We start from the raw sequence: 227,705 nt of genomic DNA, 5'->3' as shown, positions 1-227,705 counted from the left end.
CGGAGACCTCACGCTGGTCCCGGCCGACGCCTACCCGCTGCTGTCGGCGGGCCGCCTCGACAAGCGCCTCTTCAACCTGACCGAGCTGGCGGCGCAGGGGTACGACGACGCGAGCAGTACCCAGCTGCCGCTCCTCATCACAGGCTCGACGACGCTGCGCAGTACGGCTGCAACCGTCCGCCGTACCCTTCCCAGCGTCGGAAGCACCGCGGTGAGCGTGCAGAAGGCGGACGCGAAGACGTTCTGGGACGGCATCAGCGGCCCGACCACGTTCAAGTCCAGCCAGGTGACCAAGATCTGGCTCGACGGCCGTACCCACGCCACGCTCGACCAGTCCACGAAGCAGATCGGCGCCCCGACCGCCTGGAAGCAGGGGTACGACGGTCGCGGCGTGAAGGTCGCCGTCCTCGACACCGGGTACGACGCCGGCCACCCCGACCTCGCCAAGCAGGTCGTCGCGTCGGAGAGCTTCGTCCCCGACCAGGCGGTCCAGGACCTGCACGGCCACGGCACGCACACCGCCTCGATCGTCGCCGGTCTCGGTACGGCGTCCGACGGGAAACGGAAGGGTGTGGCGCCGGGTTCCGAGCTGCTGATCGGCAAGGTGCTCGACAACAGCGGCGGCGGCTACGACTCCGAGGCGATCGCCGGTATGGAGTGGGCCGTCCAGCAGGGTGCGAAGGTCGTCAGCATGAGCCTCGGTGGCTGGCCGTCGGACGGCACCGACCCGATGAGCGAGGCCGTCGACCGGCTGTCGAAGTCGAGCGGTGCGCTGTTCGTGATCGCGGCCGGCAACTCCGGCGCCGAGGAAACCGTCGGTTCTCCCGGTGCGGCGACCGAGGCGCTGACCGTCGGTGCGGTCGACCGGGACAACAGCCTGGCGAACTTCTCCAGCCGCGGCCCGCGCCTCGGCGACGGCGCCCTGAAGCCCGAGGTGACCGCTCCCGGCGTGGAGATCGCCGCCGCCCGGGCGGCCGGCACCGAGCAGGGCCACATCCTCGGCCAGTACTACACAGCGATGAGCGGTACGTCGATGGCGACGCCGCACGTCGCCGGTGCGGCCGCGATCCTCGCGCAGCGGCACCCCGACTGGACCGGCCTGCAACTGAAGGCCGCGCTGGCCTCGACGGCTGTCCCGTCGGCCGGCGCCCGCACCGACCAGCAGGGCCTCGGCCGGATCGACATCCCGAACGCCCTGGAACCGAAGATCCTCCCGGACACCGCCAACCTGTTCTTCGGTGACCTCTCGTGGACCGGCCCGACCGCCCCCGCGCCGGTCACCCGCAAGGTTGCCTACCGCAACAACTCGAACCGCTCCGTGACGCTCACGCTGGCGGTCGGAGCACAGTCTCCGGCGGGGGTGGAGGCCGGGCTGACGGTGAGCCCAGCCCGGCTGACCATCCCCGCCGGTGGTACGGCGTCCGCGACCGTCACCCTCGACCTGGCCAAGACCCAGTCCGCCAAGTACTCCGGGGTGCTGACGGCCCGCGCCGGCGCCACGGCGTACCGGACCGGTCTCGGGTTCGCGGCCGGTGGGCGGCTGAACCAGGTGACTGTGAAGGCGATCGGCCGGGACGGGCAGCCCGCCACCACCAAGGCCGGGGCGAGCGGCGTGCAGCTGTGGAACCAGGACACCGGCGACGTCAGCGCGATCGCGTTCGACCAGACCGGCAGCCGGACACTCGACGTACCGACCGGCCGCTACAGCGTGATGGCGTACGCGATCGGCGGCGACGAGGCGAACTGGGCGAACTCGGTCACGCTGCTCGGCGATCCGGACGAGTGGATCGGCAGCGACCGGACGTTCACGTTCGACGCCCGGACCGCGCACAAGGTGACGATCAAGACGCCGCGACCGGCCGACGCGCAGAGCATCGGGATCGCCTGGCATCGCAAGGTCGGCGACCGGGACGCCGTCTCCGGCTGGGCGTACAACGGGACGGTCGCCGACGGCGTCTACGTGCAGGACTTCGGAAAAGTTGCCAATGGCACCTTCCAGGTCGTGCAGCGCTGGGACCTCGCGCAGCCGAAGCTGACCGTCGACGTGAACGGCGCCCGGCTGTCCACGTTCCGCGAGGGATCGCAGCGGACGGTGTACGTCGGGAACGCGAAGCTCCCGCTCTACAACGGCGGCAACGGCACCGCGGCCGAGCTGACCGGCGCCAAGGATGCCGCGGTGCTGATCCGGTGGGGCGGCTTCAGCAAGACGACCGCACAGGTGAAGGCCGCAAAGGACGCCGGCGCCAAGGTGGTGTTCCTCTACAACGAGGCCCCCGGCTTCTGGTCGACCGGTACCGAGCAGGGCGTTCCGCTCTACCTGTTGCGCTCCGACCAGGGCCAGCAGTTGCTCGGCGAGTTGGCGAAGGGCCCGCAGTCCGTGCAGCTGAACGGCCTGCTCGACAGCACCTACCGGTACGACGTCGCGCTCGGCCCGTCGGTCGTGAAGGGCGATCTGACGTACGACGTCGCGAAGATGCGCCCGGCCGTGGTGACGACGGACTTCCAGCAGAACGACGCGTTCTGGCTACACCGCGACCAGCGGATCGCGCACCTGCCGGGCATCTCGACCGGGCTGTCGTCCTCGCGGTTGATCGCCGGTGCGGTGAAGCGGACCGACTACCTCGTCACCGATCAGAAGGGCGTCACCTGGGACGAGAAGACGTCAGCGGGGGAGTGGAACGAGACCGGTTTCGAGGCCACGATCGCGCGGTCCTACCAGCCGGGCGAGCAGGTCACGCGCGGGTGGTGGGAGTCGCTGACGCGTCCCGCCGTACCGGGGTTGTCGGACGCGCCGAGTGACGAGGCGCAGGGCTGGCCGCCGGCGCGGTTCGAGAACGCGTTGCGGATCGCGATTCCGCAGTACGTGAGCGGCGACCGGACCACGTTCGGCTGGGCCGACCGCGGTGACGTGACGAGCATGAAGCTGAGCAGCAACGGGGTCGAACTGGGCAGCAAGAACTGGTCGGTCGCACAGTTCACCGTCCCGGAACGCGCCGCTTGGTACGACCTGACGCTGGACCAGCAACGTGGCCCGAACAGCTGGGCCAAGACGTCGACGTCGACATCGACCACCTGGCACTTCCTCTCGGTGCCGTCCAGGAGCCGGGCCGTGCTGCCGCTCGTTCAGGTCGACTACAAGCACACCAACGGCTGGCTCGAGCTCACCCCGCGCTACCAGCCCGGCGTGCGCGGCGTCGGGATCTTCCGGACCACGGCGGAGATCTCGTACGACGGGAAGACCTGGAAGAAGCTGTCGCTCCGCGGGATCGGCACGCTCCGCGCCCAGGTCCCGGCCGGTGCGTACCCGAGCATCCGGGTGACCGCGACGGACCTGATCGGCAACAGCATCACCCAGACCATCCATCGCGCCTGGGCGAACTGAACGTTAAAAGGGCGACGCCACGAAGCGGGGGGGGGAGTGCTCCGTGGCGTCGCCAGGGGCGCGCCTAGGGAGGGGTGGGGGCAGGCGCGCCGGTCTAGGGGGATCAGTTCCCGAGGATGCCTCCACCGAGGATGCCCAGCAGTCCGAGGGCGGACAGCAGACCGCGGATGACCTGGTCGACCGCCTTGGCGCCACCGGTCTGGTAGGCGGTCACGCAGTTCTGCAGCTGGGTCTGGGTCGGCTTGGTGATCGTCACCTTCGCCATCTCGGACTGGCAGTACGTCGTGGCCTGCTGCAGCTCGGCCAGCGTGCTGCCGACCGTGCCGACGATGACCCCGACGGCCGTCGTCAGGCTGGTGAGACCCGGCTTCTGGGTGGTCGTGGTCGGAACCGTCGGCTTGGCCGTGGTCGGCTTCGAGGTGGTCGGCGTCGAGGTCGGCGTCGCAGTCGGCCGGCTGCTCGGTGTCGCCGTCGGTGTCGCGGTCGGCTTGTCCGTCGGCCGGTCGTCCCGCTCGTCGGTCAGCGTCGGAGTCGGTGTCGCCGTCGCGGTGGGCGTCGGGATGTCGATCGCCTCCGGCAGGTCCTTGTCCGACGGGGCGTCGATCTTCGAGTCGCCGATCTGGTCGCCGGCCTCGTCCACGTCGTCACCCGCGGTGCCGTTGCCGACCGCGATCCAGCTGCCGCCGGCGTACGCCTTCGCGATGCTGACCACCAGGTCGACGTACTGCTGGGAGTGGTTGTAGCGCAGGACCGCGGCGTTCAGGTCGCTCGCCTTGGACAGGTCGGTCTTGCCCGAGCAGAGGTAGACCCCTGTCGACATCGCCGCGTCGTCGATGTCCTGCGGGTTCCGTACGCCGTCGCCGTCGCCGTCCACACCCATGGCTCGCCAGGTGCCGGGGATGAACTGCATCGGGCCGACCGCGCGGTCGAACGCGCCGTCGCCGTCGAACGAACCGGCGTCCGAGTCGGAGATCCGGGCCGTCCCGGACGAACCGTCCAGCCGCGGGCCGAAGATGCCCGGGACCGCGACGCCCAGCGAGTTCAGCGCGTTGCCGCCGAAACGGCCGTGGTTGGACTCGACCCGGCCGATCGCGGCCACCAGCGTCCACGGCAGGTGACACGCCGGGTCCGCCTGGGCCAGTACTTGCTGGGCCCGTGAGTACGCCTTGAGCGCGGCGTTCGGGATGCCGTTGCGGGACAGACCCGAGACCACCTGCGTCGGTTGCTCACCAGGATCGACGCCGGGGCCGACCGTACCCGGCACCGGCACGTTGGCCGGGAAGGCGATCGGCTGCTTCGGCACGACGACCGGAGTGTTCCCGGACAGACCGTTCTCCAGCGACGCCGTGGCGATCGCGGGGTCGTCCGTGGCGCTGACGGTGAACGCGCTCGCGAACAGCGCCAGCGGGATCAGCGGCGCCACCTGACGCCAGCCGCTACCCGTGGCGCGGCGCTTGCCCTTCGCCATCGATGATTCCCCTCCGTGACTCATCGACCAGCCCGGCCCCACGCTGCAGGCAGTCCTTGTGTCTTGTCGGTTGCCGTCGTAATAGGTCTAACGTCCGCCCCGTTGCGTGGGTTACGCGTCGGACGCAGACCGTGTACGTGCGGTCACCGGGTACCTATACTGGCGCGTAACAAAGCGCCTGTGAACCCCTTGCGGACGATCGGGTCCGGAAAACCGCCCGGCCCTGCCGGTCGGGGCGCCGGACCGGCAAGGGAGAATAGCGGCCGTGCCCGCACACACTGAACACTCCGCCGAACTCTTCGCCAGAGCCTCCACAGTGACCCCGGGCGGGGTCAACTCGCCGGTCCGCGCGTTCCGCGCCGTCGGCGGCGTACCGCGCTTCATGGCCTCCGGTGACGGATGTCACATGACCGATGTCGACGGCAACCGCTACCTCGACCTGGTCAGTTCCTGGGGCCCGCTGCTGCTCGGTCACGCCCACCCCGAGGTGATCGCCGCCGTTCAGGCCGCCGTCGGCCGCGGTACGTCGTACGGGACGCCGACCGAGACCGAGGTCCTGCTCGGCGAGGAGATCGTCGCGCGGACCCCGGTGGACAAGGTCCGCCTGGTGTCGTCCGGGACCGAGGCGACGATGTCGGCGCTCCGGCTGGCCCGCGGGTTCACCGGGCGCGCCAAGATCGTCAAGTTCGCCGGCTGCTACCACGGCCATGTGGACGCGCTGCTGGCCCAGGCCGGTTCCGGCGTCCTCACGCTCGGCATCCCCGGTACGCCGGGCGTCACCGAGGCCACCACGGCGGACACGATCGTGCTGCCGTACAACGATCAGGCGGCCGTGAGTGCAGCGTTTTCCGAGTACGGCGACCAGATCGCGGCCGTGATCACCGAGGCGTCGCCCGGCAACATGGGTGTCGTTCCGCCGCGCGACGACTTCAACGGGTTCCTCGCCCGGATCTGCACGGAAAACGGCGCACTGTTCATTTCCGACGAGGTGATGACGGGCTTCCGGATCACCCGCTCGGGCTGGTACGGCGTCGACGGCGTCCGGCCGGACCTGATGACGTTCGGCAAGGTGATGGGCGGCGGCTTCCCGGCCGCGGCGTTCGGCGGTCGCGCCGATGTCATGTCCCACCTGGCGCCGGAGGGCTCGGTCTACCAGGCCGGCACGCTGTCCGGGAACCCGATCGCCACCACCGCCGGTCTGACCACGCTGCGGCTGGCGACCGACGAGGTCTACGCCAAGCTCGACGAGACCTCGCTGACCATCCAGCGCCTGGTGTCGACCGCGCTGGACAAGGAAGGTGTGCCGCACGTCATCTCGGCGGCCGGGAACCTCTTCAGCGTCTTCTTCGTGGAGTCCTCGGAGGGACCTGCCGAGATCCGGGACTTCGCCGGAGCGAACGCCCAGGTGCTGCCCCGGTTCACGGCGTTCTTCCATGCCATGCTGGACGCCGGTGTCTACCTGCCACCGAGCGCGTTCGAGGCCTGGTTCGTCAGCGCCGCCATCGACGATGACGCGCTGGCCGAGCTCGAGTCCGCCCTGGCTCCAGCGGCTGCTGCGGCGGCCGCCGTACAGAACTGAAGGGACAGCGGTGACCGAAACGACGGTCGTGCACCTGATGCGTCACGGCGAGGTGCACAACCCGACCGGCGTGCTCTACGGCCGGATCCCCGACTTCCACCTGTCCGAGCTCGGCCGCCAGATGGCCGACCGGGTCGCGGAGCACGTCAAGGACCGCGACGTCGTGCACCTGGTCAGCTCGCCGCTGGAGCGGGCCCAGGAGACGATGGAGCCGATCGCCAAGGTGTTCGGCCTGACGCCGGACATCGACGAGCGGGTGATCGAGGCCGCGAACCTGTTCGAGGGCAAGAAGTTCGGCGTCGGCGACGGCGCGCTGCGCAACCCGAGCGCCTGGTGGCTGCTGCGGAACCCGTGGAAGCCGTCCTGGGGTGAGCCGTACCAGCAGCTCGTCCGGCGGATGCGGGACGCGATCGAGACCGCCCGGCAGAAAGCCGCCGGGCACGAGGCGCTGATCGTGTCGCACCAGCTGCCGATCTGGATCGTCCGGTCCGCGATCGAGGGCCGCCGGATGTTCCACGACCCGCGCAAGCGCCAGTGCAGCCTGGCCAGCCTGACCTCGTTCACCTTCCACGGCGAGCAGATCGTCTCGGTCGGCTACTCCGAGCCCGCGAAGGATCTGTTGCCGGTCAAGAACCCGAAGAAGTTCGTCGGAGGCGCCTGATGCGCCGGACAGCGTTGCTGGTTGCCGGAGTGCTCCTCGTCGCGGGGTGCAGCTCCGGTCAGCAGGCAGCGCAGAATCGCCAGGGCCAGTCGGGTTTCGTCAGCGGCAACGGCAACGTGTCGACATTCGCCGCGGGCGATCGGAAGCCGGCCCCCGAGCTCACCGGTAAGACCCTCGACGGCGCGACCTGGACGCTGTCCGAGCAGACCGGCAAGGTCGTCGTACTGAACGTGTGGGGTTCGTGGTGTCCGCCGTGCCGCAAGGAAGCGCCTGAGCTGGTCGCGGCGTCGAAGGAGCTCGGGTCGGCGGTCCAGTTCATCGGACTGAACACCCGCGACCTCGACCCGGCGCCGGCGAAGAAGTTCGTGCAGGAGTTCGGCGTCCCGTTCCCGAGCATCTACGACCCGAACGGCAAGGCGTTGCTGCGGTTCCGCGGCCAGATCTCGCCGAAGGCCATCCCGACCACGCTGGTGATCGACAAGAACGGCAAGGTCGCGGGACGCGTCGTCGGCGAAGTCACGAAGCAGACCTTGCTCGGCATGGTGAAGGACGCCGGTTGAGCTGATGGGTGAGTGGTTCGCCTCGTCGATGACGGGCTCGATGCTGGTGGCACTGCCGATCGCGGTGCTGGCCGGTGCGATCTCGTTCTTCTCGCCGTGCGTCGTGCCGCTGCTGCCCGGCTATCTGTCCTACGTCACCGGTCTGTCCGCGGCGGAGCTCGGCTCGGAGAAACGCGGCCGGATGCTCGCCGGTACGGCGCTGTTCGTCGCCGGGTTCTCGGCGGTGTTCATCCTCACCGGCGTGGTGTTCGGTACGGCGGGCGACCTGCTGATCGACCACCAGACCACGATCACGCGGGTACTCGGCGCGCTGACCGTCGTCCTCGGACTGGTCTTCCTCGGCGGGTTCGGGTTCCTGCAGAAGGATCTGCGGGTGCACCGGGTGCCGGCGGTCGGGATCGCGGCGGCGCCGCTGCTCGGCGTACTGTTCGGCTTCGGGTGGACGCCGTGTATCGGTCCGACGCTCGGGACCGTGATGACGCTGGCCACGACCGAGGGCAGCACCGGGCGCGGGGCGACCCTGGCCCTGGTGTTCAGCCTCGGGCTCGGGATCCCGTTCATCGTGGCGGCGCTGGCGTTCCGGCGGATGCTGTCCGCGGTGGCGTGGGTGCGCAAGCACCAGCTGCTGGTGATCAGGATCGGCGGCGTACTGATGATCGCGGTGGGACTGCTGCTGCTGACGGGAGTGTGGGATGCGATGACCGCGGACCTGCGGCAGTGGGTCGCCAACTTCGGATCGGCGGTCTGAGATGTCAGAGGTCAAGGACCGCATTGCTGCGGCCTCCGGACCGGAGGAACCGTCCGGCCCGCCGGCGCTCGGCCTGGTCGGCTGGCTGCGCTGGACCTGGCGGCAGCTGACGTCGATGAAGACCGCGCTGGTGCTGCTGTTCCTGCTGGCGCTCGGCGCGGTGCCGGGATCGCTCGTCCCGCAGACGCCGATCGACCCGATCAAGGTCTCGGACTTCCTCGAGGCGCACAAGACGCTCGGCCCGCTGTACGACAAGCTCGGGCTGTTCGACGTCTACAAGTCCGCGTGGTTCTCGGCGATCTACCTGTTGCTGTTCATCTCGCTGATCGGCTGCGTCGTACCGCGGCTTTCCGTGTACCTGAAGGGTTTGCGGGCCAGGCCGCCGAAGCCGCCGCGGAACCTGAACCGGCTGCCCGGGTACCAGCGCTTCGAGCTCTCCGAGGCCGGCGACGTCCTCGAGGTCGCGACCCGCGAGCTGCGGAAACGCCGTTTCCGCGTCGAGGCGTACGACGGCGCGGTCGGTGCGGAGCGTGGCTACCTGCGCGAGGCCGGCAACCTGCTGTTCCACTTCTCACTGATCCTGGCGCTGGTCGGCGTCGCCTGGGGCTCGCTGTTCGGCTACCGCGGCAGCGTGCTGGTTGTCGTGGGCAACGGTTTCTCGAACTCGGTCGCGCAGTACGACGACTTCACGCCGGGCCGCGCGTTCAGCGGTGACGACGACCTGCCGCCGTTCTCGCTGACCGTCAAGGACTTCGAGGTGAAGTTCCAGGAGGACGGTCCGCAGAAGGGCGCGGCGCGGGAGTTCAAAGCGCAGCTGGACTACCAGGAGACACCGGACGCGCCGGAGAAGTCGTACGAGCTCCAGGTCAACCACCCGCTGAAGCTGGACGGGAGCTCGGTGTACCTGCTCGGGCACGGGTACGCGCCCCGGGTCACGGTGCGCGACGGCCAAGGAAATGTAGCGTTTTCCGGGCCGGCGCCGTTCCTGCCGCAGGACAGCAACTTCGCGTCGTTCGGGGTGATCAAGGCACCGGACGCGCGACCGGAGACGCTCGGGTTCGAAGGCTTCTTCCTGCCGACCGCCTTCATCGGCGAGAACGGGCCGGTGTCGATGTTCCCCGACGACCTGAACCCGGCGCTGGTGATGACCGGGTACTACGGCCGACCGCAGCCCGAGACCGGGAAGCCGGAGTCGGTGTACCAGCTGGACAAGTCGAAGCTCACGCAGTTCGAGCAGAAGAACGGCGACAAGTGGCGGCTGCAGCTCGCGCCGGGCCAGAGCGCCCAACTGCCGGACAAGGCCGGGTCGATCACGTTCGACGGCTACAGCCGGTGGGTGAAGCTGCAGATCAGCCACACGCCGGGCACCGGCCTCGCGCTGGCGGGTATCTCGCTGGCGATCCTCGGCCTGATGGGTTCGCTGTTCGTGCATCCGCGCCGTACCTGGGTGCGGGTCCGCGAGGAGGACGGGCGTACCGTTGTCGAGGTCGCCGGTCTGGACCGCGGCCCCGAGCGCGGCCTCGGCGACGAGATCCAGGCCATCACCACAGCTTTGAAACCCGCCAGCTCGAGCACCCAGGAGCAGCCATGAGCCCGGAGACCTACGCGCAAGTCTCCAACTTGCTGATCCCGACGGCCACGGTCATCTACGCCCTCGCGATGGTTTCTCACGCGATGGAGTGGGCTCTCGGTCGTGCCGCGGTCGCCAAGACCGCCGCGGTGAAGGAGGAGGTGCTGGTCGCCTCTGACGGCGCCACCGTCTCGGGCGGCGTTGGCGACGTACCCGACGCTCCTACCGTTGAGGAGCCCGCGTCTGAGCGGCTCGATGCGGCCAGCCGGATCGGGCTGTTGCTGACCTGGTTGGGCTTCGTGCTCCACCTCGGCGGTGTGGTGACGCGTGGACTCGCGGCCGAGCGGGTGCCGTGGGGGAACATGTACGAGTTCTCCATCACGGCGTCGCTCGCGGTCTCGATCGTGTACCTGATCTTCGTGCAGCGCTACAAGCTGCAGTACCTCGGGCTCGGCGTGACGTTCGTCGTCGCCGCCGTACTCGGTCTGGCCGCACTGGCGCTCTACACGCCGGCCGGTCCGCTCGTTCCGGCGCTGCACTCGTACTGGCTGGTGATCCACGTGTCCGCGGCCGCGATCTCCGGCGGTGCGTTCACCGTCGGCGGCCTGGTCTCCGTGCTGTACCTGGTCAAGGCCCGCGCCGAGCGCCGCGTGCTGGCCGGCGGCACGATGTCCGCCTCGCTGCGCCGCCTCCCGAGCGCGGAGGCGATGGACGGTACGGCGTACAAGGTGCTGGCGTTCGCGTTCCCGCTGTGGACGTTCGGTGTACTGGTGGCCGGGCCGATCTGGGCGGAGCACGCCTGGGGCCGGTACTGGGGCTGGGACCCCAAGGAGGTCTGGTCGCTGGTGACCTGGGTGGTGTACGCCGCGTACCTGCACGCCCGCGCGACCGCCGGGTGGCGGGGCCGCCGGGCCGCGACGATCGCGATCGTCGGCTGGTTCGTCTTCATCTTCAACTTCGTCGGAGTGAACCTGCTGGTCTCCGGCCTGCATTCCTACGCCGGGGTCTGACATGAAGGAGTTCGGGATCTACACCGGCCTGCGGGCGGCGCTGTTCGCCGTCTGCCTGGCGGTGCTGTGGTTCGCACTGCGCACCTGGCTGTCGATCTGGCCGATCGCGCTGCTGGCCCTGATCGTCTCGTCGATCCTGTCGATCTTCGTCCTCCGCGCCGCCCGCGACCGGCTGGCCGGCAAGATCGAGACCCGCGCCACCAAGATCAGCACCCGCCTCGAGCAGGCCCGCTCCGCCGAGGACGACGACTAGGGGCGAGTCCTCGGCAGGTCGACAGTACGTATATGCCCACTACCCAGTACAACGGCCAACAGCCCCGCGTGCGGTCGCTTGTAGTAGACGTACACGTACTGTCGAGCTGCAGTCTCACGACCCTGCAATGGGCGTGGGATTGGGCGACGCGTCGAGGGCTTCGGTGATCTTGCGGATCATCTCGGTCATGGCCGGGCCGGTCCCGCCGCGCTCGGCCCGGGCGCCCGCCTCGACCGCGGTCAGGACAGTGCTGCGGAAGTTGGCGGCCTCGGCCTGATCCTGCTGCTGGAGCAGGCTCATGGAGGCGGTCAGTGCCGGTAGGGCCGTGTCGGCGAGTTCGGCGGTGGACTTGCCCTTGAGTTTCACGCTCTTCTGCTTCTCCGCGAGCGCGTGCCCGACAGGGCCGGTCGCCGCGGACAGTGCGAGAGCTCCGGCGACGGCAACCTTGCCGGCCGATTTCACGCCGGCGGCGGTGATGAGCGCGACGGCGCCGTGCGCAGCGGTCGCGAGGGTGAGCTTGTCCTGGTCGGTCAGGGTGATCGAGGAAGTGCTGTTGTTTGTCATGGGACAACCTTCTCGGTGAGGCCTGACATCGCCCTGACACGGCGTGGACACGCCTCAGCCACGGTGTCGTACCAGTGGGCCACTGGTACGGAGAGTGATTTATGCCACTGGCGAATTTCGGGCAAAATCGTTTGTGCATTCCTTCACATGAGTCGTACCGTGGTGGATGAAACGAAACCGTTTCGTTCTATCGGTGTTCTTGTAGCTACTCAGGGTGATGAACGTGGATGTGGTGCGCCAGCGGCCGCGGGTCGAAGGCGGGCGTGAGGACGAGATCCTCGACGCGACCGTCGCGGTAGTGGCCGAGCTCGGCTACGACCGGCTGACCATGGACGCGGTGGCGACGGCGGCGAAGGCCAGCAAGGCCACGCTGTACCGGCGCTGGTCCACCAAGGCCGATCTGGTCGTGGACGCGATCAGCCGGGCGAAGGGCTGCCCGATGCCGGAGGACCTCGACACCGGCAGCCTTCGCGGCGACCTGATCTCGATGTCCTGCGGCGACGGCGGCTTCACCGACGAGCTGCCGATGTCGGTGATCGCCGGACTGCTCACCGCCCTGCACCGCGACGCCGACCTGCAGAAGGCCTTCCGCGAACGCTTCCTGGGACCGCGGATCGCCGTGACCAACAAGGTGTACGAGCGGGCCGTCGAGCGCGGCGAGATCGCACCGGACGTCGACGTCGCGCTGCTGTCGGTGACACTGCCCGCGGTGATCGTCCACCACGCCTACATCCTCGGCGTCGAGCCGACCGACGAACTGATCCTCCGAGTGATCGACAACGTGATCCTGCCTGCGGCGCGGGGGGCGCAGGTGAGCTGACCGGTGAGGGGCCGGTCCGCGATTCAACCAGGCAAGTCTGCCCAAGAGGGGAAATATCCATGTCCGAAGACGTCGTCAAGGCCGATCCGCCGGAAGGCAGGCCGGTCGACGCTGTAACCAACTCCGAGGCCGAGCCGAGTGCCCACGGCCACCGCAATCTCGGTATCGCGCTCGCGCTGATCTGCATGGCGCAGCTGATGGTGGTGCTGGACGGCACCATCGTGAACATCGCGCTGCCGCACATCAAGGACGCGCTCGGGTTCACCGACGCCTCGCTGCCGTGGGTGGTCAACGCCTACGCGCTCGCGTTCGGCGGCCTGCTGCTGCTCGGCGGGCGGATCGGGGACATCGTCGGCCGCCGCAAGGTGTTCATCATCGGCGTCGTGCTGTTCGGCCTGGCGTCGTTCGTCGGCGGTATCGCCCAGAGTGAGGGCGTGCTGCTGGCCAGCCGGATCCTGCAGGGAATCGCGGCCGCGGCCGCCTCGCCGAACGCGCTGGCTCTGATCACCACGACGTTCCCGGCCGGCAAGGAGCGCAACCGCGCGATGGCCGTGTACGCCGCGATGTCCGGCGCCGGTGCGGCCGTCGGCCTGATCCTCGGCGGCGCGCTGACCGAGGCGTCCTGGCGCTGGACCTTCTTCATCAACACGCCGATCGGCCTGATCGTGGCCGTGCTGGCGTTCCGGTTCCTGGGCGAGTCGGCCCGGCAGACCGGCAAGTTCGACCTCCCGGGCGCGATCACCGGCACCGTCGGTCTGACGTCGCTCGTCTACGGTCTGACGCACGCCGCCACCGACGGCTGGGGCGACACCTGGACGCTGATCTTCATTCTCGGCGGCCTGGCGCTGATCGGGGCGTTCCTCGCGATCGAGGCCCGCTCGCGGCACGCGCTGATGCCGTTCCGGATCCTCGCGAACCGGACCCGCGGCGTGAGCTTCTTCGTGATGCTCATCGTCGGTGCGGCGATGTTCTCGATGTTCTACTTCCTGGGCATCTTCGTGCAGAGCATCATGGGCTACAGCGCGATCAAGACCGGCCTGTCGTTCCTGCCGTTCAGCTTCGGCATCGTGGTCGCGGCACAGGTCGCGTCGGCGCTCGTCGCCCGGGTGGACCCGCGGTGGATCTCCGGTGCCGGTGGGGTGTTCGTGGCGGCCGGTATGTTCGGGTTCAGCCGGCTCGAGGTCGACTCGACGTACCTGACCCACCTGCTGCCGTACATCCTGGTGCTCTCGTTCGGTATGGGCCTGATCTTCGTCCCGCTCACGCTGACCGCGGTCAGCGGCGTCGCGAACGAGGACTCCGGTGTCGGTTCCGCCGTACTGAACACGGTGCAGCAGATCGGTGGTGCGGTCGGCCTGGCGCTGCTCGGCACGATCTCCACCAGCGCGATCAAGGACAAGTTCGCCGAGCTGGCCCCGGGCCTGCAGAAGGCGGCCGAGTCCGGGCAGTCACCGGAGCAGATCAAGCAGCTCCAGGGACAGTTCACCGCGCTCGCCACGACGCACGGGTTCACCCGGGCGTTCATCTGGTCGGCGTTCCTGGCGCTGGGCGCGGCGCTGATCACGCTGGTCGGCCTGTCGATCAAGCACAAGGACCTGGCCAACGACGGTCAGCCGGTCCACATGGGCTGATCGCCTGTCAGTACTCGAAGGGCCTGCTTCCCGGGAGGGGGGAAGCAGGCCCTTCGTCTGTATCTACAGGGGTTTGGCCATCACGAGTTCGCGCCGTACGCCGTCCGGCATCAGGTCGCCGGGCTCGTCGGTGTCGACGTACCCGTGGCGGAGATAGAGGTTGTGCGCCGGGTCGTTGCCGGGGACAACCGACAGCTTCAGCGTGCCGGCGCCGATGCCGCGGGCCCAGTCCTCGATCGCGGTCATCAGCGCGTTGCCGACACCCTTGCCGCGGCCGGCGGGTGCGACCCACATCGAGACGAGTTCGGCGGTGTCGTCCGCGCCCGGGAATCCGCCGGCCATACCGGCCGGCGTCCCGTCGAGGGAGACGATCACCTGGTACGCACCCGGGACCGAAAGCCGTTCCCGCCAGCGTTCCTCGGGCGCGTCGATCCAGTCCGCGAGCTGCGAACCGAACGCGAACGGAGCCTCCTCCAGCGCGGCCAGCCGGAGCTCGCGCCAGGCCTTCCAGTCGTCCGGGCCGATTGCTTGTACGTCGATCACGCGCACAGGATCGCAGTCGGCCCGGACACTCGACCAGTCAGTTTCAGTTTCGGGGCGGGAACTTCGAGGAGACCCAGTCGCGGACGCCGCCGAGACCGTCGCCGAGGTCGCGGAGGAACTTGGCCAGCGGGTCCTGCGAGCGGTTGAACGCGTCGGAGTACGACTTGGCGGCGTTCTTCGCCTCCTGCGAGATCGACGCGTCGCCGTCCTCCTGACGCTTCGGGTAGTCGCCGGAGACGATCGTCGTGTACTCGCCCTCGTCGACCCAGCGGCGCAGCTCGTGCGCGCGGATCACGGCCAGCGGGTGCGACTGCGCCTCGAGCAGCAGCAGCTTCAGCACGCTGTCGCGCAGGTCGCCGGCACTCTCGTACTCCGTACCTTGCGCAAGGAACGCGGTGGTGTCGAGTTCGTTGAGCTGACCGCCGCTGGCGAGCTTCATCTGGACGCGCAGCGCGACCGCCGGGTCCTGCACCGCGAGCAGACCGGCCCGGTCACCGGACAGCTCCGCCTTGCGGGACCACTCGTGCAGGGCGGCGATGATCGCGCGCAGCCCGAGCGCGCCGATCGGCATCCAGCCGATGGCGCCGGTGAGGCGCATCAGCCACAGCAGGAGCGACTGGTACAGCGCGTGGCCGCTCTGCGCGTGCCCGAGCTCGTGACCGAGGACGAAGCGCAGCTCCTCCTCGTCCAGACCCTGGAGCAGGGCGCTGTTGACCACGATGAACGGCTTGTCCATGCCGATCGTGACCGCGTTCCAGATCGGGCTGTTGGTGACGTACAGCTCGGGGAGCTGGCGGACGTCGAGCGTCGAGGCCGCCTCGGTGTAGAGCCGGTGCACGGTCGGGAACTGCCGCTCGTCGACCCGGATCGCCGAGCCGAGGTACTGCAGCCGGAACGCGCGCTCGTTGATCAGTCCCGACATCTTCCGCAGGACGTAGTCGAACCCCTTCAGCTGCCGCAGCGCGACCAGCGCACCACGGTCCGCGGGGTGCTCCCACGCCCGCGAGCTGATATCGGTCAACGTCACCCGCTGCCGCGTCGGCCGATCACTGTTCTCGGTCATCGTTCCCCCTGCCCGGTCGTCATGGGTTCCGACATTAGCTCGCGTTCGGGGTCCAGCGCGGGTTGAGCGCTACAGCCACCAAGAGCGTGGGGATCCAGCCGAGCGGTACGGCGAACCAGCCGGCGCCCTGTTGGGCGGCCAGGGCGGTCGTGGTGACCGAGAGCGCCGTACCACCGAGCCAGTAGCCGAGGGCGTTCGCGGGTCGTCGCAGCGTGCCGCGGCGGTAGCCGACCCAGGCGAGGGTGAGGGTGGCCGGCAGGGCCAGGACGATCGACCCGAACGTGAGGATCGCGAGGAGGATCGCGATGTCGGTGGGCGAGAACTCGACGGCGCCGAGCGGGATCATCGGGGCCACCCGGCGTACTGCTGGGCGTGGAACTGCTGCGGCGGCACCTGCGGCATCGGGTGGGGCATCGGGTGGGGCATCGGGTGGGGCATCGGGTAGGGCATCGGGTAGGGCACGGCGTACGGCACTGGCTGGGGGCGGGCGGTCCAGCCGTACTGGAGCCTGGCGCGGCGCTCGGACGGGAGGAGGAACCAGGCGAGGGTCCAGAGCAGCGCGCAGTCGAGGATGGCTGCGACGAAGAAGATCCGCAGCGCGATGCAGGCGACCATGATCGCGGTCGACAGCACCGTGCTCCACGCCCAGTACCAGACGGCGTTCCAGTACGGGTGGCGGCGAGCGCGCACGTACCCGACGGCCGCGAGCGGGCCGCTCACTGGGATGGCTCCGCCCAGCACCACCGCCGCGATCATCCCCACGACGAACCAGACGGGGAGGTCCGAAAAGTCGATCAGCATGACAACGATCCTCGCGATCCGCGGGGCGGTTGCAGAGCGTAGGAATACTCAAATCGGGCCTGAGGTCCTAGCCTGGCCCGCATGAGTGAGGTTGACGGGGTGTGCCGTGAGGTCGATCGCCGGGACGAGAAGGCGCGGGCCTGGGTGTCCGAGGCGATCCGGATCGTGGACGCCGACGCGAACCGGAGCGCGGACACGCATCTGCACGTGTTCCCGATGCCCGAGGGTTCCGGTGTGGACCTGTACCTCAAGGACGAGTCCGTGCACCCCACCGGCTCGCTCAAGCACCGGCTCGCCCGGTCCCTGTTCCTGTACGCCCTGTGCAACGGCTGGATCCACGAAGGCACCACGGTCATCGAGGCGTCCAGCGGCTCCACCGCGGTCAGTGAGGCGTACTTCGCCCGCCTGCTCGGACTGCCGTTCATCGCGGTGATGCCGGCCTCCACCAGCCCGGAGAAGGTCGAGCTGATCGAGTTCTACGGCGGCCGCTGCCACTTCGTCGAACGCTCCGGCCAGATCTACGGTGAGGCCAAGCGCCTGGCCGACGAGACAGGCGGCCACTACATGGACCAGTTCACGTACGCCGAACGCGCGACGGACTGGCGTGGCAACAACAACATCGCCGAGTCGATCTTCGGGCAGCTCTCGCTGGAGCAGCACCCGATCCCGACCTGGGTCGTGGTCGGCGCCGGGACCGGCGGTACGTCGGCGACGATCGGACGGTACGTGCGTTACCAGCGGTACGAGACGTCGGTCGCCGTGGTGGACCCGGAGAACTCGGCGTTCTTCCCGGCCTTCGAAGCCGGCGACCACGACTTCTCCACCGGCCGCCCGTCCCGCATCGAAGGCATCGGCCGCCCGCGCGTCGAACCGTCCTTCGTCCTCGGCGTCGTCGACCGGATGATCTCCGTCCCCGACGCCGCCTCGATCGCCGCGATGCGCTTCTGCTCGCGCGTCACCGGCCGCCTCGTCGGCGGCTCCACCGGTACCAACCTCTGGGGCGCGTTACGCCTGGCCGCCGAAATGCGCCGTACGGGCGCCCGCGGCAGCATCGTCACCCTCCTGTGCGACAGCGGCGAACGCTACGGCAACACCTACTACGACGACACCTGGCTCCGCACCGCCGGCATCGACATCACCCCCTACACCACCACCCTCGAAACCTTCGCCACCACCGGCCACTGGACCGAACCCGAGTAGACCCCAGATCGACCAGCCGGAGGCGCGCCCTCAAAGGACACGCCTCCGGCGCGGCAGATCTGTCGCCGGCTTCGCCGGGCGCGGTGGTGCTGTTCGGCGGAATGTTCTGGTGCGGCAGCCGGTGTGGTGGTGGGGTTGAACAGGTTATTTCGTGTCCACCGCCCCCGCGGGATGTCTCCTGCCCCACGAGCCCGCCAGCCGCTGCCGGGCGTGACCAAACGCCACGAGTCGGTGCGGGCTGGGGATCTCAGGGGTGGTTGAGGCGGGTGGTTATGTCGTCGGCGAGTTTGGCGAGGAGGCGGCCTAGGTCGGCTCGGTCCTGGGTGGGCCAGTCGGCGATGACTTCGCGGAACCAGCCGATGATCGTGGACGTGTAGCGGTTTGCTGCTTCGGTGCCGGATTCGGTGGGTTCGATCAGGCTGGCCCGGCGGTCGTTGGGGTCGGTGACGCGGCGGACCAGGCCGCGTTGTTCGAGGGCCTGGACCTGGCGGGTGACGTGCGGGCCGACGACCTGCATGCGGTCGGCGATCTCGCCGATGCGCAGCGGGCCGTCCGCCATCGCCAGTGTCAGCAGGATCCCGATCGCCGGACGGTCCAGCGGCAGCCCGGTCGCCGCGGTCGCCTGCTGGGCGAGCTGGCCGCGGTTGATCGCCGCACTCATCCGAAACAGCCGTGGCAGGAACGCCAGTTCGTCGCCGGAGTCAGCGGCCACTTGATTACCTACCTTAGGTATGTTTATTCTGAAGCAGTTAGATACCTAAGGTACATACTTCTGGAAGAGGTCTCCATCATGACCACCGTTCTGATCTCCGGCGCCAGCATCGCCGGCCCCGCCCTCGCCTACTGGCTCGATCGCTACGGGTTCGACGTGACCGTCGTCGAGAAGTCGAACGCGATCCGCGGCGGCGGCTACCCGATCGACATCCGCGGCACCGCCCGGGGCGTCATCGACCGGATGGGGCTGCTGCCGCGGCTGCAGAAGGCGCACGTCGGCACCCGGAGGATCTCGTTCGTCGCCCCCGACGGGACGCCGATCGCCGCGATGCAGCCCGAGTCGCTGGTCGGCGGCGCCGAGGGTCTGGACCTCGAGGTACGCCGGGGTGACCTGGCCGACGCGCTCTACGCGCCGATCAAGGACCGCGTCGAGTTCCGGTTCGACGACTCGATCGCGACGCTGGACGATCGGGGTGACCGCGTGGATGTCGTCTTCGCGAGCGGCGCCGCACGGACCTTCGATCTGGTCGTCGGCGCCGACGGTCTGCACTCCAACACCCGCCGCCTGGTGTTCGGCCCGGAGGAGCAGTTCCACCGGTACATCGGCTACGCGTTCGCCGGCTTCACCCTCCCCAACGAGTTCGGGCTCTCGCACGAAGGCGTCGTCTGGAACGTGCCGGGCCGCGCGGCGGTGTTCTACGCCCAGGAGCCGGACCAGCCTGTCCACGGTTTCCTCACTTTCCGCCAGGAGGAACCGCCGTACGACGCTTTCCGCAACCCGCAGGCCCAGCGCGAACTGGTGGCCGCCAAGTTCCCGGAGCAGAGCTGGCACGTGCCGCGACTGGTGCAGGCCATGGGCGAAGCAGACGATCTGTTCTTCGACGTGGTCAGCCAGATCCACATGCCGACCTGGTCCGGTGGACGGGTCGCGCTGGTCGGCGACGCGGCGTACGCGACGTCGTTCCTGTCCGGGCAGGGGTCGAGCGTGGCTCTCGTCGGCGCGTACGTGCTGGCCGGCGAGTTGGCGACGTACGCCGATCACGCGACGGCCTTCACCGCCTACGAGCAGCGGATTCGCGGCTTCGTCGAGCAGAACCAGGCCCTGGTCGGCGACGGCCGCAACACCCTGGCGCCGGAAACCCAAGACCTCATCGACGCCCGCAACGCCGCACTCCGATCAGCCACACCAGCCAGCGCCCAAGGCGGCGAGGCCCACACAGCCCTGGAGCTGCCGGAGTACGGCACAGCTGCCTAGCGTGATTACCTCAGCCGCCCAGTGCCAGTCCGATGCCGAGGCCTATGGCGTAGAGGAGTTCGGTGAGGCCGGTGAACTTCAGGACGGGGATGAGGGCGGGGCCTACTGCGTTGCTGAGGATGATTCGGGTGGACTTTATGGCCAGGGGGAGGGCTATGAAGGCCAGGAGGGTCCAGGGGGTCGCGATGGCGGAGACTGCGGCGAGGACGAAGGCCAGGGCGATCAGGGCGGCGTAGAAGCGGCGGGAGAGCGCGGCGCCCAGAACTACAGCCAGGGTGCGTTTGCCGGTTTCCGTGTCGGTGGGGATGTCGCGGAGGTTGTTGGCGACCAGGAGGGCGCAGGCGATCGAGCCGACCGAGACGGCGCCGGCGACGGCCGTCCAGTGGAGGGTTTCGGCTTGGGCGTACGTCGTACCGAGGACGGCGACCAGGCCGAAGAAGAGGAAGACGCTGACTTCGCCGAGCGCCCGGTAGCCGTACGGCTTCTTTCCGCCGGTGTAGAACCAGGCGCCGAGCAGTGACGCGGCCCCGGCGACGAGCAGCCACCACGTGGTCGTTGCGCACAGCACGATGCCCAGCGCCGCGCCGATGCCGAGGCAGGTGAAGGCAGCGGTCTTGACTGACCGCGGTGTGGCGACCTTGGAGCCGACCAGGCGGAGCGGGCCGACGCGGTTCTCGTCGGTGCCGCGGATGCCGTCGCTGTAGTCGTTGGCGTAGTTGACGCCGATCTGCAGGGCCAGCGCGACGCCGAGGGCGAGCAGCGCCTTCCACCAGACGAACCCGTCCAGGTACGCCGCCGCACCGGTGCCGACGAGAACGGGGGAGATCGCGGCGGGCAGGGTTCGGGGGCGGGCGCCTTCGATCCACTGGGCAGGGGTGGCCATGACCATCGATTGTGTCAGCCGGGAGCCGGGCCTCCGGAGGCGGGCCGTACGCTCGGTGTGTCATGTCTAGGTTGCGACTGGTTCCGGGGACGCCGGACGGGGTGTTGGCGGCGCTCGCCGGGGTGCTGGACGGCAGCGGTACGCCGTTCGCGCCGGTGCCGAGCGACCCGGCCGCGGCCGCGCGGGTGCATGCCGCGGCCCAGCCGGACGAACCGGTCGAGGACGGCTGCGCGGTGGTGCTGACCACCTCTGGGTCCTCCGGCGAGCCGAAGGGCGTGCTGCTGTCGCGGGACGCGCTCATCGCGTCGGCGACCGCCACACACGCCCGGCTCGGCGGCCCTGGACAGTGGCTGCTCCCGATGAAGCCGTACTTCGTGGGCGGCCTGCAGATCCTCACGCGATCACTGGTCGCGGGTACGACGCCTGTGCTGCTCGACGACAGCTTCACCGCGGCAGCGCGCCGAATGACCGGTGGACGCCGGTACACCGCGATGGTGCCGACGCAGTTGGCGCGTTATCTGGAGACGGACCGGGACGCGCTGCGCTCGTTCGACGCGATCATCATCGGCGGGGCGTCCACACCCGAGCCGCTCAAACTCCGAGCCGCGGACGCCGGCGTGACCGCGATCCCGGCGTACGGGATGACGGAAACCGGAAGCGGATGCGTGTACGGCGGCGTGCCCCTGGACGGTACAGCGGTCGACCTGGACGACGGACGCATTCTCATCAAGGGCAGCACGCTGTTCTCGGGGTACCGGTTGCGGCCGGAGCTCACGGCGGAGGTGCTGCGGGACGGGTGGTTCCGGACGCAAGACCGCGGTGAGCTCGTGGACGGGCGACTGCGAGTGGTCGGGCGCGTGGACGACGTGGTCATCTCAGGCGGCGTGAACGTCACGCTGACGACAGTGCAGGCGCGCTTGCTCGAGCACCCGCGGGTCGAGGACGCGGTAGTCCTCGGAGCGCCGGACGCCGAGTGGGGGACGAGGGTGGTGGCGTTCGTGGTCGTCGAACCCGGTGGCGATGACCTGGGAAGGGACGAGGTGCGGGACTGGGTCAGCCAGACGCTGCCGCGGACCTGGGCCCCGCAGGAGGTCAACGGACTCCAGGCGTTGCCGATGCTTGCCTCGGGCAAGGTGGATCGGCAGCGGTTGCTGGAGGGCGTGCGGTGATCACGTACTCGATCGGCCTCAAGAACAGGTTCCGTGGCATCACCGTGCGCGAGGGGATGCTGTACGAAGGGCCTGCGGGCTGGGCGGAGTGGAGCCCGTTCCTGGACTACGACGACGCCACGTGTGTGTCCTGGCTGCGGGCGGCGCGTGAGGCGGCTGAGGACGGCTGGCCGGCACCAGTCCGCGACCGCGTACCCGTCAACTGCACGGTGCCGGCGGTTGGACCCGAGAGAGCTGCAGAGATCGTGAGAGCGTCCGGCTGCAGTACGGCGAAGGTGAAGGTCGCTGAGCCGGGTCAGACGCTGGCGGATGACCTGGAGCGCGTCGAAGCGGTGCGGGACGCAATTGGCAACGGACAGGTCCGCATCGACGCCAACGGACTGTGGTCCGTGGACCAGGCGGTGCAGAACCTGAAGCAGCTGCAGCGGTTCGACCTGGAGTACGTCGAGCAGCCGTGCGCGACTGTGGAGGAGCTAGCTGACCTCAGGCGGCGCACCGACGTACCGGTGGCAGCTGACGAGTCGATCCGCCGAGCTGAGGACCCGTTGCGGGTCAAGAAGCTCAACGCCGCCGACATCGCCGTACTGAAGGTGCAGCCGATCGGAGGTGTCCGTGCGTGCCTTGAGATCGCTGAGCAGATCGGACTGCCCGTAGTGGTGTCGTCCGCGCTGGAGACCTCGGTAGGCATCGCTGCTGGCGTCGCACTCGCTGCTGCGCTTCCGGAACTGCCCTACGCATGCGGTCTCGCCACCGTCTCGATGTTCACCCAAGAGGTGGCTGGCGAGCCGTTGCTGCCCACCAACGGGTTCCTGCCGGTACGAACCGTCGTACCGGACCCCCAGCTGCTGGAAGCCGCGCGGGCGGACACAGACCGGACAAAGGTGTGGGAAGAACGCCTGTCCCGAGTTAGGAGTGCCGGATGAACCCGTCCACGGCTTTTGCGACTGTGGTGGTCGACGAACTGATCCGCTGCGGTGTCCGCGAGGCCGTGGTGTCGCCCGGCTCCCGCAGCGCCCCACTGGCACTGGCGCTAGCAGCCGCCGACCGTGACGGAAGGCTCAGGCTGCATGTGCGGATCGACGAGCGTACGGCGGGATTCCTGGCGATCGGTCTGATGCGGGGCAGCGGCCTGCCGGTACCCGTGGTCACGACCTCAGGTACCGCGGTAGCGAACCTGCACCCGGCTGTACTCGAGGCGTCGCACAGCGGGCTCCCGCTGATCGTGCTGAGCGCAGACCGGCCTCCTGCGCTGAGAGGCAGCGGTGCGAACCAGACGACCGACCAGATCAAGGTGTTCGGCTCTGCGGTCCGCCTGTTCCACGAGATGGGTACGCCGGTCCGTGAGATCGGTCAGGTCGCGTACTGGCGCTCGCAGGTCGCCAGAGCTGTGGCTACGGCTGTAGGTGCCCGCACCGCCGACCCGGGGCCAGTGCAGCTCAACTGCCCGTTCTCGGAGCCGCTGATCCCGACAGAAGGACCGGAGTGGCCCGAGCCGCTGAGCGGACGCAGCACCGGTCCGTGGACCTCCATTCATGCAGCAGCGGGCCGTCCGGCCTCTGTGTCGCCCGGACCGAAGACGGTGGTCGTTGCCGGCGATGGTGCGTCGCAGTCCGCCCGGTTGGCAGCCGAGGCTGGGCAATGGCCGCTGTTCGCGGAGCCGTCGAGCCGGGCGCGGACCGGTCCGTCGGTGATCTCGGCGTACCGGTTGTTGCTGCAGGCAAGTACATTGGCGGGCGAGATCGAGCGCGTGCTGGTCTACGGCCACCCGACGTTGTCGCGGCCGATCTCGAAGCTGCTGGCGCGGCCGGACGTCGAGATGATCGTGGTTTCACCGACCGGCCTGTGGCCGGACCCGGCGCGCCGCGCCAAGTCTGTGGTGACGGCGCTCGAGGTCACCGGGGCCGACCGGACCGACTGGCTCGCTCGATGGCAGCACGCCGACCAGCTCGCCCGGCCGGAGATCGACAAGGTCCTGGCGGACGGCCTGAGCGGCCCGCGGGTCGCCGCGCTCGTCGGTGAGGCGGTCGGGGCCGACGGCATGCTGGTGGTCGCCTCCTCGAACCCGGTCCGCGACCTCGACCTCGCCCCGGTCGTCCCGATCCGCACGATCGCGAACCGCGGCCTGGCCGGGATCGACGGCACGATCTCGACCGCGATCGGCGCGGCCCTCGCGAACGCCGGCCCGACGCACGCGCTGATCGGCGATCTCGCCTTCCTGCACGACAGCAACGGGCTCGTCATCGGGCCGGACGAGGCCCGTCCCGACCTGCGGATCGTGGTCGTGAACGACAACGGCGGCGGGATCTTCTCCACCCTCGAACAAGGCGACCCGACCCACGCGACGCACTTCGAGCGCATCTTCGGTACGCCGCACAACGTGGACCTGGGCGCACTGTGCGCGGCCAGCGGTACGGCGTACACGCTGGTGCGGACCGTCGACGAGCTGCGGGCCGCGCTGACGTCCACGGTTGCCGGTCTGGACGTGGTCGAGGTGCGGATCGACCGGGACGGTCACCGGCCGCTCGGCGCCGCTATGGTCGCGGCACTCAAGCAGCTGTAACAGGGACCTTCTGCGCCGGCTGCAGCGTCCGGAGGTGGCTGAGCAGCGGTACGGCCATTGCGATGACCAGCGCGGTCGTCGTGAGGATCGGAATCGTCGCACCGCGCAGTGACGAGTTGAGCGGGGCAGCGATCGTGAAGATCAAGCTGACCGCGGTGATGATCGTGGTCAGCCGCCGTCCGGGGCGTGCGACGGCCAGGAACGGCAGGCACCAGAGGAAGTACCAGTCGTGTGCACTCGGCCCGAGTACGACGACCGCGAGCAGTGCGACACCGACAGCCCTGGCCGCGTAGTGGATCGACGACCGGAGACTCAGCCACGCGATCAGACCGAGTGCCGCGACCATACCGACCAGGCGGACGATCTGCAGCGCCTGTGCGGCCGCGGTGTCCTCTCCCAGCCAACCCAGCACGCCGGACGCCGCCATACCGATCAGGTTGGCGATGGAGAAGGGGGAACGAACCAGTCCGGGTACGTCGAGCGCACCGAGCCAGCCGGAGCCCACACCGGTCAGTGCACCGATGGTGACGAGCGTAAGCACCGACACCGCGCCCGCAATCACCAGACTGGCGAACCGAAGCACCCGACCCGCCAGTGGGCTCATCACAGCGGCGATGGCGATCACCACCAGTCCACCCGGGAGTTTCACCGCAGCCGCTGCGCCGGCCACGACAGCCGCCGTACCCCAACGACCGGTCAGTGCGAGTGCGAAGGCGCTGCACGCCAGTCCGAGCATCAGTACGTCGTTGTGGGCCGCACCGATGCCGTGGGTGATCAGCATGGGGTTCAGTACGACCAGCCAGGTGGCGAAGGCCGGGTCGACGCGACAGGCGGTCGCCAGACGCGGTACGGCCCAGGCGATGAGGACTATGCCGAGTACGGCGAGGAGGCGGTGCGCCAGCATCAGCAGGTACGGGTTCATGGTGAGGTGGGCGACCAGACCGCCGTACGCGAGTGGGAGGGGACCGTACGGCGCCGGTGTCTGCATCCACATCGGGTCGACGGCCTCGATGATGTGGCCGGACAGTACGCCGGGACCCACGTCGTACGGGTTGTAGCCCTCAGCGACCAGTGCGCCCTGGGCCGCGTAGCTCCAGGCGTCGCGGCTGAACAGCGGCGGCGCGAGCAGGAGCGGTGCGCTCCAGCAAGCCGTCATTCGCAGCAGTGGGAGGCGCTCACCCGCCATGACGCGTCTGCCTACGGTCAGCCAGGCCCAGGCCATCAGCCCGAGCCCGGCGACCATGAACGTCAACCCGACCATCCGCCCGGCCAGCGAGTGGCGCAGCGGGACGGAGGCGACCCAAGAGGACGCAGGTACTACCGACGTCACCAGGCTCGCCAGGGCGACTACAACAGAGCCGACGACCCCACGGACCATCGGCGAGCGCATGGCCGGACCGTAGCCCGGCCATGCAACGCAACGATGAACATCAAGCGGATTCCTTGCGGAACGTTCTTGCGCCGACAGCGAGTCCGATGACGGTCAGCAGGACCACCCAGAACAGGCCCCAGAGTGACGACGAGCTGCTGATATCGCCGCGGAACAGGGCGCGGACGCCGTTGACCACGTGCTTCAGCGGGCTGATGTCGGACAGCCGCTGCAGCCACGTCGGACCGATCTGCATCGGCAGGAGGATGCCGGACAGCAGCAGGAGCGGCATGGCGATGCCGTTCAGCAGCGGGGCCAGTGCGTCCTCGCTCTTGGTGATGAGCGCGACGGAGTACGACAGGGAGGCGAACGTGGCGCCGAGCAGCGCGACGATCACCAGCGAGAGCAGTACGCCGCCCCACGGGGCCCGCAGACCGAGTGGGAGCGCCGCGAGTAGCAGGAGGATCGACTGGACCACGAGTACGACGACATCGCGCAGTACCCGCCCTGCCATCAGCGCCATCCGGGAGGCCGGCGTGACGCGGTCGGCCTCGATGACACCCGCCCGGTACTCCGCGATCAGGCCGAAGCCGACGAACATCGCGCCGAACATGCCGAGCTGCACGATCAGGCCGGGAATGAAGACCTGGTAGGCGTTCGTGGTGGCGCCCTGGCTGATCTGGGCGGTGATCGGCTTGAGCAGCGGGCCGAACAGGAACAAGTACATCAGCGGCTGGCTGAGCATCAGGATCGACCACATCGGGTTCCGCAGCGACAGCCGCATCTGCCGATGGAAAACGATCCACGTTTCACGCAGGACGGTCATGCGACAGCTTCTTCCTTCTGGTCGGGGGAGGTGGTGTCCTCGTCGCGGAGCGAGCGGCCGGTCATGGTCAGGAACACGTCGTCGAGCGTCGGCCGATGGACCTCGACCCCGTGCAGCTCGATGCCCTGGGCATCGATCGAGCGGAGCAGCGCGGGCAGCACCGAACCACCACGCGGGATCCGGAAACCGACCACGTCGTCCTCGGTCTCGACCTCGACCGCACCCTCGAGCTCGCGGACGATCTTCATCACCGCCGGCGCCTGCGACGTGTCCGCGATCGAAAGCCGGACGGCGTCGCCGGAAACTTGTTCCTTGAGATTTTCCGGCGTTCCGGACGCGACGATCTTGCCGTGGTCGATGACCAGGATCCGGTCGCAGAGCGCGTCCGCCTCGTCCAGGTAGTGCGTGGTCAGGAAGATCGTCGCGCCGCGGTCACGGAGGCCGCGGATGTGCTCCCAGAGGTTGGCGCGCGCCTGCGGATCGAGACCCGTGGTCGGCTCGTCCAGGAAGATCAGCTTCGGGTCGTGGATCAGGCCCATCACGATGTCGAGGCGCCGGCGCTGCCCGCCGGACAGCGTCTTGCACTGGCGGCGCCACAGGCCCGGGAGGTCGAGCTCCTCGAACAGGCGCTGCCCCTCCGCGGCCGCCTTCGCCTTCGGTACGCCGTACAACCGGGCGTGATCGACGACCTCGTCGCCGGCGATCGCCTCGGGCAGGGTGCTGCCGCTCTGCGGGACGTAACCGATCCGGCGGCGGACCCCCACCGGGTCCTTCGCGAGATCGCAGCCGGCCACCGTCGCGGTGCCGGCGGTCGGCTGGATCAGCGTCGCCAGCATCCGCATCGTCGTGGTCTTACCGGCCCCGTTCGGGCCCAGAAAGCCGACGATCTCCCCGTCGGCCACCTCAAGGTCAACTCCCTGTACCGCCTGGACAGGGCCCCGCTTCGTCTTGAACGTCCGCACCAGCCCGCGCGCTTCGATCATCATGCGGGCCAGTGTGACTAATCAACTTTGACTAGTCAATCTTGATTATCGGGTGCGCGGTCCGGTGGGGCGGGGATCTCGCCCCAGTGGGTGACCATGCCGGGATAGGGCTCCCAGTCGGCGGGTTCGCCGGCGAAGGCGTAGGCGCCGCCGCGGATCCGGTCGAGGAACTCGTGGGTCCACCGGAGCTCGCCGCTGTCGCGGGCGTTGGTGATCCGGAACATCTCGACCACGTGGTTCGGGGTGGCCGGGTCCTCGAGGATGTGGCGTTCGGAGTACGGCCCGGCCTTCAGCCACGACTCCAGCTGGCTGATCCGGGCCTCCAGCGCGGCGATCACCTCGTCGCGGCGCAGCGACCACATGAAGCTGATCGTGGCCTGCATCTTGTCCGGGTGGAATCCGTCGACGGTCCACAGCATGCCGCGCAGCAGCGAGAAGTACTCCGTCTCGCCGTCCGCGGTCAGCTTGTACGACGTACGCCCCGGCCGGTGTGCGCCGTCCTGCTCGAGTTCCTGGAGGTACCCGTGCTTGGCCAGCGTGCGCAGCCCCGTGTAGATCGAGCCCGGGTTGACGTTCGCCCACGCCTCCACGTTCCACGTCAGCAGCTCACGGCGCAGCTGGTACCCGTACGCCGGCTGGAAGATCCGCACGACGCCGAGCAGCAACAACCGCGTGGTGGACATGGTCGCAGTGTAAATCCGGGCGACCGGCGGGGTGCCGCAGGCGTACGCTCCGGGGCATGGATGTCCGGGTGACGAGTGATCCGCAGGCGTTCGAGCAGGCCGTGTTTCCTTTTCTGCAAGAGGATCCGGTGCTGAACAACCTCGTCATGACCGTCGTCCACGAACGCGCCACGGGCCGGATGACAGACACCGAGCCGTCGTACTACGTCTCCGTCCACGACCCGGATGTCGTCGGCGTCGCGATGCGCACCGCGGGGCGGTACGTGTACCTCGGCGCGCTCCGTGAGGAGTTCACCGAGCCGGTCGCCGACGCGCTTGCCGACGTACTGCCTGAGGTCCCCGGCGTCGCGGGAGATCGACCTGTGGTGACCAGGTTCGGGCAGCGGTGGTGTGAACACCGTGGCGGCCGGGCGACGGTGGTGCGCGGCACCCGGTTGCACAAGCTGATCGAGCTGACGCCGCTGGAGGCGGACTCCGGCGGGCCGCGGCGGATGGCCGCGGAGGAGGTCGACCTGATCGCGGCCTGGGGCAAGGACGGGTTCGCCGAGGAGCTGACGATCGGAAACCGCGAGTGGGCCGAGCGGCACCTGGAGCACGAGAGCATGCTGATCTGGGAGGTCGACGGCGAGCCGGTGAGCATGGTCGGCTTCCATCAGCCGGTGTTCGGCGTCAGCCGGGTCGGTCCGGTCTACACGCCCCCAGAGCGGCGCCGGCACGGGTACGCCGGTGCGCTGACGAGTCACGTGACGGCGCTGATCCTTGCTGACGGCAACCAAGCCTGTTTGTTCACCAATCTCTCGAACCCGACCTCCAACAAGATCTACTACCAGGCGGGGTATCGACCGGTCGCCGACTTCGTCGAGGCCGAGTTCACGGCGTGAGCATGCTTGATCCGATCCGGCACGTCGTGTTGCTCGAGGAGCTGGACGCCGGGGGACAGCTGGTCGAGACGCCGGGTGGGGTGGCGGTGCCAAGCACGCAAGGCAAAAGCGCGGGTCGCCGAGGATGGTGACGTCGAGTTGTGCGCGGGGTGGTTGGCCGCGATGGTGCGCGAAGAGGATGAGCGCCGCGCTGACCGCGACGTCTACCGGCGACTCGGCTTCGAGACCGTGGTGGACCTGCGACGGTTTCAGTTGATCTCGAGGGACTGACCGGGGGTCAGGCCGTGGTACGGGCGGCCGCCTGCTTCGCCGATCCAGCGCTGCATCATGCCGAGGCCGATGTCGCTGAGGAGGGCGTTGTGGATGCCGACGGTCTGCTGCGCCTTGACCGAGCGGGCGTAGTCGACCCCCGCCGCGGTCGAGAACCACGGGCCGGAGATCGGTACCAGGTTGGTGTGGACCTCGCGGTCCGGCTGGGTGAACGAGTCGCCCGGGTGGTAGACCGCGTCGTCGACCAGGTAGCCGATGTTCTCGCACGGTACGCCGAGTTCGGGCAGGATCACCGCGTGATCCTTGCCGTAGGCACGGACCGCGAAACCGGCCGCGTCGAACGACTGACCGTCCGCCACCACCGTGACCCGCTCGTCGTTCAGCGCGGCCGCGACGCCGGCGGTGGTGAAGACCGGCACCTGCAACCCGCGCAGCCGCTCGACGTCGACGTGGTCGGGGTGCTCGTGCGTGACCAGCACCGCGTCCGCCTTCTCGAAGGCCGCGTCCTCGGAGAACGTGCCCGGGTCGATCAGCAGTACCTTTCCGTCCTTCTCCAGACGGACACAGGCGTGTGCGAACTTGGTAAGCCTCAACTCAGTCTCCCAACGCGTCTCTCATCGGAACCAGCTTGGCGTTCGTCTCGGCCAGTTCGGCATCCGGATCGGAACCGGCCACGATCCCGGCGCCGGCGAACAACCGCATCCGCCGCGGCTCGTCGGGGTCGGCCTGGCCGCAGCGCAGCGCGATGCACCACTCGCCGTCGCCGGACGCGTCCATCCACCCGACCGGTCCGCTGAACCGGCCGCGCTGCATCCCCTCGATCTCACCGATCAGGTCCCGCGCGACCGGCGTCGGCGTACCGCAGACGGCCGCCGACGGGTGCAGCGCGGCCGCGAGCCCGAGCGCGGACGCGCCGTTGTTGGCGACGCCCGCGACATCGGTGGCCAGGTGCATCACGTTCGGCAGGTGCAGGACGAACGGGGTCTCCGGCACGTTCATCGACGTACAGTGCGGCTCCAGCGCTTCCGCGACCGAGCGGACCGCGAACTCGTGTTCCTCGAGGTCCTTCGACGACCGGGCCAGCGACGCGGCCAGCGCCAGGTCGTGCTCGTCGTCGCCGGTACGGCGGATGGTTCCGGCCAGCACGCGGGACGTGATCAGGCCCTTCTCCCGGCGTACCAGCAGCTCGGGGGTGGCGCCGATCAGGCCGTCGACGGAGAACGTCCAGCAGTTCGGGTACGCTGTCGCCAGCCGGTGCAGCGGCCAGCGCAGATCGATCGGCTGCTCGGCGATCGCGATCAGGTCGCGGGCCAGCACCACCTTCTCGAGCTCGCCGGCGGTGATCCGGCGGACTGCGTCGGCGACGATGCTCGACCAGTCCGTCCCGGTCCGCGCGCCGTCCGCGAACGCCACGTCGTACACCGGTGACGGCTCGTGGACGACCAGTTCGGGCGGCGCGCCCAGCGAGCTGGCCGGCGAGACCGTGGTCACCCAGGTGGTGTCGCCGCGGCGGCCGACGATCACGTCGGGAACCACCAGCTCACCCGGGTCCTGGTCGGTGAAGCCGAAGGAGCCGAAGCAGACCAGCCCGGAGCCCGGTACGCCGACCTCGTCGCGGATCACCGCGGCCGACGTCAGCTCCTGCCACCAGGTCATGGCCTCCTGGAAGCGGTTGCTACCGGCAACGTCCAGCCGGGCGGCGACGCCCCAGCCGACGTGGCCGTCGCCCCGCCGTACCCACGCGAGTCCGCCCTCGTCCGGCAGATGGTCCAGCAGTTGCGCCGAGACCCCGTCCACCGCCTGACTGCGAACCACCAACTGCGGTGCGGGGCCTCGGGTCGCGAGGGCCGCACGGCTACCTGGAGATGCACTCACGAGATGCAAGCGTATGCCTCCCGTCCCGGCAACCTGCCCTCGCGTGATGAACTAGACAGGTGACGCGCGCAGATCTGAGCAAGGACCCGCAGGCCGTGGCGGCCATGTTCGACAACGTGGCCGAGGGGTACGACCGGACCAACGCGGTCGCGACGATGGGGCTGGAGAAGCACTACTGGCGACCGGAGACCTTCAAGGAGATCGCGCCGCGGAAGGGGATGAAGATCCTCGACCTGGCGGCCGGGACCGGCGCGTCCAGCGTCAACCTGCGCGAGGCGGGCGCCGAGGTGGTGTCCTGCGACTTCTCGGTCGGCATGCTCCGGGTCGGCAAGCGCCGGCACCCCGAGCTGGACCTGGTGGCGGGCGACGCCCTGCGGCTGCCGTTCGCCGACGAGACCTTCGACGTGGTGACGATCTCCTGGGCGCTGCGGAACGTGAACGACGTGGCCGCCGCACTGCAGGAGATGCTGCGGGTCACGCGGCCGGGCGGGCGGCTCGTCGTACTGGAGCAGTCGCATCCGACCTGGAAGCCGTTCCGGGTCGTGTACCTGGAGTACATGATGCGGGCGGTGCCGGCGGTGGCGAAGGTGGTGTCGACCAACCCGGAGGCGTACGAGTACCTGGCGGAGTCGACGCGCGCGTGGCTGCCGCAGGAGCCGCTGGCCCGGGCGATCGAGGGCGCCGGGTGGACCCGCGTCCAGTGGCGCAACCTGACCGGCGGCCTGGTCGCCATCCACCGAGCCGTCAAGGCCGGTTAATTACGCAACGGAACTTATGCGTAATTGGCTTGCCTGCAAGGGGGTTGGGGCGAGTTTCGTGTCCGAGTCAGGCAGTCCTAGACTGTCGAGTGAAGAGGGTTCGTGAAGTGATTCACGAGCGAACCCGCCCACAAACATCCAGGCCGGGAAGAGATGAGCCAGAGCGTGCCGAGCGGGCAGCAGGCGGAGACCGCCGATGTGATCGTCGTCGGTGCCGGACCCGCCGGATCGGCGGCGGCGTACCACCTGGCGAACGCCGGACTGGACGTCCTGCTGCTGGAGAAGACCGCGTTCCCGCGGGAGAAGGTGTGCGGCGACGGGCTCACCCCGCGCGGCACCAAGCAGCTCATCAACATGGGGATCGACATCTCCGAAGAGGCCGGCTGGATCCGGAACTACGGACTCCGCATCCAGGGTGCCGGGCACGTCCTGCAGCTCGACTGGCCGGATCTGGCCAGCCACCCGAACTACGGGCTGACCCGGAACCGGATGGACTTCGACGAGATGCTCGCCCGGCAGGCCGAGAAGGCCGGGGCGCGGCTGCGTGAGCGGACCAACGTGACCGGTCCGATCCTGGACGCCAAGGGCGACATCGTCGGCGTCACCGCGAAGCCGGTCGACGACAACGGCCGCCGGGCCGGCGACGACGTCGAGTACCGGGCGCCACTGGTGATGGCGGCCGACGGCAACTCGTCCCGGCTGAGCATCGCGATGGGTCTGCACAAGCGTGACGACCGCCCGATGGGTGTCGCCGTCCGGACGTACTTCACCAGCCCGCGGACCAACGACGACTACCTCGAGTCCTGGCTGGAACTGTGGGCCGACGACCCGAAGCAGCCCGGTGGCCGCGTGCTGCTTCCCGGCTACGGCTGGATCTTCGGGATGGGCGACGGCACCGTCAACGTCGGCCTCGGCATCCTGAACACCTCGGACGCGTTCGGCAAGGTCGACTACGCCGACCTGCTGAAGCAGTGGCTCAAGGTCACGCCCGAGGAGTGGCAGTTCCGGGACGAGTTCCAGACCATCCCGATCCGGGGCGCCGCGCTGCCGATGGGCTTCAACCGGCAGCCGCACTACACCCGCGGCCTGATGCTGCTCGGCGACGCCGGCGGCATGGTCAACCCGTTCAACGGCGAGGGCATCCCGTACGCGATGGAGTCCGGGGCGTTCGCCGCCGAGGTCGCCGCCCAGGCGCTGCACCGGCAGCCGAACCAGCGGGAGCGCGCGCTGTCGGCGTACCCGAAGGCGCTGAAGCAGGAGTACGGCGGTTACTACACGCTCGGCCGGATCTTCGTGAAGCTGATCGGAAATCCGGAGGTGATGCGGCTCTGCACGAAGTACGGTCTGCCGCGCACCACCTTGATGAAGTTCACCCTGAAGTTGCTCGCGAACCTCACCGACCCGCGGGACGGGGACGTGATGGACAAGATCATCAACGGCCTCACCAAGCTCGCGCCCGCCGCCTGACCGGCGGGGCGAGTGAGCTGAGCCACACGCGTACTGATATCCAAAGACAAGTACAGACCACCGGCTGAAGGAGGGAGCACGCAGCGATGCACCCCTATACACCGATTCTCGCTCTCGGTGTGCTCGCGGCGCTCTTCGTCGCAGGCAGCATCCTTATTAGCGCCCTGGTCGGCCCGAAGCGCTACAACCGGGCCCGCCTGGACTCCTACGAGTGCGGCATCGAGCCCACTCCGCAGCCGGTCGGTGGTGGACGCTTCCCGGTGAAGTACTACATCACCGCGATGCTGTTCATCGTTTTCGACATCGAGATCATCTTCCTCTACCCGTGGGCGGTGGCCTTCGACCAGATGGCGCTGTTCGGGCTGATCGAGATGGTCATCTTCATCGTCACCGTCTTCGTCGCGTACGCCTACGTCTGGCGCCGCGGCGGACTGGAGTGGGACTGACATGGGTCTTGAGGAACAGCTTCCGGCCGGCGTCCTGCTGAGCACCGTCGAAGGACTGCTCGGCTACATGCGCAAGGCCTCGTTGTGGCCGGCAACCTTCGGGCTGGCCTGCTGCGCCATCGAGATGATGACGACGGGCGCCCCGCGGTACGACGCCGCGCGGTTCGGCATGGAGGTCTTCCGGGCCTCGCCGCGGCAGGCCGACCTGATGATCGTGGCCGGCCGGGTGAGCCAGAAGATGGCTCCGGTGCTGCGCCAGATCTACGACCAGATGCCCGGCCCGAAGTGGGTGCTGGCGATGGGCGTGTGCGCGTCGTCGGGCGGCATGTTCAACAACTACGCGATCGTGCAGGGCGTGGACCACGTCGTACCGGTCGACATGTACCTGCCCGGCTGCCCGCCGCGGCCGGAGATGCTGCTGGACGCGTTCCTGAAGATCCACGACCAGATCCAGCACATGAAGCTCGGCGCGCACAAGAAGGCGCTGCAGACCGAGCAGGAGGCCGCGGCCCTGACCGCCGCGCCGACGATCGAGATGAAGGGTCTGCTCCGATGAGCGACACCCAGCCGGAGAACTTGCCGGCGACGTCCGCGGCCGGGGACGCTCAGACTCCGGGTGCCGAGGTGATCGAGCAGCGCGAGGGCATGTTCGGTGTCCGCGGTACCGGTGACACCTCCGGTTTCGGCGGCCTGCGTCGTCAGGTCGCGCTGCCGGGCGGTACGCCGAAGCCGTACGGCTCCTGGTTCGACGGTGCGGTGGACCGGCTCGAGGGCCTGGCCGCCGACGGTGCGATCGAGAAGGTCGTCGTCGACCGCAACGAGCTGACCCTGCACATCAAGCGCGAGAACATCGTCGAGGTGTGCCGGCACCTGCGCGACGACGAGGCGCTGCGGTTCGAGTTCTGTTCCGGTGTCAGCGGTGTGCACTACCCGCACGAGACCGGCAGCGAACTGCACGCCGTCTACCACTTCCTGTCGATCACCCACAACCGCCGGATCCGGCTGGAGGTGTCGGCGCCCGACAGCGACCCGCACATCCCGTCGATCGTCTCGGTCTACCCGGCCAACGACTGGCACGAGCGGGAGACCTGGGACTTCTTCGGCATCATCTTCGACGGGCACCCGGCGCTGACCCGGATCCAGATGCCCGACGACTGGCCGGGACACCCGCAGCGCAAGGACTACCCGCTCGGCGGTATCGACGTCGAGTACAAGGGCGCTGTCATCCCACCGCCCGACACGCGGAGGTCGTACAACTAATGACCGCAACAGATCCGTACGCGACCACCCGGGACACCACCGAGGGCAAGGTCTTCACCGTCACCGGCCAGGACTGGGACTCAGTCGTGTCGGGCCTCGGCGAGGAGCCGGAAGAGCGCGTCGTCGTCAACATGGGCCCGCAGCACCCGTCCACGCACGGCGTGCTCCGGCTGATCCTGGAGCTCGACGGTGAGAACGTGACCGAGGCCCGCTGCGGCATCGGCTACCTGCACACCGGCATCGAGAAGAACATGGAGTTCCGCTCCTGGACGCAGGGCGTCACGTTCTGCACCCGGATGGACTACCTGTCGCCGTTCTACAACGAGGCGGCGTACTGCCTGTCGGTCGAGCGGCTGCTCGGGATCGAGGACCAGATCCCGGAGAAGGCCAACGTGATGCGGGTGCTCCTGATGGAGCTCAACCGGATCAGCAGCCACCTGGTCTGCATCGCCACCGGCGGTATGGAGATCGGCGCGCTGACCGTGATGACGATCGGTTTCCGCGAGCGGGAGAAGACCCTCGACCTGTTCGAGCTGATCACCGGCCTGCGGATGAACCACGCGTTCATCCGGCCGGGCGGTGTCGCCCAGGACCTCCCGCCGGGTGCGCTGGACAAGATCCGCGAGTACATCACCTGGATGAACCGGCACCTCAAGGAGTACGCCGAACTCTGCAACGCCAACCCGATCTTCAAGGCGCGGCTGCAGAACGTCGGCTACCTCGACCTGGCCGGCTGTATGGCGCTCGGCATCTCCGGTCCGACGGTGCGCTCCACCGGTTACGCGCTGGACCTGCGCAAGAGCCAGCCGTACTGCGGGTACGAGACGTACGACTTCGACGTACCGACCTGGGACTCCTCGGACTCCTACGGACGGTTCCGGGTGCGGCTGCAGGAGATGCACGAGTCGCTGAAGATCGTCGAGCAGTGCGCCGACCGGCTGGAGAAGATGGACGGCCAGCCGGTGATGGTCGCCGACAAGAAGATCGCGTGGCCGAGCCAGCTGGCCGTCGGCGCCGACGGGATGGGCAACTCGCTCGACCACATCAAGCACATCATGGGCGAGTCGATGGAAGCACTGATCCATCACTTCAAGCTGGTCACCGAGGGCTTCCGGGTGCCGGCCGGCCAGGCCTACGTGCCGATCGAGTCGCCGCGCGGCGAGATGGGCGCGCACGTCGTCTCCGACGGCGGCACCAAGCCGTACCGGGTGCACTTCCGTGACCCGTCCTTCGCAAACCTGCAGGCGATGCCGATCATGTGCGAGGGCGGCCAGGTCGCCGACGTGATCGTCGCCGTCGCCAGCCTTGACCCGGTGATGGGTGGAGTGGACCGCTAAATGGCCGAGAACCACACGACTGCGACCGACAAGACGGTGCCCTACAGCACCGGCGACTCGAAGATCACCGACGCCACGATCGCGGAGATGCGCGAGATCGCCGCGCGGTACCCGGTCGCCCGGTCCGCGCTGCTGCCGATGCTGCACCTGGTGCAGTCGGTCGAGGGCCGGGTCACCCCGGAGGGCATCGAGGCCTGCGCCGACGTGCTCGACCTGACCGGCGCCGAGGTGTCGGCGGTGGCCACCTTCTACACGATGTACAAGCGTCGCCCGGTCGGCGACTACCACGTCGGCGTCTGCACCAACACGCTGTGCGCGGTGATGGGCGGCGACCTGATCTTCGACCGGCTGAAGCAGCACCTCGACGTCGGGAACGACGAGACCACCGAGGACGGCAAGATCACCCTCGAGCACCTCGAGTGCAACGCCGCCTGCGACTACGCGCCGGTGATGATGGTGAACTGGGAGTTCTTCGACGACATGACGCCGGAGTCTGCCACGCAGCTGGTCGACGACCTGCGGGACGGCACCGAGGTGAAGTCGCCGCGCGGTGCGACGATCTGCACGTGGCGCGAGGCCGAGCGGGTGCTCGCCGGGTACCCCGACGGCCGCGCCGACGAGGGCCCGACCGGCGGCAAGGCCACGCTGGCAGGTCTCCGGCTGGCCCGCGAGCGCGGCTGGACCGCGCCCGGCGGCTCCTCCAACGCCGAGACCCCGAAGGAGGACTGACCATGGCTGACACGTTGACTCCGGTGCTGTCCGACAATTGGGACCAGATCAGGTCCTGGCAACTGTCGTCGTACCAGCGGTCCGGCGGGTACGACGCGCTGCGCAAGGCGCTCGCGATGCAGCCGGCCGATGTCGTTGCCACGGTCAAGGACTCCGGGCTGCGCGGCCGTGGCGGCGCGGGCTTCCCGACCGGTATGAAGTGGCAGTTCATCCCGCAGGACAACCCGAACCCGAAGTACCTCGTGGTGAACGCCGACGAGTCGGAGCCGGGCACCTGCAAGGACATCCCGCTGATGATGGCCTCGCCGCACACGCTGGTCGAGGGCGTCATCATCGCGTCCTACGCGATCCGCGCGTCGGCGGCGTTCATCTACGTCCGCGGTGAGGTCCTGCACGTGATCCGCCGGCTGCAGCAGGCGGTCCAGGAGGCCAAGGACGCCGGCCTCATCGGCACGAACATCCTCGGCAGCGGCTACGACCTCGACGTGGTCGTGCACGCCGGCGCCGGCGCCTACATCTGCGGCGAGGAGACGGCGCTGCTCGACTCGCTGGAAGGACGTCGCGGTCAACCTCGGCTGCGTCCTCCCTTCCCGGCCGTGGCCGGTCTGTACGGCTGCCCCACTGTTATCAACAACGTCGAGTCGATCGCTTCCGTTCCCGCCATCATCAAGAACGGTGCGGACTGGTTCTCCTCGATGGGCACCGAGAAGTCCAAGGGCATGACGCTGTACTCGCTGTCCGGGCACGTCACCCGTCCGGGGCAGTACGAGGCCCCGCTGGGCATCACGCTGCGGGAGCTGCTCGACCTGGCCGGCGGGGTCCGCGAGGGCCACGAGCTGAAGTTCTGGACGCCGGGCGGCTCCTCGACGCCGCTGCTGACGGCCGAGCACCTCGACGTACCGCTGGACTACGAGGGCGTCGGGTCGGTCGGCTCGATGCTCGGCACCAAGGCGCTGCAGATCTTCGACGAGTCGGTGTGCGTCGTGCGCGCCGTACTGCGCTGGACCGAGTTCTACAAGCACGAGTCCTGCGGCAAGTGCACGCCGTGCCGCGAGGGCACGTGGTGGCTGGTGCAGATTCTCGAGCGGCTGGAGAAGGGCCAGGGGTCCGACGAGGACCTGGACGTCCTGCTCGACCTGTCCGAGAACATCCTCGGCCGGTCGTTCTGCGCGCTCGGTGACGGTGCGACCGCGCCGATCACCAGCTCGATCGCGCACTTCAAGGACGAGTACCTGGCGCACTTCGAGAACGGCGGCTGCCCGTTCGACCCGATGGCAAGCACTGTCTTCGCGACTGCTGGAGCTAGCGCATGACGATCCAAGCGAACCCGCCGGCCGGGTCGGAGGTGGAGCGCACCGACCTGGTGACGGTCACCATCGACGACATCGAGGTGAAGGTTCCGAAGAACAGCCTGGCGATCCGGGCGGCCGAGCAGATCGGGATCCAGATCCCGCGGTTCTGCGACCACCCGCTGCTCGACCCGGTCGGCGCCTGCCGCCAGTGCCTGGTCGAGGTCACCGACGCCGGCAACGGCCGCGGGATGCCGAAACCGCAGGCGTCCTGCACGCTGACCGTCGCCGACGGCATGGTGATCCGGACCCAGGTCTCCTCGCCGGTGGCCGACAAGGCGCAGCACGGGAACATGGAGTTCCTGCTGATCAACCACCCGCTCGACTGCCCGGTCTGCGACAAGGGCGGCGAGTGCCCGCTGCAGAACCAGGCGATGAGCAACGGCGCCGGCGAGTCCCGGTTCCACGAGTCGCACGGGATCAAGCGGACCTACCCGAAGCCGATCAACATCTCGGCCGAGGTGCTGCTGGACCGCGAGCGGTGCATCCTCTGCGCGCGCTGCACCCGGTTCTCCGAGCAGATCGCCGGTGACCCGTTCATCGCGCTGATCGAGCGCGGCGCGCTGCAGCAGGTCGGCATCTACGAGAAGGAGCCCTTCGAGAGCTACTTCTCCGGCAACACGATCCAGATCTGCCCGGTCGGTGCGCTGACGAGTGCGGCGTACCGCTTCCGCTCGCGGCCGTTCGACCTGGTGTCGGTGCCGTCGGTGGCCGAGCACGACTCGTCCGGTGCGGCGATCCGGGTCGACTACCGGCGCGGCAAGGTGATGCGCCGGCTGGCCGGTGACGACCCGGAGGTCAACGAGGAGTGGATCTCCGACAAGGACCGGTTCGCGTTCCAGTACGCGACCACCGGTGACCGGCTGACGCACCCGCTGATCCGCGAGGACGGCGAGCTGCGGCCGGCGTCGTGGCCGGAGGCACTGACCTTCGCGGCGCAGAAGCTGACCGCGGCCCGCGGCAACGCGGCGGTGCTGACCGGTGGCCGGCTGCCGGTCGAGGACGCCTACGCGTACTCGAAGTTCGCCCGCGTCGCGCTGGGCAGCAACGACATCGACTTCCGGGCCCGCCCGCACTCCGCGGAGGAGGCGGACTTCCTCGCCGCCGCGGTGGCCGGCACCGGCCTGGGTACGACGTTCGCGGACCTGGAGAAGGCCGGCTCGGTGCTGTTCCTCGGGCTCGAGCCCGAGGAAGAGGCGCCGTCGGTGTTCCTCCGGGTGCGCAAGGGCGTGAAGACGCACGGCACCAAGGTGTTCACGATCGCGGCGTACGCGTCGCGTGGTGTGGAGAAGCTCGACGGCGTCGTCGTCCAGGCGTCTCCGGGTACCGAGGCCGCCGTACTCGCGGATCTCGGGAACGCCGGCGAGGCCGGGGCAGCTGCCCGGGCCGCGCTCGGTGCGGACTCGATCATCGTCGTCGGCGAGCGGTTGGCCGCCGTGCCGGGCGGATACTCGGCGGCGCTCCGGCTCGCACTCGACTCGGGTGCGCAGCTGGCCTGGATCCCGCGGCGTGCGGGTGACCGGGCCGCGCTCGAGGCCGGCTGCCTTCCGGGCCTGCTGCCCGGTGGCCGGCTGGTCAGCGACCCGCAGGCGCGAGTCGACCTGCAGGCCGCCTGGGGCGTCGACAACCTGCCGGGTGCGCCCGGCAAGGACCTCACCGAGATCATTGCTGCCGCGGGTTCGCTGCAGGCGCTGGTCGTCGCGGGTGTCGAGATCGACGACCTGCCCGACCCGGACGCGGCGCTCGCCGCGCTGGACGCCGCACCGTTCGTGGTCAGCTTCGAGGTACGCAACTCGCAGGTGACCGAGTACGCCGACGTGGTCTTCCCCGTCGTACCGCCGGCGGAGAAGTCCGGCACCTTCGTGAACTGGGAGGGTCGCGAGCGGCCGTTCCCGGTCGTGCTCAAGGTGCCGACCGCGATGCCGGACGTCCGCGCGCTGGCCGCGCTGGCGCAGGAGATGGGCAACCCGCTCGGCTTCAGCACGACCGACGGCGCCAAGCGCGAGTACGACGAGCTCGGCCGCTGGGACGGCGACCGGGCCCAGGAGCCGACGTACCAGGCCGGTCCGGCCCTCGGCGCGTTCGACTCCACCCGGCTCGCGACCTGGCGGATGCTGATCGACGACAGCCGCGCCTGCGACGGCGAGCCGCACCTGACCGCGACCGCGCGGACGCCGGTCGCCCGGGTCTCGCTCACCACCGCACGCCGGATCGGTGTCGCCGACGGTGACGAGCTGGTGGTGAGCACCGACGCCGGGAGCATCCGGCTGCCGGTCGTCATCACGCCGATGACCGACAACGTGGTCTGGCTGCCGACCAACTCGGCCGACTCCCACGTCCGCCGGTCGCTGCACGCAGACCATGGCTCGATCGTGACGATCGCCGGAGGAAACGCATGATTTCGCTAGCGGTGCCTGACGCGGGGGTCGGTTCCGACCCCTGGTGGGTGATCCTCATCAAGGTGCTGTTGATCTTCGTCTTCCTGGTGGTGCTGACGCTGTTCAACATCTGGCTCGAACGCCGGGTGGTGGCGCGGATGCAGCAGCGGATCGGCCCGAATGTGCACGGCCCGCAGGGTCTGCTGCAGTCGCTGGCCGACGGTGTGAAGCTGATGCTCAAGGAAGACCTGATGCCGAAGGGCGTCGACCGGCTGGTCTTCGTGCTGGCGCCGGCCATCGTCGCCGTCCCGGCCTTCCTCACCTTCGCGGTGATCCCGTTCGGCCCGACGGTGAAGATCCCGTTCACCGACACCTACACCCGGCTGCAGCTCACCGACCTGCCGGTCTCGGTGCTGTACGTGATGGCGATCGCCTCGATCGGTATCTACGGCATCGTGCTCGGCGGCTGGTCGTCGAACTCGACGTACTCGCTGCTCGGCGGTCTGCGGTCCAGCGCCCAGATGATCTCGTACGAGGTCGCGATGGGACTGGCGCTGGTGACGGTGTTCCTGTTCGCGGGGTCGCTGTCCACCTCGGAGATCGTGGCGGCGCAGTCGCACCAGACCGTGCACTGGTTCGGGACCGACATCCCGCTGCCCGGGTGGTACGCGTTCCTGCTCTTCCCGTCGTTCGTGATCTACGTGATCTCGATGGTCGGCGAGACGAACCGGGCGCCGTTCGACCTCCCGGAGGCCGAGGGCGAGCTGGTCGCGGGCTTCCTGACCGAGTACTCCTCGATCAAGTACGCGATGTTCTTCCTGGCCGAGTACATCAACATGGCGACCGTGTCCGCACTGGCCACCACGCTGTTCCTGGGCGGCTGGCGGGCACCGTGGCCGATCTCGATCTGGGACGGCGCGAACGACGGCTTCTGGCCGGTGCTGTGGTTCATGGGCAAGCTGATGGGCTTCATCTTCTTCTACATCTGGTTGCGCGGAACGCTGCCGCGACTGCGCTACGACCAGTTCATGAAGTTCGGGTGGAAGGTCCTGATCCCGATCTCGCTGGCCTGGATCCTGCTGGTCGCCACCGTCCGTGCGGTCGGCCGCGAGACCAACTTCAGCCGGACCACGCTGCTGGTCGCGGCCGCGATCGTGCTGGTGATCGCGGTGATCAGCATGTTCGTCCCGCAGAAGCCCAAGGAAGAGCCGGCCGAGGTGGCCGACGGCAAGGAGTTCGACGCCTTCGCCGGCGGCTTCCCGGTGCCACCACCGCTCCCCAAACAGCAGACCGAGCCGACATCGAAGGCAGGCAGCCGTGGCTAGTGTCAAAGAGTCCCTCTGGGACCCGGTAGCCGGGTTCGGGGTCACGTTCCGAACGATGTTCCGCGGGGTGTTCACCGAGGAATACCCGTTCAAGAAGAAGCCGACCGCGCCGCGGTTCCACGGCCGGCACCAGCTGAACCGCTGGCCGGACGGGCTGGAGAAGTGCGTCGGCTGTGAGCTGTGCGCCTGGGCCTGCCCCGCGGACGCGATCTACGTCGAGGGCGCGGACAACACCGAGGGCGACCGCTTCTCGCCGGGCGAGCGGTACGGCCGGGTGTACCAGATCAACTACCTGCGCTGCATCCTCTGCGGTCTGTGCATCGAGGCCTGCCCGACCCGGGCGCTCACCATGACCAACGAGTACGAGCTGGCCGACACCAGCCGCGAGTCCCTCATCTACGAGAAGAAGGACCTGTTGGCGCCGCTGCTCCCGGGTATGCAGGAGCCCCCGCACGAGATGCAGCTCGGCACGACCGAGAAGGACTACTACCTCGGTCTGACCGGTGCCGCGAAGACCGGGGGGAGTGACGCCAAATGATCGGGTTGGTCACCGGCCCGGAGGTCGCGTTCTGGATGCTGGCTCCGGTCATGATCCTGGCCGCGATCGGCATGGTGCTGGTCCGTAAGGCCGTGCACTCGGCGCTGCTGCTGGCGACCGTGATGATCTGCCTCGCGGTGCAGTACGCCGCGCAGGACGCGCCGTTCCTGTTCGCGGTCCAGATCATCGTCTACACCGGCGCGATCCTGATGCTGTTCCTGTTCGTGCTGATGCTGGTCGGCGTCGACGCGTCCGACTCGCTGGTCGAGACGATCCGCGGTCAGCGGCTGCTCGCCGGGATCGCGTTCCTCGGCTTCGGCGTACTCCTGGTCGCCGCCGTCGGCAACGCGATCTACGGCAACCCGACCGGGCTGGCCGACGCGCAGCCGGACGGGAACGTCAAGGGTCTCGCGCAGCTGCTGTTCGGCAAGTACGTGTTCGCCTTCGAGGTCACGTCCGCGCTGCTGATCACCGCGGCGATGGGCGCCATGATGCTGGCCCACCGCGAGCGGCTGACCAAGAAGAAGACGCAGCGCGACCACGCCGAGGAGCGGATCCGCAAGTACGCCGAGCAGGGCATCCACCCCGGCCCGCTGCCGACGCCGGGTGTGCTGGCCCGGCACAACGCCGTCGACACCCCGGCGCTGCTGCCGGACGGGTCGATCGCACCGACCTCGGTTTCGCGGGTGCTCCAGGCACGTGGCACCGTGTTCCCCGAAGCCGAGGAGCGCGCGGACATCGAAGAGGTCCGCAAGCTCGACGCGGGTGACGCAGAAGGAGACGACAAGTGAGTACCGAGCCGTACATCGTGCTCGCGGCGATCCTGTTCAGTATCGGCGCGCTGGGCGTGCTGGTCCGCCGGAACGCGATCGTCGTCTTCATGTGCGTCGAGCTGATGCTGAACGCGACCAACCTCGCGTTCGTGAGCTTCGCCCGCCAGCACGGCAACCTCGACGGCCAGATCGCCGCCTTCTTCGTGATGGTGGTGGCCGCGGCCGAGGTCGTGATCGGGCTGGCGATCATCATGGCCATCTTCCGCACCCGTCGCTCGGCCTCGGTCGACGACGCCAACCTGCTCAAGTACTGAGGTAAGCACCCCATGAGTCATGAGCTGACGTGGCTGCTGGTCGCGGTACCGGCGGTGTCCGCGGCGATCCTGCTGCTCGGTGGCAAGGCCACCAACGCGTGGGGTCACCTGCTGGGCACCCTGGCGCCGGTGATCTCCTTCGCCTTCGGCGTCGTGCTGTTCTTCCAGATGCGAGGACACGGCAGCGAGGAGCGGTCCGAGACGGTCCGGCTGTTCGAGTGGTTCTCGGTCGGCAGCATCAAGGTCGACTTCACGCTGCTGATCGACCCGCTGTCGATCCTGTTCGTGCTGCTGATCACCGGTGTGGGTTCGCTGATCCACATCTACTCGATCGGCTACATGGAGCACGACCCGCGCCGGCGGCGGTTCTTCGGCTACCTGAACCTGTTCATCGCGTCGATGCTGCTGCTGGTCCTCGCGGCCGACTACCTGCTGGTCTTCGTCGGCTGGGAGGGCGTCGGTCTGGCGTCGTACCTGCTGATCGGTTTCTGGCAGCACAAGAACTCGGCAGCGGTCGCCGCGAAGAAGGCGTTCGTGGTGAACCGGGTCGGTGACATCGGCCTCTCGCTCGCGGTGATGAGCATGTGGGCGCTGTTCGGCTCCTCCGCGTTCTCGACCGTGAACGCCGGCGCCGAGCACGTCTCGAGCACCTGGGCCACGCTGCTCGGCCTGATGCTGCTGCTGGCCGCCTGCGGTAAGTCCGCGCAGGTGCCGCTGCAGTCCTGGCTGCTGGACGCGATGGAGGGCCCGACCCCGGTGTCGGCGCTGATCCACGCGGCGACGATGGTCACGGCCGGCGTCTACCTGGTGGTCCGGTCGCACGCGATCTACGAGGTCACCGACGCCGCGTCCACCGCAGTGGTGATCGTCGGTACGGTCACCGCGCTCGCCGGTGCGATCATCGGTTGCGCCAAGGACGACATCAAGAAGGCGCTGGCCGGTTCGACGATGAGCCAGATCGGTTACATGATGCTCGCCGCGGGCCTCGGCCCGGCCGGGTACGTGTTCGCGATCTTCCACCTGCTCACCCACGGCTTCTTCAAGGCCAACATGTTCCTCGGCGCCGGATCGGTCATGCACGGCATGAACGACGACGTGAACATGCGCCACTACGGCGCGCTGCGGACGCCGATGAAGATCACCTTCGCGACCTTCGCCTTCGGGTACCTGGCGATCCTCGGCATCCCGCCGTTCGCCGGCTTCTTCAGCAAGGACAAGATCATCGAGGCCGCGTTCGCGGACAACACGGTGATCGGTCTGTGCGCGCTGCTCGGCGCCGGGATCACCGCGTTCTACATGACGCGGGTGATGCTGATGACGTTCTTCGGCAAGAAGCGCTGGGCGGACGACGTGCACCCGCACGAGTCGCCGGCCGTGATGACCTGGCCGCTGATCATCCTGGCGGCCCTGTCGCTGGGCGGCGGCGCGCTGTACTTCGCGGGGCACTGGATCGTCGACTGGCTGGAGCCGATCGTCGGTCACGAGGAGCACCACCCGCCGGTGAGTGCCCTGGTGATGACGCTGATCACCCTCGCGGTGGTTGCCGTCGGCATCGTCATCGCGGTGCTCAAGTACCGCCGGGACATCCCGCGGGAGGCGCCGGCCGGTTCGCCGGTCACCGTCTTCGCCCGCCGGGACCTGTACGGTGACGCGCTGAACGAGGCGGTCCTGATGCGGCCCGGGCAGTACCTGACCCGGACGCTGGTCTGGCTCGACAACCGGGGCGTCGACGGCCTGGTCAACGGCCTGGCCGCACTCTTCGGCGGTCTGTCCGGCCGGCTCCGCCGGTTCCAGACGGGCTTCGTCCGTTCGTACGCACTCAGCATGGTCTTCGGCGCCGCATTCGTGGTCGTCGCCCTCCTCGCGGTGAGGTTGTCGTGAACATCGGTTGGCTGACCCTGTTACTGCTCCTGCCGTTCGTCGGGGCCATCGCGACGATGCTGGTGCCGAAGGCGAAAGCGCTGACGGCCAAGCAGGTCGCGCTCGGGTTCTCGCTCGTCACGCTGGTGCTGACCGCGATCGTCGCGATCGGCTACCACCGCAACGGCGCCGAGGACTACGCCGAGACGCACACCTGGATCAAGGCGTTCGGCGCGCACTACGCGCTCGGTCTCGACGGTGTCGGGATCGTGCTGGTGGTGCTGACCGCGCTGCTGACGCCGATCGTGATGATCGCGTCCTGGAACGACGCGTCGCACGGGCGCTGGTCGGAGAAGTCCTTCTTCGCCTGGATCCTGGGCCTCGAGGCGCTGTCGATCGGCGTGTTCTCGGCCACCGACGTGTTCCTCTTCTACGTGCTGTTCGAGGCCACGCTGATCCCGATGTACTTCCTGATCGGCGGCTTCGGCGGCCCGCAGCGTTCGTACGCCGCGGTGAAGTTCCTGCTCTACTCGCTGCTCGGCGGTCTGCTGATGCTGGCGTCGGTCGTCGGCCTGTACGTCGTCTCGGCCAAGGCCGGTGAGCCGTCGTACCTGCTGAGCGACCTGATGAAGCTGGACATCAGCCAGAACACCGAGCGGTGGCTGTTCCTCGGCTTCTTCTTCGCGTTCGCGGTGAAGGCGCCGATGGTGCCGTTCCACACCTGGCTGCCGGACGCGGCCGGTGAGGCGACGCCGGGGACGTCGGTGCTGCTGGTCGGCATCCTGGACAAGATCGGCACCTTCGGGATGATCCGGTTCTGCCTGGGCCTGTTCCCGAACGCGTCCGAGTGGGCCACCCCGGTCGTCCTGGTGCTGGCGCTGATCTCGGTGCTGTACGGCGCGCTCCTGGCGATCGGCCAGACCGACATCAAGCGTCTGATCGCGTACACCTCGATCTCGCACTTCGGCTTCATCGTGATGGGTATCTTCGCGCTGACGTCGCAGGGCCTGACCGGATCGACGCTGTACATGTTCAACCACGGTCTCTCCACCGCGGCGCTGTTCCTGGTCGCCGGGTACCTGATCTCCCGGCGCGGTTCCGCGCGGATCGCCGACTACGGCGGGGTGGAGAAGGTCGCCCCGGTGCTGGCCGGCACGTTCCTGTTCGCGGGACTGTCCAGCCTGGCGCTGCCGGGGCTGTCGCCGTTCATCTCCGAGTTCATGGTGCTCGCCGGGACGTTCAGCCGGCACAAGGTGATCGCGGTGATCGCCGTCCTCGGTATCGTGCTGGCCGCGCTGTACATCCTGCTGATGTACCAGCGCACGATGACCGGTCCGGTCCGCGACGGGATCGAGAAGCTGAAGGACCTGAACGCGCGTGAGGTGCTGGCGATCGCGCCGCTCGTGGTCCTGATCATCGGGCTCGGGATCTTCCCGAAGCCGGTGGTCGACATCATCAAGCCCGCGGTCGACGAGACCATGCAGCGGGTCGGCGTGACCGACAAGGCACCGCAGATCCCCGTGACGGAGGGACAGAAGTGAGCGCGATGTTGCTGCCGCTGGCGGACTTCACGGCGCCCAAGATCGAGTACAACGAGCTGGCTCCGCTGCTCGTCGTGTTCGGCGCGGCGTGCGTCGGCGTCCTGGTCGAGGCGTTCCTGCCGCGGCCGTTGCGGCACCTGGTGCAGCTGGCGATCACGGTGGTCGCCGTGGTCGTGTCCGGTGTGCTGACCGGCATCCTGATGAACGGCAAGAAGGAACTGCTGGCCGCCCAGGGTGCGATCTCGGTCGACGGCCCGGCGCTGTTCACCTGGCTGATCCTGCTGGCGCTGTCCCTGATCAGCGTGCTGCTGTTCGCGGAGCGCTCGATCGACGGCGGCCTGTCCGCGTTCGCCGGCCAGGCGGCCGCCGTACCGGGGTCCGAGGCCGAGCGCGAGGGTACGGCGGCGCGGATCGAGCACACCGAGATCTTCCCGCTGACGCTGTTCGCGGTCGGCGGCATGATGCTGTTCGCGGCGTCGAACGACCTGCTGGTGCTGTTCGTCGCGCTCGAGGTCTTCTCGCTGCCGCTGTACCTGCTGTGCGGTCTGGCGCGCCGTCGCCGGCTGATCTCGCAGGAAGCCGCGATGAAGTACTTCCTGCTCGGTGCGTTCTCGTCGGCGTTCCTGCTGTTCGGGATCGCGCTGCTGTACGGGTACGCGGGCACGATGTCGCTCGGCGGGATCGCGGACGCGCTCAGCTCGGACACCGGGAGCGACACCATCCTGCTCGCCGGTACCGGCCTGCTCGGCGTCGGCCTGCTGTTCAAGGTCGGCGGCGTACCGTTCCACTCCTGGACGCCGGACGTGTACCAGGGCGCTCCGACCCCGGTCACCGGGTTCATGGCGGCCTGCACCAAGATCGCGGCGTTCGTCGGCCTGATGCGGGTCTTCTACGTCGCGCTCGGCGGCTCGCGCTGGGACTGGGCGCCGATGATGTGGATCATCGCGATCCTCACCATGGTGGTCGGTTCGATCGTCGCGATCACCCAGACCGACGTGAAGCGGATGCTGGCGTACTCGTCGATCGCGCACGCGGGCTTCCTGCTGACCGCGTTCGTCGGCCTCGCGCAGGCCGGGAGCGGTGTCCACAACGGCATCACCTCGACGCAGGCGGTGCTGTTCTACCTGGTCTCGTACGGCTTCCCGACGATCGGCGCGTTCGCGGTCGTGACGCTGGTCCGGGACGCGGGTGGCGAGGCGACGCACCTGTCCCGCTGGGCGGGTCTGGGCAAGAAGTCGCCGTTGCTGGCCGGGATCTTCGCGTTCTTCCTGCTGTCCTTCGCCGGTATCCCGCTGACCGCGGGCTTCACCGGCAAGTGGGCGGTCTTCAGTGCGGCGTGGACGGGTGGCGCGTGGCCGCTGGTCGTCGTCGCCGTACTGTCCAGCCTGGTCGCCGCGTTCTTCTACGTCCGCGTGATCGTGCTGATGTTCTTCTCCGACCTGCCGGCCGACGCGCCGGACGTGGCGCTGCCGGGCTGGCAGACCACGTCGGCGGTCGCCCTGGGTCTCGCCGCCACGGTGGTTCTCGGTCTGGTTCCCGGACCGGTGCTCGACCTGGCGGCCCGAGCTGGTGAGTTCATCCGTTGAGTCCGACCCCGCTGCCGGCCGAGAGCCTGGGATTCGAGTTCGCCGACGCGGCGCTCGAGTCCCGGGTTCGTGCTGGGCTGGAGCGTGTGGAGCAGGCGCTGCTCGACGCGACCCAGTCGGAGGCGCCGTTCGTCACGGCGGCCGCCCAGCACGTCATGGTTGCCGGCGGCAAGCGGTTCCGGCCGTTGCTGGTGCTGCTGGCGGCGGAGTTCGGTGCCGACGTCGCGTCCGACGACGTCGTGAAGTCGGCGGTCGTCGTCGAGCTCACGCATGTCGCGACACTGCACCACGACGACGTGATGGACGAGGCCGCGCTGCGGCGGGGCTCGTCAACGGCGAACGCGCGTTGGGACAACTCGGTCGCGATCCTGTCCGGTGACTGGCTGTTCGCCCGTGCGTCGGACCTGGTCGCGGACCTCGGGCCGGAAGCGGTCCGGATCCAGGCCCGGACCTTCGGCCGGCTGGTCGAGGGTCAGATCCGCGAGACGATGGGTGTCGGCGAAGGCCAGGACCCGTTGAAGCACTACCTGTCGGTGGTCGCCGACAAGACCGGTTCGCTGATCGCGACGTCCGCCCTCTTCGGCGCCCGGTACGCCGGTGCGTCCGAGGAGATCCAGGAGTCGCTGCGAGCGTTCGGCGAGGAGATCGGTGTGGCCTTCCAGCTCGCCGACGACCTCCTGGACATCGCATCCGAGTCGGGCCAGTCCGGCAAGACCCCCGGAACCGACCTCCGCGAGGGCGTCCCGACCCTCCCGGTCCTGATCTTCCGCGCCCAGGCGGACCCCACGGACCCCACGGACGCCCGCCTCCTGGACCTCCTGGAATCCGACCTCTCCGACGACGCCCGCCTAGCGGAAACCTTGGACCTACTCCGCTCCCACGCCGCCTTCCGCCAGGCAGAAGACGACGTACGCCGCCGCGCAGCGGACGCCCGCAAACTCCTGGCCACCCTCCCCGAAGGCCCCGGCCGAGAAGCCCTGGACGCCCTCTGCGACCTGGTAGCCACCCGCTCGGTCTGAGAACACCACCAGGCCCGCAGGAGAACCCGCGGGCCTGGCATCAGCTCAGAGCTGCGGCTCGCCGCTGCCGCACTCCGGGCCCCAGCGGTGCAGGTCGCCCTTGGCCATGGCGGCCCGGGTGGCGCTGTTGGTGTTGGAGTAGCCCCAGTGCCCGCGATGGACGCACAGCGTCACCTTCTGACCTGAGCTGGTCGCGTTGAACACCCGGACGTGGTCGCAGCCCTGGCAGTAGCCGCCGTTGTTGAACCATGACGCGTCGTCGTTGCCGATCTTGTTGTCGAGCCTCGGGCCACCGGCACCAGGCCAGAGGGCATCGCCGTACGACTTGACGGAGGGTCCGCTGTAGTCCGAGTAGTACCAGGCGCAGAACTGTCCGGGAGCGCAGCCGTCTGGCGCTGCTTGTGCCTCGGTCGTGCCGGTGATCAGGGCGGCTCCGGTGAGCAGGACGCCGGCGCCGATGCCGGTCATGCGTTTGAGCATTGATTTCTCCTCTTCCTGTTGGTGTTGAAGCATCAGTAGGTGCGGGCACGGTCCAACGCCGCGACGGACAAGGTCTGGTACTCCAGCACCGCGTCACGGTGTGCGCGGTAGACCCGGGCTTGGTGTTCGCGTTCGATCCGCTTCCCGGTCGCGGTCAGCTGGGTGGCCTTGGAACAGGTCGCCTCGTCGATCGCGGCGGCGACTTCTTTGGCTGACGGCGCCGCTCGGAAGGCCGGGAATCCGGTGCGGAGCTGGGCCGGGCTGGAGACTGGGTGGCCGGCGCGTCGCATGCAGGCGGTCCAGTTGGCGAGAGCCGTTCGGAACCGGCGGTCCGCGTCGATCTTCGGCAGGTACTCGGCCGGCAGATAGTTGACGATCGCGCTGACCTGGAACCAGCGTTCACCGTCGCCGTACAGCTCGGCCTGCGCCGACGCCGTACAGCCGACCCGGCTCATGTTGTCGGTGCTTCCGTCGGGCAGCTGCGCCGACATCGCCTGCTTCGGATCGCCGTTCAGAGCCCTGCCGTAGGCCGCTTGCCGATCAGCGGGCAGGCTCTCGACGTACCGGATGTTCGGATCGGCCGCGCGGAGCTTCACGCTGTCGACCGTGGCCAGCCCGAGCCCGGAGCGCCGGGCGAACCTCACGTCGTCGTTGCCGTACGGCAGGGCGGGCGGACCGGCTGGAGGCTTCGTCAGGTACAGCTGGAACCCTTCGCGCTCCATGCAACGCCTGGTCAGCTCGGCCTCGGCCTCCTCCAGCTCCGCCCGCTCGCCGGTTGTCAGGGGACGCGGTACGACGCTGGATGTCCGCTCCGGTGCGGCTGCCGGCGCCGGTTCACTCGCACAACCTGTCAGCAGGCCGACGAGCACAAGCGCGGCGTAGTGAGTCCTCATGGCTCAGGACGCTAAGCCGGGTGACCCTGGCAGCCGCGAATACTTAGGTTCAGGCCGAATTCCTGGTGGGAACGACCTGGGGGAGCTATATGTGGCGCATCCACCTGAGTACTGACGACATTCGCCGGGTGCGGTTGGCACCGGCCATCGACCCGATGTGGGAACTGGTCCACGGTCTGCAGGCGATCACCAACGGGGTCGGGGGATTGGTGTTCGACCCCTGGCGCCGCAAGGTCCGGCTGCACGGGCCGGCGCGTTGGCGGGCGCTGCACGCGCTCGTCCCGGCTTGGGGCTACTCGCCGGACTTCCTGACTCCGGCCGTCGGCACGACCGACCTCCGGGAGGGCTTCGAGACCGTCCTGCGGACGCCGCGAACGATCTTGCGGACCGATCTCGGACGACTCGGCAGTGAGACCCCGTTGCCGGGGTGGGCGCGGTCGCTCGCGTCTGGCGATCCGGAGACCCTGCAGCGACTCGTCACTGTTCTCGGCCGATTCCACGCCGCCCACCTGGCGCCGTACTGGGGTGAGATGCGCCGGCAGGTCAACGAGGAACTGCTCGCCCAGCGCCGGACGCTGTGCGAGCAGGGAATCGACGGGCTGCTGTCCGGGATCGGTGGAACCGTGCGCTGGGAGCCACCCGCGATCGTGCTCACCAACAAACGGTCCGAGCTCGACATCCACCTGGACGGCCGAGGCGTCGTCCTGCAGCCGTCGTTCTTCGCCTACAACGATGTCACCCTGCTGGACCTGCCAGGCGAGCCGATGGTGCTGGTCTATCCGGTGTCGCATCGGCTCGGCTGGCTGGATCCGGAATCGCCAGGCGCACGGCTGGAGGATCTGCTCAGCCGAACCCGTGCGGCCATGCTGGACTGCCTGGCCGGCGGTTCCTGCACCACCACTGAGCTGGCGAAGCGGCTGGACATCTCGCCGGCATCATCCAGCGAGCAGGCAAAGATCCTGCGCGAAGCAGGCCTGATCGTCAGCGACCGCGACGGCAGACAGGTCGTCCACACCGCGTCAGAACTCGGCCTGGCGCTCCTCAGCCGGAGCGCCTGACGCTCCGGCTGAGGACGACGTACGGCGTATGCCTGTCAGGGGTAGGCGACGCGCAGGCTCTTGGTTGCGCCGGAGGGGAGGGTCCAGCTGGCGGAGGCGAAGCCTTCGTCGTAGCCGCTGTCGAAATCTCGGCTGACTGAGCGGGACCAGCTCGTCGTGGGGCGGGTGCAGGTTGGGTTGCAGAAGGTGGTTGTCTTCGAGGTGCTGGTGCCGTTGATGACGTGGCCGACGCGAACCCAGCGCGGCTCGATCCACTGGCCTGAGGCAGGGTTGATGACGAGCTGGCCGCGCTCCTGGTAGTACGTGCGGTAGCCGCGTTCGTACCGGTTCACGCAGACCTTGCCCGCGACATACGTCAGGCACCGGCTCGCCAGCTTCGTCCAGGAGCTCCAGGAGGCGCCGACGTCCCCATAATCGCCCCAGGTGACGTACGTGCTTTCGGATGTCAGGGTCGGGGACCAGGAGGACGTCCACGCCGTCGTCTTCGGTTCGCACTCGCCGGTGGAGCAGAACTCGACGTTCTGGCTGTTCCAGTTGTAGTGGTCCGGCGTGATCGACTGGCCGACTACCGGCGCGACGGAGGTCCGTCCGCGGTAGCCGGTGATCGAGCCGGTGTCGGTGACGCGCTTCTGCACCTCGGCGCAGACCGAGCCGAGCTCGGCGCCCTCAGGGGTCTTCAGGGTCTTGCAGTTCTTGTCGTGGGCCTGCCAAGTGGTGGCGGCTTCAGCGCCGCCGGAGACGGCCACGAGCGTGGCGCCGGCGACGGCAAGGGCGGCCAGCGCGACGATGACTTTGCGCATGGTTCAGCAGGTCTTCCAGTTGTAGGCGGCCGAAATGAAGACGCCACTGGGTGCAGCGAACATCCAGTTCCCGGCGTTGATCGGGCGACGGACGGCGAAGAGGCTGTTTCCGTCGTACATCCCGTACTGGTAGCCGTCCGACGTGTCCTGAAGGACGATGTTCTGCTGCGCTTTCGCGAAGGTCGCCTTGCCGACCGAGCCGTCCGCGGTGAGCCCGTGGTTCCGCTGCCATCTCACCGTGGCGGCGTGCGTCTGGTCGCCGAAGATGCCGTCGATGTCGGACCTCGGCAGGTAGCCGTCCGCCCAGAGGATGGTCTGCCACAGGCAGGTCACGTTGGAGGAGCGGTGTGTGGCTACGTTGACGACACCCTCGTCGCTCCAGTCGCCGGCCAGGGAGCCTTCTCCGTAGACGTAGGCGCGACCGGTGTAGGAACCGCTGGCGGCGGCGGGGGTGGTGGCCAGGGCGGCAGTGAGGCCGAGCGCGAGGGCCACGGCGGCGGCCGGGGCGGCGGCTCTGCGGAGGACGCGTCGGCGGATGCTCTGCGAAGACATGGTTTCCCTACTGTTGTCGAACGTGTTGCCGCGAAGAGTAAGGACCCCTTGGAACAGACCGCTGCCCGTACTCGACCCGTACCCAAGCCTGCGACTGTGTGCAATGCTGTGCCGACTATGGGTGAGCGGGATGTTGCGTTGCCGGTGGTGGAGCTGACGGTCGAGGCGTTGGCCGAGAGTGTGTTGCTGCATCTGCCGGCGTTGACCGATGCGTTGGTCGAGACGATCTACGAGCAGAACCCGGCGTACCGCGAGATGGATGCGGTACCGCGGCAGGACCTGTGGCGGTCGTGTCATGACAACGTTGCCCGCGTCGTGCAGATGATTGCCGACAGCGACGACCACTTCGACGCGGCACAGGCGACCGGCCGGCGGCGGGCGGAGCAGCGGATGCCGCTGGACGACGTACTGAAGTCGTTCCGGCTCGGCGGGCGGTTGGTGTGGGAGGCGTTGATCGACGAGGCCCGAGCCCAGGGTGTGGTCGAGTCCGCGGCGTTGCTGGATGTCGCGAGCAAGGTCTGGGAGGTCGTCGACCGGACGTCCTCGCAGGTCGCGGCCGCCTATCACGTGGCCGAACGGCAACTCGTCCGCGCCGACGAGCGCCGCAGATCGACCCTCTGGGAGGGTTTGCTGCACGGTCCGGGGAAGGACCGGGCGTTCATCCAGGAGGCCGCGACCGTCCTCGACGTGCCCGTGCACGGCGGCTACGCGGTGGTCGCGATCGACAACCTGATCGACGACGAGTGCACGACATCCCTGTTCGTACGGCGCTTTGCGGGTCTTCGGATCGCTTCCGCCTGGCAGGTGCGTCCGCAGACCGTTGTCGGATTGCTTGCTGTGGGCACGGAATCCCCGGTCACGGTGCTCCGCACGCTGCGTGACGTCGTCCACGCACCGGCCGGTCTGTCCGGTGTCGTCTCAGGTCTGGCCGAGGTCAACAGTGCGTACCGGCAGGCGATGCTGGCCCGCCGTACGCTCCCGGCAGGTCAGATCGACGTAGCAGCGCTGACCGAGCGACTGCCCGAGGCGTTGTTGCTCAGCGCACCGGAGTTGGCCGAGCAACTGGTGCAGTACTGGCTGCTGCCGCTGATGACAGTACCCGCGGCCGAACGCGAACTGTTGCTCGACACCCTGGACAAATGGGTGCTCGCAGCAGGTTCCGTACGTCGTACCGCGGACCTCGCGCACTGTCACCGCAACACGGTCATCAACCGCCTGCACCGGGTCCATCAGATCACCGGCCGTAACCTCAGCGACGAAGGGCTCCACGTCGAGCTCGGCCTTGCACTGCGTGCTTTCAGACTGTTCCCGCCTGCTGCGTGACCGAAGGGTCGGGCTGTGCGTTGTGCACAGTAGAACCGCGCAAAACGTGGGCATCGTGGCCATGCCGCCGCGCCGACAGCGGTGCCAGACTGCGTTCCCAGCATTGCTCGAGCACGGAGGACCCTCATGGCCGAACATCGTCGTTCGTTGGATCGACCAAGCGATCAACCGGACGGCAGACGCGGCCTGCTCGGGCGGCGCAAGGTCCTCGGCTACCTGATCGCCGCGCCCACCCTCGCGGTCGGCGTGAGCTGGCTGACGAACGAGTCCGACCCGCGCGCGGCCGACGCGGCGGTTCCGTCGCTGCCGCAGCCGGCCGACATCTTCGATCTCGGCGACCTGCAGAACCTCGCCGCGGCGCCGACGTCCGGGCTGATCACGGTGCAGCTGAAGTCCGACGGCACCGCGTACTTCGCCGTTCCGCGGACCGAGGTCGGTCAGGGCATCACGACCGCGTTCGCGATGATGGTCGCCGAAGAGCTGGATCTCCCGATGAACAAGGTCGAGATCGCGCTCGCCGACGCCCGGCCGGAGCTGTTGATGAATCAGCTGACCGGCGGCTCGAACTCGATGCGCAGCATGTACCTCCCGGTCCGCACGGCCGCCGCGGTCGCCCGGCAGCGCCTGGTCGAGACGGCTGCCACGCGCTGGGGTGTCGACGCCGCCAAGGTGACCACGCGCAAGGGTGTGCTGAGCGGTCCGAGCGGCCGTACGGCGACGTACGGCTCGCTGGCGAAGCTCGCTGCCACCGCGCAGACGATCACGGTGTCCGCCGAGCTCAAGGATCCGTCGGAGTTCAGCGTCCTCGGGAAACCGCGGAACCGCGTCGACGGCCACGACATCGTCACCGGGCGCAAGCAGTTCGCGATGGACCTGGACGTCCCGGGCGCGAAGCCGACGATGGTGGCCCGGCCGCCGACGATCAACGGCACGCTGAAGTCGATCAACAACCTCGCGGAGCTGCGGGCGCTTCCGGGGATCACCGATGTCGTTGGGATCACCCACGGTGTGGCGATCCGCGGTGAGACGTTCGGCCAGTGCATCGACGCGATCCAGAAGGTCGACGCGACCTGGGGACCGGGCACCGTGGACGGTGAGTCCGACGCCACCGTGCTGGCGAAGCTGCGCGCGGCCCAGCTGCCGATGGCGGCGCCGTCGCTGCCGTTGCTGACCAAGACGATCGACGCCGAGTTCGTGTTCGCGTTCGCCAGCAACAGCCCGCTCGAACCGGACTGCGCGATCGCCGACGTCGGCCCGGACAGCGCCGAGATCTGGTCCTGCCTGAAGGTGCCGATCGTCGCCCAGGAAGACATCGCCAAACAGCTCGGTCTGCCGATCGACGCGGTCAAGGTGCACGTCACCCAGGGCGGCGGTTCGTTCGGCCGGCACCTGTTCCACGACGTCGCGGCCGAGGCGGCGGAGATCTCGCAGAAGATGGGCAAGGCGGTCAAGCTGTCCTGGTCCCGTACCGACAACTTCCGCCAGGGTCGCACGCACCCGATGTGTACGTCCCGGGTCCGGGTGAACTACCTGGCCGGCAACGTGCTCACCTACGAGCAGCGCCACACCAGCGTGGAGACCGACTTCGGTCACGGCCTCGGCGAGATGATCACGGCGTTCGCGGCGGACATTCCGGTCGGCGGCAACCTGTCGTTCGCCGAGACGATCTTCGCGCTCACCCAGTCGTCGCCGTACAACTTCGGTGTCACGACCCAGCTGCTCAACGAGATCCCGCTGAAGTTCAACACCGGCAGCATGCGCAACATCTACTCGCCGAACGTGGTCTGCGCGGAGGAGTTGGTGGTCGACCAGCTGGCCGCGAAGATGGGCCAGGACCCGGTCCGGTTCCGCCGGAACTTCCTCAAGGACCAACGGCTGCTCGCGGTTCTGAACAAGGCGGCCGAGGTCGGCAGCTGGGGCAAGGCGATGCCGAAGGGTACGGCGCAGGGCGTCGGTGTGCACTCGGAGTACCGGGCGGCCGTCGCGACGCTGGTCGAGATCGACTGCCGGCCGGAGACGGTGAACCGGCCGGTCGAGGGCGAGGGCGTGACCGGTCCGCGGGTGACCAAGGCGGTGATCGTCGTCGATCCCGGGTTCTGCATCAACCCGCGCGGGCTGGAGGCCCAGATGTTCGGCGGTCTGCAGGACGCGATCGCGCTGGCGCTGACCTCGAGCCTGCACATCAAGAACGGCATCCCGCTCGAAGGCAGCTGGGACAACTACTTCTACACCCGGGAGTGGAACTCGCCGCTGGACGTGCAGGTGGTGATCATGCCGAACACGAGCGAGAGCCCGAGCGGTGCCGGTGAGTTGTCGGTGGCTCCGGCGTTCGCCGCGATCGCGTGCGCCTACGCGCGGGCGACCGGCACGATGCCGACGTACTTCCCGATCAACCACGGCAAGCTCAGCTTCGAGCCGTTGCCGTTGCAGCCGTCCACCCCGCAGTCGCCGACCGACGGCCTCGACCACACGTTCTGAGGAACCCATGCCTACGCACACTTTCAAGCTCAACGGCAAGCAGATCAGCGTCGAGGCCGAGGACAACGTCCGGTTGCTGTGGGTTCTCCGGGACCTGCTCGGCGTCACCGGCCCGAAGTACGGGTGCGCTCTGGAGGTGTGCAAGTCGTGCACCTCGCACATCAACGGCAAGGCGTTCAACCCCTGTTCGGTGCAGGTCAAGGACATCGCGCCGGGGGACGAGGTCACCACGATCGAAGGGCTGCCGGCGACGGTCGGCAAGGACCTGCATCCGATGCAGGAGGCGTGGCTGAAGTACGACGTCGCGCAGTGCGGGTACTGCCAGCCCGGCCAGATCATGGCCGCCGTCGCGAAGGTCAAGCAGGCGCAGAAGGAGGGCCGCGACATCACCGACGCGGACCTCGACGAGCTGCGCAACATCTGCCGCTGCGGCACGTACTCGCGGATTCGCGAAGCGGTCAAGGCGGGCGCGGAGGACATGGGTGCGTGACGTCCTCCAGCAGGTCCGCCCCTGGTCCGGAGAGCGGTTCGCACTCGCCACGGTGATCGACACGTTCCGCTCGGCTCCTCGGCAGCCCGGCGCGACGATGGCGGTGTCGGGCGCCGGCGTGGCGGTCGGCAGCGTGTCCGGCGGGTGCGTCGAGGCCGATGTCTACGCGGTGGCCGAAGAGGTCATTCGGACCGGGGTCCCGGTGGTACGGCGGTACGGGATCTCCGACGACGACGTGTTCGCGATCGGGCTCACGTGCGGCGGCCTGCTCGACGTACTGGTGGAGCCGGTGGACCAGGCGTCGTACGCGGAATTCGACGCGGTCGCGGACGCGATCGAGTCGGGTCGGCCGGTGGCGGTGGCGACCGTGGTCACGGCGGGCGAGCGCCTTGGCCGACGGCTCGTCATCGGCACCTCGGCCACCGGCAGCCTGGGGGATGCCGGTCTGGACGCTGCGGTGGTCGAGGACGCGCTGGCGATGCTCGACAGCGGTTCCACCACGATCCGCGAGTACGGCGTCCACGGGGAATGCGGCCGCACCGACGTCGCGGTGTTCGTGCAGGCGTTCACCCCGCCGCCGCGGATGTTCGTGTTCGGGGCGATCGACTTCGCGGCCGCTGTCGCGCGGGTCGGGAAGTTCCTCGGCTATCACGTGACGGTGTGCGACGCCCGCGGCGTGTTCGCCACCCGGGCGCGGTTCCCCGAGGCGGACGAGGTCGTGGTCGACTGGCCGCATCGCTTCCTGGCCGGTGCACTCGACCAGGTCGATCGCCGTACGGCCCTGTGCGTGCTGACCCACGACCCGAAGTTCGACGTACCGCTGCTGCAACTGGCCTTGCGGACCGACGCCGGGTACATCGGTGCGATGGGCTCGCGGCGTACCCACGACGATCGCCTGGCCCGCTTGCGGTCCGCGGGTGTGACCGAGGACGAACTGGCCCGCCTGACCTCGCCGACCGGCTTGGACCTCGGCGCCCGGACACCGGAGGAGACGGCGATCTCGATCGCGGCCGAGATCATCGCGACCCGCAACGTAGCCAGCGCCCGCCCACTGTCCACGACCACGGGTCGCATCCACAGTGAGGCGGGCCGGCTCGTCAGTGCGACATGAGCTGACGCACGGACGGGCGGTGGTCCTCGACGTACCCGCCGTCGGGGCGCCGGACGATCCGGCCGGTCTCGATACCGTGCGTCGCGATCTCCGTGTCGCGTTGCTGCAGCCCCAGGCAGATCCGGCGGGTGATGACCAGGGCCGCGGGCGGGCCCAGGATCAAGAGGATCTGGAACACCCGCAGCAGCGTGTTGAACGAGAGATGGAACTGTACGGCGATCGTGTCGGCGCCGGCCGCCGCCCACAGGACGCCGTAGAAGACGATGCCCGCGACGCCGATGCCGGTCCGGAGCGGGGCGAGGCCCGGCATCCGTTCCTCGATGAACGGGTAGACCGCGACGAGTACGAGGAACAGCGTGCAGATCGCGACCGGCAACAGGACGGCGAGGCTGATCGTCCTTCCCCACCAGACGACTTCCCATCCGGGTGCGAGCCGGAGCGAGCCGTCCAGGAAGGCGAGGTACCAGGCCGGGCCGACACCGGCCGACGTGTCCGCTGGGTCGGCCGGGCCGTACAGCCAGACCGGGTTGATCGTCGCCGTCGCGGTCATCACGAACGAGACGCCGACCACGAAGCAGAACAGGCCCGCCCGCTTGATGACGGCCACGGTCGCCGCGTGTCCTACGACGCGTTCTTCAGGCTTCCGCCGCAGCGCGATGAACAGTCCGATGAGTACGACGGGCAGGACGGCGATGTGCAGCGGGTAGAACCGCGAGATCACGTCGCCGGGGAAATCGCCTCCGAACAGCAGCGACGACAGCGACGAGCCGACGAACGGCGTGGCCTGTAGGACACCGTCGAGTACGGCGAGACTCGTCCCCGACGCCATGTCGTCCGGGAGCGAGGTTCCGGTGAGGGCGGCGCCGAGCGTGATGACCAGCAGACCGAAGACCACCAGCCAGTTGAGGCGTCGCGGCCGACGGAAGGCGCCGGTGAAGAACAGTTGCAGCAGGTGCAGCGTGATCGCCGCCACCATGACCAGCGTGGCCCAGTGGTGAACCTGGCGGATCAGCAACCCGCCACGGGTCTCGAAGGTGATCGCCAGTGTCGAATCGAGCGCCCGCGACATCTCCGTCCCGCGCAACGGACCGTACGGCCCGTCGTACACGACCTGCTCTGTCGACGGTTTGTAGTCCAGCATCAGGACCACGCCGCTGAACAGGAGCACAACGAAGCTGTAGAAGGCGATCTGGCCGAACAACAACGACCAGTGGTTGGGAAAAACTCTCGCTCGCAGGCTGCTCGTCCGGTTCCGCATGCGCGACCTCCCTCGGTCACCCATACGACACCGCAGCGAGCGAGAGTGTGACGTCCCGTGTCGCAAATCACTGCCGACGGTTCTGCCAGGTTGGGCTTTCGACGTAGTGGTTGTCGTAGAGGTCGCTGGTCCTGGCGACCTCGGACCAGTCCGTTTCGCCGCGGTAGGCGCCTTCCAGGAGGCGGTAGTAGCCGAAGCGGGGCTTGGCCTGGGTGAGGACGAACAGGACCTCGGCCGGCTCGTCGCCGGCGGCCTCGAAGGCGTGGGCTGTGTTGGGTGGAACGTGGAGGAAGTCGCCCTGGTGGAGCTCGACGAGCTTCTCGCCGGTCAGGACGCGGAGGGCACCGCTCAGGACGAAGAACAGTTCGGCGGCCTCGCGGTGCAGGTGCGGGGGAGCGCCTTCTTTGCCGGGCCGGAAGATCGAGCGGTGGCTGGTCAGGTGCCCGTCGGTGTCGGGCACGTCGGCCAGCAATGTGACACCGCTCGCGGACAGGGTTTCGGCTTCGGTGGCTCGGACGAGCATTGGATCTCCTTGGCTGGGATGGACGCCCACGCAGGCAGAAGTGCCGCTTTCGGACCGCAAATGGCCGATTTCGGTGGGTTGTGCGTGCGTAGGGATCCGCTATGACGACTTGAGGTTGGCGAAGCGGTTGCGGGTGTTGTCGGGGGCGCTCGGGTACTGCCGGACGACCTCGGCGGCGATGTCCGCGATCGAGCGGTTCGCCAGCTCGCGGCGGTAGGTCAGCTCGGCGCCGCGCATCGCCTGCGAGATCACGCAGATCTTGGTGTAGTCGGCGCGCGCGTCGGCACCCGGACCCTCCTTGAGGATCTCCATGCAGCGGAACGCGTCGTCCGGCCCGTCGATCGCGACGACGATGTCGAGCAGGCTGATGTCGCGCGGGTCGCGGGCCAGCTGGAAGCCGCCCTTCGGACCCGAGACCGAGGTGAGGATGCCGGCCCGGGTGAGCGCCTGGAGCTGCTTGTTCAGGTACGCCGTGGGCAGGTTGTAGAAGGCCGCGAGCCGCTTGGCGGTGACCGCCTCGCCGGGCGCCCAGCTGAGGTTCACACAGCTGTGCATCGCCCACTCGACGCCTTCGTTCATCTTCATAACCTGGATACTAAATGTCCTGAATATACGCCGTCAAGAAGCACTTTGGGCACTCACCAACCGTTTTCGCGAGCGCGAAACGGTTGGCGGGTGCCCAAAGTGGGGGTCAGATCAGCTGCCGACGCGGCCGCCGTCGCGGCGCCAGACGCAGGCGATCGCGGGGCGCGGGAACTTGTCGGTGTGCGGCCAGGTCGAGGTGGGCTTCTCGAAGGTCGCGGCGTCCGTCTCGCCCGGGTGCTGGACGGCGACGAACGCGGTCTTGTCGTCGTCGGACACCAGCGGCCCGCACGCCTCGGCGGCGAACGGCACGGACAGGAACTGCTTGACCTGACCGCGGTTCGGGCCCGCGACCGGGACGGTGAAGATGCCGTCGTTCGAGCCGAGCACGTTGCCGTCGGTGGAGATCCACAGGTTGCCGGAGCCGTCGAACGCGACGTTGTCCGGGCAGGAGATCGGGCTGACCTTCGACTTGTCGAAGCCGCCGAAGTACGTCTCCTGCGCGGCCGGGTCGCCGCAGACCAGGAACAGGGTCCAGAAGAAGCCCGTCTTGGCCGCGTCGTCACCCTCCTCGCTGAGCTCGAGGATGTACCCGTTGCGGTTGCCGGCCTTCTCGATCAGCGGCCCGCCCAGCGTCTCCCGCACGTGCGAGACCGCGAGCGGGTTCGCCTCGTCGACCGGGAAGCTGCCGCCGCGCTTGTCGTTGTTCGTCAGCGCCGCGTAGATCCGGCCGTTGACCGGGTTCCGCTCGACGTCCTCGGGGCGGTCCATCCGGGTCGCGCCGACCTTGTCCGCGGCCGACCGGGTGTTGATCAGTACGTCGGCGACCGACATCCCGTCGATGAAGGACTTCTTGTCCGTGGTCAGCGGGATCCACTGGCCGGTCCCGTCGTACAGGCCGTCCGTGGTGCCGTCGCCGGTGAACTTCGCGACGTACAGGGTGCCTTCGTCCAGCAGGCCGAAGTTCGCCTTCCGGTTCTTCGGGTCGTACTTCCCGGCGGAGACGAACTTGTAGATGTACTCGCCCTTCTCGTCGTCGCCGAGGTACACCGCGATCCGCCCGTCGGCGGTGATCGTGGTGGTGGCGCCCTCGTGCTTGAGCCGGGCGAGCATGGTGCGCTTCTTCGGCGTCGACCGCGGGTCGTACGGGTCGACCTCGACGATCCAGCCGGCCCGGTAGGCCTCCGTCGGCGTCTTGGACAGGTCGAACCGCGGGTCGACGGTACTCCACTGCCGCGCGGACTTCGTCACGGTCGTGGGTACGCCGTACCGCTTGAAGCTGTCCACGTGCTCGGCGGGGACGGAGCCGGTCACGTCGAAGTAGCCGTTGAAGTTCTCCTCGCCGGACAGGATCGTGCCCCACGGGGTGACGCCGCCGGCGCAGTTGCCGAAGGTGCCGTAGGCAACCTTCCCGACGCGGGCGTCCGCCGCCGCCGGCCCGGTCACCTCGAACTTGGTGGACGCGGTGATCCGGCGGTTGTAGCGCGACAGCTGCTTGTCGCGGCGCCACTCACCCTTGCGGCCGACGCGCTCGATCTGGACGACGGACATGCCGTGCGCGGCCATCCCGATCTTCGCGATCTCGGCGGCCGAGTACTTGCCGGTCGGGAACATCAGGTTCTCGTCGGTGTACTCGTGGTTGCAGACCAGCAGCGCGACCCGGTCGTCGCGCAGCGGCACGATCATCGTGTAGTCGTTGTTGTACCCGAACTGCCGCGCCTGCGCCTCGGCGGACTGCTTGTACGGGTCGAACTTCGGCGCGCCCGGCAGCACCGGGTCGCCCCAGCCGATGATCACGGCCTGGTCGTACCCGTGCGGTACGACGATGTCGTCCTGGCGGTTCGGCGGTACGACGCTGTGCGTCAGCTCACCGCGGTGCGGGAAGCCCGGGAAGGAGCCGTTGCCGGATCCGTGGCTCACCTGGTCCGCGATGGCCGGCGCGTTCACCGCGAGGGTGGCGACACCGGCGGCGCCGACACCGGCCGCGCCGATCGCGAGCACCTTGCGGCGGCTGAACGCGGAACGCATCACGGTCTGGATGTGCTCGTTGCCGGACGTGTTCGGCTCGGGGTGGTCGCACTGGTTGGCGCACTTGTACTCGCAGGTGCGCAGGGAGCGGGACCCGTGGCGGGTGCCGATCTGACTGATCAGCGGCAGAAACTTGGTCACGATCAGCGACCCTAGGGAAGCTGAGAGCCTTCTCCGTGAAGGTCAGGTGAACGTCACGCGGCTTAGGTTGACCTAAGAAAGCGAAGCGCGGTCGAACAATCACACTGCGGAAGCAGTGACCGCGGTCCGTTCGAGGGCGACGTTGCGGCGCCGGGTGTGCATGCTGTCGAAGGTGAACAGCGCCAGCGCGACCCACACCAGGCCGAAACCGAGCCAGCGCATCGGTGTCATCCGCTCGTGGAAGATCACCAGACCGCAGACGAACTGCATGATCGGCGCGATGTAGTTCAGCAGCCCGAGCGTCGTCATCGAGACCCGCGTCGCCGCGGCCCCGAAGAGCAGCAGCGGTACGGCGGTGATCGGCCCGGTCAGCAGCACCAGCACGAGGTACGCCGTACCGTGGTGCGTGACCGTCGTGTCGCCGTGCAGTCCGAGCGCGATGATCCCCGCGATCGCGAAGGGCACGACCGTGCCGGACTCGATCGCCATGCCCTCGATCGCGCCCGCGCCGGCCTTCTTCTTCGCCAGCCCGTAGAACCCGAACGAGAACGTCAGGATGATCGCCACCCACGGCGGCCGCCCGTTCTCGACGGTCAGCCCGGCGACGGCCACGAAGGCGATCCCGAGCGCGGTCCACTGCACCGGCCGGAGCCGTTCCTTGAGGACGAAGACGCCGAGCAGGACCGTGAACAGCGGCGTGATGAAGTACCCGAGCGAGGTCTCCACGACGTGACCGTTGTTGACGGCCCAGATGTAGGTGCCCCAGTTCGCCGAGATCAGGAACGCCGCCGCGATCAACGGCCACCGCCGCCGCGGTTCCGCGAGCAGCGCCTTCACGCCGGTGAACTTCCGCAGTACGGCGACCAGGATCACGATCGTGACCAGCGACCAGAGCACGCGGTGCGCCAGCAGTTCGAGTGCCCCGGACTGGTCGAGAAGTTTCCAGTACAGCGGGAACAGACCCCAGATCAGGTAGGCGGCGAACCCGTAGGTGAATCCTTGTCGCTGTTCCGGCACCCCGTCAGCCTAATCCTCCGACAGCCGCATACAACTCCTTTGCTCATGACGTGAGACGGCGGCCGCAACCCCCTGCGTCGCTAGGCTGTGCGCGCCCCCTCCACCGACCTAGGAGTCACCGAATGTCGCGCGACCGGCTGATCAACGACCTGACCGAGCAGATCGCGCGTACGGCGATCAGATCGGCCAACCTCTCGGCGGAGGACCGGATGCTGGCCGGGACCCGCGTCCAGCGCGCCATCGCGGTGGAGGCCACCGGGGCGCACCACGACGTGGCGTGGGCGGCGGTGGGCGACCAGGACGATCCCCGCGCGGAGAATTTCGCCGCCTACACCGCGACCAACGACCGGCCGCACGTCGCGCAGGATCGGGCGCGGCCGGAAGGGGCTGCGGCGCGCGACCTGGCGGCGGAGCTGCTGGCCGCGGACACCCGGACGAACACCATGGACGAGCGGACGACCGAGTACGCGAAGGACTACATCGCGCACGCGGTGATCTTCGCTGCTGAGGCGGAGGCGAAGAAGCTGCCCAGCGGCCCCTCCCAGGCACCCGCTGCCTCCAAGGGCGCTGCTCTTGCCGCTGGGAGCGCTGGGGGCGCCGCGGCAGGCGGTGCGGAGGCTACTCCGGTTGGTCCGGTCCTGCCGACGGAGGTGGATTCCATCTTCAACGCGGCTGCGGCGGCAAGGCGTATGCAGCCAAGGCCTGGACCGTCCATCGGCTGACTGGCGAGGTGAGACCCCTGGTGTGATGCGGTTGGATGGAGGGGTGAACACCAGGAGGCGCGCGTGGGTGTGAGGACCGGTCTGGTCTCGGTGACGTTCCGGCAGCTGCCGGTCGACCAGGTGGTGGAGGTGGCGGCGAAGTCCGGGCTCGCGGCGATCGAATGGGGCGGCGACGTGCACGTCCCGCTCGGCAACCTGGTCAACGCCAAGCGCGTGCGGAACCTGACCGAGGTACACGGCCTGCAGGTCGCGGCGTACGGCTCGTACCTGCGGGCCGGCAGCGTGGACCGCGAGGAGATGCGCTCCGCGGTCGCCACCGCCGAAGCCCTCGGCGCGCGCCGGATCCGGGTCTGGGCCGGCAACGTCGGTACGGCGGACGCGGGCGTCGGTGACCGGATGGCCGTGACCCGTGGACTGGGCGAACTCGCCGACATGGCCGCCGGGGCGGGGATCGAGATCGCGATGGAGTTCCACCGCAACACGCTCACCGACGAGGTCGACTCCACGATCACACTGCTGCTCGACGTCGGCGCCCCGAACCTCACGACGTACTGGCAGCCGCCGGTCGATCTCGACGACGCGGCGTGCCTGCAGCAGCTCGAGGCGCTGATGCCGTGGCTGAGCACCGTGCACGTGTTCTCGTGGTGGCCGTCCAACAACCGGCTGCCGCTGGCCGCCCGGGAGTCGCTGTGGCGGCCGGTCCTCGACCGTCTCGCCGCCGAACCCCGCGAGATCAACGCCCTCCTGGAGTTCGTCGCCGACGACTCACCCGAGCAGCTCGCGAAGGACGCCGCCGACCTGCACAGCTGGGTCTAGGTCCTAGTCCGGTAGGTAGATCGCCAGGATCAGCGTTCCCTTGGTGGGCTTGCCCTCGGCGACCGTCAGGGTGGCGCGCTCGGTCGGCGCGGCGCCGTGGGCGTCCCAGCCGATGCCCATGCCGCCCGCATCCGGTGCGAGACCCACGCTCGCCTCGGTCTTGCCGACCGTGAGGCTGGCCCGGAACCCGCCACCCGTGCCGAGCGGTGAACCTCCGTAGGCGACGACGTACGGCTGATCCGCCGGAGTGTCGGTCGAGATGCTCCGGTCCGGTCCCGGCGCGGTCTTCACTTCGGCGAGCCGGTAGCGGTACCCCGCCACCTCGGTCTGCTCCGGAAGTTCCATCCCGTCGATGACGCGCTGCGGTCCCTCGAAGTAGACGCCCATACCCAGCAGGGCGTCCGGCGGCAGATCGGGGAGGACGAGTTTCGGGCTCGTCGGCACGACCTTCGCGACCACGTCGACGCGTTGCCCGGCCGGTACCGGCGAGGCGATCGTGAGACCGCCGCCTGCCGCGGCGTCGGTCGAGTTCGCCTCGCAGGTGGCCTTGAACGGCTGCCCGGGTCCGACGCGCATCTCCACGGTGTACGGCGGGTCGTCGTAGGTCCTCGCGTTCGCCGTACAGAACGGCCGCAGGGCGAGCCTGGCTCCGGTTGCGGTGAAGCTGAACCGCACGTCGAGGCGTCCCGGGTCGGCGACCCTCGCGGCGGCCAAGGTGTTGCCGCCGACCGTCTTGCGGTAGACGACACCGTCCTTTTGATAGGCGCCCGCGTCGACCGGGGCGAGCCGTGCCGGCGCGCCGTTGCTGCTCGGCGGGTCCGGCGGCGTGGAGTAGATGCCGAACCAGACCCGGCCGCCCGTTCCGGCCGGTCGGCCGGACTCCAGGTCGATCAGCTCGGCGGAGACCTGGGCCGGCTTGCCGACCGGAGAGGCCAGCCAGAAGGCCGAGTCCGGGGTGAGCGTGGCACCGCTGTCCATGGCCCACGCTTGCGGGCCGGTGTCGCAGGTCGCGTCGCCGACGTACCAGCCGTTGATGCGGAAGCGGACCGCAGACATGCCGGGGGCGGTCTCACAGTTGGCGTGGAAGGTGATCGAGTTCGTGGTCGGGGTCCACGCGAACGTCAGCTTGTTCTGGCCGTGGTCGCCGATCCATGCCTTGAGCAACTTGTCGCTGCCGACCGTGCCGGGAACCGTGAGCCCGTCCCGGGTGTAGTCCTCGGGCGGGTTGTCGGCCGGTGGCACCGGGCGAGTGGTGGGGACGAGGGTGGCTGCGACGGCTGCGAGTACGGCCACTACGCCCAGCGCGGTGAAGGTACGGCGCTGCTTGGTGCGGCGGATCTTCTGCTGCACGCCGGGTCGCAGGTCACCCGTGTGCTGGTCGGCGTCGGCGGCGCGGGTCGCGAGCTCGTCGCGCAGGTCCTGGAGGTTCATCACGGGGTCTCCAGATCTGCTGGGGTGGTGGCAAGGGAAGGGTCGAGGCGGAGCTTGGCGAGGGCCTTCGCGGTCTGGCTCTTGACGGTGCCGACGGTGCTGCCCATCAGCCGGGCGGTCTCCACCTCGGTGAGGTCTTCGTAGAAGCGCAGTACGACGACCGCGCGCTGCCGGCGGGGGAGCCGGCCGATGGCGTCCCAGAGGTCGAGTCCGTCGTCGCCGTCCGCGGTCGGGGCCTCGGGCAGTTCCTCGGTCGGGATCTCCCCGTTCCAGCGGCGGCGCCACCAGGAGGAGTACGTCGTGACCAGGATCCGCCGGACGTACGGCTCCGGGTTGTCCTCCTGGATCCGGGACCAGTGGAACCACGCCTTCGCCAGCGCGGTCTGGACCAGGTCCTCGGCCAGCGCATGGTCGCGGGTCAGCAGGTAGGCGGTCCGCAGCAGGGCCCGCGAGCGCGCGGCGACGAACCCGTCGAAGGTCGCCACGCCATCAGGGCCGTCGTGCACCGCGGTCACCCCCGTCGCCAAGACGCCGTCATCGATGCTCACATCCTGCTGGACCGGCTGGCCGTCGCAGAAGGTTGCCTCGCCGTTCCGAACCGGCGGCGGGACTGGGAACAAGCTATTTCGGCTCGTGTGACAGATGTGAGTGGTTGGTTGGCGCAGCCCTGGGCGGCTGAGTGTGCGTTCTCGACAATACGTGTCGAGTGGATGGGTAGTGCACCTGAGCGTGATCGCGCCCGCGCGTACGGCGTCCCACCGGCGCTCTACCTGCCGAGCCGCCCCGGCACCCCGCCAATTCCCGTGCCTGCTCGGGGCTCCCCAAACCGGTTTGGGGAGCCCGGCACCCCGAAAACGGCAGGTGATCGTCCCCAAACCGGTTTGTGGGAGCCTTGCGGCACCCAGGGGGAGAGTGGTGGGTGGGGGGCAGGTGTGGATGTCGCCGGTGATCAGGTGGTGCGCTCGGAGGCGCCGCGGCGCGTGGCGGCTGGGGTGGCGAGGCGGTCGGGTGGTGACAGGTGTACGACGCGGTTCAGTTGGCCCATGTCGCGGAGGATCGTGTGGGACGCCGCGGCCGCCGCCGTACCGGGCTGATAGCCGGCGGCGAACCCGACTGCCTCGAACATGTCCACGTCGTTGCTGCCGTCCCCGACCGCGACCGTGCGTTCGCGCGGGATCCCGAGCTCCTCGTTCCACCCGCGGATCGCGGTGACCTTCCCGGGGCCGTCGATCAGACCGCTGACCTCCCCGGTCAGGACGCCGTTCTCGATCCCGAGCTTCCCGGCCGCGTACCGCTCGACGCCGAGCCGCTCCGCGAGCGGTCCGACGACCGCGTCGAACCCGCCGCTCGCGATCGCGACCTCGTGGCCCGCGGCCTTCAGTTCGCGAATCAGCTGCTCGGCGCCTTCGCTCAGCTCGACAGTCTCCGCCACCTGGCGGACCAGTGCCTCGTCGACGCCGCGCAGTACGGCGATCTTGGCGCGGATCGACGTCTCGTAGTCCGGGGCGTGGACCGCCTGGACCTCCGGCAGCCGCCCGGCCAACTCGGCCAGCGTGTCCAGGGTGTCGTGCTTGCTCAGGGTCTTGTCGACATCGAACACGAACAGGTGCCGCTGCATCGGAACCATCGGCGCCGTCGGCGCCATCGGCACTGTCGCCTGCCGCGGGTCCGGCGTCCGGCTCTCCGGCGCCAGCGCACGGTCCATCGTCGAGGCGACCTCGTTCCGCAGCGACGGCAGCCATTGCCCGCGCGCCGGGTCCCAGACGCCGTTCGACGGATCGGCGGCACCATCCAGGAAAGTGCTGATGGTTTCCGTCATTTCCTTGAACTCCGGGTAGTCCTGGAGCTGCGGGATCCGCGCCCGTAGCTGCCGGAACCCCTGGTCCCAAAGGATTTCGGTCTCGTCGTCGCGGGCCGGTGCCTGCCCGTAGAAGCGGTACGGCTGCGGCGGCCCGCTGCGGCCGGCCTCGCGCCAATGCCAGTTCTCCGCGAGCGCTTTCCGGAGTTTCTCGCCGTCCACCGGACAGGTCCGCGCGATGTAGTACAGATCGGCGATGTCCTTGAACCGCGGCGCGGCGATGCCGTCGCCGACGCCCGGCTGCAGGGCGAGGGCCGCCATCTTGTCCGCCGCGAGGTCCGCCACCGGACGCAGCAGCGGCGTGATCGGCTTGAGCCCGGGGAGCCGGACGCCGACGATCGACCGCCGGGCCCGTTCGGGTTCGCTGGACCGCTGGATCATGGTCGGCAGCTTCACGTCGACCTCGATCGTGAAGGCGTCCCCGTCGCGCCGCAGGCCGAGCGGTCCGCGGCTGTCGTCGACCGGCTGTACGTCGATGGTGAAGACGGCGTGCCCGCGGCCGGCGATCTCGACGTTGCGGGTCGTGTAGCGGACCAGCCCGCCGAGGCCCTCGCCGCCGTCGAGCGGGTTCTGGCGCATCGGTGCGGCCGCGAGGACGGACTCACGGACGCGGGCCAGGTACTCGTCGTCCGACAGTTGCTCGTCCGCGTCGTAGTAGACGTCGAGGTCGTTGGCGGTGCGCGCCATCGCGTAGACCGGGTCGATCCCGGACTCGCTGTCGGTGGTCCCGGACCAGGACTCGGCGTACGCCGGAAGCGGATTGGAGCCGGTGTTCTTCCAGGCGTCGCCGTCCCGGTTCAGCTGGGAGAGGAAGTCACCGACGATCAGCTGCCGCTTGGCGCGGTCGACCGGAAATCTCGGGCTGCTGATCTGCTGCAGATGCCCGATCAGCCGGGCCCAGCGCGGGAAGGCACCGCGAAACTGGTCACGGTCCAGGTGACCCTCGTACCCGGGCATGCCGTTACCCCTTCGCGGCGGCGTCGAGTGCGGAGCCGAGCCAGGTGGGACCGTCGTACGCCGGCTCGTGGTGGGCGAACTGCTCTGTCAGCTCGGCGCCGAGCTCGTCGGCGGTCGTCCAGCCCTGGCTGATGAAGGACCGGGCCAGGCGGCCGAGGTCGGACAGGTCGAGGCCCTGGCCGTCGGCGAGGTCGGCCAGTGTGCGGGCCGGCCCGGTGACCGGGAGACCTTCGACCACGCGGCACTGGTCTTCCTTGACCGAGCGCGGGTGCACGACGACGCCCTCGGGCAGTGCGGTGCGTGCTCGGCCGGAGAACTCGATCTCGTCGCCGCCGACGGTTCCCGCGCCGTACAGCCGAGCAGCGGATCGGTGCGACACGACCAGGGCGGTCAACGACCGTTCCCACGCGGGGACGGCCTCGGCCAGCAGCCAGGTCGCGTACAGGGTCGGGTGCGGATGACTTGCGCCGGCCCGCACCCGCAGTACGCCGTCGACGACCGGCTCGACGATCTCGGCGTCCTGCAGTTGCGCCAGGACCTGTTCGGTCACCTCGCCACGCAATTGCGCGATCGCGACCAGACCGTGCTGGCCGTCGGCCAGTGCGCAGATCCGCGCGAACGCGTCGAGCACGCGGGGGCGTGCGAAGCCCTTCATGGGTCTCATCATTCAGGGCGTGCGGTTCAGGAAGGTGAACGGGAGATGACGGAAAGTTTCATCAAGTACTGGCCAAGAGGCGGAAAATGACGGAATGCTGGTCCGGGACAGATTCCTTCACCGCCCCGGAGGTGTCCGATGTCCATCACTCGACCATTGCCTCGCTTGCTCGCCGTACTGCTGCTCTTCGTGGCGACACTCACCGCGTCACAAGTCGTCGCCACGACCGTCGCCCATGCGGACGGCTGTTACACGTGGGGTCGCCAGCTCAGTCAAGGCATGTCCGGTGCGGACGTGCGGCAGTTGCAGATCCGGGTCTCCGGATACCCCGGCTACGGCGCGCACCTGGCGATCGACGGCGAGTTCGGCCCGGCGACGAAGGCCGCGGTGCAACGATTCCAGGCGGCCTACGGGCTGACGCAGGACGGCGTCGCCGGTTCGGCCACGTTCAGCAAGATCTACGCGCTGCAGGACGACGACTGCACGCCGATCCACTTCACGTACGCCGAACTCGACGACGGCTGCGGCGGATCCGGGTACGACGGCGGTCCGCTGTCGGAGGCGGCGACGAAGGCCAACGCACTCGAGACGATGTGGCACCTGGAGGCGCTGCGGCACGCGCTCGGTGACCAGCCCCTCACTGTCACCAGCGGTTTCCGCAGCTACTCGTGCAACAGCCAGGTCGGCGGCGCCAGCAACAGTCAGCACCTGTACGGCCGGTCCGCGGACCTGGTCGGCGTCCACTCGCTCTGCACCCTCGCCAAGCAGGCGCGCTACCACGGCTTCGGCGGCATCCTCGGCCCCGGCTACCCCGGCCACAACGACCACACCCACGCGGACATCCGCACCACCAACTACTGGAGCGCCCCGAACTGCGGCATCTAGCTGCCCCAAGCTAGTCCAGCGGACGATCACCGAAATCGGTCAGCGGCGGTAGCCCGAGTGCTACCGCCGCCGACAGCCGGTCCCAACCGACCCGCCCGAACGGCTCCACTCCGGCGGAAAGGTCGTGCTCCAGAGCACGAGCGGCGGCCACGGCCGCGTCCCGCTCCACGTCGCTGATCAGCTCGACCGCATGCGCCTCCGCGAGCTCGTCCCAGTCTTCGGTGCCGACCGTCCCGTCCGGCCGCCGGAAGGGATCCAGCTCCAGATCCTCGAACATCCACTCCGCCCCGGCGAGCACGGCCGGCGTACTCACGTCGACGTGAACGAGCCCGCTCGCGCGGAAGTACGCGAACCACCAACCGTCCCGCGGCGCGAGCTGCACACAATGCTCACCCGGTCCACCGGGCCCGAGCTGAGCCATCTCGCAGAACTCGCCATTGTTCGCCCGAAACAACGACCGAGCCGGCGTGTAGAACCAGGTGCCGAAGGCATCGGTCGCGATCAGGTAGGCGCCCCACAACCCGGACCCCTCCGGACGTTTCCGCTTCCGGATGTACGTCGGGTTCACAGCAGCTGGCTCACGGTGTGGATCGTCAGGCCGACCAGAGCCCCGACGACGGTGCCGTTGATGCGGATGAACTGGAGGTCGCGGCCGACGTGGAGTTCGATGCGGGCCGCGGCTTCGCGGCCGTCCCAGCGTTCGATGGTGTCGGAGATGACCGAGACGATCTCCTGGCCGTACGTGCGGACCACGTACCCGACGGCCTCAGCCGCGCGGGTGTCGACCTTCGCGCGCAGCGCCTCGTCGTCCTGGAGCCGCTGCCCCAGCTCCTGCAGCGCCCGCACCCCCCGCGCCCGGAGTGTGCTGTTCGGGTCGTTGATCGAGTCGATCAGGGCGGTGCGCATCGCGTCCCAGACCGCGGTCAGGCTCGAGCCCATGTCCGGATGCGTCAGCATCCGCGCCTTCCACGCCTCGAACCGCGCCATCGTGTCCGGGTCGTGCTGCAGGTCGTGGGCCAGTTGCCCGAGCAGCCGGTCGATCGCCCGCCGCGCCGGATGGGTCTGGTTGTCCCGTACGTCGGCCAGCCACGTCAGCGCCTCGCGGTGGATCCGGTCGATCACCATCCGGTCCACCCACTGCGGTGACCACCGCGGTGCCCGTGGTCCGACGACATCCGCCAGCAGGTCCCGGTTGTCGGCCAGCCAGTCGTGCGCTTCCACCAGCAGCAGGTCGAGCAACGCGTGGTGGGCGCCGTCGTCGACGACCGACTCCACGAAGTGCCCGGCGATCGGGCTCAACGGCTCTTTGGCGAACCGCGGCAGCAACGATCCGCTGACGAACGCGGTCACATCGTCGTCGCCGAGTTTCGGCAGCGCCGCCCCGACGGTACGGGCGCCTTCGGCCACGATCCGCTCGGCGTGGTTGCCGGCCGCCAGCCATTCACCGGCCCGCCGGCTGACCTCCGCCGTCCGCATCTTTTCCGAAACGACTTCCTCGGACAGGAAATTTTCCGTCACGAACTGCTCGAGGCTTTCCGCGAGGCTGTCCTTGCGGGTCGGCACGATCGCGGTGTGCGGGATCGGCAGCCCCAGTGGCCGCCGGAACAGCGCCGTCACCGCGAACCAGTCCGCCAGCGCACCCACCATCGCCGCCTCGGCCGCCGCGTTCACGTACCCCCAGCCGCCGCTGCGGTGCAGCGTCACCACGTAGATCACCGCGGCCAGCACCAGCAGCGCCAACGCCACCGACCGCATCTGCCGCAGCCCACGCCGCCGTACCAGGTCGGCCGCGCCCAAGGTCAAGGTCGCCATACCCCGATCTAACCAAGTCGGCGGTGACGAACCCCTCAGGCAAGTACCTGAGTGGACCCGCGTCGTTCCATGAGACCGGAGATCGCGGCCAGGATCAGCCCGGCGACGGCGAGCGCAGCGCCGAGGCGGCTGGGCCATTCGTAGCCGTATCCGGCGGCCAGTACGACGCCGCCGAGCCAGGCGCCGAGTGCGTTGGCGATGTTGAGCGTGGAGTGGTTCAGGGACGCCGCCAGCGACTGTCCTTCGTGCGCGACGTCCATCAGGCGGGTCTGCAGCGCCGGCACCAGGATGCTCGCGGAGCAGCCCATCGCGAACACACCGATCAGCGCGCCCGGCCGGGTCTGCGCGAGCCAGCCGAACGTTCCGAGCACCACGGCGACCGCGACGAGTCCGCCGTACACGCTGCCCATCAGCCACCGGTCGGCGAGACGCCCGCCGAGGACGGTGCCGGCGGTCATGCCCACGCCGTACACGCCCAGCACGATCGTCACGGCGGACTCGGAGAAACCGGCCAGTTCCGTCATCGTCGGCGTGATGTACGAGTACGTCGCGAACATCCCGCCGAACCCGACCATCCCGACCAGCAGGGCCATCCACACCTGCGGCCGGGCCAGTGCGCTGAGCTCGCTGCGCACGTTGACGTCGCTCCCGACCGGCTGCGGCGGCACCCAGAACCAGACCGCGACCAACGTCAGCAACCCGAGAACGCCGACCGCGAGGAACGGCACCTGCCACCCGAGCCGCTGCCCGAGCAGGGTCGTCGCCGGTACGCCGATGATGTTCGCGACCGGGAGGCCGACCATTGTCATGGACACCGCCCGCGCCCGCCGGTCCGGTGCGACCATCGACGCGCCGACCACCGCGCCGATCCCGAAGAACGCCCCGTGCGGCAGACCGGACAGGAACCGCGCGGCCAGCAGGAACTCGTAGCTCGAGGCGACCGCGGACAGCACGTTGCCGATCACGAACACCGCCACCAGCCCGAGCAGCAACCGCTTCCGCCCGGTCCGCGCGCCGAGCGACGCGATCACGGGAGCGCCGACCACGACGCCCAGCGCGTACGCCGAGATCACGTGGCCGGCCGTCGGGATCGAGATGTGCACCCCGTCGGCGATCTGCGGCAGCAGCCCCATCGTGACGAACTCGGTGGTCCCGATCGCGAAACCACCCGTCGCCAGCGCGAACAACGCGAGATTGACGTGCCGGGCGGTGTCAGGAGTCACCGAAGAAGTCACACGTGATTGTCGCATCGAGGCGGCGAGGAGACCATTTGGTGGGTTGGCGTCCGAGATGCAGGGTTGGCGACCGAGATAACAGTCGCTGACCCAGACTTTCGGACGCCCACCCACCAAATGCCGGTCGCCGGTGCCGGCACTGGCGACTGACGGGAGGAGCGTGGGAGCATCCGGCATGGCCAACTTCGGGGACTACCAGTTGCAGATCTACCTGCAGGGGATGCTGCAGGGAGTGACGCCGGAGATCACGACCGACCTGGCGCGGCTGGAGGCGCAGGCGGCCGGGAAGTTGCCGGCCGAGGCGATGGGGTACGTCGTGCCGAGCGCCGGCGAAGGCTCGACCGCACAGGCCAACCGGGCCGCGTTCGACCGCTGGCGCCTGGTGCCGCGGATGCTCCGCGGCAGCACCGAACGCGATCTGTCCTGCACGATCCTCGGTACTGCGATGCCGGCGCCGATCCTGGTCGCGCCGATCGGCGTACAGACCCTCGCGCACCCGGACGGCGAACTGGCGACCGCGCGCGCCGCGGACACCCTCGGCCTGACGTACACGCACTCGACCCAGGCCAGCCACGCGATCGAGCAGATCGAGGCGACGAGCAAGTGGTTCCAGCTGTACTACCCGACCGATCGCGACGTCTGCCTGAGCTTCCTGCAGCGCGCGAAGGCCGCGGGGTACGCCGTACTCGTCGTCACCCTGGACACCGGGACGATCGGCTGGCGGCCGGCCGACCTGGACCGCGGGTTCCTGCCGTTCCTGAAGGGCGAGGGGCTGGCGAACTATTTCAGCGACCCCGCGTTCCGGGCGAAGCTGGTCAAACCGGTCGAGGAGGATCCCGGCGCGGCGGTGATGCACTGGGCGCAGATGTTCCCGAATGTCGGCCTGTCCTGGGACGACCTGTCGTTCCTGCGCGACAACTGGGACGGCCCGATCGTGCTCAAGGGCATCACCCACGTCGAGGACGCCAAGCTCGCGGCCGAGCACGGCGTGGACGGTCTCGTCGTCTCGAACCACGGCGGCCGCCAGGTCGACGGCGCGATCGCGTCCCTGGACGCACTGCCGGCGATCGCGGACGCGGTCGGCGAGCAGCTCACGATCCTGTTCGACTCCGGCGTACGCACCGGCGCCGACGCGGCCAAGGCCCTCGCCCTCGGCGCCAAGGCGATCCTCCTGGGCCGCCCCCTCCTCTACGGCCTGGCCCTCGCCGGCCAAGCAGGCGTCGAACACGTCCTCCGCTGCTTCCTGGCCGAACTCGACCTGACCCTCGCCCTCTCCGGCTACGCCAACCACCGCGAACTCAACCGCGACTCGGTAGTCCGCGCGTAAAGCTGCAGGTCGACAGTACGTATATGTCTATTACCCGCGACCGCGCACCGGGTGGCAGGACGACTCGCCTGACAGTGGACGTATATGTACTGTCGACCTGCACAAATGGACAGCGGCGGACATTGGAAGGCGGAGGAGGGCTGGTGGCTGACAAGGATCATGACACCAACAGCCGCGACGGGATCGCCGACGTTTTGCGTCGGCGTACCGATGGGCGTTGGCAGTCCGACCGGCAGCTGATTGACCAGAACCTGGCTGACCCGTGGGCGCCAAGCAACAAGGACGTTGGGCTGTGAAGGCGGTTGTGTTCGATCTGGACAACACGTTGTTCGATCACACCGGGTGTGCTGTGGCGGGGCTTCGGAGTTGGGTGACTGAGCTCGGGATCACGCCGACGGACGAGCTGGTCGCCGAGTGGTTCGTGATCGAGGAGGACCAGTTCGGCCGGTTCCTGGCGGGGGAGATCACGCATCAGGGGCAGCGGCGGGGGCGGTTGCGGGCGTTTCTTCCGGTGCTCGGTCTCCCGGTCCCGGCGACCGACGCCGAGCTCGACGAGGTGTTCACGGGGTACCTCACGCAGTACACGAACAACTGGATCGCGTACCCGGACGCGCGCCCCGCCCTGGAAGTTGCCCGCAGCAACGGCTGGCGGATCGGGGTGCTCACCAACGGAAGTACCAAGCAGCAGAACGCGAAACTGCGGGCGATCGGACTCGCCGACCTGATCGACGTGGTCTGCACCTCGGAAGAACTCGGTGTCAGCAAGCCCGACCCGCGCGCCTACCGGCGTGTCTGCGAAGCTCTGGGCGTCGAGCCGAGCGAGACGATGATGGTCGGCGACAACCTGGAGCTCGACGTCGTGGCCGCACGAGCAGCCGGCCTGACCGCGCAACATCTGGACCGCGCGGCCGGGCAGGGCTTGCTGGAGCTGCTCTAGTTCACCGTCCAGGTGTCTGCGCCGGTGACCAGCGACTGCAGGTCGCCGGGGCCCTGGGCTTCTTGGGCGGTGGTGATCTGCTGGCGGACCAGGTCGTCGTACGCCGGGCGGTCGACGGAGCGGAAGACGCCGATCGGGGCCTGGTGCAGGACACCGCCGTCGGTCAGCCGGGACAGGGCGAACGCGTACGCCGGGTCCTCGGTGTGCGCGTCGTGAACGACCAGGTCGGACTCGCCGCCGGGCAGGTCCGCGACCTCGCGGACCGCCAGTGACGCGAAGCCGTCGCGGACCACGCCGAGATGCCCGTCGGTGCCGAACCGGATCGGCTCGCCGTGCACCAGCGGGATGATCGCGTCGTCCCGGGTCTCCGGGTCCTTGAACGCCTCGAACGCGTTGTCGTTGAAGATCGGGCAGTTTTGGTAGATCTCCACGAACGCCGTACCGCGGTGCTCGGCCGCGGCCCGCAGGACCGAGGTGAGGTGCTTGCGGTCGGAGTCGACCGTCCGCGCCACGAACGTCGCCTCCGCGCCGAGCGCCAGCGAGACCGGGTTGAACGGGTTGTCCACCGAGCCCATCGGCGTCGACTTCGTCACCTTGCCCGGCTCCGAGGTCGGCGAGTACTGCCCCTTGGTGAGGCCGTAGATCCGGTTGTTGAACAGCAGGATCTTCAGGTTCACGTTCCGCCGCAGGGTGTGGATCAGGTGGTTGCCGCCAATCGACAGCGCGTCGCCGTCACCGGTGACCACCCACACGCTCAGGTCCGGCCGGGCCGTCGCGAGCCCGGTCGCGATCGCCGGCGCGCGGCCGTGGATCGAGTGCATGCCGTACGTCGACAGGTAGTACGGGAAGCGTGACGAGCAGCCGATCCCGGAGACCATCGCGACGTTCTCGCGCTTGATCCCGAGCTCGGGCAGGAAGCCCTGGAAGGCCGCGAGTACGGCGTAGTCACCGCACCCGGGGCACCAGCGCACCTCCTGGTCCGACACGTACTCCTTGCGGTTCTGCGGCTCGGTCGCGGCCGGCACGCCCTGCAGACCGTGCGGCAGGCTCGGCATACCGAGCTCTACGGCGCTCATCGTGCACCTTCCGTCTTGAGATGACCGTTCTGTTCGGCCACCAGTGCTTCGCCGTGCTTGACGGCGGCCGCGGCCGCGCCCAGGTGGCGGGCGTCGTCGTCGATGCCTTCGGTCTCCTCGACCAGGTTGCCGATCACCTCGGCGAGTTCCGCGGCGCCGAGCGGCATACCGCGGACCTGGGCGTACGAGACCACGTCGACCAGGTACTTGGCGCGCAGCAGCATCGCCAGCTGGCCGAGGTTCATCTCCGGCACCAGCACCTTGTCGTACGACATCAGCACGTCGCCGAGGTTGGCCGGGAACGGGTTCAGGTGCCGCAGGTGCGCCTGCGCGATCTTGCCGCCGACCTTGCGGACCCGGCGGACCGCGGCGCCGATCGGGCCGTACGTCGAACCCCACCCGAGCACCAGGACCTTCGCCGTACCGTCCGGGTCGTCGACCTCCACGGCCGGGACGTCGATCCCGTCGACCTTCGCCTGACGGGTGCGGATCATCAGGTCGTGGTTGGCCGGGTCGTAGGAGATGTTCCCGGTCTTGTCCTCCTTCTCCAGACCACCGATCCGGTGGTCCAGACCCGCCGTCCCCGGAATCGCCCAGGCCCGGGCGAGGGTCTCCGGGTCACGCTCGTACGGCAGGTACTTGCCGTCGGGTGCGTTCGGCGCGGTGGTGAAGTTCGGGTCGATCGTCGGCAGGTCCTCGATGACCGGGATCTTCCACGGCTCGGAACCGTTCGCCAGGTAGCCGTCGGACAGCACGATCACCGGTGTGCGGTAGGTGACCGCGATCCGGGCAGCCTCGACCGCGATCGCGAAGCAGTCCGCGGGGGACTGGGCGGCGAGCACCGGCAGCGGCGCCTCGCCGTTCCGGCCGAACATGACCTGCAGCAGGTCGGCCTGCTCGGTCTTGGTCGGCATCCCCGTCGAGGGCCCTGCGCGCTGGATGTCGCAGACCACCAGCGGCAGCTCGAGCATCACGCCGAGACCGATCGTCTCGGACTTCAGGCTGATCCCGGGACCGGACGACGTGGTGACGCCGAGCGCACCGCCGAACGACGCGCCCAGGGCGGCGCCGACCCCGGCGATCTCGTCCTCGGCCTGGATCGTGGTGACGTTGAACCGCTTGAGCTTGGACAGTTCGTGCAGTACGTCGGACGCCGGCGTGATCGGGTACGCACCGAGGACCATCGGCAAGCCGGCCCGCTGGGCGCCCGCCACCAGGCCGTACGCCAGCGCGAGGTTGCCGGAGATGTTCCGGTAGGTGCCGGCGGCCATGCTGGCCGGCTTCACCTCGTACCGGACCGAGAACTCCTCGGCGGTCTCACCGAAGTTGTAGCCCGCGCGGAAGGCCGCGATGTTCGCGTCCCGGATGTCCGGCTTCGACGCGAACTTGGTCTCCAGGAACGAGATCGTCGACTCGACCGGCCGCTGGAACAGCCAGGACACCAGACCGAGCGCGTACATGTTCTTCGCCCGGGACGCGTCCTTGCGGGACAGCCCGAACTCCTTGACCGACTCGACCGTCATGCCGGTCAGGTTCAGCGGGACCACGTGGTAGCCGTCGAGCTCGCCGGTCTCCAGCGGGTTCTCGTCGTACCCGATCCGCTTCAGGTTGCGCGCGGTGAAGTCCGCGGTGTCGACGATCAGGGTCCGGCCCCGCGGCACGTCCTTGAGGTTCGCCTTCAGCGCCGCCGGATTCATGGCGATCAGCACATCGGGCGCATCACCCGGCGTGAGGATGTCGTGGTCGGCGAAGTGGAGCTGGAAGGACGACACTCCCGGCAGGGTTCCGGCTGGTGCCCGGATCTCGGCGGGGAAGTTGGGCAGTGTCGACAGATCGTTGCCGAACGACGCCGTTTCCGCTGTGAACCTGTCCCCCGTGAGTTGCATCCCGTCGCCGGAGTCGCCGGCGAAGCGGATCACCACGCGGTCGAGCTGCTTGACCTCGATGGTCACTGTTCTGTTCATCTCCAAGTCGAAGCTTGGGTCGGCCGGCCGCCTTGTGAGCGACACGTCGATCCCCCCGTCAGGGCGATAACCCCAATATTAGTTCGCCCTTAGTACGGAATCATGCGGAAGCCCCGGTGGTCCACAGCCTGGGACGCGGTGTTAAAAGGTGATCCGGCCGTGTAGTGGCCGAACCGGCCGGTATCACCGTGTGCAAGCGCTCGCTTGCGATCCGGAGTGAGAACCGGCAGGGTGGCGTCATCCTGCTGTGGATTCAGGGAGTTGCTTCATGCGCCGTGTGCTGATCGGACTGCTGACCGTGCTGATGCTGGGCTGCGCGGTGCCGATCGCGTCCGCGGTCCCGTCGCCGGCGCGGACCGCGAAGATCTACAGCATCCGTACGACGGATGCCACCAAGGGCGTGATCACGGTCGTCGGAACGCTCTCGCCGGCCCCTGCCACGGGGACCAGGATCCCGTTGCACCAGTGGATCCCGTCGCTGAAGCGCTGGCAGGAGGTCGCGCACGGGTACTCGTCGGGCGGCAGCGTGACGATCACCACCGTGCAGCCCGGGTCGGTCCGGACGTACCGGATCGCGATCGGCCCGCAGGCGCCGTACGCCGCCGCGATCTCGCCGATGATCAGCTTCAAGCACTACGTGTGGCGAGGGATGTTCAAGAAGGGGCTGCTGGCCGCGGGCGGGGCAGGTCAGCCGAAGTTCACCGTCGTACCGCCCGCCGAGGGACCGCGACGGTCCGAGGCGGACCTGCTGGCGAACCAGGGCGGGTACGTCTGGGGTGACGTCGACGCGACCGGATGCCGGTACTCGCGGAACTGGCTCGGCAACCTCACCGACGGGCTGGTCCGGGTGTCACTGCACAACTCGACGACGGCGCTGACCTCGGTCCGGATGACGCAGGAGACCGAGACCTGGTTGAACTACGACATCACCGGCGTCACCCGCCTGCGCCTCCAGGTCGCCGACGTCCGCTCCGGCTACGGCCCGTACGTCTCGATCGACTCGCTCCTGCTCTGCACGAACTAGACTGCCACCCGTGTCGGACAGCTATGGCGTCATCGCCGCGGTGGTCGCGCTCGGCCTCGTCGGGCTGCTCGGCGCGTTCGCGCTGAACAAGGCGCTGACGGTCACCTATCCGACCGAGGGCAAGCTGAAGACGTACGAGTCGGGCGTCGACCCGGTCGGCGAGGGCTGGGCCCAGGTCCACATCAGGTACTACCTGTTCGCGTACCTCTACGTGATCTTCGCGGTCGACGCGATCTACCTGTTCCCGTGGGCGACGATCTTCGCGACCCTCGGCGTCGCGACCCTGATCGAGATGTTCGTCTTCCTGGCGTTCGTCGCGGTCGGCCTGTTGTACGCGTACCGCAAGGGTGTACTCCGCTGGACCTAGTGTCCTGAGTCGGAGGGAACCGCGCCGTCCCGAGGAGCGTCGACTTGAGGAGCCCTCCTGGGCTCGCTCAACCCGACTGCGGCACTCCGGAAGGAACTCGAGCATGGCAAAGGCTGATCCGAACAAGCGCCCGAGGAAGAGCGACATGGAGGTAAGCAAGCAGATCCTCGATGGGGCCGTGCGACAGTCTCGCAACCCCGCCAACAGGGCCGCGACAGGCGCGCAGGCAAGGAAGATCGACAAGGCCGCCAGTAGCAGGAGGGCCAACCTGCGGCGTGGTGGTAGGTGAAGACAGCCGCGTAATCACTGAAAGTAGTCGCTTCTCGCCGGTCCGGACTTGTTGCCCGATCACCGTATGTGTTTGCAATGAGCAACAAAACGTGAATTTCAAGCGCTGGGATGACGGTATGCGTACACCTGGTCGCCAAGCGCCGACATCGGAGCTATGGTGATTACGCGGGGGAACGGGGCGAGTACCAGGCGGTGAGGCTATGTCGTGGCAACTGTGGGTATTGATTGCCCTCACTGCGGCCGGGATCGTGCTGCTGGCCGCAGCGCGGATGCGGCACGCCCGCAAGGTCTTCGACGACATCACCGAACTCGACCGGCCCACCACCGAAGCGGCTCCGGTGGGTGACGATCTGGCCCGCGCCCGGGCCCGGCACCTGCAGACCGAAGCCGACGCCCCGCACCGCAAACACGGCTAGCGGCTCAGTCCCCGTCGGTCAGTCCCCGTCGAGGAGCCCGTCGCGGCGAGCGACCGCGGCTGCTTCCGTGCGGGAGCGGACGCCGAGCTTCGCGAGGATGTTCGACACGTGCACGCTGACGGTCTTCTCGCTGATGTACAGCTCCCGCGCCAGCTGCCGGTTGGTCCGTCCCTCCGCGAGCAACCGCAGTACTTCGGTCTCTCGCGACGTCAACGCACTGGCACCGCCGTTGTTGACGACCCCGCCGGCCTCTTCCAGCAGGGGACGCGAGTTCAGCTCCCGGCCGACGTCGGCCGCCAGCGCGGTCTGTTCGTTCGCCTCGGCGACCCGGCCCGCGGCGCGGAGCGCGGCCGACAGGCGGACCCGCGACCAGGCCTGCTCGTACACGTACCCGTAGCCGAACGCGTCCGTCGTCCGCTGCCACGCAGCGACATGCTCCTCCGGCGTCGGCGCGTCGATCCCGGCCAGCCACCGCAGCCGGTCCCACTCCGACTCCAGCCGCGCGATCCAGGCGAGACCCTCGACACCCATCAGCCGCCCCGGCGGCAGTCCCTTCTCTGCGGTCGCCTGCCCGAGGTTGAGCAGCTCCGCACCGCGCGCGACCAGCTCGGCAGCGGCCGACGGCTCACTGACGGCGCGGTGGCAGAGCAGTTGCAGCCCGAGGGCCGAGAACCGGATCCGCGCGTAGAACCATTCGGTCTGGAACACGTCGGCGCACAGCGCGGACACGTCCGCGATCAGCTTCTCCGCCTCGGCCGGCTTGTCGAGCATCCGGTACGCGTCGACGGCCGGCTGCAACCCGATGATCGGCAGCATCACGTCGAGGTCCCACCACTTCCGGGACAGCTCGAACTCCTCCGCGACCGCCGTGTCACCCCGCCCGCTGCGGACCGAGAAGTCCACCGCCCGCAACGCCGCCGCGGCCGCCGCCGGCGTCATCGCGTCGGTCCGGGCGGTCGCCGCCGCGTCGTCCCATTCGCCGAGCATGAACTGGGTCAGCGCCAGCATCCGGCGCGCGTCGAACCCGTACGCGGCCCACTGCCGCCCGAGCTCACCGGCTCGCTTCGCCGCGAACGACAGCGCGGCCTTCGCGTTCAGCAGGTCGCCCTGCTCGTAGTGCGTCGACCCGAGCAGGAACCGGCTCCGCACCTCGGCGGGAGAGTCGCCGGTGAGCTGCGCCCGTACGGCGGCCTCCTCGAGCTGCTTCGCGGCGGTCTCCGGATCGCCGGCCCGGCGACGCAGCTGGGCCAACGTGATCCCGGCGTCGCTGGCCGCGGACTCCTGACCGGCCTCGCGGGCGATCTCGAGCGCCTTGTGAGCCCAGCGCTCCGCGTCCATCGGGCGGCCGAGCGCGTCGGACACGCGGGCGTACAGCGACGCGACCTGCGCCTTGAACACGCTCGCCGGCTCGTCCTGGACCAGCTTGAGCGCCTGCGAGATCGCCTCGCTCGCCTCGCTGTCCTGATCGATGACCAGAGCGATGTCCGCCAGCGGCAGCAGGAGCTCGGCCCGCTGCAGCTTCGGCGCGTCGGGCGGCAGGTCGACCAGTGCCTTCCGGAGCAGCTTGACGGCGCGCAGGTGCTGTGAGGACAGGGTGGCCGCCATCGCCGTGTCGACGATCAGCCAGGTCTTGTCGATCGTGCTCGTCGGCGCGGCGTTCGGGAACAGCTCCAGGGCCATCTCGTAGTGCTTCAGCGCCTCCTGCGGCGCGGCGACCGACAGCGCTTCCTGACCGGCCCTGACCCGGGCCTCGAACGCCGTCGCCAGGTCGTGGGACCGGGTGGCGTGCCCGGCCAGCTCGGCCGCGGTGCCCGCGACGGTCTGACTCTCCAGCTCCTGCACGTACGCCGCGTGCTGGCGAACCCGCTCACCCGGCAGCAGGTCGTCGTACACGGCCTCGGCCAGCAGGGCGTGACGGAAGTAGTACCGGTCGCTGGTCGGTACGTCGATGATGTGGGCGTCGATCAGCTCGCGCAGGGCGTCGTCGAGCTCGCGGTCCGGCAGCTTGGCGACGGCGGTCAGCAGGTCGTGCGGAACGCGACGCCCGGCGACCGCGATCACCCGGGCGACCTGGCGGGCCTCGTCGGACAGCGGGTCGAGGCGGACCAGCAACAGATCGGCGAGATCGGGCGGTACGGCGTCGCCGTCACCCATCGAGGCGGCGGCCGCGAGCTCCTCGGTGAAGAACGCGTTGCCGCCGGCACGCTCGAGGATGCGGCGCTCCTCCGCGGGGGACAGCGGGTCCGTGAGCAGCAGGTGCAGCAGGGTGCGGGCCTCGTCGGCGTCGTGGGGGAGCAGATTGACGCGACGGACGCGGGGGTTGCGGGACCACTCGGCGATCGGGCGGCGCAGCGGGTGCCTGCGGTGCAGGTCGTCGCTGCGGTACGACACCACGAGGGCCAGGCGTTGCGAGGTCAGCCGGGTGATCAGGAAACCGATCAGGTCCCGCGTCGAGTCGTCGGCCCAGTGGGCGTCCTCGATGATGACCAGCTGCGGCTCACTCGTGGCGAGGGCGGTGAACGCGCCGAGGACGGCGTCGAACAGGGCTGCCCGGTCGAGCTGACCCTCCTGCGGCGCCGGCTGGGCGCTCAGCAGGCGGTGCGCCGGCAGCAGCCGGCCGATCGCCGGGAAGTTCGTCAGCACGCCCTCGACCAGGTCGGGGCGGTCGCCGGCCAGCCGGCCGAAGATCTCCGAGAACGGCTGGTACGGCAGGCCGGCGTCGCCGAAGTCGGTGCAGTGCCCGACCAGGACGCCGAACCCGCGCTCGTGCGCGCCGGTCGCCACCTCGTCCAGTAACCGGGTCTTGCCGACGCCGGCGTCACCGGACAGCAGCACGGCGCCGGCGCGGCGCGTCTTGGCGTCGTCCACGGCGCTGAGCAGAGTGGCCATCTCGGATGAGCGGCCGACGAGAGGTGTCGAGTTCCAGGGCACGTCGTCCATCTTCGCCCCTGGTGCCGACACAAATCGACGGTATCCCGTCCGCTGAGCCTTCCCGGGCTTTCTCCCAGGCGCAGAAACGCCGTCCCTGATCACGAGTTCTCGATCAGGGACGGCGGTTTCGGCGGTCATGCGGCCGGGCGGGGTCGGAGGGCGTGGCGCGGCCCGGACTGCTCGGACTGCTCGGTCCGCTCCTTGCGCTGCCGGCGGTTCGCGACCCGGAAGTCACGCTTCGCGCGCTCCAGCCGGTACGCGGACTCCGCCTTCACGGCGTCCGGGGTCAGTGGCATGTTGATCATCATGGTTTTCCCTCCCTTCAGGCTTTCCGGCCGAACAGGTGGCTGATGGTCCGGCGGCTCCGGGTGCGCTGTGCACCCTGCGTCTGCCGGAAGTCGCGGCTGAGGCGCTCCCTGCGGTAGTCGACCTCGGCCTTGACCGATGCGTTGCTGAACATGTGTTCCTCCGTTTGCTGGTGCCGGCTGCCTGCCGACAGGTGTAAATCTGCTCGTCTGAGGAGGACCCGCACATCGGAAGTCCTCCCTATCCCCGCCGGTAGGCGGTACCTAGGTGTCCTGAGGGGGTCTTAGGAGCCCCTGACATGACGGTGGCGCGACCGGCTCCGAAGAGCCGGCCGCGCCGTGGGGGAGGGGTCTGGGGCGGTGATCGTGCGGTCACATCGCGGGACGGGCCCGCAGCTCGGGCGCGCAGGGCTGCGGTGGCTGCGGCGCACGCTTCGGCAGGAACCACAGCGGCCGCTGGAAGTCCCGCCGAATCTTCTCCTGCCGGTACCGCATCTCCGCCCGCACCGCGTCAGTCGAGTAAACAAACATGATGTCCTCCGAGCTCCTGTCGATGAGAAGACAGTGCGCCCCTGAGGAAGGCCCCCACATCAGCACAACTCCCTATGCCCCAGGCAACAGACTCCCTAGGTCAGCTGCGGTAGGTGAGGTTGAGTTCGTAGTGGGTGGGGTCGAGGAGTTCGTCGGCGTGTTCGGCGAAGGTGTCGGTGGCGGTCCAGCTGGTGCGGGTGGTGTGCAGGAACCAGGTGCCGGCCGGGCGCTCCAGGTGGCCGGCCTCGACGGGCGTGAGGGGGCGGCCGCGGAGACGCTGCTCGCAGTGGTCGAGGTACAGGCCGGCGCGGTTCAGTGTGACGCTGATCGACCCGTTGTCCAGCCCGCGTTCGGGCAGGTCCCGGAGCGCCTCGATCGCCGGCACCCGGCTGCGCTCGAGCGAGATCGCCGTACCGTCCGTCAGCTGCCGGACCCGCTCGATCACGACCACCTCGGGCGACGGCAGACCGAGCCGGGCGGCCAGCGCGGGATCCTCGTCCAGCTCGATCCGCACAGTCCGCATCCAGGTCTCCACACCCTGCTCGGACAATGCGTGCGTCCACCCGAGCCGCCCGTCGAGCGGCCGCCCGTCGAACAGCACGTACGAACCCTTGCCGGTGTGCGTGGCGATCAGCTCGTCCTCGGCGAGTACGGCGAGCGCGGCGCGGACCGTGTTCCGGCTGACCGCGAACCGTTTCGCCAGCTCGACCTCACCGGGCAGCTGCGTGCCCCGCCGTACGACGCCGGACTTGATCTCCCGCGCGAGCACTCGTGCGATCCGCTCGTGTTTCAGGGAGATCCGCCGCATCATCGCAACTGCTCCACGCTCACGATCTCCAGCATCGGCGCGTACAGCCGCATCAGGTCGATCGCCTTGTCGTGGTTCTCCGTGGTCGACCCGGCGCACGCCTCCTCGACGACCTGGACCTGTACGCCGGCGTCCACCGCGGAAAGCGCCGTACTGATCACGCAGCAGTCGGTCGCCACCCCGGCGAGCACCAGCCGCCCGTCGGCCCGCGCCGCCAGCTCGGGGCCCCAGGCACCGAACGTGGTCTTGTCGAGAGTTGGAGCCCCCTTGAACTCGTCGACCAGCTGATAGTCCTCGGAGTCCGGCGGCTGCAGCGCGAACGGAAACTGTTCGTAGTAGCCGGCCCAGGCACCGAAAACGTGTTCCGGCGCGACGAACCGCGTGAACACCACCTCGGGCGTGAACAGCTTGATGAGCTCCCGGGCCGGCTCGACGACCCGCTGGAAATCCGGAGTCGCCCAGCCGGACGCCGGATCCGCGAAGATCCGCTGCAGGTCGATCAGCGCCAGCACCATCAGGCCTCCTGACGCCGTACGGCGGACCGTCCGCCGAACCACTGCACGACGAAGCCGAGCACCAGCGCCACGAGTACGCCGAGGTTCGCGTACGCCCACGCGCCTTCCTTGCCGCCCAGACCGAACGCGTCGAGCAGGTACCCCTGCCAGGTCAGCCACGACGCCAGCGTGTTCGTGACGAGTCCCCACCCGATGCCGGTGGCAACGGCCATCGTCACCACCGGCAGCCACCGCACGTCGCCGTACCGGCCGGTCGGAAGGTAGAGGTCGTCCTCCGCGTAGTCGCGCCGCCGGGACACGATGTCGGCGAGCATGATCCCGCACCAGGCTGCGATCGGTACGCCGAGCGTGATCAGGAACCCTTGGAACTGCGCGAGGAACTCGCCGCCGTAGAACACCACGTACACGGTCCCCGCGATCATCACCACACCGTCGATGAACGCCGCGACGTACCGTTTCACCGGCAGCCCGAGCGAGAGCAGCGCGAGCCCGGACGAGTAGATGTCCAGGACGGCGCCGCCCACCAGCCCGAGCACCGCCACGATCACGAACGGCACCAGGAACCACGTCGGCAACGCCTCCGCGAGCGCTCCGATCGGGTCGGCGCCGATCGCCGTACTCAGCTCCTCCGACGATCCCGCGAGCAGCAGACCGAACACGAGCAGTACGACGGGAGCCAGCGAACCTCCGAAGGTGGTCCAGCCGACGACGCCGCCGCTCGACGACCGGCGCGGCAGGTACCGCGAGTAGTCCGCGGCCGCGTTCACCCAGCCGAGCCCGAAGCCCGTCATCAGGAACACCAGCGCGCCGATCACCGCCTGCGCGGACCCGCTCGGCAGCGCGGAGACGGTGCTCCAGTGGATCTGGTCGGCGACCAGCACGATGTACACGACGGTGAGTACGCCGGTGACGATCGTGATCACCGTTTGCGCCCGCATGATCAGGTCGAACCCGAGGACGCCGCAGGCGACCGTGAGCAGACCGACCACGAGCAGCGCGATCACCTTGGTCAGCGTGCCGCCGCCCCAGCCGAGCCGCTCGAAAACGGTGGCCGTGGCCAGTGTCGCGAGGATCGTCAGCACGGTCTCCCAGCCGACGGTCAGCAGCCAGGAAACGAGTGACGGCAACTTGTTTCCGCGGATTCCGAACGCGGCCCGGCTGAGCACCATCGTCGGCGCCGAACCACGTTTTCCGGCGAGCGCGATCAGCCCGCAGAGCAGGAACGAGAACACCACCCCGATCAGCCCGGCGATCACCGCCTGCCAGAACGAGATGCCGAACCCGAGCGCGAACGCGCCGTAGCTCAGTCCCAGCACCGACACGTTGGCGCCGAACCACGGCCAGAACAACTGGTTCGGACGGCCCTTCCGGTCCGCGTCCGCGATCACGTTCAGCCCGTTGCTCTCCACCGCGAGCGCGCGGGTCTGCTGCCCCTCGACCTGGTCGGTCATATCGGCTCCTCGAAGAACCTGTTCAGTCCTGTTCAACACGGTAGGCCTGGCCGGTGCGGTGGTCAACAATGAACGGCATGGAGCTCAGCGCGGAGGTCGACGGGTTCAGGCTGGCGTACGACCGGGACGGCGAAGGCCCCGCGGTCGTTCTCCTGCACGGCTGGCCTGGAGACCGCACCGATCACAGGCTGCTCGCCCCGTTGCTGGTGGAGCGCGGGTGCGAGGTGGTGGTGCCGGATCTGCGCGGATTCGGCGAGTCGGACAGCCTGTCCACGGATCCGAAGCAGTACGGCGTGGATGCGCAGGCGAAGAGCGTGGTGGCGCTGGTGGAGGAGCTCGGGCTGGAGCGTCCTGTGCTCGCCGGGTACGACATCGGGAGCCGGATCGCGCAGGGGATCGCGCGGACGCGGCCCGACCTGATCGAGGGCCTGGTGGTGGCGCCGCCGCTGCCGGGGATCGGAAAGCGGGTGTTTTCCGAGCAGGCACAGGCGGAGTTCTGGTACCAGGCGTTCCATCGGCTGCCGGTGATCGAGGAGTTGATCGACGGAAACCCGGCCGCGGTCCGTTCGTACCTGCGGCATTTCTGGACGCACTGGTCCGGGCCGGGGTTCGAGCCGGAGCTGGATCACCTGGTCGAGGTCTACTCGGCGCCGGGCGCGTTCACGGCGTCGATCCAGTGGTACCGGGCGGGAGCGGGTTCGGTCGCGGTGTCGGCGGCCGAGACGGCGCCGCCGTCGTACGACCGGATCGCCGTACCGACGGTGGTCCTGTGGCCGGAGTTCGACCCGCTGTTCCCGCGGGCCTGGTCCGACCGGGTGGACGACTTCTTCAGCGACGTCCGCCTGCGGCACGTCGCCGGCGCCGGCCACTACGCGCCACTCGAGTACCCGGAGATCCTCGCCGAAGAGATTGTCGGACTGTAGGGCATGCCTGACGGCCCAGCGCCTACTGCGGGGCACTCGGCACGGCATCTCGCCGCACGGGTGCAAAGGCCACGATGCTCCGCATCGAGACCTTCGCCCCCGCACGGCGAGCTACCGCACCGAGCACCTCCTCGCGACGGCGCTGAGCCGTCAGGCATGCCCTAGGCTAACCGCATGGCCGAGACCGAGCTGGGGATGCCGACCGTGCGGCCGGCGGTGGGGGCGTTGGCGAAGCTTGCGCCGCAGCCGGTTCGGTACCTGCTGAACTGGGGCCGGAAGTACTCGCTCTGGGTGTTCAACTTCGGGCTCGCGTGCTGCGCGATCGAGTTCATCGCGGCGTCGATGGGCCGGCACGACTTCATCCGGCTCGGCGTGATCCCGTTCGCGCCCGGACCGCGGCAGGCCGACCTGATGGTGGTGTCCGGCACCGTGACCGACAAGATGGCGCCGGCGATCAAGCGGCTGTACGACCAGATGCCGGAGCCGAAGTACGTGATCTCGTTCGGCTCCTGCTCGAACTCCGGCGGCCCGTACTGGGACTCGTACTGCGTGACCAAGGGCGTCGACCAGATCATCCCGGTCGACGTGTACGTACCCGGTTGCCCGCCGCGGCCCGAGGCGTTGCTGCAGGGCATCCTCAAGCTGCAGGAGAAGATCGCCGGCGAGACACTGTCGAGCCGGTACGACGAGCCGTCCGCGGCCGCTCTCACGCGGGGACTGGTGCAGCCTTGAGCGCTGATGCCTTGGAGGCGCTGACCAGCGCGGGGATCGCGGCGTCCCAGACGGACAGCTTCGGCCCGACCGCGATCGACGTACCGCCGGAGTCGTGGGTCGCGGCGCACGAGGTACTGCGGGACGCGGTCGGCCTCACGTTCTTCGACTTCCTGAGCGCGTCCGACGAGCTCAAGGACGGGTTCCGGGTGGTGTCGCATCTCGCGGACTTCTGGGGTGGATCGCATGTCGACCACGTACTCCTGCGGACCTTGGTACCGCGGGAAAACGCTGTACTTCCGACGCTTTCCGAGCTGTACGCCGGGGCGAACTGGCATGAGCGGGAGACGTACGAGATGTTCGGGATCGCCTTCGACGGGCATCCGAACCTGACGACGTTGCTGCTGCCGGACGAGTTCGAGGGGCACCCGCTGCGGAAGGAGTTCGTGCTCGCGTCCCGGGTCGCGAAGCCGTGGCCCGGTGCGAAGGAACCAGGCGAGTCGGACCACGCCCCCGCGGGCGCCCCGAGCCGCCGCCGTACCCTCCCACCCGGCGTCCCCGACCCGGAAACCTGGGGCCCCCGCCCGGCAGGCTCGCCGGACCCCGACCCGCTGGCCCCCGCTGAGGCCGCCGCCACTCCCGCCCGCCCCCGCCGGGCCGGCGCCACCGGCGAACGCCGAACCCGCCGCCAGCCCGCCTCCGACACCCCACCGGCCAACACCCCACCGGCCAACTCCCCACCGTCCGACGCGACGCCGCCGGCTGAGCCGTCGTGATTCCTGCTGCGGAAGAGCTGGCGCGCTACACCCTCGAGCGGCAGCACCCGATCACTCGGACCTGGGTGGGCGACGCGCGGCGGCTCGCGATCCTGACCGAGGAACATGCGGCGCTGGACATCCTGCTGGCCGAGGACCTGGGGATCGCCGTCCAGCGCACCGATCGACTGGCGCCCGGCAAACCACCCGAGGCGATGCTCAACCGCTGGGTTCCCGTCGGCGACGACCTGCACGCGATGTTCAGCATGCGCTTCGAGAACCTGAACCCCGCCAGACCGTTCGTCGACGCGACCCCGATGAGCCGATCACCGAGATCCTCCGACCTCCCCGCGCTGGCCGCTGCCGCCCAGGAGTTCTACGGCGTCCACCACCCGCTGTACCTCCGCCTCTGGACCGCCGAGGCAACCATCGCCGGCACCGCCCCGGACCGCCGATTCCTCGCCGCCCCGATCAGTCAGCTGCGCGCGACCGACGTACCACCCGGCCTTGCCCTCCGCCCGGCGAAGACAGTCGACCACTACGACGCGGCCCGCGACGCGTACGCCGCGGTCGACGCCGACCACCCGCACCACCCCGAGGAAGCAGCCATCCAGGACCGCGAAGACCTCCAGGAGGCAGCGGACGAAGGCCTGCTCTTCGACGTGACAGTGCACGACGAATGGGCCGGGTACGCCGCCGCGATCATCAAGCCCGACGACGCCCTAGGCCTCCCCGCATACGTCGTCCGCGAACTGGTCCTCGCCCCTCGACACCGAGGCCACGGCTACGGCCGCCACCTCAGCACCCTCCTGGCCCAGTCCCTCCCCGACCCCACCCGAATCCTCATCGGCACCATCCACGAAGCCAACCAAGGCGCCCGAACCGCCGCCCTCACCGCAGGCCGCCAAGACATCGGCGGCTGGCTTCAACTCCCGTTGAGTTGAGTCAGATAACCGAGTCGGAATCGGCTGCCCGAAGCAGCCCTCGTGACGCCCGGCTCCTCCCCCCACCCGTTTGGGGAGCCCCTTCCCCCAGGATCGGGGAGCGAGACCTCCCCAAACCGGTTTGGGGAGACTTTCGATCAGGACTGGGGAGGGCTACTGCCCGATTCGGGTGGGTAATCCTCCCCGCAACGCCCCAGCCCGTTGCATATCGCCAGGCCGGCCGCTCGACGGTCGATCACCGCCAGTACGTCGTCCGGGACATCGCGAATGAGATGGTCGGCCATGCCGTCAGTCGATGGCTGATGATCTCAGGAGTTGCGGTGGGGTGTAGTAGAAGACCTCTTCGCGGGTTATTTGGCCGGACTCGACTGTGCAGAGGGAGAGTTTGGTGGTGTGGGAGCGGGTGCCGGTGCGGACGTCCAGTTGGTCGAAGGTGAAGCGGACGGCGAAGTGGTTGTCGAGGAGGAGTGGGCCGACGATGCCGACGTCCAGGTACTCGATGTCGGTGTTGAGGCGGCGGGCGTTCTCGAGGATGGCGTCGGCGCCTTTGACCTCGATCTCCTCGCCGCCGGTTTCGAGGGGTGCGACGCGGACGACCTCGGGGGCCGAGAGCGCGAGTGCCTGGTCGAGGCGGCCGGTGGACAGCGCGTCGACGTACCGCTGGGCGACCTCCGCGGCGGACAGGACGCGGAACTCGTCGGCGTGTTCGTCCGCCCATTCGGCGAACGTGAGCGCGGGGCGGCCGGTGAGTTCGGTGACGGTGGTGGTGACGGGTTCGGGGTTGTCGACGAGTGAGGCCCAGTAGGCGACCGAACTCTCGGCGAGGACCGGGTCGGCGCCGAGGTCGAGCATCGCCTGCCGTGCCTCCGCGTCGGACAGCGCTTCGACGCGCATCTCCTTGCCGACCGCCCGCGCGATGGTCTGGATCTGCTCGGCCTGGGTCAGCACCTCGGGCCCGGTGAGGTCGTAGATCTGGCCGATGTGCCGGTCGTTCAGGAGGGCGAGTACGGCGACCGCGGCGATGTCTCGTTCGTGGATCAAGGACCGGCCGGCCTCGGGGGACGCGACCCGTACGACGTCGCCGGTCCGGAACTCGCTCGCCCAGCCCTGCGCGTTGACCGCGAACCCGCCCGGCCGGACGAAGGTCCAATCCTTGTCCCGCAGGAGCTCTTCGACGTCGGCCCAAACCCCGCCGGACGGCGCGCTCAACGAGGACAGGTAGACGACCCGCCGGGGCAGTTCGGACACCACGTCGGCGGCTCCCTCGGCACTGAACGACGGCCACAGCAGGAACGCGGCGTCGACGTCGGCCGCGGCCCGGCGTACGGCGGCGGCGTCGTAGAGATCGCCCTGGATCAGTTGCACGTCGGGCGGGAAGCCGGCGAGGTCCGGCGTCCGGACGAGGGCGCGGACAGTCACGCCCGCGGCGCGCAGACCGTCGACGACGTGCCGGCCGACGCGGCCGGTGGCTCCGGTGACAAGAATCGTGGTCATGCGACCCACCTTGCGACCTCAACGTTGGTTGAGGTCAAACGGAAAGCACTAGGCTGACCGGCATGCTGGAGTTCGTGGTGCGGGTGGTGGGCGTTCTGGTCGCCTTCCTGGTGGCGCCCTTGCTGGTCGGTCAGGCCGAGCACAAGGTGATGGCGCACATGCAGTCACGGCTCGGCCCGATGTACGCCGGCGGGTTCCACGGCTGGGCGCAGCTGGTCGCGGACGGGGTGAAGTTCGTCCAGAAGGAGAGCGTGGTCCCGGCCGCCGCCGACAAGCGGGTGTTCGAGTGGGCCCCGATCGTCGCGATCCTGCCGTACATGGCGGCGCTCGCCGCGATCCCGCTGGCGCCGGGACTCGTCGGCGCCGACCTGGACTCGGGTCTGTTCTTCGTACTCGCGGTGATGAGCATCGGCGTACTCGGATCGCTGATGGCCGGCTGGGGCAGCGGGAACAAGTACAGCCTGCTCGGCGGGCTCCGGGTCGCGGCGCAGCTGATGAGCTACGAGCTGCCGTTCGTGCTGTCCGCGGCGAGTGTCGCGGTCGCGGCCGGGTCGTTGAGTCTGACCGGAATCGCGCACGCATGGAACCCGTGGTGGCTGCTCTGGCAGCTGCCCGGTCTGGTGGTGTTCTTCATCGCCGGCCTGGCCGAGCTGCAGCGGCCGCCGTTCGACATGCCGGTCGCGGACTCCGAGGTGATCTTCGGCCCGTACACGGAGTACACCGGGCTCCGGTTCGCGATGTTCCTGCTCGCTGAGTACGCCGGGATCGTCGTCCTCGCGGCCCTCACCACGGTGCTGTTCCTCGGCGGCTGGAGCGGCCCGGGACCGGAGTCGATCGGCTGGATCTGGACCGTGCTGAAGGTCGCGTTCGTCTCGGTCGTGGTGATCTGGGTGCGGGTCTCGTTCCCGCGGATGCGTGCCGACCAACTGCAGAAGCTGGCCTGGCAGGGCCTGGTGCCGGTGGCGCTGATCCAGCTCGCGCTCACCGGCATCGGCGTCGTCGTCTTCTAAGGAGTTGCCAGGGCCTCGGTCGGTGAGAGGCGGGAGGCTCTGACAGCGGGGTAGAGGCCTGCCAGTCCACCGATCACCAGAGTCGCCGCGACCCCGCCTGCCAGTGCCCAGACCGGGATGACCGTCAGCCAGTTCTGGTACGACGCATAGGCCGCGGTGACCGCGGATCCGAGTAACGCCCCGCCGACCCCGCCGAGCGCGGACAGCAGCAGTGACTCGGTCAGGAACTGGGTGCGGATCTGGCCGCGGGTCGCCCCGAGCGAGCGGCGCAGACCGATCTCGGCGCGGCGTTCGAGCACCGAGATCACCATGATGTTCGCGACCCCGACACCGCCGACCAGCAGCGCGACCGCGCCGAGGCCGAGCAGGAGCCCGGTGAAGGCCTGCCCTGCGGCCTGCTTGGCGGCGAGCGCGTCGGACGGTCGCGACACCTCGACCTCGTTCGGCGCCTCCGGGTTCGCGGTCGCTCCGAGGACCGAGCGGACGGCCGGCACCTGAGCGTCGTCCGAACGGGTGTAGATCGTGGTCGGGTGCCCGTCGAAGGCGAGATCGCTCGCGGCCGGCCAGCCCATGAGTGCGGCGCTGTCCAGTTCGGGGGCGAGCGCGGCCGGTTCGAGGATGCCGAGGACGGTGAACCAGGTGTTGCCGATCAGCACCTGGGTGTCCGGCCCAGCCTTGGTGATGCCCAGCCGTTCGGCAGCGCTCGAGCCGAGGACGGTCGCCGGATAGCTGCCGGTTGCCGCGTCGATCCACTTGCCGCTGCGGATCGTCGCGCCGATCGTGTCGAGCAGGTTGGTGCGGGCGGCGTACGCGATGATGCCGTTGGTCTCGACGTCCGGGATCTTGCTGGTCCGGTAGACCGAGGCGTCGTCGACCTTCCCGATCGCGGACTCGGCGCGGACCGGCGGGATCCGGCGGACCATGGACTCCGCGGCGAGTGGCAGCTGGGCCTGCTCGCCGGTCAGCCGGGTGCCGGGGGTGACCGTCAGCAGATTGGTGCCGAGGGCATCAAGCTGGCTGTCGAGCTCGGCCCGTGAGGACGACGAGATACCGACCACCGCGACCATCGCGGCGATCCCGATCGCGATGCCCAGCGCGGACAGGAACGCCCGCATCGGCCGGGTCCGCAACCCAACCGCCCCCACGCGCACCACATCGCGCAACCCCAGCGCCGCGGGCCGGAGCTCCCGGGCACTTTGTGCACGACGTCCGTGCTTTTCGCCCGTTGTCGTACGGACGTCGTGCACAAAGTCGTCGCTCATGAGCGGACCTCCTCGACGATGACGCCGTCTCGCATGCGGACTTGGCGGGGGAGGGCGGCTGCGATGTCGCGGTCGTGGGTGATGACCACGACCGTTGTGCCGGCGGCGTGCAGGTCACGCAGCAGTTGCATGACGCCTGCGCCCGACACCGAATCCAGCGCACCGGTCGGCTCGTCGGCCAGCAGTACGGCGGGTTCGCCGGCGACTGCCCGTGCAACGGCCACGCGTTGCCGCTCGCCGCCGGACAGCTCGTGCGGCTCGTGATCGAGGCGGTGCGCGAGACCGACCCGTTCCAGAGCGGCCGCCGCACGCTTCCGGCGTACCGACAGGCGGAGGCCGGAGTAGAGCAACCCGTCGGCGACGTTGTCGACCGCGCGGACGCCGGCCGCGAGATGGAACTGCTGGAACACGAACCCGATCCGGGTCGCGCGCAACGCCGACAGTCCCGCGTCGGACAGCCGTGCCACGTCGTACCGGTCGATCCGGACCGTGCCGGTGGTCGGCCGATCGAGGGTGCCGAGGACGTTCAGCATCGTGGACTTGCCGGAGCCCGACGGGCCGACGATCGCGACCAGTTCGCCGGGGTCGATCCGCAGGTTCACACCGCCGAGCGCGTGCACTCCACCCGGGTACACCTTCGTGACCTCGCTCAGCTCGATCACTTGGGGATCCCCACCGTGGTGCCGGCCGTGATGCCGGTGCCGCTGATCTCGACCTGACCGTTCGCGAACAGGCCGGTCTTCACCGGCACGTACCGCGAGGTCGTACCGTCCGTGACCTCGACGCCGAAGCCGCCCTCGCGGAGCGCGACCAGGGCCGCGACCGGAACGGTCAGCACGTTCTTGCGTTCCGAGGCGGTGAACGTGACGTCGACGGCCGCCGACGACCACGCGGCCACCGCTTTCTGGTCGGCGAGGGCAACGATCACCTCGACCTTCGTTTCCGGGTCCTTGTCCGGACTTTCCGCCGGAATGATCACCGTGGAAACTTTCTGGATCTTTCCGGGCACGGATTTTCCGTCCGGGAGTGCGACCGTGACCGCCCCGTTGAGGGTGGCGAGCCGCTGGTCGGCCGCGTCGAGCTGGACGGTGACGGCCCGGGTGGTGCCGGTGTAGCTGAGGACGGGCTGGTTCGGGGCGAGCGGTGACCCTTCCTCGGCCTGCACGCTGTCCACCCGGAGATGACCGGGTGCGAACAGGACGCTGCCGAGCTCGACGACACCCGTCTCGTCCAGACCGAGATCCTCCTGCCACTCCTCGACCGCGGCCGCGGTGGCGTCGGTGTACTCGTCGTCCACGGTGAACCCGGTGTAGCCCATCGCCTTCAGGTTCTGCTCGAGCTGCAGCACGTCGGTGCCTTCGCTCCCGATCACGAGCCTGCGGTACGCCGGGAGCGCGCCGTACAGCAACGTGGTCGGCTTGTTGTCGATGCTGTACACGGTGTTTCCGCGGCGCAGCTCCTGCCCGCTGTCCGGTACGGCGGTGACCGTGCCGGCGACCCGGTTGACCGCGGACGACGACTGGCCGAAGCCGAGCGTGCCGTCCTGGGTCTCGGTGTCCTTCAAGGTCTGCTGCGTGACCTTGGTGGTGTTGATCGGCACGGCCTGCGCGGCCGGATTGGTTGCCTGGCTCGTGTCGCCCCGGCTCACCAGGAACGCACTTGCGGCGCCCCCGGCGGCCAGGACGGCCACAGCTGTCAGTGCCTTACGCATCAGCGTGCCGCCAGAATGCTCTGGCAGGCGTCCTGCGCCTTCTTGAAGTCAGGATCGTCCGCGACGCCCGGCCCGATCATGATGCCGCGCTGGTCCGGTTTCGGGTCCGGAAACTTCTCGACCCCGTTCTTCCGCATGCACTCGGCGTATTTCCGGCCGTTTTCCGCCTGCTGCGGGTTGGCGCTGCCCTGGGCCTGCGGGTTGTACTGCTGGCACGCCTCCATGGCCTTCTGGACCTGCTCCTGCGTGACACCGGAGTTCTTGTCGAACCTCAGCATCGGGCCCTTGCCGGGCTCCGGGTCCGGGACGTTCAGTCCGTTCTCCCGCAGGCACTGGGTGAACTTGACCGCCATCTCGTCCCGGCTGAGGCCGGCCGGCGCACTGCTCGGCGCCGACGACTGCTGCCCTCCGCTCCCGGAGGCGACCTGGGCGTCGGGCTCGTCGGCTCCGCAGCCGGTCAAGGTCAGGCCGGCGACCAGAACGGAAACGGCCAGGATGGTGTTGCGCATCGGTGCTCCTCTCGTTTCCGCCACACCTTTCTCGGTCGGCCGTTTCCGGACCGTTTCCGAGTGCGGAAACACCGCGGAAACACCGAGGTCGGGGATCATGGGGTGCGTGCGGGTACTGGTGGTCGAGGACGAGCCGTTGCTGGCGGCAGCGATCGCGGAATGGCTGCGCGACGAGGCGCACGCCGTCGACGTGGCCGGTGACGGCGGCGCGGCACTGGAACGGTTGTCGGTGAACGCGTACGACGTACTCGTGCTGGACCGCGACATTCCGGTCGTCCACGGGGACGAGGTGTGCCGGCAGCTGGTGGCCTCCGGGTCCGCCACGCGCGTGCTGATGCTGACCGCCGCGGCCGCCGTGACCGACCGCGTCGAAGGGCTCGGGCTGGGGGCGGACGACTACCTGACCAAGCCGTTCGCGTTCGCCGAGCTGGGCGCGCGGGTCCTCGCGCTGGGCCGCCGCAGCCGCCCGGCCGATCCGCCCGTACTGCGACGCGCCGGGGTCACGCTGGATCCGGCGCGGCACGAGGTGTTCCGCGACGGCCGGTACGTGCCGTTGTCGAAGAAGGAATTCGCCGTACTCGTGGAGCTGCTGCGAGCTGACGGCGCGACCGTGTCGGCCGAACAACTGCTGGAGAAGGCATGGGACGAGCACGTGGACCCGTTCACCGGAGCGGTCCGGCTGACGATCCTGAAGCTGCGCCGGAAACTGGGCGAGCCGGGACTGGTCGAGACCGTCACCGGCGTCGGCTACCGCATCCCTTGAGGAGACTGTCGCTCCGCGGCCGCCTGACCCTGCTGTACGGCGGGCTGTTCATGGCCGCCGGCGTGGTGCTGCTCGGGGTCACGTACGCCCTGTTCAACGCGAACCTCGGTCAGCAGTACCGGGTGATCGTGAAGGGCACGTACCTGAGCCCGAGCGCCGGTGCCACCAGGCCCCCGCCACCGACCAACGACGTCTACGTGATGAACAAGGACGGCGCCGTACTGACCGGCTCGGATGCGGAACGGGTGCTGGAGCAGCAGCGGGAACAGGTCCGCCAGGCGGCGATCAAGTCGTTGCTGACCCAAGGGAGTATCGCTCTGCTCGCGGTCGGCGCGCTTGCCGCCGGGTTCGGATGGCTGGTGGCCGGGCGGGTCCTCGCGCCGCTGCACCGGGTGACCGACACGGCGCGCCGGATCGCCGCGTCGCCGTCCGCTCTGCACGAACGGATCGCGTTGAAGGGCCCCGACGACGAGGTGAAGAACCTGGCGGACGCCTTCGACACGATGGTCGAGCGCCTGGACCATTCCTTCGACGGGCAACGCCGCTTCGTCGCCAACGCCTCCCACGAGCTCCGTACGCCGCTGACGCTCGGTCGCGCGCTCGTCGAAGTCGCGATGCACCGAAGGACCGCGTCCCCGGAGGTCAAGGAACTGGGCGAGAGCCTGCTGACGATCAACGCCCGCCACGAGCAACTCATCGACGGGCTGCTGATCCTCGCGGACTCCGAGAGACACCTGTCGACCGTCTACCCGGTGAACCTCGCCGACATCGTCAGCCACGTAGCCGCCCAACTGACCCCGGAAGCCGCCGCGGCCGGCGTCGAGCTGATCCGCGGCCCGGGCGAGGCGCCCACCCGCGGCGACGCCCTGTTGCTGGAACGCCTGGTCCACAACCTGGTCGAGAACGGCATCCGCCACAACCTGCCGTCAGGTGAGCGGTGGGTGCAGGTGCGCAGCAGAACAGCCGGCGATCACGTGGAGATCGTGGTCACGAACACCGGCCCGGAGATCCCGCCGTACGAAGTCGAATCCCTCTTCAAACCCTTCTACCGCCTGGGCGCGGAACGCCTGGTCAGCACGAAGGGTGCCGGTCTCGGCCTGTCCATCGTCCGCTCGGTCACCGAAGCCCACTCCGGCACGGTGACCGCCCTCCCGCGCGAAGGCGGTGGCCTCCAGGTGACAGTCACCCTGCCCCTGGACCCGGCCGGCGCTGCTTGACACACGTGTTGCCGTTCCGGGAGATTGGCGGGACGGCGCCGACCGGTCGCCGAGCTGTGGAACGTCCGACCCAGCCGGGGTTCCAGTGTGGCGAAGGGGATTCGTCCTCTCGGTCGACGATATCGGCGGGCTGTCTCTCAACACCGCGTCGCTGGGGACGATGGTGTCGGAGGAAGCGCCTGCGATGGTCGGTGAGCTGGAAGTTCTCGGTGCCTCGGAGCACAACCTGCGGGACGTCGATGTCACGTTCGGGCCCGGCCTGACCGCGGTCGTGGGTCCGTCCGGCTCGGGGAAGTCGTCGCTCGCGTTCGACGTGGTGTACGCCGAGGCGCGGCGCCGGTTCGTCGAGTCGCTGGGCCTGGGGCGTCCGGAGACCCGCGTGCCGGCCGCGCAGGTGCGGAGCATCTCCGGCTTGGGTCCGGCGGTGGCGATCGCTCAGAACGTGCTGAACGTCAACCCCGCCTCGACCGTCGCGACGTCGGTCGGTCTGCATCCCTTCTTCCGCATTCTGTACGCGCGATTCGCGGACGTCACCTGCCCGAGGTGCCAGGTCCCGGTCCGCGCGGTGTCCCGCGAAGAGCGACTCGCGATCGCTCTGGACCTGCTCGCCGCCGAGGGCAGCCTGCCAGTGGAAGTAGCGGTCGTCCGCGCTCTCGACGGAAGTCACGCGCGGCTCCTGGCCGGCCTGCGCGGCACGTTCGCCGAGGTCACGATCGACGGGCGTCCGTGGGCCGGGAAACGCGTGCCCCGGCTCGACCCGGCCGTCCCGCACGATGTCGTCGTACGCGTCGACACCCTGCGGGCGGAGATGTCCGCGGCGGAGGTTCGCGGCATCCTGGAGCGTGCCGACGCGTTGGGCTCACCCGAGGTTCGTCTCGGCCGTACGCCGGTACTGCGGGCGCCGATCTGCCCGAGCTGCTCGGACTGGGTCCGGCCGCTGGAGCCGTCGGCGTTCCGCGACACCGCGATCGACACGTCGTCCCATCGCATCGCCGGGGTCGCCCTGACCGAGTTGCTCGCCCGCTCGGTGCGCGAGGTCCTCGAGTTCGTCGACCAGTTGGCGATCGGCCCGCGTGCGGCGCGCGTTCAGGACGAGCTGCTGCGGCGCCTGCGACCACTGGTCAGGCTCGGGCTCGGTCATCTCAGCCTCGACCGGCCGATGCCGACGCTGTCGCGGGGCGAGGCGCAACGGACTCGGCTCGCGGTCGTCCTCGGCGGCCGGCTCGAGGATCTGCTGCACGTCCTCGACGAACCCACCATCGGGCTGCATCACACCGATCTCAAACCGTTGCTTGAGGCAATGGCATCGTTGCCGGGCCCGGTGTTGATGGTGGAGCACGACCGGACGGCGATCGCGCTGGCCGACGAGGTCGTCGAGATCGGCCCGGCCGGCGGCCGCGGCGGTGGCGAACTCGTCTTCCAAGGAACGCCGGCCGACCTGTGGCGCGCCGGCACTGCCTCAGGTCGCGGCTTCTCCGCGTCGCCCCGGACCCGGCGAGCGGCCCGTGCGATCGGCGACCGGCGGATCGGCATCACCGGCGCCTGCCTGCGCAACCTGCGCGACGTCGACTGCGAGATCCCGCTCGGGACGCTGACCGTCATCACCGGCCCGTCGGGAGCAGGCAAGACCACTCTCGCTCGCGACGTCCTGCTGGCGTCGATTCGAGCCGGCGCACCGGTGGGCTGCGCGGCCGTCGACGGGCCGGCGCTCCGCGCGATCGCCGTCGATCAGAAGCCGCTGGGCAACAACCCCCGGTCGAACCCGGCGACGTACACGAAGGTGCTGGATCGGATTCGTGACGTGTTCGCGCAGCAGACCGGACGGTCCGCGTCGGGGTTCACCTTCAACCGTGGCGAAGGCGCGTGCCCGGAGTGCGAGGGGATGGGCGCGGTCGCCATCAGTCTCCGAGAGTTGGCGCCCATCTGGGTACCGTGCGAGGTCTGCGAAGGCCGCCGGTACCGGCCCGAAGTCCTTGAGGCGAAGTGGCACGGCCGGTCGATCGCCGACGTGTTGGAACTGAGTGTCGATGAGGCCAGTGTGGTGTTCGACGAGCACCCGGCGGTGACGCGCATCCTCCAGACCCTGCAGGATGTCGGACTCGGCTACGTCACGCTCGGGCAGCCGTCGCCCAGTCTCTCCGGTGGTGAAGCGCAACGAGTCCGCCTCGCCCGGGAGGTGACGAAGGCGAAGGCCGGCAATCTCGTGATGCTGGACGAGCCCACCACCGGCCTTCACCCAGGCGACCTGGACAAACTCCTCACGGTGCTCGACAAGCTGACGGCCGACGGCTGCACGGTGGTCGTCGTCGAACACCAGGCGGACGTGATCGCCGCCGCTGACTGGCACGTCGAGCTCGGCCCGGGCGGTGGCCCCGATGGCGGGCGGCTGCAGCACTGCGGCCCCGCCGTTGCTCAGCAGCGGCCGAGGGCGACGCCCCGCGCCAAGCCGCGGGCCGATCGGCGCTCGCGTGAGGTCATCCGGGTGCGGGGCGCCCGGGCGCACAACCTGCAGGGGATCGACGTCGAGTTCGCCAAGGGCCGATTCACGGTCGTCACCGGCGTCTCAGGTTCGGGCAAGTCCTCGTTGGTCGGCGACGTGCTCGCGGCGGAGGCCGACCGGCGGCTGCTCGAGTGCCTGTCGGTGTACGAGCGCCAGTCGGTGCGCGAAGGACCGGAAGCCCCGGTCGAGTCGATCACCGGACTGGGCCCGACGATCAGCATCGACGCCTCCGGCACGAGCTTCCCGCCCGGTGGGCCGGGGCGCTGGGACGCCGCCCGTACGACGGTCGGCCGGTCCAGCGACCTCGACCGCCTCGTCTCCGTGGTGCTGGCGCGCGCCGGAGATTGCGCGACGCGCACGGTGCCTATCGAGCCGCGGCACCTGATGGGTTCGCCCGCGTCGGTGTGCCCGCAGTGCCTCGGGGTCGGCGTTGAGCGCGAGTTCGATTTCGCCGCGCTCCTACGGCCGGACGCGCCACTCACCCGGTGCTTCGGCGGAAGCCTGGCGTGGTTCCGGCCTGAGATTGTCGGCAGCAACGACGTCATCCGGACCTTCGCGGAGCGGTACCAGTTCGACCCGAGCACGACGCCGTGGTCGGAGCTCAGCGACGAGGTCCAGCACGGGATCCTGTACGGCGATTCGACCTGGGTAGGGCTGAACCACTGGGCCCGGCTCGACCTGGGAGGCCTGGAGACCACGGCGTACCCATGCCGCGAGTGCCGCGGCAAGCAACTGCGTGCTCCGTACCTGGCGATCCGGATCGCGGGTCGCGACCGCAGCGACCTGTTCTCGGCATCGTTCGCCGAGCTCGACGACATCCTGACGTCGATGGCCGAGCTGGACGACGAACACGCCGCATTCGCCCGTACCGTCGCGTCGTACCGGCTGGGATTCCTGCGCCGGGTCGGGCTCGGCTATCTCACGATGAACCGGACGACCTGGACGCTGTCCGCGGGTGAGGCCCAGCGGATCAAGCTGGCGTCGGTCCTCGGCAGCGGCCTCGTCGGCATGACCGTCCTGCTCGACGAGCCGTCCCGAGGTCTGCATCCGTCCGAAGTGGAAGCACTCGCCGGCACCCTGAGCGACCTGCGCGACGCCGGAAACACCGTCATCGCTGTCGAACACGATGCCACCCTCATTCGAGCCGCCGACGACGTCATCGAGATCGGCCCGGGTCCCGGACGGGCGGGCGGCCGGCTCGTCGACCTCGACAGCGCCGAGTCGGTCACCCGGGCAGTGCGCTCGGGGGGTGTTGGGATCCCGCGGCACGACCGCCGCGTGCCGACCGAGTGGATGCAGGTCACGGGAGCGCGGGAGAACAACCTGTGCGGTCTCGACGTACGCGTCCCGCTCGGCGTGCGAGTCGGCGTGTGTGGCGTGTCCGGTTCGGGGAAATCCTCGCTCGTCGTCGACACGATCGCGCTCGGGCTGGCGCGACCGGTGACCAACCACTCCGGCGGCGACATCATCCGCGTCGCACCTGGGGTCCACCAGGCTGTTTCGGGTGCTCCCGCTCGTACCGTCGTCGCCGACCACGGCCGTGCGGGAATCGCGTCACCCGGCAGCTTCCTCGGGCTGATCACCGCGGTCCGCAAGGCGTTCGCCGCCGGCGAAGTGGCCCGCGAGCAGGGCGTCACGATGAAGGACCTCACCTACGGCTGTGACGCCTGCGGCGGGAAGGGGACGTGGCAACAGGGCATGTCGTTCCTGCCACCGGTGACCCAGACCTGCGATGCCTGCGGAGGTTCCGGCTACCGTCGCGAGGTCGCCGCCCTCCGCGAGCGGGACCGGACGCTCGCCGATATCGAAGCCCTGACCATCGGCGAGCTCGTCGACGAGTGGGGCGACATCGCCGCCGTACGTCGCGCCGGCGACGCCGCGCTCGCGCTCGGCCTCGGGTACCTCGTCGTCCGCCAACCTGGTTGGAGCCTGTCCGGCGGTGAAGCGCAGCGACTCAAGCTCGCCAAGGAGCTCGCCCGTCCGACGAAGGCCGGCAGCCTCTACGTACTCGACGAACCCACTGTCGGCCTGCAGGCCACGGACGTCGCCGTGCTCCTGCGCGCGCTCGACGCGATCGTCGACGCGGGCAACACCGTCCTGGTGGTCGAGCACGACCCGATGGTGCTTGCCACCTGCGACTGGATCATCGAGCTCGGCCCAGGCGGCGGACCGCACGGTGGAAGGATCGTCTTCGAGGGGCCGCCCGGAGAGCTGGGTAAGGCCGACACGGCCACAGCGCCGTTCGTACGGGCGGCATTGACATGAACACGCTGCTGTTCGGAGACCCGTCGCCGTCGCTCCGGTGGCGCGCGGCAGTGGAGCTCGAGGGCGCCTCGGCCGACGATGACGACGTGAGGGCCTGGCAGGGTGAGATCGCGGCGAGTCCCGCGGTCCGATCGCTCCTCGGGCGGCTGGCGGCGGCTGAGCGGCCGCAGGACGCCGGGTACCTGCTGTGTCAGCTCGCGTATCTCGGGTACCGCGGCCCCGAGCTCGCCGCTGCCGTCGACGCGATCTTCTCCCATCAGCAGCCGGATGGCTCGTGGCCGCTGCGGTACGACGACGATCCATCCGACGGTCCGCGGTTCATCACCATGCAGACCGTCGTACCGCTCCGGGGCGTCGCCGCGGCTGGCTTCGCCACTGATCCTCGGGCTGAGCGGGCGTACGAATGGCTCCTGCGGGAACGACTTCACGACGGCTCCTGGCCTTCCGGACCGAAGGCTGACCTAGGTAGTCCGGGAAAGCCTGCGCCGCCGGAGAAGGAGTACCGGCGACTCACCCGTGGCGACGGGTGCCGTTCCGCGACGACCGGCGCGGTGGCCTGCCTTGCGCTGCATCCCCAGCGCAGTCGATCCGACGCGGCCCGCGTCGGCGTCGACCACCTGCTCGCCCGCGAGACCCGCGACGAGTCGACCCTCGGCTGGGAAGTCTCCCGGCTGGTCGGCCTCGAACGCGCGATGGGACAGGTCACCTTCTACGTCACCGTCGATCCCGTTTTCCTCCTCGACCTCGCCTCCCGCTGCGCCGACGACCGCCGGGTCCACGCTCTCGCCACCTGGCTCGAGTCCAGGCGCGGCCCATACGGGCTCTGGCAACACCCGACGCACCCGCAACTGTCCCGCTGGCTGACCTTCGACCTCGAATCCAGCCTCCGCCGCTTGAACGGCGTGTCGCCGGCTGTCGATCTGGACTGAGGCCGTTCGTATAGAGGGCGAGAAGGAGGCAAACGATGAATCAATACGTGCTCAGCATCTACCAGCCCGACGGTCCGGTCCCCGAGCCGGAGATCCTGGATCCGATGATGCGTGAAGTCGAGGCTCTGACCGCCGAGATGAAGACGGACGGCGTCTGGGTGTTCGACGCCGGCATGCACCCGCCGGAGACCGCCACCGTGCTGAAGGCGCAGGGCGACGACGTCCTGGTGACCGACGGGCCGTTCACCGAAGGCAAGGAGCATCTCGGCGGATTCACCGTGATTCGGGTCGAGGATCTCGACGCCGCGCTGAGCTGGGGCCGCCGGCTCACCAAGATTCTCGGCCTGCCTGTCGAGGTCAGGCCCTCGCAGTCGTGACCTCTGACCTCGCCGCGATCTTCCGGGCCGAGCACGGGCGGGCGGTCGCTGTGCTGACCCGCGTGTTCGGTGACCTGGAGATCGCCGAGGACGCCGTCCAGGACGCGTTCACCGCGGCGGTGCAGAAATGGCCGGAGAGCGGCGTACCGCCGAGCCCGGCCGGATGGATCATCACGACCGCACGGAACCGTGCGATCGATCGCCTGCGCCGCGACAGCGCGCGGGCGGACAAGCATGCCCAGGCGGCGCTGCTGCACGTCGAGGCCGAGCCGGTGGAGGAGGGTGCCGTGCACGACGACCGTTTGCGGCTGATCTTCACCTGCTGCCACCCGGCGCTCGCGCTGAACGTTCGGGTCGCCCTCACGCTCCGCATGCTCGGCGGCCTCAGCACGGCCGAGATCGCCCGCGCGTTCCTGGTGCCCGAACCGACGATGGCGCAACGGCTGGTCCGCGCCAAGGCCAAGATTCGCACCGCGGGCATTCCGTACCGCGTCCCGTACGAGGCGGATCTGCCCGAGCGCGTTCGCGGCGTACTCGCCGTCGTCTACCTGATCTTCAACGAGGGGTACGCCGCCTCGTCCGGCGAGACCCTGGTGCGCGACGACCTCGCTGCCGAGGCCCTGAGGTTAGGGCGGCTGCTGGTCGAGTTGATGCCGGATGAGCCTGAAGCGGTCGGTCTGCTCGCGTTGATGCTCCTCCAGCACTCCCGGCGCCCGGCCCGGGTCGCGCCGGACGGCTCACTCGTCCGCCTCAGCGACCAGAACCGCGACCTGTGGGACCGCGCGCTCATCGACGAAGGCCACGCCCTCGTCCGCCGTTGCCTGCGCCGCAACCAGCCCGGCCCGTACCAGCTCCAGGCCGCCATCAACGCCGTCCACGCCGACGCCGCAACCCCCGACGCGACCGACTGGCGCCAGATCCTCCAGCTCTACGACCACCTCCTCGCCCTGGAACCCACGCCCGTCGTTGCCCTCAACCGAGCCGTCGCCGTCGCCGAGGTCGAAGGCCCCACCGCGGCACTCGCCCTCGTCGACGAGCTGCCGCTCGACACCTACTACCTCTTCCACGCCATCCGAGCCGACCTCTTGAGCCAACTCAACCGCACCTCCGAAGCCCAGGAGTCCTACCGCACCGCCCTCTCCCTCACCTCCAACGAGGCCGAACAGGCCTTCCTCCGAACACATCTGTAGGGTCCGGAGGGTGTTCGAGTTGATCTGTGAGGTGGAGCCGCCGACGCGGCCGGATCTGAAGAAGGTTCGGCATCAGATCGGGGTGATGAGTCCGATCGCGGACGGGTTCCTGATCCCGGACAACCACATCGGGCGGGCGACCGTTTCGAGTGTTGCGGTGGCCAACGAAGTGCAGTTGATGGGGGCGCGCGGAATCGCCTGCCTGAACTCGCGGGACCGGAATCTGCTCGGTTTCCGGCGCGACCTGCTGACCGCGGCGGCGTACGGCGTAGAACGTTTTCTGTTCGTGCACGGCGACGACCCGGCGGAGGGCGCCCGCACCAGTCAGCTGACGGTACGGCGGATGATCGAGCAGACCCGCGAGACGACGTACCCGGGGTGTGAGCCGTTCAAGGTCGGCGCGGCGACCCGGCTGACGAAGGTTCCGCGCTGGAAGGCCGAGGCCGACTTCCTGTACGTCCAGGTCAGCTACGACCTCGACGAGCTGCTCCGCTGGCGTGAGTCGGTCGACCTGGACATCCCGGTGTACGCCGGGGTGATGGTGCTCGCCTCCGCCCAGATGGCCCGCAATCTCGCCAAGCTGCCCCAGCTCCGGATCCCGGCCGATCTGATCGAGGCGGTGGAGCGCGACCGGGACGCCGGCGTCGACCACGCCTGCGAGCAGATCCTGAAGATCCGTGACTCCGGGGCCTTCGAGGGCGTTCACCTGATACCGGTCAGCCGGTACCGCCAGGTCGCGGCCCGCCTCGAACGCGACTTGCTCCAACGCGACTCGTGAGGCGGCAGATCGGCTAATGTCCTGCTAAGACGACGGGAGGTGGAGCGTGGGACTGCCTGGTAAGGGCCTGGTCGAGGGGTTGAAGGTCACCGCGAGGACCCTGGCCCGTCGTTCCGTCACCGAGCAGTACCCGGACGTCCAGCCGGAGCTGCCGCCGCGCAGCCGCGGCGTGATCGCGCTGATGGAGGAGAACTGCACCTCCTGCATGCTGTGCGCCCGCGAGTGCCCGAGCTGGTGCATCTACATCGACTCGCACACCGAGACCGCGCCGTCGGTCGGTGAGCAGGCCCGGGAGCGCAGCCGGAACGTGCTGGACCGGTTCGCGATCGACTTCAGCCTCTGCATGTACTGCGGGATCTGCATCGAGGCCTGCCCGTTCGACGCGCTGTTCTGGTCGCCGGAGTTCGAGTACGCCGAGACCGACATCCGGAACCTGACCCACGAGAAGGACCGGCTCCGCGACTGGATGTGGACGGTCCCGGCCCCGCAGCCGATCGACCCCGGCCCGTCGTCCGAGGATCAAGAGTGACCACAGCTCTGTTCTCCGTCGCCGGTGCGGTGGCGGTGCTGGCCGCGGTCGTCGTGGTGGTCTCCCGGCGGATCGTGCACGCCGCGCTCTGGCTGGTGCTCGCGCTCGGCGCGGTCGCCGGCTGCTTCGGGGCGTTACAGGCCGAGTTCGTCGCGCTGGTCCAGATCCTGGTGTACGTCGGCGCGATCGTCGTGCTCGTACTGTTCGCGCTGATGCTCACCAAGGCGCCGACGAATCCGCTGCCCGAGCTCACCACCAGGCGCAGCCCGTTCGCGGCCGTCGTCGCCGCGGTGCTGGCGCTGATCCTCGGCGCCGGCGTAGTGCTTGCCTTCGGCAACGAGAAGATCAAGCCGGTGACCGATGGCTCCGCGACGGCGATCGGTACCCAGGTCTTCAAGAACTGGGTGCTCCCGTTCGAGGTGCTCTCGGTCCTGCTGCTGGCGGCGCTGATCGGCGCGATCGTCCTGTCCCAGCGCAAGGACTCGGCCCAGCACGAGAAGGAGGACTGACGATGCCGTTGGTCCTCCCGCTGCTGCTGGCTGTCGTCCTGTTCTGCATCGGCGTGTACGGCGTGCTCGCGCGCCGGAACGTGATCACGATGCTGATGTCGTTCGAGCTGATGCTGAACGCCGTGAACCTGAACCTGGTCGCCTTCGACGCGTGGCGGGTCGACGAGGCCACCGGGCAGACGCTCGCGATCTTCGTGATCACGCTGGCCGCCGCCGAGATCGGACTCGGCCTGGCGATCGTCCTGCTGCTGTTCCGCGGTCACGGCCATGTCGACGCCGATGCGGCCCGCGACCTTCTCGAGCGCGAGGAGGCGTCGTGATCGCCACCGCCTGGCGGGTGGCCGGCGTCGGCTTCTCGCTGCTGATCCTCCTGTTCGCCGCGCTCCTGCTGGGCGCCGACCCGGACCAGTACGCGTTCCTGAACTCCCAGGTCGGCGACCTCACCATCGGTTTCGCGGTCCGCACCGACGACCTGACCGTGCTGCTGCTCGCGGTCGTCGGCGTGATCGCGACCTGCGTCCAGGTCTACTCGCTTGGGTACCTGCACCGGCGCGCCGCGTCGTACCACGCGCTCGTCACCCTGTTCACCGCGGCGATGGTGACCGTGGTGGTCTCGGACAGCCTGTTCTTCCTGCTGATCGGCTGGGAAGTGATGGGTGCCTGCTCGTACCTGCTGATCGGCCACTACTGGGAACGCCGCGACGCCCGTTCCGGTGCGGTGAAGGCGTTCCTGATGACCCGGCTCGCCGACGTCGGGTTCCTGTTCGGAATCTTCGTGCTCGGTCTCGGTGCGCACACTTTCCGGATTTCCGAACTCGATCCGGCCCGGATCTCGCCCGGCCTGCTGACGACCGGCACGCTGCTGCTCCTGGTCGGTGTCGTCGGGAAGTCGGCGCAGGTCCCGCTGCAGACCTGGCTCCCGGACGCGATGCCCGGCCCGAGCCCGGTCAGCGCCCTGATCCACGCCGCCACCATGGTTGCCGCCGGCGTGTTCCTGATCGCCCGCATGTACAACGTTTTCTCGGCGTCGGCGACGACGCTGACCGTGCTCGCGATCGTCGCCTGCGTGACGATGCTGTTCGCCGCGCTCTGCGCGTCCGCGGCGGTCGAGGTGAAGCGGGTGCTCGCCTGGTCGACGGTCAGCCAGCTCGCGATCATGTTCTCCGCGTTGTCCCTCGGTACGGCGGACGGCCGGCACGCGGCGCTCTTCCACCTCGTGACACATGCCGCGTTCAAGGGTCTGCTGTTCCTCTGCGCCGGCGTGCTCCTGCACCAGGTCGGCAGCGCCGCCCTCGTCGTCCTGCGGCGGTACACGCGCCGCGGAAAATTGCGGAAAACGCTGCAGGTCACGTTCCTGACGATGACGGTCGGCCTCGCGGCACTGGCCGGTGTCCCTGGGTTCGCCGGATTCTTCTCCAAGGACACGGTGATCGAAGCGGCCTGGGAGAAGGCTCACGACGGGTCGGCCGTCGGTTGGGCGGTGCTGGTCTCGGTCTGCCTGACGGCGGCGTTGACCGCGTTCTACTGCGTGCGGTTGTGGCTGTGGACCTTCTTCCGTACGCCGGCACTCGCCGGCGGCATCGGTGCGTTCGAGGACGGCGATGCGGCGGCCGATCTCGACGAGCCCGACAGCTCCAAGCTCCGCGACGCACCCTGGGTGATGCTGGCGCCGCTCGTCCTCCTCGCGATCGGCGCGATCGCGCTCGGGTACGCCGATGGTGTGCACCTCAACTGGGTGATCGGGCTGGTCTCGACCGCGCTCGTGGTCCTCGGCGCGCTGCCGGCGTACTCGCTGTGGCGGCGCGGGGCGGACCCGCGACCGTTCCTGCTGGAGCGTGAGTTCGGGGCCGACCCGGCGTACCACGGTTTGGTCGTCGTACCGGTGCGGTGGCTGGCGAAGCTGACCGTGGCGGGGGATCGCGATGTCGTCGGAGCCTATGTCCGCGCGGTCGGCCGGACCGGGACGCTGGCGTCGCAGGGGTTGCGGCGGCTGCAGACCGGGAACGTGCAGACCTATCTCACCGCGGCCGTCATCGGCGTCGTCGCGCTGGCCGTGCTCGCGGGGGTGATCGGCTCGTGAACGCGATCCTGCTCACGATACTCGTGCTGCCGTTGCTCGCCGCGGGCGCGCTCTGGTCGGTCCCGGCCGCGATCGGGGACCGGCTGGCGGCGGCGTACGGGTCGGTGATTTCCGGGCTCGTTCTGGTCGGGTCGGTGCTGCTCTGGCCGCAGCACGGCGGCTGGTTCGCGTACGGGCCGCACGACGCACCCGCGACCGAGATCGACGTGCCGTGGATCCCGTCGCTCGGCGTCCGGTTCCATGTCGGGGTCGACTCGATCTCGGTGCCGCTGATCGTGCTCACCGCGCTGCTGACGTTCCTGTGCTGCCTGTACTCGCTGAAGATCACGCCGAGGATCGGCCGGACCCGTTCCCTGATCGCGCTGCTGCTGGTCATCGAGACGGGTGTGATCGGGACGTTCTCGGCGCTCGACCTGGTGCTGTTCTTCGTCTGCTTCGAGATCGTGCTGATCCCGATGTGGCTGGTCATCGACATCTGGGGCGACCACCACGACGCGGCCGGGCGGAAACGCGCCGCGAACACTTTCGTACTCATGACCGTGTTCGGTTCCGCGTTGATGCTGCTCGGTTTTCTGCTGGTGCAGCGGGTGGCGGGAACGTTCGACATCGTCGAGCTGACCAGTTCACCGGTCGCCGGCGGACACGGGATCCCGTTGGCCGCCGCGCTGCTGATCGCGGTCGGGCTGGCGGTGAAGGTGCCGCTCTGGCCGCTGCACATCTGGTTGCCGGACGCCCACGCGAAGGCGCCGACCGTCGGCTCGGTGCTGCTGGCCGGCGTCCTGCTGAAACTCGGGACGTACGGCATGATCCGGATCCTCGTGCCGGTGCTGCCGGACGCCACCGCGACGATCGCGCCGTACCTCGGGGCGTTCTCGACGGTGGCGATCGTCGCCGGCTCGCTGGCCTGCCTGGCGCAGACCGACGTGAAGCGGCTGATCGCGTACTCGAGCGTCGGGCACATGGGCTTCATCGGCCTCGGGATCTCGACGTTGTCGCCGGCCGGTCTGCGCGGCGCGCTGTTCGCGAACATCGCGCACGGGCTCATCACCGGGCTGCTGTTCTTCCTGGCCGGTGCGATCAAGGACCGCCACGACACCAGTGACCTGCGGGCGATCGGGCGGGCGCTGTACGCCCGGCTGCCGCGGATCGCCGCGCTGCTGACGTTCGCCTGTCTCGCGTCGCTCGGGCTGCCGGGACTGGCCGGGTTCTGGGGCGAGATGCTGGTCCTGCTCGGTGCCTACGACCCGGCTCCGTGGTTGCCGCGGACAACGTTCCTGGTGTTCATGGTGATCGCCGGACTCGGAACGGTGCTCACTGCCGCGTATTTCCTGCGGCTGGTCCGCAACCTGTGTCAGGGCGATCCGGCCGAGCACCCGCCGGCCGCGTTCGCGGTCGATCTCAGCCGCATCGAGCTGATCACGTGGGCCCCGCTGATCACGCTGACCGTACTGCTCGGCGTCTGGCCCGGGCTCCTCCTGCACCAGTGGAGTGCCCTGTGACTCTCACCTGGACCGATTGGCAGGCGATCGCCGTACCGTTGGTGCTGGCGGTCGGCGCGGTTGCCGTACTGCTGGTCGACAGCTTCTGGAAGAGCGCCTCGGCCGAGCTCCGGCACACCGTGGTCACGTTGCTGACCAGCGTCGTGATCCTGTTCGGGCTCGTGTTCGTGTGGGCGCATCGTGACGACTTCATGCCGGCGTTCTGCCGGTCCGCGGTCGAAGGGCCGGCGCAGTGCAGCCTGGTCTTCGAACCGCTGACGGCCGGGCTGTGGGCGGTGCTGCTGATCGGCGGGCTCGGCGTCGTCGGACTGTCGGCGTACCGCTTGCTGGCGGCGGACGTACCGGTCGGGGAGTACCACTTCCTGCTGCTGAGCGCGCTGACCGGCGCGACCGTGCTGGCGGGCGCGCGGGATCTGGCGACGCTCGTGATCGCGCTCGAGGTCGTGTCGCTGCCGAGCTTCGCGATGGTCGCGCTGCGGCGGGATCGGCGCGGGTCCGAGGGCGCGATGAAGGCGTTCCTCGTGTCGGTGCTGTCGACGGCCGTGATGCTGTTCGGGATTTCCTACCTGTACGGCGTGACCGGGTCGCTGTACCTGTCCACGATCGCGAACCGGCTGACCGGGCTGGATCCCGATCTCGCGCGGGTCGCGTTCGCGGCCGGGCTGTTCGTGATCGTCGGCTTCGCGTTCAAGATCGCGGCGGTGCCGTTCCACGCGTGGCTGCCGGACACGTACGTCGGAGCGCCGATCGAGGTGACGACGTTCCTCGCGGTGGTGTCGAAGTCTGCCGGTGTGGCCGGGCTGCTCGTACTGGTGACGTCCGGGATCGCGCCGACCGGTTCGCAGCTGCGCACGGCGGTCGCGATCCTCGCAGCCGTGACGATGACGGTCGGAAACCTCGCCGCACTCCGTCAGGTCGAGGCTGTCCGGCTGCTCGCCTGGTCGTCGATCGGGCAGGTCGGCTTCCTGCTCGCGCCGCTGGCCGCCGCGGACGCGCAAGCGGTCGTCGGGTACCTGGCGGCGTACGTCGTGGTCACACTCGGCGCCTTCGGGGCGGTCGCCGTCGTCCAGCGTCATCGCCCCGGCGGCCTGCTGGCCGACTACCGCGGCATGGTCCGCTCCGAGCCCGGTCTGGCCGCGGCACTCATCTTCTTCCTGGTCGTCCTGGCCGGCCTTCCTCCGGGTCTCGCCGGTTTGTTCACCAAGTTCGCCGCCTTCCAGGCCGTCATCGACGCCCACCTCGGCTGGCTGGCGATCGTGATGGCCCTCAACGTCATGATCGGCCTCGCCGTCTACCTCCGCTGGATCGCGGAACTCTTCCGCCTCCCCGCCGACGACCCGTTCTCGGTAGACATCGAAACCCCCGCCGTCACCATGATCTCCCTCTGCACCGCAGTAGCCGCCGTACTCTCGATCCTCCCCAGCATCATGTTCGCCCTGGCAACCTGACATCTTCCGGCCATCGCAGGGCAGTCCAGGTGCGCCTCGATAGCGTGTGAAGGGTGATCGCACGAGGAGCTACCGGGCTGGTGCTGCTGTTGACGCTCGTCGCCTGTGGCGGATCGGACGAGAAACCTGGGGCGAGTACGCCGACCAGCGCGCCGATGCCGGCTGCGAAGGACGGGGAGAGCTACGCGGCCTGTGTTGACGGGGTCTGTGAGGTGTTGATTCGGCAGAAGGCGGCTCTGAACCTCGGTGGGGACAAGTTCACGGCGACAGTTGCGGACGGCACACTCAAGCTGACCGATGCCAAGGGGTACATCACCTTGAGCAAGAGCGGCGGAGGCGCGAGCCGCAGCGGTGGCGGTAGTGCCGGCGGCGCGGCCGGTGGGCTCGCTGGGGTCAGTTGGAGCGACCAGGGCGGCCCGCTGCACATCGCCACCCTCTCGTACGCCGAAGGTGACACCGTCATCGTGAACTTCACGACGAAGTAGCCCGCTGGAAGTCCTCGTACTGGGACCAGACGCGGCGCCACAGGGTGTCGCGGTCGGCTTGCGTGTAGTGCGGCAGGGGCAGGTGGAAGACGTCCGCGAGGGCGGCGAAGTAGTCCGCGGGGTTCTCGAGGAGCGTGTTGTCGACGCGGTCGGAAAACGTTTCGGTCAGGCCGACGGAACGCAGTACGACAACGCTTTCCGGCGTCCGGCGAAACGCGGACGCCAACCGTACGAACGGCGACGCAGGATCGGCGGAAAGCGCTGCATGTTGGGTGCCGAACGCGTCCAGGGTGACCGCGGCGGATTCGAAGTCCATCCCGATCAGGCTCGCGCGCGGATCGTGGTCGAGCCGCCAGCCGTCGGTCTTCTCCGACGGGCGAAGCCGCAACGTGAACGGGTACTGCTCCATCTCGCCGGTCTCCAGCGGCATCGGATACCGCAGCCCGTCGCCGAGCCCGGCGTCGACGAGCCACTGCCGCTCGGGGTCCTCGACCAGCCCGCTGACAGTCAGCACCAGATGGCTGCCGTCGATGTCCCCGGGACGGTTGACGGTCTGTACGCCGCCGCGGTGCATCTGCACGCGGTACCCGAGCTCGGTCAGCAGCAGCGCGAACGTCCCGTTCAGCTGGAAGCAGTACCCACCGGTCTCCCGTGCGACGATCCGCCTCGCCACGTCCTCGGGGTCCAGCGGACCACCCGGCGTGAGCTGATACTGCACGGTCTCGTACGGCACCTGGTCCACGTACGCGGCATGCAACTGCGACAACGCCTCCAGCCGCGGCGGACCGTCGTACCCGTCGATCCCGATCCGCTCCAGCAGCGCCTCCGTGTCCATGCACCTTAGGCTAGACGAGGTGATCAGGGCCCTCGACCGAGATCCAGCGCTCGGCGGCACTCGTCGCGGACCTCGGCTGGGGCTCGGCGCTCTACGGGCTGGACAGGCGCGTGCCCGTCGGCTCCTGACCTGGCAGGGTATGGGCCATGACTTCTGAGCGGATCTATGTCGGGAGCTATACCAGTCAGGCCGGCGGCGGGGATGGGATCGCGTTCGGTCCACTGGACGGGATCGAGACGGTGGCGACGATCGCCGACCCGTCGTTCCTGGTCATTTCCGCGGACGGGCGGTTCCTGTACGCCACCGACGAGGAGGACAACGGGAAGGTCGCCGCGTTCGCGATCCAGCCGGACGGCGGGCTCGAGTTCCTGAACAACCAGCCGACCGGCGGTGTGCACCCGTGCCACCTGGACATCGACCCGTCCGGCCGGTACCTGCTGTCGGCGAACTACACGTCGGGGTCCGTTGCCGTCCACGCCCTGAACGACGACGGTTCGGTGGGCGAGCGCGCGGACTTCGTGCAGCGCTCCGGGACCGGGCCGAACGCGGAGCGGCAGGAGGGCCCGCACGCGCACCAGATCGCGTTCGACCCGGCCGGTGCGTACGTCTTCGACATCGACCTCGGTTCCGACACGGTCTACTCGTCGACCCTGGGCGAGGACGGCGTGCTGCACGAGGTCGACCAGTTGCGCATCCACCCCGGCGCCGGTCCGCGGCACATGGTGTTCCACCCGACCGCGGACGCGGCGTACGTGATCAACGAGCTCGACTCGACGCTGACCGTCTGCAGCTACTCCGACGGGAAGCTGCAGGTCGTGCAGACCGCCTCGACCCGCCCGGCCGACTCGCCCGGCGAGAACTTCCCGGCCGAGCTGCTGATCTCCGCCGACGGTCGGTTCCTGTACGGATCGAACCGTGGCGACAACACCGTCGCGGTGTTCGCGATCGGCGCCGACGGGCAGTCGGTCGAGCTGGTGCAGACCATCTCCTCCGGCGGCGACTGGCCGCGACACCTTGCCTTCGGCAACGACGGGAAAACGCTGTACGCCGCGAACGAGCGCTCCGACCAGATCGCGACCTTCAGCATCGACAACGGCCAGCTGACAGCTCAGGGTGAGCCGGTCAGCTGGCCGAAGCCGGTGTGCATCCTGCCGATCTAGACGAGCTTCTCGAAGAAGAACTCGTGCTTGAGGAAGGACACGTCGTACTCGTGACCCGGGTACGGCGGGTTCAGCTGGGACGCCTGGAAGAGGCGCCACCCGTCCTTGAGCGCGTCCAGCCCGGTCTCGTACGGCGGTACGTCGCTGTCACCCGTCGTGGGGTGCGTCTGGCCCGTACCGTCGTACGTCGACCAGCCGATCACGCGCTGATCCAGCGCGGACGAGGCCAGGTAGAGCACCAGCACCTGCTGACGAAGGCCGGTCACCTGCGGGTTTTCTGCGGTGGCGGTCATACCATTTCCTTCTTTCCCTTGGCGTGCGGGTTGTTCGCGCGGTCGGCCACCACGCGCTGCGGACGGTTCGAGACCCGGGTGACCCAGTAGTTCGGGTCGTAGGTGTCGTCGCCGCTGATCGCGCGCCACAGCATGATGCGGTTGTACTTCTCCAGCCGCCCGGTCGCGTTCTCGTACCACGGGAACGACTGATCCAGCTCCGCCGCGACCTGCTCGTCGTACAGGTCGTCGGTGTTCCACAGCCGCACCTGGCGGACGGTCGGGTTGAACCGGATCTTGAACATGTAGCGGTCGAGGTCGCTGTCGTTCTTGCGGCCGCCGTGCCAGATGCCGTGGTGCAGGAACTGGACGGTGCCGGCCGGGCAGACCAGCCGGGTCTGACCGCGGAGGTTCTGGTAGCGGCCGGTGTCGGACTCGTTGGTCCGGCGCAGGTGGCTGCCAGGAACGCTGAGCGTGCCGCCCATCTCGAGCGTCACGTCCTGCGGGTAGTACATGAGCTGTACGTCGAAGGCGTCCGTGCGGACGTCGATGATCGCGTCACCGTGCAGGTTCTGCGCCTCGCCCTCGTGGGCCTTGCGGATGTGGACCGCGTGGTGATCGACGGTCGGTTCGGGGCCGACCAGGCTGTGGATCGCGCCGGCCACCTCGGGCAGCTGCACCAGCCGCTCGACGAACTCGCTGTCCACGAACGCCTCCGACAGCGGGGTGCCGTACGGAACGCCCGGAATGCCGCCTTTCAGGACCTCGATGGCCTGCTGGTTCATGTCGTCCGGTACGACGGCGTCCATCCGGAGCGCGCCGGTGGCCACGAAGTGCGCCATCTGTACCGAGGTGAGCAGGTGCTTGCGATGCGGATGGGGCATGAAGACTCCCATAGTGGGTAGTGGTTGCTACTCCACCAGGCTAGGGAGAGATAACGCTTCCCCGCGTTGGCTGTGTTCACCACTACTGGTAATTTCTCACCATGATCGAGTTGCACCTCGCGCAACCGCCGGAGGTGGTGAATGCCGGCGCCGGGATCCACGGCGTCCGCGGCCTGCGGGACAGGTTCCGGCTGCCGGATCTCTGGCAGCTGCACCTGTTCAACTACTCGGCCGAGCTGACGCTGCTCGGTACGACGTATTCCGTGGCGCCCGGCTACGTCTCGCTGACGCCGGCCGGGACCCAGGTGCAGTTCGACTACCGCGGACGTTCCGAGCACCTGTACGCGCATTTCCGGCCGGTCGTCGCGGGCGATCCGTCGTACGTTCCGGTCGTTCAGGACGCCGGTGCCGCCGCGCCGCTGCTGTCCGGTCTACTGCGGTCCGCGATCGAGTCGTCCCCGTCCGGTTCGGCCCGCACCACCGCCGAGGTCTGGACGGCGCTGTGGCGGATCGCCGAGCTCACCCCGGCGACCACCGAGGCCGGCCATCCAGCGGTTTCCGCCGCGATCTCGTACATCGAGGCCAACCTCGCCCAGCCGCTCGTTGTCCCCGAGCTGGCCCGCCTGGCCGGCGTCTCCCACAACCACCTGACCCGCCTGTTCCAGGAGGAGACCGGGACCACCGTCGTCGCGTACCTCCGCCGGCGCCGGATGGCCCGGGCCCGGCACCTGCTGATCTCGTCGACGCTGTCGATTCCCGCCATCGCGGCCTCGGTCGGGATCTCCGACCTACAGGCGTTCAACAAGACCTGCCGCCGGGAGCTCGGCGCGTCCCCCCGGTCGGTGCGCCAGGACGCCGGAGAAACCGTTTCCGGAACACGGAACATGCAACTGCGGAAAACGCTGCACCGCGGCTAGGTGTCAGCGCATGTACGAGTCGATTCCGGCGGCCACTCGTCGGCCAGGATCGCGTAGACGAACTGGTCGCTCCACTCGCCCTTGAAGATCTCGTCGTGCCGGAAATGGGCCTCGCGACGCAGGCCGAGCTTCTCCAGCACCCGGGCCGAGCCGACGTTGCGAGAGTCCAGTCGCCCGATGATCCGGTGCAGGCCGAGTCCAGCGAAACCGAGAGACAGCACCGCTTCGGCCGCCTCGGTCGCGAACCCGCTGCCGTGATGGTCCGGGTTGATCACGAAGCCGATCTCGCCCTGCTGATGCTCATCGCTCAGCCACTGCAGGTGGACCTCGCCGATCACCCGGCCGAGCTGCGGCCAGACCACCGCGAGCGAGATGGTCTGCCCGACGACGTCCAGCGTGGACTCACCGATCTTGCGCTTGAGGACCTCCTGCACCTGCTCCGGGCTTTCCGGCTCGGCGTACAGGTAGCGGGTCACGTCGTCGCGGGAGCGGATCGCGTACAGATCGTCGAAGTCCGAGAGTGTGAAGGGCCGCAACAGCAGGCGTGCGGTGCGGAGCGGATAGTCGGGCCGGAGCATCGTCACCGCATCTCTCGAGAAACCGCTAGCGCTGCTAGGCCTTCCGCGAGGATGCCTTTGGTCACCTGGAGGGCGTAGGGCTCGTCGGGGCCGGTGATGGCCTGATGGGACCAGCCGACGACGTCCTCGAAGGCCCTGACGTGGCGGTAGTAGTGGATGGCGTCCTCGTCGAGGGTGTGCGGTCCGTAGCCGGCGAGGAACACGTTCTGTTGGGCAGGCGTCGTGGGGCCGACATCACCCATTCCGCCGAGCATGAACATCAGGTCCTGCTCGCGGGGCGCGTAGATCACGTCGTCCCAGTCGATCAGGTGCAGCCCGTCGTCGACCAGGACGTTGCCGAGATGCGGGTCGCCATGGCAGACGACCCGCGGGCCGCTCGGCGCGGGCGGCCGGTTGGTGAGCAGGTCCGCGATCACGTGCTCGTACTGCTTCCACACCGCCGCGAGCTCCTCCTCGACCTTCCCTTCGGGGGCCTCGAGCCTCGTACGGACCTCCTCCGCGAGCGCCGGCGTACGCGCGTCGATGTGACTGTGCCTCGGTAATGCGCCCCGCAGCTTCACCGGGGGCTCAGCGTCGTGCACCCGCCGGAGCAGCACGCCGTACGCCGACCACTGCTCGTCCGTCAGCCCGGTCTCGGCCGCGCGCGGACCGTCGATCCACGGTGTGATCGTCAACCGCTTCTTCGCGTGCACACTCCACAGACCGCCCTCGGACGTCCGGATCAACTCAGGTACGCCGGGCAGGCCGCTGTCGGCGAGGAACGCCGCAACCTGATGGCCCGTGTTCGTTCCGGCGCCGCTCCACTTCACGGCGTACGTGTTGGTCGCCGTACTCGCCCGCCACACCTGCGCCGCGACGTCCGCGCCGTACACCACCGGTGTGAGCTCCACCACCTCGAGCCCGAAGTCAGCCAGCAACCACTTCCGCATCAACGTCTCGCCCACACCCGCCAGCATGCCCGGCAACCAGCCCACCCGCGAACCGATTACCGGGCACAACGCGGCTGGGATTCAGCGGTAGTTGACGAACTGGACCGCGAAGTCGAGGTCCTGGCCCTTGATCAGCGCCTGCACCGCCTGCAGGTCGTCGCGGCTCTTGCTCGAGACCCGGAGCTCCTCGCCCTGGATCTGGGCCTTGACACCCTTCGGGCCCTCGTCGCGGATCAGCTTGGACAGCTTCTTCGCGTTCTCCTGGGTGATGCCGGCGTCGATCGTGGCGTTGATCTTGTAGATCTTCCCGGACAGCTTCGGGTCGTCCGCCTGCAGACCCTTGAGCGAGATCTGGCGCTTGACCAGCTTGTCCTTGAACACGTCGAGGACGGCGTTCACCCGCTCCTCGGTGCTCGCCTGCAGGTCGATCGCCTCACCGGACCACTTGATCCCGGCGTCCACGTTCTTGAAGTCGAACCGCTGGCTGATCTCCTTCGCCGCCTGGTTCACGGCGTTGTCCACCTCCTGACGGTCCACCTTGTTCACGATGTCGAAGGAGGACTCCGAAGCCATGGGCACATCCTTTCCGATTTGCTGTCAGGGCCACTACCTGTTGTATCGTCTCCCACGCCGGTTCACGAACCGGCAGCACCCTGGCGGGTTGCCCGAGCGGCCAAAGGGAGCAGACTGTAAATCTGTCGGCTTATGCCTACGCAGGTTCGAACCCTGCACCCGCCACTGGTTGCAAAACCAGCCCCTGATCTGCGGAAACGCAGGTCGGGGGCTGTCTCGTTGGATGCCCCAGGTTGGGGGTGGTGTGGCTCGCGTAACACGTGGCGCTGTTGGAACGATGTTCGATCCGGGGGGAATGATGGGGAGGGACGCGTTCGCCGAGCAGTACGAGAGGGGCGCCGAGTGGCCGTTGACGGTCGCGGCCGTCCTGTTTCTCGTTGCCTACTCGTGGCCGGTCATGGAGCCTTTCATGGCGGAAGGCCTCCGCCATGCGTGCTCGGTCGCGGCGGTCGCGATCTGGGCAGTGTTCGCGTGCGACTTCCTTCTTCGGCTGGCCCTCGCGCGGCGACGACTGCGCTTTCTTCGTGAGCACGTCGTCGACCTGCTCGTACTGGCGTTGCCACTGCTCCGGCCGTTGCGGGTTCTACGGGTCGTGACCGCGCTGGGCCGGCTGAACCGCCGGGCGGCGTCCTCGCTGCGCGGTCGCGCGATCGTTTACGTGATCGGTGGCGTCGGCCTGTTGGGGTTCACCGCGGCGGTTGCAGTACTGGATGCGGAACGTTCGCAGCCCTCGGCGAACATCAAGAACTTCGGCGACGCGGCCTGGTGGGCAGTCACAACGATCACCACGGTCGGATACGGGGATCGTTTTCCCACCACGGGTGCTGGGCGCATCGCCGGCGTTGGGCTGATGCTCGGCGGGATCGCGCTGCTCGGGGTGGTGACTGCTGCACTGGCCTCCTGGTTCGTCGAGCACGTCGCACGGCAGGAGCGCGATGAGGCGGACCTGCGAGAGCAGGTGTCGGCACTCGTCGAGGAGGTCCGGGCGTTGCGCGCCGAACTGGGCCGTTCGCCGAGCGAGCTGGAGTCAAACGAGCCCGGCAGGTAGGGGCTACCGGTCGCGGGATTCGTGGGCTCGAGGGTTGGCGTTGGCGTTGGAAGCAGGCGTCCAGGAGGTCGATTCCACGCGTTGGGCGGGGGACGTTGGGTTGGTGAGCAGGTGGCGTAGGCGGTCGAGTTCGGCGGTGGGGGGCGTGGTGTTGAGGGGGCTTGGTACGCCGGCCTCTTGCCAGAGGGTGTTGATCTTTTCGAGGGTTTGGTCGAGGTGTTGGCGGACGTGGGTGCGTGAGTCGGGGGTGCCGTGGGTTGTGTGGTGGGCTACGGCGGACTCGGCTTGGGCGAGTTGTTCGAGGGCGATGAGGCGTTCGGCCAGGAGCGGTTTGCCGGGTGGTTCGGCAGCCAGGCGGCGTACTGCCTCGTCGATGCCGGTGCTGGGCGGGGTGGGCTGGTTGGTGATTGCCTCGGCTTGCATCGCTAGTTGGGTCATCAGGTAGCGGGTGATCGCGCGCTGCTCGAGCAGTTCGGTCTGGTTGACGGCTCGTACTGCCTTGTCCGTTTCCAGCGCCTCGTGGACCCCGAGTTCGCGGCGGCGGAACAGGTAGCGCGCGGCCGGTGTCGCCGTCGTCGAACCCGCCGCGCCCGCAGCAGTGAGCACGACTGCGAGATCGGGGAGGTCGAGGAGCATGTCCAGGCCGACAGCTCCGGCCAGTCCGCCGAGTGAGCCTGCCGCTGCTTGGACGGCGTACGCCGACAGCGGTGCCCGGGCAGGCGGACGCGGACCAGCGGGCGGCGCCGTGACCGTCGGCAGACCGCGCTCGGCGGCTCGCGTGGACAGGTCAGCAGGTGGGCCCGCCGCATTCTCCAACCGGTCGGCGAGCTCCCGGAACGCGCGCAGCCGCGGCTCGACGCTCTCGGCGAGCGCCACGGACTGGGCGGCCTCCTGGTGCTTGCGTGACCACATCTTCGAGGCGTCGCGGGCGGGCTCATCGCGGTTCAGGAAGTACTTGTCGCCCATCGCGCCGGTCAGCGCACCGAGCAGGCCGGGGCCGGCCGCGGCGAGCAAGCCCTGCATTTCCGGACCGACGTGCCGCGCGAGCGGGGTGGGCTCGGCGCCGGGCGTACGGCGGCCTCCGACGAACGCTCGACGCGCCGTACCCGACACGTTCTCGATCAGCTGCGCCGCAAGACTGACTGTGAACGGCGGCGCACCCGGAACATCCGCGGCCGACGGCGCGTCGCCCGGCGCGGCTGCCCCGGTTCGCAGCGCGCCGAGCGCCCGGTCGAACCGCGTCCGCAGCTCGTTGATCTCGGTGGCCAATTGGTTGACGTACAACGTCGGATCGGAGAGGCGGATTCGTTCGGTGGCGTCGATGCGCCGGAGCCGGAATTCCAGTTTCTTCGTGTCGACCAGGCGTTCCGCGAGGGACTTGGCGAGGGCCGACGTCGCGATCACCAGAGCGGTCGACATCGCCGGTACGCCGAAGGTCGTGAGAGCCCCCGCGACCGCGGCGGTGGCCAGGGTCGGCATCGCGTACCGGCGCAGGTAGTTGCGCCAAGCCGTTGCCCGCGGCATCTTTACCATCGCAGGGCGGACCGGATCCGCTCCGTCCAGCAGCGCACGCAGCCCCGGAAACTCGTACTCGCGCTGTTTCCGTTCGGCTGTGTACGCCGGTTTCCGTCCGGACATCTTCTGCTCGTCCAGGCGCCGCTCGGCGAACGATCCGACGGCCGCGTTGACGATCGTCGGCACCGCGATACCGAACCCGACCAGCGGATTGCCGGTGAACACCGCCGCCGCCGTACCGATCACCGCGGCGGAAACACCCGATCCGCCTAGCGCCTTCGCGAGGTACCCGCGTTGATCGACACGATCCTCCAACGGACGTGCGTCCGGGTCCGCGGCGCGGTCGAGGATCGCGCGTTCCTCCGCGGTCAGGAGAGTGCGGAGCAGTTCGGCGTTCGGCTGTCCGTCGGCAACGCCCATGGTGAGCGCGAGCGCCCGGATCCGCTTGCGTACCGCGGCCCGCCGCGCGTCGCCTGTCTGGTCGCGGGGGAGTGTGCGTTCCAGCCGGCCGCGCTGGCGGAGCTCGGCGCGGTGAGCGGCGTCGGCAGGGCGTTGTACGGCGTCGACGTCCGGCGTACTGGCCGGGCCGAAGACCCGGTACTCGCTCGGTTCGCCACCGCGGATCACGGCTGCGGACTCGGCCAGTGCCCTGGCCAGGGTCGGCGCGACCTCGTCGGGCGCCAACCGGTCCGAGAGCGTCAGGTCGACGGTCGGTACGTCGTCGAGGTCCAGGGAGTACTCGAGGCTTACCCCGGGGCGGACCGGTCCCACGCGCTTGATCAGCCGGAACGTTTCCGCGCCGCCGGAAATCGTGTACGTACCGTTTCCGTCGTTCCGCACGGTGCCGAGCTCGACCGCCAGTTCGTCCGGATCCGCCAGCAGGCGCCCGGACTCGGCGCTCACGATCACCCACCCGGGAAGGAACCGCGCCGACATACCCCTCCTCGTGAAAGTTAGTGCAGCCTAACCTGATCGGCGGGTCGGACCGGGTGTCTGCCAGGATCGGCAGGTGGCTGGATTACGGGGAATGTGGGATGACGTGGTGCCTGACGCGGGGGCGCTCGCGGACGAGTTGGCGGGGCGGTACGTCGAGAAGTGGCGAGTTGCCTATCGGGATCGGTACCTGGTCGATGTGCTGACCGCGCTGGAGCCGCTGGAGCAGTTGTGTACGGATCCGGCGGCGGTGCGGTTGGCGGCCTGGTTCCATCGCGCCGAGCACACCAGGGCGAACACCGAGCAGCAGGATGCCGAAGCGTCGGCGCAGTTGGCGGAGGAATTGCTGCCGACGTACGGCGTGACCGCGGTGCGGACTGCTGAGGTTGCTCGCCTGGTCCGGCTCACCGGCGATCGCGCCCAGGTTCACGATGCCAACGCGGACGTGCTGCTCGACGCGGTCGACGCCGTACTCGCGGATTCGCAGTACTCGACGTTTGCGTCCGAACTGCGCCGCGATACCCGTTTCGACGCGGAGGCGCGGCGGGAGCAGCTACGGACCATGCTCGCGTCCGAGCGGATCTACCGGACGCAGCGCGCGCACGAGCGGTACGACGAAGCCGCCCGGGCCAATCTCACCTCGGAGCTGGAGCTGCTGGATCAGCTGACGCCATCCGTCTGGCGTGGTTGGCAGCGGACTGGGCTCTCGGTGCTGGCAGTGCTAGCCGCATTCGTTGCCTTCGCGGCAGGCGCCGCGGCGATCGGGCAGCCGTGGCAGATCCCCGCGTCCGAGAGCGATCCGAAGTGGCCGGCCGTCGTCATGGCTCTGTTCGCGGCCGCGGCGGTCGCCGGTCTCTGGTGGGCGGTACGCCGTTCCGACCGCAAGGCCCGCATCCTCACCGCCGTGCCCGCAATGATCGGACTCGTCTGCCTGGTGACCGTGCTACTCACCGTTCCGCGGACAACCGGTGCTTCGGGAGTCGGACAACGTGTTCCGCTCCTGGTGATCCTGTCCGTCCTGCTGATCCTGGCCGGCGCGGCAGCCTTCGCTGCGACCAGGTTCACTCCCGGTGTCACCCGGAATCGCGGCCAGATGCTCGCCGCCCTCGCCGCCGTCGTGGCAGTAGTTCTCGTGACCGTCTACGTCATCGATCCGCTCCAGCGCGCCTACATGTTCAGCGCGAACGAGCACGTCGAAGGCGACCGTCGGCCGGCGAACCTCGACGCGGCATCTGTTGTGGTCGGCAGCGACCGGATGTGGACCAACGCCGGCCGGCTCGAATTCGGTGCGACCGTCGCGACCGCGCACGGCATCGCGATAGCGCGCGGCCGCGGCACCGTCGAGATGCTCGACCCCGCAACCGGCAAGTCCCGCTGGCGGTACCTCCGCGCGAACACGAACGACGATCCGGAGCTGTCCGTGCTCGACGGCGGCCGGAAACTGCTGGTCCGGTACGACGACTTCGGGTACCTCGTCCTCGACGCCGACACCGGAAGACGTACGGCGGGCTGGCGGGAACGGACCCGCGACTACGACATCGACGACAACGACCCACTGATCACCGGAAAGTCGGTCAGCAAAGGCTCCGACAAGCTCTACGGAACGAACTTCGACGGCTCCAACCGCTGGACGTACGAGCCCGGCCGCTGCACCAGCATGAGCGCCGAGGCCATCGCAGGCATGGTCGTCGTCGGATTGGCACGCAGTTGTGGCAACGCCCCCGACCAGCTCATCGGCTTGGACGTGAAGAGCGGCAAGAAGCGCTGGATCCGGGACGGCTCGCTCAGCAACCTGATGGCGGTCGGCGACCTGGTCGTCGGTGTCGACGGCGACGGCGACGGACGGAAATCGCGGAAACTGACCGCGATCGATCCGAGTTCCGGCGCGGTCCGGTGGGTCTCCGATCTGCCGTCGGACCGGAACTGCTCGGTTCAGCTGAAGCCGGCCGCCGACCGCGTCGTGCTGCTCAGTTGCCCGAGCCTCGCGGAGCGCGCCATCGGTACCCTGGTGCAGTACGTCGACGCGGCGGACGGGCGGGTCGTCTCGGCCGCGAAAGTAGGGTTCGCGGCCGGCATCCGGTACGCGGTGACGCCCGGCGGCCGGGTGTTTCTGATGGACAACGAAAACGTTTGCCGGATCGCGAAGATCTCCGAAGGCGCCCAGGTCGAGTACGTCGACCTGGATCGGAGCGTCACGTGCCGGCAGGGTGTGATCGCTGCCGGCGAGCTGATCCTGGTCAGTGGCAGAGACGGCCTGATCGCCCTCAGATAGCCGGGGACCGAGGCGGCCGGGAATAGGGTTTGCTCGGGCGGGAGTTGAAGGTTGAGTCCGAGTGTTTTGAGCGAGGAGAACGATGAAACCCACCGAGTTCGTGAAGGTGAACAGCCAGTTCTGGGGGGAGCACCTGAAGGAGGCTGCCGGGCATCTGCCGGTGAGTCACCGGACCGAGCTGCCCGGGCCGATGCTGTTCCCGCGGATGATGGTGCTGACCGAGACGCCGGACTGGAACATCCTCGAGCTCGTCGGGCTGACCCGTGAGTACCGGTCGCTCGAAGTCCGCCGGCAGAAGGTGGGCAGCGTCGAGGAGTACTTCGGAATCGGCGACGGCCGCACCGTGGTCGCGAACCTGCAAGGACAGAACTGGTTCAAGGACGCGACCGTCACGACCGACGCCGGCAAGAGTGCCCTCGAACAACGTTTTCCGGGCACTGGGAACATGCTCGGGGACGTCGCGGCCGGCCCGGCGGACGAGCTGCTGCGGTTCGCGCCCGGAAACTACTCGACGTTCGACCGCGCGCTGCTCGTGCACACCGCGGGCGAGTCGCTGCGCGCGCACTGGGTGTTCTTCGCGCTGGCGATCCACCGCTCCGAGCCGGCCGACAAGTACCTCGACTTCCTGCGGAACTACTCCAACGCCAGCCCGCACCTCGACCCGATCGGCACGGTCAGCCTGCCGGTCGACCCGGCCGTTCTGAAGGCGGACGCGTTCGAGAGCACGTACCTTGCGCACGGTCTGCAGGATTCGACCGTCGACGAGTTCCTGGACAAGCACGAGAGCATCCTGCTGTCGGCGTTCGACGCGACCAAGCTGGTCCGGCAGCCGGCCCTGGGCGACCTGCACCCGGACTTCATCCTCGAACGCGCCGACGGCAGCCACATCGTCGGCCGGCTCGAACTCCCGGTCGTCGACACCGTCAACGGAAAGAAGCGCCGTCGCGTTTTCCGTACCCCGGTTCAGGACAGCGCGACCGAGCTCGCCCGGTCCGCGGAGTACCTCGCCAACCCGGAGAACCGCTCCCAGGTGAAGTCGAAGTACGACGTCGACATCACCGACCCACGCCAACTGCTGATCGTCGCCTCCCAGGAAACCGTCACCCCCGCCCCCGGCGTCGAGATCATCGACTACGACACAATCCTCCGCATCCACCTGGCCACCACCGCCTGACCCCGCAGCACGCGGAGTGCGTACGGCGACCCGCCGTACGCACTACCGTCTGTCCTTCACAGGCCGGACGACTGGGGGATGCCGCGATGCAAAACGACGACCCACAGACCCCGATCGGGCCAGTCCCGGGAGGCAGCGCCGGAGCGGGACCCGGTGCCGGAGCAGGTGCAGGTGCCGGTGCTGGAGCAGGCGCCGGAGCTGGTGCGGCTCGGCGGTTCGGGCCGGAGAGCACACCGAACCGGGAGCTTGTCGATTTGTTGTTCGTGTCGCCGACGATGCAGAGATTGGCTACGGAGGAACGCGAACAGGTCGCCGCGCAGGCGGTTGCCGTCGTCGCGCGGATGGAGCGTGCCGATCGACTCAAGCGACGGGGACTTGCAGCTCTGGGAGTGCCTGCTTGGGTTCTGGTCACCGCGGGCGTGATCTTCCTGCAGTGGCGGATCGATCTGTGGCTGACCGACACCGGCCCGACCTGGCGCACCGTCGCACTGCCGTTCCTGATCGGCCTGTACCTCATCTTGATCGGGGCCCCGGCGATGGCCGGATGGTTCGTGTTTCAGGAGTTCGACGAGGACGACCGCACCGGCCCGCGCGCGGTCCTGATCGTCGTCCTCGCGAGCGTGCTGACCGTAGCGATCGTTGTCGGCGGTGGGTGGGGTCTCGGCGAACTGGCGCCGAGCGGACTCACCGGCGTACTGGTGTTCGCCCTGGTCAGCTGGGCGGTCGGCGGCGTCTTCGGCGTGGCGGCGCAGACCGTCGAAGGCCTGGTGACCGGAGGCCGGATCCGCCTCGGGCTGGATCCGCGGGACCGGCTGTACGCCGACCTGCTTGGTCTGCTCGCGGTCGCGGACGACCTGTTGTCGCCGGAGGACGCTCGCGGGCATGCGGCCGATCAACCGACACGCGCTCGCACTCTCGTCAGCGAGCAGGCCTTCGGCTGGCGGTCGAGTCGCAAAGCGCGGCGTGTGTACGGCGACATGTTCGAGCGGACTGCCCGCACGGTGGAGAACAGCTTTCACAGCATTGTTCCGCTGCGGCAGGCGGCAGTGCGGAGGGAGCTGCGTTTGACCGGGCAACGGATCGCTGCGACGCTCCGGGCTCACGCTGCGCGGTTGATGGTCGACAGATCCTCCTTCGAGGCGGACATCAGTGACAAGCTCGCGGCAGGTCTCGTCGCCGCTCTGCGCGACGACTGGCGGCTTCTGGCTGTGACCGAACCGCCCAACGTCTCGACCAGGCTGCTCCGGAAGTACGGCCTGAGGTGGGCGATCGCAGCGTTGCTGGTTGCCGCCGGCATCGTTGTCCCCGAGTTGGCCGGAAACGACGTGCTTCCCGGTTTCCGCGCGCTGGCCGTCTCTGCCGGGATCCTGCTGGCGATCGACTCGCCGTCCGGCACAGTCCGATGGTTCGCCGACGTCGTCAAAGCGCGCTGATCATAAGGTCTGAGCATGGAGTACTTCGTCTACGGCCGCGACAAGGCGGGCGGGTTCGAGATCAAGGTTGCGTTGAACGAGGAGCATTGGGCGTTCATGGACGGGTATGGCGACCGGCTGATCGCGCGGGGGCCGACGTTGACCGAGGATGGGCAGCGGACCACGGGGAGTCTGCACATCGTCGAGTTGCCGGACGACGATGCGGCGAACGAGTTCGCGTACGACGAGCCGTACTTCCGTGCCGGCGCTTTCGAGACTGTGGAAATCCAGCGTTTTCACAACCACGCCCCGGGCCGCACGATGTGGGACTTCGGCGCCGCGGTCGAGGGCTACCACCGCTATCTCGTCCTCACCAAGGACGCGTCGCGGCAGCTCAGCTCGGAACACCTGATCATGTACGGCGACCGCCTCGACGGCGACCGGCACCTCGGGAGAGCCGCGCTGCTGGAGGCGCCGAACCCGGAGGCCGCCGCACACCTCATCCAAGCCGACGACGCCGAAGTACATCCCTGGGAGTTCGGCGGCAGGCGTTAGTCATTAGGCCCGCGGCTGAGCAGCAGCTCGGCGATTGTCTGGGCGACGCGCTGCCCGTCGGCCGACGCGTCGCCCAGTCCACACGTGCTGTGGTTGAGCCCGTCGAACTCCAAGTAGGTAAAGCCGATTCCTTCGAGTACCGGCCTGAGGCGCCGCAGTCGCCGGATCGCCGGATCGGCGGTGCCTAGGTACGCGATCTTGGTCCCGGGGTAGCGCCTGAGCTCGTGGTGCCAGTCGTACGACCGATACCTCCGCCAGAACTCCAGCGCGGCCCGAGGCAACCGAGGCTCCCGCTCCAACCGGCGCATCTCGCCGTCCGTCGGGAACCCGATCGGCGTCACGCCGCCCATCACCAGCGCGGCGGCGCGATCGGTCGAGGCGGCCACGACCGCCGACATACAGGCCGGCTGCGAGAAGCCCCAGACCGCGAACCGGTCGATGCCCTCCTGGTCGAGCACGGCCAGCACCTGGCGCCCGATGTCGCCGAAGTCGAAGGCCTCGGGACGATCGCCGGCGCCGAAGCCGATCGGGTGGATCTGCAGGACGCGGGAATGCTCGGAAAGTTGCTCGACGATCGGATAGTCCGGTGGGCGCCGGTTGTTCTTCATCAGCACGATCGCCGGCCCGGAGCCGTGCACCCGGTACGCGACGCGGGAACCCGACAGCTCGGCGTACCGGTAGGTCATCAGGCGAGGATGGATCGCAGGGCGCTCGTGATGGTGTTGCGGGTCGATGCCGGGAGATCGGCCGTCATCGTGTTGATGCGGTCGACGACCGCGTCGTGCGCTTCGTGGGCCAGGGCGAGGCCGTCGGGGGTCAGCTCGATCTGGCTGGCTCGGCGGTCGGTGGGGCTGGGGATGCGGGCCACCAAGGTACGGCGTTCCAGGCGGTCGACCATGCTGGTCAGGCTGGACCGTTCGATGCTCAGGATCCGGCTGAGTTCGGTCATGCCGAGCGGACCGCCGAGCAGCACGCACAGCAGATGCGCCTGCTGCGGGGTGAGGCCGAGCGGGCGGCTGGTCTCGGCGTGCAGGTCCTGCAGCCGGTGCATCGTCTGCACCAGCGCGCTCGCGAGATCGGTGTCCCGGGCAGCCGTCGTCGTCACCATGACCCCATGATAGTCCGTCACCCTAATAGTTTGCAGTTCTAACTTTTCGTGCTACAACTAATTAGAACAACGAACTATCTGAGGAGTCGCCATGAACGTGCGCTTCGGCTACGGCTCGCCGGACGCTGTGCGCGAGGCCGCCGGGATCGTCCGGCTCGCCCAGCAGGCCGACCGGGACGGTCTCGATCACGTCAGCCTCGCCGACCACCCGTACGTCCCGGACATGCTCGACGGGTACGCCGCGATCGCCTTCGTGCTGGGGCGAACGGAGCGATTGTCGGCGTTCGTGAACGTGACCAACCTGCCGCTGCGACCCGCGCCGGTCCTCGCCCGTACGGCGACCTCCCTGTCGGCACTGTCCGGCGGCCGCTTCGTCCTCGGCCTGGGCGCCGGCGGGGCCTGGGACCGCATCACGACGATGGGCGTGCCGGAACTGCGCCCGGCCGAGGCGGTCGAAGCGTTCGAGGAGGCGATGCAGCTCGTCCACTCGATGTCCGACGGCGGTACGCCGGCGCCGACCAAGCACTACCCGATCGGGCCCCTCCGCCCGGCGGCCGTCCCCGCGCCGCTGATCTGGACGGGCTCGAACGGCCCCAAGTCGCTCGCCGCGACCGGCCGGAACGCGGACGGCTGGATCCCCGGTCACGCCGCCGACTGGCTCAGCGACCGCTTCCGCTGGTCCCGCCCGATCATCGACGAGGCGGCGCTCTCCGTCGGCCGGAAACCGTCGGACGTCGCGACGATCTACAACTTCCCCGGGGCGATCACCGCGACCCCACTCCGCCGGACCCGCGACGACGAAGGGCGCTGGCTCGGCGGCTCCGCGGCGCAATGGGTCGAGGAGCTCATTGACGCGATCCTGAACCACGACGCCGCCGGATTCACGCTGTTTCCGCGCGGTTCCGACTCGTTCGAGGTCCAGCTGTCCCGCTGGTCCCAGGAGGTCGTGCCCGCGGTCCGGGCGGCGGTCGGTTAGTCGAGTGTGGCGAGTTCCTCGGGGCTGAAGTGCAGCGAACCGGCGGCGATGTTCTCTTCGAGGTGGGCGACGGAGCCGGTGCCGGGGATGGCGAGGATGTTGGGGGAGTGGTGGAGGGTCCAGGCCAGCCGGACCTGTTGAGGCGTCGCGTTGTGGGCCGCGGCGAGCGCGTCGACGGCGGCTGAGTCGTGGGCGTCGGTGATGGCGCCGAACGGGACGTACGCGATGTCGCGCTCGGCGCAGAAGCGGATGATCGCGTCCTCGTCGCCGCGGCGGTCGACGGCGTAACTGTTCTGTACGCAGACGATCGGCGCGATCGCGAGCGCCTCCTCGACGTGGTCGAGCCGCACGTTCGAGACTCCGAGCTGTTTGATCAGGCCCTCGTCGCGGAACTCCACGAGCCAGCCGAAACGCTCGCCGAGCGAGCCCTCTCCGGTGATCCGCAGGTTCACCACGTCGAGGCAGTCGACTCCGAGCTGGCGCAGGTTCGTCTCGACCTGCTCCCGCAGTTCGGCGGCCGTCGTCGCGTTGTAGAAACCGCGTTCCGGATCACTCCCCGGCCCGACCTTCGTCGCGATCACCAGGTCGGCCGGGTACGGCGCCAGCGCCTCGCGGATCAGCTCGCTCGCGAAACGTTTTCCGGACCCGTAGAACGCGGCAGTGTCGAGATGGTTCACACCGAGCTCGACCGCGCGCCGCAGTACGGCGATCGCTCGGTCGGGATGCGCCGTGATCCGCATCGCGCCGAACCCCATCCGCTCGACGGAAACGTCCCCCAGCTTCCAGGTGCTCATTCCTCGATCGCTCCTCGCACCGCGCGCAGGTGCTGACGGAAGGTCAACGACGGATCGGCGGCCCGGCGCTCGAGGAACTGCGTGAAGCTCACCTGCGAGCGCAGCGACCGCCCGGCGCGGATCTCGTCCGCCTGCCGGTGCTCGGTGTCCCGGATCGTCTCGGCGAGCCCGAACAGTTCCTCCAGCCGATCGGCCGGTACGAAGACCGCCCCATCCTCGTCCGCGAGTACGACGTCGTCCCGGGTCACCGTCCACTCGCCGATCGTTGCCCTGGACAACGCATCGGCCGGCTGCGGGTCGAGCCGCAACGGCCCGGTCGGCAACGCTCCGAGGCTGAACACCGGCAACCCGATCGCGGCGATGTCGGCCGTGTCCCGATGCAGTCCCCAGATCACGATCCCGGCGACACCCGCGGCAGCAGCCTCCAGCGCGGCCAGATCACCCACACACGCCTCGTCCCGCCGGCCACCGTTGTCCACGACCAGTACGTCGCCCTCGACAGCGGACTCGAACGCCTCCAGGAAAACGTCGACACTGCCGACATGCTGCGCCGGCAACACCCGCCCCGCGACTCGGCCGCCGGCCACGGCCGTCAACGACACCGTCCGCACCTGCACACCGGCCCGCACACAAGCATCAGCAACATGTGCAGTGGTCAACCCCGCAAACCGCTCGAGCATGTGGATCCCCTCCGCGAATCGCCAACGACAGGAGGTAGTGCACCATGTCCGGCGGCTCCCCGCGTGCGCGCCCCTGCAGTCGTCAGCGCGACAGGAACGCGAGGATCTTCTCCATCGGCGGCTCGGTGGTGGTGTCCACAGTGAGAGAAGGAACGGGGAGGTCGATGGGCTGAAAGGAGTTGTGGGTGCGGAGCCGGGCGTCGGCGCTGATCTGCGCGTCCTCGTGAGCGGCCCGGCGTGGGTCACTGGACGTCCGGTCGGTGATCCGCTGCAGCGCGACCTCGGCGGGGACCGTGCAGTGCACGATCCGGACGTCGGCGCGGCCGAGCAGCGGGCTCAGGCCCGGGCTCCACAGCCGGTCCTGGAACGCCGCTTCCGCGACCACCGTCGTACCGCGGCCGATGAGCAGGCCGAGTACGTCGAAGAACGTCGACAGCGTCCGCATCGTCAGCGGGTCACCGGGGCCCGGCACGAAGCCCGGTGTCGCGTGCGCCATCCCTTCCTTGATCTCGTCCCGGCAGATCGCGGGGCAGCCGATCGCGGTCGCGATCCGGTGCGCCAGCGTCGTTTTCCCGGTCCCGGGCGGACCACTCACTACGACCAGCATCGGTTTCGACGGCACCCGCCGTACCTTAGCCGTCACGGTGGGCACTCGGTGTAAAACGCGTGTCAGAACTGTCGGTGGCCCCGTCTAGCGTGCTTTCGTGACGACCTATTCCGCGGTCCGAACCACTGGGATCTACTGCCGGCCCAGGTGCGGGGCCAAGCCGCTCGCGGAAAACGTGAGCACGTTCGAGCTGCCCGCCGCCGCGGAGGCGGCCGGGTATCGCGCCTGCCTGCGCTGCCGACCGTACCGGGTGGCCGGGACGGTGGCCGACGAGGCGCCCGAGCTGGTCTGCCGCGCGGTCCAGCTGATCATCGCGGGCCTGCTCGACGAGTCCGGTGAGGAGGCGTTGGGTGCGCGGCTCGGGGTGTCGGCGCGGCACCTGCGGCGGATGTTCCACGAGCACCTGGGCGTCACGCCGGATCAGTTCGCGATGCGCGAGATCTTCCACGCGTCACCGCGGGCGCTGCGTGAGCGTCGACGGCGCGGTGACCGGCTCGCCGCGGACGGTGGTCTGGTGCTGTGGTTGCCGTTCACTCCGCCGTACGACTGGGATGCGATGAGCACCTACCTCGCGGCGCGTGCGGTCCCGGGTGTCGAGTCGGTCGAGGGCGGTGTGTACCGGCGGACGATCTCGCTCGACGGCGAGCCTGGTCTGCTGGAGGTCGGTGCGGGCGGCGACGATCATCTGATGCTGCGGGCGCATCTTCCGTTCTGGGAGGGCGTCATTCATGTCGTCGGTCGGGTTGGTCAGCTGGTCGGGCTCGATCAGGAGCCGGTCAGCGCCCGGGCGCAGTTGGCGGCGGACGCCGATCTTGGGCCGCTCGTCGCCGCGCGTCCTGGAATACGTGTTCCTGGTGCGTGGGGTCCGTTCGAGGTCGCGGTGCAAGCGGTCGTGCGGGATCGGCTCGGCCCGGAGGACGCGAACGAGGCGTTGCGCAAACTCGTCGAGGTGTACGGCGTACCGGTCCCGGGGCTCGGGCACGGGCTGACGCACCTGTTCCCGGGACCTGAGGCGTTGACCGGAGCCGAGCTGGTCGGGCCGCTCGCGCGAGAAGTTGCTAACGGCAACCTCATGCTCGGGGCCGGCGGAGAACTCGAGGCGGTCACGAGTCCGCGGGCCGCGCAGGAGATCGCGTTGCGGCTCGGGGCCCGTGACGCCTGGCCGTTCGACGACGAGGCCGAGCACCTCCGCCCGTGGCGCTCCCTCGCCGCCGCCCACCGCCTGCTCTAGCGGGCGGCGAGTGTGTTGTACGTGCCGTTGGTGAGCAGCTCTTTCGCGGCCGCCGTCGCCAGCGCGTACGCCGCACCCGTGATCGCCGGACCGACGCTGATCCGCACGACCCCGAGGTCCGCGAGTTCGGCGACCGTCGGCGCGCCCGGGCCGACCATCACGTTGAGCGGCAGCGGAGACGCCTGCACCAGCTCCGCGATCGTCGGCGCGTCAACGACCCCCGGAACGAACAGCACGTCCGCACCCGCATCGGCGTACATCTTCGCCCGTTCGATGGTGCCGGTCCGATCACCGAACAGGTACGTGTCGGTCCGCGCGTTGATCACAAGATCGATGCCCGCGGCAACCGCCGCCGCACGCGCCGCCTTGATCCGCTCGGCATGCACCAACGGATCATCGAGGACCCGCGCCGTACTGTCCTCGAGGTTGATGCCGACCGCACCCGCCTCGATCACAGCGGTCACCGTCGCCGCGACATCGCCGTACCCCGCCTCGATGTCGGCCGTCACCGGAACAGATGCCGTCGCGCAGATCGCCTGCAGCGCCGTCATCGCGGACTCCCGGCTAAGCCCGCCGGCGTCGTCCACCCCCGCGGCCCAGGCGACCCCCGCGCTCGTCGTCGCGATCGCGGTCGCCCCCGCGGCCTCGATCGCTCGCGCCGAGCCGGCGTCCCACGCGTTGGGCAGTACGAGCGGCGGCTGCTCGTGCAGTTCACGCAACCGCCGCGCCAGGTCGTTCACCGGCTGACCAGCAGTTCGTGGTCGACCTCGACGATCGGAAGCACCTTTGCCAGCATCGGATTTCCTCCTCGTGGTTCTTGCAGTACCTCAAGGTTCGCCGGTGGGCCGGGGGTCGGTCCGGCCATATTCGGTCATGTACATCGTCTCGTATTACAAGACGATATGTCTCATCAAGCAAGATCCTGCATTAGCGTGAGGATTGTTCGAGCGAAGGCAAAGGAGCCTGGGATGAACAACGTGTACACGCACGGCCATCACGAGTCCGTACTGCGGTCGCACAGCTGGCGGACCGCCGAGAACTCGGCCGGATACCTGCTTCCGCACCTGCGGCCCGGGATGTCGCTGCTCGACGTCGGCGCCGGTCCCGGCACCATCACCGCCGACCTGGCCCGCCTGGTCGAGCCCGGCCGGACGACCGCGCTGGAGGCGAACGCCGCCGCCCTCGACATCACCAGGACCGCGTTCGAGGACCTGGATCTCGACGTGGAGTTCGTCGTCGGCGACGTCCACGCACTGGAGCTGCCGGACGACACGTACGACGTCGTGCACGCGCACCAGGTCCTGCAGCACGTAGCGGATCCCGTGCAGGCGCTGCGGGAGATGCGCCGCGTGTGCAAGCCCGGCGGAATCGTCGCGGTCCGCGACTCCGACTATCACGGCTTCGTCTGGTACCCGGAGCTTCCCGAACTGGATGAGTGGATGGCCCTGTACCAGCGGATGGCGCGCGCCAACGGCGGCGAACCGGACGCGGGCCGGCGCCTGCTCTCGTGGGCGCGCGCGGCCGGCTTCGAGCAGGCGGAGGCGACGACGTCGACCTGGGCGTTCACCAACCCGCAGGACCGCGCGTTCTGGGGCGGCATGTGGGCCGACCGCATCCTCAAGTCGGCGCTGGCGGATCAGGCGCGCGCCTCCGGCGTACCGGAGGAAGAACTGACCGCGATCTCAGAAGCCTGGCGGACCTGGACGAACACCCCCGACGCCACCATCTCCATCCTGCACGGCGAACTACTGTGTACGGCGTGAGCGCTGGCGGGAGATCTCGTAGAGCACCGCGGTCGCGGCGTTGGCGGCGTTGAGGGAGCTGGCCGATCCGGTGATCGAGATCCGGACCAGGTGGTCGGCGGCCTCTTTCCACGCCGTACTCAGGCCCGCGGTCTCGTTGCCGATCAGCAGCAGGACCGGTTGCGTGAAGTCGAAGTCGTAGACGTCCGTCGACCCGTGTTCGTCGGTGCCGACGATCACCGTTGACGTACGGCGTACCCAGTCGAGCACCTCCCGATGCGAAGGCGCGCGGACGGCCGGAACCGCGAACAGCGATCCCGTCGTCGCGCGGACCGCCTTCGGGTCGTAGATGTCGGCGGCATGCCCGGTCACGATCACCCCGTCGGCGCCGAACGCGTCGGCGGACCGGATGATCGACCCGATGTTCCCCGGCCCGGTCGGCCGGTCGAAGACGACGCCCAGGAACTCCGGCCCGATCGGGATCCGCTCGAGATCGTCGGGCGGCAGTTCCAGTACGGCGATCAGCTCGGGCTCGTCCTTCTCGCCGAGTTCGGCCAGCAACTCCGGCGCCATCCCGATCCGCTCGACGTTCGGCAGCCGCTGCAGCAGGTCGGAAGCCCAGCGGGACAAGGGCCTGGATGCGTCGGTGATCACGGTGCGCACCGGCCAACCGTTGTCCACGGCAACCGAGATCGGCCGCACGCCCTGAACCAGGAACTCGCCGGACCGCTGCCGTTTGGTGCGATTGGTCAGCGAGGCCTGCCACACCTGGAACCGGGCGTTCCGCGACGAAATCCTTTGCATTGGGCCTATTTTACGACGGCGGCGCGGTCGACTCGCGGACGATCAGCTCCGGGCGGAACAGCAGCGACTGGCCCTGGGTCGGGCCGGAGTCGTCGAGCCGGGAACGCAGCTGGGTGAACGCGGCCGCCGCCATCTCCTGCATCGGCTGCCGGACCGTGGTCAGCGTCGGCGCGTACAGGTCGGCGAGCACGATGTCGTCGAACCCGACCACCGACACGTCCTTGCCCACCTCGAGGCCGCCGTCCCGCAGCCCGCGGCAGACCCCGAGCGCGCACATGTCGTTGATCGCGACGATCCCGGTCGGCGGCTCCTCCAGCGCGAGCAACTCGGCCGCGGCCGCGCGCCCCAGCTCGGACGCCTCGACGTCGCCGAAGTCGTCCGCGTCGCCCTTGACCGGCGCCCGTACCGAGGTCTCCGGGTCGATCCCCGCTTGTTCGAGGCCGGCGGTGAACCCGCGGTAGCGCTCCTTGCGGTTGACGCTCGCCAACGCGCCGGACACGAACGCCAAGCGGCGGTGCCCGAGATCCGTGAGGTGCTGCGTGGCGAGCTGGCTGCCGATCGCGTTGTCGACGCTGATGCTGACGAGCGACGCCGGGTCGCCGGCCTGCGACGTACGGTCGAACGCGACCAGTTGCAGCCCCCGCTCGACCAGCGGCATCACATGCTCGAGCGACGGCAGCGAGGAGCACAGTACGACGCCGTGCACGCCGTCGGCCCACAACTCGTCGACGTAGTCGCGCTCGCGCCGGGGATCGCGCTCGGAGTTGCAGAGCAGGACGTGGTACCCCTCGGCCAGCGCCGCGGACTCCAGATGGCGTGCGAGCGCACCCCAGAACGGGTTGCCCACCGACGGGACGACGAGCCCGATCGTGGTGTTCCGGCCGGTGCGCAGTTGCCGGGCGGCCCGGTTCGGCCGGTAGCCGAGTTTGTCGATGGCGCGCTCGATCCGCTGCCGGGTCTCCGGCAGCATCCGGTGGTTGCGCCCGTTGAGCAGGTTCGACACCGTGCTCGGGGAGACGCCCGCCTCCGTCGCGACCTGCTGGATCGTCACCTCGCCAGTCCTCAATTCACCGCCCACCCGCGCATTCTGTCACCCCGTTGTGTTGCCGTCTCGCAGTGCAACGATGCATCAACTCCTGACCAAAGTCCAGCTCCGGTTGGTGAGCGCCGAGGTCTTGACGGCTGGCGAAATCCGTTCCTAGCATGCGGTGCATCGTTGCACCAACCTCCTCGGTATGCGGCGCTTCACTGGTGCATCGATGCACCAGTGACTCTCCGCAGCACCACGAAAGGCGCGCCATGGAGTACACCCGCAGATCTGTCCTGACCGCCCTCGGGCTCGGCGCCGTCGCCGCGGCCACCGGGTGCTCCGCGTCGGGCGGCAACACCCAGGCGGCCGCCGACGGACCCGCCGAAGGCGAGATCAGCCTGCTCACCCCGCTCTTCGAGGGCAGCACCGGCAAGGACCTGCTCGAGGGCAAGCTGCTGCCCGCGTTCAAGCAGAAGAACCCGAACGTCACGGTCAAGGTCGACTACACGACGTACGCCGCCCTGAACGAGAAGATCACCACGAGCCTGGCCGGGGGCCTGATGCCGGACGTGGTGATGCTCGGCGTCGGGTGGATCCCGCCGTTCGCCCACAAGAAGGTGCTCGCGCCGCTGCCCGACGAGCTGGCCAAGCGGTACGAGTACGAGGACCGCGTCCTCGAGCCGTCACGGTACGACGGCAAGCTGTACGCGTTGCCGATGGTGCTCGACACCCGCATCGTCACCTACCGCAAGGACCTGTTCGCGGAGGCCGGGATCAAGGCCCCGCCGAAGGACTGGGCCGAGCTGCGGGCGATGTCCAAGGAGCTGGCCCGCGGCGACGGGGCCGGCAAGCTCACCCGGGTCGGCTTCGACCCGTTCTCGATCGATCTCCGGCAGTGCTGGGAGACGTTCCTGTTCGCCAACGACGGCAACCTGTTCGACGAGTCCGGGCAGCAGGTGAAGTTCAACGACGACCGCGGGGTCGAGGCGTTGCAACTGTTCCTCGACGTGATCAAGGACAAGTCCGCCGACTACTCGTTCAAGTCGTCGGCCGGTCAGCCGACCACTCTCCAGCAGGGCCGTTCCGCGATGATGATGTCGAACAACTCGCTCTGGGTGCAGCTCAAGAAGCAGAGCCCGGAGTTGCTCGAGGAGGACAAGGTCGGCGCGTTCATCCTGGCCAACAAGGTGCCCGCGATGCTGCAAGGCGGCACCATGGTGGCCCGGTCGGCCTCGTCCAAGCACGCCGCCGCGGCGCAGGCGCTGGTCGAGTTCATGGGTACGCCGGAATCCATCCTGCCGACCGCGGAACAACGCGGTTCCGTACCCGGTGTCCAGAACCTGCGGACCTCGACGTACGTCAAGGAAAACGGATTCGTGAAGCTTGCCCTGGACAACATGAGCAAGGCCCGGTCCGAGGGCGGTACGGCGGCCTGGATGGAGATCCGGGAGAAGATCAAGACCACCCTCGAGACCGCGGTGGTCGGCAAGCGGACCGCCAAGGAAGCGATCGACGAGCTCGCGAACCTGAGCAAGGAAGCGATTTCGCGACTGTGAGCGGAACCATGGTGTCGACACGGGACCGGGTGCGCGCAGCCGCACCCGGCCCCTCCACCGCTCCACCCCGGCGCCGTGGGCTGCTCCGCGCCCGGCGCCGGGCCGGCCTCCTGATGGTCGCGCCCGCCGTGCTGCATGCCCTGATCTGGATCGGCATCCCGCTGATCGCGGCGATCGTGCTGAGCTTCACGTCGTACGACGTGCTCACGCCGCCGCGCTTCATCGGGCTGGAAAATTTCCGCGACCTAATTTCCGACAACGTTTTCCGGCGTGCCGTGCTGAACACCAGCATCTACACGTTCTTCACCGTTCCGGTGGCGATGGGCATCGCGCTACTGATCGCGCTGATGCTGAACACGCGGCTGGCCGGGCGGGCGATCTTCCGGACCGCGATCTTCATCCCGCAGGTGACCGCGACGATCGCGGTGGCCCTGGTGTGGCTGTGGATCTACGACCCGCGGAGCGGTCTGGCCAACGCTGTCCTGTCGTTCCTCGGCCTCGACGGCCCGGCGTGGCTGTCGTCGACGGACTGGGCGATGCCGGCCGTGATCGTGGTCGGGATCTGGCAGGGGATCGGGCTGAAGATGCTGATCTACCTGGCCGCGCTGCAGAGTCTGCCGACCGATCTCTACGAGGCGGCGTCGGTGGACGGCGCGTCGAAGGTCCGGCAGTTCTTCAGTCTCACGCTGCCGCTGCTGCGGCCGGCGACGTTCTTCGTCTTCGTCACGTCGGTGATCGGCGCGTTCCAGTCGTTCGACCAGGTGTACATCCTGACCGACGGCGGGCCGGCCAACAGCACGACGATGATGACGTACGAGATCTACAAGTCCGCTTTCCGGGAGTTCCGGATGGGATACGCGTGCGCGCAGAGCCTGGTGCTGTTCGCACTGCTGCTGTTCCTGACGTTGCTGAACCGGCGGATCACCGGAGGTGACCGTGCCACCCGTTGAGACCTCCCACCGGGCGCGGGCCGGCCGGATCGCGCTCTACCTGACCCTGAGCGTGATCTCGCTGGTGATGATCGTGCCGTTCGTCTGGATGCTGCTCACCTCGGTGAAGACGCCTGGCGACATCGCCGCGGTGCCGCCGCGGCTGTTCCCGACGGAGTGGGCCTTCGGCAACTATGCGGACGCGTTGCGCGCCGCGCCGTTCGCGACGTACGCACGGAACAGCTTCGTGATCGCCGCGAGCCATACCGTGCTGAACGTGCTGATCGCGTCGATGGCCGGGTACGCGCTGGCGAGGCTGCGGTTCCGGGGCAGCTCGCTGATCTTCCTCGCGTTCGTCGGGGCGCTGATGATCCCGACGTACACGAAGATCCTGCCGGAGTTCCTGATCGTGCGGTTCATGCCGCTGTTCGGCGGGAACGACATCACCGGGCAGGGCGGCACCGGGTGGCTGGACACCTGGTGGGCGCTGATCATCCCGGGTGCGGTCAGTCCGTTCTCGGTGTTCCTGTTCCGGCAGTTCTACCTGGACCTGCCGGTGGAACTGGAGGAGGCGGCCCGGCTGGACGGCCTCAGCGAGCTGGGCATCTACGCGCGGATCATGACGCCGCTGGTGAAGCCCGCGTTCATCACGGTCGCGCTGCTCACCTTCGAGGGGTCGTGGAACAACTTCCTCTGGCCGCTGCTGGTGACCAAGAGCGACAGCCTGCGGGTGATCCAGGTCGGACTTTCCGTTTTCCGCACCGAGAACGACACCCAGTGGGCGTTCCTGATGGCCGGGACCACGCTGGCCACCGTGCCGATGGTGGTGCTGTTCCTGATCGGGCAGCGCTACTTCGTCCAAGGTTTCGCGACCGCGGGCATCAAATGACACTCACGAAAGGAACTGTTTCTATGACCGGGGAACTGTTGGGGATGCGCGCGCTGGTGACCGGTGCCGGGCACGGCATCGGCCGCGGGATCGCGCTCGGACTGGCCGCGGCCGGAGCGGACGTCGTCGTCCACTACGGCAAGTCCGCCGACGCGGCGGCGCAGACCGTCAGCGATATCGAGGACCTCGGCCGGAAGGCGATCGCGGTCGGCGCCGACGTGACGTCGACGGCGGATGTCGACCGGCTGCTCGACGAAACGGCCGGTTTCCTTGGTGGTCTGGACGTCCTGGTCTGCAACGCCGGTCACCTGATCGGGCGGGTCAAGGTCGAGGAGATGACCGACGAGCACTTCCAGCAGGTGGTGGACGTGAACCTGGGGGCGACGTTCCGGACGGCTCGGGCCGCGATTCCGCACCTCGCGCAGTCGGCGAACCCGCGGATCATCACGATGGCCTCGCTCGCCGCGCACAACGGCGGCGGTCCCGGGTCGGTGATCTACGCGGCGGCCAAGGCCGGGATCCGCGGTTTCACCAAGGGCCTGGCGAAGGAACTCGGGCCGCAGGGGATCACGGTGAACTCGGTCGCGCCGGGCTACATCGCCGAGACCGCGTTTCATCAAACGTTTTCCACCGCCGCGGCGCAGGCGACCATGGTCGCGGGCACGCCGATCGGCCGCGCCGGGCAGGTCGAGGACGTGGCGAACGCGGTCCGGTTCCTGGCGCTGCCGGCGTCCGGGTACCTGACCGGGATCACCCTCGACATCGACGGTGGCACGTGGCCCCGATGAATCCCCCGACCGAGCGTGGCGGCTGGTGGCACGAGTACGTGTGCCCGGCACACGGTGTCGAGCTGGCGCACGTCGGATTCGATTCCGGAAACTTTCCGGCCGGCGGGGTTCCGTGTTCCTACGGTTGCCGGGTCGACACGCCCGCGGTGCGCGGCGCGTGGACCGTACTGGCCCATCACTTCTGGGCACGGCGGATCCGGTTGCTCTCGTACGACGGCGGTGGGGCCGACCTGCTCACGTCGTACGCGCGGCTGTACTCGGAGCTGACGAAGGCGGGGGAGCACGAGCAGGCGCAGGGGTGGATGCAACGCGGGCGGCTCTTTCATCAGGCCCTCACGGATGCGGTGTGGGGCGTGCCGATCGCGCACTCGATCCTGAACCTGGCAGGGAAGGCCGAGCTGAGTGAAACGCTGCCGATGCTCGACGACATGGTCGCTGGGGCGCGGCGGGCGCGCGACGCGATGGTTGCCCAGGACAAGTTCTCGTCGAACTACACGGCGTGGTTCAACGCGCTCGGTACGACGGCCGGCCAGGCGGCTGCTGCCGTCCGGGGTGAGGCGTGGTCCGGCGCCGCTGAATGGTTGACCGGCGAGCGCGGCCAGTTCGCCCACCTGGAGGCGTCGACCGGCGAAGACGGTTGGGAGTGGGAAGCGAGCACGTACTACCACGGCTTCGTGCTGCGCGCCTACCTCTTGAGCCTGCGCGGCTTCGACCCGTCCCTGGTGCCTGATCGCCTGGAGAAGATGATCGCGGCCCTCTCCTCGATCGCCACCGACGGCGGCATCCTCCCGGCCCTCCACGACGGCCCGTACCTCCGGGCGCCGCTGGCGCTGGAGTGGCTGGAGATCGTCGCGCTCGCCCGCCAGTTCACGACAGGCCACGGCCTGGATGCAGTCGCTGCTCGGGCTTTGGCCGAGGTCGGGCCCGAGTACGACGGCCTGGAAGACAAGTTCACCAACTGGTTCAGCGGCGCGCCTCGAACGTCGGCTTCGATCCAGGGCGAGCGCATCAGTTCGTGTTATGCGGTGATGCGCGTGCCCGGCATCCACGCGATCCTCGACCATGGGCCGCACGGCGGTTCCCACGGACATCACGACAAGCTCGCGCTCTACCTCTACGGCGCCACCACCCCCTGGCAACCGGATCCCGGTCAGGTCCCGTACGGCCACGCCCAGTGGCGCGCCCACTACAAGTCGGTCGCCGCGCACCCCACGATCCGCATCGACAACCTCGAACCCGCGGAAGCACCGGGGGAGCTGGCCCACGACGCGAACTCGGTGACGGCCACGATCGCCGGCTGGTACGACGGCGTCCGCGCGACCCGGAAACTGATTGCTGGAGACAACTACCTGGTGGACGTCGTGCGGGTCACGGCGGATCGTGAGCGCGAGATCGTCCTGCAGTTCCGGCCGGATGTCGAGCTGACGGTCGAGGTCGGGCCGGATGCGTTCCGGACGACCTGGACCGGCGACGAGACGCTGTACGGCCACCACGTGTGTCGTGGTGCTGTGCCGGTGACTCGGCCGGGCGCGGGGCCGGCTGATGACCCGCAGCGGGTGCGGACGTGGGTCGACTGGACGGTTGCCGGTGCGGAAGCGACGTACTGCTCCGTCTACTCGACTGCGCCCGTCGACGTGCTGCTGGCGGGCGACGTGGTCAGGGTCGCCGGGCATGAGCATCCGATCGGAGGGCTGTGATGTTCGACGATCGTCTGGCGGAGGTGCGTGACGGGCTCGAGGGGCGGTACGCCGCGCAGTGGCGGCGGTTGCGGGAGCAGTGCGACTGGTACCGGACGCAGACCCCGCCGACCGAGCACCCGTCCGCGAGCATCACGTACTTCGGTCCGGCCGCCGCGAACCTCGCGCTCGCGTACCGCCTGACCGGCAACGAGGGCTACCGCTCCGAGGCGGCCCGCTGGATCTCGGCCGCAATCGGTTTCCCTCACTGGGGCAAGGCGCATCTGCCGGACCACGACCTGGACGCCGGCTGGCTGCTTCACGGCTTGTCGCTCGCGTCCACCTGGCTCGGCGACGACTTCGAGCAGGCCGGCGAGTTGCGCGCCAAACTGGAGCTGCAGGGCTCGCGGCTGTACGAGTTCGCCGTCGAGTCCGAGGGCTCGTGGTGGAGTTCGTCGTACTGGCAGAACCACAACTGGATCTGCTACACCGGGCTGGCCGCGGCCGGGTACACGCTGGGTCGCACCGAGTGGACCGATCGCGCCCGGCGGAACTTCGAGACAGTCATCGAGTTTCTGCCGGCGGACGGGTCGGACATGGAGGGCGTCGTCTACTGGCGGTACGGCGTTCCGTGGCTGGCGACGTACCTGGATCTGTTGCAGGATCAGGAAGGGCTCGACTGGTGGGAGCGCTGCCGGTTCCTGGCGAACACGTTTTCCTACCGGTTGCAGCAGTGTGCGCCGGGGTTCGAGGAGAACATCGATCACGGTGACTGCCACGACCGGCGGAGCGGGCACAGCGTTGCGCTGTACCGGAAACTCGCCTCCGCGTACCGGATCGGTGAGGCGCAGTGGCTGGCGGAACTTGTTTCCGAACGTTTCTTCTGGCGGGAGGCGTACGCGAGCGGCGTGAAGCCGGGCGTGATGCCGGAGGCGTACCTCGAACTGCTCTGGTACGACGATTCGCTGCCGCCGGTCGATCCCGCGAAGACCGCACCGTTGTCGGCGTACTTTCCGGACCTCGGCCTCGTCACGGCGCGGACCGGATGGGACGACGAGGCAACGATGGTGTCGTTCAAGGCGGCGCCGGGTGGCGGGCACCAGGCCTGGGAGACCTCGCACAGGCTGGACCGCGAGCGCGGGTGGGACACGTTGAGCGCCGGGCACCATCATCCCGACTCGGGGTCGTTCGTGCTGACGTCGCGGGGCGCGTTCCTGGCCGTGGACGAGGGATACAGCAACCGCAAACGGGCGGGGGACCACAACCTGATCCTGGTCGACGGCCTCGGGTACGCCGATGAGGACCGGTACCACGTCTACAAAGGGATTCCGTACGAACGGCAGGCGCGGATGGTCGACGTGCATGCGGTCGACGGGACGGCGCATGCCACCGCGCGGATCGCGGCGATGTACCCGCCTGAGCTGGGCGTCACGCGGCTCGATCGGACGCTGGTCTTCACGCCGGGCGGGCGGCTCGTTCTGCTGGATCGGTGCGCGGCCGAGTCGCCGCGTGACTGGACGTTTCTGCTGCACGCCGACTGGCCGATCGAGTACGGCGACGAGATCGCGCTGCGGTCCGGGTCGGCGCAGGCGTGGGTTCGGTTCCATACGCCGCTGACGGTCGAGTCCGCGGTGACGGAGGTTGAGGCCAACCCGACGTCGAGCACTCCCGGCCTCAGGCTCACCCGCACGATGCACACCCTCCGTGCGACCGTCCACGGGTCGACGACCGCCACCCTCCTCACCACGATCGAACCAACCTCCGCCCTCCACCCGACCCCGCCGACGGCTCGCCGGCTCGACCTCGCCCACGGTTTCGGAATCACCTTCGACGACGAGACCGTCCTCCTGGCCGACGACGAAGGAGAACTCGACCCCCAGGCCATCACAACAGCGACCTCCGCGACGCCCGCAGCGGGCGAACCTCCGCAGCGAGCCGATCGTGATGGCCTGGCGGTCCGCGCCATCATCCAAACCGCCCACAGAACGGTCGTCCTGTGACCGCGGCGGGCGTCGGGCGGCGGGACCGGGTGGGGGTCAGTCGGCGGGCGCTCGACTGGTTGGGGTGGGTTGCCCATCCGGCTGCGGCGGGGGTGGCGTTCACGCTCCTGTGTCTGGGGATCGTGACGTGGTTGCCGGCGTTGGCTGCTGTCGGGTTTGCCCTCAACCGGTGGCGGACCGATGGTGACACGCGCTGTTTCACCGGCGTGTTCGTCGGCTGGCGTAAGTACTGGCGCGCGTTGCTCCCGCACTCGGTGCTGATGACGATCGCCGCGGTGATTGCCGCGAGCAACCTGTCGTTCCTGTCCAGCCGCTCCGGCCCGCTCGTCCTGACGTTGTTCATGATCCACATCGGCCTGATCGCCGCAGCGGTCACCTACCATCTCGCGCTCGCGGTCGCCGCCGGCCGCGCTCCCTCCGGACCAGCCGCAGACTGGCGACGTACGGCGTTCCGGCTCGCCTTCACCTCCGTACCGCGCGGCACCGCACTCCTCGGTGCCGCCATCGCCGCACCGGTCTTCTCACTCGTCGTACCAGCAGGTCCCTTGCTCCTCGGCACCACCGTCCCGGTTCTGGTCGGCCTGCTCGTCGCTGACCACTCCTAGACAGCACCCATAGGCAGCAAACCGCCCATTCAGGAGGACCACCATGTCCCGAGCTGTCCCGATCCTGCTTCTCGGCGCCGCGCTGGCGCTGCCCGCGGTCCCGGCGCACGCCGCGACCGATTACTACGTTGCCACCACCGGCAGCGACGCGAACTCCGGTACGTCGACCGGTACGCCGTTCGCGACGATCCAGAAAGCGCTTGATACCGCGCCGCGCGGAGCGACCGTCCATCTTGCCTCGGGCACCTATCTCCAGGACGCGGTGACGATCAGGTCCGGTGTCACGATCACCGGACCGTCGACCGCGGTCGTGAAAGGCGCCGGAAACTCGCGCATCCTCCAGATCCGGCACGACAGCGTGACGCTGGACGGGTTCACGATCGACGGGCTGTTCGGGTCGTCGTCCAGCAAGGACGGGTACCGGGACAAGCTCGTGTACGTGATGAGCACGTCGCCTGGTGACGGCGTGGGCACGCTGACGATCCGGAACATGCGGTTGAAGAACGCCGGCGGTGAGTGCCTGCGGCTGCGGTACCTGATCACGAACGCCGACGTTCACGACAACACCGTCGGCCCGTGCGGGGTGTACGACTTCAAGTTCAACGACGGCGGGAAGAACGGCGAGGGGATCTACCTCGGGACGGCACCGGAGCAGCAGGGCGAGAACGGCGCACCGGACGCCCAGGCGGACCGCAGCCGGAACAACCACATCCACGACAACACGATCGCGACGTACGGCAACGAGTGTGTCGACGTGAAGGAGAACTCCACCGCGAACGTGATCGAGCACAACGACTGCAGCCAGCAGAAGGACGCGAGCTCGGGCGGGCTGGACGCCCGCGGCAGCGGAAACACGTTCCGCTACAACACGATCCACGACAACACCGGCGCCGGCGTCCGCCTCGGCGGCGACACGGAAACCGATGGCGTGGACAACGACGTCTACGGAAACACGATCAAGAACAACGCGTCCGGCGGCGTGAAGTTCATGCGGACGCCGCAGGGGCAGGTGTGCGGAAACACCATGTCCGGAAACACCGGCGGAGATTCCGTCGGCACGTACGCCGCCGACTTCGAGCCCGCGGCGGCCTGCTGATGAGTGGAGTGTCCCGCCGCTCGATCCTCGGCGGAACAGCCGGCGGCGTCCTGGGCGGCGTCGTCGGCAGCTCGGTCAGCGGGACATCGTCTGCCGGCGCAACTGCCGGCAACGCAACCGCGGCACGGCTCCGGTGGGCCGCGAGTTGGGCGACGGCGCAGACCGCTCCCACCGCCGCGGATGCCGACGCAACGAGCGGCTTCACCGACACCACCCTCCGCTACAAACTCCGGCTCTCAGCCGGCACCACCCCGCCGGCGGGCGCGGACGCTCTCACCCGGGCAAGGCCTGCGGTTCGGCTGCGGTTCGCGAATCCGTTCGGTGCCGCGCCCGTCGTCGTCGGACCTGTGACGGCCAACGCGAAGCCGGTGCTGTTCGGCGGCGCGAAGGACGTGGTGCTGGCCGCGGGGGCGACCGTCGTGAGCGATCCGGTCGGGCTGATCCTGCCGGACGGCGCGGATCTGGTGGTGAGCATGTACCTGCCAGGACCCACCGGTCCGCTGAGCTTCCACCGGAACGTGCATGCGACCGGCTCCATCGGCGACCGCGCCACGAACTCGGTGTTCCTGCTCACCGGCATCGACGTACCCGCGACCGGACGCCAGGTGGTCGCTGTCCTCGGCGACTCGATCACCGAAGGCGTCGGTACGCCGGACAACGCCAACCTCCGCTGGCCCGACCAGGACGCCGCGCGCTTCCGTCGGCGCCCCGCGGTCGCCAACCTCGGGATCAGCGGAAACCGTGTTCTGCTCGACGACGGCCGCTTCGGACCGGGCGGGCAGTCCAGGTTCGACCGCGACGTACTCGGCCTGCCGAACCTCGGGACGCTGGTGACGTTCCTCGGCATCAACGACATCCAGCAACCGCCCAGCCAAACCGATCCGGCCCGGATCCTCCAGGCCTATCAGCAGCTGGTACACCGCGCGCACGACCACGACCTCGAGGTGATCGGCGCGACCATCGGCCCGTTCAAGGGCTGGATCCGCTACACCGACGCACTCGACCGGGTCCGCAACGACGTCAACGCCGTACTGCGGCAGGGACGTCTGTTCGATCGACTCCTCGACGTCGACGCCGCACTCCGCGACCCGGCCGATCACGCCCGGCTCCGCCCCGACTTCAACAGCGGCGACGGTCTGCACCCCAACGCCGCCGGCGCGAAGGCGATCGCCCTAGCTCTGTGAATCGCCCAGCCCTCTGAGAGGACCCACATGCCTGACCTCACGCTCCGCCGCCGGACTGTGCTCGGCGGAATGATCGGCGGGGCCGCACTCCTCGCCGTCCCCACTCCCACCTGGGCCGACGCGTCCACCGACGAGCTCCGCCTTCGCTGGCAGACGCTGCTCACCGGTGGCCCGATCGTCGATCCCGCCGACCCGGACCTCGCGGTCGCGATCGCCCGCGTCGACCGCCTGGCCCAGTCGGCGCTCGCCACCCTCGACCGCTCGGCGAACCGCACGACCCTCTGGCCGGATCTCGCGAGTACAACGCTTTCCAACCACGTTGCCTCGAACTTCCGCCGGATCAAGCAGATCGCGGTCGCCTGGGCGACGAACGGATCGGCCTACCAGGGAAACGCGTCGGCGGCCGACGACATCCGCGGTGCCCTCGAGTGGATGCACACGAACCGCTACAGTCCCACCCTGCCGCGGTACGACAACGACTACGACTGGGAGATCGGCGGCGCCGCCGCGTTCGCGGACACGCTGGTCCTGCTGTACGACGTGATTCCGGCCGACCTGCGGACGACGTACACGCAGGCGATCAACCACTACACGCCCGACCCGAACCTGTGGCGCGCCGACCGGCAGATCGCGACCGGCGCGAACCGCGTCTGGATCGCCACCGTCGTGGCCGTTCGCGCGGTCCTCGACGGCGACACCGCGGCGCTCGTCCGCGTCCGCGACGCGATCAGTGACATGGAGGGCAGCGGCGCGAACAGCGTGCTCGCGTTCAACGACGCGCCCGGCCGGGTCGACGGCACGGGCGAGGGGTTCTACAGCGACGGATCGTTCCTGCAGCATTACAAGCATCCGTACAACGGCGGCTACGGCAAGGAACTGCTCGGAACGCTTTCCTCCCTGCTGTACCTGCTCGGCGGTACCGAGTGGACCGTCACCGATCCCGCGCTCGAGAACATCTACGGCTGGATCAACGACGCCTTCGACCCACTGATGGTGCGTGGCGACCTGATGGGCTCGGTCTGCGGTCGTGAGATCGCCCGTCCCAGCAAGCAGAACCACGCGCCGACCCAGACGATCATCGAGGGCACGCTGCGGCTGATCCCGGCCGCGCCGGCGGAACGGGCGACGGAACTGACCGCGCTGGTCAAGCAGTGGATCACCGAAGACACTTTCCGGGATTTCCTGACCGTGACCGATCCGGCCTCGCTGGTGGCCGCCCGGAGCATCCTCGCGTCGTCGGCCGCCGCCCGCGGTCCGCTGGTCCTGCACAAGCAGTACCCGCGGATGGACAAGGTCGCACACCACCGACCGAAGTTCACGATCGGGCTGAGCGCGTACTCGTCGCGTATCTACAACTACGAGTCGATCCAGACCGAGAACCTGCACGGCTGGCATCTGTCCGACGGGATGGTGCTGCTGTACGACGACGACCTCGGTCACTACTCGGGCGACTACTGGCCGACGGTCGACCCGTACCGGTTGCCGGGGACAACGATCGATACCCGGCGGCTGGCCGACTCCTACGGTTTCCGCAGCACCAGCGCGGCCGACTGGGTGGGTGGCGTGTCCGTTCCGCAGCGCACGATCGGTGCCTATGGCATGGATCTGCGCGGGCACGGCACCAACCTGCGGGCTTTGAAGAGCTGGTTCCTGATCGACGACGTGATGGTGTGCCTCGGCTCGGACATCACCGGCGAGGGCGCGGTCGAGACAATCGTCGAGAACCGCAAGCTGCGCACCGGCGACGAGACCTTCACCACCGCGCCGGGCTGGTGTCATCTCGACGGCACCGGCGGCTATGTGTTCCCCGATCGCACCCCGGTCCACGCGCTCCGTGAGAACCGGACCGCGACCTGGCGGGAGATCAACCTCAAGTACGGCACCGACACTCCGGTGACCCGGCCATACCAAACCGTATGGTTCGCTCACGGTACGGCGCCGGTCGGACAGGGTTACTTCTACGTGCAGTTGCCGACCGCAACACTCGCGGAGACGAAGTCGTTCGCCGGCAAACTCCCGGTCCAGAGACTGCGGGCAGACAGTACGGCGCACGCGGTCCGGCTGCCCAACGTCCTGGCGGCCAACTTCTGGACGGCCGGCACTGTCGCCGAACTGACAGTCGGCGGCCCGGCCTCGGTCGTGGTCGCCGGCGGAACGGTCGCGATCTCGGATCCGACGCAGACCCGCGACTCGGTCACCGTCGACCTGGACAAACCCGACCTGTCGCTCACGAAAGCCGATGCCGGCGTCACGGTCAGCCGCCGCGGCCGCGGCTGGCGCATCGTCGTCGACACGACCGATCGCCACGGCAACGCCGCCACAGCCTGCTTCCACTGAGGAAACGCTGTACTGAAAGGAAGAACGAATGCTGGTCGACATGCCCCTGGACCGGTTGCGGGAGTACCGGCCGGAGCCGGAGGAGCCCGCGGACTTCGACGCGTTCTGGAAGCAGACGCTCGACGACGCGGCCGGCCACCCGATCGACGTCCGGTTCACGCCGTACGACGCACGCCTTGCGACCGTCGAGGTCCAGGACGTCACGTTCAGCGGGTGGGCCGGTCAGCCGGTGAGGGCGTGGCTGCTCCTGCCACGCCATCGCACCGGGCGGCTGCCCGCGGTCGTGCAGTACATCGGCTACAACGGCGGCCGTGGGATTCCGTACGAGTGGCTGACCTGGAGCGCGGCCGGGTACGCGCACCTGATCATGGACAACCGCGGCCAGGGTGGCGGCGGAAAAACCGTTTCCGAAACTCCGGACATCGCGCCGGAAGGACACGGATCGTCGGCACCGGGTTTCCTGACCCGCGGAATCGAGGATCCGGCCAAGCACTACTACCGCCGGCTGATCACCGACGCGGTCCGGGCGGTCGACGCGGTGAAGAGCAGCCCGGACGTCGACAGCGATCGGGTCGCCGTGGTCGGCGGCAGCCAGGGCGGCGGGCTGGCGATCGCGGTCGCCGGTCTGCGCGCCGACCTGTCCGCCGCGATCGCCGACGTACCGTTCCTGTCGCACTACCGGCGGGCGTCGCAGATCACGGACAACGGGCCGTACGCCGAGATCGCGCGCTGGCTCAAGGGTCACCGGTTCGGGACCGAGACCGCGATCGGCACCCTGTCCTACTTCGACGCGGTGAACTTCGCCGCCCGGGCGACCTGCCCGGCGTGGTTCTCGGTCGCGCTGATGGACAACATCTGCCCGCCGTCGACGGTGTTCGCGGCGTACCACCGTTACGCCGGTCCCGCGCAGATCGAGGTGTTCACCTACAACGGGCACGAAGGCGGCGCGGAGTACGACCTGCCGCGCAAGCTCAGTGCCCTCGCTTCCGCCTTCGGCCGCGATGCCTGAGGCGGAGCCCGCCCCACAAGATCAACGCCGGTAGCCAGAGCAGCACCAGCCAGGGAAGCCGCCACCAGCCGGACGCACCGTCGAACGCCGCCTGGTCGCCACTGTTCTGATCGGTGGCGACCAGCGGCCGGGCGGACGACGACCAGGTGAGGAACGCGTCGCCGATCGGCACCGCGCCGAACAGGTACCGCTTCGTCTTCAGCCCGCTGACCGGCAGACCGACCAGCTCGCCCTGGCGCGCCAGCCGATCCGCGAGCGGATCGTGGTGCACCCGCGCCGCGCCGACCGTCACAACGGTCGCGGACAGACTCCTCCCGAGCACCAACGGCCCGGAATCGACATCGCCCGGTCCACTCGTCCCCTTCGGGTACTCGCGCACGCCGAGCCCGGTGACGAACTTGTCCTTGAAGAGCTCGTACTGCGTTCGCGCGAACGCCGGATCGACGTCGATCAGAAACCGCTGGATCATCGCCTGCGACGAACCGCGCGCCCCGGAAACTTGCGGAACGACCTGGTGCGGTAGCAGCCCGGTTGCCGGATCCAGTTTCGTCTTCGCCGTCGTCACCCAGTTCCGCGCGATCTGTCCGAAGCGAGGGGCGACCAACGCGTCGTACAACCGCAGCGACGCGATCGCGACGACCGAGTCGACCGGCCAGGCCTGCCCCGGGTACGCCGCCAGGAACGGGGTCTTCGCGGTCCGGAAAGCGGTGGCGATCTCCACCGATTCGCTGGCGAACGTGTCGCGGTCGGCAGCGTCCGAGTGGCCGAGCGCTATCAATCCGCCGCGCAGCCAGTTCGTCCAGCCGGCGTAGAAGACGCCGTACCGCGGTTGCAGTGACTCGTCGAACGGAGCGGTTCCGGCCGCCGACGCGATCCGGTCGAGGGCCCACCGCACCTCCGCGGTCGCGTCCGCGGATCGGGCCGGATCGTCGACGCCGACCTGGACCCAGGTCAGCCCGTACAGCACATTCAGGAAGAAATACCCTTCCGGAAACTGTTTCTGCGCGGCGAGGTCCGCGCCGCCCTCGAGCTCGGCCCGCAGGAACGCCAGCTGTTTCACCGCGCCACGGGCGGGATCGGTCCACGGAAGAACCAGACGCGCGGTCCCCACCCCCGCCAGCAGCGTGGCGATGACCGCCACGCCGATCACAAGCTTGCGCAGCACCCGCATCAATCTAGAGGGTTTTCGGCAACCAACGGCGGTCCTGCGGGTGACCATCCGAAGACTGGACGCGCCGCCGCGCGCTCCGCTCAGGTGCCGAGCGTCGACTCGCGGGTGATCAGGCGGGTGGGCAGGATCAGCTGGCCGCGGCGGGGGGAGCCGGCGATGACGTCGAGGAGCAGGTTGGCGGTCCGGCGACCGAGTTCTTCGAGCTCCATGTCGACGGTGGTGAGCGGCGGTCTGCTGGCCAGCGCCATCACGGACCAGTTGTCGTAGCCGGTGACCGCGATGTCGTAGGGGACCGAGCGGCCGAGTTCGCGCAGGCGGTCGCAGACGCCGCGGGCGATCTGGTCACTGCCGCACGTGATCGCATCCACGGTCGGCTGCGCCCGGAGCAACACGTCGACCGCGTGCCGGCCCCACCGCTCGCTCCACTCGCCGTACAGCGGCTGGCCGACGAATGCGTCCCGCGCGGCTCCCATCGTGGCCGCGGCGCGGATCCCTGCGCTGAGGTGTGACTCCGGCCCGGTGACGTGCGCGATCTGCTCGCGGCCGAGGGACAGCAGATGCCGCGTGGCCGACGCGGCGCCGCCGTGGTCGTCGACGATCACCGACGTGTCGTCCGGATCCGTCGACGGACTGAACGCGTAGACGACCGGGATCGGCACGTCGATCGGCTCCCGTGCCTCGGTCCGGCGGCCGGTCACGATGATGCCGTCCACCCGGCGCGACACCAGCGACTTCAGGTAGTGCTGCTCGCGGAGCGGGTCGTCGCGGGTGTCGCAGAGGACCAGCGCCATCTTGCCCGCGCTGAGCGCGTCCTCGGCGCCGAGCATGATCGGGATGCTGAACCGGCCGGAGCTGTCCGTGGTGATCAGCCCGACGGTGAAACTGCGCCCGGACGCGAGCGCGCGGCCGCGGCTGTCCGGGGTGAAACCGAGCTGTTCGGCGGCCCGCCGGACGCGCTCGCGGGTCTCCGCGCGGAGCTGCCCGGTGTCGTTCAGCGCCTTCGACGCGGTGCTCGCCGAGACGCCGGCCAGCGCGGCCACGTCCTTGATCCCGGGCGTGCGGGTGCTCCGTGACGCCATGCGGCAACTCCTTTCCTGAGGTTTCCGGCACAGTACCCCACGGATCGCGGCCGGCCCGGAGTTTATCCACAGGTAGGGGTTGACCCGGCGCGGCAGGCTCTCTACCTTCGTCCAGGAAAACGTGTTCCGGATTTTCCTAACTCAGGAGTCACGGCAGATGAGCGCTTCCCCGGAAACTGTCACTACATCCCGCAGCCCGGCGGCCACCTCGAAGGGCCGCCGGCACCCCCTCGGACTCGGCCAGGTCACGATCACCGGCGGCTTCTGGGCGCCGCGGCAGGCCCGCAACGGCGCGGACGCGATCCCCAGCGGCCAGGACCAGCTCGAGAAGGCCGGCAACCTGCAGAACCTCCGTCTCGCGGCAGGCATCGGCGAGGGCGAGGCGATCGGCCCGGTGTTCGCCGACTCCGACGTCTACAAGTGGCTCGAAGCCGCGGCGTGGGAGTACGGGCGCAACCCCGACGACGACCTGCTGCGACGCATCCGCGACCTGACCGCGGTCGTCGCGGCCGCGCAGCGCGAGGACGGGTACCTCGACTCGGTCGTCCAGCTCCGGTACGGCGACGAAGGCCGCTACAAGCAACTCGTCTGGAGCCACGAGCACTACTGCGCCGGCCACCTGATCCAGGCCGCGGTCGCCCAGGTCCGTTGCACCGGCGACCGTGCGTTGCTCGACGTCGCGACGAAGCTGGCCGACCACCTGGTCGCGACGTTCGGCGACGACAAGACGGTCGACGTCGACGGTCACCCGGTCATCGAGATGGCCCTCGTCGAGCTTTATCGAGAAACCGGTACGGCGGCGTACCTGGACCTGGCGAAATGGTTCGTGGAGGCGCGCGGGCACGGGATCATCGAGCGGCACGGGCACTCGCCGGCGTACTTCTCCGACCGGGTCCCGGTCCGCGAGGCGACCACGGTCGAGGGGCACTCGGTCCGCGCGGTCTATCTCGCCGCCGGTGCGGCCGATGTCGCGTTGGAGACCGGCGATTCCGCGCTGCTGGATTCGCTGAAGCGGCAGTTCGACCACATGTGGTCCACGAAGACGTACGTCACCGGCGGGCTGGGGGCGCGCTGGGAGGGCGAGGCGTTCGGCGACGAGTACGAGCTGCCGCCGGACCGTGCGTACGCGGAAACCTGCGCCGCGATCGGCGGAATCCAATGGGCCTGGCGGATGCTGCTCGCGACCGGTGAGGCGACGTACGGCGACGCGATCGAGCGGATGCTGTACAACGGTTTCCTTGCCGGCGTATCGCTGGCGGGGTCCGAGTACTTCTACGTCAACCCGCTGCAGCTGCGCGGGGCGGCGTACCCGGACACCGGTCGCAGCCCGGCGCACGGTCGGCGCGGCTGGTTCGACTGTGCCTGCTGCCCGCCGAACATCATGCGCACACTGTCGAGCCTCGACGGCTACCTCGCGACGACCACCGACGACGCCGTCCAGATCCACCAGTACGCCGCCGGTGTGATCAAGTCCGGCGACGTCGAGCTGGCCGTCGACACGAACTATCCCTGGGACGGCGCGGTCCGCATCACCAGCGCGACGCCGGTGGCGGTCGAGCTGCGCATCCCCGCGTGGGCGGAAGGTGCCACCGTGAACGGCGAACCGGCCGAGCCCGGCACCTACGTGCGGGTCGAGGCGGCTGACATCGACCTGCAGCTGCCACTCGAGTCCAGGATTGTCGGGGCAGATCCTCGGATCGACGCCGTTCGCGGCTGTGTCGCGCTCGAGCGGGGGCCGCTGGTGTACGCCGTCGAGCAGGTGGACAACGTGGCGAACGTCGACGACCTGCATCTGGTACCCGAGCCACCTGTTGCCGAGAGCACCGATCTCCTGGACGGAGTGACCGTGCTGAAGGCCCAGGGACGTGTCGGTACGGGGCATCGCGCCGGCTGGTCGTTCGAGCCGGGCGTGGAGGACTCGACCGGTGACGCGGTCGAGGTGGTGGCGATCCCGTACTACGCGTGGGCGAACCGGGAGATCGGTGCCATGCGCGTCTGGCTGCCCAGGGCCTGACGATGCTCACCCGGCGGAAGCTCCTCGGCCTAGGTGCCGCGGCGACCACGGCCGGTCTGTTCCCGGGCTGTAGCTCGGTCCTGCCCGAACCCGACGTCCAGGCGGCGGGTTTCGGGCAGGACGCCACCGGCACCGTGCAGGTGTGGTGCCGGGCGGCGACGCAGAGCGGTCTGACCGACCTGGTGAAGAAGTTCAACGCGTCCCAGAACCGGCTCACGGTCGAGCTGACACCGGTCCTGGACGCCCAGTACGTGACCAAGCTGGCGACCGCGATCCGCGGCCGGACGGTGCCGGACCTGGTCGACGTCGACGACATCAACTCGATGCTGTTCATCTATCGCGACGCGTTCACCGACCTGACCGAACCGCTCGCCGCGCTGGATTTCCGGGACCAGCTCAGCCCCGGCCATCTCCGGCTGGCGACCAAGGACGAGCGGGTGTACGGCGTGCCGTACCTCGCGGACAACTCGATGTTCTGGTTCAACACCGAGCTGTGCGACCGCGCCGACGTCGACCCGGACGAGGCGGTGAAGTCGTTCGGAAACCTGCTCGATGCGGCCCGGAAATTCCGGAAACTCGGCGACGACATCTACGCGTGGAGTTTCCCGGCGAACAGCCCGGGAGCGCTCGGCTTCGTCGTGCAGCCGATGGTGTGGGCCGCGGACACGGATCTGATCCAGGGGCCGGTGGGCAGCCAGTCCGGGCACATCACCGGAAACGACGTCGTCCGGCAGATGCTCGAGCTGCACCGGCAGCTCTGGGTCGACGGGCTGGTGCCGAGGGCGAACTTCTCCGACGACGCGTCCCGCTGGGGGAGCGACTTCCGGGCCGGCAAGGTCGGCATCTTCCCGTCCAACTACAGCGTGGTCGTGTCCGCGTCCGACGAGGCGTTCCACCAGAAGGTGACGCCCCGGCTGTTGTCCGGGCCGGACGGCGGTGCGGCGTTCTTCGACGGCGGCGACAACATGTGCATCCCACGGGGCGCGCGCAATGCATCGGGGGCGTGGGAGTTCGTGCGGTTCGCGCTGGACCTGCCGCAACAGATCGATCTGCCAGCCGGCGGGTACACGCCGGTGCGGTCGGACGCGCGGACCGCGGAGTTCGCGAAGAGGTATCCGTTGGCGACGCTGCCGCTGGAGCGCATCCAGGAGGGATACGCGCCGACAACGCTTTCCTACAACCTCCTCTACAACCAGCCGGACGGGCCGTGGCTGCAGATGTTCCGCCGCGCCGTGTTCGACGGCGAGCTGGAGGCCGCCATGAAGGAAGCCCAGCAGAACTACGACCGCATTCTCCGTCAGGGGCAGGCATGAGTACGCCGCGTTCGTTGACCCACCCAGGACGAACAGGGCTGCTGCTGGTGAGTCCCGCCGTACTGTTCGTCGGCGTCTTCGTGCTCGTGCCGTTGGCGTTCGCGCTGGTGATCTCGCTGACCAACTGGCCGTTGATCGGCACGGTGAAGTTCAGCGGGCTGAAGAACTACACCGCGATCGTCTCCGACGCCGCGTTCGCCAAGTCCGTCCTGTACACGCTGCTCTACACGGTCATCGTGACCGGGCCGATCCTGGTGCTCGGCTACGCGCTCGCGGTCCTGGTCCGCCGGAGACGCCGCGGCTCCACGCTGCTGCGAACGGTCTTCTTCCTGCCGTTCGTCGTCGGGCTGTCCACGCTCAGCTTCGTCACCGTCCTGGAGACGCAGCCGGAGAGCGGCGTGATCAACATCGTGCTCCGCAAGCTCGGCATCACCGACGGTACGACGGCCTGGCTGGTGGACGGGCCGCTCGCCACCGGACTGATCTGCGTGCTGGTGATCTGGGCCGTCAGCGGGCTGACGATGATGCTGCTGATGGCTGGGATGCAGGCGATCCCGCGGGAGTACTACGAGTCGGCCGAGCTGGACGGCGCGGGCTGGTGGAAACAGGAATGGGAGATCACGATCCCGATCCTGCGGCGGACGATCGCGATGGCGGTGATCATCTCGGTGATCGGCTCGCTGCTCGCGTTCTCGCAGTTCTACATCCTCACCCGCGGCGGTCCGGGAACCGACACCACGACGGTGGTCCAGTACATCTACAACCGGGCCTTCGTCCAGCTGCAGCTCGGCGCCGCGACCGCACTGTCGATCGTGCTGGTGATCGTGGTCGGACTCGTCACCGCGGCCCAGTTCCGCCTGCTCCGGGAGAAGGACTGACCATGCGACTCAAGAACACGTTTTACGTGATCGGCGGTGGCGGTGCGTTCCTGGTCTTCGCCGTACCGTTGCTGTGGGCCCTCTTCCGGTCGGTGCAGCCGAACGACGTGATCGTCGCGGCCCCGGACGGAAAAACGTTCTTCGACCTCACCTGGGACAACTTCCGGACGTTGATCGAGGGACCCGGAAACCTGATCCGGGCGGTCGGGAACAGTCTGATCGTCGCGATCAGCACGGCTGTCCTGACGGCGTTGCTCGCCACCTTCGCCGGGTACGGGTTCGCGCGGTTCCGGTTCCGTAGCGGGCCGATCCTGTTCGCGCTCGTGGTGGTGTCGATGATGATCCCGTTCCAGGCGATCCTGACGCCGCTGTACCTGGAGATGAACGTTCTCCGGCTGACGGACAGCCTGCTCGGGCTGGTGCTGTTCTACACCACGGTCAACCTGCCGTTCGGGGTGTTCGTGATGCGGAACTCGTTCGCCTCGGTGCCGGTGGAGCTGGAGGACTCGGCGCATGTCGACGGGTGCGGAACGTTCCGGATGCTCGGTTCCGTCCTGCGTCCGCTGATCACCCCGGGCGCCGCGACCGTCGCGCTCTACGCGTTCCTCGCGGCCTGGACGGAGTTCCTCGGTGCGCTCACCTTCCTGACCAAGGACGAGCTCTACACACTGCCGGTGGCGCTCGTGAACGTCCAGGCCGGCGCGTACGGCGAGATCAACTTCGGCTCGCTCGTCGCGGGATCGGTGATCGCGATGATCCCGTGCGTCGTGCTGTACGTGGGGCTGCAGCGTTTCTACGTCAGCGGCCTCGCGTCCGGGGCCGTCAAAGGCTAGAGGCTGGGGCGGATCTCGTGGTCGGCGTGGGCGACGGCGTGCGCCTCGCCGACCTCGCGGCACAGCGCCATCAGGTCCTCCTCGTTCAGCACCTGTTGCTTGGCCTTCGGGCCGAGGCCGGTGATGTGGTCGCGGGCCCGCAGCAACCGCTGGAACACCCGCTCCCGCTCCGCCGGGTCGTCGGTGTACTCCGGATCGAGGTACGCCGTCGCGTCCCGGCGGATGTGGGCCATCGCGGTCTGCGTCCGCCCGCGGGTGCTGAACAGGGACGCGAAGATCGTGATCAGCAGCACGGCCAGGATCACGATCAGGGACAGGCCGGTGCTGATCTCCGCGACCTCGACGTGGTCGCCGCCGTTCACGAACGGCAGGTTGTTCTCGTGCAGCGCGTGCAGGATCAGCTTGGCGCCGATGAACGCGAGGATCGTGGCGAGCCCGAAGGACAGGTAGATCAGCCGGTCCAGGAGCCCGTCGAGGAGGAAGAACAGTTGCCGCAGGCCGAGCAGGCTGAACGCGGTCGCGGTGAACACGACGTACACGTTCTGCGTCAGGCCGAAGATCGCCGGGATCGAGTCGAGCGCGAACATCAGGTCGGTGGCGCCGATTGCGACCATCACCAGCACCATCGGGGTCAGCATCCGTTGTCCGTCGACGACCGTCGTCAGCCGGTCCGCGTCGTACTCCTCCGAGGTCCGGAACAGCCGGCGGCTCAGCCGGACCACGAGGTTCTGGGCCTGGTGTGACTCCTCGGTCTCCGGTTTGAGCATGTTTCCGGCGGTCAGCAGGAGCGCGATCCCGAACAGGTAGAACACCCAGGAAAACGTGTTCAGCAACGCCGAGCCGAGGAAGATGAACCCGGCCCGCGCGATCAGGCTGACCACGATGCCGACCAGCAGGACCTTCTGCTGGTTCTCCCGGGGCACCCGGAAACCGGTCATGATGATCAGGAACACGAACAGGTTGTCGACCGACAGCGCCTTCTCCGTGATGTACCCGGCGAAGTACTCCGAGCCCATGTCGGCGCCGCCGAGGATCAGCGTTCCGAGTCCGAACAGCAGCGCGATCCCGACGTACAGGCCGGACCAGACGGCGGCCTCGCGCAGGGTCGGGACGTGCGCCGATCGCACATGGAAGAAGTAGTCGAACAGCAACAGGCCGACGATCGCCAGCACCGTCAGCACCCAGACCAGCGGGGACACCGTCATGGGGTTACCCAACCACGCTCTGGGCACCGGCTCAGCACGTTGGAGAAATTTGCCTAAAAGGCATCTTTGCTCTTTGGGCAATTTCTGTTACGGTCGGGACATGGCCGACGGGTTGCGGGAGCGGAAGAAGCAGGAGACGCGGATCGCGCTGAGCTGGGCGGCGGTCCGGCTCGCCGTCGAGCGTGGGTACGGCAACGTCCGGATCGAGGACATCGCCGACGAGGCCGGCGTCTCGCTGCGGACGTTCCGCAACTACTTCGACAGCAAGGCTGACGCGATCGCCGCACGCGAGGTGGACCGCAGCCTCAAGATCGCCGAGGAGCTCCGGGCGCGGCCCGCCGACGAGCCGTTGTGGGTGGCGATCCGGGCGGCGATCGAGAAGCACTTCGCGCTCGGCGAGGAAGGCCACGGCGGGCGGCGGCCGCCGGACGAGCAGTGGCTCACCGGCATCCGGCTGATGATGAGCGAGCCGGCGCTGCAGGGCGCGGTCGCGCGCGCCTACGCCCGCGTCGGCGAGGAACTCGCGGCCGCGGTCGCCGACCGGACCGGGACCTCGGGGATGTATCCGCGGCTGGTCGCCGAGGTGATCGGCGCGACCCGCGCGGTCGTGACGGCGGAGTGGCTGCGGGCCGATCCGCCGCGCTCGATCGCCGACCTGCTGTCGTCGGCGCTCGACCAGGTCGAAGCCGGCCTGCCCGTCCCCGAATAACCAATCGAACCAGCTGACCCCCGGCGGGTTGCCGGGGCGGTCAGTCATGCCCAAGTGGAGGGACGTCATGGACGCAGAAGTTGTCATCGCCGGGGCCGGACCGAACGGCCTGATGCTCGCCAGTGAACTCCGGCTGGCCGGGGTCCGGCCGATCGTGCTGGAGAAACTCCCGGAACGCAGCACCGTTCCGCGCGCCAACGGACTGGTCGGCCAGGTCGTCAGGATGCTCGACCGGCGCGGACTGTACGAGCGCTTGAGCGGTACGCCGGGTCCGCCGCGGCCGGCTCCTGGATTCGTGTTCGGTGCGATGCCGTTGCCGCTCGACGTACTCGAGGAGAACCCGGTCTATCTTCTGCCGGTTCCGCAGGTGCGCATCGAGGAGGTGCTGCAGGAGCGGGCGCTGGAGCTCGGCGTCGAGATCCGGCGCGGTCACGAGCTGACCGGGTTAACGCAGGACGCGGACGGTGTCACGGTGTCGTTGTCCGGTCCGGACGGTGCGTACCAGTTGCGGGCCGGCTATCTGGTCGGCGCCGACGGCGGACACAGTACGACGCGGAAACTGGCTGGAATCGACTTTCCTGGCGTCACCAACGACTCGATGGTGTCCCGGACCGGAAGCGCCGCGGTGCCACCCGAGTACATCGAGGACGGGCTGCTGAAGATCCCCGGGTACGGCGTCGTGCCGCCGTTCCTGCACCAGCGGACCGAACGTGGACTGTTCGTCTGGGCGCCGTTTCCGGATCGGCTGCCCGCGATCAGCACGGGAGAGTGGGACACGCCGCCGGACGGCGACGTGACCTTCCAGGAGTTGCAGGAGAGCGCCGACCGGGTCCTCGGCGTGCACCTTCCGTTGGTCGAGCCAACGGGTGAAGGTGTGCGGCAGCTCCGTCGGGTGGTCGGTGGGAACAGCCGGCTGGCGTCGAGTTTCCGTTCCGGACGGGTGTTGCTGGTCGGCGACGCCGCGCATGTGCACTCGGCGATCGGCGGGCCGGGGCTGAACCTCGGACTGCAGGATGCCGTCAATCTCGGGTGGAAACTGGCGGCTGAGGTACAGGGCTGGGCGCCGCCGGGACTGCTCGACACCTACGAGTCCGAGCGCCGGCCGGTGGGGGAGCGGGTCGTGATGCACACCCAGGCACAGTCGGCGTTGATCGCGCCGGGCGACGACGTGACGGCGTTGCGGAAACTGTTCGGAGAGTTTCTGACCGATCCGCGGAACGTTCTGCGAGTTGCGGAACTGATTTCCGGCGCGGACATCAGGTACGCCGAGGGTTCGCATCCCCTGGTGGGCCGCTGGGCACCCGATCTGATGGTCGGCTCGGTGCGGTTGGCCGAGCTGATGCGGCCCGCTCGCCCGCTGCTCGTCGACCTCACTCCCGACGCGTCGTTCGCCGACCTGGTGCCGGAGCCCGTGGAGGTGGTCACCGGCCGGGGAGAGGCTCCGATCGCCTTGCTGATCAGGCCGGACGGCTACATCGCCTGGGCCGCCGAGCAGGACGGGGCCGCGGAACGGGAAGCTCTGCGTGACGCCGTCGCGCAGTGGTTTCAGCCACGCCCCTTGACCAGTGCGACGAGGTAGCGACACACCGACGTACCCGGATTGTGGAACGTCGTCGGTAGGGGCGGGCCGAGTTGCAGGCAGTCGCCGGCGTGCAGCTCGTGCACTTGCGACCCTTCGTGAAAGCGCAGCTGCCCCTCGAGGATCCACAGCTGCTGGTACTTGAAGATGTAGGCGTCGGCCGGGTACGAGACCGACGCTCCCGGAGGCAGGTGCACCTCCACCAACTCCAACGGACCATCGGTCACCGGGGACACCGCGCGCCGGCGGTACCCGGTGCCCGGGTCGGTCCAGACCGGCTGGTCGTCCGCTCGCCGGAGCAGCTCGCCCGTGTTCTCCGCGCGAGCGACCAACTCGGACAAGGTCATGCCGAGCGCACCGGACAGCTTCCCGAGCAGTACGGCGGTGGGCTGCGCCTCGCCCCGCTCGATCTTCCCGATCATCGCTCGCGAGACGCCGGACTGCTCGGCGAGCGCGTTCACCGACAGGTCCTGCGCCACCCGCGCCTGCTGCACCGTCGCGGCCAGGGATCGAGACAGATCATCAATCACGCTTGCCACTATAGCGGCAGTTGTGGCTACTATCGTGTCATGGTTCAGGTCAGAGACGCCGCGGCCGCCGATGCCGCGGCCTGCGCGGCGATCTACGCGCCCTACGTCACCGGTACGTCGATCACGTTCGAACTCGATCCGCCGACGGTCGACGAGATGGCCGAGCGGATCGCGAAATCGCAGTCCACTCATGCCTGGCTGGTTCTCGAGGACGACGGTCAGGTCGTCGGCTACGCGTACGGCGGCCCGATGAAACCGCGCCCGGCGTACCGCTGGTCCTGCGAGGTCAGCGTCTACGTTGCCCCCAGCCACCACCGCACCGGCGTCGGCCGAACGCTCTACAACGCCCTGTTCGACCGCCTGTCCGCCCGCGGCTATCGCACCGCCGTCGCCGGCGTCACGCTCCCCAACCCCGCCAGCGAAGCCCTGCACAAATCCCTCGGCTTCGACCCGATCGGCACCTACCGGAACATCGGCTGGAAACTCGACGCCTGGCACGACGTCGCCTGGTCCCAGCGCCCGCTCGCCAAGCTCCCCGATCCCCCCGAAGAGCCGCACTAGCCTTTGGGGTCGGTCATCGGCGGGCAGGTTCCGCCCGGGGTCGTGACGAGTTCGAAGTGCCAGATCTCGTTGGAGAGGGTTTGGCAGAGGCCGTAGCGGTTGCCGTGGCGGATCAGCCAGTAGTCGGCGTCGGTGGGGCCGATGTCGACGGCGTGGCCCGTGACGTGGTGCGATTCGTCCGGGTCGGCGACGTACTCCTTGGCCTTCTTCTTGCTGCCGTACTTGCGGATCGCCTTCTCCATCAGCTCTTCCTGGTACTTCTTGCTGCGCCAGCCCGTCGTGACCTGCATTCTGATGCCGTCCTCCTTCATCGCGGTCTCGGCCTTCTGGACGGCCTCGCGGAGGGCGGGGTCGAGCTTCGTGACCCCGGGCAGACTGGTGTTGTACGCCGAGGTGTGGTCCGGCAGTACGCCGTCCGCCGCGCCGGGCGGCCCGCCCTTGGACGAGCCTTTGGTCGAGCCTTTGGTCGAGCCCGACGTCTCGGATCCGGTGCCCGAGGATGACGAGTCCTGCGCGGAAACCGCTGTACACGAGGTCAGCGCGAGACTGATGACGGCGGCAACGATCGCCAGCCGGCCGGGTCCGGCGGTCCGGCGATCGCGCCTCAGGTGATGAATCAGCATGCCGACAGTTCATCCAAGGCGATGTTGCGGCAGCGTCTGCGATTTCCGATATGTTTTCGATACCGGCGCCGGAACCTGACCCCGCAGGCAGTTGGCCCGTACCGCGGGCGAGGATGGTGCGGTGAGTGACGACTGCCGTTCAGGCGACCAGCAGGTGACGGTACGGCGTGCCGTCGAGGAGGACGACGAGGCGCTGCTCGCGATCGAGCGGAGCGCGTGGGACGCGTCGTCGGGATTCCCGTCGTACCAGGAGACCTTGCAGGACACGTTCTTCAGCCGCAGCGGGCCCGAGGCGCATCTGGTGGCGGAGCACAAGGGCGCGGTGGTCGGGTACCTGCGCCTGCAGGACAAGTACCCGTTCCCCGAGGGCGCCGGCGTACTGACGATCAACGGCCTCGCGGTCGCCCACGAAGCCCGGCGCCTGGGCGTCGCCTCCGCACTCCTGGACGCCGCAACCACCGAAGGCCGCCTCCGTGGCGCCCGCAAGATCAGCCTGCACGTCCACAGCACCAACACCCCCGCCCGCCGCCTCTACGAACGCCACGGCTACATCGTCGAAGGCACCCACCCCAACGAATTCCTCATCGAGGGCGACTACATAGCCGCCCTCGACATGGCGAAGATGCTCTGACGGACCTACGGGTTGAGGCCGTGTTTGCGGAGCCAGGGTTCGGGGTCGATGGGGGAGCCGCCGTCGGGGAGGACCTCGAAGTGGACGTGGGGGCCGGTGGTGTTGCCGGTCATGCCGATGCGGCCGACCATCGTGCCGGCCTCGACCGAGTCGCCGACGGAGACGTCGAACTCGGACATGTGGCTGTACGACGTGACGGTGCCGTCGGCGTGCCGCACCTTCACCTGGCGGCCGTAGGCGCCTTCGAAGTCGGCCTGGATGACCTCACCGGCCATCACCGAGCGGACCGGCGTACCCATCGGGGCCGCGAAGTCGAGACCGGTGTGGTTGTGCGCCCAGCGGCCGCCGGCCTGGTTGAAGCGGGCGGTCAGGTGGTAACCGGTGGTCGGCAGCACGACCTTCGGGGCTGCGGCCGCCTTGAGTGCCGCGGCCTTGGCGAGGGCCTCCTTCTTCGCGGCGGCGAGGGCCTTGGCGTTCGCCGCGGCCTTCTTCGCGGCTGCTGCCTTCGCCGCGGCCAGTGCGAGCGACCGGCGCTGCGTCAGCGTCGCGTTCGCGGCCAGACGTGCGGCCCGCTGCTTCGCGGCGGTCTCGGCCGCGGCCTTGCGGGTCGCCGCGAGCGACAGGTCGATCCGGGACGCATCCCGGGACCCGAGGTCGCGCCGGTCGATGCGGGCGGCGGTCAGAGCGTCGGCCTGTGAGGGGTTCAGGCCGGTGCTCCCGGATGCGTTGGCCGGACCGGTCGCGGACGAGCTGAGTCCGACGGTCGTGGTCCCGGCGGCCGCAGCCAACGCGGCGGTCAGACCGATCAACTGGGTACGGCGGTTCGCGTTGCGGCGGGAGGAGCGGTGCTTTGCCACCCGGCGCGGAGCAGCCGGGCGCCTGGACGCCTGCCGATCTGTTTCCGGCGCGTCTTGATGAGTGGGCACGAGAAGCCTTCCAGGGGAGGGGAAACCGCCGTGGAGGGGGCACGGCGACTGAATGACCATAACGAGCAGGTCACGGACGTCCCAAACACGGATTGCGGAAAGTTCAACGAAATCGAACACGCTCGGTGAGGGCGTCCTGTCGTCCGGTGCATGCTCAGGCGTGAACCGCCTGGGCAAGAAAGTCGTTCCGACCGTGACGCGGATCACCCGCCGATTGGCGTCGAGCAGCCCCTCCGGACCGGTATAAGACGCCGCGCCCAGACGCGCCCTAGCCGTACGTCGGTGCCTGCGGCCAGCCTGCTGGGGAGTCCTCCCAGTCCTGCTGGCGGCCGTAGGCGGCGAGGTCGGAGATGTTCGTACTGAACAGCAGGCGGTCGACGCCGCGCTGGCCTGTCGTGTAGGTGCGGAAAACGTTGTCGCCGTCGCGCAGGAACATGCTCAGCAGGAAGCCGTCGCCGACGCCACAGTCGGCGGAAAACGTCGTACCCGCCGAGGACGCGAACGGGATGTGCTCCCAGCCCATTTGCTTCCAGTACCCGGCCATCTGCTCGATCGGCATGTCGGAAACGGTCGCCCAGGCCACGTCGTTGCCCGCCAGGCCCGCAAGGTTGACGACGTTCTTGGTGAAGCCCGTGCAGCCGGGGCAGAACGCGTCCGGGCCGGCGTCCATGAACTGGTACAGCGCGAGCTGGCGGTGCTCACCGAACAACTCCAGCAGCGTGACCGGCCCGTCCGCCGCCGCGAACGTGTACTCGCCGAACCGCACCATCGGCAGCCGCCGCCGCTGGGCGGCGATCCGGTCCAGGGTGCGCGTGGCCTCCTTCTCGGCGACCAGCAGTTCGGCGCGGGCCGCAGCCCACTCCTCGGCCGGCACCACAGGCGGCATAGCTGTCTCGGACATCTGTGCTCCTCTCATAGGTTCTGTCAGTAGGACGAAGCCGTTCGAGGGTTCTCGACATCTGATATCTGCTGGCCGCAGACGAATCTGTGCTCTGGCTGCCAGGGCGCGTAGGACTGTGTCCATGCGGATCGCGATCTTTGGTGGAACCAGGTTCATCGGCCGGGCCGTCGTCGAGCGGCTGGTGCGGGAAGGGCACACGCTGCTGGTCGTGCACCGCGGCGACCACGAGCCGGAGGATCTGGTGCCGGTCGAGCATGCGCATGTCGACCGCCACGACGGGACGGCCCTGGCCGCCGCGCTGAAGCCGTTCGATCCCGAGGCGCTCGTCGACATCTCGGGGATGAATGCGGCGGCCGCCGACGCGGCCCTCGGTGCGGTCGGGCCGTCCGTGAAGCTGGTCGCGATCTCCAGCGGCGACGTCTACCGCGCGTACGACGGCCTGCACTCGGACCGTACGACGGACGCGCTGCCGCTGACCGAGGAGTCGCCGCTGCGCGAGCGCCGGTTCGTCGACGGGCCGGAGTACGAGAACCTGGAGATGGAGGAGCGGTATCTCCCGGCCGGCGCGACCGTCCTGCGGTTGGGGGCGGTGTACGGCGAGCACGACTATCAGCGGCGCTTCGAGTTCGTGCTCCGGAGGATCCGGGCGGGGCGGCGGCGGATCCCGGTCGGTTCCGGGCAGTTCCTCTTCAGCCGCGTGTACGTCGGCGACGTCGCAGCCGCAGTGTCCTTGGCGCTGGACGGCGACCACCCCGGTGCCTTCAACGTGGTGGAGCCGTCGACCGCGCCGTACCGACTGTTCGCCGAGCAGATCCTGGCGGCGGCAGGGGCCTCGGATGCGGAGTTGGTGCGGGTACGGGACGACCTGCTGCCGCCGGACCTGTCGCTCACCGGGGCGATCGACCAGCACCTGCTGATGGACCCGTGGAAGGCGCGCACGGTGCTCGGCTGGGCTCCGGTGGATCCGGCGGAAACGCTCCGCCGGTCTGTTCGGTGGCATCTCGCGCATCCGCCGACGGACGCCTCGGCCGACTTCACCGAGGACGACGCCGTACTGGACTGAAAATTGGTCAGGAGCACTCCGCGGAACCGGTATGCTTTCCGGGACGGACTGAGGGGCCTGCAAGGTGCGGCCGGCTCGATTTCACATCGGGGCGGCGGACCGTGTAATCTCTCTCCTCGGCCCGCCCCTTTAGCTCAGTCGGCAGAGCGTCTCCATGGTAAGGAGAAGGTCTACGGTTCGATTCCGTAAAGGGGCTCTGAGAACGGCATCCCACCTTCGGGTGGGAGCCCAACTCACCCGGCGGGGTAGCTCAGGTGGTTAGAGCACACGGCTCATAATCGTGGTGTCGCGGGTTCGACTCCCGCCCCCGCTACCGACTCAGTATTTCGAGAGTGCGATCACCCAAGTTGCGTACTCATGACCCGAAGAGGTAGCAGTGGCCAAGTCGACCGACATTCGCCCGAAGATCACGCTGGCGTGCACGGTGTGCAAGGAGCGGAACTACATCACCAAGAAGAACCGGCGCAACGACCCGGATCGTCTTGAGCTGAAGAAGTACTGCCACCGGTGCAACGACCACACGGACCACCGCGAGACCCGCTGACCTCAGGTCTTTCGCAAGGGCCGCTTCGGACTCCCGAAGCGGCCCTTTGCTTGTTCCCTCAGACGGTCAGAATCGGGCGGCCGCCCTCGTACGCCGTGAGACGCTCGTCACGGGGAGTCAGGCAGCAGGAACCGCAGAGGGTCCCGTTGCCGACGTCGCTCGTGTAATACAGACAGCACGTGTTCCGCAGGTAGACGAGCTTGCCGGCCGCCACTTCCACTTCGCCGAGCCGCGCGAGGCCGCCCGGCGCCTTCGCGACGAAGGTCCGCCACCGCTCGAGCAGGTACGCCGGCTCCACCGTGACGCCCTCGCGCGTCGCGGCGCAGAATCCCATCGCGACTCCGGCCGCGACACCGCCGTACACCTGCCGCAACCCGGCCCGGGTTCGCCGGTGCAGCTCCTCGGTAAGTGGCAGCAGGTGTTTCCGCAGTACGACGTCGTACAGCGTTTTCAGCCCACCGGGCAGGAAATCCGCGGAACGGACCGCGACCGCCGCGATTCCGTGGCCGTCGTGCGGCCGGACCCACAGGTTCTGCGGGCGGATGTCGAGGACGCGGCCCTCCAGCGCCCAGAGCAGGAGCGCGGTCGCGGGCGCGCGGCCGGCGTAGAACGACATCATGCTGAGCGCGTTCGCATGCGCCGTACGGTGACAACTGGCCTCGTCGTCGCGCTTCAGCAGCTCGGTGAGCTCAGGACTGCCGGGCTCCAGGATCCGGTCCACCCGCAACCACTCGGAGCCCTCCGGCTCGCCGATCTCCAGCCGGTACCGAGGCGCGTACTTCGCCAGCGCGGCCACTGCCGTCACGTTCCACCTTCTCCGTCGGAATCATGGGCGGCGGAAACCCGGGGAAGAGCGTACCTGGCAGCCCCACGCCTACTGCGCGGCACTCGGCGGGCACCTGCTCGCTACGGCGTGGGACTGCCAGGCACGCTCTGGCAGTCTGCCAGTAGGGTTAGCGGATATGACGATCGACGCCACGATGGTCGGCCGGAGTTACGCGGCCGCCGAGTCCTATCAGGTCGGCCGGGAGAAGATCCGGGAGTTCGCCGACGCGATCGGCGACCGTAACCCGGCGTACCGGGGCGATGACGCGATCGCGCCGCCGACGTTCGCGTTCATGGTCGGCAGCCGCGCGCTCGAGGAGCTGCTGAACGACGAGGAACTCGGCCTGCGGCTGGACCGGATCGTGCACGGCGCGCAGAAGTTCAGCTACACGCGCCCGATCAAGGCCGGTGACACCATCTCCGCGACCGCCACCATCACCACCGTGCGCAAGGCCGGTCCCGTCGAGGTGATCATGTACGAGACCACCCTGACCACCGCCGACGGCGAACCGATCGCCACCGCGACGTCGACCCTCTCGCACAACCGGGCGGACGCATGATGGAGGTAGGTACGGAGCTTCCGCCGCTGACCGTCACGCTGCGGCGCGAGGACCTGGTCCGGTACGCCGGGGCCAGCGGGGACTTCAACCCGATCCACTGGAGCGACCGGATGGCCGCGGCGCTCGGTCTGCCGGGTGTGATCGCGCACGGGATGCTCACGATGGCGTCCGCGGTGCGCGTCGTCACGGACTGGCTCGACGACCCGGCCGACCTCGTCGAGTACGGCGTACGGTTCACCAAGCCGGTCGTCGTACCGGACGACGACAAGGGCGCGAATGTGACGTTCTCCGCAAAGGTCGACAAGGTGGCGGACGGCCTCGCGGAGATCGACATCACCGCGGTTGCCGGCGAGGAGAAGGTGCTCGGCCGGGCCAGGGCGGTCGTGCGGGTCCGGTGAGTACGCACGTGTCGCTGGCCGACTACACCACGCTGCGGATCGGTGGTACGGCCGACAAGTTCGTCGAGGTCGGTACCGAGGACGACCTGATCACGGCGGTCCGGGACGCCGACGCGGCCGGGGAACCGGTGCTGCTGCTGTCGGGCGGCAGCAATGTCGTGATCGGGGACGACGGTTTCCGCGGGACCGTGGTGAAGGTCTCGACGTCCGGGATCCGCGTCGACGCGTCCGCCTGCGCCGGGGCGATGGTGCACATCGCGGCCGGGGAGGACTGGGACGGCGTCGTCCGGCGCGCGATCGCGGAGGAGTGGAGCGGGCTCGAGTCGATGTCCGGTATCCCCGGGCTCGCCGGGTCGACGCCGGTGCAGAACGTCGGGGCGTACGGTCACGAGGTCGCGGAAACGGTCGCGTCCGTCCGGGTCTGGGACCGGGTCGCCGGCAAGGTCGAGACGATCTTCGCGGCCGGCTGCGGGTTCAGCTACCGCAATTCGCGCTTCAAGGCCGACCCGTCGCGGTACGTCGTACTCGAGGTCGCCTTCCAGTTGACGTTGGGCGATCTGTCGGCGCCGGTCGGGTACGCCGAACTGGCCCGCGTACTCGACGTCGAGCCGGGATCGCGCGCGCCGATGACCGAGGTCCGCGAAGCCGTCCTCGGCCTGCGCCGCGGCAAGGGCATGGTGCTGGACCCCGCCGACCACGACACCTGGAGCGCGGGCTCCTTCTTCACCAACCCCATCCTCGACACCCCCGCCGAGGTCCCCGCCGGCGCGCCCCAGTGGCCGCAGCCCGACGGCCGCGTCAAAACCAGCGCCGCCTGGCTCATCGAACACGCCGGCGTCTCCAAGGGCTTCACCATCGGCAACGCCGCCGTCTCCACCAAACACACCCTGGCCCTCACCAACCGGGGCCAAGCCACCGCCAAGGAACTCCTCACCCTGGCCACCCACGTCCGCACCCAGGTCCAGCAGTCCTTCGACATCACCCTCATCAACGAGCCCGTCCTGGTGAACTGCGGATTCTGAACGTTCTCTTGTTCTTCGGCTCCGGGTCCGATAGCTGTGAATGACTTACAGCTTCCGACCCAACGCTGGAGGATTCATGCGAGAGTTGTCCGCCCATCTGCGCCGTCGGCAGTTCCTCACCCTGGCCGGTGCAGCAGCCCTTGCCACCAGTCTGGTGCCGGAGGCCAAGGCGACCGCCCAGCTCGGCAACCTGTTCACGCTGGGCGTCGCCTCCGGTGACCCGCTGCCGGACGGTGTCGTGCTCTGGACCCGCCTCGCACCCGAACCGGTCGCGCCCGACGGCCGCGGCGGTATGCCCGGCAGGCGCGTCCCGGTCACGTGGGAGATCGCCGAGGACGCACGCTTCCACCGCGTGGTACGCCGCGGCGTCGAGCACGCCGTACCGGAGTGGGCGCACTCGGTCCATGCCGAGGTGCACGGGCTGCGCCCGGACCGCGAGTACTGGTACAGGTTCATCGTCGGTGACCAGGTCAGCCCGGTCGGGCGGACCCGGACGGCGCCGCTCGCGCACCTGCGGCTGAACGAGTTCAGCTTCGCCTTCGCGAGCTGCCAGAACTACTACGAGGGCTTCTTCACCGCGTTCGGTCACATGGCGCGGGACGACCTCGACCTGGTCGTCCACCTGGGCGACTACATCTACGAGGGCGGCGGCCAGGGCACGATCGGGCGCGGGCATCTGCCGGCCGCAGAGGTCTTCAGCCTGGCCGACTACCGGATCCGGTACGGGCAGTACAAGACCGACCCGGACCTGCAGGCCGCGCACGCCGCGGCGCCGTGGGTGGTCGCGCCCGACGACCACGACGTCGAGAACAACTGGGCCGGTGACATCTCGCAGATCGACACCGAGCCGGACCAGGATCCCGCCGTGTTCCGTCAGCGCCGCGCGGCGGCGTACCAGGCGTACTACGAGAACCTGCCGCTGCGCCGTTCGTCGATGCCGCACGGATCCGAGATGCAGGTGTACCGGCGGCTGACGTTCGGGGACCTGGTTCAGTTGAACGTGCTCGACACGCGCCGGTTCCGGACCGACCAGCTGGAGCAGTGCGCGCAGGACTGTGACGCCCGCTGGGACCCGGAGCGGACGATGCTCGGCGCCCGGCAGGAGAAGTGGCTGCTGGACGGCCTGGGCCGCTCGTCTGCCCGCTGGAACGTTCTCGGCAACCAGGTCTTCGCCTTCGAGGCCGACCACGATGCCGGTACGTCGCAGCGGTACGGCATGGATCCGTGGGACGGGTACGCCGCCGCGCGGCAACGGCTGTTCGACGGCGTGATCGAGCGCAAGGTCGGCAACTTCGTGATGATCACCGGCGACGCCCACCGCAGTGTTGCCGCGGACCTCAAGCAGAACTTCGACGACCCGGACTCGCGAACCGTCGGCGCCGAGTTCCTCGGTACGTCGGTCAGCTCGGGCGGCAACGGTGTGGACATGGACAGCCTCGGCGTCACGTGGCTCGCCGAGAACCCGCACATGCGCTTCCACAACAGCCAGCGCGGTTACCAGCGCTGCGTGGTGACGCCGGCCGAGTGGCGCACCGACTACCGCGTCGTGGCGCAGGTGATGGTTGCCGACGGCCCCGTGGTCACGCGGGCGAGCGTGACGGTCGAGGCGGGTCGTCCCGGGGTGGCCGACGTGGCCGGCTGACGGCCTGGGGCTCTCGGGCCCCCGGCTCCCATCTGAAAAAGATTTGCGTCAGGGGTAGGCGGCAGGGGTCGATGTTGCTAATCTTTTGCGCAATCTGGTGGGAGGTGGAGTGTGAGGCGTAAAGGGTTTTCTCGGCGGGAAGTGTTGGCCGGGGTGGGGGCAGGGCTGGCTGCTGCTGTGGTGCCGGGGTGTTCCGGTGGTGACAGTGGGCGGTCGGGGGCTCTGCAGGTGTGGGGCGGGGTGCCGGCGGCGTCCGGGCCGGCTGATGTGGTGAAGGCGTTCCAGGCGAAGTTTCCGCAGTACAAGGTGAACTACACGCGGTTCGTGAACGACGACCGCGGCAACCTCAAGCTCGACACCGCCCTCCAGGGCGGCGTCGACATCGACGTGTACTTCACGTACTCGCAGGGCGCGATGGCGTTGCGGGCCGGGTCCGGACTGGCGGCGGACCTGACCGATCGGGTCAAGGCCGACCCGGACCTGCAGGTGTTCCTCGACACCGAGCAGCCGCGGTCGTACATCGACAACGGCAAGGTCACGGCGCTCGCCACCGCGCGGGAGCCGTTCTTCGTGCTGTTCAACGAGAAACTCCGGCAGCAGGCCGGCGTCGAACTCCCGCAGGCGTGGACGATCGACGAGTTCCGCGCGACGGCTCGCAAGCTCACGACCGACACGACCGTCGGCACGTACACGCTGCCCGACGTCGCCCGGATCGCCCTCGGTCCGAACTACTGGTACGACGGAAACCGGTCGAACTTCGGCGATCCGCACTTCGAGCAGGGTTTCCGCGTCGGCCGCGAGATGATCGCCGAGGGTACGGCGTTCCCGTGGACCGAGGTGCTGTCCCGGCACCTGGACGCGTACCAGCAGAACTCGTTCCTCGGCGAGGAGTTCCACCTCTGGTCGACGGCCCCGTTCAACCTGCGCTACCTGTACGACGCGAAGAAGTATCCGCACGACTTCAAGGTCGCGTTCGCGCCGTCGCCGACCGTCGACGGCCAGAACTGGAACGGCGGCTCGTTCAGCAACTTCATCATGGTGAACCCGAAGTCGCCGAAGCTCGAGGCGGCCTGGGCGTTCGTGAAGTTCTGGCTGACGGAGGGCGCGACGCCGATGCTCAAGGGCGGCAAGATGCCGGCGCTCGGCAACGTCACCGACGAGCAGATCGTTTCCGGAATGCTCGGAAAAGAGCCGGAGAAGTACTTCGATCTCGACTCGTTCCGGCGCGTCGTCCTGGCGGCCGATCCGAAGCTCGCCACCGACACCCGGCTGACCGGATTTCCGGAGATTTCCCTGGCGGTGAAGCAGCAGCGCGACCTGTGCTGGCTCGGCGAGAAGGACCCGGGGGTCGCGATCCGCGAGGTACGGCGGCTCGCCGACGCCGCGATCGCCCGTAACGAGAGGAGGCCCTGATGGCCACCGCCACGGTCGTCGCGGCCGGTACCAAGGCCCGTACCGAACAGGGCTCCGGGATCCGCCCGTCCGGCTGGATCGGGTTCCTGTTCATCGCCCCGAACCTGCTCGGCGTACTCGCGTTCACGCTGATCCCGCTGATCAGTGTGGTGGTGCTCGCCTTCACCGACTGGAACCTGGTGTCCGGCCTCGGCGGCATCACCTTCAACGGCATTGACAACTTCGTCGCGATCGCCCGCGACCCCGGGTTCTGGCACGCGATCGGCCTGACCCTCGTGTACGTCGTCGTGTCGGTCCCGCTGACCGTCGTCCTCGGACTCGCCCTCGGGATCGCGCTCAACCGCCCGCTGCCGGGACGGGCCGTCCTGCGGGCGATCTTCTTCCTGCCGTACATCGTCAACGTGGTCGCGATCGGCATGACCTGGCTGATGCTGATGAATCCCAAGGCCGGCCTGGTGAACCAGGTACTGGACGCGTTCGGGATCCAGCCGGGATGGTTCGCCTCCTCGCACTGGGCGCTGCCGGCGCTGATCGTGATGGCGGTGTGGGGCGGTGTCGGGTACTGCTCGCTGATCTACCTGTCCGCGCTCCAGGACGCGCCGCGGCAGCTGTACGAGGCGGCCGATATCGACGGTGCCTCCGCGTGGTCCAAGTTCCGCGTGATCACCTGGCCGTCGTTGCTGCCGACAACGATCTTCCTGCTGGTCACCCTGATCATCGGGGCGTCGCAGGGCTTCGGCCTGATCGCGCTGATCACCGCGGGCGGCCCGGGGGACGCGACCACCACGATCTCGTACTACATGTACCAGACTGGCTTCCAGTTCTACCGGTTCGGCTACGCGTCGGCGATCGGCCTGGTGACCTTCGTCGGCGTACTGGTCCTGACCCTGGTCACCTGGCGGGCGCAGCGCGGGAGGGCTCTCAATGACCAGTAAATACAGCAAATGGATCTGGGGCGTTCCGCTGTGGATCCTCGCCATCGCTTTCCTGGCGCCGTTCGCGTGGATGATATCGACCGCGCTGAAGGCGGACGTGGACGCCTACAAGATCCCGATGCAGTGGATCCCGGATCCGTTCCAGTGGGACAACTTCAGTACGGTCCTGAGCGGGGCGACCTCGGTACTGCCGGCGTTCGGCCGCTCGGTGTTCGTGGCGCTGCTGCGGGTCGCGGGGGAGCTGATCACCGCGACGATGGCCGGTTACGCCTTCGCCCGGATGTCGTTCAAGGGCCGGGACAAGTTGTTCCAGCTGTACCTGGCGACGGCGATCATTCCGGCCCAGCTGCTGCTCGTTCCGCGGTTCATCTACTTCCAGAAACTCGGGCTGTACGACACGCTCTGGGCACTGATCCTGCCCGGAATGTTCACCGTGCTCGGCACTTTCCTGATGCGCCAGTTCTTCGTCAGCCAGCCGGCCGAGTTCGCCGAGGCGGCCCGGATGGACGGTGCGAACGAGTGGCGCGTGTTCACCCGGATCTACTTGCCGTTGGCAACACCGGTGATGAGCGCGCTCGGCATCCTCGCGTTCGTCTGGTCCTGGAACGACTACGAGACGCCGCTGGTGCTGATCAGCAACCCCGACCGGTACACGCTGCCGCTCAGCCTGACCAACTTCGTCGACGAACAGGGCCAGATCGCGCCCGGCCTGACGATGGCCGCCTCGGTGATCTCGATCGTGCCGGTGCTGATCGTGTTCGTCGTCCTGCAACGCCGCTTCATCGCCGCCATGACTCATACAGGGATCAAGTGATGCAGAACGTTTCAGGTGTCTTCCCGCATCTCGCGCAGGTCGGCGACTTCGGTCCGCCGCGCAGCGAGCTCGGTATCGGTTCGCTGATGCCGTGGAACGGGAAGCTCTACGTCCAGAACTACAACTCCCACAAGGCGCCGTCCGGCGCGGGCGTCAGCCTCCGCCGGGTCGACGCCGACCTGTCGATGGAAATCGTTCCGGAAACGCTCGGCGTGGACGGAACGTACACCAACCGTTTCGTGCATTTTCCGACCTCGAAGCTGGTCCTCGGGCCGCACGTGATTTCCGCGGACCACAAGATCGTGACGGTCCCGGAGCTCCGGCCGCTGCGGGTGTGCGGTACGGCGCGGCACCTGACGAAACCGGACACGCACGTCTACGTCCTCGCGATGGAGGGCGAGCTGTTCGAGCTCGACGTGACGACGTACGAGTGCACGCAGCTCTTCGACCTCAACGACGAGCTCGGGACCGACGGCGAGATGAAGGTCCACTACAAGGACTGCTACACGTCGTTCGGCCGGCTCGTGGTGTGTTCCAACGAGTACTCCGAGCCGGAGTGGGCCGGTGAGCGGTCGCGCGGGCGACTTGCGGAGTACGACGGTCAGGAGTGGAAGATCCTGCGGAACGATCCGTTCACCGCGATCGGCGGACGGCACGAGTTCGGCGGGACGATCTTCGCGACCGGCTGGGACCGGGCGTCGGCGATCCTCGAGGTGTTCACCGAGGCCGACCAGCAGTGGACGCGGTACCGGCTGCCGAAGGCGTCGCACTGTTTCGACCACAAGTGGCAGACCGAGTGGCCGCGGATCCGCGAGGTCGAGCACGAGCGGCTGCTGCTGGACCACCACGGAATGTTCTACGAGTTGTCGCCGTGGGCCTACGGCGGCCGGATCTGGGGCGTCCGCCCGATCTCGACCCACCTGTGGGTGCTGGGCGACTTCTGCTCGTGGCGCGGGATGCTCGTGGCCGGTGCGGACAACGCTTCGCCGAGTCATGGGCTCAATCCGACGACGGCCGAGCCGCAGTCCGGGTTGTGGTTCGGGAAGACCGACGACCTGTGGAGCTTCGGGAAGCCGGCCGGATGGGGCGGACCATGGTGGGAGACAACGGTTTCCGCGGGCGTTCCGTCCGATCCGTACCTGATGACGGGCTTCGACGGAAAGTGTCTGCACCTGGAGAACTTCTCCGACGTCCCGCTGCCGATCACGGTCGAGATCGACTTCCACGGGCACGGCCGGTTCGGCGCGGTGGAGACGTTGACGGTCGAGCCTGGGCAGGTTCGGTCACACGTTTTCCCGCCCGGGTTCAGTGCGCACTGGGTGCGGGTGGTGAGCGCCGCCGACGGGGTCGCGAGTGCGCAGTTCATCTATACGTGATGATCACGGAATGGATTCCTCGATGGAACGAGCCGGCAGTCCGAGTCCGTTGCAGCAGGTCAAGCGGGCCCTGCCCGAGCTGAACGGAGCGATGCAGCGGGTCGGCGAACACGTGCTGGCGAACCCGGACGAGGTCGCGCGCGGTTCGATCACCAAGCTGGCCGAGGCCGCGCAGACCTCGGCCGCGACGGTCACCCGGCTGTCGACCCACCTCGGGTACGCCGGGTATCCCGCACTGCGGGCCGCGCTGGCGATGGAGGTCGGCCGCGGGCTGGAAGCAGGCTGGGCCAGCGACATCGGCATGGCGATCGGGCCGGCGGATCCGCCGGAGCAGGTGCTGAACGTGCTCGCCTCGACGCAGGCGAACGCGCTGCGGAACGCGTTGGCCGCGATCGACCTGACCGCGGCGACCCGAGTCGCGGACGCGATCGCCGGCGCCGGGCGTACGCATATCTACGGCGAGTGGGGCGACGCGATCCCGGCCCGTGAGCTGTACATCCGGCTGCTGCGGATCGGGATCCCGGTGGGATTCTTCGACGGACCGCAGTCCTCGCAGATCGGCGCCGGCCTGCTCGGCGAAGGCGATGTGGCGCTGACCGTCACGCGGTCCGGCACCGATGCGACCACCCTCGACTTCCTCCGGCGTGCCCGCGAGGAGGGTGCGCTCACCGTCGCGATCACCGGGATGCCGGACGCGCCGATCGGCCGGATCGCGGACGTCACCCTCGACACCGGTACGCCGAACGGCGCGAACTGGACCGAGTTCTTCGCCGGCCGCGCGAGCGACGTACTGACGGCCGGCCTGTTGTTCGTCCTGGTCGCACAGCGGGTGCCCGACCACCTGACCGCACATCATCCGAACGGGCCCGGGCAGCCCGTCGTACAGCCAGATACCTAGAGAGGTCCGTGCATGCAGCAGCTCGAGGTCCAGTCCGATCTGACCGTCGTCGGCGGTGGGCTCGCCGGCATCTGCGCGGCGATCGGCGCCGCGCGGCAGGGGAGCACCGTGGCGCTGGTGCAGAACCGGCCGGTGCTCGGCGGCAACTCGTCCAGTGAGGTGCGGGTGTGGGTGTGCGGGGCGACCGCGCACGGCGTCCAGAGCTTCGCCCGCGAGACCGGCATCATGGGTGAGCTGTTCGTCGAGAACCAGTTCCGGAATCCGCTCGGAAACCCGTACTACTGGGATCTCGTGCTGTTGGAGGCGGTCCGCGCCGAGCCGCGGATCACGCTGTACCTGAACACCGACGTCCGGTCCGTCGAGGCCGCGGACGGTGAGATCCGGTCGGTGACCGGGTGGCAGATGGGGTCCGAGAAGGAGATCCGGTTCGTCAGCCCGGTGTTCGTGGACTGCTCGGGGGACGGGCTGGTCGGAATGCTTTCCGGCGCGGATTTCCGCACCGGCCGGGAGCCGCGCTCGCAGTACGACGAGTCGTGGGCGCCCGACGTACCGGACTCGAACACGCTCGGCAGCACGATCCTCTTCTACAGCAAGGATGCCGGGGAACCGGTCCGGTTCGTGCCGCCGTCGTTCGCCCGGGACGTCACGGAAACCGCGATTCCGGAACGCCGGGTGATCCGGACGGATATGAACGGCTGCGCGTTCTGGTGGATCGAGTGGGGCGGTGAGCTGGACGTCGTCGACGACAACGAGGCGATCCGCGACGAACTGCAGGCCGTCGTGTACGGGATCTGGGACCACATCAAGAACTCCGGGCGGTTCGACGCGGACAACCTGACCCTGGAATGGATCGGGTCGGTCCCCGGAAAACGTGAGTACCGGCGTTTCCTCGGCGACCATGTGCTGACCCAGCACGACGTGCTCGAGCAGACCGACTTCGACGACCGGGTGGCCTTCGGCGGCTGGTCGATCGACCTGCACCCGCCCGGCGGCGTGTACGCGGCCGAGCGCGGTTCGAAGCACTGGCATCCGGACGGGAACTACCACATTCCGCTGCGTTCCCTGTACTCACGGAACGTCCGGAATCTGTGGATGGCCGGGCGGAACATCAGCGCGAGCCATGTCGCGTTCGGGACCACGCGGGTGATGGCGACCTGTGCGCTGCTCGGTGAGGCGGCCGGCGTCGGCGCAGCTGTTGCCCTGCGCAACGGATTGACGCCGCGCGAGCTGGCACACGACCGGTTCGGCCTCCTGAAGCACGCGCTGACCCGCGCCGACGCGTCGGTTCTCGGGGTCGTCGACGACGATCCGGAAAACGTTGCCCTGTCGGCGACCGTCACCGCATCGTCGACCCTGACCCGGCCGGCGCTCGAGGTCTCGGCCGGAACGCTGCCGCTGACCACCGACCTCGGAATCGTCATTCCGGTTGACCCCGCGCTCGACGGTTTCGAGCTACTCGTCGACTCGGCCGGAGGTTCCCTGACCGTCGAGCTGCACGACCCGGTCAAGGCGCAGAACTACCTCCCGGCGCAGCTCGTCGACTCCTGCACCGTGGAGGTACCGACTGGGGAGAAGCGCTGGATCCAGGTCCCGTTGGCCTGGCGTCCGGCAGCTCCGTCCAACGCGTTCGTCGTCCTGCGCAGCACGCCGGACATCTCCGTCCACACCGCTGCGACGGGGCTTCCGGGGACGGTTCACTTTGCTCATCGCGACCCGGCGGCCGACGAACAGTGGAGCGAGCAGTTCCGCCCCTGGAAGCACATCCTGCCTCGCGGGGGTCTGTGCATCCGTCTTGGTGAGACCGCGGCGTACGCACCGGACAAGGTGATCGGCGGCTACTCCCGGCCGTACGGCGGGCCGAACCTGTGGTCGTCCGAAGATCTTGCGTGGGACTCCGAGCCTTGGCTCGAACTCACCTGGCCCGAGCCGGTCGAACTCTCCGAGATCGTCGTCGTCCTGGACGCCGACGTCCAAGAGGACCTCATCAACCTGCACCATCATCGGACCCCGTTCGAGACCCTCCCGACGCTGCTCGCTGCCTATGACCTGGAGGTCCGGGACGGCGACGGCCCGTGGCAGCGAGTCGCCGAGGTCACCGACAACCACCACCGCACCCAGCACCACCACCTGCAAACCCGTGCGCGAGCCACCCAGCTCCGCCTCACCACCCGCCAAACCAACGGCGCCCAACGCGCCCACGTGGTCTCGATCCGCGCCTACTCGTCACCTCAGTAACGCCACTCGAGCTCGTGCTGCAGCATCCAGTGCGTCAGCGGCTCGGCGGCGCTGGGGGACTTGGCTGCACCGGTTAGCAGGTCGGACAGCACCTGGGTCGGTGCAGCCAGGCGGAGGCCGGATTCCAGCTTTCGTGTGCGGGTGTACGGCAGCTCGGTCGGCGGCTGGGCCAGGACGATCGTCTTGCTCCTCGACGGCACCAGCTCCCACAAGGTGGCGGCGGACCGAGCATCCGGCGTGTAGATCACGGTGGGCCCGGCCGGAGTGTCCGGAGCCCACCGCTGGGCGGCCGCCGTGCCGCTCACCGCATGGCGGACCGACGTACCTGGGATGCGGTCGAGGAGCGTCTGGAGATCGTGTCTGCTTCGCCAGTACGTCAACCAGGGGTTGCGGCTGAAGGCAAAGTCCTGGTTCCAGCGATGGAGGAGCGCCAGCCAGCTCGGTACGGCGAAGACGCCGGGAGCCTTGCGCTCCACAAGATCCTCGCGCTCCAGCTGGCCGATCACCCGGCGGACGGACGGCGCCGTGACCCCGCTGGTCGTCACGAGATCGTGGGTTGTCCACAGGGTGCGGAAGTCGAGGAGGGCCCGAATGATCGGTGCCGCCACGTCGGAGGAGAGGGATGCGTTCATCGGCGTACTCCGAGGCGGAGGTTTGCGTAGGTGGTCCACTCGTAGTGGTTGTTGTCTCGGTTCAGGTTGATGAGGCTGACTTGGGTCAGTTCGGTTCGGGCTGTGCCGCCGGGGAGGGCGTTGACGCGTTGGCGGAGGGGGTCGGCCGGGGCGGGCTGGTTCCAGTAGCCGAGGGAGATGTGGGGGTCGAGCTCTGGGAGGGCGGGTACGGAGTCGCTGCCCCAGACGTCGGTGATCGCGGCGCGGAGCTGTGCGCGCAGGCGGCGCAGGCGGTCGACGGGGGAGACCGGGAGTTGCAGGCTCTCGACGTCGACGACCGCGGGGCCGACCTTGATCTCGAACGGCCGGAAGTACTCGAGCCGGCGTTGCGCCGCGTCGATGATCGGATCGAGGTCCGACTGCGAGACCTTGTCGGCGAACCCGATGCCCTGCAGCGTGAGGTGCAGCCATTGGACCGGCACCGGCGTGATCCCGGGCAGCGAACCGACCAGCCGCCGGTACGCCGCGTGCATGTCGGTCAGCACGGGATCGTTCGGGAAGATGACGTGCCACGTGTAGAACGACCGCCCGGGACGCCAGTTCGGGCGCCAGTACCAGTGATCGCGGACTTCCCTGATCATGTGTGCTCCTCGATCACGCGTCGTCGGTCCGGGGTGGTCAGGCGGGCCGGTAGCCCGGGTTGCTGGGTGAACTCCGCGATCCGGTCCCGCAGCATCCGGCCCTTCGGGCTCCGCGCGTACGGCGCTGTCAGGGCCGCGACCTCCGCGAGGCGCTGGATCAACGGGCGAACGCGGTACTCCGGCGGGAGCTCCAGCACCGGGTCCACCGCCTCGATCGCGCCGTCGAGGTGTCCGAGGAGCAGCCGGGCCTTCGCTTGCTGCAGACGGGCCATCCGCTCGGAACCGGCGTTCCGGAGCGCGTACGGGACGGCCTCGAACAGGGAGATGCTGTGGTCGGCGTGATCCGCGGTCCGTTGGGCGTCGCCGAACGCCAGGTGCGTGTCCGCCCACAGTCCTTCGGCGCGTTCCGGCGTACAGAGCAGGACGCCGCCTGGTTCGGAGTCGGCCGGGCGGACGGCGAGGGTTCGGGCGACGTCGAGGAGGTCACGGGCCCGGTCCGTGCGCCCGGCGCGGGCGAGGTCGACCGAGGCCGCGCTGGCGAGGAAGAGCCGTGCCGTGCCGGCGTTGTACCGCAGGCCGTCCTCGGCGTACGCCGCCGCGCGGGCGAAGTCCTCCTGCCAGAACGCGGCGGTGTGCTGGGTGGCGCGGATCCAGCCCCGCAGTACGTCGTGATCCGCGGCCTCGGCGCAGGCCCACGCCGTCCGGGTGTGGCCCTCGGCGATGTCCGGCCGGCCGAGATCGACCGACATCCAGGCCAGCAGCGTGATCGCCCAGCCGGCGGCGCCGTACAGGTCCCGGGACTGGCGCGGCGACTGGTTGCCGGCGAGCAGTCCGAAGGCGCGGTCGCGGATCGCGCGGCTCTTCGCGAACAACGGCCGGATCGGCGTCCGCAGGTACGACTGCGCGATCCGCTCGATGTCGGCGTGCAACTGTTCGACGGTGAGCTCGCCGACGTTCGACTCCTCCGCGAACGACAGCAGCCCGATGGACTCGTCGCCCGCGGTCACCAGGTCGTCGTCGTGACCGGCCATCGACGCCGGCGGCGTCAGCTCCGGCTCGGTCAGGGCGAGGCCGGCGGGCGGGAAGAATCCGAGGTCGTTGTCGGAGGCAACGCCGAGCACGTGGCGCAGCCCGGAGCGGTACGCCGCGCCGGGCCAGCGGACCGCGCCGCGTTCCAGCTTGGCGATGTAGTGGCCGTCGAGCTCGTACTTGATCTCGGTGGTGTCCCAGAGCCACGCGCAGATGGTGTCGGCCAGCTCGCTGCGGGACATGTGTTCGCCCGGTGCGCGCCGTGATGGGGTGCGTTCTCGCGCCTCGCGGAGAAACTCGTTCGGCCCTGACATGGCGGTAACTGTAAGGCGCTGAACACCCTCTGCGACGGCGAAATCGGGCCTTGTGGACGATCTGCCCCACACTGCCCCGAGATGCCCCGAATCCCTGTGGAAAAAGGGGTTCTCGGCCGCCGTGGAACGCGGATGCCGACGCATCGGCCGTGATTTCGGCGTGCGTCGGCGGTTGCTGAGCGTGAGGGTGGCGGGGCATCCCGGGGCAGATAGGGGCAGCCCCTCACTGGTTGCGCTCGATAAAGTTGTGGGATGCCCGAGGAAGCCGTGACGACGTTGCACGCCGAACTGGAGCGGTTCGGGCGGGTGGAGGAAGGGTTCGCGCTGCTCGAGGTGTTCCTGGAGGTGGCGCGGCCGCGGTTGGGTGCAGTGGTGCTGGATCCGGTGGGACTGCGGCTACCGGTGGAGCTCACCGACGATCGGGCCGTTGTGCAGAAGCTGATCGACGAGATCGAGCAGGAGCCGCAGGCGAAGGGACGCGTGGTCGAGCGTCCCTTCGACATGGACGACGAGCAGGCGCGCTGGGACTTCGTCCGGCTTGCCTACAGTTCGAGCCAGGCGACGGTGTGGAGCCGCCGCCAACGCACGACGTACTTCGAGGCGTCCGGCGGCCGCAAGGCGACGTACTGGCTGCCGGACAGCCTGAAGGTGCAGTACTTCGACGCGCTGACCTCCCGCGGTTGGGCCATCCCGGAGGGCTGGCTCACCGCGGTGGCGAAGCGGCCCAAGCCTTGGTGGAAGCGCGGCGGGCGCTGAGATGTCAGCTCATCGCGGGTAGGTGCGTCAGGGCCTCGGCTACTGCCGACTGGATCTCGGCGTCGTCCCAGGTGCGGTCGGTGATGGCATTGGACAGGTAGGCGTCGTACGCCGCGAGGTCGAGGTGTCCGTGGCCACAGAGGGCGGTGAGGATGACCTTCTCCTCGCCGGACTCCTTGCAGCGTTGGGCTTCCTCGACGGCGGCCGCCAGCGCGTGGGTGGGCTCGGGCGCCGGAACGATACCTTCGGTCCGGGCGAACTGGACACCGGCGGCGAAGCACTCGGACTGCGGTTTGGCGACGGCCTCGATCTCGCCGGTCTCGTAGAGGTGGCTGATCAGCGGGCTCATCCCGTGGTACCGCAGACCGCCGGCGTGGATCGGATCGGGGATGAAGTCGTGGCCGAGCGTGTGCATCTTCATCAACGGCGTCATCCCGATGGTGTCGCCGAAGTCGTACGCGTACGTGCCCTGGGTGAGCGACGGGCACGCGGCCGGCTCGACCGCCCGCACGACCGGGGACATCCGGCCGGCCCATTTCTCCCGTAGGAACGGGAACGCCAGGCCGCCGAAGTTCGACCCGCCGCCGGTGCAGCCGACGATCAGGTCGGGTGTTTCGCCGACCATCGCGAGCTGCATCAGCGCTTCCTCGCCGATGACGGTCTGGTGCAGCAGCACGTGGTTGAGCACCGACCCGAGCGCGTAGTGCACCTCGGGATCCTGCACCGCGGCCTCGACGGCCTCGCTGATCGCGATCCCGAGTGAGCCGGTGGAGTCCGGGTCACCGGCGAGGATCTTCCGCCCGGCCTCGGTCAGGTCGGACGGGCTCGGGTGCACGGTCGCCCCGAACACCTGCATCATCGTGCGCCGGTACGGCTTCTGGTCGTACGACGCCCGCACCTGCCAGACCTCGCACTCCAGTCCGTACTGCGCGCAGGCGAACGCCAGCGCCGTACCCCACTGGCCGGCGCCGGTCTCGGTGGTGAGCTTCCGGACGCCGGACTTCGCGTTGTAGAACGCCTGGGGGACCGCGGTGTTCGGCTTGTGCGATCCGGCCGGCGAGACGCCTTCGTACTTGTAGTAGATCCGCGCCGGCGTATCGAGCGCCTTCTCCAGCCGGTGCGCGCGATACAACGGGCTGGGCCGCCACAGCCGGTAGACGTCGAGCACCTCACCCGGAATGTCGACGTACTGCTCCTGTGAGACCTCCTGCAGGATCAGGTCCATCGGGAACAGCGGCGCGAGGTCGTCCGGCCCGATCGGTTGCCCTGTCCCCGGATGCAGCACCGGCGGAGGGGGCGTCGGCAGGTCGTGCAGCACGTTGTACCAACGGGTGGGCAGCTCGTCCTCTGGCAGCAGGATCTTCGTCGGCGTCATGCACGCAAAGTTAGGCCCGCACCGCCCCCCGAACAATGACCTGAACCGGAACGCAACCAGCACTTATCCGGAACTCGACAACCCCTCGACCACTCCGCCCGCACGCACGCGGTAGACCAGGTCCGAGGGCTGCCGGGTGGCGAGCGCGTCCGGTACTCCGAGCTGCCGCAGAAGCATCCGCCCGATCATCTCGTGCGACACCAGCAACGGCCGCCGTACGCCGCTCCGTTCGATCTCCTCCAGCACGCGCCCGGCCCGTACCTCACCGTCCGCGTAGCTCTCACCCTCCGGAAACCGGTAGGTGTACTTGTCCCGCTCCCGCGCATCCCGCTGCCCCGGCCACCGCGCATCGATCTCCGCCGACCCGAGCCCCGACCACAAACCGTGATCGATCTCGGCCAGATCGTCGACGACCTGGACAGTCAGCCCGAGCTCCGACGCGATGAGGGAGGCCGTTCGATGCGCCCGGCCGAGCGGACTGGCGAAGATCGCGTCAATGCCCTCATCGAGCAACAGGCGAGCGTTCTGGCGGGCCTGTTCGAGGCCGAGTGGGGTAAGCGGTGAATCGAGGCGACCCTGACGGCGGCCTGCGGCGTTCCACTCGGTTTGGCCGTGGCGGGCCAGGTAGGTCAGGCGGGGACTGTGGCGGGGGTTCCTAGCCATTCGTCGATTTCGGTGAGGAGGGTTTTTTGGGCCTCGGGTGGGGCGGTGGAGGCCAGGACCGAGCTGCGGGCGAGGTCGGCCAGTTCGGCGTCGGTGAAACCGTGGACGGTGCGGGCGGTTTCGTACTGTTCGGCCAGGCGGGAGCCGAAGAGGAGGGGGTCGTCGGCACCGAGGGCGATGCGGGCGCCTGCTTCGTAGAGTCTGCGGAGGGGGACGTCCTCAGGGCGGCGATAGACGCCGAGCGAGACGTTGGACGCGGGGCAGACCTCCAACGCGATCTGCGCGTCGACTACGCGCTTCAGGAGGTCGGGGTCCTCGACGGAACGGACGCCGTGGCCGATGCGGCCCGCGCCGAGCTCGTCCAGACAGGTCCGCACAGTCGCCGGACCGCACAGCTCGCCGCCGTGCGGTGCGGCGAGCAGCCCGGCGTGGCGGGCGATCCGGAAGGCCGGTTCGAACTCCGACGTCGTACCGCGCCGCTCGTCGTTCGACAGGCCGAACCCGACCACGCCACGTCCGACGTACTGCGATGCGAGCCGTGCCAGCGTGCGGGCGTCGAGCGGATGCCGCGTGCGGTTCGCGGCGATGATGACCTGCACGGCGATCCCGGTCGACGCCGACGCGTCGCGGGCGGCGTCCAGCACCAGGTCGGTGAATTCGGTGATCCCGTGGAAGCGGTTCGCGTACCCGGACGGGTCCACCTGGATCTCCAGCCAGCGCGAGCCGTCCGCCCGGTCGTCCTCGGCCGCCTCCCGGACCAGACGGCGCACGTCGTCCTCGGTCCGCAGCACCGAGCGCGCGATGTCGTACAGCCGCTGGAACCGGAACCAGCCGCGCTCGTCCGCCGCCGACAGTTCCGGCGGCCAATCGGTGCGCAGCGCGTCCGGCAGCCGTACGCCGTGTTTGTCCGCCAGCTCGACCAGCGTCAGGTGCCGCATCGACCCGGAGAAGTGCAGATGCAGGTGTGTTTTCGGCAGCACCCGCAGATCCCGCTGCGTCATTACCGAAGGTTACCGATCCAATACCCGCCCCGCGAAATCAGCTCAGCAACTTCGCGATCCGGCCGAGCCCCTCGGCCAGGTCGTCGTCGCCGAGCGCGTACGAGAGCCGCAGGTACCCGGGCGCGCCGAACGCCTCACCGGGTACGACCGCCACCTCGACCTCGTCGAGGATCAGATCGGCCAGCTCGGCCGACGTGGCCGGCGTCCGTCCGTTGATCTCCCGGCCGAACACCCCCTTGACCGACGGGTACGCGTAGAACGCGCCGGTCGGCTCCGGGCACTCGACGCCGGGGATCTCGTTGAGCATCCGGACCATGGTCCGCCGCCGCCGGTCGAACGCGACCTTCATCTCGTCGACCGCGCTCAGGTCGCCGGACACCGCGGCCAGCGCGGCCCGCTGGGCGATGTTGCACACGTTCGAGGTCTGGTGCGACTGCAGGTTCGTCGCGGCCTTGATGACGTCCTTCGGGCCGATCATCCAGCCGACCCGCCAGCCGGTCATCGCGTACGTCTTGGCGACGCCGTTCAGTACGACGGTCTTGTCGGCCAGCTCCGGTACGGCGACCGGGATCGACGTCGCCCGCACGTCGCCGTACGTCAGGTGCTCGTAGATCTCGTCCGTGATCACCCACAGATCGTGCTCGAGCGCCCACCGGCCGATCGCCGCGATCGTCTCCGGGCTGTCGACCGCGCCGGTCGGGTTCGACGGTGAGCAGAACAGCAGGGCCTTGGTCTTCGGGGTCCGGGCCGCCTCGAGTTGCTCGACGGTGACGGAGTAGTTCTGCGACTCGTCGGCGAACACCTCGACCGGTACGCCGCCGGCCAGCCGGATCGTCTCCGGGTACGTCGTCCAGTACGGCGCCGGGAGCAGCACCTCGTCGCCCGGGTCGAGCAGCGTCGCGAACGCGTTGTACACCGCGTGCTTGCCGCCGTTGGTGACCAGGACCTGGGAGGCCTCGATCTCGTAGCCGGAGTCGCGCTTGGTCTTGTCCGCGATCGCCTGCTTGAGCTCCGGCAGGCCGCCCGCGGGGCTGTACCGGTGGTTCTTGGGGTCCCGCGCGGCCGCGACCGCCGCCTCGACGATGTAGTCCGGCGTCGGGAAGTCCGGCTCACCCGCGCCGAACCCGATCACCGGCCGCCCGGCCGCCTTGAGCGCCTTCGCCTTGGCGTCGACCGCCAGCGTCGCCGATTCACTGATGGCGCCGATCCGCGCCGAGATCCTGGAACCCATGCGGCCCATCCTGGCACCACGCCGTACGGCGGTGCTCGCGGGTTTCACGGGCTGGGCGGGGAACGCGCCGGGGGCACTGTCCGTTGGGACCATCTGGAGGCTGTATGGTTCTGACCGCGGTGCGGCGCCCGATGAGGGGCTGTACGGGAAAGGACCGGGGTCGAGGCTGAGTTCGACCAGGTGGCTCCGACCCCGTACACTTCTCTAGGTCCGGGCGTTGGTGGCCCTGATCCGGCATGCCCGAGATCAGGTCCGACGCGGCGTCCGGATGGATTGCAGAGGGCACTAGCTCAACTGGCAGAGCATCGGTCTCCAAAACCGAAGGTTGGGGGTTCAAGTCCCTCGTGCCCTGCAAATCCTGACCGGCGCAGGGCCGGTCAGGCCGCCGCTAGCGAAAGAGGTAGGTCGTGACGGAGACGCGCACCCCGGCACCGTCCGGCGCCGGCAAGCCTGCGGAAGGCAAGCAGGGCAGGGGCCTGCTGCGCTTCTACCGCCAGGTGGTCGCCGAGCTCCGCAAGGTCGTCTGGCCGACCCGCAAGCAGCTCTCCACCTACTTCGTGGTCGTCCTGACCTTCGTGGTGTTCGTCATCGCGATCGTCTCGGTCCTCGACCTCGCCTTCGGCTGGGCGATGTTCAAGATCTTCGGCTGAGGCCGCCCACCACGATCCGACCGTAGGTCCCGGGTTCCTGACCCGACCCGAAGCAGAACAAGACCCCGATCCACAGATGACGGAGTACGACGTGTCCGAGCGCGACGACGAGGTCCTCGACCACGAGGACGAGTTCGACGTATCCGACGCCGACCTCGATCTCGACTTCGACGAGAACGCCACCGATGACGATCTGTTCGCTGACGACGACGATGACGACGACGACCCGTTCGCGGATCTCGACGACGATGACGCCGGCGAGGACGAGGACGATGTGGACGACGACGAGTACTCCGCCGACGACGAGGCGGAGACGCCTCGGGCGGACGCCGACACGTCCGACGACGAGCCGGTCGTGGTCGTCCCGGCGGCCGACGAGTCCGAGGCCGCCGAGGTCGTGACCGAGGACGACGTCGAGGACGCCGCCGAGGAACTGGCCGAGGAGACCGCCGAGACCGCTCCGCTGACCACCGCCGAGGCACCCGCCGCGGCCGACGAGGTGGTCTTCTCCAGCGGTGACGACGAGGCCGACGACGACGCCGACGTGGACGCGCTGGCCGCGGCCGCCGCCGCGACGGACGCCGACGAGGACGACGCGGAGGCCGAGGAGGCGGAGCCCGAAGAGCCGGGCGACCCGCTCGAGGAGCTCCGCAGCCGGCTGCGGTCGCAGATCGGCGACTGGTACGTGGTGCACACGTACTCAGGGATGGAGAACCGGGTCAAGGGCAACCTGGAGAACCGGATCAACTCCCTGAACATGGAGGACTACATCTTCGAGATCATCGTGCCGACCGAAGAGGTCGCCGAGATCAAGAACGGTCAGCGCCGGATGGTGAAGCGCACCGTGCTCCCCGGCTACGTGCTGGTCCGGATGGACCTGACCGACGAGTCCTGGTCGACCGTGCGGCACACGCCGTCGGTGACCGGCTTCGTCGGGAACAGTCAGAAGCCGGTCCCGCTCAGCCTCGAAGAGGTCGAGAAGATGCTCGCTCCGGCTGTCGTGGCGGCAGCCGAGGCGGCGGCCGCCGAAGCCGGCGCCGCACCCGCCAAGACCGCGGCGAAGAAGAAGGTCGAGGTCGCCGACTTCGGTGTCGGAGACTCGGTCATGGTGGTCGACGGGCCGTTCGCGACCCTGCACGCCACAGTCACGGAGATCAATGCCGAGGCCCAGCGGATCAAGGCCCTGGTGGAGATCTTCGGCCGGGAGACCCCGGTGGAACTCAGCTTCAACCAGATCCAGAAAGTCTAAGGACCCGACAGAATGCCTCCCAAGAAGAAGATCGCTGCCCTGGTCAAGGTGCAGCTCCAGGCCGGTGCCGCGACGCCGGCCCCGCCGGTCGGTACCGCGCTCGGCCCGCACGGCGTCAACATCATGGAGTTCTGCAAGGCGTACAACGCCCAGACGGAGTCCATGCGTGGCAACGTGGTGCCGGTCGAGATCACCATCTACGAGGACCGTTCCTTCACCTTCATCACCAAGACGCCGCCGGCGCCGGAGATGATCAAGAAGGCCGCCGGTCTGCAGAAGGGCTCGCCGGTCCCGCACAAGGACAAGGTCGGCAAGATCACCAAGGACCAGGTCCGCGAGATCGCCACCACCAAGATGCCGGATCTGAACGCCCGTGACATCGACGCGGCGATGAAGATCATCGAGGGTACGGCGCGCTCCATGGGCGTCACCGTCGACGGCTGATCAGTACCACTTCACACGTAGTAGTGGCAGGGCGAAGCGCCGCCCGGAGACCACACCCCAGAGAGGAACCAGTCATGGCACAGCGCAGCAAGGCTTACCGCGCCGCCGCAGAGAAGATCGACTTCGATCACCTGTACACGCCGCTCGAGGCGATCAAGCTCGCCAAGGAAGCGGCCGGCAGCAAGAAGTTCAACTCCACCGTGGACGTCGCGATGCGTCTCGGGGTCGACCCTCGCAAGGCCGACCAGATGGTGCGTGGCACCGTCAACCTTCCGCACGGTACCGGCAAGACGGCACGGGTCCTCGTCTTCGCCACCGGTGAGAAGGCCGAGGCCGCGAAGGCCGCCGGCGCCGACTTCGTGGGCGACGACGACCTGATCAAGAAGGTCACCGACGGCTGGCTGGACTTCGACGCTGTCGTCGCGACCCCTGACCTGATGGGCAAGGTCGGCCGCCTCGGCCGGGTGCTCGGCCCGCGTGGTCTGATGCCGAACCCGAAGACCGGCACGGTGACCCCGGACGTGGTCAAGGCCGTGAACGACATCAAGGGCGGCAAGATCGAGTTCCGGGTCGACCGGCACGCGAACCTGCACTTCATCATCGGCAAGGCCTCGTTCGACGAGACCCAGCTGGTGGAGAACTACAGCGCCGCGCTCGAGGAGATCCTCCGGCTGAAGCCGGCCAGCTCGAAGGGCCGCTACATCAAGAAGACGGTCTTCTCGACCACGATGGGGCCGGGTGTCCAGGTTGACCCCAACCTGAGCCGCAACCTCACCGAGGAGCCGGCCGAGGCCTGAGCCTCACCACCGCAGTCACCAGAAAGCCCTCGGGATCTCCCGGGGGCTTTCTGCTTGTGGTGACCGGCAGGTTGAGCAGCGCCGTAGTGGATATGCAGTTCATGGCTGGGTGGGGTTGCCGCGAATGTGCGGGTTGATCGCTGGGGCGTGGTCCTCGAACCGGTGCCGTTGAACAGGAAATAGCAGGTCTCCACCCACCGCTTCCTGTCGCCTGGCACCACGAACGCCCGCGTTCAGCCAGAAGCGCCGGGATCAGCCGTGGGTGAGGCGGAGCGGGAGGTCTGCGGTTTGGATGGTCCAGCCGTTGGGGTGTTTCTCCAGGACGGTGCCTGGGGGCGCGGTGCTGTGGATCGTGGCTGGGTCGGTTCGGGTGATGAGGTGGGTGGTGCCGTCCAGTTCGAGCTGGGCGGTGGGTGCGGTGACGTTGAGGGCGACGAGCTTGGGTACGGCCTCGTCCAGGCATGCGCTGAGCAGCGTTCGCCAGGACTGCATGAGGCCGGAGCCGTTCAGGTCGTCGGGCAGTGGCGCGATCCGTTGGGCGAGGATCGCGCCGGTGTCGAACTCCGCCGCGGTCCGGTGCACGGTCGCTCCGACCCGCTCGTCACCTTCGTAGATCAGCCGCTGCGGCGTCGGCCCGCGTCCGGCCGGGAGCGGCGACGGGTGGCAGTTGATCGCGCCGTACGCCGGGATTTCGAGGATCTCGGCCGGGATCAGGCGCGGGAACGCGGCCGAGATGATCACGTCCGCCCGGAGCGCGGCGATCATCGGCGCGGCAACGGTCCGGAGCTTGCGGGTGACCAGCACGTTCAGTGTGTCCGGCAGACCCGCGACCATCGGGTCGGAGGCGCCGTACCTGCTGGTGTCCGGCAGTGTCGCGACCAGGACCAGGTCGTGGCCGTTCCGTTCGGCGAAACTCGTGGACGAGCCTTAACCCCGGCAGGAACGCGTTCAGCCCAACGATGCGCAAGCTCATCTCGCTCCCGTCGAAGTGACGAGGTCCGGCGCGAGCGACGAGGGTGTGGCGGCGCCGACCAGCCGGAGGGTGTGGTCGAGTTCGTCGGCGAGGTCGGTCAGGAGGCGGGTGACGCCTTCGGACGAGCCGACGGTCAGGGACCACAGCGCGGGACGGCCGACGAAGACCGCGCGGGCGCCGAGGGCCAGCGCGGCGAGGATGTGTTCACCGCGGCGGATGCCGCCGTCGACGTACACCTCGAGGTTGCTTCCGGCGACGGCTTCGGCGACCTCGGGCAGCGCCTGGGCCGTGGGGACCGAGCCGTCGAGCTGGCGGCCGCCGTGGTTCGAGACGATGATGCCGGCGGCACCCGCGTCCGCGCAGCGCTTGGCGTCGTCGCCGCGCAGGACGCCCTTCACCACCACCGGAAGGCCGGTGCGTTCCGCGAGCCAGCCGATCACGTCGGGGTTCAGGTCGTCGGCCTTCGCGAGGTCGTCGTCACTCCAGTCGCCGTCGGGCAGGTTGGCCAGGAACTGTCCCGGTTGCGCGACGTCCCAGACGGTCTCGCCCTCGTCTTCCTTCCGGCCGACCACCGGAGTGTCCACGGTGAGCACGACCGCTCGCGCCCCGGCCTCGGCGGCGGCGTCGAGCATCCGGACGGTGATCTCCCGATTCCGCACGACGTAGATCTGCAGCCACCACGGAACACCGGTCGCCCCGAGCTCGGCGAACGGCGTACCGGCGTTGCTGGAGACACCGAGCACCGATCTCGCCGCGCCGACGCCGCGTGCCATCGCGAGTTCGCCGTCCGGGTCGGCCAGCCGCTGCATCGTCGACGGCGCGACCAGGATCGGGGCGTCGACGGGTGTGCCGAGCACCGTCGTACTCAGATCGACGGTGGAGACGTCGTTCAGCACATGCGGACGGAACCGGTACGCCGACCAGGCGGAGGTCGCCTCGCCGACGCTGACCCCGCCGGCGGAGCCCTGCCGGAAGTAGCGGTGCACGGCCTCCGGCAGCTTGCCGGCGGCCGCGCCTTCCAGGGCGTCGATCCATCGCATGCGGCCCATCGTCGCACCCGGTGGTTCCGCGGCGGACCGAATATCGCGGCGGACAGTCGTGGCCGGACGGTACAGTGGACGCCATGACGCAGTACGGGCAGCGATTTCTGCGCCCCGGCCGGCACGACGGTGCCGACGGGGTGAGCTGCTGCTGCGCTCTCTCCTGAGGTGACCGCGGCCGACCGGGGTGGACCCCCGTCGAGACCGTCATCCTGGAGAGAAACTCATGTCTGTCCTCACTGTTGAAGAACTGCACTCCGCCCTCGCGCTGCGCGACCTCACCGATCCGGCTCAGGGCCCGCATGCCGTCCAGCTCGTCGTCGATTCGATCCGTACGGCGCTTGGCGCCACGTGGCCGTACACCGAGATCTGGACCCGTCGCGACCATCCCGTCGTACCGATGGCCGACAACTACGACAATCTCGGGTACGCCGCCGACGCGGTGACCCGGGAGGCCCGCTACACGCGCTACGTGTCCGGGACCGAGGTGCTGCGAAGCCACACGTCGGCAATGATTCCGCCGGCGCTCCGTGAGCTCGCCGGGTCGGAGTCGTCCGATGTGCTGATGATCTGTGCCGGTATCTGTTACCGCCGGGACTCGGTCGACTGGCAGCACACGGGTACGCCGCATCAGCTCGACCTGTGGCGGGTCAGCCGCAACGTGACGCTGGGCGAACCGGAACTGGAGGACATGATCGCCCGCCTGGTCGACACCGTCCTGCCCGGCCAGACCTATCGGACCGTGCCGGCCGTCCACCCGTACACGATCCACGGACGGCAGATCGATGTCCTGCTGGACGACCAGTGGATCGAGATCGGTGAGTGCGGGGTCGCCGCGCCGCACGTGCTGCGGATGGCCGGCCTCGACGACAGCTGGACCGGTCTCGCGATGGGCCCCGGCCTGGACCGGCTGCTCATGCTCCGCAAGGGGATCCGCGATATCCGCCTGCTCCGCTCGACGGATCCGCGGGTGGCGGGTCAGATGCTGGATCTCGCGCCGTACAAGGCGGTCTCGTCGATGCCGCCGGTACGTCGCGACCTGTCCGTCGTCGTCGACGCCTCGGCGGACGTGTCGGCGGAGGTACTCGGTGACAAGGTGCGCGCCGCGCTCGGCCAGGACGCCGATGCCGCGGAGTCGCTGGAGGTGCTGGGCGAAACGTCGTACGACGACTTGCCGGCGTCCGCCCGTGAGCGCCTGCAGATGACTCCCGGTCAACGGAACCTCCTGGTCAGGCTGGTCCTTCGCCCGGTGGATCGCACGCTCACCGATGCCGAGGCCAACGTCCTGCGGGACAAGGTCTACCGAGCCCTGCACGAAGGCCCCGTGCTGGAACTCATCGTCTGAGCTCGCGAGCAGCGACCACGAAGGCGCACACCGCCAGCGGCAGCTCCAGGACGAGCGCCTCGGTCAGCGAGAGCGTGCGGTCGAACCCGGCTGCCGCGGTACTCACGTCGAACCAGGCGTCGGCCATCAGCAGCGTCCCGGCGGCCATCGCGGTCAGAGCGGCGTACCTGTTGCGTGTGTGCAGCAGGTACGCCGTGAGTCCGGCGGCGATCGCGGTGCCGCAGTCGAGGCCGATCCAGGTGAGCTTCCAGTGGCCCGCCTGGTAGGTGCTCGGCAGCGTGGCCGCGAGGATCAGGCACCAAGGAAGCAGCACCGCCGCGACCCCGGCGGCGACCAGCGCGGCGAGACCTCCGGGGGAGCGACGGGCCCGGATCCTGCCGTCCAGCCGGCCCTCGGCGATGTAGTCGTCGAGCGCGTCGGCCACCCGGTCGTCGATTGCGTCGCCGAGTCTCCCGTCCACGCTCAGGTCGTTGGTGATCGCTGTCGTCGTCATACCTTCGAGGATTCCGGCGGCGGCCGTCCGGCACAGTCCGGCCAGCCCACGAACCGGGGTGGGGATAACCCCCGGTCGAGCCCGTGGGCTGTCCTCATGCCGCCCGCCGGCGCCGACGACGTAAGTTGTGACCGCAAGCAGGCGCTGACACGGGGAGGTGGTCCGGATGACGGTTGCGGCGAATCCGGTTCCCCGGACGCCGTGGGGGCTCTGGCGTTCGCCGTACTTGTGGTTGGCAACCATCCACATCCTGGGCGACGTGGTGGTGGTGCTCACCTCCGGACTGCTGGTGCTGGCCACGGTCCTGGTCGCCGTGCTGGCGTGGCCGCTCGGGTACGTCGGGATTCCGCTGAGCGTCGGCGCGAATCGGTTCGTGTACCTGGTGGCCGGGTGGGAGCGAGCGCGGGCGAAGATCACCCGCGGGCAGGTCGTCCCGCCGTTGATCCCACCGCCGCCGGCCGGATCACGGGTCGCCGACGCGCGGCTCGCGGTGACCGACCGGGGGATGTGGCAGCAGTTCCTGTACTACGTCTTGCTGTTGCCGCTGGCAATCGTTTGGCTGGTGCTGATCCCGGCCGCGTGGTCGGTGCCGCCGGTGCTGATCGCGTTGCCGCTGTACTACCGCCGGTTCGCGGCGTCGCAGGCGCAGCTCGGGCCGTTCGTGATCGACTCGCCCAAACTCGCGGTGATGGTGGCGATCGTCGCGGCCGTGTTCCTGCTCGTGGTGTCGCCCTGGCTGATCCGGCTGGCGTCGGCGCTGGACGCGGAGCTTGCGCGGAGGTTGCTCGGCCGGTCCGAGAGCGGTGCCCTGGCGGAGCGCGTCACGCAGCTGGTGACGAGCCGGCAGCAGGTGGTCGACTCCGTCGAGGCCGAGCGGCGGCGGATGGAGCGCGACCTGCACGACGGCGCACAGCAGCGGCTGGTCTCGCTGGCCATGACACTCGGCCGGGCGAAGAACCGCCTGGGGAGCAAGGAGCCCGCGGTGCGCGCGTTGATCGAGGAGGCGCATTCGGAGGCGATGCAGGCGATCGCCGAGATTCGCGATCTGGTCAGAGGGCTGCATCCGCCGGTGCTGACCGATCGCGGTCTGGACGCGGCTCTGTCGGCGATCGCGGTCCGATCACCGGTGCCGATGTTCCTGCGGATCGGCATCCACGAACGGCCGTCGCTGACGATCGAGTCGATCGCTTACTTCGTGGTGACGGAGGCACTGGCCAACGTCGGCAAACATGCTCAGGCGGCGCACGTGGAGGTTTCGGTGACGCGGAAGGGCGACGTCCTGCGGATCGAGGTCCGGGACGACGGGAAGGGTGGCGCCGATCCGTCCAAGGGCACCGGGTTGCGCGGGCTGAGCGATCGGGTGGCCGGTGTCGACGGATGGCTCACGGTGGACAGTCCACCGGGTGGCGGGACCACGCTGACCGCGGAGGTGCCCTGTGGATGAAAACACCGTGGATGAGGAGATTGCGCGGATGCGGGTGGTGATCGCCGAGGACTCGGTGCTGTTGCGTGAGGGCATCGTGCGGCTGCTGGAGGAGCAGGACTGTGCGGTGGTCGCGGCCGTCGGCGACGGTGACGCGCTGCTGAAGGCGGTCGATGCGCATCGGCCCGACGTGTGCGTGGTCGACGTACGGATGCCGCCGACGTTCACCGACGAGGGGCTGCGGGCGGCGTTGGTGATTCGCGAGCAGTACGCCGAGGTCGGCGTCCTGGTGCTGTCGCAGTACGTCGAGGAGCGCTACGCGAGTGAACTGATCGGTGGGAACCCGGGCGGTGTCGGGTACCTGCTCAAGGACCGCGTGGCGGATGTGGATCAGTTCATCGACGGGCTGCGCCGGGTCGCGGGCGGTGGCGCGGCGCTGGATCCGGAGGTGATCTCGCAGCTGCTGGTGCGATCGCGGAAGGTGGATCCGCTCGCGGTGCTGAGTCCGCGGGAACAGGACGTTCTCCGGGCGATGGCGGAGGGCAGGTCGAACGCCGGGATCGCCCAGGCGCTCGTCGTCGGCGAAGGCGCCGTGGAGAAGCACATCAGCAACATCTTCCTGAAGCTTCGGTTGTCGCCGACCGACGGCGAGCACCGGCGGGTGCTGGCCGTGCTCAAGTACCTGGACACGTGATGACGACCGCGCAGCGCAGGATGCTGCTCATCGGGCTGATACCGGTGCTGGTGTTCGTGATCACCGGCGCGGCCGTGACCGTGTCGTTGATTCGCGGGAAGCTGCCGTACGACTACTCGGCCTCGTTCACGCCCGGCCCGCAAGGCGTCAAGGTGGTGTCCGGCGTGGAGATGCAACTGCTGGCCAGCGCCGACGGACAGGTGCATGTGACGGTCGACGGGACGTACGCCGCCGCGCAGCCGGCCGTCAAGGTGTCGACGACCGGTGGGGTGCTGGACGTGGAGACCACCTGTCCCGATGTGCACTGCGACGTGGAGCTGACGGTGGAGGTGCCGAGTTCGGCCGCTGTGCACGCGAAGGCGGACGGTACGTCGATGTCCGCGACCGGCGTCGCGTCGCCACTGACGGTGGAAGCCACCGACGCATCGATCACGCTGACCCGGCTGCGGAGCCCGCGGGTCTCGGTGGACGCGGAGCATGGCTCGGTCGACCTGCAGTTCGACAGCGCGCCGGAACAGGTCAACGCCACCGCGAGCGACGGCTCGCTCATGGTGCAGCTGCCACGGACGGCGACGTACGCGATCGATGCGCTGGCGGCGCAAGGGTCCACTGAGATCGACGTACCGAACGACGCCAGTTCCTCGAACCGCCTCTACCTGCGCACCAGTTACGGCAGCATCACTGTGCAATAGCGGCGCAGAAGGTCTTGGCCTTCGTGGTGATCGCCTCCCAGTTCGCGGCGGCCACATCGGCGGGGGAGACGACGTCCGTTCCCGCACTGACGGCGAGGGCGCCGGCGGCCAGGAAGTCGTGGGCGTTGGTGGCGTTGACGCCGCCGGACGGGATCAGCGGTACGCCGGGGAACGGGCCGTTGAGGTCCTTGAAGTACTTCGGGCCCAGCTGGTGGGCGGGGAAGATCTTCACCGCGGCCGAGCCGAGAGCGAGCGCCGTCATCACCTCGGACGGCGTGAAGGCGCCGAGGACGACGGGAATACCGGCGGTCCGCGCGGCCTCGGCGATCGCCGCTGCCTCAGGGCCCTGCCCGGGGGTGACGAGGAACTGGGCGCCGGCGTTGATCGCCTGCGTGGCCTGGTCGCCGGTCTGGACGGTGCCCGCGCCGACGACCGCGCCGGTCTCGGCAGCGGTGGAGGCCGCGCGCTCCAGGTGCCGCGGGAGGTCCGGGGTCGTGTAGGTGAGTTCGACGACGTGGATGCCACCGGCGACCAATGCCGCGCACAGGTCGCGGGCGTCCGAGATCTCCGGTGCGCGCACCACGGTCAGAACCCGGTCGGCGCGGAGCAGCTCCAGGGTGTTCACAACTAGTTCCTCTCAGCTGAGGTACGGCGGATCGATCGGCCGGGGCTGGCGGTCGTTCGGTGGGAGTCGTCGATGACAGGGGTGCCGTTGACGAAGACGTACGGGATACCTGCCGCTTGCCGGCGGGGGTCAGGGAACGTGGCGGTGTCCTGAACCGTCGCGGGGTCGAAAAGGACCAGGTCGGCGGCGTACCCCTCGCGGATCAGCCCGCGGTCCGGGAGCCGGAGGCGACGGGCGGGACGGCCGGTGAGGTGGTGGATGCAGTCGGCGAGGTCGAGTACGCCGAGCTCACGGACGTAGCGGGCGAGGTACCGCGGGAACGTCCCCCAGGAGCGCGGGTGCGGTTTCCCGCCGACCAGGATCCCGTCCGATCCGCCGGTGTGCGACCGGTGCTGCATGATCGCGCGCACGTTCTCCTCGTGGCCGACGTGCTGCAGGATCGAGGTGGCGAGGTCGTCGGCCAGCAGGATCTCGAAGAAGACCTCCGAGGCCGGCTTGCCGGTGCGTTCCGCGAGGGCCGCGACGGTGTTGCCGACCGCGCTGGACAGCGCCGGGTTGCGCACGCCGCCGATCTCGATCGTGTCCCACTCGACCACGCAGCCGTGGCAGCCGTCGGATCCGACCTGCTCCAGTTCGTAGCTGATGCGCTCGCGTGCGGACGGGTCGCGGAGCCGGGCGAGCAGCGCGTCCGGTCCGCCCTCGGCCGTCCAGCTCGGCAGGATCGCCGCCAGGGTGGTGGCCCCGGGCAGGTACGGATAGGTGTCGGTGGTGACGTCGACCCCGGACGCGAGCGCCTTGTCGATCATCTCGACCAGCTCCGAGCCTCGGCCCGCGTTCGGGGCGAAGTTCATCACCGCGTGGGTCAGGTGCAGCGCGCACCCGGCGCGGCGTGCGACGTCGACCATCTCGGCGTACGCCTCGAGAGCGCCCTTGCCATAAGAGCGCTGATGCGGGGCGTAGTACCCGCCGTACGCCGCGACGACCTCGCAGAGCTCGACCAGCTCGTCGGTGCCGGCGAACATGCCGGGCGTGTACGTGAGCCCGCTGCTCATCCCGACCGCCCCGTCGCGCAGCCCGTCGGCGAGCAGCTGCTTCATCCGCGCGAGCTCGTCGACGGTCGCCGGACGGTTGGAGGTGCCAACGACCATCAGGCGCAAGGTCCCTTGCGGGACCAGGTACGCCGCGTTGCAGGCGATCCTCTGGTCGAGGCGGTCGAGGTACCCGGCGACCGTCGACCAGGAGAAGTCGAAGTCGTCCGGTTCCCCGTTCCAGCCGGCGATCTGGCGGCGTACGACGGCCCGCGTCGGGTCGTCGATCGGGGCGAAGGACAGGCCGTCCTGCCCGAGAACCTCGAGCGTGACGCCCTGGCTGACCTTGGCGGTGTGGTCGGGGTTGACCAGGATCTGCAGATCCGAGTGCGAGTGCATGTCGATGAACCCGGGCGACAGCACCAGCCCGTTCGCGTCGATCCTCCGGTGCGCGGCCGGCAGGTCGTTGCCGATGGCCATGATCCGCCCGGCGTCGACGGCGACGTCCGCGTGGTACCCGGGCGCGCCGGAGCCGTCGACGACCAGCGCGCCCGTGATCAGAACATCGCTCATGTCAGAAGAACGTCCGGACCAGGTCGACGATCACGGGATCCGCGGCGTCCGGGTCGTCGACGACCGGGATCAGGCCCCACTTGTCGAAGGCCGTGCAGGGATGCGACAGCCCGACGCGCAGCTCGTCGCCGATCACGACGTCCTGGTCGTCGCCGAACAGCAGGAAGCCGTGCTGGTCGTTGAGGTTCGTCACCTTCATCCCGGTGGCCGGCAGGATCGGCGAGCCGTCCGGCCGCGGGCGGATCAGCTGCGGCTCGGGATAGTCCTGGTCGAACGGGAAGTCGCGGCGCCCGCCGTCGAAGATCGCCAGGCCGGGCTCGGGCTGGGACGTGATCCGCATCCAGCCGTGCATCGCGGGCACGAGCTGCTCGCCGTCCGTCCGCGGGTGCTCGCCGAGCGGCGACACACGACGGTAGAGCCCGTCGTCGTGGGCGATGTACGCGCCGGAACGCAGGACCACCCGGGCGCCTTCGCCCGCTTCCGAAGCGAGCACCTTCGCGACCTGCTCGAAGTACTGGCTTCCGCCCGCGCTGACCACCGGCACGACGTCGTCGTCGTACTTCGGCCGCAGCCGGTGATGGACGGTAGCCAGCTCCCGCAGGTACGCGCGGACCTCCTCGAGGTTTGCCTCGTCGACACCGTGCCCGATCGCGCCCTCGTACCCGGCCACGCCGGCCAGCCGCAGTGTCGACGCGTCGGCGATCGCGTCGCCGACGGCCAGTGCGGTCTCGAGATCACGGGCGCCGGTCCGGCCGCCGATGCCGCCGACCTCGACCAGCACGTCGAGCGGTCGCGCGTCCGCGCCGACGTACGCCGAGCGGGCCGCTTCCATCTGCTCGACGGTGCGGACCGAGTCGGCCCACACCAGCACCTCGAACGACGGGTCGTTCGCGAGCTCGTCCGCGATCCAGCGCAGCTGCAGGGGCGAGATCACCGCGTTGGCGATCAGCACGCGCTGTACGCCGTACGCGCGGGCGACACCGAGCTGGAACCCGTTGGCCAGCGTGATCGCCCAGGCACCGGCGTCCAGCTGCATCGCCCAGAGCGCGGGCGCCATCGTCGTCTTGCCGTGCGGCGCGAGCTCCACGCCGTGCCGGGTGCACCAGCTGGCGAGGGTGTCGACGTTGTGCCGCAGGCCGGGGGCCGACAGCGTCATCAGCGGAGTGGGGAGCTGGGAGAGCCGGGGCTTACCGGCCAGCACCTCCGCGACGGTGCGGCCCCAGAAGGCGGGCGGCAGGGCCTTGTCCTGCCAGCTCACCTGCTGATCGGCGAGAGCGGCGACGGTGTCGGCATCGTAAGCAGGCATCTAACCCCCTGGGTTGGGATTGCAAAATACGCAACGCTCATTGCGCATTCTGACTCGTCGGTTGTAGCATCGCGCCCGAAGCCGCGTCAACGCACCCCATCCCATCACCCCGCCGCCAAGGAGTGCCGATGCCCGAACCGCTCTTTGAGACGGCCGCGATCTGTCTGGGTGAGGCGATGATCATGCTGGCGGGCGGGCCGGGACCGCTCGAAGACGTGGAGACGTTCCGGCGGTCGGTCGGCGGGGCGGAGTGCAATGTGGCCGGTGGGCTGGCGGCTCTCGGCGTACCGACGGGGTGGATCTCGCGGCTCGGCGACGACGGTTTCGGTCGGCACGTACTGCGGGATCTGCAAGCGCGTGGTGTCGAGGTCGGGGGCGTGGAGCTGGACCAGACGAGGCCGACGGCGCTTTACGTGAAGGAGTCTGCGGACGGACGCTCCCGGATGCACTACTACCGGACCGGTTCGGCGGCTGCCGCTATGGCGCCTGACTTCCTGGACCGGCCAGAGGTTCGAGACAGGCTGAAACAGGCCAAGCTCGTGCACACCACTGGAATCACGGCGGCGATCTCGACGACCAGTGCGGACATGCTGGAGCGGCTGGCGACCGAGCCGCGGGAGTTCTTGCTCAGCGTGGACCTGAACTGGCGGCCGGCGCTGTGGAGGGACCGGGACCCTGCGCCGTTGTGGCGGTTGCTGAAGGCAGCTGACATCGTGCTGATCGGTGCGGACGAGGCAGAGGTCTTTGCGGGCACAGGCGATCCGGACGAGCTGTACGAGCGACTGGGAACGCCTGTCCTGGTTGTGAAGGACGACGCGCACCAGGCGATGGTGCTGGAGCCAGGTGGCCGCACTGAGGTCCCCGCGTTGTCCGTAGAGGTTGTGGAGACGGTAGGCGCCGGGGACGCGTTCGCGGCCGGTTTTCTGGCGGGGACGTTGCAGGGGTTGCCGATGGTGCAGCGGCTGCGGTTGGGGCATCTGAATGCCACTGCGGTGCTCACTGCGCCTGAGGACCACGCGCCGCCGCCGGCTCCGGCTGAGCGGGAGCGGCTGCTCAACGCCACCGACGAGGAGTGGGCGGCGACCAAGGTATGAGCCAGAGCCTCGGCAGAGCACTGCAGATCCTCAAGAGCCTCGGTGAGGGCGAGCGGTCGCTGGACCAGCTCGCGACCGAGCTGGGCGTGCACAAGACGACAGTGCTCCGTCTGCTGCGCACCATGGAGGCAGAGCGGTTCGTACGGCGCGACGCGCAGCACCGGTACCGCCTGGGCTCGCAGCTGTTCGCGCTCGCGGACGTCGCGCGCGAGCAACACGTAGTACGGCAGGTTGCCGCACCGCATCTGCGGGAGCTGAACCAGAAGACCGGCCAGACGGTTCACCTGGCCGCCTGGGAGAACGGTGAGGTCATCTACGTCGACAAGCTCGACAGCGTGCGCTCGGTGCGCATGTACTCGCAGGTCGGCGTACCCGCGGCGCTGCACTGCACTGCGGTCGGCAAGGTGCTGCTGGCTGCGCAGCCGAAGCGGCAGCGGGAGGCGGTGCTGGCGACGCTGGACTACAAGGTGTACACGCCGAACACCATCACTGACGCGGACCGGTTGCGGGACGAGCTCCAGGTGACCAAAGAGCGCGGCTGGGCGCAGGACAAGGCGGAGCACGAGTCCTTCATCAACTGCATCGGTGCGCCGCTGAGTGACAGCACCGGGCGCGTTGTCGGGGCCGTGTCGTTGTCCGTGCCCGACGTACTGCTGAACTATGACCAGGTGCTCGAGCTGCTGCCCGAGTTGCTCGCCACCGCCGAAGCGATCAGTGCCGATTACAACTGAGAGGTGTCAGACCTGATGTCCGACAAGACCGCAGTCTCCACCACCGACGCGCCGCCGCCGATGCCGGTGTTCTCGCAGGGCGTCCGCAAGGGCAACATCCTGCAGGTGTCCGGCCAGGGCTCGGTCGACCCGGCCAGCGGCGACTTCGTGTTCACCGGTGACGTGAAGGGCCAGACCACCAGGGTGCTGCAGAACATCGAGGCGATCCTGAAGGCCGGCGGCGCGAGTATCGACGACGTGGTGATGCTGCGCGTCTACCTCACCCAGCGCGAGGACTTCGCCGCGATGAACGAGGCGTACGCCGAGTTCGTGTCGACGCGGACGCCGAGCGGTGTGCTGCCGTCGCGGACCACCGTCTTCACCGGCCTGCCGCTGCCGGACATGCTCGTCGAGATCGACGCATTGGCAGTCCTCAGCTAGTTCCGCGGCACCCGGATCAGCGGCTCGTCGTTGACGGTCTGCTGGTCCGGGCCGCGGTCCCACCAGAGCTCCTGGTGGGTGGTGAGGTACGGGTACCAGCCGTTGACACCGGTGCCGTGGTGCAGTGAATCCACCACGTCCGAGAGGTACGACGTGAGGTCCGGCCAGCTGGCGGTGAAGTCGCCCGTCCCGTCGTGAGCCGCCATACCCAGTCGTCCGTGTGTAGGACCGGGGCGCAGGTCGATGATCTGAAGATCGCCGTCACCGTCGGCCCACGGGATCCAGGCCGGATGCCAGTACGGCTCCGATTCCGGCTGATGTGCCACGAAGCCGTCGAAGTCCCCGGCGAGGTCCATCCGCAACTGCCAGTTCTCGGCGATCTGAGCTGCGCTCGACGGCAACGCCTCCGGCAGGAGGTTCGCCCAGGCCGTCACGCCGTTGTGGCAGCGCAGCGACTCGATCAGCTCGGGTGGAAGTTCTAGGTCGATCCGCAGGTCCGCGTCGGTGGCGGGCGGTGCGAGGACGGCGTACGTCGCCGGGGCGTGCTGGGCGAGCCAGACGTCGAGCCGGCTCCAGGTGGCGGTGATGCTCACCGGCTGGACACTACCTCGACGGGTTTCCCGTATCGCGGGATATGGTTTCACCATGCAGGAAGCGCGTGGGTCGGTGCAGTCGATCGATCGCGCTGTGGCGATCCTCCGCTGCTTCGATGCACGGACGCCCGATCTCGGGATCAGCGACCTGGCGCGAGCGACCGGCCTGTCCACGAGCACCGTGCACCGGCTGCTGCTGGCCATGCAGGAGAACGGGCTCGTCCGGCAGACCGCCCACCGGCGGTACGCGATCGGCCCGCTGGTCGTGCAGTTGGCGCACAGCGGCGGGATCCCGGCCGGCCTGCGTGACGCTGCCCTGCCGGTGCTGCGTGCACTCCGCGATGACACAGGGGAGACCGCGGCCGTGCACGAGTTGCTCCCGTCGGGGCAGCGCGTCGTCCTCGACCAGGTCGAGAGCCATCACCAGCTGCGGCGTACCTACACGGAGTTCGGCCTGCCGGTCGCGCTGCCGCTCGGTGCGCCGGGGAAGGCGTTGCTGGCGTTCCTGCCGTTCGAGCGGCAGCAGGAGGTTCTGAAGGGCCCGCTCGAACAGGTGCAGCCGGCAACCATCACGGACCCGGAGGTGCTCGCGGAGCAGTTCGCGGCGATCCGGCGGCGCGGGTACGCGATGTCGCGGACCGAACGGACGCCAGGGATCTGCAGCGTCGCGGCGCCGGTGTTCGGCTACTCCGGTGACGTCGCCGGTTGTCTGAGTGTCTCCGGCCCCGAGATGCGGATGCCGGTCGAGCGGATGGAGGAGTTCGGGATGAGGGTCGCCGAAGGTGCCTGGTCGGTGTCGGAGTTGCTGGGGGCCACCCCGGTCGCCCGGGACCGCAGTACGGCGCTGGCCGGCGGCCGGTGATGCGGAGCCTCTGGAAGATCGCACCAGCTGTCTACCTGCCCGCACTGCTCTACGGAATCGGGCAAGGCGCGATTGCGCCCGTAGTAGCCCTGTCCGCCACTCACTTGGGTGCCTCGGTTGCCGTGGCCGGTCTGGTCGTCGGTGCCGCCGGACTGGGCCAGGTGATCGGCGACATCCCAGCGGGCGCACTCACGAACCGCATCGGCGAGCGCAGTGCGATGCTGGCCGCCACCGTCCTCGTAGCGCTCGCACTGGCAGCCTGTCTGGTGGTTCCGACTGTTTGGGGCCTGGCGATCGCCATCGGCTGCACCGGACTGGCCGGTGCGGTCTGGGGCCTCGCGCGACAGGCCTACCTGAGTGAGGCCGTGCCGATCGAGCTACGGGCCCGGGCGCTGTCCACGCTGGGCGGCGTACAGCGCATCGGCTCGTTCATCGGCCCGTTCCTCGGTGCGGGCGCGATGAAGTTCCTCGGGACCGACGGTGCGTACTGGGTGCACCTGGTGGCCGCCGTACTCGCGTGTGCGGTCCTGGTGAGCCTGCCCGACGTCGCCAACCGGCGCGGGAGAGGACCGATCGCGGCCCAGTCGACCTGGGGTGTCATCCGCGACCACTTCCCGGTACTGCGGACTCTCGGTGTCGGAGCGTTGCTCGTCGGGGCCGTGCGGGCCTCGCGTCAGGTGGTGATTCCGCTGTGGGCGCTGCACATCGGGCTGGACCCGCAGACGACCAGCATCATCTTCGGACTGTCCGGTGCGGTGGACATGTTGCTGTTCTATCCGGCCGGTTCGGTGATGGACCGGCTCGGTCGCAAGTGGGTCGCCGTACCGTCGATGATCGTGCTGGGACTGGCGCATCTGCTGCTCCCGCTGACGCACACCACGGCCACGCTGACCGCGGTCGCGTTGCTGATGGGGATCGGGAACGGGCTGGGTGCCGGCGTGATCATGACGCTGGGTGCGGACGCGTCGCCGCCGGTGGGGCGGGCTCAGTTCCTTGGGGCGTTCAGGTTGTTCGCGGATACTGGGAACGGTGCGGGGCCGCTGTTGCTCGCGGGTGCGACTGCGCTGCTGGGGCTCGGGCCGGCGATCGTGATCATGGCGGGGACCGGGTGGGCCGCAGCCACGGCGATGCACCGCTGGATCCCACCACATCCGAAGCCGATTTGATTAAGCGGGTATACGCAAGGCACACTGTGTACTGCCGAAGACCGCTGGTTGCTGCCCTAGGTAGCTGAAGGTCCCACTCAGGTGGGCGGCCCGCGCAGGTGACTTGGAGAGTGACAGCAGTATGTTCACGCCCTTGCGCCTGCGCAGGGGCGATTTTCTTTTCCAGGGGTCCGCGGCATGGAAGCCGAAAGAAGGAGACCCCCATGGCGAGGCCGGACAAGGCAGCCGCTGTCGCGGAGCTGACGGACGAGTTCCGTAGCTCCAACGGCGCCGTGCTGACCGAGTACCGCGGTCTCACCGTCGCGCAACTCAAGCAGCTTCGAGTTTCGCTCGGTGACGACGTGAACTACGCCGTGGTGAAGAACACGCTGACCAAGATCGCAGCCAAGGACGCGGGTGTCGAGTCGTTCGACTCGCTGCTCGAGGGTCCGTCGGCCATCGCCTTCATCAAGGGCGATGCGGTGGTTGCGGCCAAGGGCCTGCGTGACTTCGCCAAGGCGAATCCCCTTCTCGTCATCAAGGGCGGCGTGCTCGACGGCAAGCCGCTCAGCTCTGACGAGATCAGCAAGCTCGCTGACCTGGAGTCGCGTGAGGTCCTCCTCGCGAAGCTCGCAGGTGCGATGAAGGCGGCCCCGCAGCAAGCGGTGTCGCTGTTCGCTGCTCCGCTGTCGCAGGCCGCGCGCCTGTTCGCGGCGCTGCAGGACAAGTTGCCGGCCGAGGCTGCCCCTGTGCAGGACGCAGTGGCAGACGTCCAGGACACCGTCCAGGACACGGTCGAGGCACCTGCCGAGGCGAGCGCCGAGGAGACCGCCGCAGCGGACAGCTGAGGCATCTCACCGCAACACCCCATCAGTGATCACCAAGCACCATTGTTAGGAAGGACCGCCACCATGGCGAAGCTCAGCACCGAAGAGCTCCTCGGCCAGTTCAAGGAACTGACCCTGCTGGAGCTGTCGGAGTTCGTTAAGGCGTTCGAGGAGGAGTTCGGCGTCACCGCCGCCGCCCCGGTCGCCGTTGCCGCTGCTCCGGGCGCCCCGGCTGCCGCTGCCGAAGAGGCCGCGGAGCAGGACGAGTTCGACGTCGTCCTCGAGTCGGCCGGCGACAAGAAGATCCAGGTCATCAAGGAGGTGCGCGGTCTCACGAGCCTCGGCCTGAAGGAGGCCAAGGACCTCGTGGAGTCGGCCCCGAAGCCGATCCTGGAGAAGGTCGACAAGGCTGCCGCGGAGAAGGCCAAGGAGGCCCTCGAGGGCGCCGGCGCCACCGTCACCCTGAAGTGACCTCAGTTACGTTCCGTCAAGGAGCGTAACGAATGTGTTGAGAAGGGCGGTCCCCGCTTGGGGGCCGCCCTTCTGCTATTACGTGATGGTTAGGATCGCAACCGCTTGACTTCTAGGGGTTACGCAAAACCGTACTCGTGCGTAACCTAGGCCACTGCCCTGTCGTTGGGCAGCAGCAGACATTCCCGTGAGGAGGACCGGTGGGCGTCGAAGTCCGCGTCGAAGGTCTCACCAAGTCCTTCGGCAGCCAGCTGATCTGGGGCGACGTCTCGCTGACGCTGCCCGCCGGTGAGATCTGCGTGATGCTCGGCCCGTCCGGTACCGGTAAGTCCGTGTTCCTGAAGACGCTGATCGGTCTGCTCAAGCCCGACAGGGGCCACGTGTACATCGAGGGCACCGACATCGCCACCTGCAGCGAGCGCGAGCTCTACGAGGTACGGCGGTTGTTCGGCGTGCTGTTCCAGGACGGCGCGATGTTCGGCTCGATGAACCTGTACGACAACGTCGCGTTCCCGCTCCGCGAGCACACCAAGAAGTCCGAGTCCGACATCCGCTCCATCGTGATGGAGAAGATGGAGATGGTCGGCCTGGTGGGTGCGGAGAAGAAGCTGCCCGGCGAGATCTCCGGCGGGATGCGCAAGCGCGCCGGCCTGGCCCGCGCGCTCGTGCTGGACCCGCAGATCCTGCTCGTCGACGAGCCCGACTCCGGCCTCGACCCGGTCCGTACGTCGTTCCTGAACCAGGTGATGATCGACCTGAACGAGGCGTTCAGCCCGACGTTCCTGATCGTCACCCACGACGTGAACACCGCGCGCACCGTGCCGGACAACATCGGCATGCTCTACCACCGGCACCTGGCCATGTTCGGGCCGCGGGAGATGCTGCTGTCCAGCGAGGAGCCGGTGGTCCGCCAGTTCCTGAACGCGCAGATGGTCGGCCCGATCGGCATGTCCGAGGAGAAGGACGCCGACGAGCTCGCCGCCGAGGCCGGCCAGGAACTGCCGCCGCTGCCGCCGATCCCGATCCAGCAGCTGCCCAGCAGCGGCATGCTCCGGCCGACCCAGCGGGAGCCGGGCGCCTGGTGCCGCGAACACGGTGTCACTCCACCCCCAGGCTCGTTCGCCACAGCGACGGTGGGGGCCAGGTGACCGTTTCTGCCACCGCCCCGCTGAAGCAGGCAGGTTCGCTGTTCGCCTTCGCTCTCGACACCGGCCGGGCCACGTTCCGCCGGCCGTTCCAGGTCAAGGAGTTCCTCCAGCAGGCCTGGTTCGTCGCGAGCGTGACGATCATCCCGACCGCGCTGGTCGCGATCCCGTTCGGCGCGGTGATCGCGCTCCAGGTCGGCGGCCTGATCAAGCAGTTCGGCGCGCAGGCGTTCACCGGGTCCGCCGCGGTGCTGGCCGTCGTACGGGAGGCCTCGCCGATCGCGACCGCGCTGCTGATCGCCGGCGCCGGCGGCTCGGCGATCTGCGCGGACCTCGGCTCGCGGAAGATCCGCGAAGAGCTCGACGCGATGATGGTGCTCGGTATCGACCCGATCCAGCGCCTCGTCGTACCGCGCGTGCTGGCGACCATGCTGGTCGCGTTCTTCCTGAACGGGTTCGTCAGCGTGGTCGGCGTGATGGGCGGGTACGTCTTCAACGTCGTCCTCCAGGACGGCACACCCGGTAGCTACATCGCGAGCTTCACCGCGCTCGCGCACCTGCCCGATCTCTGGCAGGGGCAGGCGAAGGCGCTGGTCTTCGGGGCGATCGCCGCGATCGTCGCGTCGTACAAGGGTGTGAACGCGGGCGGCGGCCCGAAAGGCGTCGGCGACGCGGTGAACCAGTCGGTCGTCATCACGTTCATGCTGCTGTTCGTCGCGAACTTCTCGATGACCGCTATCTACTTCCAGCTCGTTCCGCCGAAGGGGGCCTGACGTGTCGGCCCTCGTGGACGTGCTGGTCAAGAAGCCGCTCAACTCGCTCGACCACCTCGGTGAGCAGCTCGCCTTCTACCTCAAGGCGCTCGCCTGGTCCGGCAAGTCCGTCACCCGGTACCGCAAGGAGATCCTCCGCCTGCTGGCCGAGGTCACGCTCGGCAGCGGCGCGCTCGCGGTGATCGGCGGCACCGTCGGCGTGATCACGTTCCTCGCGTTCTTCACCGGCACCGAGGTCGGCCTGCAGGGCTACTCGGCGCTGAACCAGATCGGTACGTCGGCGTTCGCCGGCTTCGTGTCGGCCTACATCAACACCCGCGAGATCGGCCCGCTGATCGCCGGGATCGCGCTCGCCGCGACCGTCGGCTGCGGTTTCACCGCACAGCTCGGCGCGATGCGGATCAGCGAGGAGATCGACGCCCTCGAGGTGATGGCGATCCCGTCGCTGCCGTTCCTGGTCACCACCCGGATCATCGCCGGCCTGATCGCCGTGATCCCGCTGTACGTCGTCGGTCTGCTCTCGTCGTACTTCGCGACCAGACTCACCGTCACCACGTTCTACGGGCAGAGTACGGGCACGTACGACCATTACTTCCACCTGTTCCTGCCACCCGGAGACGTGCTCTGGTCGTTCGGCAAGGTGCTGGTGTTCTCGGTCCTGGTGATCCTGGTGCACTGCTACCACGGCTACCACGCGAGTGGCGGCCCGGCCGGTGTGGGCGTCGCCGTCGGTCGCGCCGTCCGGACGTCGATTGTCGTCATCAACGTCGTCGACCTGCTGCTGTCGATGGCGATCTGGGGTACGACGACCACTGTGAGGTTGGCCGGATGAGCCGATTGATCTCGCACAAGGTGCTGGGCGTCGCGTTCATCGGCGTCCTGGTGTTCCTGCTCTGGCTGACGTACGCGTTCTACGCCAAGGTCTTCACCGACACCGTGAACGTCGAGCTCAAGACCAGCCACATCGGCCTGCAGCTCAACGAGCACGCGGACGTGAAGCTGCGCGGCATCATCGTCGGCGAGGTCCGCGGGGTCTCCACGGACGGCGACGAGGCGACCGTCGACCTGGCGCTCAAGCCGGAGCAGGTGAACGAGATCTCCGCCGCGGTCAGCGCCCGGATCCTGCCGAAGACGCTGTTCGGCGAGAAGTACGTCGCCCTGGTGCCGCCGAGCGGTCCCGAAGGCGCGCACATCAAGGCCGGCGACGTGATCAGCCGGGACAAGACCGCGGTCGGCATCGAGATCGAGAAGGTGCTGAACGACGCGCTGCCGCTGCTCCAGGCCGTCGACCCTGCCGACCTGAACGCCACGCTGAACACGCTCGCGACCGCGCTCGAGGGCCGCGGCGCCGAGATTGCCGGCACCCTGACCCAGCTCGACGGGTACCTGAAGAAGCTGAACCCGCACATCCCGAAGCTGATGGACGCGCTCGCCAAGCTGACCACGGTCTCGGACATCTACGGCGACGCGACGCCGGACCTGGTTCGCGCGCTGCGGAACCTGACGATCACCGGCAACACGGTCGTCGAGAAGCAGAAGCAGCTGCAGCAGTTCTTCGTCGACGTGCAGAACCTGTCCACGACCGGGGACACGTTCCTGAAGGCCAACGAGGACCGGGTGATCCGGCTCGGCCAGGTCACCCGTCCCGTCCTCGACCTGCTGGAGCGGTACTCACCCGAGGTGCCGTGCTTCCTCCAGGTGATGACCGACACCGCCCCGATCCTGAACGACACGTTCCGCGACGGCCGGCTGAACATCAACCTCGAGCTGATCACCAACCAGCCGACGCCGTACGAGCCGAACGAGCTGCCGGTCTACAAGGACCACCGCGGGCCGACCTGTGTCGGCAAGAACTACAGCCACCCAGGCTCGAAGCCGGGTCCGTACACCCAGGAGAACCCGGCGCCGTACATCACCGGTGAGGACGGCGTGATCGGCGACCACAACAAGAACCAGCGCTTCCCGCTCGACCTGAAGCTGAACCGCGCGATGCCCGGCTTCGCGATGGACACCCAGGGCGTCGGATCGCCGGCCGAGCAGAAGGTGATCGACTCGGTCGTCGGCCCCGAGATGGGCGTCGCCGCAAACGACGTACCCGATCTGACCACCCTGATGGTCGGGCCCCTCCTCCGCGGAGGGCAGGTGAATCTAAGGTGACCTTCTTCGACAAGAAGACCACGTTCGACACCGTCCGGCTCGGGATCTTCGTGGTGATCACGACCGTCGCGACCGCGCTGCTGGCGGTGACGATCGGGAACATCAGCTTCAACCCGACCACGAAGTACCGCGCGGTCTTCACCGACGCGGTCGGGCTGAACCAGGGCGACGACGTCCGGATCGCCGGTGTGAAGGTCGGGCAGGTCGACAAGATCGCCCTGTACCAGAACACGCTGGCGATGGTGACGTTCAGCGTCGACTCCGATCAGGTGATCGACACCTCGACGCATGCGACGCTGCGCTACCGCAACCTGGTCGGCAACCGGTACGTCGCGCTCACCGACGGCCTCGGCGGCGGTGACCGGCTGAAGAAGAACGGCGTCATCCCGAAGGAACGGACGACGCCGGCGCTCGACCTCTCGGTGCTGTTCAACGGCTTCAAGCCGCTGTTCACCGCGCTCACCCCCGCGGACGTGAACCAGTTCGCGTTCGAGGTGATCAAGGTGCTGCAGGGCGAGGGCGGCACGATCGAGTCGCTGCTGGCCAAGACGGCGTCGCTGACCACCACGCTGGCCGACGCCGACCAGGTGATCGGCGACCTGATCACGAACCTGACCTCGACACTGCAGATCGTCTCCCAGCGGCAGGCGAACTTCTCCCAGTTGCTGGTCAACCTGCAGCAGTTCATCACCGGCCTGAGCCAGGACATCACCCCGATCCTCGGCTCGCTGACGTCGATCAACTCGCTGAACACCAAGACCGCCGGCCTGCTGCAGCAGACCCGGGTGCCGATCAAGGCCGACCTGGACAAGCTCCGCGCGGTCGCGACCACGCTCGACGACACGCAGGCGATCTGGGTGAAGACCCTGCAGTTCATGCCGGAGAAGCTGAACACGATGACCCGGACGGCGTCGTACGGCTCCTGGTTCAACTTCTACCTGTGCAACTTCGACGGCAACGTCACGCTGCCCACCGGCACCCGCATCCCGGTCTCGTACCAGCTCAACTCGGCGAGGTGCGCGAAGTGAAACCTTTCCGCGAGCAGAACCAGGTCACCATCGGCGTGATCGGCCTGACGGTGATCGGGCTGATCATGCTGGCCGCGTTCAAGGCGCAGGACCTGCCGCTGATCGGCGGCGGGACGAAGTACTCCGCGCAGTTCTCCGAGGCCGGCGGCCTGAAGCCGAACGACGAGATCCGGGTGGCCGGCGTCCGCGTCGGCAAGGTCCGCACGGTCGAGCTCGAGGGCACCCACGTCCGGGTCGACTTCGTGGTCGACAAGGGCGTGAAGCTCGGCGACGAGACCGGCGCCGAGATGAAGATCAAGACCCTGCTCGGCCAGAAGTACCTGAAGCTCAACCCGGCCGGTGCCGGCGAGCTCAAGCCGGGCTCCGAGATCCCGCTGGCGCGGACGATCTCGGCGTACGACGTGGTTGACGCCTTCACCGATCTGGCCAACACCACCGAGCGGATCAACACCGCCCAGCTGGCGAAGGCCCTGGATACGTTGTCGGCGACGTTCAAGAACACGCCCGAAGAGGTGCAGGCCTCGCTGACCGGCCTGTCCCGGCTGTCCCGGAACGTGGCCGCCCGCGACCAGCAGCTCAAGCTGCTGCTGCAGCACTCGAACGTGGTCACCAAGGTGCTTGCCGACCGCAACCAGCAGCTGGTCAAGCTGATGAAGGACGGCAACAAGGTCTTCCAGGCCGTGCAGGCCCGGCGGGCGCTGATCCACCAGCTGCTGGTGTCGACGCAGAAGCTGTCCGCGCAGATCACCGCGCTGGTCCGGGAGAACCGCAAGGATCTCGGACCGACGCTGCAGAAGGTGAACGCGGTGCTCGCCGTCCTGCTGCAGAACCAGAACTCCCTGGACGCGAGCATCAAGGGTCTGGCGCCGTTCGTTCGGGTCTTCACGAACACGCTCGGCACCGGGCCGTGGTTCGACACCTACCTGCAGAACCTGGTGCCGGTCCCGGAGATCCCGTTGCCGAAGGTCCCGATCCCCGGCCTGCCGGCGATCCTGGGAGGTGGCGGCTGATGAAGATCAACGCCTTGTCCCGGCTGATCGCCGTCGGGGTTGTCGTGGTGATCCTCGCGGTCAGCGCCGTGACGCTGTGGCCGACGCCCGAGCGGGTGACGGCGACGGCGTACTTCCCGCGCGCGGTCTCGGTGTACCCGGGATCGGACGTCCGGATCCTCGGCATCAAGGTCGGCGAGGTGGAGAGCGTCACACCGGCCGGCCGCAGCGTCCGGGTGAAGTTCTGGTGGGAGGCCAAGCACAAGGTGCCGGCCACCGCGAAGGCGGTGATCGCCTCGCCGTCGATCGTCGCGGACCGGTACGTGCAGCTCACCCCGGCGTACTCCAAGGGCGCCGTGATGGCCGACGGCGCGCAGATCCCGCTCGATCGGACCGCCGTACCGCTGGAGCTCGACCAGATCTACCAGAGCCTCAACGACCTGTCGGTGGCGCTCGGGCCGAAGGGCGCCAACGACCAGGGCGCGCTGGCCCGGCTGCTCGACGTCTCGGCGAAGAACCTGAACGGCCAGGGCGCGAAGCTGAACCAGACCATCACCGACGTCTCGAAGCTGACCAGCACGCTGTCGGGCAACTCGTCGGCGCTGTTCAACACGATCCGGCAGTTGCAGACGTTCGTGTCCGCGCTCGCCGCGAACGACCAGCTGGTCCGCCAGTTCAACACGAACTTCGCCGCGGTCTCGACCACGCTGGCCGGTGAGCGCAAGGACCTGGGCGCGTCACTGTCGCTGCTCGCCACCGCGCTCGGTGAGGTCGCGACGTTCGTCAAGGAGAACCGGACGCTGGTGAAGAACACGGTCACCGGCGCCACCAAGCTGTCGCAGATCCTGGTGAACGAGAAGGCCGCGCTGGCCGAGGTCCTCGACACCGCGCCGCTCGGCCTCGGGAACCTGGCCCGGATCTACAACCCGCAGTACGGCACGCTGGACCAGCGGATCAACCCGGGGCAGCTCGACGACCCGGCGACCTTCGTCTGCTCGCTGCTGCTGCAGGCGAACCAGCCGATGTCGACCTGCTCCACGCTGAAGCCCGTCCTGGACGCCCTCGCCAAGCTGCCGCTGATCGAGCAGCTGACGGGCACCGCACCGGTCAGCGGCGGTCCGGCCGGTACGCCGTGGGCGCCGGCGCCGAAGGCCCCGCTGAACAGCCCCGACCCCGTCGACCCGACGCTCGGGGGGTTGGTCAAGTGAAGCGCCGTACGTCGATCGTCGCTGGAGTCGCCGCGCTCGCGATGCTGCTGAGCGGCTGTGACTTCTCCGTGTACTCGCTGCCGTTGCCGGGTGGCGCGAAGATCAAGGGACCGTCGTACACGGTCACCGTCGAGTTCGCGGACGTCCTGGACCTGGTACCGAAGTCGTCGGTGAAGGTCGACGACGTCACCGTGGGCACGGTCGAGAAGGTCTGGCTGGACGGGTACGTCGCCAAGGTGCGGATCAAGCTTCCGAAGAGCCTCGCGCTGCCGGACAACACGCACGCCACGATCCGCCAGACCAGCCTGCTGGGCGAGAAGTTCGTGTCGCTGGCGAGCCCGACCGGGACCGAGAAGCCGCGCGGGAAGCTCGACAACGGCGAGGTGATCCCGCTGTCCCGGACCACCAGCAACGTCGAGGTCGAGGAAGTCCTGTCCGCGCTCTCGCTGCTGCTGAACGGCGGCGGCGTGGCCCAGCTGCAGATCATCACGCAGGAGCTGAACAAGGCACTGACCGGCAACGAGCCGGCCATCCGCAGCGTGCTCACCCAGCTGAACACGTTCGTCGGCACCCTGGACCAGAACAAGGCGCGGATCGTCACCGCGATCAAGTCGGTGGACGCGCTCGCCAAGAAGCTGAACGCGCAGAAGGCGACGCTGGCGACCGCGATCGACTCGCTGCCGACGTCGATCGCGACCCTGGACAAGCAGCGCGCCGCGCTGGTCAAGACGCTGCAGGCGCTGGCCACGCTCGGCAACACCGCGACCCGGGTGATCACGTCGGCGCAGAAGGACCTGGTCGCCAACCTGAAGTCGCTGTACCCGATCCTGACCAAGCTCGCCGAGGCGGGGGAGAACCTGCCGAAGTCGCTGGAGCTGCTGTTCACCTATCCGTTCCCCGACAACGCCGCCAAGGCCGCGAAGGGCGACTACACCAACCTCGGGATCACCCTCGACGTGAACACCAAGAAGGCGCTCGACACCCTGCTCGGGATCCAGCTGCCGACGGTCGGCCCGACCGCGATCCCGACCAACCGGATCAGCCTGCCGGTGCACCTGCCGACCAGCGCTGCTCCCGGCAGCGTGCGGCCGTCGCTGCCGGTCCCGACCGGGACCACGACGACCTGCATCACGGTGCTCGGGCTGCCGGTCTGCTCGCCGACACTGAACCGGGCCGGGTTCGATCCCGACCTGGCCAAGGCGCTGATGCCGGGGGTGGTCGGATGATCACGAAAGCGGTCCGGATCCAGCTGATGGTGTTCCTGCTGATCACCGTCGTCGGCGTCGCCTTCGTCGGCGCGCGGTACGCCCAGATCGACAAGCTGATCGTCGACGACGACTACACGGTGAGCGCCAGCTTCTCCGAGTCCGGCGGCATCTTCAGCGGCGCCGAGGTGACCTACCGCGGCCAGCCGGTCGGCAGGGTCGGCGAGCTCAAGCTGCTCTCCGACGGTGTCCAGGTGAACCTCGACATCGACAAGAAGGTGAAGATCCCGAACGACCTGCTCGCGGTGGTCGCGAACCGGTCCGCGATCGGCGAGCAGTACGTCGACCTGCAGCCGCGCCGCGACGGGGCGCCGTACCTGCAGGACAACTCGAAGATCGACCGCAAGGACACCGCGATCCCGATCGACACCACCGAACTGCTGCTGAACCTCGACCAGCTGGTGAACTCGGTCGACAAGGAGAGCCTGCGGACCACGGTGCGCGAGCTCGGGGCGGCGCTGAAGGGCAAGGGCACCGACCTGCAGAAGATCATCGACAGCTCCGGCAAGCTGATCGACGACGCGGACGCGAACGTGCTGCAGACCATCAAGCTGATCAACGACGGCGACACCGTGCTCGCCACCCAGGTCGCCAGCGGCGACGCGATCAAGACCTGGGCGAAGAACCTGGCGCTGCTGTCCGACACCCTGGTCAGCTCCGACGCCAACCTGCGCAAGGTGATCGACCAAGGCTCGCTCGCGTCCACCCAGATCACCGGCCTGATCCAGGACAACAGCGCGTCGGTCGCGGTGCTGCTCGGTAACCTCCTGACGGTGAGCGAACTGACCGCGGTCCGGCTGGACGCCGTCGAGCAGCTGTTCGTGGTGTATCCGGCAGTGTCGATGGGCGGGTACGTCGTACCGGCCAAGGACCCCGGTACGGGGCATTACGACGCGCACTTCGGGCTGGTCGTCGGGCTCCAGCCGCCGGCCTGCCGGCCCGGGTACGGCGGGACCGACAAGCGGGTCCCGCAGGACGTGAAGGACACCCCGGCGAACACCAAGGCCGGTTGTACGGCGAAACCGTCGAGCGGGATCAACGTCCGCGGCTCGCAGAACAAGCCGTCGCCCTCGTCGCGGGAGGACCTGAACCGGTCCGGCTACGGCCTCGGGTACGACCCGGTGACGGGAGCCGCGGGCGGATCCGATGGGATGCCCGGGATGACGCTGGGCTCCACCGGCGGACAGCAGGACCTGCTCGGCAGCGATTCCTGGAAGGCACTCATCCTGGGACCGGTGACCGGCCAGTGATCGCACGCAACGGCCGGCTGCTGCTGGCCTGGGCTCTCAGTGTGCTGCTCGTGGTGGCAATGGCGGCCCTCACGCTGTCGGTGGTCGCCCTGAGCAAGCAGCGGGCTGACGACTCGCAGCGCGACGGCGCGATGAAGGCGGCGCGGCAGTTGGCGCTGGACTTCACGACGTACGACTACCAGACCTGGGACGCCGACTCGAAGCGGGTCATCGACGACTCCACCGGGCAGTTCAAGCAGGAGTTCCAGCAGGGGATCGACGCGGTGAAGACCGACGTGGTGACGAACAAGGCGACCTCCAAGGGCGACGTCAAGGAAGCCGCCGTGGTCTCCAACGACAAGGACTCCGCGCAGGTGCTGGTGATCGTGAACGCGGTGGTGACGAACACGGCCTCGGCCGAGGGCGTCCAGCGCCGGTACCGGATCAAGCTGGACATGGTCCGCGAGAAGGACCGTTGGCTGACCGCCGACCTCCAGGTGGTGGGCTGATGCCGACGCCCCGCAACCGCCCCCGCATCGCAGGCCAGCGCCGCACCGCGAAACCGGACCAGCCTGCCGCCCCGACCCCGGCCGAGCCCACCCCGGACGTCGTAGAAGAGGTCGAGGAGCCCCGTCCACAGGGTGTGACCCCGACCACAGAAGAGGTTTCGGAGCCCGTTACCGAGGAGTCACTTGCTCCCGAAATCTCTACGGAGAGTGAGCAGAAACGCGGCCTCGGGACGGCGCTGACGGCCGCACTCGGCATCGTCGTGATCCTTACCCTGACCGTCGCCGCGGTGCTCGGCATCAAGGCCTGGCACGGGAAGCAGGCCGAGGACGCCCGCAACCAGGCCGCCGCCGCGGGCCGGAAGGCGGCCGAGACGGCGCTCAGCTACGACTACCGTGACCTGGGCAAAAGCTTCGCCGCCGCGCGGGCGACGATGACTCCGGACTTCGCCGCGAAGTTCGACGAGACCGCGAAGGTGGCCGGCGAGCTGGCTACCAAGACCAAGGCCACGGTGAAGGCCGACGTCCGCGAGGTCGGGGTCCGCGACGGCGACGCCGACCGGGTCACGCTGATCATCTTCGTCAACCAGACGACCACCAGCACGATCACGAAGGGTAGTCCCCGGGTGGACCTGAACCGGACCCGGTTCACGATGGTCCGAAACGGTGACCGATGGCTGGTCCAGGAGATCGCCGGACTGTAATCTTTTCCTAACTCCGCGACCTTTGGGGCGCCGGGTGTCTCGTGGGTGATCTGCCCGCTGGAGACTCCGGGTCGGTCCTTGACGGAGAGGGTGGTCCGAGGCAAACTATTGGACCCCATTGGACAGGCTTGCCTGGATCATGTAGCCTATTGCTTTGCGCTGCCTTTTCTCTCGCCCTCGCTCGAGTTCCCAACTTGACTGGGGCGGCTTGGCGTGCGCTCCCAGCACCGATGTGATTTTGCGAGCCCGTGGAAGGACGCCCCTTGGTCGCCTCGCGCAACCCCCAGTCCGACAGCATTTCCAACGTCACCGGCCCCCGCCGCATCTCCTTCGCAAAGATCTCCGAGCCTCTCCAGGTTCCGGATCTGCTTGCGCTGCAGGTGGACAGTTTCGACTGGCTGGTCGGTAACGAAACGTGGCAGGCCCGGGTGGCCGCCGCTGAGGCCGAGGGGCGGTCGGACCTGTCCGGCCCCAGCGGCCTGGAAGAGATCTTCGAGGAGATCTCCCCGATCGAGGACTTCAGCGGCACCATGTCACTGTCGTTCCGCGACCACCGCTTCGAGCCGCCGAAGAACACGGTGGACGAGTGCAAGGAGCGGGACGTCACGTACTCCGCTCCGCTGTTCGTCACCGCCGAGTTCATGAACAACGAGACCGGCGAGATCAAGAGCCAGACCGTCTTCATGGGTGACTTCCCGCTGATGACGCGCAAGGGCACCTTCGTGATCAACGGCACCGAGCGCGTCGTCGTGTCGCAGCTCGTCCGTTCGCCCGGTGTGTACTTCGAGCGCACGCCGGACAAGACGTCCGACAAGGACATCTTCACCGCCAAGATCATCCCGTCGCGCGGCGCGTGGCTGGAGTTCGAGGTGGACAAGCGGGACATGGTCGGCGTCCGCCTCGACCGCAAGCGCAAGCAGAACGTCACCGTGCTGCTGAAGGCGCTCGGCTGGACCGACGCGCAGATCCTCGAGGAGTTCGGGGACTACGAGTCGATCCGCCTGACCCTGGAGAAGGACCACACGTCCGGCCAGGACGACGCGCTGCTCGACATCTACCGCAAGCTGCGTCCGGGTGAGCCGCCGACCCGCGAGGCCGCGCAGGCGCTGCTGGAGAACTACTACTTCAACGGCAAGCGCTACGACCTGGCCAAGGTCGGTCGCTACAAGATCAACAAGAAGCTCGGCCGTGACGAGGCGCACGACATGGCGGTGCTGACCGTCGACGACATCGTCGCCACGATCAAGTACCTGGTCGCGCTGCACGAAGGCAAGACCGAGCTGCCCGCCCCGACCGGCGAGATCGTGGTCGAGGAAGACGACATCGACCACTTCGGCAACCGCCGGCTGCGCACGGTCGGCGAGCTGATCCAGAACCAGCTCCGCACCGGCCTGGCCCGGATGGAGCGGGTGGTCCGGGAGCGGATGACGACTCAGGACGTCGAGGCGATCACGCCGCAGACCCTGATCAACATCCGTCCGGTGGTGGCGGCGCTGAAGGAGTTCTTCGGCACCTCCCAGCTGTCGCAGTTCATGGACCAGACCAACCCGGTCGCGGGCCTGACCCACAAGCGCCGGCTGAACGCGCTCGGCCCGGGTGGTCTGAGCCGTGAGCGGGCCGGCTTCGAGGTCCGTGACGTGCACCCGTCGCACTACGGCCGGATGTGCCCGATCGAGACGCCGGAAGGCCCGAACATCGGTCTGATCGGCTCGCTCGCGTCGTACGGCCGGGTGAACGCGTTCGGCTTCGTCGAGACGCCGTACCGCAAGGTCGTCGACGGCCAGGTCACCGACCAGGTGGACTACCTGACCGCCGACGAGGAGGACCGGTTCGTCATCGCGCAGGCGAACGCCGCGCTGACCGACGACAACCGGTTCGCCGAGGAGCGGGTGCTGGTTCGCCGGCGCCACGGTGAGGTCGAGCTGGTTCCGGTCGACGACGTCGACTACATGGACGTCTCGCCGCGCCAGATGGTGTCGGTCGCGACCGCGCTGATCCCGTTCCTCGAGCACGACGACGCCAACCGCGCGCTGATGGGTTCGAACATGCAGCGCCAGGCGGTGCCGCTGATCACCTCGGACGCCCCGCTGGTCGGTACCGGCATGGAGTTCCGCGGTGCGGTCGACGCCGGCGACGTGGTCGTGTCCGACAAGGCGGGTGTGGTCAAGGAGGTCTCGGCCGACCTGATCGAGATCGCCGCCGACGACGGCACGTACCAGACCTACCGGATGGCGAAGTTCCGCCGCTCGAACCAGGGCACCTGCATCAACCAGCGCCCGCTGGTCGACGCCGGCGCGCGGGTCGAGGTCGGTACGCCGCTGGCCGACGGTCCGTGCACCGACGAGGGCGAGATGGCCCTCGGCCGCAACATGCTGGTCGCGTTCATGACGTGGGAGGGCTACAACTACGAGGACGCGATCATCCTCAGCCAGCGCGTCGTGCAGCAGGACCTGCTGACCTCGATCCACATCGAGGAGCACGAGGTCGACGCCCGCGACACCAAGCTGGGTCCGGAGGAGATCACCCGGGACATCCCGAACGTCTCCGACGAGATGCTGTCCGACCTGGACGAGCGCGGCATCATCCGGATCGGCGCCGAGGTCACCACCGGTGACATCCTGGTCGGCAAGGTCACCCCGAAGGGCGAGACCGAGCTGACCCCGGAGGAGCGGCTGCTGCGCGCGATCTTCGGTGAGAAGGCGCGCGAGGTCCGCGACACGTCGCTGAAGGTCCCGCACGGCGAGGAGGGCACCGTCATCGGCGTCCGCGTCTTCGACCGGGACAACGGCGACGAGCTGCCGCCGGGTGTCAACCAGCTGGTCCGGGTGTACGTCGCCCAGAAGCGGAAGATCTCGGTCGGCGACAAGCTGGCCGGCCGGCACGGCAACAAGGGCGTCATCTCGAAGATCCTGCCGGTCGAGGACATGCCGTTCCTCGAGGACGGCACCCACGTCGACGTGATCCTGAACCCGCTGGGCGTGCCCGGCCGGATGAACGTCGGCCAGGTCCTGGAGACCCACCTCGGCTGGATCGCCTCCCGCGGCTGGGAAGTGGATCCGGAGAACGAGGAGGAGTGGGCGCAGCGGCTGATCAAGATCGGCGCCGGTGCGGCCGAGCCGATGACGAACGTCGCCACTCCGGTGTTCGACGGCGCCACCGAGGAGGAGGTCACCGGCCTGCTCTCCTCGACGCTGCCGAACCGGGACGGCGTCCGGATGGTCAACGGGCAGGGCAAGGCGAAGCTGTTCGACGGTCGTTCGGGTGAGCCGTTCCCGGACCCGATCGGTGTCGGCTACATGTACATGCTGAAGCTGCACCACCTGGTCGACGACAAGATCCACGCGCGTTCGACCGGTCCGTACTCGATGATCACGCAGCAGCCGCTGGGCGGTAAGGCCCAGTTCGGCGGCCAGCGGTTCGGCGAGATGGAGGTGTGGGCCCTCGAGGCCTACGGTGCCGCCTTCGCGCTGCAGGAGCTGCTCACCATCAAGTCGGACGACGTGGTCGGCCGCGTCAAGGTGTACGAGGCGATCGTCAAGGGCGAGAACATCCCGGAGCCGGGTATCCCGGAGTCCTTCAAGGTTCTGGTCAAGGAAATGCAGTCCCTGTGTCTGAACGTGGAAGTGCTCTCGTCCGACGGAAGCCGGGTCGAGATGCGCGACAGCGAGGAGGACGTCTTCCGTGCAGCGGAGGAACTGGGCATCGACCTGTCCCGGCGGGAGCCGAACAGCGTCGAGGAGGTCTGAGCGGGTTGCCGCTTGAGATCAACAACCAACTCACTCAGACCATTTTTAGCAACGGGAGATAACACATCGTGCTCGACGTGAACTTCTTCGACGAGCTTCGGATCGGCCTGGCGACCGCGGATGAAATCCGCCAGTGGTCGCACGGCGAGGTCAAGAAGCCCGAGACGATCAACTACCGGACGCTCAAGCCCGAGCGTGACGGTCTGTTCTGCGAGAAGATCTTCGGTCCCACCCGGGACTGGGAGTGCTACTGCGGTAAGTACAAGCGCGTTCGCTTCAAGGGCATCATCTGCGAGCGGTGTGGCGTCGAGGTCACCCGCTCCAAGGTGCGCCGCGAGCGGATGGGCCACATCGAGCTGGCCGCGCCGGTCACCCACATCTGGTACTTCAAGGGTGTCCCGTCGCGGCTCGGCTACCTGCTCGACCTCGCCCCGAAGGACCTGGAGAAGGTCATCTACTTCGCGGCGTACATGATCACCGACGTCGACGAGGAGTCGCGGCACCGCGACCTGTCCTCGCTCGAGGGTCGCGTGGACGTGGAGCGCAAGCAGCTCGAGAACCGTCGTGACAACGACATCGAGCAGCGGATGAAGAAGCTCGAGGAGGACCTGGCGCAGCTCGAGGCCGAGGGCGCCAAGGCCGACGTACGCCGCAAGGTCAAGGAAGGCGCCGAGCGGGAGGTCAAGCAGCTGCGCGACCGCTCGCAGCGCGAGATCGACCGCCTCGACGAGGTCTGGACCCGGTTCAAGAACCTGAAGGTCCAGGACCTCGAGGGCGACGAGATCCTCTACCGCGCCATGAAGGAGCGGTTCGGCAAGTACTTCGAGGGCGCCATGGGTGCCGCCGCGATCCAGCGCCGGCTGGAGACCTTCGATCTGAAGGCCGAGGCGGACAACCTGCGCGAGACGATCAAGACCGGTAAGGGCCAGCGCAAGACCCGCGCCCTGAAGCGGCTCAAGGTCGTCACCGCGTTCCTGGCGACCAACAACAGCCCGATGGGCATGGTGCTCGACTGCGTCCCGGTGATCCCGCCGGACCTGCGGCCGATGGTCCAGCTCGACGGTGGCCGGTTCGCCACCTCCGACCTGAACGACCTGTACCGCCGGGTGATCAACCGGAACAACCGGCTCAAGCGACTGCTCGACCTGGGCGCGCCGGAGATCATCGTCAACAACGAGAAGCGGATGCTGCAGGAGGCCGTCGACGCGCTGTTCGACAACGGCCGCCGTGGTCGTCCGGTCACCGGCCCGGGCAACCGGCCGCTGAAGTCGCTGTCCGACATGCTCAAGGGCAAGCAGGGCCGCTTCCGTCAGAACCTGCTTGGTAAGCGCGTCGACTACTCCGGCCGTTCGGTCATCGTGGTCGGTCCGCAGCTGAAGCTGCACCAGTGCGGTCTGCCGAAGGCGATGGCGCTGGAGCTGTTCAAGCCGTTCGTGATGAAGCGGCTGGTCGACCTCAACCACGCGCAGAACATCAAGTCCGCCAAGCGGATGGTCGAGCGTCAGCGCGCCCAGGTCTGGGACGTGCTGGAAGAGGTCATCACCGAGCACCCGGTCCTGCTCAACCGTGCACCAACCCTGCACCGGCTGGGTATCCAGGCGTTCGAGCCGCAGCTGATCGAGGGCAAGGCGATCCAGATCCACCCGCTCGTCTGCTCCGCGTTCAACGCGGACTTCGACGGTGACCAGATGGCGGTGCACCTGCCGCTGTCGGCCGAGGCGCAGGCCGAGGCCCGGATCCTGATGCTGTCGACGAACAACATCCTGAAGCCGGCCGACGGTCGTCCCGTCACCATGCCGACCCAGGACATGATCATCGGCATCTACTTCCTGACCATGCTGAAGGAAGGCGCGCTGGGCGAGGGCCGGGCGTTCAGCTCGGTGGCCGAGGCGATGATGGCCTTCGACCGCAACGAGCTGTCGCTGCAGGCCAAGATCACCATCCGGCTCAGCGGTTCGGCCGCACCGGAGAACGCGGTGGCGCTGGCCGGCGGCGGGTTCGCGCTGGAGACCACGCTGGGCCGGGCGCTGTTCAACGAGGCGCTGCCGGCGGACTACCCGTTCGTCGACACCGAGGTGGGCAAGAAGCAGCTCGGCGGGATCGTCAACGACCTGGCCGAGCGGTACACCAAGGTCGAGGTGGCGCACGCGCTGGACGCGCTGAAGGACCTCGGTTACTACTGGTCCACGCGGTCCGGTGTGACGGTGTCGATCGACGACTTCAGCACGCCGCCGTCCAAGCCGGAGATCATGGCGCGGTACGAGTCCCAGGCCGAGAAGGTCCAGAAGCAGTTCGAGCGGGGTCTGATCACCTCGTCCGAGCGGCGTCAGGAGCTGATCGAGATCTGGACCGGTGCCAACGCCGAGGTCGGTAAGGCGATGGAGGAGAACTTCGCCAAGGACAACCCGATCTGGATGATGGTGCACTCGGGAGCCCGAGGCAACATGATGCAGATCCGGCAGATCTCCGGTATGCGTGGTCTGGTGGCCAACCCGAAGGGCGAGATCATCGCCCGGCCGATCAAGTCCAACTTCCGTGAGGGCCTGTCGGTGGTCGAGTACTTCATCGCCACCCACGGCGCCCGGAAGGGTCTGGCCGACACCGCGCTGCGGACCGCCGACTCGGGGTACCTGACCCGTCGTCTGGTGGACGTGTCGCAGGACGTGATCATCCGCGAGGAGGACTGCGGCACCGAGCGGGGCCTGCCGAAGCAGATCGGCGAGAAGGACCCGTCCGGCAAGGTCGTGCACGCCGAGAACGTGGAGACCAGCGCGTACGCGCGGACCCTGGCCACCGACGCCCTGGACGCCGACGGCAACGTCGTGCTCGCCGGCGGCGCCGACCTGGGCGACGTGTCGATCGCGAAGCTGGTCGAGGCCGGGATCGAGGAGGTCAAGGTCCGGTCGGTGCTCACCTGTGACGCCAAGACCGGTACCTGCGCCAAGTGCTACGGCCGTTCGCTGGCGACCGGCAAGCCGGTCGACATCGGCGAGGCGGTCGGCATCATCGCGGCCCAGTCCATCGGTGAGCCCGGTACGCAGCTGACGATGCGGACCTTCCACACCGGTGGTGTCGCGGGTGATGACATCACCCACGGTCTGCCGCGTGTGGTCGAGCTGTTCGAGGCGCGTCAGCCCAAGGGCAAGGCGCCGATCTCGGAGGCCGCGGGCCGGATCGCGATCGAGGACACCGACAAGACCCGGAAGCTGGTGCTCACCCCGGACGACGGCTCCGAGGAGGTCGCCTACCCGGTGTCGAAGCGTGGTCGCCTGCTGATCGAGGACGGTCAGCACGTCGAGGTCGGTCAGCAGTTGACGCAGGGTACGCCGGACCCGCAGGAGGTTCTGCGGATCCTGGGTGTCCGCAAGGCGCAGGAGCACCTGGTGGACGAGGTCCAGGAGGTGTACCGGTCGCAGGGTGTGGCCATCCACGACAAGCACATCGAGATCATCGTCCGGCAGATGCTGCGCCGGGTCACGGTGATCGAGTCCGGCGAGGCGAACCTGCTGCCGGGCGAGCTGGCGGACCGGATCATGTTCGAGGCGGAGAACCGTCGCGTCGTGGCCGAGGGCGGTACGCCGGCCTCGGGCCGTCCGGTGCTGATGGGGATCACCAAGGCCTCGCTGGCGACCGAGTCGTGGCTGTCGGCCGCCTCCTTCCAGGAGACGACCCGCGTCCTCACCGAGGCCGCGATCCACGGCAAGTCCGACTCGCTGGTCGGTCTGAAGGAGAACGTCATCATCGGAAAGCTGATCCCGGCGGGTACCGGCATGGACCGTTACCGCAACATCCGGGTGGAGCCCACCGAGGAGGCGAAGGCCGCGATGTACTCGATGGTCGGCTACGAGTCGTACGACTACGACTTCGGCCCGTCCAGCGGTCAGTCGGTCCCGCTCGACGACTTCGACCTCGGTTCGTACCAGAACTGAGCCGAGTCACCTCGCCCCATCCGGGGCAATGAAGGCACCGAGGGCGGTGCTTCCCACATCGGGAGGCACCGCCCTCGCGCTTTCCCCGAAACCTCCTGACCCTGACGCACTGGTCCCCCCAAACCGGTTCGGGGACCGCCGCTGCCCGTTTTGGGGAGGGCATCCTCCCCAAACTGTCTAGGCGGCGTTGCGAGCGACGGAGCAGCCGGCCGAGCAG

General features: G+C 68.7%; 218 protein-coding genes, 4 tRNA genes and 1 pseudogene (2 of these 223 cut by a window edge). 141 read left to right on the top strand and 82 right to left on the bottom strand.

Annotation, left to right across the window (positions count from 1 at the left end; genetic code table 11):
• Positions 1–3,382, top strand: the 3' portion of a protein-coding gene (locus tag E0H50_RS11190; RefSeq protein ID WP_238150892.1) for a S8 family serine peptidase. Its footprint begins 248 nt before the window's first position; the window shows 3,382 of its 3,630 coding nt (coding positions 249–3,630); its start codon lies off the left edge, out of view; it ends in the stop codon at positions 3,380–3,382.
• Between the two features lie 103 nt (positions 3,383–3,485).
• Here E0H50_RS11190 and E0H50_RS11185 read toward each other — a convergent pair whose 3' ends face one another.
• Positions 3,486–4,850 carry a lytic transglycosylase domain-containing protein gene (locus E0H50_RS11185; protein WP_131286737.1) on the bottom strand — a complete coding sequence of 455 codons (1,365 nt, stop codon included), beginning with the start codon at positions 4,848–4,850 and terminating at the stop codon, positions 3,486–3,488.
• A 256-nt stretch (positions 4,851–5,106) separates the two neighbouring features.
• Here E0H50_RS11185 and hemL point away from each other — a divergent pair, with 256 nt between their 5' ends.
• From hemL to E0H50_RS11150, 7 genes are read left to right on the top strand one after another with little or no spacing between them, the layout of a single operon-like run.
• Positions 5,107–6,429: a glutamate-1-semialdehyde 2,1-aminomutase gene (gene hemL / locus E0H50_RS11180; protein ID WP_131286735.1), complete on the top strand. Its 1,323-nt coding sequence runs from the start codon at positions 5,107–5,109 to the stop codon at positions 6,427–6,429.
• 37 nt (positions 6,430–6,466) lie between these two features.
• Entirely contained in the window at positions 6,467–7,090 is a 624-nt protein-coding gene (locus E0H50_RS11175) for a histidine phosphatase family protein (RefSeq protein WP_202868106.1), read from the top strand.
• Entirely contained in the window at positions 7,090–7,650 is a 561-nt protein-coding gene (locus E0H50_RS11170) for a TlpA family protein disulfide reductase (RefSeq protein ID WP_131286731.1), read from the top strand. Before E0H50_RS11175 ends, E0H50_RS11170 begins: the two co-directional genes overlap by 1 nt.
• A 4-nt stretch (positions 7,651–7,654) precedes the next feature.
• Complete coding sequence (locus E0H50_RS11165) at positions 7,655–8,398, top strand: cytochrome c biogenesis CcdA family protein (RefSeq protein WP_131286729.1); 744 nt, start codon at positions 7,655–7,657, stop codon at positions 8,396–8,398.
• Between the two features lies 1 nt (position 8,399).
• Positions 8,400–9,989 carry a cytochrome c biogenesis protein ResB gene (gene resB / locus E0H50_RS11160; protein WP_131286727.1) on the top strand — a complete coding sequence of 530 codons (1,590 nt, stop codon included), beginning with the start codon at positions 8,400–8,402 and terminating at the stop codon, positions 9,987–9,989.
• The gene (gene ccsB, locus E0H50_RS11155; RefSeq protein ID WP_131286725.1) at positions 9,986–10,978 is read left to right on the top strand and encodes a c-type cytochrome biogenesis protein CcsB; all 993 of its coding nucleotides are present in this window, start codon (positions 9,986–9,988) and stop codon (positions 10,976–10,978) included. Before resB ends, ccsB begins: the two co-directional genes overlap by 4 nt.
• Before the next feature lies 1 nt (position 10,979).
• Positions 10,980–11,231 (top strand): DUF4229 domain-containing protein, encoded by a 252-nt coding sequence (locus E0H50_RS11150; protein ID WP_131286723.1) that lies wholly within the window; start codon positions 10,980–10,982, stop codon positions 11,229–11,231.
• Between the two features lie 114 nt (positions 11,232–11,345).
• Here the strand turns inward: E0H50_RS11150 and E0H50_RS11145 are convergent, their stop codons facing one another.
• Positions 11,346–11,795 carry a hypothetical protein gene (locus tag E0H50_RS11145; RefSeq protein ID WP_131286722.1) on the bottom strand — a complete coding sequence of 150 codons (450 nt, stop codon included), beginning with the start codon at positions 11,793–11,795 and terminating at the stop codon, positions 11,346–11,348.
• 217 nt (positions 11,796–12,012) lie between these two features.
• On the opposite strand from E0H50_RS11145, the gene E0H50_RS11140 reads away from it, so the two are divergent.
• Complete coding sequence (locus E0H50_RS11140; protein WP_131286719.1) at positions 12,013–12,615, top strand: TetR-like C-terminal domain-containing protein; 603 nt, start codon at positions 12,013–12,015, stop codon at positions 12,613–12,615.
• Between the two features lie 59 nt (positions 12,616–12,674).
• Positions 12,675–14,246, top strand: a complete 1,572-nt coding sequence (locus E0H50_RS11135; RefSeq protein WP_131286717.1) for an MFS transporter — start codon at positions 12,675–12,677, stop codon at positions 14,244–14,246.
• Between the two features lie 63 nt (positions 14,247–14,309).
• Here the strand turns inward: E0H50_RS11135 and E0H50_RS11130 are convergent, their stop codons facing one another.
• Genes E0H50_RS11130 through E0H50_RS11115 form a run of 4 tightly spaced genes read right to left on the bottom strand, consistent with a single transcriptional unit; the run spans position 14,310 to position 16,653 of the window.
• Entirely contained in the window at positions 14,310–14,789 is a 480-nt protein-coding gene (locus E0H50_RS11130; RefSeq protein WP_131286715.1) for a GNAT family N-acetyltransferase, read from the bottom strand.
• Positions 14,790–14,832: 43 nt separating this feature from the next.
• Positions 14,833–15,852 (bottom strand): M48 family metallopeptidase, encoded by a 1,020-nt coding sequence (locus E0H50_RS11125; protein WP_131286713.1) that lies wholly within the window; start codon positions 15,850–15,852, stop codon positions 14,833–14,835.
• Positions 15,853–15,886: 34 nt separating this feature from the next.
• Complete coding sequence (locus tag E0H50_RS11120; protein WP_131286711.1) at positions 15,887–16,198, bottom strand: hypothetical protein; 312 nt, start codon at positions 16,196–16,198, stop codon at positions 15,887–15,889.
• Positions 16,195–16,653, bottom strand: a complete 459-nt coding sequence (locus E0H50_RS11115; protein ID WP_131286709.1) for a hypothetical protein — start codon at positions 16,651–16,653, stop codon at positions 16,195–16,197. Before E0H50_RS11115 ends, E0H50_RS11120 begins: the two co-directional genes overlap by 4 nt.
• 81 nt (positions 16,654–16,734) lie before the next feature.
• Between E0H50_RS11115 and cds1 the strand changes: the two genes are divergently transcribed.
• On the top strand, positions 16,735–17,853 hold the full coding sequence (cds1, locus tag E0H50_RS11110; RefSeq protein ID WP_131286707.1) for an L-cysteine desulfhydrase Cds1: 1,119 nt from the start codon (positions 16,735–16,737) through the stop codon (positions 17,851–17,853).
• 247 nt (positions 17,854–18,100) lie between these two features.
• On the opposite strand, the gene E0H50_RS11105 is transcribed toward cds1, so the two are convergent.
• Positions 18,101–18,565, bottom strand: a complete 465-nt coding sequence (locus tag E0H50_RS11105; protein ID WP_238150890.1) for a MarR family winged helix-turn-helix transcriptional regulator — start codon at positions 18,563–18,565, stop codon at positions 18,101–18,103.
• Positions 18,566–18,643: 78 nt separating this feature from the next.
• Here E0H50_RS11105 and E0H50_RS11100 point away from each other — a divergent pair, with 78 nt between their 5' ends.
• Positions 18,644–19,822 carry an FAD-dependent monooxygenase gene (locus tag E0H50_RS11100; protein WP_131286705.1) on the top strand — a complete coding sequence of 393 codons (1,179 nt, stop codon included), beginning with the start codon at positions 18,644–18,646 and terminating at the stop codon, positions 19,820–19,822.
• Between the two features lie 10 nt (positions 19,823–19,832).
• On the opposite strand, the gene E0H50_RS11095 is transcribed toward E0H50_RS11100, so the two are convergent.
• Complete coding sequence (locus E0H50_RS11095) at positions 19,833–20,705, bottom strand: 1,4-dihydroxy-2-naphthoate polyprenyltransferase (protein ID WP_131286703.1); 873 nt, start codon at positions 20,703–20,705, stop codon at positions 19,833–19,835.
• Between the two features lie 62 nt (positions 20,706–20,767).
• Between E0H50_RS11095 and menE the strand changes: the two genes are divergently transcribed.
• The 3 genes from menE to menD are packed head-to-tail and all read left to right on the top strand — an operon-like array spanning position 20,768 to position 24,434.
• Positions 20,768–21,874: an o-succinylbenzoate--CoA ligase gene (gene menE / locus E0H50_RS11090; protein ID WP_131286701.1), complete on the top strand. Its 1,107-nt coding sequence runs from the start codon at positions 20,768–20,770 to the stop codon at positions 21,872–21,874.
• A complete protein-coding gene (locus tag E0H50_RS11085; protein WP_131286700.1) occupies positions 21,871–22,797 on the top strand; it encodes an o-succinylbenzoate synthase in 927 nt (308 codons plus the stop codon). Before menE ends, E0H50_RS11085 begins: the two co-directional genes overlap by 4 nt.
• Entirely contained in the window at positions 22,794–24,434 is a 1,641-nt protein-coding gene (gene menD / locus E0H50_RS11080; RefSeq protein WP_131286697.1) for a 2-succinyl-5-enolpyruvyl-6-hydroxy-3-cyclohexene-1-carboxylic-acid synthase, read from the top strand. The genes E0H50_RS11085 and menD overlap by 4 nt, the downstream gene beginning before the upstream one ends.
• Here the strand turns inward: menD and mptB are convergent.
• The 4 genes from mptB to E0H50_RS11060 are packed head-to-tail and all read right to left on the bottom strand — an operon-like array spanning position 24,421 to position 28,295.
• Positions 24,421–25,824 carry a polyprenol phosphomannose-dependent alpha 1,6 mannosyltransferase MptB gene (gene mptB, locus E0H50_RS11075; protein WP_131286695.1) on the bottom strand — a complete coding sequence of 468 codons (1,404 nt, stop codon included), beginning with the start codon at positions 25,822–25,824 and terminating at the stop codon, positions 24,421–24,423. The genes menD and mptB overlap by 14 nt on opposite strands.
• A 40-nt stretch (positions 25,825–25,864) precedes the next feature.
• Positions 25,865–26,629, bottom strand: coding sequence for an ABC transporter permease (locus E0H50_RS11070; RefSeq protein WP_131286693.1), 765 nt, complete (start codon positions 26,627–26,629; stop codon positions 25,865–25,867).
• Positions 26,626–27,615, bottom strand: coding sequence for an ABC transporter ATP-binding protein (locus E0H50_RS11065; RefSeq protein ID WP_202868088.1), 990 nt, complete (start codon positions 27,613–27,615; stop codon positions 26,626–26,628). Before E0H50_RS11065 ends, E0H50_RS11070 begins: the two co-directional genes overlap by 4 nt.
• A 32-nt stretch (positions 27,616–27,647) precedes the next feature.
• Positions 27,648–28,295: a PadR family transcriptional regulator gene (locus tag E0H50_RS11060; RefSeq protein WP_131286691.1), complete on the bottom strand. Its 648-nt coding sequence runs from the start codon at positions 28,293–28,295 to the stop codon at positions 27,648–27,650.
• A 56-nt stretch (positions 28,296–28,351) separates the two neighbouring features.
• On the opposite strand from E0H50_RS11060, the gene E0H50_RS11055 reads away from it, so the two are divergent.
• On the top strand, positions 28,352–29,176 hold the full coding sequence (locus E0H50_RS11055) for a GNAT family N-acetyltransferase (protein WP_131286689.1): 825 nt from the start codon (positions 28,352–28,354) through the stop codon (positions 29,174–29,176).
• A gap of 2 nt (positions 29,177–29,178) precedes the next feature.
• Complete coding sequence (locus E0H50_RS44195) at positions 29,179–29,307, top strand: hypothetical protein (protein WP_272948494.1); 129 nt, start codon at positions 29,179–29,181, stop codon at positions 29,305–29,307.
• Positions 29,308–29,424: 117 nt separating this feature from the next.
• Here E0H50_RS44195 and E0H50_RS11050 read toward each other — a convergent pair whose 3' ends face one another.
• A complete protein-coding gene (locus tag E0H50_RS11050) occupies positions 29,425–30,039 on the bottom strand; it encodes an MBL fold metallo-hydrolase (protein WP_131286687.1) in 615 nt (204 codons plus the stop codon).
• Between the two features lies 1 nt (position 30,040).
• Positions 30,041–31,321, bottom strand: a complete 1,281-nt coding sequence (locus tag E0H50_RS11045) for an isochorismate synthase (RefSeq protein WP_131286685.1) — start codon at positions 31,319–31,321, stop codon at positions 30,041–30,043.
• Between the two features lie 59 nt (positions 31,322–31,380).
• Here E0H50_RS11045 and E0H50_RS11040 point away from each other — a divergent pair, with 59 nt between their 5' ends.
• The 17 genes from E0H50_RS11040 (at position 31,381) to E0H50_RS10960 (ending at position 50,001) form a co-directional block, all read left to right on the top strand.
• Positions 31,381–32,079 (top strand): demethylmenaquinone methyltransferase, encoded by a 699-nt coding sequence (locus E0H50_RS11040; protein WP_131286683.1) that lies wholly within the window; start codon positions 31,381–31,383, stop codon positions 32,077–32,079.
• A gap of 153 nt (positions 32,080–32,232) precedes the next feature.
• On the top strand, positions 32,233–33,546 hold the full coding sequence (locus E0H50_RS11035) for a geranylgeranyl reductase family protein (RefSeq protein ID WP_131286681.1): 1,314 nt from the start codon (positions 32,233–32,235) through the stop codon (positions 33,544–33,546).
• An 86-nt stretch (positions 33,547–33,632) separates the two neighbouring features.
• Positions 33,633–33,992, top strand: coding sequence for an NADH-quinone oxidoreductase subunit A (locus E0H50_RS11030; RefSeq protein WP_131286679.1), 360 nt, complete (start codon positions 33,633–33,635; stop codon positions 33,990–33,992).
• 1 nt (position 33,993) lies between these two features.
• On the top strand, positions 33,994–34,548 hold the full coding sequence (locus E0H50_RS11025; protein WP_131286677.1) for a NuoB/complex I 20 kDa subunit family protein: 555 nt from the start codon (positions 33,994–33,996) through the stop codon (positions 34,546–34,548).
• A complete protein-coding gene (locus E0H50_RS11020) occupies positions 34,545–35,252 on the top strand; it encodes an NADH-quinone oxidoreductase subunit C (protein ID WP_131286676.1) in 708 nt (235 codons plus the stop codon). The genes E0H50_RS11025 and E0H50_RS11020 overlap by 4 nt, the downstream gene beginning before the upstream one ends.
• Entirely contained in the window at positions 35,252–36,589 is a 1,338-nt protein-coding gene (locus tag E0H50_RS11015; protein WP_131286674.1) for an NADH-quinone oxidoreductase subunit D, read from the top strand. Before E0H50_RS11020 ends, E0H50_RS11015 begins: the two co-directional genes overlap by 1 nt.
• Positions 36,590–37,318, top strand: coding sequence for an NADH-quinone oxidoreductase subunit NuoE (gene nuoE / locus E0H50_RS11010; protein ID WP_165547062.1), 729 nt, complete (start codon positions 36,590–36,592; stop codon positions 37,316–37,318).
• Positions 37,319–37,320: 2 nt separating this feature from the next.
• The gene (gene nuoF, locus E0H50_RS11005; protein ID WP_131286671.1) at positions 37,321–38,631 is read left to right on the top strand and encodes an NADH-quinone oxidoreductase subunit NuoF; all 1,311 of its coding nucleotides are present in this window, start codon (positions 37,321–37,323) and stop codon (positions 38,629–38,631) included.
• A complete protein-coding gene (locus tag E0H50_RS11000) occupies positions 38,628–41,066 on the top strand; it encodes an NADH-quinone oxidoreductase subunit G (protein ID WP_131286669.1) in 2,439 nt (812 codons plus the stop codon). The genes nuoF and E0H50_RS11000 overlap by 4 nt, the downstream gene beginning before the upstream one ends.
• Entirely contained in the window at positions 41,063–42,370 is a 1,308-nt protein-coding gene (gene nuoH / locus E0H50_RS10995; protein WP_131286667.1) for an NADH-quinone oxidoreductase subunit NuoH, read from the top strand. Before E0H50_RS11000 ends, nuoH begins: the two co-directional genes overlap by 4 nt.
• On the top strand, positions 42,363–42,908 hold the full coding sequence (gene nuoI, locus E0H50_RS10990) for an NADH-quinone oxidoreductase subunit NuoI (RefSeq protein WP_131286665.1): 546 nt from the start codon (positions 42,363–42,365) through the stop codon (positions 42,906–42,908). The genes nuoH and nuoI overlap by 8 nt, the downstream gene beginning before the upstream one ends.
• Positions 42,905–43,699 carry an NADH-quinone oxidoreductase subunit J gene (locus tag E0H50_RS10985; RefSeq protein WP_131286663.1) on the top strand — a complete coding sequence of 265 codons (795 nt, stop codon included), beginning with the start codon at positions 42,905–42,907 and terminating at the stop codon, positions 43,697–43,699. Before nuoI ends, E0H50_RS10985 begins: the two co-directional genes overlap by 4 nt.
• Positions 43,696–43,995 (top strand): NADH-quinone oxidoreductase subunit NuoK, encoded by a 300-nt coding sequence (nuoK, locus tag E0H50_RS10980; protein ID WP_130441814.1) that lies wholly within the window; start codon positions 43,696–43,698, stop codon positions 43,993–43,995. The genes E0H50_RS10985 and nuoK (E0H50_RS10980) overlap by 4 nt, the downstream gene beginning before the upstream one ends.
• A 12-nt stretch (positions 43,996–44,007) precedes the next feature.
• Positions 44,008–45,876, top strand: a complete 1,869-nt coding sequence (nuoL, locus tag E0H50_RS10975; RefSeq protein WP_131286661.1) for an NADH-quinone oxidoreductase subunit L — start codon at positions 44,008–44,010, stop codon at positions 45,874–45,876.
• Complete coding sequence (locus tag E0H50_RS10970; protein ID WP_131286659.1) at positions 45,873–47,396, top strand: NADH-quinone oxidoreductase subunit M; 1,524 nt, start codon at positions 45,873–45,875, stop codon at positions 47,394–47,396. The genes nuoL and E0H50_RS10970 overlap by 4 nt, the downstream gene beginning before the upstream one ends.
• A 5-nt stretch (positions 47,397–47,401) precedes the next feature.
• Positions 47,402–48,982 (top strand): NADH-quinone oxidoreductase subunit NuoN, encoded by a 1,581-nt coding sequence (gene nuoN, locus E0H50_RS10965; protein ID WP_130385117.1) that lies wholly within the window; start codon positions 47,402–47,404, stop codon positions 48,980–48,982.
• A complete protein-coding gene (locus E0H50_RS10960) occupies positions 48,979–50,001 on the top strand; it encodes a polyprenyl synthetase family protein (RefSeq protein WP_131286657.1) in 1,023 nt (340 codons plus the stop codon). The genes nuoN and E0H50_RS10960 overlap by 4 nt, the downstream gene beginning before the upstream one ends.
• 45 nt (positions 50,002–50,046) lie before the next feature.
• On the opposite strand, the gene E0H50_RS10955 is transcribed toward E0H50_RS10960, so the two are convergent.
• Both E0H50_RS10955 and E0H50_RS10950 read right to left on the bottom strand, forming a co-directional pair.
• On the bottom strand, positions 50,047–50,481 hold the full coding sequence (locus E0H50_RS10955) for a peptidase inhibitor family I36 protein (protein ID WP_165547061.1): 435 nt from the start codon (positions 50,479–50,481) through the stop codon (positions 50,047–50,049).
• Positions 50,482–50,513: 32 nt separating this feature from the next.
• Positions 50,514–51,374 (bottom strand): hypothetical protein, encoded by an 861-nt coding sequence (locus E0H50_RS10950; RefSeq protein ID WP_131286653.1) that lies wholly within the window; start codon positions 51,372–51,374, stop codon positions 50,514–50,516.
• Positions 51,375–51,502: 128 nt separating this feature from the next.
• On the opposite strand from E0H50_RS10950, the gene E0H50_RS10945 reads away from it, so the two are divergent.
• Positions 51,503–52,432, top strand: coding sequence for an ArsR/SmtB family transcription factor (locus E0H50_RS10945; RefSeq protein ID WP_165547060.1), 930 nt, complete (start codon positions 51,503–51,505; stop codon positions 52,430–52,432).
• A gap of 35 nt (positions 52,433–52,467) precedes the next feature.
• Here the strand turns inward: E0H50_RS10945 and E0H50_RS10940 are convergent, their stop codons facing one another.
• Positions 52,468–53,232, bottom strand: a complete 765-nt coding sequence (locus E0H50_RS10940; RefSeq protein ID WP_131286649.1) for a hypothetical protein — start codon at positions 53,230–53,232, stop codon at positions 52,468–52,470.
• A gap of 3 nt (positions 53,233–53,235) precedes the next feature.
• Entirely contained in the window at positions 53,236–53,784 is a 549-nt protein-coding gene (locus E0H50_RS10935) for a peptidoglycan-binding domain-containing protein (RefSeq protein WP_131286647.1), read from the bottom strand.
• A 117-nt stretch (positions 53,785–53,901) separates the two neighbouring features.
• Between E0H50_RS10935 and E0H50_RS10930 the strand changes: the two genes are divergently transcribed.
• From E0H50_RS10930 to E0H50_RS10915, 4 genes are all read left to right on the top strand, one after another.
• Positions 53,902–55,107 (top strand): PucR family transcriptional regulator, encoded by a 1,206-nt coding sequence (locus E0H50_RS10930; protein ID WP_131286645.1) that lies wholly within the window; start codon positions 53,902–53,904, stop codon positions 55,105–55,107.
• Between the two features lie 147 nt (positions 55,108–55,254).
• Complete coding sequence (locus E0H50_RS10925) at positions 55,255–57,585, top strand: molybdopterin cofactor-binding domain-containing protein (RefSeq protein WP_238150889.1); 2,331 nt, start codon at positions 55,255–55,257, stop codon at positions 57,583–57,585.
• Positions 57,586–57,592: 7 nt separating this feature from the next.
• Complete coding sequence (locus tag E0H50_RS10920; protein ID WP_131286641.1) at positions 57,593–58,075, top strand: (2Fe-2S)-binding protein; 483 nt, start codon at positions 57,593–57,595, stop codon at positions 58,073–58,075.
• Positions 58,068–59,186, top strand: coding sequence for an XdhC family protein (locus E0H50_RS10915; protein ID WP_131286640.1), 1,119 nt, complete (start codon positions 58,068–58,070; stop codon positions 59,184–59,186). Before E0H50_RS10920 ends, E0H50_RS10915 begins: the two co-directional genes overlap by 8 nt.
• Here the strand turns inward: E0H50_RS10915 and E0H50_RS10910 are convergent.
• From E0H50_RS10910 to rarD, 5 genes are all read right to left on the bottom strand, one after another.
• Positions 59,173–60,444: a cytochrome b gene (locus E0H50_RS10910; protein ID WP_131286638.1), complete on the bottom strand. Its 1,272-nt coding sequence runs from the start codon at positions 60,442–60,444 to the stop codon at positions 59,173–59,175. The two genes, E0H50_RS10915 and E0H50_RS10910, sit on opposite strands and share 14 nt — an antisense overlap.
• A 67-nt stretch (positions 60,445–60,511) precedes the next feature.
• Positions 60,512–60,967, bottom strand: a complete 456-nt coding sequence (locus E0H50_RS10905) for a cupin domain-containing protein (RefSeq protein ID WP_131286636.1) — start codon at positions 60,965–60,967, stop codon at positions 60,512–60,514.
• 99 nt (positions 60,968–61,066) lie between these two features.
• On the bottom strand, positions 61,067–61,552 hold the full coding sequence (locus E0H50_RS10900) for an RrF2 family transcriptional regulator (RefSeq protein ID WP_131286634.1): 486 nt from the start codon (positions 61,550–61,552) through the stop codon (positions 61,067–61,069).
• Positions 61,553–61,663: 111 nt separating this feature from the next.
• A complete protein-coding gene (locus E0H50_RS10895) occupies positions 61,664–63,718 on the bottom strand; it encodes a PhoX family protein (protein ID WP_238150888.1) in 2,055 nt (684 codons plus the stop codon).
• A 99-nt stretch (positions 63,719–63,817) separates the two neighbouring features.
• Positions 63,818–64,735 (bottom strand): EamA family transporter RarD, encoded by a 918-nt coding sequence (gene rarD / locus E0H50_RS10890; RefSeq protein ID WP_131286630.1) that lies wholly within the window; start codon positions 64,733–64,735, stop codon positions 63,818–63,820.
• A 122-nt stretch (positions 64,736–64,857) separates the two neighbouring features.
• Between rarD and E0H50_RS10885 the strand changes: the two genes are divergently transcribed.
• Complete coding sequence (locus tag E0H50_RS10885; RefSeq protein ID WP_131286629.1) at positions 64,858–65,457, top strand: hypothetical protein; 600 nt, start codon at positions 64,858–64,860, stop codon at positions 65,455–65,457.
• Positions 65,458–65,520: 63 nt separating this feature from the next.
• Positions 65,521–66,273: a sugar phosphate isomerase/epimerase family protein gene (locus E0H50_RS10880; protein WP_131286627.1), complete on the top strand. Its 753-nt coding sequence runs from the start codon at positions 65,521–65,523 to the stop codon at positions 66,271–66,273.
• Between the two features lie 3 nt (positions 66,274–66,276).
• Here E0H50_RS10880 and E0H50_RS10875 read toward each other — a convergent pair whose 3' ends face one another.
• The 4 genes from E0H50_RS10875 to E0H50_RS10860 form a co-directional block, all read right to left on the bottom strand.
• Positions 66,277–67,707 carry a hypothetical protein gene (locus E0H50_RS10875; protein WP_131286625.1) on the bottom strand — a complete coding sequence of 477 codons (1,431 nt, stop codon included), beginning with the start codon at positions 67,705–67,707 and terminating at the stop codon, positions 66,277–66,279.
• Positions 67,704–68,252, bottom strand: a complete 549-nt coding sequence (locus tag E0H50_RS10870) for a SigE family RNA polymerase sigma factor (RefSeq protein WP_337590371.1) — start codon at positions 68,250–68,252, stop codon at positions 67,704–67,706. Before E0H50_RS10870 ends, E0H50_RS10875 begins: the two co-directional genes overlap by 4 nt.
• 401 nt (positions 68,253–68,653) lie before the next feature.
• On the bottom strand, positions 68,654–70,519 hold the full coding sequence (locus tag E0H50_RS10865; RefSeq protein ID WP_131286623.1) for an HAD-IB family phosphatase: 1,866 nt from the start codon (positions 70,517–70,519) through the stop codon (positions 68,654–68,656).
• 4 nt (positions 70,520–70,523) lie between these two features.
• Positions 70,524–71,174: a hypothetical protein gene (locus E0H50_RS10860; RefSeq protein WP_131286621.1), complete on the bottom strand. Its 651-nt coding sequence runs from the start codon at positions 71,172–71,174 to the stop codon at positions 70,524–70,526.
• A 138-nt stretch (positions 71,175–71,312) separates the two neighbouring features.
• Between E0H50_RS10860 and E0H50_RS10855 the strand changes: the two genes are divergently transcribed.
• The gene (locus E0H50_RS10855; RefSeq protein WP_131286619.1) at positions 71,313–72,059 is read left to right on the top strand and encodes a D-Ala-D-Ala carboxypeptidase family metallohydrolase; all 747 of its coding nucleotides are present in this window, start codon (positions 71,313–71,315) and stop codon (positions 72,057–72,059) included.
• Between the two features lie 10 nt (positions 72,060–72,069).
• Here E0H50_RS10855 and E0H50_RS10850 read toward each other — a convergent pair whose 3' ends face one another.
• From E0H50_RS10850 to E0H50_RS10840, 3 genes are read right to left on the bottom strand one after another with little or no spacing between them, the layout of a single operon-like run.
• Complete coding sequence (locus tag E0H50_RS10850) at positions 72,070–72,627, bottom strand: ribonuclease FAU-1 family protein (protein ID WP_131286617.1); 558 nt, start codon at positions 72,625–72,627, stop codon at positions 72,070–72,072.
• Complete coding sequence (locus E0H50_RS10845; RefSeq protein ID WP_131286615.1) at positions 72,624–73,871, bottom strand: DUF445 domain-containing protein; 1,248 nt, start codon at positions 73,869–73,871, stop codon at positions 72,624–72,626. Before E0H50_RS10845 ends, E0H50_RS10850 begins: the two co-directional genes overlap by 4 nt.
• A 35-nt stretch (positions 73,872–73,906) precedes the next feature.
• Entirely contained in the window at positions 73,907–75,094 is a 1,188-nt protein-coding gene (locus E0H50_RS10840; protein ID WP_238150887.1) for an MFS transporter, read from the bottom strand.
• A gap of 187 nt (positions 75,095–75,281) precedes the next feature.
• Here E0H50_RS10840 and E0H50_RS10835 point away from each other — a divergent pair, with 187 nt between their 5' ends.
• From E0H50_RS10835 to E0H50_RS10830, 3 genes are all read left to right on the top strand, one after another.
• On the top strand, positions 75,282–76,433 hold the full coding sequence (locus E0H50_RS10835) for an alpha-hydroxy-acid oxidizing protein (protein WP_131286611.1): 1,152 nt from the start codon (positions 75,282–75,284) through the stop codon (positions 76,431–76,433).
• A gap of 143 nt (positions 76,434–76,576) precedes the next feature.
• A complete protein-coding gene (locus tag E0H50_RS42850; RefSeq protein WP_165547059.1) occupies positions 76,577–76,729 on the top strand; it encodes a hypothetical protein in 153 nt (50 codons plus the stop codon).
• Positions 76,696–77,370, top strand: coding sequence for an HAD family hydrolase (locus E0H50_RS10830; RefSeq protein ID WP_337590370.1), 675 nt, complete (start codon positions 76,696–76,698; stop codon positions 77,368–77,370). Before E0H50_RS42850 ends, E0H50_RS10830 begins: the two co-directional genes overlap by 34 nt.
• On the opposite strand, the gene E0H50_RS10825 is transcribed toward E0H50_RS10830, so the two are convergent.
• Entirely contained in the window at positions 77,367–78,446 is a 1,080-nt protein-coding gene (locus tag E0H50_RS10825; RefSeq protein ID WP_202868087.1) for a 2-oxoacid:ferredoxin oxidoreductase subunit beta, read from the bottom strand. The two genes, E0H50_RS10830 and E0H50_RS10825, sit on opposite strands and share 4 nt — an antisense overlap.
• Positions 78,443–80,410, bottom strand: a complete 1,968-nt coding sequence (locus E0H50_RS10820; protein WP_238150886.1) for a 2-oxoacid:acceptor oxidoreductase subunit alpha — start codon at positions 80,408–80,410, stop codon at positions 78,443–78,445. The genes E0H50_RS10825 and E0H50_RS10820 overlap by 4 nt, the downstream gene beginning before the upstream one ends.
• Before the next feature lie 268 nt (positions 80,411–80,678).
• On the opposite strand from E0H50_RS10820, the gene E0H50_RS10815 reads away from it, so the two are divergent.
• The 3 genes from E0H50_RS10815 (at position 80,679) to E0H50_RS10805 (ending at position 82,508) form a co-directional block, all read left to right on the top strand.
• On the top strand, positions 80,679–81,434 hold the full coding sequence (locus E0H50_RS10815) for a hypothetical protein (RefSeq protein WP_131286607.1): 756 nt from the start codon (positions 80,679–80,681) through the stop codon (positions 81,432–81,434).
• Between the two features lie 10 nt (positions 81,435–81,444).
• Positions 81,445–81,801 carry an NADH-quinone oxidoreductase subunit A gene (locus E0H50_RS10810; protein WP_131286606.1) on the top strand — a complete coding sequence of 119 codons (357 nt, stop codon included), beginning with the start codon at positions 81,445–81,447 and terminating at the stop codon, positions 81,799–81,801.
• A gap of 491 nt (positions 81,802–82,292) precedes the next feature.
• Positions 82,293–82,508: a hypothetical protein gene (locus E0H50_RS10805; protein WP_131286604.1), complete on the top strand. Its 216-nt coding sequence runs from the start codon at positions 82,293–82,295 to the stop codon at positions 82,506–82,508.
• Between the two features lie 18 nt (positions 82,509–82,526).
• On the opposite strand, the gene E0H50_RS10800 is transcribed toward E0H50_RS10805, so the two are convergent.
• The 7 genes from E0H50_RS10800 to E0H50_RS10785 all read right to left on the bottom strand — a co-directional run bounded on the left by E0H50_RS10800 (position 82,527) and on the right by E0H50_RS10785 (position 89,049).
• The gene (locus tag E0H50_RS10800) at positions 82,527–85,469 is read right to left on the bottom strand and encodes a helix-turn-helix transcriptional regulator (protein WP_238150885.1); all 2,943 of its coding nucleotides are present in this window, start codon (positions 85,467–85,469) and stop codon (positions 82,527–82,529) included.
• Between the two features lie 104 nt (positions 85,470–85,573).
• The gene (locus tag E0H50_RS42845; RefSeq protein ID WP_165547058.1) at positions 85,574–85,747 is read right to left on the bottom strand and encodes a hypothetical protein; all 174 of its coding nucleotides are present in this window, start codon (positions 85,745–85,747) and stop codon (positions 85,574–85,576) included.
• A 14-nt stretch (positions 85,748–85,761) separates the two neighbouring features.
• Complete coding sequence (locus E0H50_RS42840; RefSeq protein WP_165547057.1) at positions 85,762–85,899, bottom strand: hypothetical protein; 138 nt, start codon at positions 85,897–85,899, stop codon at positions 85,762–85,764.
• A 217-nt stretch (positions 85,900–86,116) separates the two neighbouring features.
• Positions 86,117–86,275: a hypothetical protein gene (locus E0H50_RS42835; RefSeq protein ID WP_165547056.1), complete on the bottom strand. Its 159-nt coding sequence runs from the start codon at positions 86,273–86,275 to the stop codon at positions 86,117–86,119.
• A 100-nt stretch (positions 86,276–86,375) separates the two neighbouring features.
• The gene (locus E0H50_RS10795) at positions 86,376–87,086 is read right to left on the bottom strand and encodes a GntR family transcriptional regulator (protein ID WP_202868086.1); all 711 of its coding nucleotides are present in this window, start codon (positions 87,084–87,086) and stop codon (positions 86,376–86,378) included.
• Entirely contained in the window at positions 87,083–87,598 is a 516-nt protein-coding gene (locus tag E0H50_RS10790; RefSeq protein WP_131286602.1) for a cysteine hydrolase family protein, read from the bottom strand. Before E0H50_RS10790 ends, E0H50_RS10795 begins: the two co-directional genes overlap by 4 nt.
• Entirely contained in the window at positions 87,598–89,049 is a 1,452-nt protein-coding gene (locus E0H50_RS10785; protein WP_131286600.1) for a purine-cytosine permease family protein, read from the bottom strand. Before E0H50_RS10785 ends, E0H50_RS10790 begins: the two co-directional genes overlap by 1 nt.
• A gap of 77 nt (positions 89,050–89,126) precedes the next feature.
• Between E0H50_RS10785 and E0H50_RS10780 the strand changes: the two genes are divergently transcribed.
• From E0H50_RS10780 to E0H50_RS10760, 4 genes are all read left to right on the top strand, one after another.
• Positions 89,127–89,972, top strand: a complete 846-nt coding sequence (locus E0H50_RS10780) for an alpha/beta fold hydrolase (RefSeq protein WP_131286598.1) — start codon at positions 89,127–89,129, stop codon at positions 89,970–89,972.
• Between the two features lie 174 nt (positions 89,973–90,146).
• Complete coding sequence (locus E0H50_RS10770; RefSeq protein WP_131286596.1) at positions 90,147–90,704, top strand: NADH-quinone oxidoreductase subunit B; 558 nt, start codon at positions 90,147–90,149, stop codon at positions 90,702–90,704.
• Positions 90,701–91,459 (top strand): NADH-quinone oxidoreductase subunit C, encoded by a 759-nt coding sequence (locus tag E0H50_RS10765; protein ID WP_131286594.1) that lies wholly within the window; start codon positions 90,701–90,703, stop codon positions 91,457–91,459. The genes E0H50_RS10770 and E0H50_RS10765 overlap by 4 nt, the downstream gene beginning before the upstream one ends.
• The gene (locus E0H50_RS10760) at positions 91,456–92,382 is read left to right on the top strand and encodes a GNAT family N-acetyltransferase (protein ID WP_238150884.1); all 927 of its coding nucleotides are present in this window, start codon (positions 91,456–91,458) and stop codon (positions 92,380–92,382) included. The genes E0H50_RS10765 and E0H50_RS10760 overlap by 4 nt, the downstream gene beginning before the upstream one ends.
• 288 nt (positions 92,383–92,670) lie before the next feature.
• Here E0H50_RS10760 and E0H50_RS10755 read toward each other — a convergent pair whose 3' ends face one another.
• Complete coding sequence (locus tag E0H50_RS10755; protein WP_131286593.1) at positions 92,671–93,876, bottom strand: NAD(P)H-binding protein; 1,206 nt, start codon at positions 93,874–93,876, stop codon at positions 92,671–92,673.
• Between the two features lie 62 nt (positions 93,877–93,938).
• On the opposite strand from E0H50_RS10755, the gene E0H50_RS10750 reads away from it, so the two are divergent.
• Positions 93,939–94,886, top strand: a complete 948-nt coding sequence (locus tag E0H50_RS10750; protein WP_238150883.1) for a complex I subunit 1/NuoH family protein — start codon at positions 93,939–93,941, stop codon at positions 94,884–94,886.
• Here the strand turns inward: E0H50_RS10750 and E0H50_RS10745 are convergent.
• The 4 genes from E0H50_RS10745 to E0H50_RS10730 are packed head-to-tail and all read right to left on the bottom strand — an operon-like array spanning position 94,883 to position 98,368.
• Complete coding sequence (locus E0H50_RS10745) at positions 94,883–96,148, bottom strand: ABC transporter permease (protein ID WP_131286589.1); 1,266 nt, start codon at positions 96,146–96,148, stop codon at positions 94,883–94,885. The genes E0H50_RS10750 and E0H50_RS10745 overlap by 4 nt on opposite strands.
• Positions 96,145–96,810, bottom strand: coding sequence for an ABC transporter ATP-binding protein (locus E0H50_RS10740; protein WP_131286587.1), 666 nt, complete (start codon positions 96,808–96,810; stop codon positions 96,145–96,147). Before E0H50_RS10740 ends, E0H50_RS10745 begins: the two co-directional genes overlap by 4 nt.
• Positions 96,807–97,859: a peptidoglycan-binding protein gene (locus E0H50_RS10735; protein ID WP_131286585.1), complete on the bottom strand. Its 1,053-nt coding sequence runs from the start codon at positions 97,857–97,859 to the stop codon at positions 96,807–96,809. Before E0H50_RS10735 ends, E0H50_RS10740 begins: the two co-directional genes overlap by 4 nt.
• Entirely contained in the window at positions 97,859–98,368 is a 510-nt protein-coding gene (locus E0H50_RS10730; protein ID WP_131286583.1) for a hypothetical protein, read from the bottom strand. The genes E0H50_RS10735 and E0H50_RS10730 overlap by 1 nt, the downstream gene beginning before the upstream one ends.
• Positions 98,369–98,474: 106 nt before the next feature.
• Between E0H50_RS10730 and E0H50_RS10725 the strand changes: the two genes are divergently transcribed.
• The 14 genes and pseudogenes from E0H50_RS10725 to E0H50_RS10660 all read left to right on the top strand — a co-directional run bounded on the left by E0H50_RS10725 (position 98,475) and on the right by E0H50_RS10660 (position 114,937).
• Positions 98,475–99,131 (top strand): response regulator transcription factor, encoded by a 657-nt coding sequence (locus E0H50_RS10725; RefSeq protein ID WP_131286581.1) that lies wholly within the window; start codon positions 98,475–98,477, stop codon positions 99,129–99,131.
• Positions 99,128–100,348 (top strand): sensor histidine kinase, encoded by a 1,221-nt coding sequence (locus tag E0H50_RS10720; protein WP_238150882.1) that lies wholly within the window; start codon positions 99,128–99,130, stop codon positions 100,346–100,348. Before E0H50_RS10725 ends, E0H50_RS10720 begins: the two co-directional genes overlap by 4 nt.
• A gap of 85 nt (positions 100,349–100,433) precedes the next feature.
• On the top strand, positions 100,434–105,113 hold the full coding sequence (locus E0H50_RS10715) for an excinuclease ABC subunit UvrA (protein ID WP_131286579.1): 4,680 nt from the start codon (positions 100,434–100,436) through the stop codon (positions 105,111–105,113).
• Positions 105,110–106,042, top strand: a complete 933-nt coding sequence (locus E0H50_RS10710) for a prenyltransferase/squalene oxidase repeat-containing protein (RefSeq protein ID WP_131286577.1) — start codon at positions 105,110–105,112, stop codon at positions 106,040–106,042. The genes E0H50_RS10715 and E0H50_RS10710 overlap by 4 nt, the downstream gene beginning before the upstream one ends.
• 35 nt (positions 106,043–106,077) lie before the next feature.
• On the top strand, positions 106,078–106,419 hold the full coding sequence (locus E0H50_RS10705) for a YciI family protein (protein ID WP_131286575.1): 342 nt from the start codon (positions 106,078–106,080) through the stop codon (positions 106,417–106,419).
• Positions 106,416–107,609 (top strand): RNA polymerase sigma factor, encoded by a 1,194-nt coding sequence (locus E0H50_RS10700; RefSeq protein WP_165547055.1) that lies wholly within the window; start codon positions 106,416–106,418, stop codon positions 107,607–107,609. Before E0H50_RS10705 ends, E0H50_RS10700 begins: the two co-directional genes overlap by 4 nt.
• Positions 107,610–107,619: 10 nt before the next feature.
• Positions 107,620–108,387 (top strand): methylenetetrahydrofolate reductase, encoded by a 768-nt coding sequence (locus tag E0H50_RS10695; RefSeq protein WP_238150881.1) that lies wholly within the window; start codon positions 107,620–107,622, stop codon positions 108,385–108,387.
• A gap of 181 nt (positions 108,388–108,568) precedes the next feature.
• Positions 108,569–108,784, top strand: a pseudogene (locus E0H50_RS43750) (4Fe-4S binding protein); the annotation flags it as partial.
• A 128-nt stretch (positions 108,785–108,912) separates the two neighbouring features.
• A complete protein-coding gene (locus tag E0H50_RS10685) occupies positions 108,913–109,425 on the top strand; it encodes an NADH-quinone oxidoreductase subunit J family protein (RefSeq protein ID WP_131286567.1) in 513 nt (170 codons plus the stop codon).
• Positions 109,426–109,427: 2 nt separating this feature from the next.
• The gene (gene nuoK / locus E0H50_RS10680) at positions 109,428–109,745 is read left to right on the top strand and encodes an NADH-quinone oxidoreductase subunit NuoK (protein WP_131286565.1); all 318 of its coding nucleotides are present in this window, start codon (positions 109,428–109,430) and stop codon (positions 109,743–109,745) included.
• A complete protein-coding gene (locus E0H50_RS10675) occupies positions 109,742–111,505 on the top strand; it encodes an NADH-quinone oxidoreductase subunit 5 family protein (RefSeq protein ID WP_131286563.1) in 1,764 nt (587 codons plus the stop codon). The genes nuoK (E0H50_RS10680) and E0H50_RS10675 overlap by 4 nt, the downstream gene beginning before the upstream one ends.
• Complete coding sequence (locus tag E0H50_RS10670; RefSeq protein WP_131286561.1) at positions 111,502–113,004, top strand: complex I subunit 4 family protein; 1,503 nt, start codon at positions 111,502–111,504, stop codon at positions 113,002–113,004. Before E0H50_RS10675 ends, E0H50_RS10670 begins: the two co-directional genes overlap by 4 nt.
• Entirely contained in the window at positions 113,001–114,452 is a 1,452-nt protein-coding gene (locus E0H50_RS10665; protein WP_131286559.1) for an NADH-quinone oxidoreductase subunit N, read from the top strand. Before E0H50_RS10670 ends, E0H50_RS10665 begins: the two co-directional genes overlap by 4 nt.
• A 53-nt stretch (positions 114,453–114,505) precedes the next feature.
• Positions 114,506–114,937: a hypothetical protein gene (locus tag E0H50_RS10660; protein WP_131286557.1), complete on the top strand. Its 432-nt coding sequence runs from the start codon at positions 114,506–114,508 to the stop codon at positions 114,935–114,937.
• Here the strand turns inward: E0H50_RS10660 and E0H50_RS10655 are convergent.
• Positions 114,924–115,772: an arylamine N-acetyltransferase family protein gene (locus tag E0H50_RS10655; RefSeq protein WP_131286555.1), complete on the bottom strand. Its 849-nt coding sequence runs from the start codon at positions 115,770–115,772 to the stop codon at positions 114,924–114,926. The genes E0H50_RS10660 and E0H50_RS10655 overlap by 14 nt on opposite strands.
• A gap of 146 nt (positions 115,773–115,918) precedes the next feature.
• Here E0H50_RS10655 and E0H50_RS10650 point away from each other — a divergent pair, with 146 nt between their 5' ends.
• Complete coding sequence (locus E0H50_RS10650; protein WP_131286553.1) at positions 115,919–116,932, top strand: lactonase family protein; 1,014 nt, start codon at positions 115,919–115,921, stop codon at positions 116,930–116,932.
• Here E0H50_RS10650 and E0H50_RS10645 read toward each other — a convergent pair.
• Complete coding sequence (locus tag E0H50_RS10645) at positions 116,929–117,225, bottom strand: hypothetical protein (RefSeq protein WP_131286551.1); 297 nt, start codon at positions 117,223–117,225, stop codon at positions 116,929–116,931. The genes E0H50_RS10650 and E0H50_RS10645 overlap by 4 nt on opposite strands.
• The gene (locus E0H50_RS10640; RefSeq protein ID WP_202868085.1) at positions 117,222–118,088 is read right to left on the bottom strand and encodes a phytanoyl-CoA dioxygenase family protein; all 867 of its coding nucleotides are present in this window, start codon (positions 118,086–118,088) and stop codon (positions 117,222–117,224) included. The genes E0H50_RS10645 and E0H50_RS10640 overlap by 4 nt, the downstream gene beginning before the upstream one ends.
• A 101-nt stretch (positions 118,089–118,189) precedes the next feature.
• On the opposite strand from E0H50_RS10640, the gene E0H50_RS10635 reads away from it, so the two are divergent.
• On the top strand, positions 118,190–119,005 hold the full coding sequence (locus E0H50_RS10635; RefSeq protein ID WP_131286549.1) for an AraC family transcriptional regulator: 816 nt from the start codon (positions 118,190–118,192) through the stop codon (positions 119,003–119,005).
• Here the strand turns inward: E0H50_RS10635 and E0H50_RS10630 are convergent.
• From E0H50_RS10630 to E0H50_RS10620, 3 genes are all read right to left on the bottom strand, one after another.
• Positions 119,002–119,583 carry a GNAT family N-acetyltransferase gene (locus tag E0H50_RS10630; protein ID WP_131287024.1) on the bottom strand — a complete coding sequence of 194 codons (582 nt, stop codon included), beginning with the start codon at positions 119,581–119,583 and terminating at the stop codon, positions 119,002–119,004. The genes E0H50_RS10635 and E0H50_RS10630 overlap by 4 nt on opposite strands.
• Before the next feature lie 2 nt (positions 119,584–119,585).
• On the bottom strand, positions 119,586–120,527 hold the full coding sequence (locus E0H50_RS10625; RefSeq protein WP_165547054.1) for a phosphotransferase enzyme family protein: 942 nt from the start codon (positions 120,525–120,527) through the stop codon (positions 119,586–119,588).
• Positions 120,528–120,593: 66 nt separating this feature from the next.
• Positions 120,594–121,085, bottom strand: coding sequence for a YajQ family cyclic di-GMP-binding protein (locus tag E0H50_RS10620; RefSeq protein WP_131286545.1), 492 nt, complete (start codon positions 121,083–121,085; stop codon positions 120,594–120,596).
• Positions 121,086–121,167: 82 nt separating this feature from the next.
• Between E0H50_RS10620 and E0H50_RS10615 the strand changes: the two genes are divergently transcribed.
• Together E0H50_RS10615 and E0H50_RS10610 are read left to right on the top strand one after the other, a co-directional pair.
• A tRNA-Tyr gene (locus E0H50_RS10615) sits at positions 121,168–121,250 on the top strand.
• A 112-nt stretch (positions 121,251–121,362) separates the two neighbouring features.
• The gene (locus E0H50_RS10610) at positions 121,363–122,133 is read left to right on the top strand and encodes a potassium channel family protein (protein ID WP_202868084.1); all 771 of its coding nucleotides are present in this window, start codon (positions 121,363–121,365) and stop codon (positions 122,131–122,133) included.
• Positions 122,134–122,136: 3 nt separating this feature from the next.
• Here the strand turns inward: E0H50_RS10610 and E0H50_RS10605 are convergent, their stop codons facing one another.
• Complete coding sequence (locus tag E0H50_RS10605; RefSeq protein ID WP_131286543.1) at positions 122,137–124,584, bottom strand: hypothetical protein; 2,448 nt, start codon at positions 124,582–124,584, stop codon at positions 122,137–122,139.
• A 106-nt stretch (positions 124,585–124,690) separates the two neighbouring features.
• Here E0H50_RS10605 and E0H50_RS10600 point away from each other — a divergent pair, with 106 nt between their 5' ends.
• From E0H50_RS10600 to E0H50_RS10580, 4 genes are all read left to right on the top strand, one after another.
• Positions 124,691–126,853: an outer membrane protein assembly factor BamB family protein gene (locus E0H50_RS10600; RefSeq protein WP_165547053.1), complete on the top strand. Its 2,163-nt coding sequence runs from the start codon at positions 124,691–124,693 to the stop codon at positions 126,851–126,853.
• Positions 126,854–126,935: 82 nt separating this feature from the next.
• A complete protein-coding gene (locus E0H50_RS10595) occupies positions 126,936–128,027 on the top strand; it encodes a hypothetical protein (protein ID WP_131286539.1) in 1,092 nt (363 codons plus the stop codon).
• A gap of 284 nt (positions 128,028–128,311) precedes the next feature.
• Positions 128,312–129,460, top strand: coding sequence for a hypothetical protein (locus E0H50_RS10585; protein ID WP_131286535.1), 1,149 nt, complete (start codon positions 128,312–128,314; stop codon positions 129,458–129,460).
• A gap of 15 nt (positions 129,461–129,475) precedes the next feature.
• Positions 129,476–129,994 carry a YciI family protein gene (locus E0H50_RS10580; protein ID WP_131286533.1) on the top strand — a complete coding sequence of 173 codons (519 nt, stop codon included), beginning with the start codon at positions 129,476–129,478 and terminating at the stop codon, positions 129,992–129,994.
• On the opposite strand, the gene E0H50_RS10575 is transcribed toward E0H50_RS10580, so the two are convergent.
• Both E0H50_RS10575 and E0H50_RS10570 read right to left on the bottom strand, forming a co-directional pair.
• Positions 129,991–130,680, bottom strand: a complete 690-nt coding sequence (locus E0H50_RS10575; protein ID WP_131286531.1) for an alpha/beta fold hydrolase — start codon at positions 130,678–130,680, stop codon at positions 129,991–129,993. The two genes, E0H50_RS10580 and E0H50_RS10575, sit on opposite strands and share 4 nt — an antisense overlap.
• Entirely contained in the window at positions 130,680–131,102 is a 423-nt protein-coding gene (locus E0H50_RS10570) for a MarR family winged helix-turn-helix transcriptional regulator (RefSeq protein ID WP_131286529.1), read from the bottom strand. Before E0H50_RS10570 ends, E0H50_RS10575 begins: the two co-directional genes overlap by 1 nt.
• Before the next feature lie 91 nt (positions 131,103–131,193).
• On the opposite strand from E0H50_RS10570, the gene E0H50_RS10565 reads away from it, so the two are divergent.
• Positions 131,194–132,078 (top strand): LLM class flavin-dependent oxidoreductase, encoded by an 885-nt coding sequence (locus tag E0H50_RS10565; RefSeq protein ID WP_131286527.1) that lies wholly within the window; start codon positions 131,194–131,196, stop codon positions 132,076–132,078.
• Here E0H50_RS10565 and E0H50_RS10560 read toward each other — a convergent pair.
• The 3 genes from E0H50_RS10560 to E0H50_RS10550 form a co-directional block, all read right to left on the bottom strand.
• A complete protein-coding gene (locus E0H50_RS10560; RefSeq protein ID WP_131286525.1) occupies positions 132,075–132,872 on the bottom strand; it encodes an aldo/keto reductase in 798 nt (265 codons plus the stop codon). The genes E0H50_RS10565 and E0H50_RS10560 overlap by 4 nt on opposite strands.
• Complete coding sequence (locus E0H50_RS10555) at positions 132,869–133,552, bottom strand: RraA family protein (protein ID WP_131286523.1); 684 nt, start codon at positions 133,550–133,552, stop codon at positions 132,869–132,871. The genes E0H50_RS10560 and E0H50_RS10555 overlap by 4 nt, the downstream gene beginning before the upstream one ends.
• A gap of 82 nt (positions 133,553–133,634) precedes the next feature.
• Positions 133,635–134,174, bottom strand: coding sequence for a P-loop nucleotide/nucleoside kinase family protein (locus tag E0H50_RS10550; protein ID WP_238150880.1), 540 nt, complete (start codon positions 134,172–134,174; stop codon positions 133,635–133,637).
• A gap of 82 nt (positions 134,175–134,256) precedes the next feature.
• Here E0H50_RS10550 and E0H50_RS10545 point away from each other — a divergent pair, with 82 nt between their 5' ends.
• Positions 134,257–135,390, top strand: a complete 1,134-nt coding sequence (locus E0H50_RS10545) for an AlkA N-terminal domain-containing protein (RefSeq protein ID WP_131286521.1) — start codon at positions 134,257–134,259, stop codon at positions 135,388–135,390.
• On the opposite strand, the gene E0H50_RS10540 is transcribed toward E0H50_RS10545, so the two are convergent.
• Entirely contained in the window at positions 135,387–136,130 is a 744-nt protein-coding gene (locus E0H50_RS10540; protein ID WP_131286519.1) for an isocitrate lyase/PEP mutase family protein, read from the bottom strand. The genes E0H50_RS10545 and E0H50_RS10540 overlap by 4 nt on opposite strands.
• Before the next feature lie 228 nt (positions 136,131–136,358).
• Between E0H50_RS10540 and E0H50_RS10535 the strand changes: the two genes are divergently transcribed.
• Positions 136,359–137,153, top strand: coding sequence for a class I SAM-dependent methyltransferase (locus tag E0H50_RS10535; RefSeq protein WP_131286517.1), 795 nt, complete (start codon positions 136,359–136,361; stop codon positions 137,151–137,153).
• Here the strand turns inward: E0H50_RS10535 and E0H50_RS10530 are convergent.
• Together E0H50_RS10530 and E0H50_RS10525 are read right to left on the bottom strand one after the other, a co-directional pair.
• Positions 137,136–137,936: an RNA methyltransferase gene (locus E0H50_RS10530; protein ID WP_131286515.1), complete on the bottom strand. Its 801-nt coding sequence runs from the start codon at positions 137,934–137,936 to the stop codon at positions 137,136–137,138. The two genes, E0H50_RS10535 and E0H50_RS10530, sit on opposite strands and share 18 nt — an antisense overlap.
• A 10-nt stretch (positions 137,937–137,946) precedes the next feature.
• Positions 137,947–138,987, bottom strand: a complete 1,041-nt coding sequence (locus tag E0H50_RS10525) for a LacI family DNA-binding transcriptional regulator (RefSeq protein WP_131286513.1) — start codon at positions 138,985–138,987, stop codon at positions 137,947–137,949.
• Positions 138,988–139,235: 248 nt separating this feature from the next.
• On the opposite strand from E0H50_RS10525, the gene E0H50_RS10520 reads away from it, so the two are divergent.
• Genes E0H50_RS10520 through E0H50_RS10470 form a run of 11 tightly spaced genes read left to right on the top strand, consistent with a single transcriptional unit; the run spans position 139,236 to position 153,035 of the window.
• Entirely contained in the window at positions 139,236–140,522 is a 1,287-nt protein-coding gene (locus E0H50_RS10520; protein ID WP_131286511.1) for an extracellular solute-binding protein, read from the top strand.
• Between the two features lie 8 nt (positions 140,523–140,530).
• Positions 140,531–141,472, top strand: coding sequence for a carbohydrate ABC transporter permease (locus E0H50_RS10515; protein ID WP_131286509.1), 942 nt, complete (start codon positions 140,531–140,533; stop codon positions 141,470–141,472).
• Positions 141,459–142,340 carry a carbohydrate ABC transporter permease gene (locus tag E0H50_RS10510; RefSeq protein ID WP_238150879.1) on the top strand — a complete coding sequence of 294 codons (882 nt, stop codon included), beginning with the start codon at positions 141,459–141,461 and terminating at the stop codon, positions 142,338–142,340. Before E0H50_RS10515 ends, E0H50_RS10510 begins: the two co-directional genes overlap by 14 nt.
• Before the next feature lie 23 nt (positions 142,341–142,363).
• A complete protein-coding gene (locus tag E0H50_RS10505; RefSeq protein ID WP_131286507.1) occupies positions 142,364–143,128 on the top strand; it encodes an SDR family NAD(P)-dependent oxidoreductase in 765 nt (254 codons plus the stop codon).
• A complete protein-coding gene (locus E0H50_RS10500) occupies positions 143,125–144,825 on the top strand; it encodes a heparinase II/III domain-containing protein (protein WP_131286505.1) in 1,701 nt (566 codons plus the stop codon). The genes E0H50_RS10505 and E0H50_RS10500 overlap by 4 nt, the downstream gene beginning before the upstream one ends.
• On the top strand, positions 144,825–146,804 hold the full coding sequence (locus E0H50_RS10495; RefSeq protein ID WP_131286503.1) for a heparinase II/III family protein: 1,980 nt from the start codon (positions 144,825–144,827) through the stop codon (positions 146,802–146,804). Before E0H50_RS10500 ends, E0H50_RS10495 begins: the two co-directional genes overlap by 1 nt.
• The gene (locus E0H50_RS10490; protein ID WP_202868083.1) at positions 146,801–147,409 is read left to right on the top strand and encodes a YesL family protein; all 609 of its coding nucleotides are present in this window, start codon (positions 146,801–146,803) and stop codon (positions 147,407–147,409) included. Before E0H50_RS10495 ends, E0H50_RS10490 begins: the two co-directional genes overlap by 4 nt.
• A 43-nt stretch (positions 147,410–147,452) precedes the next feature.
• Complete coding sequence (locus E0H50_RS10485) at positions 147,453–148,505, top strand: right-handed parallel beta-helix repeat-containing protein (RefSeq protein ID WP_131286501.1); 1,053 nt, start codon at positions 147,453–147,455, stop codon at positions 148,503–148,505.
• Positions 148,505–149,689, top strand: coding sequence for a GDSL-type esterase/lipase family protein (locus E0H50_RS10480; protein ID WP_131286499.1), 1,185 nt, complete (start codon positions 148,505–148,507; stop codon positions 149,687–149,689). Before E0H50_RS10485 ends, E0H50_RS10480 begins: the two co-directional genes overlap by 1 nt.
• 27 nt (positions 149,690–149,716) lie before the next feature.
• Positions 149,717–152,026, top strand: a complete 2,310-nt coding sequence (locus E0H50_RS10475) for a polysaccharide lyase 8 family protein (RefSeq protein ID WP_131286497.1) — start codon at positions 149,717–149,719, stop codon at positions 152,024–152,026.
• Positions 152,027–152,054: 28 nt separating this feature from the next.
• Positions 152,055–153,035: an acetylxylan esterase gene (locus E0H50_RS10470; RefSeq protein ID WP_131286495.1), complete on the top strand. Its 981-nt coding sequence runs from the start codon at positions 152,055–152,057 to the stop codon at positions 153,033–153,035.
• Here the strand turns inward: E0H50_RS10470 and E0H50_RS10465 are convergent.
• A complete protein-coding gene (locus E0H50_RS10465; RefSeq protein WP_131286493.1) occupies positions 152,998–154,200 on the bottom strand; it encodes a hypothetical protein in 1,203 nt (400 codons plus the stop codon). The genes E0H50_RS10470 and E0H50_RS10465 overlap by 38 nt on opposite strands.
• A gap of 86 nt (positions 154,201–154,286) precedes the next feature.
• Positions 154,287–155,285 (bottom strand): LacI family DNA-binding transcriptional regulator, encoded by a 999-nt coding sequence (locus E0H50_RS10460; RefSeq protein WP_131286491.1) that lies wholly within the window; start codon positions 155,283–155,285, stop codon positions 154,287–154,289.
• A 157-nt stretch (positions 155,286–155,442) separates the two neighbouring features.
• Between E0H50_RS10460 and E0H50_RS10455 the strand changes: the two genes are divergently transcribed.
• Genes E0H50_RS10455 through E0H50_RS10440 form a run of 4 tightly spaced genes read left to right on the top strand, consistent with a single transcriptional unit; the run spans position 155,443 to position 160,323 of the window.
• Positions 155,443–157,299, top strand: a complete 1,857-nt coding sequence (locus E0H50_RS10455) for a glycoside hydrolase family 127 protein (RefSeq protein WP_131286489.1) — start codon at positions 155,443–155,445, stop codon at positions 157,297–157,299.
• Positions 157,300–157,301: 2 nt separating this feature from the next.
• Positions 157,302–158,612: an extracellular solute-binding protein gene (locus E0H50_RS10450; protein ID WP_131286487.1), complete on the top strand. Its 1,311-nt coding sequence runs from the start codon at positions 157,302–157,304 to the stop codon at positions 158,610–158,612.
• Positions 158,609–159,490: a carbohydrate ABC transporter permease gene (locus E0H50_RS10445; RefSeq protein WP_131286485.1), complete on the top strand. Its 882-nt coding sequence runs from the start codon at positions 158,609–158,611 to the stop codon at positions 159,488–159,490. Before E0H50_RS10450 ends, E0H50_RS10445 begins: the two co-directional genes overlap by 4 nt.
• A 2-nt stretch (positions 159,491–159,492) precedes the next feature.
• A complete protein-coding gene (locus E0H50_RS10440) occupies positions 159,493–160,323 on the top strand; it encodes a carbohydrate ABC transporter permease (RefSeq protein ID WP_131286483.1) in 831 nt (276 codons plus the stop codon).
• Here E0H50_RS10440 and E0H50_RS10435 read toward each other — a convergent pair.
• Complete coding sequence (locus tag E0H50_RS10435; RefSeq protein WP_131286481.1) at positions 160,320–161,528, bottom strand: TerC family protein; 1,209 nt, start codon at positions 161,526–161,528, stop codon at positions 160,320–160,322. The two genes, E0H50_RS10440 and E0H50_RS10435, sit on opposite strands and share 4 nt — an antisense overlap.
• 100 nt (positions 161,529–161,628) lie before the next feature.
• Between E0H50_RS10435 and E0H50_RS10430 the strand changes: the two genes are divergently transcribed.
• Together E0H50_RS10430 and E0H50_RS10425 are read left to right on the top strand one after the other, a co-directional pair.
• Positions 161,629–162,237, top strand: coding sequence for an acyl-CoA-like ligand-binding transcription factor (locus tag E0H50_RS10430; RefSeq protein WP_131286479.1), 609 nt, complete (start codon positions 161,629–161,631; stop codon positions 162,235–162,237).
• Between the two features lie 67 nt (positions 162,238–162,304).
• Positions 162,305–163,816: an FAD-dependent monooxygenase gene (locus E0H50_RS10425; RefSeq protein ID WP_131286477.1), complete on the top strand. Its 1,512-nt coding sequence runs from the start codon at positions 162,305–162,307 to the stop codon at positions 163,814–163,816.
• Here E0H50_RS10425 and E0H50_RS10420 read toward each other — a convergent pair.
• Positions 163,783–164,346: a helix-turn-helix domain-containing protein gene (locus tag E0H50_RS10420; protein ID WP_131286475.1), complete on the bottom strand. Its 564-nt coding sequence runs from the start codon at positions 164,344–164,346 to the stop codon at positions 163,783–163,785. The two genes, E0H50_RS10425 and E0H50_RS10420, sit on opposite strands and share 34 nt — an antisense overlap.
• Before the next feature lie 39 nt (positions 164,347–164,385).
• Here E0H50_RS10420 and E0H50_RS10415 point away from each other — a divergent pair, with 39 nt between their 5' ends.
• On the top strand, positions 164,386–164,907 hold the full coding sequence (locus E0H50_RS10415; protein WP_131286473.1) for a GNAT family N-acetyltransferase: 522 nt from the start codon (positions 164,386–164,388) through the stop codon (positions 164,905–164,907).
• On the opposite strand, the gene E0H50_RS10410 is transcribed toward E0H50_RS10415, so the two are convergent.
• The gene (locus E0H50_RS10410; RefSeq protein WP_131286471.1) at positions 164,904–165,530 is read right to left on the bottom strand and encodes a M15 family metallopeptidase; all 627 of its coding nucleotides are present in this window, start codon (positions 165,528–165,530) and stop codon (positions 164,904–164,906) included. The two genes, E0H50_RS10415 and E0H50_RS10410, sit on opposite strands and share 4 nt — an antisense overlap.
• 121 nt (positions 165,531–165,651) lie before the next feature.
• On the opposite strand from E0H50_RS10410, the gene E0H50_RS10405 reads away from it, so the two are divergent.
• Positions 165,652–166,161: a GNAT family N-acetyltransferase gene (locus E0H50_RS10405; protein WP_131286469.1), complete on the top strand. Its 510-nt coding sequence runs from the start codon at positions 165,652–165,654 to the stop codon at positions 166,159–166,161.
• Between the two features lie 5 nt (positions 166,162–166,166).
• Here the strand turns inward: E0H50_RS10405 and E0H50_RS10400 are convergent, their stop codons facing one another.
• Together E0H50_RS10400 and E0H50_RS10395 are read right to left on the bottom strand one after the other, a co-directional pair.
• Positions 166,167–167,087, bottom strand: a complete 921-nt coding sequence (locus tag E0H50_RS10400) for a M23 family metallopeptidase (protein WP_238150878.1) — start codon at positions 167,085–167,087, stop codon at positions 166,167–166,169.
• Between the two features lie 268 nt (positions 167,088–167,355).
• Positions 167,356–167,988 (bottom strand): DUF899 family protein, encoded by a 633-nt coding sequence (locus E0H50_RS10395; RefSeq protein WP_131286468.1) that lies wholly within the window; start codon positions 167,986–167,988, stop codon positions 167,356–167,358.
• Positions 167,989–168,109: 121 nt separating this feature from the next.
• Between E0H50_RS10395 and E0H50_RS10390 the strand changes: the two genes are divergently transcribed.
• From E0H50_RS10390 to rpmG, 4 genes are all read left to right on the top strand, one after another.
• The gene (locus tag E0H50_RS10390) at positions 168,110–169,051 is read left to right on the top strand and encodes an NAD-dependent epimerase/dehydratase family protein (RefSeq protein ID WP_131286466.1); all 942 of its coding nucleotides are present in this window, start codon (positions 168,110–168,112) and stop codon (positions 169,049–169,051) included.
• A 123-nt stretch (positions 169,052–169,174) separates the two neighbouring features.
• Positions 169,175–169,247, top strand: a tRNA-Thr gene (locus E0H50_RS10385).
• Between the two features lie 43 nt (positions 169,248–169,290).
• Positions 169,291–169,364: transfer RNA gene (locus E0H50_RS10380), tRNA-Met, on the top strand.
• A gap of 63 nt (positions 169,365–169,427) precedes the next feature.
• Positions 169,428–169,595, top strand: coding sequence for a 50S ribosomal protein L33 (gene rpmG, locus E0H50_RS10375; RefSeq protein WP_130384703.1), 168 nt, complete (start codon positions 169,428–169,430; stop codon positions 169,593–169,595).
• 58 nt (positions 169,596–169,653) lie between these two features.
• Here rpmG and E0H50_RS10370 read toward each other — a convergent pair whose 3' ends face one another.
• On the bottom strand, positions 169,654–170,400 hold the full coding sequence (locus E0H50_RS10370) for a (2Fe-2S)-binding protein (protein ID WP_238150877.1): 747 nt from the start codon (positions 170,398–170,400) through the stop codon (positions 169,654–169,656).
• 157 nt (positions 170,401–170,557) lie between these two features.
• On the opposite strand from E0H50_RS10370, the gene E0H50_RS10365 reads away from it, so the two are divergent.
• The 10 genes from E0H50_RS10365 to E0H50_RS10320 all read left to right on the top strand — a co-directional run bounded on the left by E0H50_RS10365 (position 170,558) and on the right by E0H50_RS10320 (position 181,713).
• On the top strand, positions 170,558–170,980 hold the full coding sequence (locus tag E0H50_RS10365) for an FAS1-like dehydratase domain-containing protein (protein WP_131286464.1): 423 nt from the start codon (positions 170,558–170,560) through the stop codon (positions 170,978–170,980).
• Positions 170,980–171,378 (top strand): MaoC family dehydratase, encoded by a 399-nt coding sequence (locus E0H50_RS10360; protein ID WP_420323241.1) that lies wholly within the window; start codon positions 170,980–170,982, stop codon positions 171,376–171,378. Before E0H50_RS10365 ends, E0H50_RS10360 begins: the two co-directional genes overlap by 1 nt.
• Positions 171,375–172,400 (top strand): UDP-N-acetylmuramate dehydrogenase, encoded by a 1,026-nt coding sequence (locus tag E0H50_RS10355; RefSeq protein WP_131286460.1) that lies wholly within the window; start codon positions 171,375–171,377, stop codon positions 172,398–172,400. The genes E0H50_RS10360 and E0H50_RS10355 overlap by 4 nt, the downstream gene beginning before the upstream one ends.
• Positions 172,401–172,476: 76 nt before the next feature.
• On the top strand, positions 172,477–174,042 hold the full coding sequence (locus E0H50_RS10350) for an alkaline phosphatase D family protein (RefSeq protein WP_131286458.1): 1,566 nt from the start codon (positions 172,477–172,479) through the stop codon (positions 174,040–174,042).
• Between the two features lie 240 nt (positions 174,043–174,282).
• A complete protein-coding gene (locus tag E0H50_RS10345) occupies positions 174,283–175,455 on the top strand; it encodes an ABC transporter substrate-binding protein (protein ID WP_131286456.1) in 1,173 nt (390 codons plus the stop codon).
• Complete coding sequence (locus tag E0H50_RS10340; protein WP_131286454.1) at positions 175,455–176,390, top strand: carbohydrate ABC transporter permease; 936 nt, start codon at positions 175,455–175,457, stop codon at positions 176,388–176,390. Before E0H50_RS10345 ends, E0H50_RS10340 begins: the two co-directional genes overlap by 1 nt.
• Entirely contained in the window at positions 176,380–177,204 is an 825-nt protein-coding gene (locus E0H50_RS10335) for a carbohydrate ABC transporter permease (protein ID WP_131286452.1), read from the top strand. The genes E0H50_RS10340 and E0H50_RS10335 overlap by 11 nt, the downstream gene beginning before the upstream one ends.
• Positions 177,204–178,580 carry a hypothetical protein gene (locus E0H50_RS10330; protein ID WP_131286450.1) on the top strand — a complete coding sequence of 459 codons (1,377 nt, stop codon included), beginning with the start codon at positions 177,204–177,206 and terminating at the stop codon, positions 178,578–178,580. Before E0H50_RS10335 ends, E0H50_RS10330 begins: the two co-directional genes overlap by 1 nt.
• A 10-nt stretch (positions 178,581–178,590) precedes the next feature.
• A complete protein-coding gene (locus E0H50_RS10325) occupies positions 178,591–179,478 on the top strand; it encodes a MurR/RpiR family transcriptional regulator (protein WP_131286448.1) in 888 nt (295 codons plus the stop codon).
• 12 nt (positions 179,479–179,490) lie between these two features.
• Positions 179,491–181,713: an FAD-dependent oxidoreductase gene (locus tag E0H50_RS10320; RefSeq protein ID WP_131286446.1), complete on the top strand. Its 2,223-nt coding sequence runs from the start codon at positions 179,491–179,493 to the stop codon at positions 181,711–181,713.
• Here E0H50_RS10320 and E0H50_RS10315 read toward each other — a convergent pair.
• The 3 genes from E0H50_RS10315 to E0H50_RS10305 are packed head-to-tail and all read right to left on the bottom strand — an operon-like array spanning position 181,707 to position 184,308.
• Positions 181,707–182,345: a hypothetical protein gene (locus E0H50_RS10315; protein WP_131286444.1), complete on the bottom strand. Its 639-nt coding sequence runs from the start codon at positions 182,343–182,345 to the stop codon at positions 181,707–181,709. The genes E0H50_RS10320 and E0H50_RS10315 overlap by 7 nt on opposite strands.
• Positions 182,342–182,965, bottom strand: a complete 624-nt coding sequence (locus E0H50_RS10310) for a 2'-5' RNA ligase family protein (RefSeq protein ID WP_131286442.1) — start codon at positions 182,963–182,965, stop codon at positions 182,342–182,344. The genes E0H50_RS10315 and E0H50_RS10310 overlap by 4 nt, the downstream gene beginning before the upstream one ends.
• Positions 182,962–184,308, bottom strand: coding sequence for an NsdA family TPR-like regulatory protein (locus E0H50_RS10305; protein ID WP_131286440.1), 1,347 nt, complete (start codon positions 184,306–184,308; stop codon positions 182,962–182,964). The genes E0H50_RS10310 and E0H50_RS10305 overlap by 4 nt, the downstream gene beginning before the upstream one ends.
• A 252-nt stretch (positions 184,309–184,560) precedes the next feature.
• Here E0H50_RS10305 and E0H50_RS10300 point away from each other — a divergent pair, with 252 nt between their 5' ends.
• Positions 184,561–185,064 carry a hypothetical protein gene (locus tag E0H50_RS10300; RefSeq protein ID WP_131286438.1) on the top strand — a complete coding sequence of 168 codons (504 nt, stop codon included), beginning with the start codon at positions 184,561–184,563 and terminating at the stop codon, positions 185,062–185,064.
• Positions 185,065–185,068: 4 nt separating this feature from the next.
• Here E0H50_RS10300 and E0H50_RS10295 read toward each other — a convergent pair whose 3' ends face one another.
• The 4 genes from E0H50_RS10295 to E0H50_RS10280 form a co-directional block, all read right to left on the bottom strand.
• Complete coding sequence (locus E0H50_RS10295) at positions 185,069–186,439, bottom strand: TrpB-like pyridoxal phosphate-dependent enzyme (RefSeq protein ID WP_131286436.1); 1,371 nt, start codon at positions 186,437–186,439, stop codon at positions 185,069–185,071.
• Between the two features lie 63 nt (positions 186,440–186,502).
• Complete coding sequence (locus E0H50_RS10290) at positions 186,503–187,102, bottom strand: histidine phosphatase family protein (RefSeq protein WP_131286434.1); 600 nt, start codon at positions 187,100–187,102, stop codon at positions 186,503–186,505.
• Positions 187,069–188,103, bottom strand: a complete 1,035-nt coding sequence (locus E0H50_RS10285) for an adenosine deaminase (RefSeq protein WP_131286432.1) — start codon at positions 188,101–188,103, stop codon at positions 187,069–187,071. Before E0H50_RS10285 ends, E0H50_RS10290 begins: the two co-directional genes overlap by 34 nt.
• A gap of 37 nt (positions 188,104–188,140) precedes the next feature.
• A complete protein-coding gene (locus E0H50_RS10280; protein ID WP_131286430.1) occupies positions 188,141–189,334 on the bottom strand; it encodes a pyridoxal phosphate-dependent aminotransferase in 1,194 nt (397 codons plus the stop codon).
• 279 nt (positions 189,335–189,613) lie between these two features.
• On the opposite strand from E0H50_RS10280, the gene E0H50_RS10275 reads away from it, so the two are divergent.
• From E0H50_RS10275 to rplA, 5 genes are all read left to right on the top strand, one after another.
• Positions 189,614–189,686 (top strand) — tRNA-Trp (locus tag E0H50_RS10275).
• Positions 189,687–189,741: 55 nt separating this feature from the next.
• Positions 189,742–189,984, top strand: coding sequence for a preprotein translocase subunit SecE (gene secE / locus E0H50_RS10270; RefSeq protein WP_130384685.1), 243 nt, complete (start codon positions 189,742–189,744; stop codon positions 189,982–189,984).
• A gap of 355 nt (positions 189,985–190,339) precedes the next feature.
• Positions 190,340–191,233: a transcription termination/antitermination protein NusG gene (gene nusG / locus E0H50_RS43745; protein WP_420323243.1), complete on the top strand. Its 894-nt coding sequence runs from the start codon at positions 190,340–190,342 to the stop codon at positions 191,231–191,233.
• 12 nt (positions 191,234–191,245) lie between these two features.
• Positions 191,246–191,677 (top strand): 50S ribosomal protein L11, encoded by a 432-nt coding sequence (gene rplK / locus E0H50_RS10260; RefSeq protein WP_131286426.1) that lies wholly within the window; start codon positions 191,246–191,248, stop codon positions 191,675–191,677.
• A gap of 74 nt (positions 191,678–191,751) precedes the next feature.
• Positions 191,752–192,474: a 50S ribosomal protein L1 gene (gene rplA, locus E0H50_RS10255; RefSeq protein ID WP_131286424.1), complete on the top strand. Its 723-nt coding sequence runs from the start codon at positions 191,752–191,754 to the stop codon at positions 192,472–192,474.
• A gap of 252 nt (positions 192,475–192,726) precedes the next feature.
• Here the strand turns inward: rplA and E0H50_RS10250 are convergent, their stop codons facing one another.
• Positions 192,727–193,308, bottom strand: coding sequence for a formyltransferase family protein (locus E0H50_RS10250; protein ID WP_131286423.1), 582 nt, complete (start codon positions 193,306–193,308; stop codon positions 192,727–192,729).
• A 135-nt stretch (positions 193,309–193,443) separates the two neighbouring features.
• A complete protein-coding gene (locus E0H50_RS10245; protein ID WP_131286420.1) occupies positions 193,444–194,487 on the bottom strand; it encodes an alpha-hydroxy acid oxidase in 1,044 nt (347 codons plus the stop codon).
• A gap of 226 nt (positions 194,488–194,713) precedes the next feature.
• Here E0H50_RS10245 and srmL point away from each other — a divergent pair, with 226 nt between their 5' ends.
• The gene (gene srmL / locus E0H50_RS10240; RefSeq protein ID WP_131286418.1) at positions 194,714–195,832 is read left to right on the top strand and encodes a PheS-related mystery ligase SrmL; all 1,119 of its coding nucleotides are present in this window, start codon (positions 194,714–194,716) and stop codon (positions 195,830–195,832) included.
• On the opposite strand, the gene E0H50_RS10235 is transcribed toward srmL, so the two are convergent.
• Positions 195,822–196,325: a hypothetical protein gene (locus E0H50_RS10235; RefSeq protein WP_131286416.1), complete on the bottom strand. Its 504-nt coding sequence runs from the start codon at positions 196,323–196,325 to the stop codon at positions 195,822–195,824. The two genes, srmL and E0H50_RS10235, sit on opposite strands and share 11 nt — an antisense overlap.
• Before the next feature lie 166 nt (positions 196,326–196,491).
• Here E0H50_RS10235 and E0H50_RS10230 point away from each other — a divergent pair, with 166 nt between their 5' ends.
• Genes E0H50_RS10230 through E0H50_RS42825 form a run of 3 tightly spaced genes read left to right on the top strand, consistent with a single transcriptional unit; the run spans position 196,492 to position 199,134 of the window.
• Positions 196,492–197,769 carry a sensor histidine kinase gene (locus E0H50_RS10230; protein ID WP_131286414.1) on the top strand — a complete coding sequence of 426 codons (1,278 nt, stop codon included), beginning with the start codon at positions 196,492–196,494 and terminating at the stop codon, positions 197,767–197,769.
• 28 nt (positions 197,770–197,797) lie between these two features.
• On the top strand, positions 197,798–198,442 hold the full coding sequence (locus E0H50_RS10225) for a response regulator transcription factor (protein ID WP_131287013.1): 645 nt from the start codon (positions 197,798–197,800) through the stop codon (positions 198,440–198,442).
• A complete protein-coding gene (locus E0H50_RS42825) occupies positions 198,442–199,134 on the top strand; it encodes a DUF4097 family beta strand repeat-containing protein (protein WP_165547052.1) in 693 nt (230 codons plus the stop codon). The genes E0H50_RS10225 and E0H50_RS42825 overlap by 1 nt, the downstream gene beginning before the upstream one ends.
• Here the strand turns inward: E0H50_RS42825 and E0H50_RS10215 are convergent.
• Genes E0H50_RS10215 through E0H50_RS10205 form a run of 3 tightly spaced genes read right to left on the bottom strand, consistent with a single transcriptional unit; the run spans position 199,121 to position 202,666 of the window.
• The gene (locus E0H50_RS10215) at positions 199,121–199,759 is read right to left on the bottom strand and encodes a bifunctional 4-hydroxy-2-oxoglutarate aldolase/2-dehydro-3-deoxy-phosphogluconate aldolase (RefSeq protein ID WP_131286410.1); all 639 of its coding nucleotides are present in this window, start codon (positions 199,757–199,759) and stop codon (positions 199,121–199,123) included. The two genes, E0H50_RS42825 and E0H50_RS10215, sit on opposite strands and share 14 nt — an antisense overlap.
• Positions 199,760–199,761: 2 nt before the next feature.
• Positions 199,762–201,360: an N-acyl-D-amino-acid deacylase family protein gene (locus E0H50_RS10210; protein WP_131286408.1), complete on the bottom strand. Its 1,599-nt coding sequence runs from the start codon at positions 201,358–201,360 to the stop codon at positions 199,762–199,764.
• 1 nt (position 201,361) lies between these two features.
• The gene (locus E0H50_RS10205; RefSeq protein WP_131286406.1) at positions 201,362–202,666 is read right to left on the bottom strand and encodes a type III PLP-dependent enzyme domain-containing protein; all 1,305 of its coding nucleotides are present in this window, start codon (positions 202,664–202,666) and stop codon (positions 201,362–201,364) included.
• A 128-nt stretch (positions 202,667–202,794) separates the two neighbouring features.
• On the opposite strand from E0H50_RS10205, the gene E0H50_RS10200 reads away from it, so the two are divergent.
• Genes E0H50_RS10200 through E0H50_RS10190 form a run of 3 tightly spaced genes read left to right on the top strand, consistent with a single transcriptional unit; the run spans position 202,795 to position 204,911 of the window.
• Positions 202,795–203,760 (top strand): sugar kinase, encoded by a 966-nt coding sequence (locus E0H50_RS10200; protein WP_131286404.1) that lies wholly within the window; start codon positions 202,795–202,797, stop codon positions 203,758–203,760.
• The gene (locus tag E0H50_RS10195) at positions 203,757–204,491 is read left to right on the top strand and encodes an IclR family transcriptional regulator (protein WP_131286402.1); all 735 of its coding nucleotides are present in this window, start codon (positions 203,757–203,759) and stop codon (positions 204,489–204,491) included. Before E0H50_RS10200 ends, E0H50_RS10195 begins: the two co-directional genes overlap by 4 nt.
• Before the next feature lie 15 nt (positions 204,492–204,506).
• Entirely contained in the window at positions 204,507–204,911 is a 405-nt protein-coding gene (locus tag E0H50_RS10190; RefSeq protein WP_131286401.1) for a RidA family protein, read from the top strand.
• Here the strand turns inward: E0H50_RS10190 and E0H50_RS10185 are convergent.
• Complete coding sequence (locus tag E0H50_RS10185) at positions 204,908–205,504, bottom strand: SMI1/KNR4 family protein (protein ID WP_238150876.1); 597 nt, start codon at positions 205,502–205,504, stop codon at positions 204,908–204,910. The genes E0H50_RS10190 and E0H50_RS10185 overlap by 4 nt on opposite strands.
• A 52-nt stretch (positions 205,505–205,556) precedes the next feature.
• Between E0H50_RS10185 and E0H50_RS10180 the strand changes: the two genes are divergently transcribed.
• The 17 genes from E0H50_RS10180 to E0H50_RS10100 all read left to right on the top strand — a co-directional run bounded on the left by E0H50_RS10180 (position 205,557) and on the right by E0H50_RS10100 (position 227,488).
• On the top strand, positions 205,557–206,366 hold the full coding sequence (locus tag E0H50_RS10180; RefSeq protein WP_165547051.1) for an IclR family transcriptional regulator: 810 nt from the start codon (positions 205,557–205,559) through the stop codon (positions 206,364–206,366).
• Positions 206,366–207,532 (top strand): MFS transporter, encoded by a 1,167-nt coding sequence (locus E0H50_RS10175; protein ID WP_131286395.1) that lies wholly within the window; start codon positions 206,366–206,368, stop codon positions 207,530–207,532. The genes E0H50_RS10180 and E0H50_RS10175 overlap by 1 nt, the downstream gene beginning before the upstream one ends.
• Positions 207,533–207,735: 203 nt before the next feature.
• Positions 207,736–208,359, top strand: coding sequence for a 50S ribosomal protein L10 (gene rplJ / locus E0H50_RS10170; protein ID WP_131286393.1), 624 nt, complete (start codon positions 207,736–207,738; stop codon positions 208,357–208,359).
• Between the two features lie 63 nt (positions 208,360–208,422).
• Positions 208,423–208,809 (top strand): 50S ribosomal protein L7/L12, encoded by a 387-nt coding sequence (gene rplL / locus E0H50_RS10165; RefSeq protein ID WP_131286391.1) that lies wholly within the window; start codon positions 208,423–208,425, stop codon positions 208,807–208,809.
• A gap of 200 nt (positions 208,810–209,009) precedes the next feature.
• The gene (locus E0H50_RS10160; protein WP_131286389.1) at positions 209,010–209,957 is read left to right on the top strand and encodes an ABC transporter ATP-binding protein; all 948 of its coding nucleotides are present in this window, start codon (positions 209,010–209,012) and stop codon (positions 209,955–209,957) included.
• Positions 209,954–210,727: an MlaE family ABC transporter permease gene (locus tag E0H50_RS10155; RefSeq protein WP_131286387.1), complete on the top strand. Its 774-nt coding sequence runs from the start codon at positions 209,954–209,956 to the stop codon at positions 210,725–210,727. Before E0H50_RS10160 ends, E0H50_RS10155 begins: the two co-directional genes overlap by 4 nt.
• 1 nt (position 210,728) lies before the next feature.
• Positions 210,729–211,559: an MlaE family ABC transporter permease gene (locus tag E0H50_RS10150; protein ID WP_131286385.1), complete on the top strand. Its 831-nt coding sequence runs from the start codon at positions 210,729–210,731 to the stop codon at positions 211,557–211,559.
• The gene (locus E0H50_RS10145) at positions 211,556–212,884 is read left to right on the top strand and encodes an MCE family protein (protein ID WP_238150875.1); all 1,329 of its coding nucleotides are present in this window, start codon (positions 211,556–211,558) and stop codon (positions 212,882–212,884) included. The genes E0H50_RS10150 and E0H50_RS10145 overlap by 4 nt, the downstream gene beginning before the upstream one ends.
• The gene (locus E0H50_RS10140) at positions 212,881–213,912 is read left to right on the top strand and encodes an MCE family protein (RefSeq protein WP_131286383.1); all 1,032 of its coding nucleotides are present in this window, start codon (positions 212,881–212,883) and stop codon (positions 213,910–213,912) included. The genes E0H50_RS10145 and E0H50_RS10140 overlap by 4 nt, the downstream gene beginning before the upstream one ends.
• Complete coding sequence (locus E0H50_RS10135; protein WP_131286381.1) at positions 213,909–214,922, top strand: MCE family protein; 1,014 nt, start codon at positions 213,909–213,911, stop codon at positions 214,920–214,922. Before E0H50_RS10140 ends, E0H50_RS10135 begins: the two co-directional genes overlap by 4 nt.
• The gene (locus E0H50_RS10130) at positions 214,922–216,109 is read left to right on the top strand and encodes an MCE family protein (protein WP_131286379.1); all 1,188 of its coding nucleotides are present in this window, start codon (positions 214,922–214,924) and stop codon (positions 216,107–216,109) included. The genes E0H50_RS10135 and E0H50_RS10130 overlap by 1 nt, the downstream gene beginning before the upstream one ends.
• Complete coding sequence (locus tag E0H50_RS10125) at positions 216,106–217,335, top strand: MCE family protein (RefSeq protein WP_131286377.1); 1,230 nt, start codon at positions 216,106–216,108, stop codon at positions 217,333–217,335. The genes E0H50_RS10130 and E0H50_RS10125 overlap by 4 nt, the downstream gene beginning before the upstream one ends.
• Positions 217,332–218,624, top strand: coding sequence for an MCE family protein (locus tag E0H50_RS10120; RefSeq protein WP_131286375.1), 1,293 nt, complete (start codon positions 217,332–217,334; stop codon positions 218,622–218,624). The genes E0H50_RS10125 and E0H50_RS10120 overlap by 4 nt, the downstream gene beginning before the upstream one ends.
• On the top strand, positions 218,621–219,112 hold the full coding sequence (locus tag E0H50_RS10115; RefSeq protein ID WP_131286373.1) for a hypothetical protein: 492 nt from the start codon (positions 218,621–218,623) through the stop codon (positions 219,110–219,112). Before E0H50_RS10120 ends, E0H50_RS10115 begins: the two co-directional genes overlap by 4 nt.
• Positions 219,112–219,813 carry a hypothetical protein gene (locus E0H50_RS10110; protein ID WP_131286371.1) on the top strand — a complete coding sequence of 234 codons (702 nt, stop codon included), beginning with the start codon at positions 219,112–219,114 and terminating at the stop codon, positions 219,811–219,813. The genes E0H50_RS10115 and E0H50_RS10110 overlap by 1 nt, the downstream gene beginning before the upstream one ends.
• 263 nt (positions 219,814–220,076) lie before the next feature.
• Positions 220,077–223,559, top strand: coding sequence for a DNA-directed RNA polymerase subunit beta (rpoB, locus tag E0H50_RS10105; protein ID WP_131286369.1), 3,483 nt, complete (start codon positions 220,077–220,079; stop codon positions 223,557–223,559).
• A 68-nt stretch (positions 223,560–223,627) separates the two neighbouring features.
• Positions 223,628–227,488, top strand: a complete 3,861-nt coding sequence (locus E0H50_RS10100; RefSeq protein ID WP_131286367.1) for a DNA-directed RNA polymerase subunit beta' — start codon at positions 223,628–223,630, stop codon at positions 227,486–227,488.
• Positions 227,489–227,665: 177 nt separating this feature from the next.
• Here E0H50_RS10100 and E0H50_RS10095 read toward each other — a convergent pair whose 3' ends face one another.
• On the bottom strand, positions 227,666–227,705 hold the 3' end of the coding sequence (locus E0H50_RS10095; RefSeq protein WP_131286365.1) for a hypothetical protein. 491 nt of this gene lie beyond the right edge of the window; 40 of the gene's 531 nt are visible here — the last part of the coding sequence; its start codon lies beyond the right edge, outside the window — the gene reads right to left on this strand; the stop codon is at positions 227,666–227,668.

The sequence above is a fragment of the Kribbella sindirgiensis genome (genome assembly GCF_004331435.1).
Lineage (GTDB): Bacteria > Actinomycetota > Actinomycetes > Propionibacteriales > Kribbellaceae > Kribbella > Kribbella sindirgiensis.
The sequence above is the reverse complement of the archived record's forward strand: the minus strand, read 5'-3'. Positions and strand labels throughout refer to the sequence as shown.

Bases quoted from the DNA above. Each gene is read 5' to 3' on its own strand.
- E0H50_RS10705 (WP_131286575.1), top strand. From the start codon at position 106,078: ATGAATCAATACGTGCTCAGCATCTACCAGCCCGACGGTCCGGTCCCC.
- nuoE (WP_165547062.1), top strand. From the start codon at position 36,590: ATGGCCGAGAACCACACGACTGCGACCGACAAGACGGTGCCCTACAGC.
- E0H50_RS42840 (WP_165547057.1), bottom strand. From the start codon at position 85,899: ATGTTCAGCAACGCATCGGTCAAGGCCGAGGTCGACTACCGCAGGGAG.
- E0H50_RS10575 (WP_131286531.1), bottom strand. From the start codon at position 130,680: ATGACCTACCGGTACGCCGAGCTGTCGGGTTCCCGCGTCGCGTACCGG.
- E0H50_RS10835 (WP_131286611.1), top strand. From the start codon at position 75,282: ATGGCCAACTTCGGGGACTACCAGTTGCAGATCTACCTGCAGGGGATG.
- E0H50_RS10245 (WP_131286420.1), bottom strand. From the start codon at position 194,487: ATGCGATGGATCGACGCCCTGGAAGGCGCGGCCGCCGGCAAGCTGCCG.
- E0H50_RS10110 (WP_131286371.1), top strand. From the start codon at position 219,112: ATGCCGACGCCCCGCAACCGCCCCCGCATCGCAGGCCAGCGCCGCACC.
- E0H50_RS10305 (WP_131286440.1), bottom strand. From the start codon at position 184,308: ATGTCAGGGCCGAACGAGTTTCTCCGCGAGGCGCGAGAACGCACCCCA.
- E0H50_RS10515 (WP_131286509.1), top strand. From the start codon at position 140,531: ATGGTGTCGACACGGGACCGGGTGCGCGCAGCCGCACCCGGCCCCTCC.
- E0H50_RS10570 (WP_131286529.1), bottom strand. From the start codon at position 131,102: ATGGTGACGACGACGGCTGCCCGGGACACCGATCTCGCGAGCGCGCTG.
- E0H50_RS10640 (WP_202868085.1), bottom strand. From the start codon at position 118,088: ATGCCCCATCCGCATCGCAAGCACCTGCTCACCTCGGTACAGATGGCG.
- E0H50_RS10650 (WP_131286553.1), top strand. From the start codon at position 115,919: ATGACTTCTGAGCGGATCTATGTCGGGAGCTATACCAGTCAGGCCGGC.
- E0H50_RS10175 (WP_131286395.1), top strand. From the start codon at position 206,366: ATGCGGAGCCTCTGGAAGATCGCACCAGCTGTCTACCTGCCCGCACTG.
- E0H50_RS10845 (WP_131286615.1), bottom strand. From the start codon at position 73,871: ATGGCGACCTTGACCTTGGGCGCGGCCGACCTGGTACGGCGGCGTGGG.
- E0H50_RS11185 (WP_131286737.1), bottom strand. From the start codon at position 4,850: ATGGCGAAGGGCAAGCGCCGCGCCACGGGTAGCGGCTGGCGTCAGGTG.
- E0H50_RS10285 (WP_131286432.1), bottom strand. From the start codon at position 188,103: ATGACGCAGCGGGATCTGCGGGTGCTGCCGAAAACACACCTGCATCTG.
- E0H50_RS11175 (WP_202868106.1), top strand. From the start codon at position 6,467: ATGCGTCACGGCGAGGTGCACAACCCGACCGGCGTGCTCTACGGCCGG.
- E0H50_RS10755 (WP_131286593.1), bottom strand. From the start codon at position 93,876: ATGACCACGATTCTTGTCACCGGAGCCACCGGCCGCGTCGGCCGGCAC.
- E0H50_RS10560 (WP_131286525.1), bottom strand. From the start codon at position 132,872: ATGAGCACCTGGAAGCTGGGGGACGTTTCCGTCGAGCGGATGGGGTTC.
- E0H50_RS10225 (WP_131287013.1), top strand. From the start codon at position 197,798: ATGCGGGTGGTGATCGCCGAGGACTCGGTGCTGTTGCGTGAGGGCATC.
- E0H50_RS10520 (WP_131286511.1), top strand. From the start codon at position 139,236: ATGGAGTACACCCGCAGATCTGTCCTGACCGCCCTCGGGCTCGGCGCC.
- E0H50_RS10900 (WP_131286634.1), bottom strand. From the start codon at position 61,552: ATGAAGATGAACGAAGGCGTCGAGTGGGCGATGCACAGCTGTGTGAAC.
- E0H50_RS11100 (WP_131286705.1), top strand. From the start codon at position 18,644: ATGACCACCGTTCTGATCTCCGGCGCCAGCATCGCCGGCCCCGCCCTC.
- menD (WP_131286697.1), top strand. From the start codon at position 22,794: ATGAACCCGTCCACGGCTTTTGCGACTGTGGTGGTCGACGAACTGATC.
- E0H50_RS10450 (WP_131286487.1), top strand. From the start codon at position 157,302: ATGCTCACCCGGCGGAAGCTCCTCGGCCTAGGTGCCGCGGCGACCACG.
- E0H50_RS10190 (WP_131286401.1), top strand. From the start codon at position 204,507: ATGTCCGACAAGACCGCAGTCTCCACCACCGACGCGCCGCCGCCGATG.
- E0H50_RS10855 (WP_131286619.1), top strand. From the start codon at position 71,313: ATGTCCATCACTCGACCATTGCCTCGCTTGCTCGCCGTACTGCTGCTC.
- E0H50_RS10335 (WP_131286452.1), top strand. From the start codon at position 176,380: ATGACCAGTAAATACAGCAAATGGATCTGGGGCGTTCCGCTGTGGATC.
- E0H50_RS11035 (WP_131286681.1), top strand. From the start codon at position 32,233: ATGAGCCAGAGCGTGCCGAGCGGGCAGCAGGCGGAGACCGCCGATGTG.
- E0H50_RS10340 (WP_131286454.1), top strand. From the start codon at position 175,455: ATGGCCACCGCCACGGTCGTCGCGGCCGGTACCAAGGCCCGTACCGAA.
- E0H50_RS10410 (WP_131286471.1), bottom strand. From the start codon at position 165,530: ATGCTGATTCATCACCTGAGGCGCGATCGCCGGACCGCCGGACCCGGC.
- E0H50_RS10535 (WP_131286517.1), top strand. From the start codon at position 136,359: ATGAACAACGTGTACACGCACGGCCATCACGAGTCCGTACTGCGGTCG.
- menE (WP_131286701.1), top strand. From the start codon at position 20,768: ATGTCTAGGTTGCGACTGGTTCCGGGGACGCCGGACGGGGTGTTGGCG.
- E0H50_RS10795 (WP_202868086.1), bottom strand. From the start codon at position 87,086: ATGATGCGGCGGATCTCCCTGAAACACGAGCGGATCGCACGAGTGCTC.
- E0H50_RS10785 (WP_131286600.1), bottom strand. From the start codon at position 89,049: ATGACCGACCAGGTCGAGGGGCAGCAGACCCGCGCGCTCGCGGTGGAG.
- E0H50_RS10330 (WP_131286450.1), top strand. From the start codon at position 177,204: ATGCAGAACGTTTCAGGTGTCTTCCCGCATCTCGCGCAGGTCGGCGAC.
- E0H50_RS10310 (WP_131286442.1), bottom strand. From the start codon at position 182,965: ATGATCAGGGAAGTCCGCGATCACTGGTACTGGCGCCCGAACTGGCGT.
- E0H50_RS10365 (WP_131286464.1), top strand. From the start codon at position 170,558: ATGACGATCGACGCCACGATGGTCGGCCGGAGTTACGCGGCCGCCGAG.
- E0H50_RS10635 (WP_131286549.1), top strand. From the start codon at position 118,190: ATGATCGAGTTGCACCTCGCGCAACCGCCGGAGGTGGTGAATGCCGGC.
- E0H50_RS10815 (WP_131286607.1), top strand. From the start codon at position 80,679: ATGCGCCGTGTGCTGATCGGACTGCTGACCGTGCTGATGCTGGGCTGC.
- E0H50_RS11170 (WP_131286731.1), top strand. From the start codon at position 7,090: ATGCGCCGGACAGCGTTGCTGGTTGCCGGAGTGCTCCTCGTCGCGGGG.
- nuoN (WP_130385117.1), top strand. From the start codon at position 47,402: ATGTTGCTGCCGCTGGCGGACTTCACGGCGCCCAAGATCGAGTACAAC.
- E0H50_RS11125 (WP_131286713.1), bottom strand. From the start codon at position 15,852: ATGACCGAGAACAGTGATCGGCCGACGCGGCAGCGGGTGACGTTGACC.
- E0H50_RS10630 (WP_131287024.1), bottom strand. From the start codon at position 119,583: ATGCTCCGGCCCGACTATCCGCTCCGCACCGCACGCCTGCTGTTGCGG.
- E0H50_RS10735 (WP_131286585.1), bottom strand. From the start codon at position 97,859: ATGCGTAAGGCACTGACAGCTGTGGCCGTCCTGGCCGCCGGGGGCGCC.
- rplL (WP_131286391.1), top strand. From the start codon at position 208,423: ATGGCGAAGCTCAGCACCGAAGAGCTCCTCGGCCAGTTCAAGGAACTG.
- E0H50_RS10955 (WP_165547061.1), bottom strand. From the start codon at position 50,481: ATGCTCAAACGCATGACCGGCATCGGCGCCGGCGTCCTGCTCACCGGA.
- E0H50_RS42835 (WP_165547056.1), bottom strand. From the start codon at position 86,275: ATGTTTGTTTACTCGACTGACGCGGTGCGGGCGGAGATGCGGTACCGG.
- E0H50_RS10605 (WP_131286543.1), bottom strand. From the start codon at position 124,584: ATGTCGGCGCGGTTCCTTCCCGGGTGGGTGATCGTGAGCGCCGAGTCC.
- E0H50_RS42825 (WP_165547052.1), top strand. From the start codon at position 198,442: ATGACGACCGCGCAGCGCAGGATGCTGCTCATCGGGCTGATACCGGTG.
- E0H50_RS10130 (WP_131286379.1), top strand. From the start codon at position 214,922: ATGAAGATCAACGCCTTGTCCCGGCTGATCGCCGTCGGGGTTGTCGTG.
- E0H50_RS10730 (WP_131286583.1), bottom strand. From the start codon at position 98,368: ATGCGCAACACCATCCTGGCCGTTTCCGTTCTGGTCGCCGGCCTGACC.
- E0H50_RS10210 (WP_131286408.1), bottom strand. From the start codon at position 201,360: ATGAGCGATGTTCTGATCACGGGCGCGCTGGTCGTCGACGGCTCCGGC.
- E0H50_RS11070 (WP_131286693.1), bottom strand. From the start codon at position 26,629: ATGACCGTCCTGCGTGAAACGTGGATCGTTTTCCATCGGCAGATGCGG.
- E0H50_RS10485 (WP_131286501.1), top strand. From the start codon at position 147,453: ATGTCCCGAGCTGTCCCGATCCTGCTTCTCGGCGCCGCGCTGGCGCTG.
- E0H50_RS10770 (WP_131286596.1), top strand. From the start codon at position 90,147: ATGGCCGAGACCGAGCTGGGGATGCCGACCGTGCGGCCGGCGGTGGGG.
- E0H50_RS10910 (WP_131286638.1), bottom strand. From the start codon at position 60,444: ATGCGGAACCGGACGAGCAGCCTGCGAGCGAGAGTTTTTCCCAACCAC.
- mptB (WP_131286695.1), bottom strand. From the start codon at position 25,824: ATGCGCTCGCCGATGGTCCGTGGGGTCGTCGGCTCTGTTGTAGTCGCC.
- E0H50_RS10805 (WP_131286604.1), top strand. From the start codon at position 82,293: ATGTCGTGGCAACTGTGGGTATTGATTGCCCTCACTGCGGCCGGGATC.
- E0H50_RS11145 (WP_131286722.1), bottom strand. From the start codon at position 11,795: ATGACAAACAACAGCACTTCCTCGATCACCCTGACCGACCAGGACAAG.
- E0H50_RS11025 (WP_131286677.1), top strand. From the start codon at position 33,994: ATGGGTCTTGAGGAACAGCTTCCGGCCGGCGTCCTGCTGAGCACCGTC.
- E0H50_RS11060 (WP_131286691.1), bottom strand. From the start codon at position 28,295: ATGTCCACCACGCGGTTGTTGCTGCTCGGCGTCGTGCGGATCTTCCAG.
- E0H50_RS11020 (WP_131286676.1), top strand. From the start codon at position 34,545: ATGAGCGACACCCAGCCGGAGAACTTGCCGGCGACGTCCGCGGCCGGG.
- E0H50_RS10320 (WP_131286446.1), top strand. From the start codon at position 179,491: ATGCAGCAGCTCGAGGTCCAGTCCGATCTGACCGTCGTCGGCGGTGGG.
- E0H50_RS10435 (WP_131286481.1), bottom strand. From the start codon at position 161,528: ATGACGGTGTCCCCGCTGGTCTGGGTGCTGACGGTGCTGGCGATCGTC.
- E0H50_RS10610 (WP_202868084.1), top strand. From the start codon at position 121,363: ATGTTCGATCCGGGGGGAATGATGGGGAGGGACGCGTTCGCCGAGCAG.
- E0H50_RS11000 (WP_131286669.1), top strand. From the start codon at position 38,628: ATGACGATCCAAGCGAACCCGCCGGCCGGGTCGGAGGTGGAGCGCACC.
- E0H50_RS10645 (WP_131286551.1), bottom strand. From the start codon at position 117,225: ATGACCGCCACCGCAGAAAACCCGCAGGTGACCGGCCTTCGTCAGCAG.
- E0H50_RS11120 (WP_131286711.1), bottom strand. From the start codon at position 16,198: ATGATCCCGCTCGGCGCCGTCGAGTTCTCGCCCACCGACATCGCGATC.
- E0H50_RS10935 (WP_131286647.1), bottom strand. From the start codon at position 53,784: ATGTCTTCGCAGAGCATCCGCCGACGCGTCCTCCGCAGAGCCGCCGCC.
- E0H50_RS11015 (WP_131286674.1), top strand. From the start codon at position 35,252: ATGACCGCAACAGATCCGTACGCGACCACCCGGGACACCACCGAGGGC.
- E0H50_RS10295 (WP_131286436.1), bottom strand. From the start codon at position 186,439: ATGACGCCGACGAAGATCCTGCTGCCAGAGGACGAGCTGCCCACCCGT.
- E0H50_RS10620 (WP_131286545.1), bottom strand. From the start codon at position 121,085: ATGGCTTCGGAGTCCTCCTTCGACATCGTGAACAAGGTGGACCGTCAG.
- E0H50_RS10595 (WP_131286539.1), top strand. From the start codon at position 126,936: ATGAAACCCACCGAGTTCGTGAAGGTGAACAGCCAGTTCTGGGGGGAG.
- E0H50_RS10930 (WP_131286645.1), top strand. From the start codon at position 53,902: ATGGGTGAGCGGGATGTTGCGTTGCCGGTGGTGGAGCTGACGGTCGAG.
- E0H50_RS10205 (WP_131286406.1), bottom strand. From the start codon at position 202,666: ATGCCTGCTTACGATGCCGACACCGTCGCCGCTCTCGCCGATCAGCAG.
- E0H50_RS10325 (WP_131286448.1), top strand. From the start codon at position 178,591: ATGGATTCCTCGATGGAACGAGCCGGCAGTCCGAGTCCGTTGCAGCAG.
- E0H50_RS10555 (WP_131286523.1), bottom strand. From the start codon at position 133,552: ATGCTCGAGCGGTTTGCGGGGTTGACCACTGCACATGTTGCTGATGCT.
- E0H50_RS10200 (WP_131286404.1), top strand. From the start codon at position 202,795: ATGCCCGAACCGCTCTTTGAGACGGCCGCGATCTGTCTGGGTGAGGCG.
- E0H50_RS11135 (WP_131286717.1), top strand. From the start codon at position 12,675: ATGTCCGAAGACGTCGTCAAGGCCGATCCGCCGGAAGGCAGGCCGGTC.
- E0H50_RS10920 (WP_131286641.1), top strand. From the start codon at position 57,593: ATGCCTACGCACACTTTCAAGCTCAACGGCAAGCAGATCAGCGTCGAG.
- E0H50_RS42845 (WP_165547058.1), bottom strand. From the start codon at position 85,747: ATGATGATCAACATGCCACTGACCCCGGACGCCGTGAAGGCGGAGTCC.
- E0H50_RS10470 (WP_131286495.1), top strand. From the start codon at position 152,055: ATGCTGGTCGACATGCCCCTGGACCGGTTGCGGGAGTACCGGCCGGAG.
- E0H50_RS10750 (WP_238150883.1), top strand. From the start codon at position 93,939: ATGCTGGAGTTCGTGGTGCGGGTGGTGGGCGTTCTGGTCGCCTTCCTG.
- E0H50_RS10780 (WP_131286598.1), top strand. From the start codon at position 89,127: ATGGAGCTCAGCGCGGAGGTCGACGGGTTCAGGCTGGCGTACGACCGG.
- E0H50_RS10395 (WP_131286468.1), bottom strand. From the start codon at position 167,988: ATGTCCGAGACAGCTATGCCGCCTGTGGTGCCGGCCGAGGAGTGGGCT.
- E0H50_RS10655 (WP_131286555.1), bottom strand. From the start codon at position 115,772: ATGGACACGGAGGCGCTGCTGGAGCGGATCGGGATCGACGGGTACGAC.
- srmL (WP_131286418.1), top strand. From the start codon at position 194,714: ATGTCTGTCCTCACTGTTGAAGAACTGCACTCCGCCCTCGCGCTGCGC.
- E0H50_RS11150 (WP_131286723.1), top strand. From the start codon at position 10,980: ATGAAGGAGTTCGGGATCTACACCGGCCTGCGGGCGGCGCTGTTCGCC.
- nuoL (WP_131286661.1), top strand. From the start codon at position 44,008: ATGAGTCATGAGCTGACGTGGCTGCTGGTCGCGGTACCGGCGGTGTCC.
- E0H50_RS10905 (WP_131286636.1), bottom strand. From the start codon at position 60,967: ATGCTCGTCCGAGCCACCGAAGCCGAAACCCTGTCCGCGAGCGGTGTC.
- E0H50_RS10505 (WP_131286507.1), top strand. From the start codon at position 142,364: ATGACCGGGGAACTGTTGGGGATGCGCGCGCTGGTGACCGGTGCCGGG.
- E0H50_RS10860 (WP_131286621.1), bottom strand. From the start codon at position 71,174: ATGAAGGGCTTCGCACGCCCCCGCGTGCTCGACGCGTTCGCGCGGATC.
- nuoH (WP_131286667.1), top strand. From the start codon at position 41,063: ATGATTTCGCTAGCGGTGCCTGACGCGGGGGTCGGTTCCGACCCCTGG.
- nuoF (WP_131286671.1), top strand. From the start codon at position 37,321: ATGGCTGACACGTTGACTCCGGTGCTGTCCGACAATTGGGACCAGATC.
- E0H50_RS10290 (WP_131286434.1), bottom strand. From the start codon at position 187,102: ATGGCTAGGAACCCCCGCCACAGTCCCCGCCTGACCTACCTGGCCCGC.
- E0H50_RS10195 (WP_131286402.1), top strand. From the start codon at position 203,757: ATGAGCCAGAGCCTCGGCAGAGCACTGCAGATCCTCAAGAGCCTCGGT.
- E0H50_RS10745 (WP_131286589.1), bottom strand. From the start codon at position 96,148: ATGAGCGACGACTTTGTGCACGACGTCCGTACGACAACGGGCGAAAAG.
- E0H50_RS10580 (WP_131286533.1), top strand. From the start codon at position 129,476: ATGGAGTACTTCGTCTACGGCCGCGACAAGGCGGGCGGGTTCGAGATC.
- E0H50_RS10350 (WP_131286458.1), top strand. From the start codon at position 172,477: ATGCGAGAGTTGTCCGCCCATCTGCGCCGTCGGCAGTTCCTCACCCTG.
- E0H50_RS11115 (WP_131286709.1), bottom strand. From the start codon at position 16,653: ATGCTGATCGACTTTTCGGACCTCCCCGTCTGGTTCGTCGTGGGGATG.
- E0H50_RS10940 (WP_131286649.1), bottom strand. From the start codon at position 53,232: ATGCGCAAAGTCATCGTCGCGCTGGCCGCCCTTGCCGTCGCCGGCGCC.
- cds1 (WP_131286707.1), top strand. From the start codon at position 16,735: ATGAGTGAGGTTGACGGGGTGTGCCGTGAGGTCGATCGCCGGGACGAG.
- E0H50_RS10820 (WP_238150886.1), bottom strand. From the start codon at position 80,410: ATGAACAGAACAGTGACCATCGAGGTCAAGCAGCTCGACCGCGTGGTG.
- E0H50_RS11030 (WP_131286679.1), top strand. From the start codon at position 33,633: ATGCACCCCTATACACCGATTCTCGCTCTCGGTGTGCTCGCGGCGCTC.
- ccsB (WP_131286725.1), top strand. From the start codon at position 9,986: ATGAGCCCGGAGACCTACGCGCAAGTCTCCAACTTGCTGATCCCGACG.
- E0H50_RS11055 (WP_131286689.1), top strand. From the start codon at position 28,352: ATGGATGTCCGGGTGACGAGTGATCCGCAGGCGTTCGAGCAGGCCGTG.
- E0H50_RS10430 (WP_131286479.1), top strand. From the start codon at position 161,629: ATGGCCGACGGGTTGCGGGAGCGGAAGAAGCAGGAGACGCGGATCGCG.
- E0H50_RS10415 (WP_131286473.1), top strand. From the start codon at position 164,386: ATGGTTCAGGTCAGAGACGCCGCGGCCGCCGATGCCGCGGCCTGCGCG.
- E0H50_RS10790 (WP_131286602.1), bottom strand. From the start codon at position 87,598: ATGGTGCTGGCGCTGATCGACCTGCAGCGGATCTTCGCGGATCCGGCG.
- E0H50_RS10950 (WP_131286653.1), bottom strand. From the start codon at position 51,374: ATGAGGACTCACTACGCCGCGCTTGTGCTCGTCGGCCTGCTGACAGGT.
- E0H50_RS11165 (WP_131286729.1), top strand. From the start codon at position 7,655: ATGGGTGAGTGGTTCGCCTCGTCGATGACGGGCTCGATGCTGGTGGCA.
- E0H50_RS10390 (WP_131286466.1), top strand. From the start codon at position 168,110: ATGCGGATCGCGATCTTTGGTGGAACCAGGTTCATCGGCCGGGCCGTC.
- E0H50_RS10530 (WP_131286515.1), bottom strand. From the start codon at position 137,936: ATGCAAAGGATTTCGTCGCGGAACGCCCGGTTCCAGGTGTGGCAGGCC.
- E0H50_RS10460 (WP_131286491.1), bottom strand. From the start codon at position 155,285: ATGGCGTCACGGAGCACCCGCACGCCCGGGATCAAGGACGTGGCCGCG.
- E0H50_RS10865 (WP_131286623.1), bottom strand. From the start codon at position 70,519: ATGCCCGGGTACGAGGGTCACCTGGACCGTGACCAGTTTCGCGGTGCC.
- E0H50_RS10885 (WP_131286629.1), top strand. From the start codon at position 64,858: ATGTCGCGCGACCGGCTGATCAACGACCTGACCGAGCAGATCGCGCGT.
- E0H50_RS11065 (WP_202868088.1), bottom strand. From the start codon at position 27,615: ATGATGATCGAAGCGCGCGGGCTGGTGCGGACGTTCAAGACGAAGCGG.
- E0H50_RS11140 (WP_131286719.1), top strand. From the start codon at position 12,013: ATGAACGTGGATGTGGTGCGCCAGCGGCCGCGGGTCGAAGGCGGGCGT.
- resB (WP_131286727.1), top strand. From the start codon at position 8,400: ATGTCAGAGGTCAAGGACCGCATTGCTGCGGCCTCCGGACCGGAGGAA.
- nuoK (WP_131286565.1), top strand. From the start codon at position 109,428: ATGCCGTTGGTCCTCCCGCTGCTGCTGGCTGTCGTCCTGTTCTGCATC.
- E0H50_RS44195 (WP_272948494.1), top strand. From the start codon at position 29,179: ATGCTTGATCCGATCCGGCACGTCGTGTTGCTCGAGGAGCTGGACGCC.
- E0H50_RS10985 (WP_131286663.1), top strand. From the start codon at position 42,905: ATGATCGGGTTGGTCACCGGCCCGGAGGTCGCGTTCTGGATGCTGGCT.
- E0H50_RS10425 (WP_131286477.1), top strand. From the start codon at position 162,305: ATGGACGCAGAAGTTGTCATCGCCGGGGCCGGACCGAACGGCCTGATG.
- E0H50_RS10280 (WP_131286430.1), bottom strand. From the start codon at position 189,334: ATGGGTTCCAGGATCTCGGCGCGGATCGGCGCCATCAGTGAATCGGCG.
- rplA (WP_131286424.1), top strand. From the start codon at position 191,752: ATGGCACAGCGCAGCAAGGCTTACCGCGCCGCCGCAGAGAAGATCGAC.
- E0H50_RS10180 (WP_165547051.1), top strand. From the start codon at position 205,557: ATGCAGGAAGCGCGTGGGTCGGTGCAGTCGATCGATCGCGCTGTGGCG.
- E0H50_RS10120 (WP_131286375.1), top strand. From the start codon at position 217,332: ATGATCACGAAAGCGGTCCGGATCCAGCTGATGGTGTTCCTGCTGATC.
- E0H50_RS10455 (WP_131286489.1), top strand. From the start codon at position 155,443: ATGAGCGCTTCCCCGGAAACTGTCACTACATCCCGCAGCCCGGCGGCC.
- E0H50_RS11095 (WP_131286703.1), bottom strand. From the start codon at position 20,705: ATGGCCACCCCTGCCCAGTGGATCGAAGGCGCCCGCCCCCGAACCCTG.
- E0H50_RS10475 (WP_131286497.1), top strand. From the start codon at position 149,717: ATGCCTGACCTCACGCTCCGCCGCCGGACTGTGCTCGGCGGAATGATC.
- E0H50_RS10445 (WP_131286485.1), top strand. From the start codon at position 158,609: ATGAGTACGCCGCGTTCGTTGACCCACCCAGGACGAACAGGGCTGCTG.
- E0H50_RS10300 (WP_131286438.1), top strand. From the start codon at position 184,561: ATGCCCGAGGAAGCCGTGACGACGTTGCACGCCGAACTGGAGCGGTTC.
- E0H50_RS10495 (WP_131286503.1), top strand. From the start codon at position 144,825: ATGTTCGACGATCGTCTGGCGGAGGTGCGTGACGGGCTCGAGGGGCGG.
- E0H50_RS10145 (WP_238150875.1), top strand. From the start codon at position 211,556: ATGAGCCGATTGATCTCGCACAAGGTGCTGGGCGTCGCGTTCATCGGC.
- E0H50_RS10565 (WP_131286527.1), top strand. From the start codon at position 131,194: ATGAACGTGCGCTTCGGCTACGGCTCGCCGGACGCTGTGCGCGAGGCC.
- E0H50_RS10315 (WP_131286444.1), bottom strand. From the start codon at position 182,345: ATGAACGCATCCCTCTCCTCCGACGTGGCGGCACCGATCATTCGGGCC.
- rplK (WP_131286426.1), top strand. From the start codon at position 191,246: ATGCCTCCCAAGAAGAAGATCGCTGCCCTGGTCAAGGTGCAGCTCCAG.
- E0H50_RS10250 (WP_131286423.1), bottom strand. From the start codon at position 193,308: ATGGTCGCGGGTCTGCCGGACACACTGAACGTGCTGGTCACCCGCAAG.
- E0H50_RS10500 (WP_131286505.1), top strand. From the start codon at position 143,125: ATGAATCCCCCGACCGAGCGTGGCGGCTGGTGGCACGAGTACGTGTGC.
- E0H50_RS10480 (WP_131286499.1), top strand. From the start codon at position 148,505: ATGAGTGGAGTGTCCCGCCGCTCGATCCTCGGCGGAACAGCCGGCGGC.
- E0H50_RS10710 (WP_131286577.1), top strand. From the start codon at position 105,110: ATGAACACGCTGCTGTTCGGAGACCCGTCGCCGTCGCTCCGGTGGCGC.
- rplJ (WP_131286393.1), top strand. From the start codon at position 207,736: ATGGCGAGGCCGGACAAGGCAGCCGCTGTCGCGGAGCTGACGGACGAG.
- E0H50_RS10360 (WP_420323241.1), top strand. From the start codon at position 170,980: ATGGAGGTAGGTACGGAGCTTCCGCCGCTGACCGTCACGCTGCGGCGC.
- E0H50_RS10230 (WP_131286414.1), top strand. From the start codon at position 196,492: ATGACGGTTGCGGCGAATCCGGTTCCCCGGACGCCGTGGGGGCTCTGG.
- E0H50_RS10235 (WP_131286416.1), bottom strand. From the start codon at position 196,325: ATGACGACGACAGCGATCACCAACGACCTGAGCGTGGACGGGAGACTC.
- E0H50_RS10825 (WP_202868087.1), bottom strand. From the start codon at position 78,446: ATGAGCGCCGTAGAGCTCGGTATGCCGAGCCTGCCGCACGGTCTGCAG.
- E0H50_RS10440 (WP_131286483.1), top strand. From the start codon at position 159,493: ATGCGACTCAAGAACACGTTTTACGTGATCGGCGGTGGCGGTGCGTTC.